Here is a 169,160-nt window from a genome sequence, read left to right as displayed (position 1 = left end):
CATCGTCCGGCAGGGATTTCAGCGTCTCCAGCATGGCGGGAATATACTGAACCGGCGGCGGGAGTGGAACAAGGAATGCGCCTAAACCCCTGTTTTGTTGAGTTATCCCGCCTGCAATGGCCGCCATGTCTTTTGCGGCATGCGCCAGTCAATCCCCTCCAGCAGCATCGAGAGTTGCGACGGACTGAGGCTGACCTTGCCCTCCTTCGCCGCGGGCCAGACGAACCTGCCGCGCTCCAGGCGCTTGGAGAACAGGCAAGCCCCCTGGGTGTCCCACCAGATGATCTTCAACAGATCGCCCCGGCGCCCCCGGAACACGAACAGATGGCCGGAATACGGATCCTCGGCCATGACCTTCTCGGCCTGCGCCGCCAAGGTGTTGAAGCCACGCCGCATGTCCGTCACCCCGGCCGCGAGCCACACCCGTGTATTGCTCGGAACCGGGATCATGCCATCAGCCCCTGCACGAGCCCGATAACAGATGACAGCGCCGTCGGCCCTTCGACAACGACCCGTCGTCCATCCGACAGCGTGATGTCGACCCGATGCGCCAGAAGAGGGGCCGATGTCGAACCCGCTGTCATCATGGGCGCGTCGTCGGCATCATGGTCGATGGACGGCCCCGACACTTCCACCGGCAAGAAGATACCGTCATCTTTCGACGCCATTTGCGTTTTGTCCGCAGCAGGAGAAAAGCGGGGGTCTTTCAGCCACTTGAAGATCAGGTTCGCGTTCATCGAATAACGACGGGCAACCTGCGCGACCGACACGCCCGGTGCCAAAGCCTGCTCGCAGATCGATCGCTTCTCTTCGTCCGCCCAGAACCGCTTCTTCTGGCCCTTCTTGCCCGCCATGGAGTGCCTCATGATGTCCACTATCGATGGTGGACACTATCAGCCCCAGATTCCCTCGGTCAGAGCGGCGTCAGCGGACGGATACGATCATCTCCCAAGACGTTTCGCTCTTGCAGTCATTATAATGGACGGCTCTCAAGGTCGCCTACAACTCAATCAGATGCTGAAGCGGCGCTTAGAAGGCAAGGCAGCCACGCTGGTGATTGGTTACAAGTCGCGTATCACAACGCTCCTGCTCCTTGACCAAGTACATGCCAGACGGTGGTGCTGACCACATCATAGGCAGCACCTGCGATGCGTCGATGCCCATTTCAGTAAGGTATAGCGCGATGTCGTTGTAAACGGATGCTGAAGGCGGCAATGCAACCCCGTAGGCAGAAACTTCATGAAGGCCAAGTTCTTCAAATGGCCACCACATGAACCTTATGGTCCCCCCTGCCATCGCCAGCGGGCATGCTGAATAACAACCATTTATCAATTCCGTCTCCAGCTCAGCAGAACGGATCAACCTACCCGCTCGCAGGGCTTCATAGACGGCACCTCCGCCCGAACCAAGAGAGACTACTTTCGCTTCGGGGTATTCACGGATTGCTTGAGCAACAGTATCGGCAAAGCCAGCAGTAATGTCTCCTTGGATCATTATGGCACGGCGATTTGGATCAAAGACGATGCTATGACCAGACGGAACTTCAACATAGAGGCCTTGCGGTATACCGTGGCGCCCAATGCAGTCGAGGTTCCATAATCGACTCTTTGTGTCTGCATCTATGCTCGAGTGATACTTCGCAGCTATCACCCAGTTGCTGAGTGAGACCGCTGCGATCGCAAAGTCGCGGCCTGTTGCACTGGGACTTGGCTGAGGTGGTTCTAGATGAAAGATTGCTTCCTTGTGTCCAACCATGCGACCAAGGATTGCGCAAAGGTGCATGCTGACATCGACTTCGTTGTAAGCTGTGCCTAACGGTTCGTTGAAGCCCTTTGCTTCAGCGATACTTAAAAAGCTGTCCGACATCGCCTCTACATCGGCTATAGCCTGCTCCCAACTTTTAGCCAGCAAAGGTGATGTAATGCTAAACGCCACACAACAACATACGGCCTTGATCCATATGGATTTAAAAAACATAGAATAATGCCTTTCGGCTTAGTGGCCCGATTTGACCAGTGCTCGTATCCGCTTCCATTTGGGTCCAAATGCATTTCCTTTTGAAGACCTTGTAGCGATGACCTCGGCAACATCGATATTTAGGCAAGCTAGGTAGAATGTGGCTTCAGCGAACGCTTGAACTGGGTGGGTCTTAGGTGATGCGGCCAACTTGGCCAACTTTGACGGCTGAATTTGCAGTCCGCTGAGTAACTCCTTGACTTTGTTGCGCCTCTTAAGGGGAAACCATACTGAGTGCTGGTGTTGGTAGTTGATCTGATTGCGCATAGTTGAGAGCCAAGCTCCTGCGTGGGAAGAAGACCCTCTGATGGCACGGCACACTTCTTCACTACCAGTGACAATCGCAGTGGCATCAACTGTGCCTGAACGTACTGCGGTTTTTGCATGTCCGTCCAAGTGATCACAAAAGCTATTCCAAAAACTTTCGTGTACTCCGGCACCCGGCTCATGTGGCGTGAACGTCACAATAGGGCCCGACCTCTGGCTTATATCCAATTGGTAAAGGTACATGCCAGCCGTCACAGTCTCGTCATGCTCGCCAAGTAGAGCAAGGAAACTATTAATCTTTGCTGCTTGCTTCTTTTCAAGTTTAGTCACCCCAGCGCCCTGAGACCGCATGATTGCGTGGGCTGCAAAAAATGCTGAGTAATACATCTTTAACAATGGCCACCCAGTGAGACCATGTATATCACTTTCCAAATTAGCGACCAAGATGCTTTCTGCAGATGATAAGGCAAAGCGTTCGTATTCATGGGTGATAAATGGCACGAGTTGCCTTGTATTCACGCTGCCCATCTCGAAGCCGCCTGCTGATGAGATAACTTTGGGAACGAAAGCTCCGATTTCAATCCATCTGCGCATGCCTCCTTCCACGGCTGGTTCTATCCCCAACCTCCGAATGGAGTTCGACGCTAAGTAGGTGGAAATGTCTGCCAATGTACTTACAGCGTCAGCTTGCTAACCAGCCGAACCTCTAAATAGTCACGGAGCGCAGCCCAGCTCGTTCCTGGCTTCTCCAACTTCTTTATTTGCATATTGGCGAATACCGGTTCTACAACTGATTGGAAGTTAGCCGCGCTGTAGTTGGAGCCAAAGCGATCCACCATCCTTTGCGCCACGGGCCGGAAGAAGCCCATAAATGCCCGAAAGACTACAGGCTTGGCTAGCACAGGTAGAGTACTTTTCTTTGATACCTCCGCGCTTAGGGCCGTTATATAAGCATTCAATATACGATAAATGTCGTATGCTTCTTTACCCGGAAATAAAGTAAGTAAGGGCTTCACTGCTTGGTTAAAGGTGACCCGCGTGATCTTGTTGCGGGCCGCTTCTGATGGAGACATAAAGCCTAATAACGCGCTATCGTCCTCACCCTCAAAATAGTCGAAGACACTGCGCAATACCTCCTCCGTCTCATTTTCTGTTTCTGCTAACATCTTTATGTCTAGCAACAACTGTGGTGGGACCGGCCTTTGTTTGGTGTTGATGTCGATGAACAGTCTGACCTCTTCCGTTCTACTAAGACCGTTGTATATTACTACTGGTACGCGCAGAGACGTTGACGCCAATGAAAACCCAAAGACACGGTGTTGCCCGTCAAGCACTAAGAAGGCGTCCGGTGTGTCCGTAAATTCGAGTGTTTTGCCTTTACCCACGACCTTCAACTGTGCGGCTTCCTGCGCAGATAGAACTATCGAGTTCGGAATTGTACCAGTGCCAGTGTCGATGTAGTCGGCGATCTCTTGTGCCCGCTTTGGATCCAAATTTCTTTGAAAACCTTTCGACGGATCTTCCCGTCGCGTCGTTACTTTGCACGTGCGAGCGAGAACCTCGCTAGGCATCGTTAGCGTGTAAAACTGCTTTTTTCCTTGCTTTACCAAGCTCACACTGAAACGTAGTCGACCGCTGGAAAAATCTGCTGCGCCTGTTTCTACTGTATTGCTCATGCAGTCCCTATCATGCTTCGATTTCTTGAACTTGGGTAGTAGCTATGTGGGAAACGTATTGAGTTCTGATCATGGTTGCAATGATACTGTCGCGCGTGAAAGAACTGCTTGTTTACCTAAGCTCAAGAAACTTCAGACACATTTTTTCGAGGGGGTATCAATACATCTTTGCGCAACAGTTTCCCCCATGCCCCCCTTCGTTACAGGTGGAACAGCTGACTACACATAGCTATCTGAAGACAGGCTACACAACGTACTGGAGCAGCGTCTGCATGTGCGCTGTCTCACAAGGGCAAGGTCTAGTGAGGTGTCTCACGTTTGCACAATGTGTGTCTCACAAACATTGTTGTTGACTTTTGATACGGAAGGCCCCCCTATGGTCTAGGTGCTAGTGAGACACATAGGAGTTGATACGATGCTGATAGGCTATGCGAGAACCTCCACACTTGATCAGAAAGCAGGGTATGAGGGTCAGCTGCGAGACCTTGAGAGGGTTGGCTGCGAGAAGGTCTTCAAAGAGCAGGTGTCGTCAGTCGATGTCCGCAAGCGGCAAGAGCTCGAAAGCGCAATTGATCAGCTTAGGGGGGGAGACACGCTGATTGTCACCAAGCTGGACAGGCTAGCCCGGTCGGTGACGCACCTCTTGGAGGTCCTGCAGCGGGTACAGGACAAGCGGGCAAGCCTACGTATTCTGGACACGAACATTGATACCAGCACCCCGACAGGAAAGCTCATGCTGACTGTGCTTGGGTCCGTCGCAGCCTTCGAGCGCGAGATAATGCTGGAACGCCAGCGGGAGGGCATTGCGAAAGCTAAGGCGGCTGGCAAGTACAAGGGACGAAAGCCAACTGCGAGAGCCAAGGCCGATGAGGTTAAGCGGCTTAGAAAAGAGGGGATCGGGGCCACCGAGATCGCCAACCGTCTTGGGATTGGTCGTGCCTCTGTCTATCGTATCCTAGGAGCCACGGAGAGCGCCACTGAGGGGGCTTGATGGTGGATGCGCGCACTGTGTGCGCATCTATGTCTAGGGACTGTCAGTGAGCTTAAAATGGCCTCTTGCTCAGATCTGCCGTTCGCTGAAGGATGCACCAAGGTCTGCTGTGCGGGACTTTCCAACCGTTTGCACATGAACGCGAAACCTCCGCTGCGCGTGAAAAGCTGGCCGGTGGAAGAGCCGACTATGACCGAGCCCTCGGTAGCCATGGACTTCTGCATGAAGTCCCTGTCAGATGATGTTTTTGAAACTGAGAGGATATTATGGCGAGTGAGCAGAGCCAGACGCTGGCGTTGTTGATCGACGGCGACAATGCCTCGTCCAAGATAGTAGACGGGTTGCTTGCAGAGATTGCGAACTACGGAACCGCGAGTGTAAAGCGTATCTATGGCGACTGGACCAAACCGAACCTCAATGGTTGGAAAGACTGCCTCCTTGAGCATTCAATCCAGCCGGTTCAGCAGTTTGCCTATACCACCGGCAAGAATGCGACCGATGGGGCAATGATCATAGATGCGATGGACCTCCTCTACACGGGCCGCTTTTCCGGGTTTTGCATTGTTTCCAGCGATAGCGATTTCGCTCGCCTTGCGGCCCGTGTCCGAGAGCAAGGCGTAACTGTCTACGGCTTTGGCGAACGCAAGACGCCTCGCCCCTTTATCACCGCTTGCGACAAGTTCGTCTATTTTGACGTCTTGAACGCGCGTGAAAGCGAGCACGGGGACCGGAAGGAAAACGCTGATAGGGGAGTGTTGGTCACTTCCGAGGCTCCGGCTTCCAAGCTCGACCCCAAGACAGACACGCTCGACGCCACTGCAATCGAGATGCTGATTAAGGCGATCGGTGCGACTGCCGAGGACAGTGGCAAGGCAAATCTTGCAAAGGTTGGGGCACATCTCGCTAAACAAGCTCCTGACTTCGATGCCCGCAACTTCGGATTTGCACGTCTGACAGACCTGGTTGAAGCTTCGGGCATCGCTGAGGTAGAACGTGTTGGGGAGCACCCTACCGTCGTTTGGGTGCGTCTCAGACAAGACAACAAATCAGCTCCCGGAGCATAGAGCGATTGAACCCGCTGCAAGTATAACGAACCGCCAATCTCGGAAGGAAGCCTGCGCATAGATCACCTAGGGTCAAGCATCTGCTGAGCACCTTTTTTGTCAGCTACTGAGCTGCAGTGGTCCGAAAGGTCCCGCGCAAATGACCAGTGCCGTTTGGTTTTTTGCTGCTGCTCGCTACACTGCTACGAATATAAGCTCAGGATGGCGTTGAGGCCCTCTTCAAGCTACGGGCGTATACTCTGGCGGCAAACTTCAGGGGCTAACCCTTCGTCACAAGAGAAACTACTATGATCTTTTGCTAACTGTTCTGGGTAAGGGGAGATACAGCCTATCTCGGAGAGAACTGTCCTTGATTGGAGAAGCGGAAGCGCATCCAATCGTATTAGTCCCGTTCTCTAAGTTCATCCAGCGCGGTTTCAATGTCCATGCTCACAAAGCCAGTTGGGCCATCATACTTTGAAGTGTAGGCTTCTTTGACTGGTGCACTCTTAAGGCCATGATCCCGCGCAATTTGCTCCATGAGCAAGGGCAGTTCTTCTCCTAGTGTCTCGTAGGTAATGAAGCTGTCATGAAGTGGTAGGCAAGGTTGCTGCATGCCCGTCATCTTCAAAAGCACCGCTTCCGTTATATTCGCTTCAAGCCGCTGAAGGTTCTTGCCAATGCCAGTGTAAAAATAGTTGGCGATCCCCGAATGATGGTCTGCAATCCCTTTAAGAAAGTCTGGCCAAGTCATCCCTACTTCTACCGCATCAAATTCAGGTACTGTTGCCTCGTTTGGCTTCCCTAATGCGTTTAGCATGACGTTGAACGTCTTCTTCACCACTGCTCGATGCCTTTCGCCATATGGTTTGGCATACGGGTCATCCAAGTCGTTTAACGGACAGTCTGCATACTGGTAGACAAGGCGAAGATGGATTGATGAGTAGTCGTACTCGCAGGTATGCTTTCCGTTTACTCTAATATACTCTCTGTACTCACGTGGGATCGACTGCCACCAAGCCCCATAGAAGCGTCCGCCTTCTGTCCAGTCCACACTATTGAAAACTCGGTGAAGGCTCGTACGAAGCATATCGATTTTTTGGTACTGGTATGGTGCTTTCTCTACCTGCGCTTTTGACACAGCCTTGTGCTGCCGAACCTTCTCGAGCTTCGTGTAACCGGCTTCGTCAAGATCAAGACTAAGAGTGTATCGCGCATTATTCTGATTGATTTGTAGAAGGTTGTTGCGCCATCGGGCTGTGTGTTCTGTTTCACGGAAGGCGACGCGCTTCTTGATGCCTCGTCGCTTTAGTTTGATTTGAAGCGTGTCGGTAGTATCTACAAGGTCACATCGTCCAAACCCTGACATTGCCAACCCACGGGCCAACCGTGCTGTAGCGCGAATACGTGTTGATTGCCCACTACCTTGTGTACCCAAGCGAAGCTGCTCAACGTATCCTGTAGCTATGAGGCCATCAAGTGCATCCAGAAACGGCCTCGCTGATACAAAGGCTGGATAGTTGGAGTTTCGAGTTAGCCCAGTCTTGTCACGTCTAACACCAACGGCGAGTTCTTGATCCGAAAGATGGGCGTCAAAAAGGTCCAAACATAACGCCCGCAAACACTTCTTGAACCTATATTGAGAGGCAGCGTCGCGTTTACGGCGCATCTCCTTCAGTTCCAATTCCCCTTGTATGTTGTCAAGCCTGTCATAAATAGCTGGTCCCAACTTGCCTGAAACTTTCCTGTGCAGGTTAATCGGTCTACTCGCTATCTCCATACTGGTTTTCCTACTTTGTGTTTGTGGCTGGGTTTGGGTACCAAAGTTGCTGTCTTTGCGGAGAATTGCGATACCTGCGTCCGTCGGTATCTATTGCCTTTGACGCGACAGAAAGATCCGCTGCAAAGCCATGCGTGGCCTCACATCAATTAGCCTCCATGACCTACACTGCGAACAAATCGATGGCGGCCTTCAGCTGTGCCAGCGTATAGCCTTGGCGGTTATAAACCTGCTGCGTAACACCCTGTCTCTCATGCCCAACAATGGATTGATATATCGGTTCTTCGATGCCTGCCTGAGCTAGTCTCGAAATCATTGTGTGTCGGAGGCCGTGGAATACATGATGCTTGGACTTGATCCCCAGTGCGGGCGTAAGTGTGACGTTGAACCAGCGCCCTAGCGCACGCCCATATCCATTCTTGATGCAGTGCTTGTAATCCGGAAACATTCGCTTGTCACCGTGCTGCATCCGCAACGCATGAAAGTCGAGAAGTCCTAGTCGAAGTAACTCCTTATGTAATGGTACTTTGCGTATAGCAGCATCGCTCTTAAACCGTTTGTTGCTGTCTCCCTCGTCCATGAGGTTAAAGAACCAAATGCCATCTTCCCGCTGGATGTCCGCTACCTGTAACTGGCAGATCTCATTCAACCTTGCTCCAGCAAATATGCCTATGAGTGATGCCCACTTATGACTGTCCGTTTTCACAAGTCCGATATGGTTTTGAGTAATTTCTCGGAACACTGCCTCCAGTGCCTTTTGCTCGAAGGCTTTTCGCTTTGGGGCACCCTTACTTGCAGACTTTCCTAAGCGCATACCGGTGAAAAGTTTTTCCGCTGCATATCCATTTCTCTCAGCCCAATCGAAGAATGACTGAAACACGCTTATGTACCCATCAACGGTGACCGGTGTGATTTTTTGAACACCCTCAACTTCCACGGCCTCATGCAAAGACAATTCACGTGTGGCGGCTATCTTGTGCCTGTTGGCTGGTAGTTCGAGTAGTATCCGCTTTACTGCCTGTGCGTCCTGCTTTGTGATGCTAGTCATAATGCGATCGCTTCCCAGCACTTCGGTAAGCAGACCAAGGCTTGCCTCCTTCTTAGCAAAGGTTGCTGCCCTCCATGTCCCTATGTGTTTATTTTCTTGCACGTAAGCATCTATGGCCTGCTGTAAGGTACCTATCGTGCCGTTGCGCGATACGGGTTCGTCTAGTTCCGTTATGTCTACGGCCCGCGTGTATTCATAGGTGTCCAGCGAAAGCCGATGCGCTTCCCACGCCTTAAGCATGTCCCGATAAGCCAACTTGTACTCTCTCAGCACCCTCGCCGGATTGTCGATAGCTTCGGACTGAGGAATGCCGCTGGCCTCGCAGAATTGCCGCAGGTAGGCGTCAGTGCCATCCGGCTGAAGGATGTCCCAGAAATCCTCCTCTGACGCCTCAGCGAGCGCCTGTGAGGTCTGATAGGGTGCGAGTTCCAGTTCCGACACGGGGCCTTCCGCGCCGAGCCGATCTAGCTGCGTCGATAACGCCTTCTTGAAGTATTTATGGATCAAGACCCTGAGTTCGTCATGACGCATGTTGGACGGGCCTCTTCTGTGTCGCAGAGCATCACCGCATGATGCAAGATGCCGGGCCAGTTGACCCGCTAGCTTTGGGCACCGTGTCCTTAACGAGAGACGAAGAGAAGTGCGTTTGTCGCAGTCGTGACGTTTTGGCAGCGGCCAGCGAAAGTAAAATATGCCATGCCGGGACCGAGATAGATACGCGTCGAGATGCATTGTTGTGTTCCACTGATGTGGCACACCCCTCAAAGGCTTCTCTAAGTCATTGATCTAAAAGGTGATGGTGGAGCCTAGGGGGATCGAACCCCTGACCTCCTGCATGCCATGCAGGCGCTCTCCCAGCTGAGCTAAGGCCCCGATGTGGCCGGGTCGGGCCACTGGGTGCTGATTAGGCAAAGCGCCGGGCGGGATCAAGCGAAAAATCCGGCCCGGCGCGGGCAATATCAGCTGTCGTCGTCTTCCGATGCGACGTCCGCGATTTCGTCGAGGGAGACATCATCCTCGTCCTCGTCGTCCTCCAGCACGTCGTCGCCCAGATCGACATCGACATCGTCGTCATCTTCCAGCACCGCGTCATCCTCGGTGTTGGCGTCCTTCATCTTCTTCGTCTCGGCATCCTCGGCGTCGGCCTTGATCGACCGGCTCTTGCCCGTGTTCAGCTCGACCACCTCGCCGGTGTAGGGGCTGATGATCGGATCCTTGTTCAGGTCGTAAAAGCGCTGGCCGGTGGTCGGGCACAGGCGTTTGACGCCCCATTCTTCCTTGGGCATGTGCGTCCCTTTCAAATATGGTGCCTTGCATGCGATCTGCGCCACCTGCCATAACGGGGCAAAGGTGTCAAAGCCTTTGAGCGGCAGCAGCACAGATCAGGCATATGGGCCAGCACATCCTTCCGGGCAACCCCCCTATCGAAGTTACCTTGCGCCGCTCGGCGCAGGCGCGCCGGATCAGCCTGCGCGTGTCGGCGCTGGACGGGCGCGTGACGCTGACCTTGCCCAAGGGATTGGCCGAACGCGAGGCGCTGGATTTCGCACGCTCGAAACGCGAGTGGCTGGCCGGGCATCTGGCAGACCGCGCGCCCGAGGTGATCGTCGCGCCCGGCGCGTCGATTCCCGTCGAGGGACAAATGCTGCGGATCGAGGAGGGCCGCGGCCGGCGCGTGACCTGCGCGGAAGGCAGCCTGCAGGTGCCGGGGGGCGATGCCGCGCGTCTGCAGGCATGGCTGAAAACGCTGGCGCGGGACCGGCTGGCGGCAGCGTCGGACCGCTATGCCGCCGAATTGGGGCGCCGCTATGCGCGCATCACGCTGCGCGATACGCGGTCGCGCTGGGGGTCGTGTTCGTCCAGTGGCGGGCTCAGATATTCGTGGCGGCTGATCATGGCGCCTGCGGGCGTGCTCGATTATGTCGCGGCGCATGAGGTGGCCCATCTTGAGCAGATGAACCATTCGCCCGCATATTGGGCCATCGTCGCGCGCTTGATGCCGGACTATCAGAGCCACCGCAAATGGTTGCGCCAGAGCGGCACGGCGCTGCACCGATACCGCTTCGATTGACGCGCGCGCGTTTTGTGATCACAACACCTCCATGTTGATGAATCCCCGCCCCGATCCCGTACCGGCCGCCCATGACCGCGTGTATCGCGGCCTGCGCACGCGCATCATGCATGGTCAGATCGCCCCCGGTCAGGCGCTGACACTGCGCGGGATCGGCCGCGAATTCGACGTGTCGATGACCCCGGCCCGCGAAGCGCTGCGCAGGTTGGTGGCCGAGGGCGCGCTGACGCTGAGCCAGTCGGGCCGCGTGTCGACGCCCGAGCTTAGCAATGACCGCATCGAAGAGCTTGCAGCGCTGCGCTCGCTTCTGGAGGTCGAGCTGGCCAGCCGCGCGCTTCCGCGGGCGCATATCGCGCTGATCGACCGGCTGACCACCATCAACGGCGCCATAGTCGAGGACATCGCCCGCCAGGACGCCGTGGCTTACATCCGCCGCAATCTGGAATTCCACCGCACGCTATACCTGCGCGCGCAGGCGCCGGCGATGCTGGCGATGGCGGAAACGGTGTGGCTGCAACTGGGCCCGACGATGCGCAAACTCTACGGACGCCTGCGCCAGAAAGAGCCGCCCCCCTATCACCGCCTCATCATCGGCGCGCTCAAGGCAGGGGACGAACCGGCGCTGCGCCTTGCCGTCCGCTCGGACGTGACGCAGGGCCTGCGGATGTTGACCAGCTAGGCGCGCAGGCGAGCTGTGCTATCATGCCGCCATGAGCGATTCATCCGAACCCAGGCTGCTGTCCAGCGGCAATCCGCAGATACCCAAGGGCGAAGGCGATGCGCCCGTTCAGGCCTACATCAGCGCCATGCCCGGATGGAAACAGGATATCGGCCGCCGTCTGGATGCCCTTGTCGGCGAGGTGTTTCCGGAGGCCGTCAAGGCCGTCAAGTGGAACACGCCGCTCTACGGAAACGATGGCGGCTGGTTCTTTGCCATGTATTGCTACAAGAAATTCGTAAAGCTCACATTCACGCGCGGCACCGACCTGACGCCGATGCCGCCCGGCGAATCCAAGGTCGAGGGGACCCGCTATTTCAGCATCTATGAGGATGACGGGCTGGACAAGGCGCAGATGACCGACTGGCTGAAACAGGCAAGCGGCCTGCCCGGCGTCAGGTTCTGACCGTTCAGGCCGCCAGCCCCTTGCTGCCCATGTCCAGATACTTCTGGCGCCGGTCCGAGATCAGTGCCTTGGCGCTCTTGCCGTCCAGATCCTTGAGCATCTCGCCCAGCGCGGCGCGCACGTTTTCGATGGCGGTCTTCGGGTCGCGATGTGCGCCGCCCAGCGGCTCGTCGATGATGCGGTCGGTGATGCCCAGCTTGATGAGGTCCTGCGCGGTCAGGCGCAGCGCCTCGGCGGCCTCGCGCATTTTTTCGGCGTCCTTCCACAGGATCGATGCGCATCCTTCGGGCGAGATGACCGAATAGACCGAATGCTGCAGCATCGCCACGCGGTTGGCCGTGGCAAAGGCAACGGCGCCGCCCGATCCACCCTCGCCGATCACGACGCTGACCAGCGGCACGCCGATCTGCAGGCATTTCTCGGTCGAGCGGGCGATCGCCTCGGATTGCCCGCGCTCTTCGGCGCCCTTGCCGGGATAGGCGCCAGGCGTGTCGATCAGCGTGATCACCGGCAGGCCGAACTTGTCGGCCATCTCCAACAGGCGAATCGCCTTGCGGTAACCTTCGGGGCGGGCCATGCCGAAATTACGCTCGATCCGGGATTTTGTGTCATTGCCCTTTTCATGGCCGATGACCATGACGGGGCGGTCGTTCAGCCGCGCGAGGCCGCCCATGACGGCGTGATCGTCGGCAAAGTTCCGGTCCCCGGCCAGCGGCGTGAATTCAGTGAACAGCGCCTTGATGTAATCGCGACAATGCGGCCGCTCGGGATGGCGGGCGACCTGGCATTTGCGCCACGGCGTCAGATCCTTGTAGAGATCGCGCAGCATGGTCGCGGCCTTCTTGTCCAGCGCGGCGGCCTCTTCCTCGACATCGACGCCCTCGCCCGCGCGGGCCATGGCGCGCAATTCCTCGGCCTTGCCTTCGATTTCGGCCAGGGGTTTTTCAAAGTCGAGGTAGTGGGTCATCTGCGTGGCTCCGGTTTGGTGCCCGCGTTATATGACTGCGTAGCGGCCCGAATGCAATGCGTTCGCCGCCGTGTCACGCAGGCCACAGCACCGGAATCAGCGTCGCAACCAGCAGTGCCGCCATCGTCCAGTTGAACGCGCGCAGCCGCTGAACGCGCGCAGCCGCCCCCGCGTGCCCAGAAAGCGGCGCATCTGCTGGCCCAGCGCGGTCCAGCTGGTCGTGCTGATGGTCGATACGGCGCAATAGGCGCCCGCGACCCACAGGATCGCCAGGGGATCACGCCCGCCCGCATAGAGCGTGATCGCCGACAGCGCCATGAACCACGCCTTGGGATTGACCCACTGGAACGCAGCGGCCTGAAGGAAGGTCAGCGGCTTGCCCGTCGCCTCGGCAGCGCTTTGGGGCGGCGGCGCGGCATTGGCGATCTTCCACGCCAGAAACAGCAGGTATGCAACGCTCAGCACCAGCAGAATCTGTTGCACCAGCGGCCACATCTCGAACACGCGCATGACGCCGATACCCACCAGCGTGGTCAGGATCGGCATGCCCAGCCCCACGCCGATCATATGCGGCACCGTCCGGCGAAACCCGAAATTGGCGCCCGACGCCATCAGCATCAGGTTGTTGGGGCCGGGCGTGATGACCCCGACAAAACAGAATGCGACCAGCGCGGTGAGGATCTCGAATGTCATCCGTGCAATATTATGCACATCATCCACAATGAAATTGCGTTTCTTTGCGCTGATGCAAAAAATATGCAACTACTCACCCTCATGGATCAGATTACCGAGCGGATATTGCAAGAGCTTTCGCAGAACGGCCGGATCAGCAATCTGGAGCTGGCCGACCGCTGCGGATTATCGCCCAGCGCCTGCCTGCGCCGGGTGCAGGATCTGGAGCGGCGCGGCATCATCGCCGGGTATCGCGCGGTGCTGAACCGGGGCGCCTTGGGCGTGGGTTTCGTTGCCTATGCCACCGTCGGGCTCAACAGCCACACCAAGGCCAGCCAGGAGGCGTTCGAGCGCGCGATGGCCCGCGCGCCCGAGGTGGTCGAATGTCACAACATCACCGGATCGGTCGAATATCTCGTGCGGATCGAGGTGGCCGATCTGCCCAGCTACAAGGCGTTCCACACCGATGTCATGGGCGTTCTGCCGCAGGTCAACGCGATCACGTCCTATGTCGTGATGGGCTCGCCCAAGGACGGGCGCGCCTGAGCGCTTCCAAGTCAGGAATTCGCAGGCTATTCCATTGCCATGACAACGATGCCCGAACTTTACGCCCAGAACGTCAATTCAGGCGCCCTGACCGCCGATCCCGCGCAGGAGGCCGTCCTGCCGGAATTCGAACGCATCCGCGCCGCGCTGGAAGACGCGGGTCGCAAGGGATGGTTCCGCAAGACGCCCGAGCCGCCCAAGGGCCTTTACATGTGGGGCGGCGTGGGGCGCGGCAAATCCATGCTGATGGACATGTTCGCCGCCTCGCTGGATGTGCCCAATCGCCGAGTGCATTTTCACGCGTTCATGCAGGAAATCCACGCCGGCATCCACGCCGCCCGCCAAAAGGGGCTCGAGGACGCTGTTGCGCCTGTGGCCGCGAAGGTGGCCGAGGATGTGCGCCTGCTGGCCTTCGACGAGATGCAGATCACCGACATCACCGACGCGATGATCGTCGGCCGTCTTTTTCAGGCCCTCTTCGATGCGGGCGTCGTGATCGTCACCACGTCCAACCGGGTGCCGGATGATCTGTACAAGAACGGCCTGAACCGGCAGCTTTTCCTGCCCTTCATCGAACTGCTGAAACAGAACATGGTGGTGCATCATCTGGCCGCGGCCACCGATTACCGGCAGGACCGCATCGCAGGCAGCCAGACCTATTTCACCCCCATCAACGCCGAGGCGCGCGCCCGGATCGAGAAGATCTGGCAGGACCTGACGCATGGACAGGCGCAGCCCCATACCCTGACCGTGCAGAAACGCGCGCTGGAAATCCCCGCCTTTCACAACGGCGTGGCGCGGGCGACCTTCTATCACCTGTGCGGCAGGCCGCTGGGCGCCGCCGACTACCTGGCGTTGGCGGACGCCGCTCGTGTGCTGGTGCTGGAAGAGATCCCGCTGCTGAGCCGCCAGAACTTCAACGAGGCCAAGCGCTTTGTCACGCTGATCGACGCGCTCTACGAGGCGCGCGTCAGGCTCATCTGCAGCGCGGCGGCGGCGCCCGATTTTCTTTATGTCGAGGGCGAAGGCAGCTTCGAATTCGAACGCACCGCCAGCCGCCTGCAGGAGATGCAGTCAGACGGCTGGGGCAGCGATTGAAATCGGCGCGGCAGACCCGTTATCGCCCCCTTTCAAATAACACCCCGAAGGCTATATAGAACGCCTAGCCATCGATACGATCAACTGACATGGACGACATGAAACTGCACCCTTGGACATTGGCCGATAAGGAGGACGACGACAGCGAGGCGTCCGTCGTCGTCGCAACGCGCCCCAAGACGAAACGCCCGCCGCTCTACAAGGTATTGCTGCTGAACGACGATTACACTCCGATGGAGTTCGTCGTCGCGGTGCTGGAGCGGTTCTTTGGCATGACCAGCGCCCAGTCCTTCGAAATCATGCTGACCGTCCACAAGAAGGGCGTCGCCGTTGTCGGCGTCTTCAGCCATGAGATCGCGGAAACCAAGGTGGCGCAGGTGATGGATTTCGCGCGCCAGCATCAGCATCCGCTGCAATGCACCATGGAACGGGAGTAACGCGCGCATGACGGGCCTCCGGTTATCGCTGGCGCTGGATGGCGGCCTGGCCCTGCCCGAAGACGCGCGCGTCGCCGTGTTCGAGCCGACAGAGGACAGCGATCTGTCCGCGCTGCCTGCCGCGATGTGCCATGTCATCACCGGAAACAAGCCCGCCAGCGATCATTTCGCCGCGCTGGGATATACCTGCAATACCCAGCCCGAAGGGCGCTATGGCGCCGCGCTGGTATGTCTGCCGCGCGCCAAGGACCGCGCCCGCGCGCTCATGGCCGGGGCCGCAGATGTGACAGACGGCCCGGTCATCGTGGACGGGCTGAAAACCGACGGGATCGAATCGGCGTTGAAGGCGTGCCGCGCGCGCGCCACCTGCCACGGCCCGATCAACAAGGCGCATGGCAAGCTTTTCTGGATGGACCCGGCGCCCGATCTGGGCGACTGGCGCGCAGGCCCCCCGCGCGACATCGGCGAGGGATTCGTGACCGCGCCGGGCGTGTTTTCCGCCGATGGCATCGACCCCGCATCGCGCGCGCTGGCCGATCATCTGCCCGAGGCGCTTGGCGCGCATGTGATCGACCTTGGCGCCGGCTGGGGCTATCTTTCGCGCCGCGCGTTGGAGCGCGGCAGTATTGCGCAGATCGATCTGGTCGAATCCGATCACGCCGCGCTGAGCTGCGCGCGCCAGAACGTGGCTGATCCCCGCGCGCGGTTCCATTGGGAGAATGCGCTGCGTTGGCGCCCCGAAAGCGCGGCTGACACCGTCCTGATGAATCCGCCCTTTCACACCGGGCGCAGCGCCGATCCGGCGCTGGGCCGTGCCTTTATCGCGGCGGCGGCGGCCATGCTGAAACCCGCCGGGCAGCTCTGGATGGTGGCCAACCGCCACCTGCCGTATGAGCGCGCGATGGCCAGCCACTTTGCCGACGTGACCGAGGCCCCCGGCGGCGATGCCCGCTTCAAACTGCTGCATGCGCGGCGGCCCCTGCGCAAGCCGCGCTGACGCCCCGCACCATCACCCAAGGATAAGCACATGTCATTTTCCATCTCCGGCAAGACGGCCATCGTCACCGGCGGCGCCAACGGCATCGGGCTGGCCATCGGCCGGCATCTGGCTGACAAGGGCGCCAACGTCATGTTTGCCGATATCGACGAAGAGGGGCTGATCGCGCAGCTCGGCGAGACCGGGGACGACAGCCCGATCCGCTACTTTGCCGGCGATCTGCGCGAAAAACTGACCCTCGCCAACCTTCTGTCGGCCACCATCGACGCGTTCGATTCGGTCGATATCCTCGTCAACGCCTCGCGGCAGGTGAGCATCTCGGACCCGCTCAACCCCGATGACGACGCCGTTGACCTGCTGCTTCAACAAAACCTGATGACGTCCCTGCGGCTCAGCCAACTGGTCGCGAAGCGCATGATAAAGCAGTCCGAAGGGCAGGAGGAGCCCAGCGGCGGCGTCATCATAAATCTCTCCTCGATCGCGGCGGGGCGCGCACATCCCGATCTGCTGGCCTATGCCATTTCGTCGGCGGCCGTCGATCAGATGACCCGTTCGCTGGCGGTGACGCTGGCGCCGCACCGCATCCGCGTCAACGCGCTCGCCTTCGGCTCGGTGATGAGCCGGTCCTTGCAGGAAACGCTGAAGGAACACGGCGATTACCGGCTGGATATCGAACAGCACACCCCGCTGGGCCGCATCGCGGCCTCCAGCGAGCTGGTCGAGGCGGTGCAATTCCTGGCCAGCGACGGCGCCGGTTTCATGACCGGACAGATCGTCACACTGGACGGCGGCCGGTCCCTTGTGGATCCTGTCGCGTCCCCCGCGCACTGATCAACCGCAGCGAGGCCCCTGATGAGCGATGATTTCACCCCCCAAAAGCGCCGCGCGGCCGACTGGTTTCACACCCTGCGCGACCAGATCGTTGCCGCCTTCGAAGGGCTGGAAGACAGCCATGAGGATGGCCCGCTTTCGGACGCCGCCCCGGGCCGGTTCGAGGTTACCAAGACGCAGCGCAGCGCAGGCGACGGCAGCGACGCGGGCGGCGGTTTGATGAGCGTGATGCGCGGCGGGCGTGTCTTTGAAAAGGTCGGCGTCAACGTCTCCGAAGTCTACGGCCAGCTTGGCGAGGCCGCGCAAAAGGCGATGGCCGCGCGCGGCGTGCCGGGGATGGACAGCGATCCCAGCTTCTGGGCCAGCGGAATCAGCCTTGTTGCGCATATGCAGAACCCGCATTGCCCTGCCGTCCACATGAACACGCGCATGTTCTGGACCCCGCATGCATGGTGGTTCGGCGGCGGCTCGGACCTGAACCCCTGCATCGAGTACGCCGAGGACACGGCCCATTTCCACGCCCAGCAACAGGCCCATCTGGACCCCCATGGGACCGATCATTATCCCCGGCTCAAGGCGTGGGCGGACGAATATTTCTACATCCCCCATCGGCAGCGCGCGCGGGGGGTCGGGGGCATCTTCATGGATGACCAGAACTCCGGCGATTGGGAGGCCGATTTTGCTCTGACGCAGGATATCGGCCGCGCCTTCCTGCCGGCCTTTGTTCCGCTGATCGAAAAAAGGCGCGCTCAGCCGTGGACCGAGGCAGACAAGGACGCGCAGCTGGTGCATCGCGGGATCTATGCCGAATACAATCTGGTCTATGACCGGGGCACGAAATTCGGCCTTGCCACCGGGCATGATGCCAACGCCGTGCTGATGTCCCTGCCGCCGATGGCGAAATGGGTCTGAGCCCGGTCAGTCGATCACCAGATCCACCCAGACGATCCCATGCCGGCTGGCCGCCTCCTGCCCTTGGATCGGCCAATGCACGCCCGATGCCTCGACGGCCCAGTCGCGTGACGGCAAGACGTAGCTGACGCGCATCAGGGACGGCGTGACGCGCGGCCAGTTCACGGTGGCGTCCGGCGGCTCGCCGGGGCGCGTATGGGTGCTCACCGGATGAGGGTCTTGCAGGCGCGAATCTGACAAAAGCCCGGCAATGCCGACCTTGATCCCTTCGCCCCGATGCGGATCCTGATTGGCGTGACCCATCAGCACGAAACGGTCCTTGGGCGGCGGCGCGAACGCGCCATCCAGATAATGCTGCCAGAACCTCAGCTGATCGTGATTGCGCCGCCCGTTTCGGTCCTCCGGCCCGTCAAAGACCGGCGCGTTGGCATGAAAGGCAAGGATCGTGATCCTGCCGCTGTCATGCTTCACGGGTACCGCCCATTGTGCGACATCCGCAAGGCGCAAGACTGCCTGCGCCTGCTCGGACGGAAACGGCGCGCCACCCTGCACGGGCAACATCGCCTGCGGAATGTCCCGCCATAAAAGATCGCTCAGATCCTGCACGCGCGCGATGTCGACGGGATAGCGCGACAGGATGGCCATGCCCCCCTGTCCCGCAAAGGCGCCATGCCCCTGCGCATCCTCCGGCTCGCCCAGCCGGCCGTCGCCATCCATGTCCAGATCGGTTGCCATCCCGGTATTCGGCATCCGGGCAAACACGGTGCCATAGCGCGGCCCGCGCGTCGCGATAAGATCCCGCAGCGCGGTCAGTGCGAGATGATCCATGTCGTAATCGACGTTCTGAAGCAGCAGGATATCCGGCGCGACGGCGGCAATCATCTGCGCTGCGGCCATCGCCTGCGCATCGTCGTCGAGCAGAAGATCGCGGAGCAGCAGGCCCGGTCCGTCCCGCGAAAGCTCGGAATTCCATGTCGCGACGCGCAGCGTTTCTGCCGCTGCCGCACCAAGGCTGCACAGCCACAGCGCACAGATCGCGATCAGATAGCCTGCAAGGCGTCCTGTGCCTTCGCATAGACGCGGCGACGTTTCGCGATGATCAGCTCGGCCACCCGGTGCATTGCGACACCGCGCATGACAAGGCCGGCAGGTAGAAATGCCCATGCACAAATAATCCAGATCAGTGTTTTCGCATCCAGCACCGCGCCGGTTTCAAACAACCACGACAGGACAGAGACCAGCACAGGGGTCAAGAATGGCAGTACAAACCCTAAGGAAATGTTAATTCCCGCCTCCCGGTTAAGCTTTTGCACGACGTCACCGCCACCTGTGGGATCGAACAGCGGCAGGTTCATCCAGACGTTGAACGCCCCGCGCCGCACCGGCCAGCCCAGAACGCGCACGATCAGCACGAAGATGGCCACCATCAAAAGCGATATCCCATAGCACAGCGCCGCGGCGATCCCGACAAACTCCGCAATCGCGGGCGCGGAATTCGGCGGGGTGAGCAAGATGACCAGCCGAACCGGAGAATAGGGAAAGTCCAAGATTGACCGCATGGCGGCGCCCACATCCGCAAGCAGCACCGCGAGCGAGCTTGGATCGCTGACATTCCGCGCGATCACCGACAGCATCACCACCGAAATCGCGACGCCCGAAAACTTGATTCGGTTATAGGGCGCGGCGAACCTGAATTCGAGAATACTGGGCGAAGCCGCGTTGTATTCCACGAATACCAAAAGCCCCGCGACGAACGCGAGAAGGATCACGATCTGGCTGGAATCCGGCGCGCCGGGCGACGTCAGCATGAGCGACGGCAGCGCGACCGTGACGGCCACGAGAAGTGCGCGCACTAACGCGCTGAATAGCTGAGCTACCAATGCCCCGATCCCTTCAACTTGGCCTGCCGCGATACGATGCCGCGGCGTTGTTCCAAACTGATCCCGCTCTTTATGGCGGTATGCCTCAATTAGGTCTCAATCTTGCCTTGTTTCGGCGCGGCGCTCAAGAAATTGTGGGGTTTTGGCGGCCGCGAAGGGCAACAGGCGAAATGACTGGTGCGCTATTGCACCAATTCAGCGCTCTGCTTTGGCAGGGAATGTGGTCGGCACAAGATATAGTCATCCACGGTCTGACGACCTCTAGCGCGCGTATGGCGCCCGCACCTTGAAAGCGCGGGCGCGATGAATCACACCCAGGGGCGCGCGGCGGATGCCTGTGTCTCGAACATGTCGATCGCCGGGGCCTTCTCCATGGTCAGGCCGATATCGTCGAGCCCTTCCAGCAGGCAATGCTTCTTGAAGGCGTCGATCTCGAAACGGATGACCTCGCCGTCGGACGTGCTGACGGTCTGCGCCTCCAGATCCACCTCGATCCGCGCGTTCGCGCCCTTGTTTGCCTCGTTCATCAGGATATCGACCTGTTCCTGTGGCAGCGCGATCGGCAGGATACCGTTCTTGAAACAGTTGTTGTAGAAAATATCGGCAAAGCTGGGCGCGATGACGCAGCGGATGCCGAAATCCTTGATCGCCCAAGGCGCATGCTCGCGCGACGATCCGCAGCCGAAATTGTCACCGGCGACAAGGATCTCCGCGTCGCGATATGCCGGCTTGTTCAGCACGAAATCCGGGATCTCGTTGCCATCGTCGTCATAGCGCATTTCGTCAAACAGGTTCACGCCAAGGCCGGAACGCTTGATTGTCTTGAGGAACTGCTTGGGGATGATCATGTCGGTGTCGATGTTGATCATCGGCATGGGCGCGGCAATGCCGCTGATCTTGGTGAATTTTTCCATTTTCGGTCTCCCATGGGCCGCCAGCGGCCCGGATTATCGTTGGCTCATGGTCCGCACGAAGAACGCCAGCGCAATCATCCCTGCGCCGTTGAAAAGCAGCTCGACACCCATCAGGATGCCCAGAAGCGAGACCGAGGCCACGGCGAAATTCGATCCGATATAGGCCGCAAGCAGCACGGACAGCGCGCCGGTAATCAGCATTGGCCAGAAATACCGCGTGCTGCGCATTCGGAACGCCAGTATCAGGCGCACGATGCCGCTTGCCGCCAGCAGGATCAGCACCAGCAAGGTCAGGGAAATCGTGCCTTCCAGCGGGTTGAGCAGAAACGACAGACCCAAAAGCGCCATCAGCGCCCCCAGGACCACCGAAAAGATCCGCGCGCTGCCGCTGTCGCCGGTCAGCCCCGCGGCAATCTGAAATCCGCCGCTGATCAGGAAAAGCGCGCCGACCAGCGTGGTGACCGCCAGTGTCGCAACGACCGTATTGCCCAGCGCGAACGCACCGAACACCAGTGACAGGATCCCCAGCAAAAGCAGTTTGGTCCACTGTTTCATCACATCATCTCCCGTACATCGGTCAGACGGCCGGTGACCGCCGCCGCTGCCGCCATGGCAGGGCTCATCAGGTGGGTGCGCCCGCCGCGGCCCTGCCTGCCCTCGAAATTGCGGTTCGACGTCGCCGCGCAGCGCTCACCCGGAGACAGCTGATCGGGGTTCATCGCAAGGCACATGGAGCAGCCCGCAAGCCGCCATTCAAAGCCGGCCTCGATAAAGATATCGGCGAGCCCCTCTTCCTCGGCCTGCGCCCGGACAAGGCCCGAGCCGGGCACGATCATGGCGCGCAGCCCTTCCTTGATCTTCTTGCCCTTCAGGATCTCGGCCGCGGCGCGCAGATCCTCGATCCGGCCATTGGTGCAGGAGCCGATGAACACGGTGTCGATCTCGACTTCGCTCAGCGGCGTGCCGGCGGTCAGGCCCATATATTCAAGCGAGCGCTTGGCCGCGTCCGCCTTGCCGCCGCTGAAATCCTCCGGCGCGGGGATGTTCGCGGTGATGGGCAGCACGTCCTCGGGGCTGGTGCCCCATGTGACGACGGGCGCGATATCCTCGCCCTTCAGCGTCACGACCTTGTCCCAATGCGCGTCATCGTCGGAATAAAGCGTCTTCCACCAGGCCAGCGCGGCCTCCCACTGTGCGCCTTTCGGAGCGTGGGGGCGGCCCATGCAATAGGCAAACGTCGTCTCGTCCGGCGCGATCAGACCGGCGCGCGCGCCGCCCTCGATCGCCATGTTGCAGACGGTCATGCGCCCTTCCATCGACAGGCTGCGAATCGCCTCGCCGCAATACTCGATGACATAGCCGGTGCCGCCCGCCGTCCCGGTCTTGCCGATGACGCTCAGCGTGATGTCCTTGGCCGTCACCCCCGGCGCCAGCTTGCCTGTGATCTCGACCTTCATGTTCTTGGCCTTGCGCTGGATCAGCGTCTGGGTGGCCAGCACATGCTCGACCTCCGAGGTGCCGATGCCATGCGCCAATGCGCCAAAGGCGCCATGCGTCGCGGTGTGGCTGTCGCCGCACACCACCGTCATGCCGGGCAGGGTCCAGCCCTGCTCGGGGCCGACGATGTGCACGATACCCTGGCGGATATCTGACACCGGATAATAGTGGATCCCGAAATCGGCAGCGTTCTTGTCCAGCGCCTCGACCTGGATCCGGCTTTCGGGGTTCTCGATCCCCTTGGCGCGGTCCAGTGTGGTCGGCACGTTGTGATCGGGCACCGCGATGGTGCGTTGCGGCGCGCGAACGGTGCGGCCGGTCATCCGCAGACCTTCAAAGGCCTGCGGGCTGGTCACCTCGTGCACAAGGTGCCGGTCGATATAAATCAGGGACGTGCCATCCTCGGCCTCGTGCACGAGGTGGGCATCCCATATCTTGTCATAGAGCGTCTTGGGGGACATCGGTCCTCTCCCGTATTGTCAGAGTGCAAATGAAATTCAACAGGCAAACGCCTGTCATAGATGCGCCAGCACGGACAGCGACGCGCCAAAAAACCGCCATGGCAGGCGCGAGCGGTCGTCGATGTCGAATATCTTTCTCATGCCGTTCAGATACTACCTGCCACCGCGTCTCGCAAGTGTCATGGCCCGGCCCGGCTTTTCCTGATCAAAATACCCAATTCCGCCCGATCAGTCGGGCGCCAGCATATAACCTTCGCCGCGCACCGTCTGCAGATAGCGGGGCTGCTTGGGATCGGGTTCGATCTTGCGGCGCAGCCTAGTGATCTGCACGTCGATGGCGCGCTCCTGCGCCTGGCCACCATCCCGGCCCAGATCCTCGACCAGTTGGGCGCGGCTGACCGGCTGCCGCAGATGCTGCGCGAAGAGACGCATCAGCTGCACCTCGGTGGCCGTCAGACGGATCGGCGCGCCGTCCTGCGTCAACTCCGAGCGCTCCATGTCATAGCGGACCGGCCCCAGATGCAGGACTTTCGGCGCGGTGCCGTCGGGCGGGGCTTCGGGCATCCGGCGCAGGATGGCGTTGATGCGCAGCAACAGCTCCTTGGGCTCGAACGGTTTGGGCAGGTAATCATCTGCCCCCGCCTCCAGCCCGCTGATGCGATCCTCCGTCTCGCCCCGCGCGGTCAGCAGCAGAATGGGCGTCTCCAGCGCTTCGCGCAGCGCGCGGGTCAGCGCGATACCGTCCTCGCCCGGCATCATCACGTCCAGCACGATCAGATCGAATTCCAGCCCGGCCAGCACCCGCCGCGCATGGGCCGCGTCGCGCGCGACGGACACAAGAAACCCGTTCCGCGCAAGAAACTTGCGCAGCAGGCCGCGGATGCGTTCGTCATCATCGACGATCAGAAGGTGGGGGGCCGGATCGCTCATGCGTTGGCCCCGCGCAATGTCTGATACCGGCGGCGCATTTCGGGATCCATCATCGCCTCCAGCACCTGACGGAAACCGGCCACCGCCTCTGGCCCGGCAGCGCGGTAGGCGGCGCGCATGCGCACACGCTGCGCGTCGCTCAGCTCGCGCTCCAACGTCTGGCCGGCGGGTGTCAGATACAGGTTGCGCTCGCGCTTGTCGCTGGTGCCGACGCGGCTTTCGACCAGCCCATCCTCGACCAGCGTGCGCAGCACGCGGTTCAGCGACTGCTTGGTGACGCCAAGGATATTCAGCAGGTTCGTGACCGTCGTGCCCGGCTTGCGCGCAATGAAATGAACGGCACGATGATGCGCGCGCCCATAGGCCATCGTCATCAGGATACGGTCAGGATCGGCGGTGAAGCCCTGATAGGCGAAAAACATCGCCTCGATGCCCTGTTGCAGCTGCTCATCCGTCAGGAACAGCAGCATCTCGGAACCCGTGACTTCGGCCATGTGACGCCCCCCGGTCTGGTCTGATAACAACTTACGTCAGCTTTATTGACTTTCCAAGTTTCAACTGGTAGCGAATCTCAGTTTTTGCGCAATTTAACGTCCGCTCCGGGCCTATTCGGCGCAACAAATGCAAAACCCGCTTTGGAGTGCTCACTATGACAAGCTATGACGACCGCGACGGCAAAATCTGGATGGACGGCAAGATGGTCGATTGGCGCGACGCCAATGTTCATATCCTGTCGCATGCAATGCACTATGCCAGCTCGGTATTCGAGGGCGAGCGCGCCTATAATGGCAAGATTTTCAAAAGCCGCGAACATTCCGAGCGCCTGCACTATTCCGCAGGCGAGCTGGATTTCCTGATCCCCTACAACGTGGACGAAATCGAAGCGGCCAAGGAAAAGGTGCTGAAAGAGGCAGGGCTGAAGGACGCATATATCCGCGCCGTCGCATGGCGCGGCGCCGGGCCCGACATGGGTGTTGCCAGCTCGCGCAATGCGGTGCATCTGGCCATCGCCGCGTGGGAATGGGGCGCCTATTACGGCGATGCCAAGACCAAGGGCGCCAAGCTCGACATCTCCAAATGGAAGCGCCCCAGCCCCGAGACCATTCCGGTCCACGCCAAGGCCGCCGGCCTTTACATGATCTGCACCACGTCGAAACACGCGGCAGAGGCCAAGGGATGCTCGGACGCGCTGTTCATGGATTACCGCGGCTACGTGGCCGAGGCGACGGGCGCCAACATCTTCTTCGTCAAGGATGGCGAAGTGCACACGCCGCTGGCCGACTGCTTTCTCAACGGGCTGACGCGGCAGACCGTCATCGGCATGCTGAAAGAGCGCGATATCGTCGTGCACGAGCGCCACATCATGCCCGAGGAGATGGAAGGATTTCAGCAGTGCTTCCTCACCGGCACTGCCGCCGAGGTAACGCCCGTGGGCATGATCGGCGCCTATACCTTCGAGGTAGGCGCCCTGACGCGTGATATCGGCGCCGCCTACGAGGCGCTGGTGCGCAGCTGACAGAACGAAGGGCGCCCCGGTGAGGCGCCCTTTTCACATCACCCGGGCGACATGCCCCGCAACCTTTCGGACCGCCGCCTGAGCAATTCCACGGTGGTCAGCAGCAGGATCGACAGGCCGACAAGGATGGTCGCCACCGCTAGGATGGTTGGCGAGATTTGCTCGCGCAGGCCTGTGAACATCTGCCACGGCAGCGTTTTCTGACTGGCCGATCCGACGAACAGGACCACCACCACCTCGTCAAAGGATGTGATGAAGGCGAACAACCCGCCCGAGATCACGCCGGGCAGGATCAATGGCATCTGCACCTTGAAGAACGTGGTGAGGGGATTCGCGCCCATATTCGCCGCCGCGCGCGTCAGCGAGCGGTCAAAGCCGACCAGCGTCGCCGTCACCGTGATGATCACGAACGGGATGCCCAGAACGGCGTGGGCCAGGATCACCTTGATATAGCCCACCAGATTCTTGTCGAGGCCCATGGAGTTTTCCATGAAATTGCCGATCTTCGAGTAGAAAAAGAACATGCCCGTCGCCGAGATGATGAGCGGCACGATCATCGGCGAGATCAGGATCGCCATGATCGCGCGGCGAAACGGCACGTGGCTCTGGCTCAGGCCGACGGCGGCAAGTGTGCCCAGACTGACCGAAATGATCGTCGCGATGGGCGCGATGATCAGCGAGTTCTTGAAACTGCGCTGCCACTCGTTGTTGGTGAAGAAATCAACATAATGCTTCAGCGAATAGCCGTCCGGATCCAGCCTCAGCATTTCCGGCGTGAAGGTAAAGAAGTTCTCGGCGTTGAAGCTGAGCGGGATCACCACGAGGATCGGCGTAATCAGGAAGATGAAGATCAGCGCACAGATCACCCGGAATGTGTAGTACCAGACGCGTTCACCGAACGTGGCGTAGATAGGAAGGCTCATGTCGCGTTACCCCAGTTTCACGTTATCGATGCCGACGATCTTGTCATAGCACCAGTACAGCAGCAGCACGACGGCCAGCAGGATCGTCCCCAGCGCGGCGGCGAGGCCCCAGTTCAGACTGGACGAGATGTGATAGGCGATCCGGTTCGAGATGAAGACACCCTTGGTCCCGCCGACGATTTCGGGCGTGATGTAATAGCCGATGGACAGGATGAACACGAGGATCGAGCCCGCGCCGATGCCGGGAATGGATTGCGGGAAATAGACCCGCCAGAAGGCGGTCCAGTTGGTCGCCCCTAGCGATTTCGCGGCCCGCACATAGCTGGGATTGATCGTGGACATCACCGAATACATCGGCAGGATCATGAAAGGCAGCAGGATATGCGTCATCGCCGTGATCGTGCCGAACTGGTTGTTGATCATCACCAGGCGGTCATTGTCCGCCACAAGGCCGATCCAGACCAGCACATCGTTGATCACGCCCTGTTGCTGCAGCATCACCTTCCATGCCGAGGTCCGCACCAGAAGCGACGTCCAGAATGGCAACAGCACGAGGATCATCAGCACGTTGGCCTTACGCGCCGGCAAGTTCGACAGAAGCCACGCGACGGGATAGGCCAGCAGGATGCACGCCCCCATGATGGTCAGCGACATGATCAGCGTGCGGATGAACAGCTGGATCAGCACGCGCTTGTTTTCGGGCTGAACGGCGGGTCCTTCGGGCGTCTTCTGCATGTCGACGGCATTCAGGAAATAACCGCTGGTAAAGGTGCCGCTATGCGTCTGGATCACGCGCCACGTGTCCAGGTTCACCCAGTCCCTGTCGACCTCCTCGAAGATCGCCGTATAATCGGGCGCCGTCAGCCCGCTATTGGCCAGCGCGGCCAGCGCGTCCTTCTGCGGGCCATTATAGGCGGCCAGATCATCGGCGAAACCGGGGCGCGTGACGTCCTGAACAAGCGCAAGATAGAGCGATTCCATCGGCTTGGTCTTCGCCACGACCTTGTTGTCGACCATCCCGGTGATGACCGCGAAAGACGTATAGACACGCGCGGCAAGCGGGAGCAGCGCCGAAACCTCGGCCGAGGGCGAGAAGTCCATCTCGCCGGTCGGCACGGTGTCGGACAGATAGCGAATGCGCTTTTTCTGCGCTTTCAGCAGGTCGTTGTCAATTTCGGCGCCCTCGGCGGCATTGAACAGCTCGAAATACGTCTCGCGCTCGCCCCAGCGTTCGTCGATCGCCTCAAGCGCCTCTTGCGCCTCGTCGCCCGGATCATCCAGCTTGCGGCCGGCCTGGCGAAAGAGCGACGACATGCCGCTCGATTCGTAGTTCAGCCGCGAGCCAAGGCGCGTGTGGCGCTTCATCTCGGCAGCGAGGAACAGGTCGAAATAGAGGTCGCGATAAACGGCCTCGGGCGGCAGCGCGTCACTGGCGCCATCCCATTTGCTCAGCTCTTCGACGGTATAGGGCAGCGTATCGCCCACCATCCGGTTCTCGACCGAGCGGAACAGCATATCGCCGATCGGCACGATGAAGGAGATGAGGACGAACACCAGAAGCGGCGCAATAAGCGCCAGCGCGCGCATTTTCTGCACGCGCAAGGCGCGCGACAGGCTGCGCTTGAGCGGCGTGCCATCCGCCGCCAGAACCGGCCCGCCATCGCCGCTGTCCGCGATGCGCAGCGCATCGTCCGGCGTCGGGCCACGTTTTGCGGTGGTTGCGTCGGTTACGTCACTCATCCTCAGGTCCCCTCGACCAAAATGATTGTGCTGTCGGCCGTGCGCCGACGGATCTCGGCGACTTCCTGATAGGCGGGATCGTCATAGGCGGCCCGCGCGGCCTCGTAGCTGGGAAACTCGATCACGACATGGCGCTCCTGCGCCGCGCCCTCGACAGTCTCGGATTGTCCGCCGCGCACGATGAACCGCCCGCCGTGCCGTTCGAGTATGGGCGTGTCCCGCGCGACGTATTCGCGATACGCGTCCGGGTCATTTACCGTGATATGGCCGATCAGATACCCCTTGGGCATGTGTGCGTTGTCCCTGTCTTGTGCTGTGCGGCCCGTACATTGCGGGCCGCACTTGTGCTTTGGTCAGTGGCGGATCAAAGGATCCGCCTCAACCTGTCTTACTGCGCCAGCCACGACTGGAACTTGGCGTCGATATCGTCGCGGTAGTCAGCCCAGAAGTTGAAGTTGGGCTGAAGCACGTTGCCCGCGTTCGCCGGATCGGTCGGCATATGCTGGGCCATGTCGATACCCAGATCGGCATGCTTGCCAACCAGCGGTGCCGAAGACGCGCGCGCCGGGCCGTAGGAGATGTACTTCGCCTGATCCGCCAGATGCTGGGTGTCGGTCGTTTTCTTGACGAAATCGACAACGCGCGCCAGGCGATCCTCGGGCAGGCCCGCAGGAATGATCCAGCCGTCGAAGTCATAGACCTGACCATCCCACATCATCGCGACGGGCTGCTTCTGCTCTTCGATCACGCTGAACAGGCGACCGTTATAGGTGGAGCCGATGAAGACCTCACCATCTGCCAGAAGCTGCGGCGTGTCGGCGCCGGCGGACCACCAGACGACGTCGTCCTTGATCGTCTCCAGCTTGTCCAGCGCCCGCTGCTGGCCTTCGTCCGTGGCGAGAACGTCGTAGATTTCGTCATTCGCCACGCCGTCACACATCAGCGCCCATTCCATGTTGTTGATCGGGCGCTTTTCCAGCGACCGCTTGCCCGGATATGTCTCGGTGTCGAAGACGTCGCAGATGCTGCTGGGCGGCTCGGTCCCTTCGGGAACCATGTCGGTGCGATAACCGAACGTGGTCGAATAGACGATCTGCGGAATGAAGCAGTCCGACACGATGACTTCGCCGAAATCATCCGTTGCGCTGGATCCATCGTCGCCTTCGGCCAGCATCTCGTCATGGTCGATTTCCATCGCCAGACCTTCGTCGCACAGGCGCATGGCATCGGCGCCGGTCACGTCGACCAGATCCCATGTCAGGTTGTTCGCCTCGTTCATCGCACGCAGCTTGGCCACCGCCTCGTTGGAGCTTTCATCCCAGGAAATGGAAACCTCGGGGTTGGCCTCCTTATAGGGCTCGGCATAGGCCTTTTGCTGGCTGGTCTGATAGGCGCCGCCCCACGAGACGATCGTCATCGAATCGGCCATGTCCTGTGCCGATGCCATGCTTGCCGCAGCGGTCAGCGCTGTCGTGGCCATCAATGTTGCAGTGAATTTCATTACATTCTCCCTTGTTATGCCCGTTTTTAAGTTGGGGGGATCGCCACGGGTCAGGCGATCTTTCCCCCTTTTCATCGGGCCGATATGGCCGCGATATTCCAAAAATCATGCATCCAGCGCACGGCAATCCTGCGGAAGCCAGCCAATTTCCAGCTGCTCGCCCGGTTGAAGCCGCTTCTGGTCGGGCGCGTTGCGCGTCTTGACGATGAAATCGTCATTGCCCGCCACGCGCAGCCGCGTGCGAAAGATGTCGCCCATATAGACGAATTCCAGCACTTCGGCCTTGAGCGTATGCACACCCGGCTGAAGGCGTTTTTTATCAAACTCGACGCGCTCGGGACGGATCGAGACCTGCGTGCGCTCGCCGACCTTGGTGACATTGATCGGCTTGCAGTCGATCAGCTCGCCGTCGTCCAGCTCGACCACGGCCAGATCGCCCTTGATCTCCTTGACGACGCCCCGAAGCGTGTTGTTCTCGCCGATGAACTGCGCGACAAAGCTGTTTTCCGGCTTCTCATACAGGGTATCGGGCGCCGCGATCTGCTGAATGCGGCCATCGTCGAAGACGGCAACGCGGTCAGACATCGTCAGCGCCTCGGTCTGATCGTGCGTCACATAGACGGTGGTGATTCCCAGCTGGTGAGCCAGATGCGTGATCTCGAACTGCATTTTCTCGCGCAGCTGCTTGTCCAGCGCGCCCAGCGGCTCGTCCATCAGGACCAGCTCGGGCTCGAACACCAGCGCGCGGGCCAGCGCGACGCGCTGCTGCTGACCGCCGGACAGTTGCGCGGGGCGGCGGCCGCCGAACTTGCCCATCTCGACCATGTCGAGCGCGCGTTTGACCTTCTTTTCGCGCTCGTCCTTGCCGATCTTGCGCACTTCCAGCGGAAAGGCGAGGTTTTCGGCGATCGTCATGTGGGGGAAAAGGGCGTAGTTCTGGAAAACCATGCCGATGCCGCGCTTGTGCGGCGGAATGTTGTTGATCGACGTGCCGCCAAGGCGGATGTCGCCGTGCGTGGCGGTTTCGAACCCGGCCAGCATCATCAGGCACGTCGTCTTGCCAGAGCCGGAGGGGCCCAGCATGGTCAGGAATTCGCCTTTGGGGACAGACAGGTTCAGGTCTTTGACGACCAGCGTTTCACCATCGTAACTTTTCTGCACGCGTTCAAATTCAACAAACGCGTCGCTGGTGTGCGACTCGGCCAAGTCAGTCTCCCTATTGTTTTCTCGTTTTTTATTCGCGGTCACGCCGCGTTGGAGGCACACTAGACCGCCTTATTCGCGTATTTGCAACCGTTATGCGTCACTTTTTGCGGGTATTGCGACGTGGCCGATGTCAGCAGCCGATTATCCGGATGCCCGACAACTCAAGCGGGGCGGCACGAAAAAGAGGGCACGCGCGCGCATGCCCTCTCTGGATCGGTCCCGCAGGCGCCGGCCGGTCACCCCAGAACGGCATCCACGGCCTGAACCGTTTTGCTGACCACCTCATCCGCCTCGGCGCGGGTCAGGCAGAAGGGGGGAGCAAAGCCCAGGATATCGCCCTGCGGCATCGCCCGGCCGATCACGCCCCGCGCGGCCAGCGCAGCGGCCACCTGCGGGCCGATCTTGTCGGCGGCGTCAAAGAACACGCGGCCATCGCGGTTCTTCACGAATTCCACCGCACACAGCATGCCCTCGCCGCGGATATCGCCGACATTGGCATGATCGTCCAGCGCGTCACGCATCGCGCTGTTCAGATACGCGCCGACCTCGCGGTTGTTCTGGATCAGGTTCAGATGATCCAGCAGCTTGAGGTTGGCCACGCCCGCCGCGGCACCGATGGGATGGGCCGAATAGGTCCAGCCGTGGCCGATCACGCCATATTCATCCGTGCCCTGCTCCAGCACCTTCCACATCTTGTCCGACACGATGCTGCCCGACAGGGGCGCATAGGCACTGGTCAGACCCTTGGCGATGGTGATCAGGTCCGGCTTCATGTCGTAGTGATCCGACCCCATCATGCTGCCCAGACGGCCAAAGCCGGTGACGACCTCGTCGGCGACCAGCAGGATGTCATGCTTGGCCAGAACCTCCTGAATCGCGGCCCAGTATCCGGCGGGCGGCGGGACAAGGCCGCCGGTGCCCAGCACAGGCTCGCCCACGAAGGCGGCGATGGTATCCGCACCCTCACGCTCGATCAGCTCTTCCAGCTTTTGCACGCAATGCCGGGTGAACTGCTCTTCGGTCATGTCCAGATCATCGCGGCGGAAGTAATACGGCGCCTCGGTATGGACCACCTGCGCCAGCGGCAGATCGAACTTCTTGTGAAACAGCTCCAGCCCCGTCAGCGAGCCGGTCATCAGGCCCGAGCCGTGATAGCCGCGCCAGCGCGAGATGATCTTCTTCTTCTCGGGACGGCCGAGGATATTGTTGTAATACCAGATCAGCTTGATGTTGGTCTCGTTCGCGTCACTGCCGGACTGGCCGAAATAGACCTTGGACATGTGATCGGGCGCCCGGTCCAGAACCATCTTGGCCAGCGTGATCGACGCCTCGGTGCCGTGGCCGACATAGGCGTGATAATAGGCCAGCTCATGCGCCTGCTTGGCGATCGCCTCGGCGATTTCCGTCCGGCCATAGCCGACGTTCACGCAGTAAAGCCCGGCGAAGGCGTCAAGATGCTTGTTCCCCTCGCGGTCCTCGATATGGCACCCCTTGGCGCCGGTGATGATCCGGCTGGGCGCCTCGCCGCGCGCGAATTGCGCCAGATGCGTGGACGGGTGAAAGAAATTCTCGCGGTCCCATTCGGCCAGCTGATCGTTTCTGAGCATCGGTATCTCCTTGGAATGATGGCGCGCGGAATCGCGGCGCGGCTTTGCGCGCAAAATGGCGCAAAAGATGCAGGCTGTGTAACTGAAATTCCGCGGGCTTGCAGAAGAATCTTCTGCTATATGTCCAGCAGCGCGGCGAAGGGCGGCACGGCGCTGTTCTTGACCGTCTTTGTCACCACATAGGTGAAATACCGCGCCAGCCCGATGCCCGCCTCCAGCATGTCGTCCAGCAGCGCCTGATACCCTTCGATATCGCGCGCCACGATATGCAGCAGATAGTCATACCCCCCGCCCAGCGCCCAGCAGCCCGTCACCTGATCGTAGCGCGCCATCGCCGCCTCGAAGGCGCGAAAGGCGGCTGCGGTGTGGTCCGTCAACTCGACCGTGACAAAGACGCTGACATGCGGGCCGATCTTGCGCAGCGCGATCCGCGCGTGGATGCCCTCGATCACACCGGCCTCCTGCAGCTTGCGCACCCGCTCCCAGCAGGGGCTGGCCGACAGGCCCACGGCGGCGGCGAGATCCGCGTTCGTCATCCGGCCATCGCGGGCCAGCGCGCGCAGGATATCGAGATCGCGGGCGTCAAGACGGATCATGTGCAGGCTCGCAAACGGTGCTTCATGCCCGCCACCTTTGGGCGCAGAGACAAGCGGCGTCAACGCACCGCTTGCACCGCGCGCCGATTGCGCGTGATATGCCCACAAAACCCAGGCTCCGAAACTTCGACAGGAAAGGCCCGAAGATGATCGAAAAGGATATCCCCTTCAGCACAGCCGAGTATCAGCGAAGGCTGGTCAAGACCCGCCGCGCGATGGAGGCCGCGAATATCGACGTGATGTTCTGCACCGACCCCTCGAACCAGAACTGGCTGACCGCCTATGACGGCTGGTCCTTCTATGTTCATCAGGGCGTTCTGGTCTTTCCCGATGCCGATCCCGCGTGGTGGGGCCGCCGCATGGACGCCAACGGCGGCGTGCGCACCGTCTGGATGGAGGATGCGCGCGTCTGGAGCTATGACGACAAATACGTGCAATCGACCGAGCGGCACCCGATGGAGGATCTGGCCAGGCGGCTGAAGGATCTGGGCCTCGGCTCGGCGCGGATCGGTGTCGAGATGGACAACTACTATTTCTCGGCCAAAGCCTACCAGGTGCTGACCGCCGAGATGCCGGACGCCACCTTCGTTGACGCCACCGCGTTGGTGAACTGGCAACGCGCGGTCAAATCGGACGAAGAGATCGCCTTCATGCGCAAGGCGGCCAGCATCACCGACAAGATCATCGAAGGCCTGCGCGAGCGGGTCGAGCCGGGCATCCCCAAGAACGAGGTTGTCGCCGAAATCCTGCGCGACGCGGTGCGCGGCGTGCCGGGCGCATGGGGCGACTACCCGGCGATCCTGCCATTGCTGCCCTCGGGATCCGAGGCCGGCGCGCCGCATCTGACGTGGAACGGGCGGCCCTTTACCAAGGGCGAGGCGACATTTTTCGAGGTGTCGGGCGTCTATCGCCGCTATCACGCGCCCTGCTGCCGCACCCTGATGCTCGGCACGCCCTCGGACGAGATGAAGCGCGCATCGGATGCGCTGGTCGAAGGGCTGAACGCCGGGATCGAGGCCGCGCGCCCCGGCGCCCGTGCCGCCGATATCGCGAATGCCCTCAACGGCGCGCTGGAAAAGGCCGGGATCGAGCGGGGCGCGCGCTGCGGCTATCCCGTCGGGCTCAGCTATCCGCCCGACTGGGGCGAGCGCACGATCAGCCTGCGCGCCAGCGACGACACGGTGCTGGAGCCGGGAATGACCTTCCATTTCATGCCGGGTCTGTGGATGGACACATGGGGCATGGAGACGACCGAGACGATCCTCATCGCCGAGGATGGCCCGGCCGAAACCCTGTGCAACCAGCCGCGCGAGCTGTTCGTGAAGGGCTGACGCCTCAGCCCAGATAAACCTGACCCTTGGGATAGCGCACGCGCGGCACGCTACGCGTCGCCAGGAAAAACCCGAGGGTCAGAGGGCCGACACGGCCCAGAAACATGATCACCATGATGACGCAGCGGCCCACGGTGTCCAACTCGCCCGTGGTGCCGCGCGACACCCCGACCGTGCCGAAGGCCGATGTCACCTCGAACGCCATGTTCAGGAAATCGCCGTCATGCGATATGGAGATGATGAAGATCCCCGTCAGCACCGTCAGCATGCTGACCATGGTCAGCGCCAGCACTTTCAGCACTTCTTCGGGCCCAAGGCTGCGGCCGAACACATGCATTTCCGTCTGGCGGCGAAAGAACGCGGCGGTCGCGATCAGCAGCACGATCAGCGTCGTCACCTTGATCCCGCCCGCCGTCGACGTGCTGCCGCCCCCGACCAGCATCAGCGACATCGTCATCAACGCGGTGCTGTCGTGGATCTGCGCATAATCCAGCGTATTGAAGCCCGCCGTGCGCGTCGTGACCGCCTGAAACCAGCTGGCCCAGATGCGCGTGGCAGTATCGGGCAATCCGCCCAGCGTGCCGGGATTGGTCCATTCCAGCGCGGCAAATGCGGCCCATGAAATCCCGATCAGGCCCAGCGTGCCGGTGATCATCACCTTGCTGTGCAGCGTCAGCTTGCGCCACTTGCGCACCCGGATGATATCGGCAAGCACGATGAACCCCAGCCCGCCAAGGATGAAAAGCGCCGGAATGGTGATGTTGATGAGCGGATTGCCGACCCAGCCCATCAGGCTATCCGGATAGAGTGCGAACCCCGCGTTGTTGAACGCCGACACCGCGTGGAACACGGCATGGCCGGCGCCGGTGATCCATCCAAGCTCGGGAACGAAAACAAAGCTGAGGATGACCGCGCCGACCAGTTCGCACAGAAGCGACGCGATCAGGATGATCCGCGCGATATCGGTCAGGTTATGCAGCGTCTTCTGATTGACCTCTTCGCGCAAAACCGCGCGGTAAGGCAGCCCCACGGGAATGCCGAGCAGGGTCAGCAGCATCACCGCAAAGGTCATCAGGCCAAGACCGCCCAGCTGGATCAGCAGCGCGATGATCCCATGCCCCAGCGGGGTGAACGCGCTCGCCGTATCCACCACGATCAGCCCCGTCACCGTCACCGCCGAGGTCGAGGTGAACAGCGCATCCCAAAGCGTGAGATTGCCGGTGTTGGAGATCGGCAGCCACAACAGGACCGCGCCAAGCACGATACAGACCAGATAGACCATCGCCAGAACCGCCGGAGGCGCGACGCGCCACGTCCCTCCCGATACTGCGCGCGCACGGGCCACAGGCATCAAAGACTCGCCGCGAAACTGCGCAGGTTTGGCCGCTGCCCCAGCAGCAAAAGCAGATCGTCCTTGCGCAGCGTGACATCATCGCCGTCACATCCCAGCCACTCGGTCCCCCGCATGGCACCGATACAGCGCAGATCGTATTTCTCGTCATAGGGAATATCGGACAGCGTCTTGCCTTCAAGCGATTCGGGGATGCGGAAGTTCACCACGTTGAACCCGTTGCCAAGGCTGACATAATCGCGCACCAGCGGATTGTGCAGAACCTGCGCGATATGCTGGCCCACCTCCACTTCGGGGTGGATGATGCGGTCCACCTTCAGCTTGCTGAGGATGCGGTGATGGGTCTTGCTCATCGCCTTGGCCCAGACGACAGGCACGCCCAGCGTCTTGACGTTGATCGCGGCAAGGATGCTGGATTCCAGATCGTCGCCGATCGCGATCAGCGCGATGTGACAATCGGCAACGCCCGCCTCGCGCAGCGCCGCCTCATCGCGGGCATCGACGATCAGCGCCTGGCTCAGCGTTTCGGCCTGCGCATTCACCGCGTGTTCGTCGTGGTCCATGCCGATGACATGGTTGCCGAACCGCATCAGCTCGGTCGCGACGGTGCTGCCGAAATTTCCAAGGCCGATGATGGCGAACGTGTCGTGCCGTGCCTCTTTTCTGCGTCTTGTCATCTGATCCTCACGTTCAGGGCCGCACCCGGCAATATCGGATCAGATAGCGGGCCATCGCGAATGGCAAACAGAAACGCATCCCTTCAGAAATCATCGCCGCGGCGCAGCGGCAACGAAAAACCGCGCAAAGCCCGTCAGCTTTGCGCGGTTCCGTTGGCAGATCGGGGGCCAGGGCCCAGGCGGTGAAAACCCTCAGGCGGCTTTCAGCTTGCCTTCGTCCTTCAGCTGCTTGTGCGCCAGATCCAGCGCCTTCCATGCCCGCTCGACCAGTGTGTCCATCTCGGCATCCGTGATGATCAGCGGCGGCGAGATGATCATGCGATCGCCCACATGCCGCATGATCAGACCGTTCTGGAAGCAATGCTCGCGCGTGATCAGCCCGGCGTCGCCCTCGTCCCCGGCAAAGGCCGCACGGCTGGAGGCATCGGGCGTCAGCACGATCGAGCCCATCATGCCGATGGTCGTCGCCTCGCCCACCAGCGGATGATCGGCCAGACCTTTCCACTTGTCCGCCAGATAAGCGGCCGAATGGCTGGCGACGCGGTCGACGATGCCCTCTTCTTCAAGGATGCGCAGGTTTTCCAGCGCGACCGCGCAAGCCATCGGGTGCCCCGAATAGGTATAGCCGTGCGCGAATTCGCAATTGTTGATGACCTCGGCCACCTCGTCACACACGATCGAGCCGCCGATGGGCGCATAGCCGCTGCTCAGGCCCTTGGCGATGGTCATGATATGCGGGCGGATGTTCAGCGTCTCCGATCCGAACCAGCTGCCCGTGCGCCCAAAGCCACAGATCACCTCGTCGGCGATCAGCAGGATCTCGTACTTGTCGCAGATGCGCTGAATTTCGGGCCAGTAGGTGCTGGGCGCGATGACGACACCGCCGGCGCCCTGAACCGGCTCGGCGATGAAGGCCGCGACGCGGTCCTCGCCCAACTCCTCGATCTTCTGCTCCAATTGGCGTGCACGCTCCAGCCCGAATTCCTCGGGGGACATGTCGCCGCCTTCCTTCCACCAATGCGGCTGATCGATGTGGCAGATGTCGGGGATCGGCAGGCCGCCCTGCTCGTGCATGAAGGACATCCCGCCCAGCGATCCGCTGCCCATGGAGGAGCCGTGATAGGCGTTCTTGCGGCTGATGATGACGTTCTTTTCCGGCTTGCCCTTTTCGGCCCAATAGGTGCGCACCATGCGGATGTTGGTGTCATTCGCCTCGGACCCGGAGCCGGCAAAGAACACGTGGTTCAGATCGCGCGGCGCCAGTTCCGCCAGCTTGTTCGCCAGCGCGATGGCGGGCACATGCGTGGTCTGAAAGAACGTGTTGTAATAGGGCAGCTCGCGCATCTGGCGCGACGCGGCCTCGGCCAGCTCGTCCCGGCCATAGCCGATGTTGACGCACCAAAGGCCCGCCATCCCGTCGAGGTAATCGTTGCCGTCGCTGTCGGTCAGCGTCACGCCCTTGGCGCGGGTGATGACGCGCGCGCCCTTCTGCTTCAACTCGCCGCCATGGGTGAAGGGGTGCAGGTGGTGCGCGGCATCCAGCGCCTGAAGCTCGGCTGTGGGCGGGTGGTTGGCAATCATGTTCATGTGCTGGCCTTTCATTCACTGAATTTGACAGGGCAGCGGGACGGCCTACCCAAGTGGCGGCGACAATATGATCAAATTACATATTGTCAATCGAATCACTCGTAATCTGCGCCCTCGGACAGGGAGGCGCGCAGTTGATCCATGCCCTGCCGGACATCCGCCTGAATCGCGGCGGCCGCCGCATCGGCGTCGCCCGCCTGCATGGCGATCAGCGTCTGCTTGTGATTGTCGGGCAGGTTCTGCGTGCCCATCCGCCCGCACAGAACACGCATCGACGGGCCGAAGCGCAGCCATAGCCCCTCGGCCAGATCGGACAGGATGGGCGACTGCGCTAGTTTGTAGATGTGAAGGTGAAACTGATGATTCAGATGCAGATAAGCCCGCAGATCGCCCTGCCGGATCGCCCCGTCCAGAGCGCGGTCCAGCCGCGTCAACGCGTCTATGTCCGCCGCGGTCAGGCATGTCATCGCCTGCCGTGTCAGATACGGATCCAGCCATTCGCGCGCCACGATGATCTCGCTGATATCGGCGGCGGTCAGCAGCGGGACACTGACCCGTCTGTTGCCGCGCGACTCCAGCGCGCCTTGCGAAATCAGTCGGCGGATCGCCTCGCGAACGGGGGTCATGCCGGCGCTCAGCCGCTCGGTCAGGCCCTGGATCGTGACCGCCTGCCCCGGTGTCAGATCACCGTAGAGCACCATGTCACGCAGGCGCAGATAAACCTGGGCATGGGCCGGCATCGCAGGCGCGGTCGTGCTGGTGGTCTGGACTGAACGCTGCATTGAAAATGACGCTCCGAAGGTTTTGCAATGTCGCCGGTTGCGAGTTTAACGGCCCCGTGAAAACATTACCATATTGCCATAAGCGATAAAACTTGATCAAATTCGCGGCAGCGGTAACATGATTACCGATCCAACGGGAGATAAAAATGAAGAATACCATTCTGACCATCACGATCGCGGCTGCGCTCACGGCCACCGCCGCAATGGCCGAGGAAGTCCGCGTCTACAACTGGTCCGACTACATCGACGAATCGTTGCTGGACAAGTTCCGGAGCGAAACCGGGCTCGATCTGATCTATGACGTGTTCGACAGCAACGAGGTACTGGAGACGAAGATGCTGGCCGGCGGATCCGGCTATGACGTGGTTGTGCCCTCGGGCACGTTCCTTCAGCGCCAGATCACGGCCGGCGCCTTTCAGAAGCTGGATATGGAGAAGCTGCCGAATCACGACAACCTGTGGCAGCTCATTGCCGACCGGACCGAGCAGTATGATCCGGGCAACGAATATTCGATCAACTACATGTGGGGCACGACCGGCATCGGCGTGAACGTCGGCAAGGTCCGCGAGGCGCTGGGCGAGGATGCCCCGATCGGCTCGCTCGATCTGGTGTTCAAACCCGAGAACATGGAAAAGCTGGCAGAATGCGGCGTGCATTTCCTGGATGCCCCTGCCGAGATGATCCCGATGGCGCTGAAATTCCTGGGCGAGGACCCCGACAGCCACGATCCCGACGTGATCGCAAAGGTCGAGGACGTGTTCATGCCCGTCCGGCCCTATATCCGCAAATTCCACTCCAGCGAGTTCATCAACGCGCTGGCGAACGGCGATATCTGCGTCGCCGTCGGCTGGTCCGGTGACATCCTTCAGGCGCGCGACCGTGCGGCCGAGGCCGATAACGGTGTCGAGATCGTCTATAACGCCCCCAAGGAGGGTGCGCAGATGTGGTTTGACCAGATGGCGATCCCGGTCGATGCGCCCAACCCGGACGGCGCGCACAAGTTCCTGAACTTCATCATGGATCCCGAAAACGCGGCGGCGGCGTCGAACTATGTCTATTACGCCAACGGCAACAAGGCGGCGCAGGAATATCTGGTCGAAGACGTGATCGGCGATACCGCAGTCTACCCGGACGAGGAGACGCTGAACAACCTGTTCACCACCACCCCGTTCGAGCCGAAGGTTCAGCGCGTCGTCACGCGCCTGTGGACCAAGATCAAGTCGGGCACCTGACACCCCGCAGATCCCGGCCCGCGCAACATGGTTTGCGCGGGCTTTTTTGACACCCCATGCGGGAGCACAGATGAGCCAGACCGTTTTCGAGCCATGGAACGATCCGCAGGCCAAGCCGCTGATCCAGTTCAAGAACGTAACCAAGCGCTTCGGCGAATTCGTCGCCATCGACAACCAGACATTCGACATCTACGAACGCGAATTCTTTGCCCTGCTCGGCCCGTCGGGCTGTGGCAAGACCACGATGATGCGGATGCTGGCCGGATTTGAAAAACCGACCGAAGGCACGATCCTGCTGGCCGGTCAGGACATGGCGCCCATTCCGCCCAACAAGCGGGCGGTAAACATGATGTTCCAGTCCTACGCGCTGTTCCCGCATCTGTCCGTCTGGGACAACATCGCCTTCGGGCTGAAACGGGACCGCAAGCCCAAGGACGAGATCGCCGAGCGCGTCGCGCAGATGCTGAAACTGGTCCGCCTGGAGAAATTCGCCCAGCGCAAGCCGCATCAGATCTCCGGCGGCCAGCGCCAGCGCGTCGCGCTTGCCCGCAGTCTTGCCAAGGCGCCCAAGCTCCTGCTGCTGGACGAGCCGTTGGGCGCGCTGGATGCCAAGCTGCGGCAGGATACCCAGTTCGAGCTGGTGGATATTCAGGAAAAGACCGGCACGACATTCGTCATCGTCACCCACGATCAGGAAGAGGCGATGACCGTCGCCAGCCGCGTTGCGGTGATGGATGACGGCAAGATCATGCAGGCCGACACGCCCGCCAACATCTATGAGCGGCCCAATTCGGTCTATGTTGCCGACTTCATCGGGGACGTGACCATCATCGAGGGGCGCGCGACGAAAAACGGCAACGGCTATGACATCGACTTTGCCGAAGGGCAGCCGACGCTGCACGCCGAATCCGGCAAGGATTTCCAGAACGGGCAGACCTGCCACTTGGCCATTCGCCCCGAAAAGGTGGCGATCACGGCCGACAAGCCCGACACGCGCAACGCGCTGAAGGGGACGATCCTCGATATCGCCTACCTTGGGAACCTGTCGACCTATCACGTCAAGCTGGAGAATGACCAGATCATCAAGGCCCAGACGGCCAACACCCGCCGTCTGTCGCGCCGCAGCTTCACCTGGGAGGATAGTGTCTGGCTCAGCTGGACCGATACTGCCGGCGTGCTGTTGGAGGGCTAGAGCAATGCGCCGCCTGATCCTGATCGCCGTTCCCTATTTCTGGCTGCTGGCCCTGTTTCTGGTGCCGTTCCTGATCGTGCTGAAAATCAGCCTCAGCGACACGGCACTGGCCATTCCCCCCTATACCCCGACGCTGGATTTCAGCGCAGGCTGGGAGGGTATCCGCGCATTCTTTGCCGAGCTGGATTTCGAGAATTTCGAATTCCTCACCACCGACGATCTTTACTGGAAGGCATATCTTTCGTCGCTGAAAATCGCCTTTGTCGCGACATTCCTGACCCTGATCGTCGCCTATCCCATCGCCTACGGCATGGCCAGCGCGCCGGATCACTGGCGTCCGACACTGATGATGCTGGTGATCCTGCCCTTCTGGACCAGCTTCCTGATCCGGGTCTATTCCTGGGTCGGCATCCTGTCGAACGAGGGATATCTGAACCAGCTTTTGCTGTCGCTGGGCCTCATCTCCGAGCCGTTGACGATCCTCAATACCAATATCGCGGTCTATATCGGCATCGTTTACACCTATCTGCCCTTCATGATCCTGCCGATCTATGCCGCGCTGGAACGGATGGACGCATCCTTGCTGGAGGCGGCCGAGGATCTGGGATGCAGCCGCCTGACGGCCTTCTGGCTGGTGACGTTCCCGCTGTCGAAAAACGGCATCATCGCGGGCTGTTTTCTGGTCTTCATCCCCACCATCGGCGAGTTTGTCATCCCGTCGCTGCTGGGCGGGTCGAAAACCCTGATGATCGGCAAGGTCCTGTGGGAGGAATTCTTCAACAACCGCGACTGGCCGGTGGCCAGTGCCGTGGCGGTCATTCTGCTGCTGATCCTGATCATCCCCATCGTGCTGTTCCAGCGCAATGAGCAAAAACAGCGGGAGGCCGAAGGATGAGGCGCGTCACATGGTTCAACGCCACGTCCCTGACGCTGGGATTCGCGTTCCTGTATCTGCCGATGGTGATCCTGATCATCTACAGCTTCAACGCGGGTAAGCTGGTCACGGTCTGGGCCGGGTTTTCCACCCGCTGGTATGGCGAATTGCTCCAGAATCAGGCGTTTCTGGATGCCGCGTGGGTCACGGTCAAGGTGGCGGTCCTGTCCTCATCCATCGCCACGGTGCTGGGCACGATGGCGGCGCTGGTGCTGGTCCGGTCGGGCCGCTTTGCCGGGCGCACGCTGTTTTCCGGCATGATCTATGCGCCGCTCGTCATGCCGGAGGTCATCACCGGCCTGTCGCTGCTGCTGCTGTTCATCGGCCTGAACATCGACCGGGGCGTTCTGACCATCGTGCTGGCGCATACGACATTTTCGATGTGCTACGTGTCGGTCGTGGTGTCCTCGCGCCTTGTCAGCTTCGATCAATCGCTGGAGGAAGCGGCGCTGGATCTGGGCTGTTCGCAGATGCAGGCGTTTTTCCTCGTCACGCTGCCCATCATCGCGCCGGCGGTCATCTCCGGCTGGCTGCTGGCCTTCACGCTCAGCCTTGACGATCTGGTGATCGCCAGCTTCACCGCCGGGCCATCCTCGACCACGCTGCCGATCAAGATCTGGTCGTCGATCCGCCTGGGCCTGAGCCCCGAGATCAACGCATTGTCGACCCTTATGATTTCGGTGGTGACGGTCGGCGTCATATCCGCATCGCTGATCAGCAAGCGAAGCAGCCTGAAACGGCAGGCGGACGAGCGCGCGGCAGGCACATGATGCGGATCTATCCGCCTCATGCCTATGGCGAGGCGCCGCGCGCGAACTGCTATTGGCCCACCACGGTGGACGCCGAGGCAAACCCGCCTGCGCGCGGCACCCTGACGGCGGATGTCGCGATCATCGGCGCCGGCTTCACCGGCCTGTCCGCCGCGCTCCATCTGGCGCAGGACGGCGCGGATGTGATCGTGCTTGAGGCGCATGATGTCGGGTGGGGCGCGTCGGGGCGCAATGGCGGCTTTTGCTGTCTCGGCGGATCGGCCGCCAGCGACAAAGCCCTCGCCCGCCAGTTCGGAGAGGACGCGCGCCGCGAATTCCGCATGACCGAGCCGCAGGCGGTAAAGCTGGCCGAAGATCTGATAACCCGCCATGACATGCAGGTGGACCGCCATTCGGACGGCGAAACCGTGATGGCCCACACCCCCGCCGCCTATGCCGGGTTTGACAAACGGGCGCAGGACATCGAGCGCGATTACGGCGTCACGCCCACGCTGACGCCCAAGGATGCGCTGGCACAGAACGGCATGAGCGGGTCCTTTCACGGCGCGCTGACCACGCCCATCGGATTTTCCCTGAACCCGATGAAATACGTCCAGGGGCTCGCCACCGCCGCCCGCGCCGCAGGCGTGCGCATCAGCGGACGCAGCCCCGTCCAACGGATCGAGCAAGGGCGCAGCTTTACCCTGACCACCGCCGAGGCCCGTATTCAGGCCCGCCGCCTGATCGTGGCGACGAACGGATACAGCTCGGATGATCTGCCGGACTGGATGAAGGGCCGCTACCTGCCGACGCAGTCCAACGTGCTGGTCACCCGCCCGATGACCGGGGACGAACTGGCGGCCCAAGGCTGGACCACGCGTCAGGCGTGCTTTGACGACAGGTTTTTCCTGCATTACTTCCGCCTGATGCCGGACAACCGCATGCTGTTCGGAATGCGCGACGGGCTATTCAGCGCGCCTTGGGCGGACGCGCGCATGGACCACAACATCCGCCAACATTTCGACACGATGTTTCCCGCCTGGCGCGATGTCGATGCGCCCCATCGCTGGCATGGCCTGCTGAGCCTCGCGCGCGATCTGACCCCCTATGTCGGACCGATCGACACGATGCCGGGCGCGTTCACGGCGCTGTCCTATCACGGCAACGGCGTGGCGATGGCCACCTATGCCGGGGCGCTGCTGGCCGATCTGGCGCAGGATCGCACGCCCGGCAATACATATCCCCGCATCATGCAAAGCCCGCCGAAACGCTGGCCGCTGGGGCGGTTTCGGCGGGCGTGGTTCTGGCCGGTCTACGCCGCGATGTGGGCAACCGGGGCATAGCCCGGAACCCCTCGCGAGAAGCGTCAGCTCATCACAAGCACGGCCTTGGTGTTGGTGAATTCCTTCATGCCAAAGCCACCATGCTCGCGGCCATACCCGGCATCCTTGACGCCGCCGAACGGCATGTTCGGCGTCGCCATGCCGAACCCGTTGATGAACACCATGCCGGTGTCGAACTCCTCCTCGGCCAGCTTCACGGCCGCCTCGGTGTCCTGCGAGATGATGCCGCCGCCCAGACCGAAACGGCTGTCATTGGCGATGCGCATGGCGTCCTTGTCATCCTTGGCGCGGATCAGCGACGCGACCGGGCCGAACAGCTCTTCGTCATAGGCAGGCTGGCCCGGCTTCACATCGGCCAGAACGGTCGAGGGATAGTAATAGCCATCACCGCCCGGCATTTCGCCGCCGCAAAGGATGGTCGCGCCCTTCGCGACGCTCTTTTCGACCTGTTCATGCAGATCGTCGCGCAGATCCTCGCGCGCCATCGGGCCCAGATCGGTGCCCTCCTTGGTGGGATCGCCCGCTTTGATCGCCTTCATCTTCTCGACAAAGGCATCGCGGAACGCGTCATATTGCGACTCAACCACGATAAACCGTTTGGCGGCGATGCAGGTCTGGCCGTTGTTGTAGATCCGGCCATTCACACAAATCTCGACCGCGGTTTCCAGATCCGCGTCGGCCAGCACCAGATAAGCGTCGTTCGAGCCCAGCTCCAGCACCGACTTCTTCAGCGCCTTCGCCGCGCGCGCGCCCACGTGACTGCCCGCACCAGGGCTGCCCGTCAGGGTCACGCCGCGCACCAGATCATGGTCGATCACCTTGTCGGATTGGTCATGGGAAATCACAAGAGCGGTAAACAGTCCCTCGGGCAAGCCGCCCTCGCGATAGATCTCTTCCAGCAAAAGGCCCGAGCCGGTCACGTTCGCCGCATGTTTCAGCAGCACGCCGTTACCGGCCATAAGATTGGCGATGGAGTAGCGCACCACCTGGTAGGCCGGAAAATTCCACGGCTGAATGCCATAGATCACGCCCAGCGGCGCATGCGCCACGCGCCCGCGCTTGCCATTGGCGATCTCGCGCTCTTCTGTGGCCAGCTCCTTGGGGCCGTTTTCGGCGGTATAATCGCAAATGGCGGCGCAAAGATCGACCTCCTGGCGCGAATGTTCCAGCAGCTTGCCCATCTCTTGGGTCATCAGTTGCGCCAGCTCTTCCTTGCGTTCGCGCAGCTTGGCCCCGATGCCTTTCAGCACCTTGCCGCGGTCCTCATGGCTTTGCTTGCGCCAGCTCTGGAATGCCTTGTGACACGCCTCGATCTTGGCGTTCATGTCGTCATTGCTGATGTGGCTATAGCTTTGGATGGTCTCGCCGGTGGCGGGATTGATCGTCTGGAATGTGTCGGTCATTGGATGCCTCGCGTTTCAGATGAAGTTGCACCCGAAACGCGCGGCTTGCCGTGTCTGTTCCATCACCCTTGCGGCGTGCGCAGCGCGCGGGCGCGGCCCCGTTTCAGCCCCAGATGATGTTCGCGCAGGATGATCGCGATGCCCGCGGCAGCGATCAGGGCCGCCCCGATCAGCATTGCGGCGGTCGGCACCTCGTCGAAGATGAAATACCCGATGCCCAGCGCGAATACCATCGACGCATAGTCGAACGGCGCCACGATGCTGGCATCCGCATATCGATAGGACAGCGTCAGGAATATCTGCGCCATGCCCCCGAAAACCCCGGCAAGGATCAGCTGAACCAACGGCCATCCAGCGGGCCAGACCCAGCCGAACGGCGCACTCAGCAGCGACAGCGCCGTCGCCGTGACCGAGAAATAGAACGCGATCGCGGCGGGATGCTCGGTCTGCACCAGTTTGCGGATCGTGATCTGGGCAAAGGCCGCGCAGGTGGCGCCGGCCAGAACCACGACGGCGCCGATCACCTCGGTGCGCTGAACGGGGGCGCCGCCGAAGATGCTCAGCTTCGGCGCGAGGATGATGATGACGCCGATCAGCCCGACCAAAACGGCGCTGATGCGAAAGATGCCCACCCTCTCGCCCAGGAAAAGCGCGGCGAAAATCACCACCAACAGCGAGGAGCTGTAGTTCAGCGCCGTCACCTCCGGCAGCGGCAACAGGCCCAATCCCACAAAGCTCAGCGCCACGGCAAGGGTGCCCGTCACGCCGCGGCGCACATGGCCCCAGACGGACCGGACCCGAAGGCCGGTAGACAACTCGCCCAGCATCACCAGCCAGATCAAGGTGACCGGTATGGCCAAGAGCGAGCGAAAGAAAACAGCCTCGCCCGCCGGGACAGCGTCCGACGTCGCCTTGATCAGTGACGACATTACGATGAACAGAACGACCGCGCATAATTTCAGCGTGATCGCCTTGACCGGCTGCATGGCATGGCTCCCTTTGCGCCATGCATGCGCCCGGCCAGACACAAGGTCAAGGCCGGGCGATCAGGTCAGGCGCCGCGCCGTCAGCTGCGCGGCAGAACCCAATCGGGGCGCACGAAATGGCAGGTATACCCGTTCGGCACGCGCACCAGATAATCCTGATGTTCCGGCTCCGCCTCCCAGAAATCGCCCACGGGCTCGACCTCGGTCACGACCTTGCCGGGCCACTTGCCGCTGGCCTCCACATCGCGAATGGTGCGCAATGCCTCTTCGCGCTGCGCGTCATCCACGTAATAGATCGCCGAGCGATAGCTGAGCCCCACGTCATTGCCCTGCCGGTTCAGCGTCGTCGGATCGTGGATCTGAAAAAACAGCTCGAGAATCTGGCGATAGCTGATCTTGTCCGGATCGAACATGATCTCGATCCCCTCCGCATGGGTGCCATGATTGCGATACGTGGCATCGGGCACATCGCCGCCGGTATAGCCGACGCGCGTGGAAATGACCCCGTCACGCTTGCGGATCAGATCCTCCATCCCCCAAAAACATCCCCCCGCCAGAACGGCGCGCTCTTCGCTCATGCCACATCCTCCACCTGGTCCAGATAATCGCCGTAACCCTCGGCCTCCATGTCCTCCTTCGGCACGAAGCGCAACGAGGCCGAATTGATGCAATAGCGCAGCCCGCCCCTGTCGCGCGGCCCATCAGGAAAGACATGGCCCAGGTGGCTGTCGCCATGGGTGCTGCGCACTTCGATACGGCTCATCCCCAGCGTTTCGTCACGCAGCTCGGCGACATGCGCAGGCTCGATCGGCTTGGTGAAACTGGGCCAGCCGCAGCCGCTCTCGAACTTGTCCGAGGACGCAAACAGCGGCTCGCCCGACACGATATCGACATAAATCCCCGGCGCCTTGTTCCCCAGCAGCTTGCCGGTGCCGGGCCGCTCCGTCCCGCTTTGCTGCGTGACGCGGTACTCTTCGGGGCTCAGCCGGGCGATGGCGTCCGGGTCTTTGGTGTAACGGCTCATGGCAGGCTCCTTGTTTCATGGCATATTGGTCAGATAAATGGGCGCGCGGCCGCAAAATCCAAGCGGTATTACACTCCGCTCACCCCAGCTTGATCCGCCAGGGCTTTTTCTTGGTCCAAATACCCAAATCCCGACAGGTGCGGCGCGCCCGGGCCGCCGGATCAGGTCCAATCCATCACCACCTTGCCCGAATTGCCCGAAATCATCGCGGCAAAGCCCTCCTCGAAATCGTCGATCCCGATGCGGTGCGTGATCAGGCCCGACACGTCCAGACCGGACTGCACCAGCGCGATCATCTTGTACCACGTCTCGAACATCTCGCGGCCATAGATCCCTTTGACGTGCAGCATCTTGAAGATGATGGCGTTCCAGTCGACGGCAAATTCGGTCGGCGCGATGCCCAGAAGGGCGATCTTGCCGCCATTGTTCATGCGGCTGATCATCTGCTGCATCGCCGCCGGGGCGCCCGACATTTCCAGCCCCACGTCAAAGCCCTCGGTCATGCCGATGCGGTCCATGACGTCACTCAGCTGCTCTTTCGAGACATCAACAACGTGCTGAACGCCCATATCGCGCGCCAGATCCAACCGATACTGGTTGATGTCCGTGATCACCACCTTCCGCGCGCCCACCTTCTGCGCAACCAGCGCGCCCATGATGCCGATGGGCCCCGCGCCGGTGACCAGCACATCCTCGCCCACCAGATCAAAGCTGAGCGCGGTATGCACGGCGTTGCCGAAGGGATCGAAGATCGCCGCAATCTCGTCCGGCACATCCTCGGGGATCGGCACGACGTTCATCTCGGGGATGCAGACATATTCGGCAAAGCTGCCCGGCCGGTTCACACCGACGCCCTTGGTATTGCGGCACAGCTGCCCGCGCCCCGCGCGACAGTTGCGGCAGGTGCCGCAGACGATATGCCCCTCGCCGCTGACCCGCTGGCCGATCTTGTATCGCGTCGCCGCCGCGCCCATATCGGCGATCTCGCCCACGAATTCATGGCCGACGACCATCGGAACCGGCACTGTCTTGGCGCTGAATTCGTCCCATTTCCAGATATGCACGTCGGTGCCGCAGATCGCGGATTTGCGGACCTTGATCAGCACATCCTTCGGCCCCGGTTCGGGCACCGAGACATATTCCATCCACAGCCCCGGCTCCGGCTTTGCCTTGACCAGTGCCTTCATGCGGTTTTCCATCAGATCACCCCCAGCTCGCGGCCGACCTTTTCAAACGCGGCAATCGCCTCGTCCAGCATCTTGCGGGTGTGTCCCGCACTCATCTGCGTGCGGATGCGGTCCTGATCCTTCGGCACGACGGGGAAGCTGAAGGCGGTGACATAAACCCCATGTTCGCCCAGCTTCGCGGCCATGTCCTGCGCCAGCTTGGGATCGCGCAGCATGACGGGGATGATCGCATGCTCTCCCGGCAACAGCTCGAACCCAAGATCGGTCATGCGATCACGGAAATGCGCCGCGTTCTCCCAAAGCTGCGCGCGCAGATCGCCCCCGTCCTCGACCAGCTCGAACATCTTGAGCGAGGCCGACGCGATCACCGGCGCCAGCGTGTTGGAAAACAGGTATGGCCGCGAGCGTTGGCGCAGCCAGTCCACCACCTTGGCCGACGCGGCGGTATAGCCGCCCGACGCGCCGCCCAGCGCCTTGCCCAGTGTGCCGGTCAGGATATCGACCCGGCCCATGACGCCGCAATGCTCGTGGCTGCCCCGGCCGGTCGCCCCGACAAAGCCGGTGGCGTGGCAATCGTCGACCATCACCAGCGCGTCATACTTGTCCGCCAGATCGCAAATCTGGTCCAGCTTGGCATAGTAGCCATCCATCGAGAAGACGCCATCGGTCGCGATCAGCCGATGCCGCGCGCCCTCTGCCTCCCTCAGGCACCGCTCCAGATCCTCCATGTCGCTGTTGGCATAGCGATACCGCTGCGCCTTGCACAGGCGCACGCCGTCGATGATGCTGGCATGGTTCAGCGCATCACTGATGATCGCATCCTCGGGGCCGAGAATCGTCTCGAACAGGCCCGTATTGGCGTCAAAACAGCTGGGATAAAGGATGCTGTCCTCCATCCCCAAGAACTCTGCAATACGCGCCTCCAGCGCCTTGTGCTCCTCGCCTGTGCCGCAAATGAAGCGGACGGACGCCATGCCGAACCCGTAACGGTCCAGCGCATCATGCGCGGCGCCGATGATCTGGTCGTTGTTGGCCAGGCCAAGGTAGTTGTTGGCGCACAGGTTGATCACCTCGTCGCCGCTGGCGAGTGACACCCGACCGGCCTGCGGCGAGGTTATCACCCGCTCGACCTTGTAGAGCCCGTCATCCTTCAGCCCGTCCAGCCGGGCGCCGATATCTGCGTCGAAATCACTCTTGGCACTCATGGTCATGTCCTTTCTGTCAATTCGGATCGCGTCGTGTCTGACTGGCAAGCTAAAGCGTTTCATGCCGATTCAAAATGAGCAATCTGAATGCATCGCCCAAAGCCCGGACGGCGCGGGTATTCATCACAGTGCCATCACAGCGCAATACGCGGCCGCCCCGACGCCTCGACCGTGATCTCGCCTTCCAGAAACACCTGCCGCGCCTCGGCCTGCGCGGTGCGCAGATCGCGCGTCGCGGTGATCTGAAGATCTTCGGCCCCCGCTGCGATCGCATCCGCCGACGCCGCGCTTTCCAGCGCTTGCTGTAATGCGGTCAGCGCGGTTTCGGCATCCCCGTAATCCTCTGGCCCCGTCTCCAGGTGCACGCGGTAGAGCCCTTCGGCCGGCGACGTCACCGTGCCGCTGCGCCGTATCGTCACCCGGCCCACCACCGCGCCGATCGCGTTGGCCACGCCCGCATGCTCAGGCAATATCATCTCGCAGCCCAACCGTTCGCCGACAGCCGGATAATATGTCCCGGCCGACGCGCCCAGCCCCACGACAGGCACGTTCAGCCCGGTATCGAGCCGCATCAGCCCCCGGTGCCGGTCCAGACCGCGCCGCGTCAGGATGTGCCGGGCCAGCTGATCGGGCGGCAGTCCGAAATGTTCGGCTTCTTCGGCGAAACCCGTCTCAAGGATCACCAGAACGGTTTGAAATGTCAGCTGGTCGACAACCATTTGCGCCATGGCCCCGGCGCTTTGCGCCAGTTGGTTGCCCGATCCGGTTCGCTTGCGCGCCAAAAGCGTCAGCGCCTTTTCTGCCGCTTCCGTGTCCCATGCGCCAGCGCCGCGCAAAACATGGCTCGCGTCCGACGGCGTCACCCCCGACACCTGTATCAAGCCGCGGCCAATCAGACGGCGCAGCGCCTGCGCCTCCAGCCGCGTGCGCAAAACGGCGCCAACAGGCTGCACACCGCCGCCCGCGATCCGGTCCAGCAGCGCCGCATCGCGTTCGGCAAGACCTCCGCCGTCGATGCCGGGAACCGCCCGGACGAACTCCGCGTCATGCTCGCCCGGGACCGTATTGCGCAGCTGCGCATCCAGCGTGCGATGCACGATGTCAGGCGATTCATGTGCAATCAGGCTAACAGGCAACACGCGGCGCGGGCCCAGAAACACGCCGCCCGCCAGGCCATCGGCCTGAACGCTCACCGCGCTGTCTCCGCCAAGGCCGGTCGTGCGCATGCCCACTGCCTCGACCATCGTGCGCCAGGGGCCGACCTGTGCGCCGGCGGGGTCGATCATCGGCTTGCCGCCGCGCAAAACGGCGACATCCGTGGTCGTGCCCCCGATATCGGAGACAAGCGCGGTGTCGGCCCCGGTCAGCCAGCGCGCGCCGACGATCGACGCGGCAGGACCGCTGAGAATCGTCTCTATAGGGCGTTCCTGAGCCTGCTTGGCGCTGATCAGCGCACCGTCCCCACGCACCACCATCAGGGGCGCCGCGATGCCCAGATCGTGCAATTTCTCCTCGGCACGGCCGATGAGCCGTGTGATCATGCCGATAAGCCGCGCGTTCAGCAGCGCCGTCAACGCTCGCTTCGGCCCGTTCAGCTTTGCTGACAGATGATGCGAGCATGACACCGGGCGGCCGGTCATTTCCGCGATGATGCGCGCGGTCTCCAACTCGTGCTCGGGATTACGCGTGGCGAACTGCGCGGCGACGGCATAGGCGGAAATCCCGTGATCCTGCGCCAGCCATTGCTCCAACGCGCCAGTATCAAGCGGACGCGCGGGAAACCCGGCATGATCGTGACCGCCCGCCAGCATCAGTGCCGGATCACCGGCCAGCGCGGCGCGCAGGCCGTGCCCGTCCAGATCCTGCTCGCGAAATCCGATATAGATCAGCCCGACGCGCCCGCCCTGCCCCTCGACCAACGCGTTGGTCGCAAGGGTCGTAGACAGGGATGCCAGCGCGATCCGGTCAGGGCTGATGCCGCTGGATGCCAGCACATTCTCGACCGCCTCGCCGATGCCGATGGCCAGATCGTGCCGCGTGGTCAGCGCCTTGGCGCTGGCGATCACCTCTGCCTCGTCGCGGATCAGAACCGCGTCAGTATATGTTCCGCCCGTATCAACGCCCAACAAGATCGCCATATCGTTTCCCCAACTTGACGCCTGCGTATGGGTTACGCCGGATCTGCCCCGCTATCCATGCCGTTTTCGACGCCCTTCAGCCGCATAACGGCCCAGCGCGCGGCATCCGCCACGGTCGCATCCTGCGCATCGCAATGCCGCTCGGCCGCTGGCAGCAGCGCGGGATCGCCCGAATTGCCGATCGCGTAGAGCACATTGCGCAAGAACCGCAGCACACCGATGCGTTTTATGGGGCTGCCGGAAAACATCGCGCGAAAGGATGTGTCATCCAGATCGGCCAGCTCCGCCAAAGGCGGGCCCAGAAGATCGTCGCGCGCGCGATACCGCAGCTCGCGCGCCTCCTTGGCAAACTTGTTCCACGGACAGACCGCCAGACAATCGTCGCAGCCATAGATCCGGTTGCCCATCAAGGCGCGCAGTTCGGGCGCGACGGGACCGGAATGTTCGATCGTAAGGTAAGAGATGCAGCGCCGCGCATCCAGTTGATAGGGCGCCGGAAAGGCGCCGGTCGGACACACGTCCAGACAGGCGCGGCAGCTTCCGCAATGATCGGTTTCTGCCGCGTCCGCCTCCAAGGTCAGAGTGGTAAAAATCGAGCCTATGAAGAACCAGCTGCCCAGATCGCGGCTGACCAGATTGGTATGCTTGCCCTGCCACCCCAGCCCCGCGGCGGCGCCCAGCGGCTTTTCCGGCACCGGGGCCGTATCGACAAAAACCTTCACCTCGGTATCGGGTGACGTCTGCGCGATCAGCCACCGCGCCAGCCGCTTCAGCCGCTTCTTGACGAGGTCGTGATAGTCTCTGTTCTGCGCATAGACACTGATCGCGCCTTCGCTGCGGCGGCCCAGAACCTCCAGCGGATCGTGTTCGGGCGTATAGCTTTCGCCCAGCATGATGACCGACTGCGCCTCGGGCCACAAAGCGGCCGGATCGGCGCGCCAATGGCTACGCTCGGCCATCCAGTGCATCTGGCCGTGCCGCTCTTTTTCAAGGAAGGTCTGCAGGCGGTCAGGTACTTGGGGCACGTCCCATGGGCGACAGATCCTCGCCAGATCAAACCCCTCGGCATGGGCCTGATCCACCAGTTGCCGCTTTAGCGCGTCCATGGCTTTTCTTGGTAAAAATACCCGGTCCCGCCCTGCATTCAGAAATCCAGGTCCGAATAATGCTTGGGCGGCAGGAAGCCGGGCACCTGATCGGCCAGGATGCTGCGGAACGCCGGACGCGATTTGATCTTGGCATACCAATCCTTGACCACGTCGCTGCGATGCCAATCGACGTCGGAGATATAATCAAGCGAGCTCAGATGCGCGGCGGCGGCGAAGTCTGCCAGTGTCATCACGTCGCCAGCCAGCCACCGGCGATGGTCCAGCAGCCACGCCATGTAGTCCAGATGATACTTGATCGCCTTGGCGCCGGATTTGACATTGCCGCTGTCGGGAAAGCCGGCGCCCATCATCTTCTTGTTGACTCGCTCATAAAGCAGCTTGGACGTGACCTCGTGGTGAAACTTGTCGTCAAACCACGACACAAGGCGGCGCACCTCATAGCGGCCTTCGGCGCTGCGCGGCATCAGGGGCGGCTCGGGGTACTTTTCCTCCAGATATTCGCAGATCGCGGCGCTTTCCGGCAAGGTGCGCCCATCAATGCGCAGGATCGGCACCTTGCGGGCCGGGTTGCGGCGATGGAAATCGGGGTGCTCTTCCCAGTATCGCTCTTCGATCAGCTCGCATTCGATTTTCTTCTCGGCAAGGCTGAGTCGCACCTTGCGGCAGAATGGCGACAAAGGAACATGGTAGAGCTTGGCCATGGCGCGGCGGACCTCAGTTGGAGTGATGCCCTTCCATGCCTGCTTAGCGTGCGGTTTTCAATCCTCGAAACACCGGGCGCGCCCGTCGCGGCGGATCGTGGCCGCACCATCCATGATCGACGCGGTCCTTTTGCGCAGCCAGGCGGTGGGTTTGCTGGCCGACCGCCCCTTGGGATCGGGCAGGACGGCGGCAAGGCGTGCGGCCTGAAGCGCCGTCAGGTCGGCGGGCGCCACGCCGAAATAATGGCGCGCGGCCGCGTCGACGCCAAAGACGCCTTCGTCGAATTCCGCGACATTCAGATAAATCTCGACAATGCGCCGCTTGGGCCAGACCAGTTCGACAACCGGCGTCATGAGCGCCTCCAGCGCCTTGCGCAGCCAGGATCGCCCCTGCCACAGATAGACGTTCTTGACCGTCTGCTGGCTGATTGTCGATGCGCCGCGCGCGGCCCCGCGTTCCAGCACCTGGCGGATGGCCTGCATGTCAAAACCCCAATGCACGCAGAAATTGGCATCCTCGGCGGCCACGGCGGACCGGGCCATCACGGGGGCGATGTCCGCCATCGCGGTCCACTGATATCGCACCGCGCCAAGGCGGCGGGCCTCCTGCTTCATGTAATAGGTCGGGCCGGGCGGAATGACGCGATGCGCGACGGAGGCAAGCGCCACGCAGCTTATCGCGACCAGCGCCGCCCATATCATCCAGCGGCGGCCCCGCCGCACGAGACGTGTCAGCGGATCGGGGCGGCGCGGCTGTTTTTCGGTCTTGCGGGGCATGGCGGGTTACGTTGGCTCGGATGGGTGGAAAAACAGGCGGTCGGTTTCGTTTTTGCCTTGCATGAGTATTTGCACAAAGGTGAAGGCCGCAGGGCGATAGTGGGGCATATCGCGGGCGTTTTGCCGGTCTGTCACAGGCGCCGCTGCGCCATGGCGCTTTGAAAGGTACCCCCCGCGCGGGCCCACAGGCCCGCATCCATCCGGTCGAGCGCCCGCAGCGCCGGAAGAAGTTGCTCCGCGAAATCAAGCGAGGATTCCAACGGAAGCAAGGACGGCAGATTGTCGATCGCCATGACATCCATCGCGGGGTCCGCATGGACCCGGCGGACCGGCGCGCTCCAATCCGTCGCCGCCTCATAGATGGGGACGGGGTTGTAATCGCTGCCCGGATCGCAGGCGATGTCGCCGATCGCCGTCAGTCGTCGGTCTGCGGCAAGAGCCTCCCTTGGCACGAAAACGGGCGTTCCGGGGCGCGCGAAAATGCAGTTCAGGAAAATGTCATGCGCGAGGATATCCGGGAACGGGCCGCCGCCCGAGGTCTCGTCCTGATCCCACTGCGTCTGGGGCAGGCCCATGGCCGTGCAAAGATCCGCCGCGCCGGTGCCGACACGGCCCAGCGCGCCGATGATGATGACCGAAGGCCGCCGATGCGCGCCAAGGTCCTGCGCCAGATCCGCCAGAAGCGCATCCTTGCCCGGATAGGTCCCGGCCGAAGGGCAGATGCCGCCGGCCTGCTGCGCCGCCCATGCCTTGAGCGTGATGGCGGCGCCGACATATCCGGCCCAATAGCCGAAGGCAGCGATGCGGCGCCCCTGCTCATCCACCAGATATTCCAGATCGTAGAGCGCGCCGCCCCCGGCCGCGAAACGGGCAAGCAGCGCCTCGCCGGAATGCTGCCCCTTGAAGGCGTGGCCGAACATGATGTGCCGGTGCGGCAAGGGCGTGCCGTCCTCGGGCAATTCCTTGAGCCCCAGGATGATTGCATCCCTTGGCGCGTCGGGCCATGTCCCGGCCCGCGCGATGGTGCAGCCGGCGGCGCGATAGCCTTCGATCGGGATGGCGCGCTGCGCGCTTTGCTCGACTGTTACGCGCATCCCGGCGGCCATCAGCGCGGCGGCGCCTTCGGGTGTGAGCGGCGTGCGCTCTTCGTTGTCGCGCTGCTCGGCGCGAAGCCAGATATGTGTCATGCGATACTCCAGGCCCGCAGCATGCCGGGCGCGTCACGTCGTGCCATTAAATAGCCCCCGGCGGTCAGATGAAGGTGCGTGCATGAGCACGGTCCGCCGCATCAAGGTGCGGCGTGGCGTTGAACGAGTCCAGAACCAAAGTGCCGTGAACAAAGCGCAGGCGATGGACCGAGCTGTTCTGGATCCGCAGCATCAGCGCGGCCATCGCCCGCGTCTCAAGCCCCAGAATATGCTGCATCACCATCCCGATGACACCGCCCGATGTGACCATCAATGTGCGGCCATGCGCGGCGCAGGCCTCATCCATCAGGGCAAGGATCCGCGCGCGAAAACTGCCGAAGGTTTCAGGCACGCCCGCCAGCCGGTCCTCGGCCCAGTGCGAGATGACATCGGGCAGATAGCGTGCAAATTCCTGCGCGGTATCGGGGGCGGGAATACCGTGCTGCATCTCCATGGCGTGGGCCAGATTGAAATAGGTCAGCTCGTTCAGGCGGGCGTCCTCGGCGGTGGCGCCGTAACCCATGGCGCTGGCGGTCTGGCGCTGGCGCGTCAGGGTGCCGGTCAGCACGCGGTCGAAATGCGGCTCGGTCATGGCCAGCCACGCGCCCAGCCATTCGGCCTGCCGGTGGCCCAGATCGGAAAGGCGGTCATAGCTCGCCTCATTCGCGGCGCCGCTGTTGGCCTGGCCATGTCTTACCAGAATGATCTCGGTCACGCGCGCCGCCCTCCTGTCTGCCGAAGCGCTACAGTAGCGGCGCCGCCGAGGTTGTGAAAGGCGGCAGTGCCGCAAAATCCCGGCAAGCCGCCCGTCGGCCAAGGAACCCGGCAGCGCGGCAGGCGTTTTGCAATCGACGCCGAAAACAAGGAGACCGCAATGCTACGCCCCCTCATCATCGCCGCCGCCACGCTGACCGCCCTGCCCCTGGCCGCTCAGGACGCCGAAGACGGCAGCGCCGGACCGAAAGACACCCGCGACGCTACCTATCTGCAAAGCGTCGATGACACCAACGTGGTTAACGCGAATGGCGAAAAGATCGGCGAGATCGACGAGATACTGATCGATGCCGACGGCAATCCCGCCGCTTTCGTCATCGACATGGGCGGCCTTCTGGATCTGGGGGACGAGGATGTCGCGGTTCCGCTGGAAGCGCTTCAGTGGAACGGCAAGGAATACGTGTCAAAAATGACCGAAGAGCAGTTGCAGAAACTTCAGCCTTGGGATGAATGACGCCTGACGCATCCCTCTTGAGGCGGATATCAGACGCGCACCTCGAATTCCTCCTGCGCGCCTACGCCGAAGACGCGCTTGTAGCGGGCGATCTCGTCTTGCGGCCCCATCGCCTTTTTCGGGTTGTCCGACAGCTTGACTGTCGGGCGCCCGTTGGCCGAGACGGGCTTGCACACCAATGAAAACGGCGCGAGTGCATCATTCGGCACCAACCCGCGAAAATCGTTGGTCAGGTAGGTGCCCCAGCCAAAGGACACCCGGACGCGCCCCGAAAACTGCGCATGAAGGTCGGCGATCTTGGTCTCGTCCAATCCGTCCGAGAAGATGATCAGCTTCTGTGACGGATCTTCGCCGCGGTCCGTCCACCATTTGATCGCCATCTCGGCCCCGGTCGCCGGATCGCCCGAATCGACGCGGATTCCGGTCCAGCGGGTCAACCAATCAGGCGCATTTTTCAAAAACCCTTCGGTGCCGTACGTGTCCGGCAGGATGATGCGTAGATTGCCCTCATGCTCTTCGTGCCAATCGCTCAGGACGTCATAGGGCGCGCGGGCCAGTTCCTCGTCCGTGTCGGCGAGGGCGGCGTAAACCATGGGCAGTTCATGCGCATTGGTGCCGATCGCCTCAAGATCGCGGTTCTTGGCGATCAGGCAATTCGAGGTGCCGACAAACTTCTCGCCCAGCCCCTCATGCATCGCGCGCACGCACCAGTCCTGCCACAGGAAGCTGTGCCGCCGCCGCGTTCCGAAATCGGCGATGCGCACGCCGGGAACCTCGCGCAGTGTCTCGACCTTTTCCCACAGCTTTGTCATGGCGCGGGCATAAAGCACCTGAAGCTCAAACTTCTCCATCTTGTGCAGGACAGAGCGGCTGCGCAGTTCCATTATGACAGCCAGCGCCGGGATTTCCCACAGCATGACTTCGGGCCAGGACCCCTCGAAGGTCAGCTCGTACTGATCGCCGACCCGCTCAAGGTGGTAGGCCGGCAGGCGCAGCTTGTCGAACCAGTCCATGAAGGCCGGATTGAACATCTGCCGCTTGCCGTAAAACATGTTGCCGCGCATCCACGTGCTTTCCCCGCGCGAAAGCGAAAGCGACCGGATGTGATCGAGCTGTTCGCGCAGCTCGCCCTCATCCACCAGATCGGCAAGCGGAATGTGCTTGGACCGGTTGATCAGGCTGAAGGTCACCCGCGTGTCGGGCCGGTTCCGGAAAACCGATTGGCACATGAGCAGTTTATAAAAATCGGTATCGATCAGAGAACGAACGATCGGGTCGATTTTCCATTTATGGTTATGCACGCGGGCAGCGATATCGACCATGTCAGTCTCCGGAGATGTGTTCCGGAAGGTTAAAGCAGGGCAAAGGCACGATTTGCAAGGCTTGCCGCTGCGCCCGCTCATTTGCCGCGGGCCAATCTTTACTTAACCCAACTGCCGTATCCCCTGAGTGATCAGGTAGGGCAGGAGGCGATGCATGGCGCATGACCCGACATATGGAAATCTTTGCCTTGGCGTTGGCGCGGCGCATGCGGGATCAGATTGGCTGCGGTCCGCATTGACGGGCCATCCGGCCATGTCGGTCTGCCCGATGGCGGATGTGGATTATTTCCACCATCGCCACATGGGCGGCGGCGCACCCGGCAGGGCGGCACGCGCCGCCAGGTTGCAGGCAGCGCCGGACCCTCTCCCGCCCGGCTGGGCCACGCATTACTTAAGCGATCCGGTCGATGACGCATGGTATCTGCGTCTTTTCGCAGACGCCTCCCATCATGCATATCGCTGCGATTTTTCAGACAGCGCCGCATTCCTGTCTGCGGCCGACTGGCGCCGGATCGAGGCGCAGTGCGACAGGCTGCGCGTCATCTTCACCATGTGCGATCCGCTGGCGCGGCTGTGGCGCCATGGCCTTGCGCGCCACGCGGGCGCCGCGCAGCCCGATCTGCGCCGGTTTCTGGACTGCCCGGACATCCGGCGCGCTGGCGATTACGGGGCCACCTTGGCGGCGATGCAGGACGGGCTGACCGAGGGCGCGTGGCGCGTGGTGTTCCATGAGGACATTGGCGACGATCCACTGTTCATGCTGCGCCGGATCGAACAGTTCCTTGGCCTGGCCCCCGACCCTGACCTGGAGCCCCCGCCGATGGCGGAGCGCCACCCGCCCCCGCCCGATGCGGACGAAGTGCCGCGCGACGTGGCGAACCTGCTCCGCCGCGTGCGCCGCGATGTCGAGGAGGCAGGATTTTCGCCGCCCGATTGCTGGTCATTGTGAGCGCTTACGCGCCCCGCGCCATCGCCGTCAGGCCCTCGCGATAGGATGGATACAGCAGATCAATGCCCAGATCGGCCTTGATACGGTCGTTTCTGACACGTTTCGACTCGGCATAGAAACTGCGCGCCATCGGCGACATTTCGGCATCCTCAAAGCGGACCGTCTCGGGCATGGGCAGCCCCAGAAGCTGCGCCACGTATCCGATCACATCCTGCGGCGGCGCCGGATCGTCGTCGCACAGGTTGTAGACGGCACCGGGATCAGGCCGGTCGATCGAGGCGGCCAGAACCTGCGCGATATCGTCCACATGGATACGGCTAAACACCTGCCCCGGCTTGATGATACGGCGCGCGGTCCCTGCGCGCACCTTGGCAAAGGGACCACGTCCGGGACCATAGATGCCTGCAAGACGAAAGATATGCAGCGGCAGATCGGGGATCGCCTGCCAGTCCGCCTCGGCCTGCTGCCGCAGGCGGCCGCGCTGCGTGCTTGGTGCGAGCGGCGTTGTCTCGTCCACCCAGCCGCCGTCGTGATCGCCGTATACGCCCGTCGTGGACAGATATCCGGCCCATTCCAGATTGGGCGCGATACGCCGGATATCATCGGCCAAGGCCGCCAGGACCGGATCACCGCCCTCGCCGGGCCCCGCCGAGATCAGCAGATGCGTGGCCTCCGCAAGCGCCGGGCGCATGTCGGCACCCGGCCAGATCAGCGGCTGAACGCCTTCGCGCTCCAACTCTTCGGCCTTGTCCGCGCTGCGGGTCGTGCCGATCACGCGCCAGCCTCCCTGCTCGGCCAGAAGCGGGGTCAGCGCGCGTGCGCAATATCCGTGCCCGAAGGAAAGAAGCGTGCGTGTCATCCTATTGATATGCGACGCGCCCATCCTGTTGGCAAGGGACGGCTTGGCCGCGGCTTGTGAACCGGCGGCGCCCATGCAAACGTCACGCCAAATAGTCACAAGGGATTTTTCATGACCGGCAGCGACGATACCATCCTGACCCCGCAGATGCCGCCAGCGCGCAACTTTTCCGACGCTGAAGCGGCGGTCGATCATCTGTGCGACCTGTACAGGATTTCCGTCGACTTCCTGCGCGACGCCTTCGTGGCCGCGATGGCCGGACCAGTCCCTGAACAGCGGATCAGAGCCTTTTATCCCGAAATCAGGCTGACGACCTCCAGCTTCGCCCAGGTCGACAGCAGGCTTGCCTTCGGCCATGTGTCCGGCCCCGGCACGCACGCCACGACGGTGACGCGGCCGGATCTTTTCCGCAATTACCTGGTTCAGCAGATCGCGCTTTTGATCGACAACCACGGCGTTCCCATTCAGATCGGCGCCTCGGACACCGCCATGCCCGTGCATTTTGCGGTGGCCCAGGATGCGCGCATGACCGTCCCGCACGAGGGCGCGGCCAGCTTTACCCTGCGCGACGTGTTCGACGTGCCCGATCTGGGCACCACGAATGACGACGTGATCAACGGCGTTGCCGGTCGCGCGGCGGATGGCGCGGCGCCGCTGGCGCCCTTTACCGCGCAGCGGGTGGATTACTCGCTGGCCCGGCTGGCGCACTACACCGCCACATCGCCGGCGCATTTTCAAAACCACGTCCTTTTCACCAATTACCAGTTCTACGTCTCCGAGTTCGAGGCATATGCCCGCCGCGCGCTGGCCGATCCCGGCAGCGGCTATTCCAGCTTTGTCGCCACATTCGACGCGCAGATCACCGAGGCGGACGAGCCGCTGGAGATGCCGCTGAAACTGCCCCAGATGCCCACCTACCACCTGAAGAAACCAGATGGATCGGGCATCACGCTGGTCAATATCGGCGTTGGGCCGTCCAACGCCAAGACCGCGACAGACCACATCGCCGTGCTGCGCCCGCATGCCTGGATCATGGTCGGCCATTGCGCCGGATTGCGCAATTCGCAGCGGCTGGGCGATTATGTGCTGGCCCATGCCTATCTGCGCGAGGATGGCGTTCTGGACGCTGATCTGCCCACATGGGTGCCGATCCCCGCACTGGCCGAGATCCAGATCGCGCTGGAACAATCAGTCGAGAAGATCGCGCAACTGGAGGGGTTCGAGATGAAGCGCATCATGCGCACGGGCACCGTTGCCAGCGTTGACAACCGCAATTGGGAGCTGCGCGATCATTCCGGCCCAGTCCACCGCCTCAGCCAGAGCCGTGCGATCGCGCTGGACATGGAAAGCGCAACGATTGCCGCGAACGGATTTCGCTTTCGCGTGCCTTACGGGACGCTTCTGTGCGTGTCGGACAAGCCCCTGCATGGCGAGCTGAAGCTGCCCGGAATGGCGTCAGAATTCTATAACGATCAGGTCGCGCGGCATCTACGGATCGGAATTCTGGCCATGGAGACGCTGTCAAAAATGCCGCTTGATCGCATTCACAGCCGCAAATTGCGCGCTTTCGATGAAACCGCATTTCTCTGACAGGCGTCTTTCTGCGCAATTTTACACTGGATTGCTGCGGTATCCGTTGTAATACCCTTCAAAATAGCGTTACACCTTGCACGAGGCCCGTGTGCGGGCAGTAGAAGGAGACCACCTGATGGCAAAACCAATGACCAAGACCCAACTCGTTGCCGCGCTGGCCGATGAAATGGGCAGCGACAAGAAAACTGCGGGAACCGCACTCGATGCGATCATCGACGTGATCACGCGCGAAGTATCCGGCGGCGGCGCCGTGACCCTGCCGGGCGTCGGCAAGATCTATTGCCGCGAGCGTCCCGAGCGGATGGTCCGCAACCCCGCCACCGGCGAACAGATCAAGAAAGACGCGGACAAGGTGGTCAAGATGACAATCGCCAAAGCGCTGAAGGACAGCGTTAACGGCTGATCTTGCATCACGCATGAATTTCCGAAAGGGTCGCCACACAGGGCGGCCCTTTTGCATTTCGCAGGCGCCGGAGCGGCAGGGGCGGCATGGATTTACGCAGTATCATCATGGGCGTCGCGTTTTCGCTCATGTGGTCGAGCGCCTTCACCTCGGCGCGGATCATCGTCACCTATGCCCCGCCGATCAGCTCGCTTGCGCTGCGCTTCATCATTTCCGGCCTTCTGGGCGTTCTGATCGCGCGGCTTCTGGGCCAGACCTGGCGGCTGACGCGGCCGCAGCTGCGGGCCTGCATCATCCTCGGGATCTGCCAGAATGCGCTTTACCTGGGGCTCTACTTTGTCGCGATGCAGACGATAGAGGCCTCTCTCGCCGTCATCATCGCATCGACGATGCCGTTGCTGGTTGCGCTGGCATCGTGGATCTTCCTTGGCGAGCGGATGGCGCCGCTGGCCGTTTCCGGGCTGCTGGCGGGATTTGTCGGCGTCGCGCTGATCATGGGCACGCGGTTTTCCGGCGGGGTCGATCCCTTTGGGCTGACGCTGTGCATCATCGGCGCCGTCGCGCTGACCGTTGCCACGCTAAGCGTCCGGGGTGCCACATCGGGCGGAAATTTCATGATGATCGTCGGGCTGCAGATGCTGATCGGTGGCGCCGCGCTGACCGTTGCGGCGGTCCTTGGCACCGAACAGCTGGTGATCGATTGGAACTGGAAGCTGCTGGCGGCCTTCGCATGGACCACGCTGATCCCCGGCCTTGCGGCGACACTGCTGTGGTTCAAGCTGGTGCAGCGGATCAGCGCAACGCGCGCAGCGACGTTTCATTTTCTGAACCCCTTTCTGGGGGTCGTGGCGGCGGCGTTGATCCTGAACGAGAAACTGCACACGACCGACCTGATCGGCGTTGCGGTGATCATGGCCGGCATTCTTGCGGTGCAACTGTCGCGGCGCGCAAAACCGGCCTGACGCGAGGCCGGTTTCGCTGTTGAAACCTTCAGCCGACCCTGCACGCGGCCAGAACCGCCATGTTGACGATGTCCGTCGCCGTCGAGGTGGACGAGCAGATCTGGACCGATTTATCCAGGCCCGACAGGATCGGCCCGATCACGGTGGCCCCCGCCATCTCCTGAAGCAACTTGACCGAGATCGACGCCGAGTGCCGCGCCGGCACGATCAGGATATTCGCGGGCCCGGTCAGCCGCTGGAACGGATACCCTTCCTGCGCGGCGGGGTTAAGCGCCACATCCACCGTCATTTCGCCTTCAAACTCGAAATCGACACCCCGCGCCTCAAGAACGGTGGGCGCGCGGTGCATCTTTTCCGCGCGCTCGGATTTGGGATACCCGAAGGTCGAGAAACTGACGAAGGCGACGCGCGGCTCCAGCCCCAGATTGCGCGCCACTGTTGCCGCGCGCTCGGCGATGTCGGCCAGGTCATGCTCGTTCGGCCATTCTTGAACCAAGGTATCGGCGATCAGCACGATGCGCCCCTTGTGCATCAAGGCCGTCACCCCGGCGACGCCATGTTCGGCGTCGGCGTCAAAAACATGGTTGATCAATTCCAGCACATAGGACGATTTCCGCGTCGCGCCCGTGATCAGGCCGTCCCCATGCCCATGCGCCAGCATGAGCGATGCAAAAACATGCCGATCGCGTGTCGCAAGGCGATTGATATCGTGCCGGTCAAAGCCTTTGCGCTGCAACCGATTGTACAGAAAGCTGCGGTATTCCTCCAGATGCGGGGTGTTCGCGGCGTTGACGATCTCCAGCTCGGCCACGGCGTCGGCCATACCGGCGGCGGTCAGCTTGGCTTCGACATCCGCCTCGCGGCCGACGACTAGTGCCTTGCCCATGCCGGCGCGCTGATATTGCACGGCGGCGCGCAAAACGCGCAGATCGTCACCCTCGGCAAAGATCATGCGAGCCTGCGCATGCCGCGCCCGCGCATTGATCGAGCGCATGATGCTGGCCGTGGGATCCATCCGCGCCTTCAGCGCGACCTCGTAGGCGTCCCTGTCCACGATCGGGCGGCGCGCGGCGCCGGTATCCATGCACGCCTTGGCGACGGCAGGGGGGATCATGTGGATCAATCGCGGATCGAAGGGCGCCGGGATTATGTAATCGCGCCCGAAATACAGCTTGCGCCCGTAGGCCATGTTCACCTCGTCGGGCACGTCCTGCCGCGCCAGCGCGGCCAGCGCCTCGGCGCAGGCGATCTTCATCTCGTCGTTGATGGCGCGGGCATGAACGTCCAGCGCGCCCCGGAAAAGATAGGGAAATCCGAGGACGTTGTTCACCTGGTTGGGATAATCGCTGCGCCCGGTGGCGACGATGGCATCCTCGCGCACGGCATGCGCCTCCTCCGGGGTGATTTCGGGATCGGGGTTGGCCATGGCGAATATGACGGGATCGCGCGCCATGCTGGCCACCATGTTCTGCGTCACCGCCCCCTTGGCCGACACGCCCAGAAACACGTCCGCGCCCTCCATCGCGTCGGCCAGCGTGCGCCGGTCCGTCGCAACGGCGTGCGCCGATTTCCACTGGTTCATCCCCTCGGTGCGGCCCTGATAGATCACGCCCTTGGTGTCGCACATCATGGTGTTCTCGTGCCGCGCGCCCATCGTCTTGAGCAGCTCGAGACACGCGATTCCCGCCGCGCCGGCACCGTTCAGCACGATGCGCACATCCTCGATCTTCTTGCCCGACAGGTGCAGCGCATTGATCAGCCCCGCAGCGCAGATGACCGCGGTGCCGTGCTGATCGTCGTGGAAAACGGGGATGTCCATTTCCTCTTTCAGCCGCTGCTCGATGATGAAACATTCCGGCGCCTTGATATCCTCAAGGTTGATGCCGCCAAAGGTAGGCCCCATCAGCCGAACGGCGTTGCAGAACGCGTCGGCATCCTCGGTATCCAGCTCGATATCGATGGAATTGACGTCCGCAAAGCGCTTGAACAGAACCGCCTTGCCCTCCATCACCGGCTTGGAGGCCAGCGCGCCGAGGTTCCCAAGGCCCAGAACCGCCGTCCCGTTCGAGATCACGGCCACCAGATTGCCCTTGTTGGTATAATCATAGGCCGTCTCGGGGTTGTCCTGAATGGCAAGACACGGGACCGCGACGCCGGGCGAATAGGCAAGGCTGAGATCGCGCTGCGTGGTCATCGGCACGGTCGCGGTAATTTCGAACTTGCCGGGGCTCGGCTCAAGATGAAAGGCGAGCGCCTCTTCGGGGGTGAATTTGGGGTTTGCCATGGGCGGGATGCGTCCTGAAAATGCGATCTTTCCTGAATAACGGGGGAATGGCCGCGCCTCAACACTTCAGACGAAGGGGCTTTCGCCGCCGGGCGATGGTTTGTAGGTTCGCGCCGATCAAGGAGTGCATGCAGTGACAACCGAAACCGCCACGCCGATGATGGCGCAGTATCTGGACATCAAGGCCGACTATCCGGACGCGCTGTTGTTCTACCGGATGGGCGATTTCTACGAGCTGTTCTTCGATGACGCCGTGGCCGCGGCCGAGGCGCTGGACATCGCGCTGACCAAACGCGGCAAGCATCTGGGCGAGGATATCGCCATGTGCGGCGTGCCGGTGCATTCCGCCGAAGGGTATCTTCTGACGCTGATCCGCAAGGGGTTTCGCGTGGCGGTCTGCGAGCAGCTGGAAAACCCCGCAGAGGCAAAGAAGCGCGGCGCAAAATCGGTCGTCAAGCGCGGCGTCGTGCGGCTGGTCACGCCCGGCACCCTGACCGAGGAATCGCTGCTGGAGGCGCGGCGGCACAATTATCTGGCGGCAATTGCGCAAATACGCGGCGAACACGCGCTGGCCTGGGCCGATATTTCCACCGGCGCGCTGCATGTCATGTCGCTTGCAGCGCCGCGGATCGGGCCGGAACTGGCGCGGCTTGGGCCCAGCGAGGTGCTGCTGTCGGACGGCGATGATGCCGAATTCGCCCATTTAGTGACTGAAATCGGGGCGTCGATCACGCCGATCGGTCGCTCTGCCTTTGACAGCACGGGCGCCGCGCGGCGGCTATGCGCGCTCTTCGGCGTCACCACGATGGACGCCTTCGGCAGCTTCGAGCGGGCCGAGATCGCCGCAATGGGCGCCGTGGTCGAATATCTGGAGATCACGCAAAAGGGCAAACTGCCCCTGCTCCAGCCGCCCCAACGCGAGAATCTGGCCGGGGCGATGCAGATCGACGCCGCCACGCGGCGCAATCTGGAGCTGACCCACGCGCTGTCAGGCGGGCGCGCCGGATCGCTTTTGTCGGTGATCGACCGGACGGTGACAGCGGGCGGTGCGCGGCTGCTGGAGCGTCGGCTTTCATCGCCATCCCGTCGTCTGGAGGTGATCGAGGCGCGCCAGAACATGATCGCTTTTGCCGTGGAACAGTCCCGGTTCCGGTCGGATCTGCGGGACCATCTGCGCAAGGTGCCCGACATCGACCGCAGCCTGTCGCGCCTCTCCGTCGATCGGGGCGGCCCGCGCGATCTCGCGTCCTTGCGCAACGCTCTGGAGGGCGCCGAGCAGATCTGCAAGATCATGCCATCCGGCGATATCTGCGCGGAACTGGCCGAATTGACCGGCGATCTGACCGGGCACGATACGCTTCTGGATCTGCTGGATCAGGCGCTGATTGCCGAGCCGCCGATCTTGACGCGCGACGGAGGATTCATTGCGCCGGGATATGACGGCGATCTGGACGACGCGCGCCAGTTGCGGGATGAAGGCCGCAGCGTCATTGCTAGGATGCAGTCGGAATACGCCGAACTGGCAGGTATTTCGGCGCTCAAGATCAAACATAACAACGTGCTGGGCTATTTCGTCGAGGTCACGGCCACCCACGCGGAAAAGATGCTGTCGGCGCCGCTGAACGAGACCTTCAGGCACAGGCAGACCACAGCCAACCAGGTGCGCTTCACCACCGTGCCGCTGTCGGAGATGGAGACGCGGATCCTGAACGCCGGTGGACGCGCGCTGGAGATCGAAAAGCGGCTCTATGAAGGGCTTAAACAAGCGGTTCTTGAAAAGGCCGCGATGCTGGCACAGACCGCGCGGGCGCTGGCACAGCTGGATCTGACCGCCGCGCTGGCCGATCTGGCCGTCGATCTGGGCTGGAGCCGTCCTGTTGTGGATGACAGCCGCGCGCTGAACATCGTGCAGGGGCGCCATCCGGTCGTGGAACAGGCCCTGCGTGCCCAAGGTGCCGGGCCGTTCGTGGCCAATGATTGCGATCTGGGCACCGCCGGAGATATCTGGCTGCTGACCGGGCCGAATATGGCCGGTAAATCCACGTTTCTGCGGCAGAACGCTCTGATTGCCCTTCTGGCTCAAACAGGCAGTTTCGTGCCTGCGAAATCGGCGCATATCGGGCTGGTCAGCCAGCTTTTCAGCCGCGTTGGCGCGTCGGACGATCTGGCGCGCGGGCGCTCCACCTTCATGGTCGAGATGGTGGAGACCGCGGCGATCCTCAATCAGGCGGATGACCGCGCGCTGGTCATTCTGGATGAGATCGGGCGCGGCACCGCCACCTATGACGGCCTGTCGATCGCCTGGGCCACGCTGGAACATCTGCACGACGTGAACGGCTGCCGCGCCCTCTTCGCCACGCATTACCACGAATTGACCAATCAGGCGGACAAGCTGGGCCGCGTCGGCAATGCGACGGTGTCCGTCAAGGAACACGGCGGCGACGTGATCTTTCTGCACGAGGTGCGGCGGGGCGCGGCCGATCGCTCGTACGGGGTGCAGGTGGCCAAGCTGGCGGGCCTGCCCGACGCGGTGATCGAGCGGGCGCGCGTGGTGCTGGATGCGCTGGAACGCGGCGAGCGCGAAGGCGGAAGCGCGCGCAAGGCGCTGATCGACGACCTGCCGCTGTTCTCCAGCCGCCCCAGCCCCGCCCCGGTCAAAAGCGCGCCCTCGGAGATTGAAGAAGCGGTGCGCGGCATCCTGCCCGACGAATTGAGCCCGCGCGAGGCGCTGGCCCTGATCTACGAATTGAAGGCGAAACTGGAGAATTGAGCGGCGCGGGGACCGATTGCGCAGGGAAAATGGCCGCGCCCCGAAAGGCAGCGGCCATCTGGGATCAGCGCGGTCAGCCCTGCATGGAGGACACGCCCACCTGCGCCGGGCGCAGAATACGGTCGTGCAGCATGAAACCTTCGGCCGAAACCTGAATGATCTCGCCCGCCTTGGTGCCCGGGAGCGGCGCCTCGAACATGGCTTCGTGAACCTGGGGGTCGAACTTGTCACCCACCTGCGGCGAGACGACGCGAACGCCGTGCTTGGCAAAGACGCTGATCAGCTCGCGCATCGTCAGCTCGATGCCTTCGATCAGTCCGGCGGACGCTTCGCGCTGATCTTCGGCGATGGATTCGATCGCGCGCTTCATGTTGTCATAGACCGGCAACAGATCGCGGGCCAGCTTGGACCCGCCATAATTTTCGGCCTCGCGGCGGTCCCGTTCGGCCCGCTTGCGGGCGTTTTCGGCATCAGCCAAGGCGCGCATGAACTTGTCCTGAAACGCATCACGCTCGGCGCGCACGGTGTCCAGCTCGGCGGCTTCGTCCGAAATCTCGATCTCGTCCTCGCGATAGGTCTCGGCCTCGGCCTGTTCGATATCGTCGAGGAATTCGTCTTGGTTACGCTCTGCCATGTTCTAGCCCTTCAACTTCTATCGGCGATCAGCTTGCCCACGAGCTGCGCCGTATAATTCACGATCGGAACGATGCGCCCATAATTAAGCCGCGTGGGTCCGATGACCCCCACGGCGCCGACGATCTTCCGGTCTGCGTTCATATATGGAGAGACGACCAAAGAGGAACCCGAAAGTGAGAAAAGTTTGTTCTCGGACCCGATAAAGATGCGAACGCCCTCGCCTTCGTCGGCCAGCTCAAGGAAATTGGCGATGTCGCGCTTGCGCTCCAGATCGTCGAACAGTGTGCGGATGCGGTCAAGATCGCCCTCCTCCGCCCCCGCGTTCAAAAGGTTCGCGCGCCCGCGCACGATCAGCCGCTCGGGCCCCTCGCCCTCGCCGGACCAGACGGCCAGACCGCTTTCGACCATCGCGCGCGCCAGCTGGTCAATCTCCTGCCTGCGTTCGCTTATATGGCGCGCGATGACCGATTGCACTTCGCTCAGCGTGCGGCCCTCGATCAGCGCATTCAGAAAATTCGCCGCCTCCCGCATCGAGCTGGGCGTCTGGCCGGGCGGCGGGTTGAATATCCGGTTCTCCACATGCCCATCTGCAAACACCAGAACCACAAGCGCGCGGTCATGGCCCAGACTGACAAACTCGATATGCTTGATCGGCGCCTCATGTTTCGGCGCCAGAACCAGCGAGGCGCCCTGCGTGACGCCCGACAAGGTCTGTCCGATCCGGTCCAGCGCGCCGGCGACGTCCTGCGAATTGGACGACATCGTGCTGTCCATCATCTCGCGGTCCGCCGCCTGAAGATCACCGACCTCCAGCAGGCCATCGACGAACATGCGCAGCCCGCTTTGCGTCGGCACCCGCCCGGCGCTGACATGGGGGCTGTCCAGAAGCCCCATATATTCAAGGTCTTGCATCACATTACGGATCGTCGCGGCGCTGACCTTTTCGCTCATGTCGCGGGTCAGGTTGCGCGATCCGACGGGCGCGCCGGTCAGCAGATACCCCTCGACCACGCGGCGAAACACCTCGCGCGAGCGGTCGTTCATCTCCTCCAGAAGCTTTCTGCCATCACTCATGTCGGGTTCCTTGCCTATCAGGGCATTAAAGGCTCCGTGCGGTCATAGGTCAATCGGGGTTGCCATGACAGCATGCGCCCCTGTATTGCCGCGTCAACGCTGCAAAAAGGAGCCAGCCATGCGCCCATCGGGTAGGAATTTAAGCGAAATGCGCGCCGTTTCAATCGAGACGGGCATCACCAAGCACGCCGAGGGGTCTTGCATGATCCGGATCGGCGACACCCACGTGCTGTGCACCGCCACGATCGAGGACCGCGTGCCGCCGTTCATCAAAGGGTCCGGGTTGGGCTGGGTGACGGCGGAATACGGGATGCTGCCCCGCTCGACCACGTCGCGCATGCGGCGCGAGGCGACCGCGGGCAAGCAAGGCGGGCGCACCGTTGAGATCCAGCGCCTGATCGGGCGCAGCCTGCGGGCCGGCGTCGATCGCGTCGCGTTGGGCGAGCGTCAGATCACCGTGGATTGCGACGTCATTCAGGCCGACGGCGGCACCCGCTGCGCCGCCATCACCGGCGGCTGGGTGGCGTTGAAGCTGGCCGTTCAGAAGCTGATCAAGACGGGCGCCGTGACATCCGATCCGCTGACCGATCCCGTCGCCGCCGTGTCCTGCGGCCTTTACGCCGGACAGGCGGTTCTGGATCTGGACTATCCCGAAGACAGCGAGGCCGGGGTCGACGGCAACTTCATCATGACGCAATCGGGCAAGCTGATCGAGGTTCAGATGTCCGCCGAGGGCGCCACCTTCAACCGCGATCAGATGAACCAGCTGATGGATCTTGCCGAAAAAGGCGTCGCCGATCTGGCTGCCGCGCAACTGGCGGCGGTCAATGCGTAAGTTCTCCGGTGATACGCTGCTGGTGGCCACGCATAACAGCGGCAAACTGGCAGAAATCGCCGACTTGCTGCGGCCTTACGGCATTCGCGTCGTAGGTGCCGCAGCGCGAAACCTGCCGGAGCCGGATGAGACCGAGACCACCTTCGCCGGGAACGCACGGATCAAGGCGCACGCCGCCGCCAAGGCGACGGGGCTGCCTGCCCTTTCGGACGATTCCGGCATCGAGATTGACGCCCTGAACGGCGCGCCCGGTGTCTATACCGCCGATTGGGCCGAAGCCCCGAATGGTCGGAACTTCGTGATGGCCATGACCAAGGCGCATGACAAACTGGTCGCCCGGAACGCGCCGCGCCCATGGCGGGCCCGGTTCTGCTGCACCCTGGTGCTGGCCTGGCCCGACGGGCATGACGAGGTGTTTCCCGGCACCGCCGAGGGCCAGATCGTCTGGCCGATGCGTGGCGATAACGGTCACGGCTATGATCCGATATTCCAGCCCGACGGCCACGACATCACCTTCGGCGAGATGAGCGCCGAGATGAAAAATGGCATCAGCCACCGCGCCGATGCCTTTGCCAAACTTGTAAAGGGTTGCTTTGACTGAAGATTGGCGCCTCGGAGGCTTCGGCCTCTATATCCATTGGCCATTTTGCGCGGCAAAATGCCCGTATTGCGACTTCAACAGTCATGTCTCGAACAACATCGATCAGGAAGCCTGGCGCGCCGCCTTCCTGCGAGAGCTTGACCGCTATGCCGAGCCGACCGGCAAGCGGATGCTGAACTCGGTCTTTTTCGGCGGCGGAACGCCCAGCTTGATGCCGCCCGAGACTGTCCACGCGATCCTGGACCGCGTTCGCCAGCACTGGACCTTGGCGAATGATCTGGAGATCACGCTGGAGGCAAATCCCGGATCGGTCGAGGCGGGCCGGTTTGCGGGCTACGCCGCCGCGGGCGTGAACAGGATCTCCATGGGCATTCAGGCGTTGAACGACACCGATTTGCGCCGTCTTGGCCGCATCCATTCAGTTGCCGAAGCGCGCGCCGCCTTCGACGTTGCGCGCGCGCATTTTGACCGTGTCAGCTTTGACTTGATCTATGCCCGGCAGGATCAGACGCTGGCCGCCTGGCGCGCCGAGCTTTCCGAGGCGCTGTCGATGGCGGTCGATCACCTGTCGCTTTATCAACTGACGATCGAGCCGGAAACCGCCTTCGGCGCCCGCTTCGCTGCCGGAGGGTTGCGCGGCCTTCCCGCCGATGATCTGGCCGTCGATATGTATGAGGCGACGCAGGAGCTTTGCGATGCGGCTGGCATGCCTGCCTATGAGGTGTCCAACCACGCCCGGCCCGGCGCGGAATCGCGGCACAACCTGATTTACTGGCGTCACGGCGACTATATCGGCATCGGCCCCGGCGCACATGGGCGGCTGACGCTGGACGGCACCCGCTGGGCGACCGAGGCGTATTCAAGCCCTGCAAAGTGGCTTGGCAGCAGCGCGAGCCAAGCCACGGAGAAGCCGCGAAACGCCATATCTGGTACATGCCAAGCCGGCGAATACCTGATGATGGGTCTAAGGATATCGGACGGGATCGACCTGCAGCGCTATCGCGACCTGGCTGGCGCCCCGCTCAACCCCGATACGATCACGCATCTCACGGATCTTGGTATGATTCAGACTGACGGCGCTACGCTTCGCACAACCTCCAAAGGCCGAATGGTCCTGAACGCCGTCATTGCCGAGCTTCTGCCCGAGTGACCCTCACTTGCCCATCGACAGGATGCGGCACAATTCGTCCAGCTCATCCAATGTCTTGTAGCTGATCGTGATCGCGCCATTCTCGCTGCCGTCCCGGTGGTCAACGGACACCTTCATCCCCAGATTCGCGGACAGATCATGCTCCAGCGCTCTTGTATCGGCGGTCTTCCTATCCGCCTTGCCCGCGCGCTTGGTCATACCGCCGCCTGGCTGCTCCGGCGCGGCGGCCTTGCGCACCAATTTTTCGGTATCACGCACCGACAAATCGCCTGCGATCACCTTCTTGGCCAAGGCCACCGGATCCGGAGCCGTGATCAGCGTGCGCGCATGCCCCGCGGACAGCTTGCCCTCCGTCACGAAGTTTTGCACGATCTCGGGCAGCTGCATCAACCGCATCGTATTGGCGATATGGCTGCGGCTTTTCCCCAGCGCTTCCGCCAGTTTTTCCTGCGTATGGCCGAACCTGTTCATAAGCTGAACGTAACCGGCCGCTTCCTCCACCGGGTTCAGATCGGCGCGCTGGATATTCTCGATGATTGCAATTTCCAGAACCTCGGTATCGTCAAAGTCGCGGATGATGACGGGGATCTCATGCAAATTAGCCTGCTGCGCGGCGCGCCACCGCCTTTCTCCGGCGACAATCTCATACCCGTCGCCTTTTGCACGCACGATCAGCGGCTGAATGATGCCTTTCTCCCGAATCGACGCGGCAAGATCGTTGAGTAGCTCCGCGTCGAACCGTCTGCGCGGCTGATCCGGGTTTGCGGCAACACGCTCGATCGGCACCATCATGTCGGGCTGCCGGGGCGCTGTTTCTCCCGCAGGACCGCGATCATTGACGTCAGCCATCAAGGCGGACAAACCGCGCCCCAAGCCGCGCTGCCGTTGCGATTTATCAGCCATTAATTCATTCCTTCGATCATGCCGCGACCGGCGCGTTGTTCTTCATCAATTCACGCGCCAACGCGCGATAAGCGTCCGCACCCCGTGACTGCGGATCATAGTCCAGCACCGACATCGAGTACGAGGGCGCTTCGCTCAGCCGGACATTCCGCGGGATCAGCGTCTGGAACACCAGATCACCCAGATTGTCGCGTGCGTCCTTCTCGACCTGGCCCGACAGGTTGTTTCGGGCATCGAACATCGTCAGAACAACGCCCTCGATCCGCAAATTGGGGTTTGCGGATTGCCGCACCTCACGAATCGTCAGCATTAATTGCGACAGCCCCTCAAGAGCAAAAAACTCGCTTTGAAGCGGGACCAGAACGGAGTGCGCGGCCACCATCGCGTTGACCGTCAACAGATTCAGCGACGGAGGGCAATCAATCAGCACATAGTCAAGATCGTAGCGATCCATCGCCGTCTGACGAAGGGCGTCATGCAGCAAAGAGCTCCGTTTTTCGTTAGATATCAGCTCGATATCGGCCGAGCTCAGATCAACCGTTGCCGGAATGATCACAAGGTTTTCAGACTTCGTCGGCTGAATGACCTGGCCCAAGTCGATATCTTCGAGCAGCAGTTCGTATGTCGTGAACTCCCGGTCATCGACGTCGATGCCCAGCCCGGTCGATGCGTTGCCTTGTGGGTCCAGATCAACGATCAACACCCTCTTTCCGATTTCCGCCAGAGCGGCGCCCAGATTGATCGTCGTGGTCGTCTTGCCGACGCCGCCTTTCTGGTTGGCAACTGCGATGATGCGCGGCCCGGTCGGGCGCGAAGGATCAGGCACGTGACAACTCCTTTATGCTGAGGATAGCGGCTTCTGGATCCAGATCACTTTTAGTCGCGGAGCACGCAAATTTCCATGTCAATTTCGCTTCCTCCACCTCGCTGCGCCATTTTGCGCCTTTCGCGAATAAACATGTGCCTGTTGGCGTTAAATGAGGTTGGGCCAAGGTCAGAAGGCCATCCAAACTGGCCAATGCACGCGCAGAAATGATATCGGCGCTAAGGGACGGGATGTCTTCTATTCGCTCGTTGATGACAATCCCCGGCACCCCTATTTCCCGCAGAGCCGTTCGTAAAAACGTCGCCTTGCGCGAATCGCTTTCAACCATTGTTATCTTTCGCGGAGCGTTGGCCGCATTGGCCAATATTGCGACTACAACCGCAGGAAACCCTCCTCCGGATCCCAGATCCACCCAATGCGTAAACGATCGGGGCGCGGCATCGTACAACTGGACGGAGTCGAGAATATGACGCTCCCAAACGCTTTTGCGATCCGCGCGGGAAACGAGATTGATCGTCGGCGACCACTTGCAAATCAGCGTTTCAAAAGCGCGTAGCTGTTCGATTGTTTCACGTGAAACATTGGCCAAGAGGCTCGCCATCTTAGCGGGCCCCGGCATCACGCCGGATCCGCGTAAGCAAAAGCGTCAGCGCGGCCGGGGTCATTCCATCTATCCGCGCCGCATGCGCCAGATTGGCGGGCCTGACTTGGCTCAATTTGCTCTTGAGTTCGTTCGACAACCCTCCCAAGACGTTATAGTCGAAATCGCTAGGAATCGAATGCGCGACATCGCGCTGCATTACCGCGACATCCTTTTCCTGCCGCGCTATGTAATTCGCGTAAAGCGCATCTTTGGATAGTTGATTGGACGAGATTTCGTCGATATCGGCTAACGTTGGGTCAAGCTCAACGAGCTTTTCGAACGTGATGTCCGGAAAAGCCAACAACTGAAACCCGCTGCGCCGCGTCCCGTCCTGGTTGACCGTCAGCCCGATCTTGGTCAGATCTTTCGGGGTGAAGGTGACAGATTCCAGATGACAGCGAGCCGAGGTGAGCTTTTCCATTTTACCGATAAACGCAGTCCGCCTTGCGGCGCCCACACATCCAAGCTCGATCGCCCTGCCCGTCAGCCGTTGATCCGCGTTGTCCGCACGGAGTGACAGGCGGAACTCTGCGCGCGATGTGAACATCCTGTACGGCTCGCTCACGCCGCGGGTGATCAGATCATCAACCATAACGCCGATATAGCTGGTGGTACGGCTGAACACCTCTGGATCGCGCCCTTTCGCCGAAAGTGCGGCGTTCAAGCCAGCAACGAGCCCCTGCGCGGCAGCCTCTTCATAGCCGGTCGTGCCGTTGATCTGCCCAGCGAGATACAGCCCCGGCACATCTCTCACGCTAAGGGTGGCATCCAGGCTTCTTGGGTCGATGTAATCGTACTCGATCGCGTAACCCGGCTGCAGTATTTCCGCAGCCTCCAGACCACGAATGGACCGCACATATCGCAGCTGTACCTCTTCGGGAAGCGACGTCGATATTCCGTTGGGATAAATCGCATTGTCTGAAAGACTTTCGGGCTCCAGGAATATCTGGTGAGAGGTCTTATCCGCAAAACGCACGATCTTGTCTTCTATCGACGGACAATACCGCGGGCCCACGCCATCGATATGCCCGCCATACATGGCTGATTTCGACAGATTATCACGAATGATATCATGGGTTTGCTCATTCGTGTGCGTGACCCCGCAACTGATCTGGCGCGCCTTCACTCCATCTGAGAGGAATGAAAAAAGCGTCGGAACGTCATCACCTGCCTGTTTTTCCAGCACATTCCAATCAATCGTGCGACCGTCGAGACGGGGTGGCGTGCCCGTTTTAAGCCGTCCGGTGTTCAAATCAAAACTATCCATCCGGTCGGCGAGCTTCACAGATGGCTTGTCACCCATTCTACCGCCAGGGCGCGACATATCACCGATATGTATGACGCCGCGCAAGAATGTCCCCGTCGTCAGGACCACCGATTGCGACGAGATTTCTGTGCCGTCGGACAATTTAACGCCGCACACCCGTGATCCCTGCATGAGGAAATCGGTCGCTTCGCCTTCAATAATGGTTAGATCAGGCGTGTTCTCCATCTCCGTGCGCATAGAATCGCGGTAAATCTGGCGATCCGCCTGCGCGCGGGGCCCCTGGACAGCCGGGCCTTTGCGGCGATTCAAAAGGCGAAACTGTATCCCGGCAGCGTCCGCGATGCGCCCCATCACGCCGTCCATGGCGTCAACTTCGCGAACCAGATGCCCTTTACCCAAGCCACCGATTGCAGGATTGCACGACATCACGCCTATACTGGCGCGCGTCAATGTAACCAGCGCTGTGCTGGCCCCCATGCGCGCCGCGGCATGCGCCGCCTCACAGCCCGCATGACCACCGCCGATAACGATGACGTCAAAGTCAAAATGTTTCACGTGAAACACTCCTCACTTGCCAAGGCAAAAACTGGCGAAGATTTCGTCCAGGATGTTTTCGATATCCACTCGTCCTACCAGAGAATCAAGGGCACGAACAGCGCTGCGCAGCTCTTCGGCTGCAAGATCTGCCGCGACATCCCCTTGCAGAAGCAGTTCGCGCGCCGCGCTCAAGGACGCTCTGCCGCGCAGCATGGCATCGCGATGCCGCAGCCGCGTCGCAATGCCCGCCCCCGAAGCCCTCATCCGCAGGATTGAGCCAATTCGATCGACAAGGTCGGAAACACCCGCCCCTGTCCGCCCCGAGATACCGGGGTATTCGCCGCTTTGCACATCTGCCTTGGCCAGAAGCACGATATCATCCGGTTCGGGATCCAAGGGCGGCGCCTCGCCCGGACCGACAAGGAAAACCCGCAAATCCGCGTCAGCGGCGCGACTGCGAGCGCGCTCGACACCGATGATTTCGACCGTGTCCGAGGTCTCGCGCAAACCGGCCGTATCAAGAAGCGTCACGGCAAGACCGCTCAGGTCCATGCGCACCTCGATCACATCGCGTGTCGTTCCGGCGACATCGGAAATGATCGCCGCTTCGCGCCCGGCAAGGCTGTTCAGCAGCGTGGATTTTCCGACGTTAGGCGCGCCGACAATCGCCACCTCGAAACCTGACCTTATCCGCTCGGCCACGGTGACGCCGGCAATTTCCCGATCAAGCGCATCAATCACCTTACCCATCAGGGCATTGACCTCGGGCGAGACGTCGACGGGAACCTCTTCATCGGCAAAATCAATCGTGGCCTCGATCAGTGCGGCCGCGCGAATCAAATCCTGTCGCCATTGGTCCGCCCGCCGCCCCAGATCACCGGACAGGACGCGAAATGCCTGAGCGCGCTGCGCTTCGGTTTCCGCATCTATGAGATCCGCGAGCCCCTCGATCTGCGCGACATCCAGACATCCGTTTTCAAGCGCGCGCCGCGTGAATTCGCCCGGTTCAGCAAGCCTTAGGTTTGGCATCCCCGCCAGCGTATCCATGACCGCCGAGACAACCGCAACGCTGCCATGCACTTGTAATTCAACGCTTTCCTCGCCGGTAAAACTCGCGCCATGGGCGAAGGTCAGAACAAGCGCCTGATCCAGAATAAGCCCATCCGGATCGCGCAGGATTCGAAGCGACGCCACGCGTCGCGGCGGGACGTCGCCGCACAAGGCACGGCAAGCATCAAAAGCGTTCGCGCCGGAAATACGCAGCACCGACACGCCCGCCTTGCCCTGCGCCGAGGACATCGCAAAGATCGTCTCCACGGGTCGCGCTCCTTTGGGAACACCCGGTCAGGTGTTCATGGAATCGAAGAACTCCGCATTTGTCTTGGTTTGCTTGAGCTTAGAGATCAAGAATTCCACCGCGTCTGTCGTCCCCATCGGGTTCAGAATGCGGCGCAGGACAAATGTCTTTTGCAGGTCCAGCTTGTCAACCAACAGCTCTTCCTTGCGGGTGCCGGATTTGAGGATATCGATCGCCGGGAAGACACGCTTGTCCGCAATCTTGCGGTCAAGAACCAGCTCGGAGTTGCCGGTACCTTTGAATTCCTCGAAAATCACCTCGTCCATACGGCTGCCGGTATCGATCAGCGCGGTCGAGATGATCGTCAGCGAGCCGCCCTCCTCGATATTTCGCGCCGCACCAAAGAATCGCTTCGGACGCTGGAGCGCGTTTGCATCGACGCCACCCGTCAGAACCTTACCCGAAGATGGGACAACCGTATTGTACGCCCTACCAAGTCTGGTGATAGAATCGAGCAAGATCACAACATCTCGTTTATGCTCGACCAGACGCTTGGCTTTTTCGATGACCATTTCACTCACCGCCACATGGCGCGTCGCGGGCTCATCGAAGGTCGAGCTGACGACCTCGCCCTTGACCGAGCGCTGCATGTCCGTCACCTCTTCGGGGCGCTCGTCGATCAGAAGCACGATCAGATAGCATTCCGGGTGGTTCCGCTCGATGCTGGCCGCAATATTCTGCAGGATCACCGTCTTGCCGGTGCGCGGCGGCGCCACGATCAGCGAACGCTGGCCCTTGCCGATCGGGGCGACCAGATCGATGATACGCGCGGAGCGGTCCTTGATCGTCGGATCGTCGATTTCCAGCGTCAGACGCTCGTCAGGATAAAGCGGCGTCAGGTTGTCGAACGCAATCTTGTGACGCGCCTTTTCCGGCGCTTCAAAGTTGATCTGCTCGACGCTGGTCAGGGCAAAATACCGCTCGGTATCGTCCGGCTGCTTCATCTCGCCTTCGATCGTGTCGCCGGTGCGAAGCGAAAAACGGCGGATCATGTCGGGCGAGACATAGATGTCATCGGGGCCCGGCAGATAGTTCGCCTCGGGCGAGCGCAGGAAACCGAATCCGTCCTGAAGAACCTCCAGAACGCCGTCACCAAACACGTTCCATCCGTCCTCCGCCCGCTCCTTGAGGATCGAGAACATCATCTCGCCCTTGCGCATGGTCGAGGCATTCTCGATCTCAAGCTCTTCGGCCATGGCCAGAAGGTCCTTGGCGGTATGCGCCTTGAGATCGGACAGGTTCAAACGGTCATCGGACATCATCGGCCTCACACGCGCATCGGGGCGCGAACAAATTTTGGTCATCAGGGAAATACGCACCCCGGACGGAGGCGTTTCATGGTGAATACCGCCGCTTGGCCTATGTGTCAATCAGCCTAGAATTTCAGGACGACGGAAAAGACGATCAGGATCAGCAGAACGGTCGGCACCTCGTTCATCAAGCGAAACTGTCGGCCGGTAACGTCAGAGGTGCCTTGTGCCAGGGCCTTCCGCTTCGCCGCCAGCCATTGATGAAACACCGTCATCGAAATGACGCCTACCGTCTTGGTCCATGGCCAGACCGACGACCAATCGACGACGCCGGGCGTCAACACCAGCGCAAGGCCGAACACCCAGGTCGCAATCATCGCCGGATTCATGATCGCCCGCAAAAGGCGGCGTTCCATCACCTGGAAAATCTCGTCGCGGCTATCCCCTCGCGTGGCAACTTCGGCGTGATAGACAAACAGACGCGGCAGATAGAACAGGCCCGCCATCCACGCAATCACCGACACGATGTGCAGGGCCTTGGTCCAAAGGTACATCTCGGAAAGGAACGTGCTCATCGGGTATCTCCGCCGGATCGCTCTTTCTAATAATAGAAAGAAATATAGAAAAGGATGATGATTAAGAAGGGATCACGTTTTCTGTGGATTAACGATTTGTTCACAGATCGGCACACAGTCAGGCAAGTTGAGGACAAGATGCGCATATCTCTAACGTGCTATGTCGCATCATACTCATAAACTATTGATTATATTATATATTTACCAGAACACTTCATCATCGTCTTAGTCCACACCCATGGGATAACACTACGCTACCCTGATTCCTACCGGCTCGGATTCCATACATTCCACATTGGGATTTCGCCGGTGAGCCGTGGTGGGATGGCCGGATAATCCCCGGCCCCATGGCGTCTGCGGCCGATTGGGGATAATTTGGCCGCATCCTCGGCGATTTGCACATGGGTTCTCCACATGACTGTCCGCATCATCCTGGCGTCAACATCGCAGATCCGTCAAAGCCTGCTGCGGAGCGCGTGCGTGCCGTTCGACGCCATCGCCCCGCAAGTGGATGAGCAGGCCGTGAAATCCGCCCTGCTGTCCGAAGGCGCGGCGCCGCGCGACATCGCCGATGCCTTGGCCGAGATGAAGGCCCGCAAGATTAGCCAGCGGTGCGGGGACGCATTGGTCATCGGATGCGATCAGGTGCTGGCGCTTGAGGGCCGTCTGCTGTCAAAGCCCGCCACGATGGACGACGCGGCGACCCAGCTGACGCAGATGCGCGGCAAGGCGCATCACCTGATATCCGCCGCCGTCATCTGCGAGAATGGCGCGCCAGTTTGGCGCCACGCAGGTGTTGTAAAGATGCAGATGCGTGATGTATCCGATACCTATATCAACCAATACGTGGCGCGGAACTGGACCAGCATCCGTCATTCGGTCGGCGCCTACAAACTGGAGGAGGAAGGCGTGCGGCTGTTCGAGCGTATCACCGGGGATCATTTCCATGTTCTCGGTCTTCCCTTGTTGGAAGTGCTGGGTTTTCTGACAACGCGCGGAGCGCTTGAGGCATGAGTGATCACACCATCCCGCTGGCCGGCGTCATCGGCACACCCATCGCCCATTCCCGCTCGCCGCAGATTCATCGCCATTGGCTGACCACGATGGGGCTGAAGGGATATTACATTCCGATGAATGTCAGCGCCGACAACCTTGGCGCGGTGCTGCGCACCTTGCCAAAGGCAGGGTTCGTGGGGGTCAACATCACCATCCCGCACAAGGAAAAGGTGCTGGATCTGGCCGATCTGGTCACGGATCGAGCGACCCTGATCGGCGCCGCCAACACCCTGATATTCCGCAAGGATGGCAAGATTCACGCGGACAATACAGACGGCTATGGCTTTATCAAGAACCTGCAATCGGCGCCCCATGGATGGCAGGCCAGCGCCGGACCGGCCGCGGTGCTCGGTGCAGGTGGCGCCTCGCGCGCGGTGATTGCGGCGCTGCTGGATGCCGGCGTTCCGGAAATCCTGCTGTCGAACCGCACGCGCGTGCGGGCCGACGCGCTGGCGCAGGAATTCGGCAAGCGGCTGCGGGTGTTCGACTGGGTTCAGGCGGGGAACATGATGGAATATGCAGCAACGGTGGTGAATACCACGTCGCTGGGAATGGTCGGAAATCAGCCGCTGCGCGTGCCGCTGGACGGGCTGCAAAAAGGGGCCGTCGTGACCGACATCGTCTATGCCCCGCTGCGCACGAAGCTGCTCGAGGTCGCGGACCAGATGGGATGTCATACCGTCGACGGCCTTGGAATGCTGCTCCATCAGGCGGTTCCGGGGTTCGAGCGCTGGTTCGGCCAGCGTCCGGAAGTGGACAGCGCCACACGGGCCGCCGCGCTCAGATGACGTACCGGCTGGGCCTGACAGGGTCGATCGGGTTGGGGAAATCCACGACCGCGCGCATGTTTGCCGACCTCGGCTGTGCGGTATGGGATGCGGATGCGGCCGTGCACCGCCTTTACGACACGGGCGGCGCAGCTGTCGCGCCGATTGGCGCCGCGTTTCCCGGTGCTGTCGAAAACGGCGCCGTATCGCGCGCGCGGCTCAAGACGATCATCGCCGCGGATGATACCGCCCTCGCCCGTATCGAGCGGATCGTTCACCCGCTGGTCGCGGCCGACCGGCGCGCATTTCTGGCTGAAACAGAGACTGATATTGCCGTTCTCGACATTCCCTTGCTGTTCGAAAACGGCTATGAGACCGAGATGGACGGCACCGTCTGCGTGACCGCCCCGCCCGAGGTGCAGCACGCCCGCGTTCTTGCCCGCGGCACCATGACCGACGCGCAACTGAACGCCATCCTGGCCAAGCAGATGCCCGACGCCGAAAAGCGCAAGCGTGCGACATGGGTCATCACGACCCAAACGGTTGAAGATACGCGCGCGCAGGTGCAGGCTGTCGTCGACGCGATACGAAAAGGAAGCGACCATGCGTGAGATCGTGTTGGACACCGAAACCACCGGATTCGAGCCTGAACAAGGGGATCGCATCGTCGAAATCGGCGCGGTCGAGCTTTACAACCACATGCCGACGGGTCGCACCTATCACCAATACATAAATCCGCAACGGGCCATGCCCGAAGACGCGTTCAAGGTGCATGGTCTTGGCGACGATTTTCTGCGCGACAAACCCCTTTTCGCCGATATCGCAGAGGCGTTTTTGTCTTTCATCGGCGATGCAAAGCTGGTGATCCACAACGCCGCATTTGATATGAAATTTCTCAACGCCGAGCTGAAATGGGTGAACCAGCGCCAATTGCCATGGGAGCAGGCCATCGACACGCTGGCCATCGCGCGCAAGAAATTTCCCGGCTCGCCGGCCTCGCTGGACGCGCTGTGCAGGCGGTTCAATATCGACAATGGCGCCAGAACGCTGCACGGCGCGCTGCTGGATTCCGAGATCCTGGCAGAGGTCTATCTGGAATTGATCGGCGGGCGCCAGCCGGACCTTGTCTTGGGCGCCGAACAGACCCGAAACAACCAGACAGAGACTGAAAGCACCTGGCGCCCCGTCCCGCGCCAGCGCCCCCTGCCCCCGCGACTGACGGAGGCCGAGGCCGCGGCGCATGAGGCGTTCGTGGCGACGCTGGGCGCCGCGGCGCTTTGGCGCAAATCAGGTTAAAGTGTTTCGCCTCTCGCTGATGGCTCAGGTTAAAGGCGAAACGCTTCAGGCGTCTGCGCGCTTGGCTTTTTCGGCCTGAAGACGGGCGATTTCCTGACGGTAAATTGCCACGAAATCGATATTCTCAAGGTTCAATGGCGGGAAACCACCATCGCGCGTGACGTCCGAGACGATGCGGCGGAAAAACGGGAACATCATGCGCGGGCATTCGATCATCAGGAAGGGATGCAGCTGATCCTCGGGCACACCTTCGATGTGGAAAACGCCGGCATATTCTAGCTCCAGCAGGAACAGATCCTCGTCGGTTCCCTTGTTTTTCGAGCTGATCTTGAGCTTGGCGATCACCTCATACTGATGCTCGACACTGCGCTTTTTCGGTTCAAGATGGACGTTGACGGTCACATCCGGCTGAACCTCGCCGCCTGCGCCGCGCTGGGCGAGGATGTTCTCGAACGACAGATCGCGCACGAACTGCGTGAGGGTTGTCATTTTTACCTGCGGCTGCTGCTCCTGCGCGCCGGTTTCTGCACCGTTTTCCTGCTCGGCCATCTTCATCTCCTCGTTAGGCGGAATAGGCGCATGATTTAGCAGGTTGGCAGCCGTGCCTCAATCCCTCGTCCAGCCCGAGGGAGGACGCGGCTCGTCGTCCGGCTGCACCTCGTGATAATCGCCCTCGATGGTTGTCGGCCCCTGGGTGCGCGGCCTGCCATGCGGCGCCGGACCGGGATCAAAGCCCTGCACGTGCACGCGTTTGCGCAGATACGAAAACGCCGCGCGCCGAATTGGCGGCGTCAGCAGCAGGAAACCCACGGCGTCAGTGAAAAAACCGGGCGTCAGCAGCAGCACACCGGCGATCAGGATCATCGCACCATGCGCCAGCGGTTCGGTCGGATCGGTCTGCTGCGAAAATGAGCCGCGAAGCTGTCCCAGCGCCAGCGCACCTTGCGCCCGCATCAGCCAAGTGCCCAGAATGGCGGTCAGAATCACGATCAGCAAGGTCGGCCAAAGCCCGATCGCGCCGCCCACCTGAATGAACAGGCCGATTTCGATCAACGGAACGATGATGAATGCCAGCAATAGCCACATGGCCTGCGTCTCCTTTGTTTTGCGGTGCGCCAAGGTGGACTTGGCGCGCCGTCACGCCTACATAAGGCCCACGATACGCGGTTTTCAACGCTTTGCCTGAATGAGGTGCCCATGAACTCGCCCGTTTTGCAGCTTTTGGTGCTTGCCGGCATCGCTGTTTTCCTGATCCTGCGCCTCCGGAGCGTGCTGGGAACCCGCGAGGGCCACGAGCCGACGCGCGAGGTTCAGGCCGCGCCGTCACCCCGCGCGCATAATCTCGAGGTCATCGAGGGCGGGCCGGACCACGATATCATCGACCACGTGCCGGAAAACAGCGATTCCGCCGCGGCCCTGGCCGACATGAAACGCGCCGAGCCGTCCTTTGGCGTGACCGAGTTTCTGGGCGGCGCGCGCGGTGCCTACGAGATGATCCTCATGGCGTTCGAGCGCGGCGATATCGACGACGTGCGCCCCTTCATGTCCGAAGACGTCTACAACTCCTTCGCCGAAGTCATCGCCATCCGCGAGGAAAAAGGTCTGACGGTCGAGAGCGAATTTATCGGCATCCGCGATCTGACCCTGTCCTCGGCCCGTTTCGACGCGGCGACCAGAACCGGCGAGATTACCGTCAGGTTCGTGGGCGAGCTGATTTCCGTCGTGCGCGGCCCGGACGGCGAGGTGATCGAAGGCGAGCCGGGCAAATCCAAGCGTCAGCGCGATGTCTGGACGTTCGAGCGTGTCATGGGCGCCGACGATCCCAACTGGCGGCTTGTCGCCACGGGCGAATGATCAGGGCGGTCTTTGTCGCGATACTTCTGGCGCTGCCATGGACGGGCTGCGCCAATGCGCTTGACGCGCGGTATGATATCCTCAGCTTCGATACGCTGGATGGCTGGGAAGAGGATGACCACGCCAAAGCGCTGCATGTCTTCTCGCAAACCTGCCAGGACATGAAGGACGTGGACTGGCGCGCCCTGTGCAAGCTGGCACAACAAAAACCCGGCGCGCGCGATTTCTTTGAGCTGTTTTTCAGGCCCGTTCTGATTTCCGAGGGCGCGCCAGCCCTTTTCACCGGCTATTTCGAGCCCGAGCTCAACGGATCCCTGCGCCGCGGCGGACGCTATCAATACCCGCTCTACCGCCAGCCGCCCGAAGCGCGGGAGGCCAACCCGTGGCTTACCCGCCGCGAGATCGAGACAGGCGACGAGATGAAGGATCGCGGGCTGGAGATTGCCTGGGTCGATGATCCGGTCGAGCTGTTCTTTCTTCAGATCCAGGGTTCGGGCCGGATCCGTCTGCCGGACGGCAGGATGATCCGCGTCGGCTATGGCGGCGCCAATGGGCATGAATACCGCTCGATCGGGGCCGAGCTGGTGCGGCGCGGCGTCTATGACCTGCATCAGGTCTCCGCGCAGGTCATTCGCAACTGGGTGCGCCGGAACCCCGAAGAAGGCGCCGAGTTGTTGATGCACAACCCGTCTTACGTGTTTTTCCGCCGGATCGATGATTTGGAGCCGTCGCTTGGCCCGCGCGGCGCGATGAACCGGTCGATCACGACGGGCCGCTCCATCGCGGTTGATCCGCAATTCGTGCCGCTGGGCGCGCCGGTCTGGATTGAAAAGGCAGGCGCCGCGCCCATTCACCGGCTGATGGTGGCGCAGGACACCGGATCGACGATCAAGGGCGCGCAGCGAGCGGACGTTTTCATGGGGACGGGCGACGATGCCGGCCGGGTGGCCGGAACCATGCGCGATGGCGGCCGTATGCTGGTGTTGATGCCGATTCAGCGCGCCTATGCCCTGGCGCCGGACGCGATGCAATGAGCCGAAAGCGGCATCTGAAGCCCGATGAGCTGGACCTGTGGCGACAGGTGGCCAAGACGGCAACGCCGCTGTCGCCCGCGCAGCCGCGCCCGAAATCCCCGCCGCAACTGCCTGAACGCCCGGCGCGGGCCGCCCCGTCCGCGCCCCCGCCGCCTGTCGCGCCTTTTTCTGTGGGTCAGAAGGCGGGCCGGCATGGGGCGGGCCACGATGTTCTACCGGGCCTTACGGATCGCATCGGCGCCCTGCCCGTCACCATGGACCGAAAGGCCTATGGCAAGCTGAAGCGCGGCAAGCTGGTGCCGGAGGCGCGGATCGATCTGCACGGCATGACGGTGGACCGTGCCCACGGGGCGCTGACCGGTTTCATCCTGCGCGCGCATGGGCAGGGCAAGCGGCTGGTTCTGGTCATCACCGGCAAGGGGCGGCGCAGCGACAGCGGCGGCCCGATTCCGGTCCGGCAGGGTGTGCTGCGCTACAACGTGCCCCATTGGTTGAGTATTCCGCCGCTTGCGGGAATGGTGATGCAGGTGACGAACGCCCATGCCCGCCACGGCGGCGGCGGTGCCTATTATGTCTATCTAAAGCGTCCGCGTTAGCAGCGGCGCGGCCTTTCGGATCCCGATCGCCATCAGGGCCGTCGCGAGAACGAAGTAGAGCGCGATCCACAAGAACTGCACCTCGATCCCGATCCCGATGTCGATCGCCAGACCCGAAACGCCCGGCCCGATGGCCGAGCCCAGAACCATCACCGCCGCCGCCATCGCCTTGATCGACCCGATATGACGCGTGCCATAGAATTCGGCCCAGAACGCGGATGGCAGCGTGTTGTTGAAGCCGGTGTTCAGCCCCAGAAACAGAAAGCCGACCAGCATTCCCCCCGGGCCTTGCGCCAGCGCGAATATCGCAAAGGCCGCGACCATCGGAAGCTGCATCCAGGGGATCAGGCGCGCGGTCCCGACCTTGTCGAGCGCCCAGCCGCTGAGCATCATCGCCGCGATGCTGACGGCGGTGTAGAAGGGAAACATCGCCACCAGCTCGACATGCGAGATCGCCTTGATGTCGGCGATATGCACCTGATGGAAAAAGAACGCGGTGTTGAACGCGGAAGGCCCCAGAAGCGCAGGGATCATGAGCCAGAACAGCCAATGGCGGAAGGTCTGGTTGCGCGTCCAGTGCCGCGCCTGCATCCCCAGGCTCTGATCGCTTTCGGCATGGCTTTGCGGTGTGCGCTCGCGGCGCAGCAGCAGCAGCAGCGCGGGCGCCCCGGCGATGGCGACGCCCGCCGCGATCCCCCACAGCACATGCCAGTCCATCACCAGCATCAGCGCAACGAACAGCAGCGGCAGAATCGCCTCGCCCAGCGAAAAGCCCAGCTTGGAAATCGACAGCGCCCGTCCCCGCCCGGCAATGAACCAGCGCGCCATGGCGACGACGGCGATATGACTGCTCATCCCCTGCCCGGTGAAGCGAAGCGCGAAGATGATGACGGGCAGCAGCCACCACACCGGGCTCAGCGCCATCGCTGCACAGGCCAGTCCCAGCAGGCACAGGATGACGGCGCCGATGCACCTGACGCGAAAGATGTCGGTCAGGCCGCCCGCCCAGACCATCAGGATCGCCGACGCGGCGGTGCCGGCCGAATAGATCGCGCCCCATTGCCCATGGCTCAGCCCGAATACCGCGCGGATTTCGCCCGCGAAGATCGAGATGAAAAAGGTCTGCCCGAAGCTGCTGAGAAAGGTCAGCAGGATCCCGGCGCTCAGCCAGCGGGCATTGCTGCGCAGAAAGACAAGCGTTTGCATCCCGCAGTGGTGGCGCGAAACACAGGCAATGAAAAGCGGCAATCGCCGCCCGCGTCAGAGCACGTAGCGGCTCAGATCCGTCGATTTCGCCAGCTCGCCCAGGTTCTTGTCAACGAAGGCCGCATCGACGGTCACGGTGGCGCCCGTCCGCTCGGGCGCGTCAAAGCTAAGCTCCTCGAACACGCGCTCCATCACCGTATAAAGGCGGCGCGCGCCGATATTTTCGACCGAGGCGTTCACCTCGGCCGCGATATGGGCCAGCGCCGCGATTCCCTCGTCGGTGAAGGTCACGGCCACCTCTTCGGTCTGCATCAAAGCGGTATACTGACGCGTCAGCGCGTTGTCCGTCTCGGTGAGGATGCGCACGAAATCCTCTTCGGTCAGCGCGCGCAGCTCGACCCGGATGGGCAAACGGCCCTGAAGCTCGGGCAGCAGATCCGACGGCTTTGCGATATGAAAAGCGCCCGATGCGATGAACAGGATATGGTCGGTTTTGACGGCGCCATACTTGGTGCTGACGCTGGTGCCCTCGATCAGCGGCAGCAGGTCGCGCTGCACGCCCTCGCGGCTGACCTCGCCGCCGCGCGCATCCTGGCGCGCGCAGACCTTGTCGATCTCGTCCAGAAAGACGATGCCATTCTGCTCGACCGCCTCCAGCGCGGCGCGGTTCACCGTCTCGTCGTCCAGCAGCTTGTCCGCCTCCTCGCCGATCAGGATGTCATAGCTTTCTGCAACGCTCATCTTGCGCTTCACGGTGCGCCCGCCGAACGCCTTGCCGAAGATATCGCCAAGGTTCATCATCCCCATCTGACCGCTGGGCTGGCCGGGAATGTCCATCATGCCCATCGGGTTGGAATTGTCGGCGATGTCCAGCTCGATGATGGTGTCGTCCAACTCGCCGGATTTCAGCTTCTTGCGGAACATCTCGCGCGTGCCCTCGCGGGCATCCTCGCCTGCGATGGCGGTGATGACGCGCTCTTCGGCGGCGGTGCGGGCGGCGGTCGCGACGTCCTCGCGCATCTGCTCGCGGATCATGGCGATGGCGCTGTCCATCAGATCGCGGATGATCTGCTCGACATCGCGGCCGACATAGCCGACCTCGGTGAATTTCGTCGCTTCGATCTTGATGAAGGGCGCGCGGGCCAGCTTGGCCAGACGGCGGCTGATCTCGGTCTTGCCCACGCCGGTGGGGCCGATCATCAGGATGTTCTTTGGGTAAACCTCGTCGCGCAGGTCATCGGACAATTGCTGCCGCCTCCAGCGGCTGCGCAGGGCGACGGCGACCGCGCGTTTCGCGTCCTTCTGACCGATGATGAAGCGATCCAGTTCGCTGACGATTTCGCGGGGGGTGAGATCAGTCATGGAAGTCCTTTCTGCGCCTTACTTGGCGATCGTCTCAACCGTCAGGTTGCCGTTGGTATAGACGCAAATATCGGCCGCGATCGCCATGGCGTCCCGTGCGATCTGTTCGGCGGACCGGTCCGATTCCATCATGCCGCGCGCCGCGGCCAGCGCGTAGTTGCCGCCCGATCCGATGGCGGTCACGTCATGTTCAGGCTCCAGCACATCGCCGGCGCCCGTGATTACATACAGCTCGGCGCCGTCGGTGACGATCAGCATCGCCTCCAGTTTCTGAAGATACTTGTCGGTCCGCCAATCCTTGGCCAGCTCCACGCAGGCGCGCTGCAACTGGCCCGGCGTCGCCTCCAGCTTGGTCTCCAGCCGCTCCAGCAGAGCGAATGCATCGGCGGTGGACCCGGCGAAGCCTGCCACGATGTCGATGCCGCCGGGGCTGAGGCGGCGCACCTTGCGGGCCGTGCCCTTGATGACCGTCTGGCCCAGGCTCACCTGTCCGTCACCGGCGATGACCACTTCGCCGCCCTTGCGCACGCCGATGATGGTGGTGCCGTGCCATCCCGGAAATTGCTCGCTTGCCATGTGTCGCTCCTGATATCTGTGCGATTCATATGTAAGCCGCGCCGCGCGACTGCAAGTTTTCTCCGCCGCGGCCCATGAAAAAGGGCGCCACATGGGGCGCCCTTGACCTGCGTTGCCGGTGTTGGATCAGATGGATTCTTCGATCCAGCTTTGCAGCGCCGCCTTGGGGGCCGCGCCCGAACGGTTCGAGACGACCTCGCCGTTCTTGAAGATGAACAGCGCCGGGATGCCGCGCACGCCCATCGCGACGGCGGAATTGGGGTTGCTGTCGACATCGACCTTCACAACCTTGACCTTGCCGTCCATCTCGTTCGACAGCTCTTCAAGGGCCGGTCCGATCTGCTTGCACGGGCCGCACCATTCGGCCCAGAAATCGACCACGACGGGAATATCGGAATTCTTGACTTCGGCGTCGAAGGTATCGTCGGTGACTGCTACGGTTGCCATGATCGTCTCCTGCGTTTGGGTTCTGAAGATACCTAAGTAGCGATGCCGCGAAGGTCAAGTTGCGCCGGCGCGGCGCAACGCCTCGGACACGAGGGCGCCGGGCAGGGGCATCAGCGTGGCATCGCGTGTCCACAGGATCGCGGTTTCGATGCTCTTGCCGGGATAGATCTGTTCTGCCATCGCCGCATAGGCGCCCATCTGGCGCAACAGGCCTTCGGGGCAGGCCTCCGGCCGATCCGGCACCACCATGTTCGATTTGAAGTCGACGATCAGAACCGTATCCCCGGTAATGATCAGCCGGTCGATGACGCCGTAAAGCCGCCCCAAGCCCGGTATGTCGCCGGTAATGCCGATTTCCGGCAGCGCCTCCGCGCCCCAAAGATGGGCAAGCTGGCCGTTGCGCAGAACCTGCGCCGCCTCCTCCAGCAGCGCGGCGATATCGACAGACGCGCCCGCATCTGCGCCCGCCGCAAGCGCGGCATCTGCGGCGCCGGGCCAGCGCTCCTCCGGCAGGGTCGGCAAGACCTCCAGCAAGGTATGGATCTGCCGTCCGCGCGCTTTGGCCGCGTCTTCGTCCTGTCCCGCATCGCCCGGCAGCGCCTTGGCCCCGCCCAGATCGGACGGGCTGAGCAGTGCCGTCTGATCGGGCGGCGGAGGTGCGGGTATGTCGAAAAACGGCTCTAACGCGAGCTTTTGCGCGCTTTCGGCGGGACCGGGCGCGCTCGCCGACGCGCCCCAGTCACCACGCTCCAGCCGCAATCCCTCGCCACCATCAAACCGGTGCGGCAAAGCTCCCAGGCGGGTCATCCCCGCCTCGACCTTTTCGAGCCAACTGTCGCCTCCATCGCCGGGATCCTTGGCGGCGGCCACGATCAGCCACTTTTCGGCCCGCGTCATGGCGACGTATAGCAGGCGGTCGCGCTCGGCCTCCTGCGCGGCTTTCATCGCGTCGACGATATCGGTCTGCGCCTGCGGCATCGCATCCGCGGGCATCTTCCAGAAGGGCGCGCCGCCGGTATTCAGGATCTGATCGCGGACATTGTTCTGCCGCTTGCCCGCCTCGGGCAGAATGACGACGGGCGCCTCCAGACCCTTGGAGCCATGCACCGTCATCACGCGGATCCGGTCACCCGCGCTGTCCATCTGACGCTTGATTTCCAGATCGTCGGTTTCCAGCCAGACGAGAAAACCGGTCAGGCTGTCCACCGCGCGCCGCTCATAGGCCAGCGCCTGCGACAAGAGCGCGTCAATGCCGTCCTCGGCCTCAGACCCCAGCCGGGCCAGCATGCGGCGGCGCCCGTCGTGACGGGTCAGGATCCGCTCGATCAGATCGTAGGGGCGCAAATATTCCGCGGTCTTGCGCAGATCGTTCAGCACCTCCATCGTTTCCGGAAACGCGTCCGCGAGATCGCGCAGCGTCTCCCACAGGTATTTCTTGCCGCGCCCCTGCGCCAGATCGTAAAGCTGCGCCTCGTCCCAGCCCAGCAGCGGCGAGCGCAGCGCGATCGCCAATGCCAGATCGTCCTCAGGCGTGGCTAGAAACGACAGCATCGCTGCCAGATCCTTGACCGCCAGTTCGCCCGCCACCTTCAGACGGTCGGCGCCGGCGATCGGCAGATTGCGAGCTTTGCAGGCGCGAATGATCTCGTGAAAAAGCGCGGCGCGTCTTTGCACGAGGATTAGGAAATCGCCCGCTTGAACGGGACGCATCCCGTCCTTGCCCGGAATGGCCGTGCCTGCCGCGATCATCTGCGCGATGGCATCCGCGATCTGCCGGGCCAGTACGACGTCGGGGTCGCTCTCGGCGCGCAGATCGACGGGCATGTGCCAGGGGGTGTCCTCGGGCTTGTCCGGCGCGGCGCCGCAGGGCCACAGATCGACGCGGCCCGGCATGTCCGGAGCGAATGGAATGTGGCTCTGTTCCGGGGAAAAACCGGACGCCTCATATTCGTTCAGCGTGGAATCGACCACGTCCAGAATGGCGCTGGACGATCTGAAGGAATGGGCCAGCCGCTGGGTTTGCAGCGGCGTTCCGGCGGCGTCCAGCCGGTCCGCGAACTCCTTTTGCATCCGGTCGAATTCGCGCGGATCGGCGCCCTGAAAGGAATAGATCGACTGTTTCTTGTCACCGACGACAAAGATCGTGCGCTGCACGTCCTGGCGCGCGCCCAGTCCGCTGGTGAATTCCTGCGCCAGCCGGTCGATGACCTGCCACTGGGCCGGGCTGGTGTCCTGCGCTTCGTCCACGAGGATGTGATCGATCCCGCCATCCAGCCGGAACAGCACCCATGCGGCCACGTCCGACCGCGTCAAGAGCGCCCGCGCGCGCAGGATGAGATCGTCAAAATCCAGCCAGCCGCGCAGCTGTTTTTCCTTGGCATATGCGGGCAGGAAAACTTGGGCAAAGTCGTGCAGCGCAACGCTGACCTGCAGCGCATCCAGCGCGATCCGCCGAGGACGGGCGGCTTCGACGCGGTGCATCCATGCCTCGATCAGGTCCATGCTGGCGCCAAGGGCGGCGCGCGTGTCCTTGGTGGGAAAGCGGGTGGAGACGGTATAGGGCGCGGCGGCGCCCTTGCCGAAGAGGAACACCTCCTCCAGCACAGGAAGCGATGAAAAATCGAGCGCAGAGATGCGCTTCAGCTTGGCTGCCGCTTTGACGTCGGTCGACTTGCCGACGCCGAGCGCAGTCACCAACTTGCCCAAAAGCTGTGTTTCGTGGCCATGAAACACCTCGGCCTCAACGCTGCGGCGCGTTGTGTCCGGCCGCAGGCCCAACGCCTTTGCCAGCCCCGCCTCGGTCCAGGTCTGCTCGAAAAGGGGCGCCTTGCTGACGATTTCCGAGGTCAGATCCTCCAGCGTCTCGCCGGAATGATGCCGCGCCAGGGCATAGAGCTTGGAGGCATGGGGGCCCGCGGCAAGCTGCTCGACAATCTCGGCGCGCAGCAGTTTGGCAGTGCGCTCCTCCATCTCGACGAACTGAGGACTGACGCCTGCCTCCAGCGGGAAGCGCCGCAGAAGGGAGGCGCAAAACGAGTGGATCGTCTGGATCTTCAGCCCGCCGGGCGCCTCGATCGCGCGGGCAAAGAGGCGTCTTGCGTCGCGCAGCGCCGTATCGCTCAGCGGGCCCTCGACGCCCAGATCGCCCAGCGCGGCGGTCAGTGTCTCGCGGTCCAGCATCGCCCAGGCGCCCAGCCGCTTGAACAGGCGGTTCTGCATCTCGCTGGCGGCGGCCTTGGTGTAGGTCAGGCACAGGATATGCTGCGGATCGACCCCGTCCAGCAGCAGCCGCGCGACGCGGTCGGTCAGCACGCGCGTCTTGCCCGATCCGGCATTGGCGCCCAGCCACGTGGACAGCCCCGGCCGGGCCGCCGCCATCTGGCGCAAGGTGGCCTCGTCGCGCTGCATCACGGCACCTCCTGCGCGGCCGGATCATCGGTGATGTCCCATTCGCCGAACCGCGAAAGCTGGTCGTAATCGCCCACCTCATCCTTGCGCTGGACCGCGCGGCGCGCGGTATAGCCCTGCCGTAGCTCGCGATAGGCGACGATCAGATCGCGCAGTCCTTGCCAGACCTGATCTGCGGGCTCTTCATCCAGCGGCGCGGGCACTTCGGCAGGGGTTCCGCCTAGCCCGATATAGACGGCGCGCGCCACGCGGCACGGGGCCAGATCGCCAAACCCGGCGCGCTCGGCTATCGCGGCCTCCAGCAAAAGCTGCTTGTCGAAATGGATCTGCTCTTTTCGGCTGGGCGGTTTGCCGGTCTTGTAGTCATAGATGTGCAGCCGCCCTTCGGCGTCGATATCAATCCGGTCCGCCTCGGCCACGAGCGTGAAGCCAAGATCGGCCATGACGGCGCGCCCGCGCACCTCGTAAGCGGTGGGCATCGCCAGCTCGCGCCGCGCGATTTCGGTCTCGATGAACCAATCGGCCACGCGCTCCAGCCGCGCCAGCCATAGTGCGCGCGCCTCGGCCCATGGCACCTCGCGCAACAGCACATCCTGCGCCAGCGTCATCAGCGCCTCGCGCGTCAGGTGCCGTGGATCCTCGGCGCTGTCCTTGATGAACCGCTCCAGCACTTCGTGCAGAACGATCCCGCGCAAGAGCGCATCTGGCGCCTGCATCAGCGGGTTGAGCGGGCGCAGGTGCAGCACGTGTTTGGCATAAACCGCATAGGGATCGCGGATCAGCCGCTTGATCTCGGTCACGGAAAGGCGGTCGGGCCGCACCTCCACCGGAGGGCGCGGCGACGGGCGGGGGGCCGGATCCACCGGCGCGACGTCCTCCAAAAGGGCCGCCTTGTCCAGCCATGTCCGGCCGCGGGCGCGCATCTGCTCCAGCGCGGTCTCGCCGCCCTCTGCAGGCAAGCCGTCCAGCAAGTTCTGCATCCGGTTGACCCAGCGCGACACGACGGTCTGACTGTCATCGGACCGCACGCTGCGGGTGATCCATACCTCGCCGGACAGCACCGCTTGCTGAAAATCATGGGCGGCAAGCCCGATGCGCCGTTCGGGAAGAAGCAGCCCGGCCTGATGGCGCAGCGCGCGGTTCAGCCACGGGTCGGGCGGCTGGGATTCCGGCCAGCTCCCCTCGTTCAGGCCGGCAAGGATCAGCATGTCGGCGCCCTGAACGCGCGCCTCCAGCGTGCCCCAGATCAGGATGCCGGAATGGGGCGCGGTGGCGCTGCGCACCTGCCCGGTGCGCAGGATGGCAGTGAACAGCGCAGTATAATCGGTTGCGGTCATGCTGCCGCCATGCGGCGCCTCGGCACGCAGCATGGCGCAGATGGCGCGCGCCTTCTCGCCCGCCTCCTTTTGCCACAGCTCGCTGAGCCCGTCGCCGTCGCTGCCCTGCGCAATCGCCTCGGCCGCGGTGATATGCATCTCGACACGCTCTTCCAGCGGGCGCGCGTCCGGCGCCTCCCTGGCCGTGATGGTCCCGGCAATCCATTTGGCCCACGCTTGCGCCTCTGGCGTGCCCTGTGCCTTGGCCCACGCGGTGATGTCATCGGCGCCCGGATAGGGCGGCCCGTTGCGGCGAAGATGCAGCTCCAGCTCGCGGGTCAGGCGCAGATGGGCGCCGCGCGCGCCGCCGGTGTGGGTCAGCGGATGCTTGAGCAATGTCAAAAGCGATTCGGCGGTCAGCGCCCCCAGCGAAAGCTCGGCGACGTGGCGCAGGAACCGCCCCGGCGGCGACAGGTGCAGCGGCATGCCGGCGCTGTCATCGGGAATGATCCCCCAGCGGTCAAGCGCGGCCGCGACGCGCCGCGTCAGCCCGCGATCGGGCGTGATCAGCGCGGCCGTCTGCCCGGTTTCGGCAGCAGCGCGCAGGCGCATCGCGATGCACAGCGCCTCGATCCGCTGCGATGGTGCCTCCAGCAGTGTCACGCCCTCCATCGCCGCGGGAATGTCCCGCAGGTTCGGCCCCTCCTCCAGCCATTGATCCGTGACCGGAGCGGGGCGCAGCGCAAGCGAAATCAGCCGGGCGCGCTCGGCGCTGGGCGGCGCGGCATCCGTCCAGCGCGCGATCCGCTCCAGCCCCAGCGCGGCGCGCAATACGTGATAGCGATATTGCGGGTGATCCTCGCTCAGCATGGGATCATCCAGCGCGCCCCAGACATGGTCCGGCATGTCGAAATCAAAGCCGGGCAGGACAACCGCCCCCTGCGGCAGCGCCGCGACCGCGCGCATCAGCAGTTGCGTCGTGCCGCGCGATCCGGTTGATCCGGCCACCAGCACGGGATGTCGCGGCGGCGCGTCCTGCCAGCGTTCGATCGTGCGCTGGATCACCTTGCGCTGCCGCGCCTCGGCGCCGGGCGCACCGCGCCCTTCGGTGAAGTGACGCACGATGTTCAGAAAGGTGCGGATACGCTCCCAATGACCGGACTGATCGCTGATATCCAGCCGGTCGATGATGTCGGCCGAAACGCCCTCGCCCTCCATCTCGTCCATGAGAACGGCAAGGCTGTCCGCCAGATCATACAGCGCGGTGCGCGGCGCAAGCCCCGGCTGTTGGTCGAGTAGAGACGAAATGAGCTGGATCAATTCCAACCGGCGGCGCAGGGGCGGCGCGGGCTGGGCGATATCCGCCATCCGCCAGTCGCGGCCCAGATCGGTGATCACCGAAATCCGGGGCAGCAATCGCGCACCCCCGCCGCGGAGCAGGGATTGGATGCGCCGCGCCATGCGCTGTGTGTTGACGATCAGATGCACGCGCCCCAACGCCTCGGGCGGGGCGCCCTCCACCCGGCGCAGCATGCCGTCCACCAGGGCGGCCGGAAAATCGACGCCCGGCGGCAGGCCAAAGACGCGGGGGCTGCCGGACGGCTCAAACATCGGGCGCGTCCAGCATGTCCTCGGCCAGCGAAATACCACCGGGATGGCCCACGTCGCACCATTTTCCGGGATAGATGCAACCATGCAGACGCCCCTTGGGCAGGAGCCTGTCCCAGACACTATTCAAGGAAAATGCGCCCTCCGGCATACCGTCCAGCGCGCTTGCCTTGATGATCTGGGCGCCCGAATAGATCAGCCCGCCACCGCGCGTCAGCGCCCCGTCCTCGGCCAGCGCGAAATCGCCCTTGCCGGCATGGCCGATCGCCTGCGCAGGGGGCAGGCACAGCAGGAGCGCGTCCATCGCATCCGGTCGCCACGCGGCCGAAAGCAGCGTCAGCGGATTGGGCCCGCGCCAGACGGCATCGGTGTTCAGCGTGTGAATGACGGACGATTGCAGCAACCCAAGCGCCGCGCGCAGGCCGCCGCCAGTGTCCAGAATGTCCGGGCTTTCCCGGCTGATGGCGACAGGGCGGCCCGCCAGATGCGAGGCGATCTGATCGGCCCTGTAATGCGCATTCACCACGACGCGCGATGCCTTCGCGCCCTCGGCAAGATCGAGGGCATGATCCAGCAGCGCCTTGCCCGCGACGGTGATCAACGGCTTGGGCCGGTTCGCGGTCAGCGCACCCATTCGCGTGCCGAAACCGGCCGCAAAGAGCATTACGGCGTCTGGAGTGTCTGACATCGGTTTTTCATCTCCTCCAGCAGCTGTCGTGTCGGCTCGGGAAGGGCGCCGCGGATGAGCGGTGCGGCATCCGCCAGCGCGGGATGATCCAGATCATGCATCAGATGCGCCCACACGCGCGGGATCAGATCAACGTAATGCGCCTTGCCGTCACGCATGCAAAGCCGTGCAAAGACGCCCAGAATGCGCAGGTTCCGCTGCGCGCCGAGCACGTGATAGGCGGCGTCGAACGCGGCACGGTCCTGCCCGGTGCGGTCCACGTAATACTCGATCATCCGCGCGGCGAGCGGCGCAGGCACGTCGCGCCGCGCGTCCTGCAACAGCGACACCAGGTCATAGGCACGGTGGCCGCTCATCGCATCCTGGAAATCCAACAGCCCGACGCGGGCGGGGCCGGCGCGGTCCGGCAGCCACAAAAGGTTTTCGGCGTGATAGTCGCGCTGGATCAGAACCTCGCCGGCTCCGACATGGGTGTCGATCGCCGCGCTCATCGCATCGCAGAATTGCGATGTCAGCGCCGGATCAGTCCGGCCCGCATACCACTCCAGCGCAAGGGCGGCCATCTGTGTCATCAGCGCGGTGTCGTAGGCCGCAAGACCGGCGGGGGGCTTGCGGCCGTGCAGGGTGATCAGCACATCCGTGGCGGTCTGGTACAGCGCGGGCTCGATCTGCGGGATTTTGGGGATGATGCGGGCAAACAGATCGTCGCCCAGATCCTCAATCAAGAGGAAGCCCCCGTCGATATCCTGCGCAAGAATGCGCGGCGCGCTCAGCCCGATACCGGACAGATAGTTCGCTATGGCGACGAAGGGGCGCACATCCTCTCCGCGCTCGCGTGGGGCATCCATCAATACGGCGGTCTCAGTGCCGCGATGGATGCGCAGGTAGCGCCGGTTTGACGCATCCCCCGCCAGCGGCGCGGCCTTGGCGCCCTTCCATTCCGTCCGGTCCAGAAAGGCCATGGCCAAGGCATCACGGTCAGTCATTCCAGACCTCCTTCAGTCGCGTGGACCATTGCGCATCCTGCCAGTCAAAGCTCAGCCGACGCGCCTCCGGATCGTCCAGCGCCGTCATGGTCACGTGCAGGGCGCCGGGCGGCACCAGATCGCCCAGCCTGTCCGGCCATTCAACCAGGCAGATCGCGCCGGAAAACGCGTCGACAAGGCCCAGCTCAAAAACTTCGTTGGTGTCGGTCAGGCGGTAAAGATCAGCGTGCCAGATCTCCGCCCGCGGGCTCGTGTAGGTCTGAACCAGTGTATATGTCGGCGAAGGGACATCTTCGGGCGCAATGAGAAGCGACTGGATAAGGCACCTCGCGAAATGGGTCTTCCCGGCGCCGATATCGCCGCTGAGCAGCAATGTGTCGCCCACCTGAAAGACCTTCGCCAGCCGCTGCGCAATGCGGCAGGTCCGGTCGGGGCCGGCCGAGACAAGGGTGTGCGTTTTCGCTGCGTTCATGGCGCGACACTACACACGCCGACAAGCTCTGCAACCGCGTTCAGCCTGCGGCGGCACGCGCAGGGATCGGCGGGGCCAAATGGCGCTGCCCGGACAAGGTCAGCATTCTGGCGCCGCCCGGCAACAGCTCGACCTTGCCGGTCAGACCGGCGCCATCCGCGATTTCGATCGGACCGCGTACGGCACCCTCTTGCGAGCGTGCGCGCAACGCGGCTTCGACATCGCGCCAACCGGCGGTTGAGGGCAGTGCCGCGGCGCATGCGCGCATCAGATCGGTCACGGTCATGTCGGCAAAGCAGGTATCGGGATCAATCCCCAGAAGACGCGTTGCGGCAGTATTGCAAAACGCCAGGACGTTGTCGGCCCCGATCACCATCACCGCGTCGGAAAGCCTGTCCAGCGCCGATTGCCGCATGTCGACCTGCGTTCGCGAGCGCCGCGCGGTCATCACGTCAGCCGAGATATCCTCGAACAGGAACGCGACGGCGCCGTCGGGATGCGGTCGGCCCGTCACGCGGTAAGTGACGTCGTTCGGAAGCGACCAGGTTTCTTCGTAAAGACCGCCCTCGGCGCTTTCGATCACGTCCCCGATCTGGCTGCGCCAGGAGGCATAGCTGCGCGGCTCGGGCATGACGCTCCGGTTTCGCAGATTGTCGAAGAACGCCATGAGATCGGGCCGCCCGCTGAGGAACTGGACGGGCAGGGATGTCAGATCCACCAGCGCGGGGTTGAACAGGGCCAGCTTGCGATTGCGGTCGAACACTGCAAGGCCGGTTGTCAGATACGCAAAGGTCTTGGTCAGCGTCTGCACGAAATCCTTCTGCATCGCTTCGGCGGTTACGATCTTGGTGATGTCGATTGCATGATGCAGCACCTCGCTGCGCCCGGCGGCGGAATGGGCCTCATACCAAGTTGCCCGCGTGCGGCCGACTTCGACGATGGAAAACCGGGTCACGCCGGTCTGGTCCGGTTCGGGCGCGTTGACGGCTTGGGATGCGGGATCGAATGCCGCCTCGCAGGCTGCATTTTTCCAGATGACCGCGCCGTCCGGGGATGTCTTCCATATCGGAATCGGCGCAGCCAAAAGCGCCTCCGCCGCCTCTTGCATGTGCGACCGGGCCAGCAGCATCTGATGCCTCTCGGCGGGGCAGCCGTGGGGCGCGTCGCGCAGGGTGATGCGCGTGCCGTGCTCTGTGCGCAGAAGCTGCAATTCGGCCGTGTCGCCGTCATCGACCGGGCGGGCGGTCAATGTCTTGTCCTTCTCCAGCTCGGTCAGTGTCAGGGGCAATCCGTCGAAGCGGTCCTCAAGCCAGCCGCGCAGGTCGGGCCAGCAAAGCGTGTCACCCTTCGCGGCGGGTACCGCGCCGGCATGATGATCGAACATCAGATCGTCCTGAAAGAGGTAGCTTGCCGTGTCATTTCCCGGCGGCACCGCAGCGCCCGCGCGGCGCGTGGAGGGCGCCCAGCGTCCGATCAGCCAAAGCACGCAAAACGATAGCGTCGCTGCCAGAACGGTAAGCTCAATCCACAGCATCCAAGATGTCACGGCCATGCGTCTGTCCCTTTTCGGTCCCTGAATGGGAGTAAAGACTGCGCCCGGCCTGGTTAACGCGCGGTTAAGCGCCGTGGGTTTCCCTGCAAAAACCTGTCGGAAAGCACGCTTTCAGGGCGTTATCGGCTGATTTTGCCCGATGCCGCCGGTCGAAACGGTGCCGTCCTGCGCAAGATCGCCAAGCGACCAGACCACTTCGACCACGGCCCCGATCCGCTCGCGCCGGGCCGAATCGGTCTGGAACGAATCGGTTCCGTTGGCAAAGCTCAGATCCGCGCCGGACCGTTCCAGAAGCGTCTTGGCAATGAAAAGACCAAGGCCCATGCCCTCGTATTCCGGCCGTTCGGGCCGGGCCGCGCGGGTTCGGCGGCGGATCAGGGGATCGCCGATCCGGCCCAGCAGATTTGGCGGATATCCCGGCCCGTCGTCCATGATGCGCAGGGCGATCGCGCTGGTGGACCAGCGGGCCTCGATCCAGACGCGGCTCTCGGCAAAATCCACGGCATTCTGGATAAGGTTGCGTAATCCATGGATAATCTCGGGTCGCCGCAGGATGATGGGCGGATCGGCGGGCGCGTCGCCGACGGGGCCATGATCGAACAGCAGCGCCTTGCCGCGATGGGCGTGCGGCTCGGCCGCCTCGTCGATGACGGCGGTGAGCGGAGCGCTGCGCATGTGCAGATCGTCCTTTCCGGCGCGGCCCATGGACCGCAGGATATCGCGGCAGCGATCGGCCTGCTGGCGGATCAGCAGCGCATCCTCGCGCGCCTCGCTGCCTTCGGGCAGATCGCTCGCCAACTCCGAGCTGGTCAGGGTGATGGTCGCCAGCGGCGTGCCCAGCTCATGCGCCGCTGCGGCGACGACGCCGCCCAGATCGGTCAGCTTCTGCTCGCGCGCGAGGGCCATCTGCGTGGCCTGAAGTGCGCTGGACATGGTGCGCATTTCCGACACCGTCCAGCGCGAGTAGACGCCCAGAAACACGATGCCGATGACGATCGCCACCCAGTTGCCGAACAAAAAGATCACCGGCACCTGCATGACCGCGCCGGTATCGGTGGTCAGTGGCAGGTGAAACCGGGCCAGCGCCGTCACGATCAGCACCGCCGTCAGCCCCAGAAAGAAGGTCGAGCGCGACGAAAGCGAGGAGGCCGACACCACCACCGGCCCCACGATCAGCACCGAGAACGGATTGTTCAGGCCCCCGGTGAGATACAGAAGAAGCCCAAGCTGGAGCAGATCGAACAGGACCATCGCCAGATTCTCGGTCTCGTTCAGGCGCTTGTTGGCCGGAAAAACCAGCGATGCCACAAGGTTGCTGACGATGGAGGCGCCGATCACCATGTAGCACAGCCCGATTTCCAGGTTCAGGTGCAGCGCGCGCTCGGCCACGATCAGTGCCGTGATCTGACCGACAACCGCCCACCAGCGCAAAAGGATGAGCGTGCGCAAGCGGATCCAGCTGCCCTGACCCTGCGGCGCGATGCGGGGATGAGATATGAGTGTCATCTGCGATAATTCGCCCTGTTGCGTGCCCTGCGGCGTCAGGTAGATGTGTCACAAACGGGCGCTTATGCCCAGAAGCCGAAACACCGTATCGGCGCGCAGAACGGAAGGATCCACCATGTCCCGCATGATTGCCATCGCCATCGCAGTCGTCGTCATTGCCTTGGCCGGCAGCCTCTACCTGATCACCGCAGGCCGGTCGGGCGGCGATTTTGCCGAATGCCGCAGCACCAGCGTTGCGGGTGCGGGCGATATCGGCGGTGATTTCACGCTGGTCGACGAGACCGGCAGGACCGTCACCAGCGCCGAGGTGCTGGACCAGCCCGCGCTCATTTACTTCGGCTACACCTTCTGCCCCGATGTCTGCCCGCTGGACGTGGCCCGCAACGCCGAGGCGACCGAGATCCTTGAGGAACGCGGCGTGATGGTAAAACCGATCTTCATCTCGATCGATCCGGCGCGCGACACGCCCGAAGTCGTGGCCGACTTCACCGATGCAATGCACGAGCGCATGCTGGGCCTGACCGGATCGCAAGAGCAGGTGCAAGCGGCAAGCCAGGCGTTCCGCACCTACTACAAGGCGCAGGAGCCGGTAGAGGGCGAGGAGGATTACTACCTCGTCGATCATTCCACCTTCACGTATTTCACGATGCCGGGCCATGGATTTGTCGAGTTCTTCCGCCGCGACATGACCGGCGAGCAGATGGCCGACAAGGTGCAATGCTTTGTTGACGCGGGCTGACCGGAGGGACGCCATCGTTTGACCGTCGCGCATTGTCGGGCTAGATCAGGGTCTGAAACACTCTGGAACTGGATGCGCATGATGGCGGACACCGAACTGGACCTGGGCGAGGACACGTCCTTGCTTTTGGTCGACGACGACGAAGCGTTCGTGCGCAGGCTGGCCAAGGCCATGGAGAAGCGCGGGTTTTCCGTTGAAGTCGCCCTGTCCGTGGAAGAGGGACGCGCCAGCGCCCTTGCCCGTCCGCCCGCCTACGCCGTTTGCGATCTGCGGCTGGAGGACGGCAACGGCCTGGACGTGGTCGAGGCCATCCGCGAGAAGCGCCCAGAAAGCCGCATCGTGGTGCTGACGGGATATGGCGCGATTGCAACCGCCGTTGCGGCCGTCAAGATCGGCGCCACCGATTACCTGTCCAAACCCGCGGATGCCAGCGACATCGTCAACGCCCTCATGGCAACGGGCGACGATCTGCCTCCGCCGCCGGAAAACCCGATGAGCGCGGATCGCGTGCGTTGGGAGCATATCCAGCGCGTCTATGAGCTGTGCGATCGGAACGTGTCCGAAACGGCGCGCCGCCTGAACATGCACCGGCGCACATTGCAGCGCATCCTGGCCAAGCGCTCACCCAGATAGGACCGCGCGGCTTTTAGCATCACAGCCAGAATGAAAGGGCAGCGTTGTGCCGCCCTTTCCGATCACGCTCACCCTTTAAGGCGGCGATCCCGCGCGGCAAGCAGCTTGAGCCGCAGGGCGTTCAGCTGGATGAAGCCCGCGGCGTCCTTCTGGTCATAGGCGCCTGCGTCATCCTCGAAGGTGACATGCGCCTCGGAATAGAGCGAGTGATCCGACCAGCGCCCGACCGTCCGCGCGCTGCCCTTGTAAAGCTTCAGCCGGACGGTGCCGGTGACATGGGTCTGGCTGGCGTCGATGGCGGCCTGAAGCATCGTGCGTTCGGGGCTGAACCAGAAGCCATTGTAGATCAGCTCGGCATATTGCGGCATCAGCTGATCCTTGAGATGCATCGCGCCGCGATCCATCGTGATTGATTCGATCCCGCGATGCGCCTCCAGCAGGATGGTGCCGCCGGGCGTCTCATAGATCCCGCGTGACTTCATGCCGACAAAGCGGCCCTCGACCAGATCGAGCCGACCGACGCCATGCTTGCCGCCCAGCTCGTTCAGCTTGGTCAGGACGGTCGCGGGGCTCATCGCCTCGCCGTTGACCGAAACGGCATCGCCGCGCTCGAACCCGACCTCGATATACTCAGGCTCGTTTGGCGCATCCTCGGGATTCACTGTGCGCTGATAAACATAATCCGGCGCCATTTCGGCGGGATCCTCCAGCACCTTGCCCTCGGACGAGGTGTGCAGCAGGTTCGCATCGACCGAAAACGGCGCTTCGCCGCGCTTGTCCTTGGCGATCGGGATCTGGTTTTTCTCGGCGAAATCCAGCAACTTGGTGCGGCTGGTCAGATCCCATTCGCGCCAGGGGGCGATCACCTTGATATCGGGGTTCAGCGCATAGGCCGCCAGTTCAAAGCGGACCTGATCGTTGCCCTTGCCGGTGGCGCCATGGGCGACGGCATCGGCGCCGGTCTCCTCCGCGATCTCGACCAGACGCTTGGAGATCAGCGGGCGCGCGATGGAGGTGCCCAGCAGATACAGCCCCTCATAGACGGCATTGGCGCGGAACATCGGAAAGACGAAATCGCGCACGAATTCCTCGCGCACGTCCTCGACATGGATGTTTTCGGGCTTGATGCCCAGCGTCAGCGCCTTCTGGCGCGCGGGCTCCAGCTCTTCGCCCTGGCCCAGATCGGCGGTGAACGTCACCACTTCGCAGCCATATTCGGTTTGCAGCCATTTCAGGATGATCGAGGTATCGAGGCCGCCGGAATAGGCCAGCACGACTTTCTTGGGCGCGGACATGAATATTTTCCTTTATCAGGGTCGCGCCGGGGCTTAGCGGGTTTTCCAGGGTCAGGCAAGGCGCCCCATTGCGGCGCGCCGCGCGCACAGAGGCCGGATGGCAGCGATACGGCGAAAACGACGTGTCATGCATGGGACGCCTTGCGCCTCGGCACGGGTTGGGGCAGGCATATCGGCATGAGTGATTTTCAGCAAAAAGCGCGGGCCGCCGAGGCCGCCATGCGCTCCGTCTTCGACGCCACGCCGCTGCAGCGCAATGAGCATCTGTCGGAGCGGTATGACGCCAACATCCTGCTCAAGCGGGAGGATCTGACCCCGGTTCGCTCGTACAAGCTGCGCGGGGCGTTCAATGCGATGCGCAAGGTTCTGGCAAAGGGCGGCGAGACGCCGACATTCGTCTGTGCAAGTGCCGGCAACCATGCGCAGGGCGTCGCCTTCATGTGCAGGCATTTCGGGGTTCAGGGCGTGATTTTCATGCCCGTCACGACGCCGCAGCAGAAAATCGGCAAGACGCGCATTTTCGGCGGCGACAATGTCCGCGTCGAGCTGACGGGTGACTATTTCGACGTCACGCTTGCGGCGGCGCAGGAGTATTGCGCGCGGATCGGCGCACATTTCCTGTCGCCCTTCGACGATGAGGACGTGATCGAAGGGCAGGCGTCGGTGATGGTCGAGATCGAGCGTGATCTGGGCGGGATGCCCGACCTCATTGTCATGCCTGTTGGCGGCGGGGGGCTGTCGGCCGGCGTGTGCAGCTATGTCGGGGATCTTGCGGAGATTACCCTTGTCGAGCCCGCGGGCGGTGCAAGCCTGCATGCCGCGCTGCTGGCGGGTGCGCCGGTGCGGCTGGATCACGTGAACACCTTTGCCGATGGCGCCGCCGTCGCCCAGATCGGCGAGCGGACGTTCCAGCGTTTGCGTCATCTGGACCCTGGACAGGCTGTGACCGTGAACGAGGATCGGCTCTGCACCACGATGATCGAGATGCTGAACATCGAGGGGATCGTGCTGGAGCCTGCCGGCGCATTGTCCGTCGATGCGCTGAAAGACATGAGAAACCGCATCCGCGGCAAGACGGTGGTCTGCGTGACCTCCGGCGGGAATTTCGATTTCGAGCGGTTGCCCGAGGTCAAGGAACGGGCGCAGCGCCATTCGGGTGTAAAGAAGTACTTCATCCTGCGCATGCCCCAGCGGCCCGGTGCGCTGAAGGACTTTCTGAACCTGCTGGGCCCCGAAGACGACATCGCCCGGTTCGAATATCTCAAGAAATCCGCGCGCAACTTCGGCTCGGTGCTGATCGGGATCGAGACCAGCCGCGAAGAGAATTTCGCGCGCCTTCTGGCCGCGTTCACGTCGGCCGGGTTCGATTATCGCGACATAACCGATGACCAAGTATTGGCCGAGTTCCTGATCTGACGGGGCCAGCGGCTCGTGCGTTTGCCGGCGGCCCTCTCAGGCCTCTGCGCCGGATTTGAGCCGCTCCAAACCCGACAGAAATGCGGTTTTTGACGCATCGAAACTGGCCAATGTGGCGGGCATGTCGATCTGCGCATGCTGGCCGTTTGCAGCCGCCGTCTCAGCCCTCTGGCAAAACTCCGAAAAGGTGCGAAACCCCAGGTTCAGCGCGCTGCCCTTGAGCATGTGCAGTCTTGCCTCCAACTGGGCCGTTTCGCAACCGTCGCGCAGTTGGCAGATTTCCTCTTCCACCTCTTCCAGAAACAGCACGACCACATCACAGAAATCATCGGCGCCGATCTCGTCGCGCAATTCGGTGATCCGGGCCCAATCGATCATTTTTGCATCCCTCCTTGGCCGATGAGGATGGCGCAAACTCCTTAACGGCAGGTTATTGAGCACTGGAAGGCCGAATGTTTTTCGCGTTCACCGAATGTTAAGCCGCCGTGCGCTATGACTTTCGGATTGAGTTCGAAGGGAAATATTGTGTCCCATTCCATTGATCTGGCGCCCGCGGGCGAGGCGAGCGACGCGCCAACCGCGCCGCGTGCAATCCGGCATATCCTTGTCGTGGACGACAGCCGTCTTCAACGCCGCATCCTCGCGGCGTCATTGAAAAAATGGGGATTTGCTATCACCGAGGCTGACTCGGGCGAGGCCGCATTGGAAATCTGCCGCCAGACGCCGCCGGATCTGGTGCTGAGCGACTGGATGATGCCTGGCATGTCCGGCATCGAGTTCTGCGGCCGGTTTCGGCAGATGGCGCGGGAAAATTATGGGTATTTCATCCTTCTGACGTCCAAATCGGACAAGGCGGAAATCGCCAGCGGGCTGGATGCCGGCGCCGATGATTTCCTCACCAAACCCGTCAATCCGGGCGAATTGCGCGCGCGCATCGCTGCGGGCGAGCGGATATTGCAGATGGAGCGTGAGCTGACTCAGAAAAACCAACTTGTCAGCTCGACGTTGGGGGAACTTCGTGCGCTCTATGATTCGCTCGACAATGATTTGATCGAGGCAAAGAAGCTGCAGCAATCGCTGGTCAGCGATCGCCACCGCGATTACGGCACCGCAGAAGTGTCCATGCTGCTGAGGTCATCGGGGCATGTCGGCGGCGATCTGGTGGGCACATATGCGATCAGCGACACCCGCATCGGTCTTTACGGAATCGATGTGTCCGGCCACGGGATCAGTTCGGCACTGATGACGGCGCGTCTGGCCGGATACCTGTCCGGCGCGGCCCCCGAACAGAATGTCGCGATGCGCCGAATGCCCGACGGCACCTTCGCGCCGCACCCCCCGGGCCAGACGATCGCGGCCCTCAACAATCTGTTCCTGAACGAAATGGAGACCGAGCATTATTTCACCCTGCTGCTGGCCGATGTCGATCTGGCGACCGGCCGCGTCGTGATGGCGCAGGCGGGCCACCCTTATCCGGCGGTGCAGCGCGCCGATGGCACGGTCGAGGCGGTGGGCTGCGGCGGCTTGCCGGTGGGCCTTATTCCCGGCGCCGAATTTCAGGAATTCGAGGTGCAGCTTGCGCCAGGCGATCGGCTGATGATCCATTCTGACGGGGTCACGGAATGCGCGGCGCAGGATGGCACGCTTCTGGACGATGACGGGCTGGGCCGCATCCTGCGCGACCTGCGCGGCGTGCGCGCAATGGCGTGCCTTGAATCGTTGATCTGGAAGCTGGCCGAATTCTCGGGCGATGACAATTTCGCCGATGACGTGTCCGCCATCCTACTGGAAATCAAGCCAATTCGGCCCAGCGGCTGACGAACATCCTGTCGCCCTCGTTGCTCAAATTCCGTGCCGCATCGTCCGCGCTTATGACCAGGGGGGTGTGCCCTGCCTCGGTTGGGGCGCACAAGGCGCGCACCGGGCGAGCAACGTATATCGTGCACAGCTTTTCGGCCCACATGTCATATTCGGGCATATAGACGAAGCGGCGGAACGCCCCCATCCGGCGCGGTGCCGCGATGATCCATCCGGTCTCTTCCATCACCTCCCGGTGGAGGGCCCGCAGCGGTGATTCGCCCGGATCGATGCCGCCGCCGGGCAGTTGCAATTCGGTCGTTTCCGCCTCCTGCCGCGTGACAAGCAGGCCGCGCGGCCGCGGCAGGATGGCATAGACGCCGCGGCGCACACGATATCTCTGGTCATGTCGCGGCGGCGATCCCACGCGTCTGATCATATCGCTCGTTCCCCTTGGACGGCGGGTTGCCCCTGCCTATATCTTCGCGATATGCCAAGGTCCGGCAGATAAGGAAACCCCATGACACTCGGTAAAAAACTTGCCTGGGACGACACGGTTCTGCCGTTCCAGCTGGATAATTCGGATATTCGCGGGCGTGTTGCGCGCCTCGACGGGGTGCTGGGCGGTATTCTGAAACAGCATGAGTATCCCCCGGTGGTCGAGGCGCTGGTGGCCGAAATGGCCCTTCTGACGGCCCTGATCGGCCAGACGATCAAGCTGCGCTGGAAATTGTCGCTGCAGGTTCAGTCGAATGGCCCGGTCCGCATGATCGCGACCGATTACTATGGCCCTACCGAGGAGGGCGAGCCTGCCCGCATCCGCGCCTATGCCAGCTATGACGCCGATCGCCTGACGGATGCCGAGCCGTTCGCGCAGGTGGGCGAGGGCTATTTCGCGATCATGATCGATCAGGGCAAGGACATGACCCCCTATCAGGGCATCACGCCGCTGGACGGCGGCAGCCTGCGCGCCTGCGCCGAGGCGTATTTTGCCCAGTCCGAACAGATCCCGACCCGCTTTGCGCTCAGCTTTGGCCGCTCGACCGAGCAGGGCGGGGCTGAGCATTGGCGCGCCGGGGGCGTCATGCTGCAACATATGCCCAAGGCATCGCCGCTCGTTACCGAAGGCGGCAGCGGCGAGGCCGGCCTGTTGCAGCCTGCCGATGTCGCGCCGGAGGGCGAGGAGGGGGAGAACTGGAACCGGGCCAATATCCTTCTTGATACGGTTGACGAGCTGGAGCTGATCGGCCCCAGCGTCGCGCCGACCGACCTGTTGCTGCGCCTTTTCCACGAGGAGATGCCGCGCGTATTCGACGCGCAGCCTGTCCGCTTTGGCTGCACCTGCTCGGAAGAGCGCGTGCGCCAGAGCCTGTCGATCTATTCGGCCAAGGACATCCAGACGATGACCACGGATGAGGGCCGCGTCACGGCCGATTGCCAGTTCTGCGGCGCGCATTACGATCTGGATCCCGATACGCTGGGGTTCGACGGGGAGGGGCAGGGCGCAGGCAGCAAGGATGATGGCGGCACGCCATGACGGCGGCCGATCCGATTGCTGCAGTGGCGGGCGCGCTGGGCCGCGCGCACGATGCGACCTCCGATTTCGATCTGAACCCCGAAACCGTCCTGTCGCCGGGGCGCCGCCTGCGCCCGGCCGGCGTTCTGGTCCCGCTGATGATGGGCGCAGGCGGCGCGCGGGTGGTATTGACGCACCGCTCGTCCGCGCTCAAGCATCATCCCGGCCAGATTGCCTTTCCGGGCGGCAAGCAGGACGAGGGCGACGCCGACGTGACGGCCGCCGCGCTGCGGGAGGCGCATGAGGAAATCGGCCTGCAACCGGGCAATGTCGAGGTGTTGGGATACCTTCCCACGCATGAGACGGTGACGGGGTTTCTCGTCACGCCCGTCGTTGCCCGCATCCTTTCGCCCTACACACCCGTTCCGGAAGAGGCCGAAGTGGCCGAAGTGTTCGACGTGCCGCTCGATCACGTGTTGCAGCAGGCTCGCTATCGGATCGAGGCACGCTATTGGCGGGGGACGATGCGGCGGTATTATACCGTGCCGTTCGGCCCCTATTACATCTGGGGCGCGACCGCGCGGATGCTGCGCGCATTGGCAGACGTGGCAGGATCGCCGTGAGGATAGATGCGCCCTGGCTGAGCGAGCCGTCGCTGCAGGCGGTGTTCGCGGCGTTTGAGGCGGCAGGCCATCGCGTTTGGCTGGTGGGCGGGGCGGTCCGGAACGCCGTTCTGGATGAGCCGGTCGAGGATCTGGACCTTGCCACCGACGCCACGCCCGATCAGATGGCGCAACTGGCCGCCGTGGTCGGGATCAAGGCGGTGCCGACCGGCGCCGAGCATGGCACCATGACGCTGATCGCGCAGGGCGTGCCCCATGAGGTGACGACGTTCCGCCGCGATGTCGAAACCTTCGGCAGGCGCGCCACTGTCGCGTTCACCCGCGAGATGGCCGAAGATGCGCGGCGCCGCGATTTCACGATGAATGCGCTTTACGCGGATGCAGGCGGGCAGGTCATCGACCCGCTGGGCGGCTTGGCGGATGCGCTGGCGCGGCGGGTGCGTTTCGTCGGTGACGCGGGGCAGCGCATTGCCGAGGATTATCTGCGTATCCTTCGGTTTTTCCGGTTTCATGCCCAATATGGCGGCGCGGGCGGGATGGATGCCGAGGGTCTGGCCGCGATCGCGCAACATCTCGATGGCCTGTACGGCCTTGCGCGCGAACGGATCGGCAGTGAGATGCGCCGCCTTCTGGCCGCGCCCGACCCGGCGCCGGCCGTCGGCGCCATGGCGCAGGTCGGGGCGTTGGGGCGCATCCTGCCGGGCGCGGACACGCGCGCGCTGGCGCCGCTGGTGCATCTGGAACATGAGGCGGGCGCCGCGCCGGATGCCATGCGCCGCCTTGCCGCGCTGGGCGGCGATGATGTGCGCGACCGTTTGCGCCTGTCCAACAGCGACAGCGCGCGTCTGGATCTTTTGCGCGGCGAAATCGGCGCGATCACCGATGCGTCGACGCTGGGCTATCGGCACGGCGCGAATGCGGCGCGCGACATCCTGCTTCTGCGCGCCGCGATGTTGGAGATGCCGCTGGACAACGCCGCACTAAAAGCAGCCCATGTGGGCGCGGGCGCGGTTTTCCCGGTCACGGCCAAGGACCTGATGCCGCGCTATGAGGGCGCGGCGCTGGGCGCGCGGCTAAAGACGCTGGAGGCCCGCTGGATTGCGTCGGGCTTTGCCCTGACGCGGCAGGATCTGCTGGATGAGGCGCCATGAGCTATCGCATCGAACGTCTGGGCCATCATGGCGACGGTATCGCGGAGGGGCCCGTCTTTGCCCCGATGACGCTGCCGGGCGAGGTGGTCAGCGGAACGCTGACAGGCCAGCGGCTGAGCGATATTCGCATCCTTGAGCCCAGCGACCGCCGGGTGAGCCCGCCTTGCCGCCATTTCAAGACCTGCGGTGGCTGCCAGTTGCAGCATGCCGATGATGACTTCGTCGCCGCGTGGAAGGAAGATGTGGTGCGCACCGCCCTTGCCGCGCACGGGCTGGACGCCCCGTTCCGCCCCATGGCCATCTCGTCGCCCAGCGCGCGCCGCCGCGCGACACTGTCCGCGCGGCGCACGAAAAAGGGCGCGATGGCAGGGTTTCACAGCCGCGCCTCGGACGTCATCGTCGAAATTCCGGACTGTCGATTGCTGCATCCCGATCTGATGCGCGCCATACCGATGGCCGAGGCGCTGGCGCAGCATGCCGCCAGCCGCAAGGGCGCGCTGGACGTGGCGGTCTGCCTGTCGCGTGGGGGGCTGGACGTGAATGTCGCGGGGGGCCGCAATCTGGACGGGCCGCTGCGGATCGTTTTGGCGCAACTGGCCGAGGCGCATGATCTGGCCCGTCTTGCCTGGCAGGGCGAGGTGATCGCCACGCGCCGCCAGCCTGTCCAGCGCTTCGGCAACGCCGATGTTGTCCCGCCGCCCGGCGCGTTCCTGCAGGCCACCGCCGAGGGGGAGGCCGCGCTGTTGGCAGATGTTGCCGAGGCGATAGCGGGCGCGTCGCGCATTGTCGATCTCTTCGCGGGATGCGGCACCTTCGCGCTGCCGCTGTCGGCGAATGCGCAGGTTCACGCGGTCGAGGGTGACGCGGCGATGATCGCCGCGCTGGAGGCCGCGTGGCGCAAGGCGGACGGGTTGAAACAGCTCACCGGTGAGGCGCGCGATCTCTTTCGCCGCCCGATGCTGCCGGAGGAGTTGAAGCGGTGCGACGGCGCGGTGATCGACCCTCCGCGCGCCGGGGCCGAAGCGCAGGTCGCGCAACTGATCGCCGCGGCAATTCCGCGCGTCGCGTATGTGTCCTGCAACCCCGTCACCTTCGCGCGCGACGCCGCCGCGCTGGTCCAGGGCGGTTACGCCTTGCGCGGATTGCGCGTGATCGATCAGTTCCGCTGGTCAAGCCATGTGGAGCTATGTGCCGATTTCGCATTGATTTGAACCGGAGCTGCGAATTCCCCCTATCTCCATGCCGCCCATCCGGGTTATGAAGGGAAAAAAACAAATCGAGTAGGGCATATGAGACTTCTGAAAATTCTGGCCATCGGGCTGATGCTTGTCGGGCTTGCGGCGTGCAGCTCCAAGTTCAAGACATATCGCGGACCCGAGGTCACGCATGTCGTTCTGAAAAAGAGCGAGCGCAAGATGTATCTGCTGCACCACAATACGGTGCTGGAGGATTATGATTTCGACCTTGGTTTCATGCCGGTTGGCCACAAGATGCAGGAAGGCGACGGGCGCACGCCCGAAGGCACCTATCTGATCGACAGGCGCAATCCGAACAGCAAGTTCCACCTGTCGATCGGCATTTCGTATCCCAATGTGGTGGATCGTGCGCAGGCCTATGCCAATGGCAAAAGCCCCGGCGGCGATATCTTCATCCATGGTCAGCCGAACGGGTTCAAAGGCCGTAACCGCCCGGACTGGACTGCCGGCTGCATTGCGGTGACCAACAAGGAGATGGAGTGGATCTATGCGATGGTCAGGGACGGAACGCCGATCACGCTTTATCCCTGAGTGCGGTTCCGGCCGCGGTGCCGGGGGTCATGCCCGGTAATAGAAAAGCGCCGGAAGGGGATGATCCCTTTCCGGCGCTTTTGCATGCTGGGTTGCCTGGAAAACATAACCAGGCGGGCGCGTGTCAGCCACCCATGATCATGGTCCACCAGATTTTGCCGTTGTTTTCCTGCAGCCAGGAAAAGCCCATCTCGCGCGCCTTGGGCGACAGGACCACCTTGCGCGTGCTCGGCTCGTCCATCCAGGCGGCGAGCGTCTCCAGCTCGGTCTCGTAGGTTTCCGAAATGGTCTCGCCGACAAGGTTGCCGGTGTAGCCGACGCGGCGCACGCGGTCGATCGGCGAGGAGCCGTCCGAGCCGAAATGCCACGGGCGGTTCTGCACGGACATGTCGCGCGAATGGGTTGCGGCGGCCGCGTTCAGCTGCGCGTTCATCTGGACGGGCGGACGCCCCGCGCCCTCGCGAAGCGCGTTGACCGAATCCAGCATGCGATACTGGATCGCCGAGGTATCGCTGCCGCGGATGCGATAGACCTTCGGCAACGGCTTGCCATCAGGGCCGATCTGCGGCTCGGTCGGAACGGAGGGCGCGCAGGCGCTCAGGGCGAGCATCGCGGAGATGAGAAGAACCAGAATTCTAGACATAAGCTAAGGACCACCCGGCTTGATTTGTGTTTGCAAGCTCTACAGTGCCAGGCGTTGCGTTTCAAACCCACATGGTCAGAACTTTGCCAATGGCGCATGGTTTGAATTGCGACTGCGACATTCGGGCAATATGCTTGTGCCCTTGATCCCACGCTGGCCATGTCGGAGGTAACTGTGATGCGAAATTCCCATAAGTTCCTGAACAGGCGTAGTTTTCTGGCGGGATGCGCGGCCTTGATCGGCGCCCCGGCCATCGCGGAAACCTCGGGTGTGCGACGAAATATCTCAAGTTTTCGTTCGCTTGACTGGCGGCCCTATTTTTCCAGCCTTCGCAACGGCGCCGTGCTTGTCGATATTGATTCGCGCGCCCTGCATTTCTGGGCCGCGGACGGCAGGACTTACCGGCTCTACCCCTCGTCGGTGCCGCTTTCGGAGGATCTTACGCGGCGCGGTCGCACCAGTGTGGTCCGCAAGGTCGAGGGGCCCAGCTGGTCACCGACGCCCAATATGCTCAAGCGCAATCCCGAATGGCCCGCCTTCGTGCCGCCCGGTCCGGACAATCCGCTGGGCACCCATGCGCTCTATCTGGGGTGGAAGTATTACCGCATCCACGGCACCCATGACACGCGCAAGATTGGCCGGAAATCATCCAATGGCTGCATCGGTCTGTATAACGAGCATATTGCCGAGCTTTTCAGCCTGACCAGGGTCGGCACGCAAGTGTTGCTTATTTGACGAAACGGCAGCCTTTCATGGGGCTTAGCCGCCAAATTGCAATTGCAATCACGAAAATTTGCTGGTTAGAAAATTGACACGAGGTAAACGTCTTGGGTGCTTGCCGTCGCGATGTGCGGCGCAGGCTATTTTTGGAGTATAACATGAAGAAACTCGTTCTCGCCGCCGCTCTGTCCGCTGCCGCTTCGACCGCCTTTGCAGGCAACATGGAGCCGCCCGTCATGGAAGCGCCCGTCATCGTCGAAGAGACCAACGCAAGCTCGTCGTCCGCCGGCGTGTGGGTTCCGCTGGTTCTGCTGGCCATCGTCGCAGCTGTGATCGCAGCCGACTAAGCCTTTTGCGAAACGTTTTAGGGAAAAGGCGCTGCACCACACGGTCCGGCGCCTTTTTCCATTGGGCGGATCAGTCCAGCCAACCGCGCAAATTCTCGCGAATGACACCTGCCAGCGCGTCGATATGCGCGGGGCTGTCATTGAGGCAGGGGATATAGGTGAACTCCTCGCCGCCGGCCTCTTCAAAGCTTTCGCGGATCTCATCGTTGATCTCTTCCAGCGTTTCGATGCAATCGGCCGAAAACGCGGGCGCGATGACCGCGATGCGGCGCTTGCCATCCTCGCGGGCAAGGCGCGCGACCTCGTCCACCGTATAGGGCTTCAGCCATTCCTCGGGGCCAAAGACCGACTGGAACGTAGTCGTGATCTGACTGTCCTCCCATCCAAGCCGCTCTTTCAGAAGGCGCGTCGTTTTCTGGCACTGGCAATGATAGGGATCGCCCTCCATCAGGTAGCGCTGGGGCATGCCGTGATATGACACGACCAGGATTTCGGGCCGCGCGGCGCCCGCATAGGCCGTCTCGACGGATCGCGCGAGTGCCTCGATGTAATCGGGATGATCGAAATAGGGTGCGATCGTCCGCGCGGCGGGCTGGCGGACCTCCTTCATCAGCGCGCGAAAGAACTCGTCATTCGCGGTGGCTGACGTCGCGCCGGCGTAATGCGGGTAAAGCGGAACGAACAGGATGCGGGTGCATCCCGCCTCGATCATCTCGCGCACCTTCAAGCGGGTCGAGGGGTTGCCGTAGCGCATGCAGAAATCGACCATGACATCATCGCCATATTCGGCGGCCATCCTGGTGCGCATCGCGTCGGTCTGATCGCGCGTGATGGTCATCAGGGGGCTTTCGTTCTTGTCCTCGTTCCAGATGGATTTATACGCCTTGCCGGAGGTGAAGGGCCGTTTGGTCAGGATCACCAGCTGCAAGAGCGGCTGCCATTTCCATGGCGAATAGTCGATGACGCGGCGGTCGGACAGGAACTCGTTCAGATAGCGGCGCATCGACCAGTAATCGTAATTGTCCGGCGTGCCGAGATTGGCCAGCAGGATGCCGGTTTTCTCGCGCGGGATCGCCGGATGTCCGGAGGGCGCGTGTACGGGGCAGGTGGCCTGAATGGTTGGCTCTGTCATGATGGCTGTCCTTTGTGCTGCGCCGCTGTCATCCCGCACATAAGCGAAACGGGCAGGGGGTCAATCCGGAAGGGGCGTCTCGCGGGTGTTGAGCGCGTCGGCCAGCCGCATCCTGGCCGATCCGGGACGCAGCGGTTGCGGTTGCGACGCATCGGGGCACCAGCCGGTCAGAAAGATCAGATCGTAAGTTGCCGTGATCCGGCCCGCGCCGTCGCCAAAGCTGTCTGCGTAGATCTGTGCGGCCCGCTCAAACACCGCGCGGCGGGCAAAATTACGCGGGCGCGCCTGCATCGCGTTGCCTTCGCCCATCGCGCGCAGATCATGCAAAAGCGCGGTCATATCCGCATAACTGGCCGTCAGCGGCACGCTGTCCACCACCGGCAGGGTCATGCCCGCCCGTTGCAAAAGGCCGCCGAGGTCGCGCACCTCGCCGGTCGGGGCGATGCGGGGCGAGAGGCCGCCCGTCACCTCGGCCTCGGCCTGCGCAAGGCTCGCGCGCAACTGGTGCAGCGTGGTTCCCCCCGGCATCACGCCCAGAAAGAGACCATCGGGCCTGAGCGCGCGCCGGACCTGGATAAGCTGCCCGACAGGGTCATTCGCCCAGTGCAGCGCCATCGCGTGAATGACCAGATCATGCGCGCCGGGCTCCAGCGCCAGCGTTTCGTCGTCCGCGGCGATCATGGCATTGGGAAACGCCGCGCGCCACGGGCCCGGCCAGCCGGTTACGATTGCCGGATCTGTAAACGCTTTGTTAACCAAGGAGAGGCGATCCTGCACCTCGTCGATCGCCGCATCATGCAGGAAAAGCGCAGGCTCCGCCGCGGCGGCGCGGGCGCGCTGGCGCAAAAGGGCGTTGCGATCGGTAAGGCGCGGTGCAGTCATGAAAGGGCCATCATTTCCATGCCGGGGACATATAGGTGAAGGCCGCGCATTTGCAATCGGCACTTCGGTTGGTCTATCCGCCGCGCTGCACTGTCTGCGGCGGTCTGGTGGAGACCGATTTCGGGCTGTGCGGCCCCTGCTGGCGGGACACGCCCTTCATCTCGGGGCAGGTGTGCAACCTCTGCGGCACGCCTTTGCCGCCCGGGCCGGATGCGCCGGACGATCTGCTGACATGCGATGATTGCCTTGCGGTGCCGCGACCATGGGACGCGGGGCGCGCCGCGCTTCGCTATTCCGGTAACGGGCGCAAGCTGGTGCTGGCGCTCAAGCATGGGGACCGCCACGATATGGTCCGCCCTGCCGCCGTGTGGATGGCGCGCGCGGCGAAACCGCTGCTGCGCCCCGATACGCTGATCGCGCCGGTGCCGCTGCACTGGATGCGCCTGCTGTCGCGGCGGTATAATCAGGCGGCGCTGCTGGCGCGCGCCGTCGCCGGTCAGACCGGGCGCCCGCACTGCCCCGATCTGCTGATCCGCCCCCGCGCGACACCCAGTTTGGGCGGTCTTGGCCGCGATGCCCGTTTTGCCACGCTGGAGGGGACGATCCGGGTGCATCCAAGGCGCCGAATGCGCATTGCCGGGCGTCACATCCTGCTGGTCGACGATGTCATGACATCGGGCGCGACGTTTTCGGCGGCGACCGAGGCCTGCCTTGCGGCGGGTGCGGCGGGCGTCGATATTCTGGTACTGGCGCGCGCGGCCAAGGACCCCTAGATTCGGGGGCACCCCAACCGATGAAAGGCCAGCCATGCAACCTGTCGAAATCTATACGTCTCCGCTCTGCGGGTTTTGCCACGCGGCCAAGCGCCTTCTGGCGCAGAAGAACGTCAACTTCTCCGAGATCGACATCGCCGCGCATCCCGAACGCCGCAGCGAGATGACGAAGCGCGCCAATGGCGGGCGCACGGTGCCGCAGATCTTTATCGGCGATACCCATGTGGGCGGCTGCGACGATCTGTTCGCGCTGGAGCGGGCGGGCAAGCTGGACAAGCTGCTGGCGGCATGAAGGCCGCGCTGGTCCAGCTGTGCAGCGGCGATGACCCTGCTGCCAACCTCCCTGTGACGGCGGCGTTGATCCGGCAGGCTGCCGCCGCAGGGGCCGGTTTTGTGCTGACGCCCGAAGTCACCAACTGCGTCTCGGCCAGCCGCGCGCGGCAGATGGAGGTGCTGACCACCGAGGCCGAGGACCGCACGCTGGCCGCCCTGCGCGATCTGGCCGCGGCGCACGGTATCTGGCTGCTGATCGGCTCACTGGCGCTGAAGACCGGTGATGTGGACGGGCGCTTTGCCAACCGGTCCTTCTTGATCGCGCCCGATGGGGCGGTCGCGGCGCGCTATGACAAGATCCATATGTTCGACGTGACCATCTCGGACAGCGAAAGCTATCGCGAATCCGCCGGATATCGCCCCGGCGCGCAGGCGGTTCTGGCCGATATGCCCTTTGGGCCGCTGGGCATGACCATCTGCTATGACGTCCGCTTTGCGCATCTTTACCGCAACCTGGCGCAGGCAGGCGCGCGGGTTCTGACGGTCCCGTCCGCGTTCTCCCCTGTCACCGGCGCCGCGCATTGGGAAACGCTTTTGCGCGCCCGCGCGATCGAGACGGGCGCCTATGTGCTGGCGCCCGCGCAGACAGGCACGCATGCCGCCAGTCAGGGCGCGCCGCGCCGCACCTACGGTCATTCAGTGGCGATCTCGCCTTGGGGCGCGGTGCTGGCCGATGCCGGAACGGCGCCGGGGGTGATTTACGTTGATCTGGACATGAACGAGGTGGCACAAGCGCGCCAGCGCATCCCGGCGCTGATGCATGATCCCGGATTTGGCGGCCCCTGATGGAAGACACCCCCACCAATGCGCTCGCGGTCGCGCTGTTCAGCGAAATCCTGACCAACGATCAACTGATCCGGAACCAGCTGAGCCGCGTGTTGCCCAAGGGCATGGAAATCTCGCATTTCTCGGTGCTGAACCATCTGGCCCGCGCCGGCGCCGAGCGGAGCCCTGCCGAGCTGGCCCGCAGCTTTCACGTCACGCGCGGCGCCATGACCAACACCCTGCACAAGCTGGAATGGGCTGGATATGTCCACATCCGCCCCGATTGGGACGATGCCCGGCGCAAACGCGTGTCGATCAGCCCCGCGGGCCGCACCGCACGCGAGGCGGCGATCTCGTCAATCACGCCGCTGATTTCCGAGGTCGTCTCGGAGCTGGGCGAGGACAAGGTGCGCAGCGCCCTGCCGGTCCTGCGCAGCCTGCGCGCCCGGCTGGGAAGCGATGAGTGACGCGCGTTACGCCGGTTTGCGGCTGGCCGTCACGTAATTCACGCTCAGATCCCGGTCCGAGATCGACCATTTCCAGCTGACCGGATTGAAGACGAACCCCTTGCGGTCCAGCGGCTCCAGCCCCGCCTGCCGCAGCAGATCATACAGCTCATCGGGCGTGATGAACTTGGCCCAGTCATGCGTGCCCTTCGGCAGCCAGCGCATCACATGCTCGGCGCCGATGATGGCCATGACATAGCTTTTCGGATTGCGGTTGAGGGTCGAGCAGACATGCAGCCCGCTGGGTTTTAAAAGCTGCCGACACGCCGTCAGATAGGCCAGCGGATCGCTCACATGTTCGACTACTTCCATGTTCAGCACGGCGTCGAACTGTTCGCCCGCATCCGCCAGCGCCTCGGCGGTCGTGTGACGATAGTCGATGTTCAGCCCCGATTGCTCGGCATGAAGCTGCGCGACGGGGATGTTCCGCTCGGCCGCGTCGGCGCCAACCACATCGGCATCGAGCCGCGCCATCGGCTCGGACAAGAGGCCCCCGCCGCAGCCGATATCGAGGATCCGCAAACCGGCGAATGGCGCTTCGCCGCCCAGATCACGGCCGAACTCGGCAGCGATCTGCCGGGTGATATAGTCGAGCCTGCATGGGTTCATCATGTGCAGCGGCTTGAACTTGCCGGCCGGATCCCACCATTCCTCGGCCATGGCCTGAAACTTGGCGACTTCGCCCTCGTCTATCGTGGATCCCGCCCTTTGCATTTCGCTCTCCGTGTGGTCCATTGCGCCCAAGGCGCATCTTGTGATCCCTTGCGCCAACGGCGCATGCTGTGGTCAATCGCGCCAAAGACGCTTATCTGATGTGTCGGCTGGCCAAGGGCCGCGATTGCCATCGCGCAGGCACGCTTCTGCTATCCGCTCTTGGCGTGATTTAACATAGGACGGACATGGATAAAATCTCGGGGCATAAAAGCGCGGTGCAGTATCTCTACCCGCCGGTCGAGCCTTTTGACCGGCAGATGCTGAGCGTCGGCGACGGCCACGAGATCTATGTCGAGCAATCCGGCAACCCCGAAGGAGAGCCCGTCGTCGTGTTTCACGGCGGCCCCGGCGGTGGCTGCAGCCCTGCGATGCGGCGATATTTCGATCCGGCGGCCTACCGCATCATCCTGTTCGATCAGCGCGGCTGCGGGCGCTCCAAGCCGCACGCGTCCGTCGAGGCGAACACGACTTGGCATCTGGTGGACGATATCGAACTGATTCGCCGCAGCTTTGGGATCGAGCGCTGGATCGTCTTTGGCGGCAGCTGGGGCGCCACGCTGGCGCTGATCTATGGCATCACGCATCCCAACCGCTGCGCGCATCTGGTGCTGCGCGGTGTCTTCACCATGACCCAGGCCGAGCTTGGCTGGTTCTACGGCGGCGGCGCCGGTCTGTTCTGGCCCGAGACTTGGGCGCGCTTTGTCGAGCCGATCCCGGAGGGCGAGCGCGGCGATCTGATCGGCGCGTATCACAAGCGGCTTTTCTGCGGCAATTCGCACACCGAAACCGTCTATGCCAGGGCGTGGAGCGCATGGGAAAATGCGCTGGCAACGGTGAATTCCACCGGGGTCGGCGGCGACGGTCCGGCCGAATATGCGCGCGCCTTTGCCCGGCTGGAGAACCACTATTTCACCCATGCGGGATTTCTTGAGCATGACGGCTGGATCCTGGCCAACATCCACCGGCTGGCCGAGGTGCCGGGTGTGATCGTGCAGGGCCGGTATGACATGATCTGCCCGCCCGCCACCGCCCATACGCTGGCGGGCGCGTGGCCTGCCTGCAGGCTGAACATGATCCCGCTGGCGGGGCACGCCCTGTCCGAGCCGGGCATCAGCGCTGAACTGGTGCGCATCATGGATGGCCTGGCGCACCGCGGCTGATCCAGCTTTGCAATAGAATGAAGAATTTTCGTTAAAAATTGAGGCTTAATGCCTCGTCAACCGCTGTGCCGCATCCTGCATTGAAAATGTGGAGATGAGGCATGGCCGACGAATTTGGAACAGGCGGCAACGATACGATCATCACCGGTGGCGGCGATGATTATGCCGACGGCGGCGCCGGGAACGAAATACACGATGGTCCCGGCGGTCAAGCTGGTGGACCGCCCCGGCATCCGCCGGATGCGCCGCGTCGCGCAGGCGGAATATTACAACATCCTGCTTGATCGTCATTCGGTTCTGGATGCCGAAGGCATGCTGGTCGAATCGCTGCTGGTGACGCTTCGCAGCCAGGCGCGACTACCTGACTCCCTTCGGCGGCAGTATCCAAATTGCCCCGCGATGCGGCCCGCGCATGCGATTGGCCGCACCGCTGCGGGCCTTGATTTCGTTCCGTTCGACAGCACCGCGCCGAACCCCGAGGGCCGCCCTGAAAACGTCCGCGTCGCCACCGCCTGACAAAGATCTTGCAGTTTCTGGCCGGCGGGCCTATATCCCCCTCAACAGCGGCGCGCTTCGGGTCCAAACCGAGATGCTCCACCGGATAAGTCAACGGGCCGCGCGCCCGTTTTTTTGTGCTTGAAAGACTGACCTGACCGCCATGACCAACGACCTTATCGCCAAAGCCGCCATCGACCGCCGCATGGCCGAGATCATTACCCCCGTGATCGAGGATCTGGGGTTCGAGCTGGTCCGCGTGCGGCTGATGGGCGGCAAGTATCACACCCTGCAAGTCATGGTCGAACGGCCCGAGGGCGGCATCGAGGTGGATGAATGCGCCAAGGTGTCGACAGCGCTCAGCGCCGTGCTGGACGTCGAGGATCCGATCACCGAGCAATATACGCTTGAGGTGTCCAGCCCCGGCATCGACCGGCCCCTGACACGGCTCAAGGATTTCGAGACGTTCGAGGGCTACGAGGCCAAAATCGAGACGAACGAGCTGATCGACGGGCGCAAGCGCTTCAAGGGGATGCTGGCCGGGGTTGAGGGCACCGAGGTGCTGATCAACGTCGAGGAAGGCACCATCGGCCTTGAATTCGACTGGCTGGCCGACGCCAAGTTGGTCCTGACCGACGAGCTGATCAAGGAAATGCTGCGCCAGCGCAAGGCGGCGGGCACGATAAACGAAACCGAATTTGACGAAATCCAGACTGATACCGGTTCTGAGGAGGACTGAAATCCATGGCAATCACATCTGCAAACCAGCTTGAGCTGCTGCAAACCGCCGAGGCCGTGGCCCGCGAAAAGATGATCGACCCCGGTCTGGTGGTCGAGGCGATGGAAGAATCGCTCTCGCGCGCTGCGAAATCCCGCTATGGCGCCGAAATGGATATCCGCGTCAGCATCGACCGCAAGACGGGCCGCGCGACATTCACCCGCGTGCGCACCGTCGTCGAGGATGACGCGGTCGAAAACTATCAGGCCGAATTCACCGTCGAGCAGGCCAAGCAATACATGACCGATCCGCAAATCGGCGACGAGTTCCGCGAGGAGGTGCCCCCGGTCGAGATGGGCCGCATCGCCGCGCAATCGGCCAAGCAGGTGATCCTGCAAAAGGTCCGCGAAGCCGAGCGCGACCGCCAGTTCGAGGAGTTCAAGGATCGCGCAGGCACCATCATCAACGGTCTGGTCAAGCGCGAGGAATACGGCAACGTCATCGTCGACGTGGGCCGCGGCGAGGCCATCCTGCGCCGGAACGAGAAGATCGGCCGCGAGGCCTATCGCCCCGGCGACCGCATCCGCTGCTACATCAAGGACGTGCGCCGCGAGCAGCGCGGCCCGCAGATCTTCCTGTCGCGCACCGCGCCGGAATTCATGGCCGAGCTGTTCAAGATGGAAGTGCCTGAAATCTATGACGGCATCATCGAGATCAAGGCCGTGGCCCGCGATCCCGGCAGCCGTGCCAAGATCGCTGTCATCAGCTATGACAACTCAATCGACCCGGTCGGCGCCTGCGTCGGCATGCGCGGCAGCCGCGTGCAGGCTGTCGTGAACGAGCTTCAGGGCGAAAAGATCGACATCATCCCGTGGAACGATGATCAGCCCACGTTCCTCGTGAACGCGCTGCAACCCGCCGAAGTGACCAAGGTGGTTCTGGACGAGGAGGCCGGCAAGATCGATGTGGTCGTCCCCGAGGAACAGCTGAGCCTTGCCATCGGTCGCCGTGGCCAGAACGTGCGCCTTGCCAGCCAGCTGACCGGTCTGGACATCGACATCATGACCGAAGCCGAGGACAGCGAGCGCCGCCAGAAGGAATTCGAGGAGCGCACCGGCCTCTTCATGGAGAATCTGGATCTGGACGAGTTCTTTGCCCAGCTTCTGGTCTCCGAAGGGTTCACCAATCTCGAAGAGGTCGCCTATGTCGAGCTCGACGAGCTCCTGGTCATCGACGGTGTCGACGAGGGCACCGCTCAGGAATTGCAGGCGCGCGCCCGCGATATCTTGGAGGCCAAGGCCAAGGCCGCGCTGGACAGGGCGCGCGAGCTGGGTGTCGAGGACAGCCTGGTTGAATTCGAGGGGCTGACACCCCAAATGGTGCTTGCGCTGGCCGAGGATGGCGTAAAGACGCTGGAAGATTTCGCGACCTGCGCCGATTGGGAGCTGGCCGGCGGCTGGACCATCCAGGATGGCGAGCGCGTCAAGGACGACGGATTGCTGGAGCCTTTCGACGTGTCGCTGGAGGAAGCGCAGGATATGGTGATGACGGCGCGGGTCCTGCTGGGCTGGGTCGATCCCACCGAGCTGGAGCCCGACACGGACGAAGACGCGGCCGAGGAGGAGTCCGAAGCCTGATCGCAGGCTTCGGAGGCATCTCATGGGGCGCGGCGGGCAACCCAAAGACCGAAGCGACGGTCCCGAGCGTAAATGCATCGCCACGGGCGAGGTGCAACCAAAGCACGGGCTGATCCGTTTTGTCATTGGCCCCGATGGTCAGGTCGCGCCCGATCTGATGGAAAAGCTGCCGGGCCGTGGTATCTGGGTGGCGGCAGATCGTGCCGCGCTGGACAAGGCGTCAAAGAAGGGGCTTTTCGCCCGCGCCGCGAAGCAGCCGGTTCAGGTGGCCGACGGAATGACGGATTGGGTTGAAAGCCTGCTGGCGCAGCGGGTGGTCAACCTGATCAGCCTTGCGCGCAAGGGCGGTCATGCCGTTGCGGGTTATGAGAAGGTCAAGGATTGGCTGGCCAAAGAAGAGGCCGAGGTTCTGATCCAGGCCAGCGACGGCTCGGAGCGCGGGAAATCCAAGCTCAGCACGCCGCATTACGGGAATTTCATCGGCTGGCTGACCGCCGATGAGCTGGGTCAGGCCTTCGGGCGACAAACCACGATCCACGCGGCACTGTCCGCTGGTGGTTTGACGCAACGTGTTGTAGATGAGGCGGCAAGGCTCAAGGGCCTGCGCGTTTCGGACGATGGCAGCGGCCATCGGAAAGGAAAGAAGACCAAATGAGCGACAACGACGGTAAAAAGACATTGGGCGTCCGTGGCGGTCCGCGAGCGGGCAACGTGAAGCAAAGCTTCAGCCATGGCCGGACCAAGAACGTCGTGGTGGAAACCAAGCGCAAGCGCGTTGTCGTTCCCAAACCGGGTGCGGGCAACCTGGCGGGCGCTGGCAAACCCGCGCCCATCAGCGATCCCTCCAAGCGCCCCGCAGGCATTTCCGACGCCGAGATGGAGCGCCGGATGAAAGCGCTTCAGGCCGCCAAGGCCCGCGAAGGCGAGGATGCCGCGCGCCGCGCCGCCGAGGAAAAGGAACGCGAGGAAGAGCGCCAGCGCCGCCGCGAGGAGGCCGAGGCCAAGGAGCGCGAAGAGCAGGAGCGTCTCGACGCGCTCAAGGCCAAGGAACAAGAGGACGAGCGCCAGCGCCGCGCCGCCGAGGATGCGGCCAAGCAAGCCGCCGCCGCCCCGGCCGAGCCTGAAGCAGGCGGCCGCGTCGCGCGCAGCGCGCCCGCGCCGTCTTCCGCCCCGCGCGGCAAGCAGCAGGACCGCGAAGCCGACCAGAAGCGCCCGACCAAGGGCAAGGGCATGGGCGATGACAGCCGCCGCTCCGGCAAGCTGACGCTGAATCAGGCCCTGTCCGGCGGCGAAGGCGGCCGCCAGAAATCCATGGCCGCGATGAAGCGCAAGCAGGAGCGCAATCGCCAGAAGGCGATGGGCGGCACGCAGGAGCGCGAAAAGATCATCCGCGACGTTCAGTTGCCGGAAACCATTTCCGTCGCCGAGCTGGCCAACCGCATGGCCGAGCGCGTCGCGGACGTGGTCAAGGCGCTGATGAACAACGACATGATGGTCACGCAGAACCAGGCGATCGACGCCGACACTGCCGAGCTCATCATCGAGGAATTCGGCCACCGTGTCGTGCGCGTCTCTGACGCCGACGTCGAGGACGTGATCGCCAAGGTCGAGGACAAGGCCGAGGACATGAAGCCGCGTCCGCCGGTCATCACGATCATGGGCCATGTCGATCACGGCAAGACATCGCTTCTGGATGCGATCCGCAACGCCAAGGTCCAGTCGGGCGAGGCGGGCGGCATCACGCAGCATATCGGTGCCTACCAGGTCAAGACGGCGAACGGCTCGGTCCTGTCCTTCCTCGACACGCCCGGCCACGCGGCCTTTACGTCGATGCGTGCGCGCGGCGCTCAGGTGACCGATATCGTCGTGCTGGTCGTTGCGGCCGATGATGCCGTGATGCCGCAGACCGTCGAGGCGATAAACCACGCCAAGGCGGCCAAGGTGCCGATGATCGTCGCGATCAACAAGATCGACAAGCACGAGGCGAACCCGCAAAAGGTGCGCACCGACCTGCTTCAGCACGAAGTCGTGGTCGAGGCGATGTCCGGCGATGTTCAGGACGTCGAAGTCAGCGCCAAGAGCGGCAAGGGCATTGACGATCTGCTGGAGGCCATCGCGCTTCAGGCCGAGATCCTCGAACTCAAGGCAAACCCGAACCGCGCCGCCGAAGGTGCCGTGATCGAGGCGCAGCTGGATGTGGGCCGCGGCCCCGTTGCCACCGTCCTGGTCCAGAAGGGCACACTGCGCCAGGGCGACATCTTTGTCGTCGGCGAGCAGTATGGCAAGGTCCGTGCGCTGATCAACGACCGCGGCGAGCGCGTCAAGGAGGCGGCCCCGTCCGTTCCTGTCGAAGTGCTCGGCATCAACGGCACACCCGAGGCCGGCGATGTTCTGAACGTGGTCGATACCGAGGCACAGGCGCGCGAGATTGCCGAGTACCGCTCCAACGCGGCCAAGGAACGGCGCGCCGCAGCGGGCGCCGCCGTGACGCTGGATCAGCTCATGGCGCAGGCCAAGGAAGACAAGAACGTGGCCGAGATGCCGATCCTCGTGAAGGCGGACGTTCAAGGCTCGGCCGAGGCGATCGCGCAGGCGATGGAGAAGATCGGCAACGACGAGGTGCGCGTGCGCGTGCTTCATTCCGGGGTCGGCGCCATCACCGAATCCGATATCGGCCTTGCCGAAGCGTCGGGCGCGCCGGTCTTCGGCTTCAACGTCCGGGCCAATGCGCCCGCGCGTCAAAGCGCGAACCAGAAGGGTGTGGAGATCCGGTATTACTCGGTGATCTACGATCTGGTCGATGATGTGAAAGCGGCAGCGTCGGGCCTTCTGGGCAACGAGATCCGCGAGAAGTTCATCGGCTATGCCAAGATCCTGGAAGTGTTCAAGGTCACCGGCGTCGGCAAGGTTGCCGGGTGCCTGGTCACCGAAGGCATTGCGCGCCGCTCGGCCGGTGTGCGTCTGCTGCGCGACGACGTGGTGATCCACGAAGGCACGCTGAAGACGCTCAAGCGCTTCAAGGACGAAGTGGCCGAAGTGCAGTCTGGCCAGGAATGTGGCATGGCATTCGAGCGCTACGAGGATATCCGTCCCGATGACGTGATCGAGATCTTCGAGCGCGAAGAAATCGTGCGCACGCTGGATTGATCGCGGATCGGCTGAAATGACAAGGGCGCCCATTGGGCGCCCTTTTTCTATGTCAGAGCCAATCCCTGAGGATCGGGATCAGCGGGATATCTGCAGGCGGCATCGGGTAATTGCGAAGCTCGGTCGCACGCGCCCATGTCAGCGCCTGCCCTTCGCGCCCCTGCACGATCCCGTCCCACTTGCGGCAGGCGAAAAGCGGCATCAGCAGATGGAAATCCTCGTAGGCATGGCTGGCGAAGGTCAGCGGCGCAAGGCAGCTGGCCCATGTATCTATGCCCAGCTCCTCGTGCAGTTCGCGGATCAGCGCCGCCTCCGGCGTCTCGCCCGGTTCCACCTTGCCGCCGGGAAACTCCCACAGGCCAGCCATGGATTTGCCCTCGGGGCGCTGGGCCAGCAGGATGCGACCGTCCACGTCGATGAGCGCGACCGCGGCAACAAGAACGACTTTCACGAGCGATAATCGGCGTTGATGTCGATATAGCCATGCGTCAGATCGCAGCTCCAGACGCGCGCGGTGCCGCCGCCCAGCCCCAGATCGACATGGATCACCAGCTCCGGCTGCTTCATGTAGGCGGCGGCGCGTTCCTCATTGTAATCGGGGCTGACCCAACCGTTTTCGGCCACCTTGATATCGCCGAACGAGATGGCCAGCGTGTCGCGGTCGGCCCGCGCGCCGGATTTTCCGATGGCCATCACGACACGGCCCCAGTTCGGATCCTCGCCCGCGATGGCGGTCTTGACCAGCGGCGAATTGGCGATGGATTTTGCGTGGACATACGCGTCGGCGTCGCTGGCGGCGCCGGTGACGGACACCTCGACCAGTTTCGTCGCACCCTCGCCGTCACGCACCACCTGTTGCGCAAGGTCCAGCATGACGCGCCGCAGACCTTCCATGAAGCCGATGGAATGTTCGGTGATGCGCACGCCCGATGCGCCGGTCGCGCCCACCAGCAGCGTATCGGAGGTGGATGTGTCACTGTCCACGGTGATGCAATTGAACGTCGTGCGGTTCAGTGCCGACACCATGGATTGCAACACGGGTTGATCCACCGCCGCATCGGTGAAGATATAGACCAGCATCGTGCCCATGTCCGGCTCGATCATGCCGGATCCTTTGGCGATGCCGACGATGCGCACGGTCTGGCCGTCAATCTCGACCTCGGCGGTGGACCCCTTGGGAAAGGTGTCGGTCGTCATGATCGCGCGCGCGGCGTCTTCCATTGCGTCTGCGCGCAACTCCGCCTTCAGCTCGTCCAGCTTGGCGATGATGCGCTCATGCTTCATCGGCTCGCCGATCACGCCGGTGGAGGATGAGAAAACGCGATGCACGGGCAGGTCCAGCAGATCCGCCACCGCCGACGTCACCGCGCGAACCGATTCGACGCCGTGACGCCCGGTAAAGGCGTTGGAATTGCCAGAATTGACGATGATCGCCGCCCCCTCGCCGCCGCTGCGCCCGATCTTGGCCTGACAGTCCAGAACCGGCGCCGACCGGGTGGCCGAGCGGGTGAAAACCCCCGCCACGGTGCTGCCCGGCGCCAGATGCGCAAGCATCACGTCCGTGCGGCCCGAATAGCGCACGCCGGCGGCAATGCTCGCAAAGCGGACGCCCTCGATAACCGGAAGATTAGGAAAAGACGCAGGCGCCAGCGGCGAGACGGAGGTGATTTTCGCCACGTGTCTTACTCGTCCAAAAGCTCAAGCTGGTTCAGCACGGCGGGATCCATCGCATCGCCGGTGCTGCGGTCGATCTCTCCGGCCTCCTGCAACTCGGCGATACGGTCCTCGATCGCCTTCTGGCGCAGCGCCTCTTCGATCTCGGCGCGCACGTCCTCCAGCTTGGGCGCGTCCTTGACGCGGGTCTCGTCCAGCTTGATCACGTGCCAGCCAAATTGCGTCTGGACCGGATCGCTGACGCTGCCCGGCTCCATCTGCTCGACCGCTTCCTGAAACGGCTCGACCATCATGCCATCGCTGAACCAGCCCAGATCGCCGCCGCCGGGACCGGAGGGGCCGGTGGAGTGTTCCTTGGCCAGTTCGGCAAACTCGGCGCCGCCGCGTGCCTCTTCGACCAGCGCCTTGGCCGCGTCCTCGGTCTCGACCAGGATATGTGCGGCCTTGTATTCGGTCACGTCGGTGGCGTTCAGGTAATTCTCGTCAAAATAGGATTGGACCGCCTCATCGGTGACGGCGGTATCGACGATCTGCGCCATTTCCTCGGACGCGATCAGCGCGCGGCGCTCGTTCTCCAGCGCCAGTGCGGCACGCTTGGAGATATCGCCCTCATGGGCATCCACCAGCAGCGTTTGCTGCACCAACTGGTCCAGAATCCCCTTGTAGAGCACATCGGCAGGCACCTGGGTGAACTGCTCGGGCAGGCCCGCGCGCAGGGTCAGCATATGGCCCAGGGTGATGTCGGTTTCGCCGACGGTGGCGACGACGGTATCGGCGGTAGGCGCATCATCGGCGAGGACCGGCGCGATGCCAACTGCCCCCATCAGCGCGGCGCAGGTGGCAATTGGTTTGAGACGGTCGAACATATGAGCGTTCCTTCGGAGTTGATCGGTTGGTGCCGCGCATGGGCGCGACGTTGACACTTAGCCAGCAGGCCCTTACATCGCCTGTCAATACAGGCTTTCCCGCTGATACCTTGCCCCATGTAGGGGCGCAATGGAAACGGGGCAAGCCATCGCCAGGCGCAAAGCAGATCACAACACGGGATTAGATTGAACATGCTGGGTATCGGAACAGTCGCCCGTAAGGTTTTCGGCACACCGAACGACCGCAAGATCAAGGCAACGCGCCCGCTGATCGAGAAGATCAACGCGCTGGAGCCCGAGATCGAGGCGCTGGACGACGATGGTCTTATGGCCAAGACGAACGAGCTGCGCAGCCGTGCCCAGAACGGCGAGACGCTGGACGCGCTTTTGCCCGAAGCCTTTGCCAACTGCCGCGAGGCCGCGCGCCGCGCGCTGGGGCTGCGCGCCTTCGATGTGCAGCTGATGGGCGGCGTCTTCATGCATCAGGGTAACATTTCCGAGATGAAGACCGGCGAGGGCAAGACGCTGGTCGCCACGTTCCCTGCCTATCTGAACGCGCTGACCGGCAAGGGCGTGCATATCGTCACCGTCAACGACTATCTGGCCAAGCGCGACGCTGAATGGATGAGCGCGGTCTTTGGCGCGCTGGGAATGACCACCGGTGTCGTCTATCCGCAGCAGCCCGAGGATGAGAAACAGCGCGCCTACGCCTGTGACGTGACCTATGCCACGAATAACGAGCTGGGCTTTGACTATCTGCGCGACAACATGAAATCCGAGCTGACCCACATGAGCCAGCGCGGCCACAACTTTGCCATCGTGGACGAGGTGGACAGCATCCTGATCGACGAGGCGCGCACGCCGCTGATCATTTCAGGCCCCGCGCAGGACCGCAGCGATCTGTACCTGACCATCGACAAGCTGATCCCCGAGCTGAAGGATGAACATTTTACCATCGACGAAAAGGCTCGCAGCGCCACCTTTACCGATGAGGGTAACGAGTTTCTGGAAACCCTGCTGGTCGAACGCGGCGTACTGCCCGAGGATCAATCGCTCTATGATCCCGAAAGCACGACCATCGTGCATCACGTCAATCAGGGTCTGCGCGCGCACAAGCTGTTTCAGAAGGACAAGGATTACATCGTCCGCGACGGCGAGGTGGTGCTGATCGACGAATTCACCGGTCGCATGATGACCGGCCGCCGCCTGTCCGACGGTCTGCATCAGGCCATCGAGGCCAAGGAAGGCGCCAATATCCAGCCCGAGAACGTGACGCTGGCGCAGGTGACGTTCCAGAACTATTTCCGTCTGTATGACAAGCTGGCCGGCATGACCGGCACCGCCTCGACCGAGGCCGAGGAATTTGCCGAAATCTACGGTCTGGGCGTCGTCGAGGTGCCCACCAACCGCCCCATCGCGCGGGTGGACAAGGATGATGCGGTATTCCGCACCACGGCGGAAAAATACAAGGCCGTGATCGAGGAGATCAAGGAAGCCAACGTCAAGGGCCAGCCCACGCTGGTCGGCACCACGTCGATTGAAAAATCCGAAATGCTCAGCCAGATGCTGACCGATGCGGGCATCACCCATAACGTCCTGAACGCGCGCCAACACGAGAAAGAGGCGCAGATCGTCGGCGACGCGGGCAAGCTGGGCGCGGTGACGATTGCCACCAACATGGCGGGGCGCGGCACCGACATCAAGCTGGGCGGCAACATCGACATGAAGATCATGGAGGCGATCAGCGCCGATCCCGATGGCGATCCGGCCGAGATCCGCGCCCGCATCGAAGAGGATCACAAGACCGAAGAGCAAGCTGTCAAGGATGCCGGCGGTCTGTTCGTCCTGGCCACCGAACGCCACGAAAGCCGCCGGATTGACAACCAGCTGCGCGGCCGCTCGGGCCGTCAGGGTGATCCCGGCCAATCCTCTTTCTTCCTGTCGCTGGACGATGATCTGATGCGCATCTTCGGCTCGGAGCGTCTGGAAAAGGTGCTGTCGGGTCTTGGCATGAAAGAGGACGAGGCGATCATTCACCCGTGGGTGAACAAATCACTGGAACGTGCGCAGGCCAAGGTCGAGGGGCGCAACTTTGACATCCGCAAACAGCTGCTGAAGTTCGACGACGTGATGAACGAACAGCGCAAGGTGATCTTCAAGCAGCGCCTCGACATCATGCGCGCCGATGACCTGAGCGAGATCGTCAAGGACATGCGCGGCGAGGTGATCGACGATCTGGTCGATCAATACATGCCGCCCAAGACCTATGCCGATCAGTGGGACATGGAGGGTTTGCACGACGCGATCGTCGAGCAACTGAACATGGACCTGCCGGTGCAGGCCTGGGCCGATGAGGAAGGCGTCGATGACGAGGACATCAGCGAGCGGATCGAGAAGCACGCGAACGAGATGATGGCCAAGAAGGCGGTCGCCTTCGGTGCGGGCAACATGCGGATGATCGAAAAACAGCTGCTGCTGCAGACCATCGACGGCAAGTGGCGCGATCACCTGCTGATGCTGGAGCATCTGCGCAGCGTTGTCGGCTTTCGCGGTTATGCACAGCGCGATCCGCTGAACGAATACAAGAACGAGGCGTTCCAGATGTTCGAGACGATGCTGGACAGCCTGCGCCAGGACGTGACGCGAAAGCTGAGCCAGGTTCAGCCGGTGTCCGAGGCCGATCAGCAGGCGATGATGCAAAAGATGATGCAGGAACGCGCCGCGCTGGAGGCCCAGTCGCAGGCGGCCACCCCGCGCGAGGATGGCAGGCCCTCGGCGCAGACCACGCAGGAGGCCGCCGTGCCCGGTTTTAACGAAAATGACCCATCGACCTGGGGCAATCCCGGCCGCAACACCGCGTGCCCCTGTGGCTCGGGCGAGAAGTTCAAGCATTGCCACGGGCGCCTTGCCTGACACGTCCGTTAACCTTCCAAACCTGACAGTCTGAACACCGGGCCGCCTTGGTGCGGCCCGAATGACTCCGCGCCCGCGCCACATGGGCGCCGTTTTCCACGCATAGCTTCAGGCATCGACCAGAAGCGAATTGTGTGGAGACTCGAGATGCAAAAGATCAGGATTTTCGCGATGGGATGCGGCACCCTGGCCCTGGCGCTGGGCGCCGGCCATTTCATGCAAACCAGCGGCGCCGCCAGCGCCGGAGCGCCGCAAAAGCAGGCGACGGCGGCGGGCGCGAACGGTCCGTCCGGCACGCTGGAGCTGTCCTCGATCGAACTGACCTCGGCCATTCCCGCCCCGCCCGGCGACGCGCAGGCGGACGCCATATTGCCCGCGCCCCTCGCGGCGCAAGACACCCGCGAGGCCGCGCTGAGCGATGCAGAGGGCGTGACGCTGACCGATGCGCTTCCCGCCGAAGTACCCGCCCCCAGCCTGGCATGCGAATACACGCTGACCGCCGATCCGGCGCCGGGGGCAATGGTGGCCCTGTCACTGGACGCACCCTGCGCGCGCAGCGAGCGGTTTACCCTGCATCACAACGGCATGATGTTCACCCAGATCACCGATGAAGGCGGCCACGCCAGCATGCTGGTCCCGGCCCTTGCCAAATCTGCGGTATTCATCGCGGGCTTTTCCAATGGCGACGGCGCGGTGGCGCAAGCGCAGGTGGATGCGCTTGAGACTTATCAGCGCGTTGCCGTCCAATGGCAGGGCGATAGCGGGCTGGCGCTGCACGCGCTGGAATTTGGTGCGGAGTTTGGCAGCGAGGGCCATGTCTGGGCCGAAGCGCGGCGTGATGTCGCCGCCGCGTCGGATGGCGATCGCGGCTTCATGACGCTGCTTGGGGATGCCGATCAACCGAACGCCTTGATGGCCCAGGTCTATACCTTCCCCAGCCGCCTCGACGGGCGCGACGGGGACATCGACCTGCAGGTCGAGGCGGAAGTCACGCAGGCCAATTGCGCCAAGGATATCGAGGCGCAGACGCTTCAGATGCAGCCGGGCCGCGCCCTTAATGTTCAGGATCTGACGCTGATGATGCCCGAATGCGATGCTGTCGGCGATTTTCTGGTGTTGAAAAATCTGGTGAATGACATCACCATCGCGCGCAACTGATTTCCAGCGTCCGAGGCCGCCCCTTGATGACAATTCCCCGTGCGGCGATTTTCGCCGCACTTGCCTTTTGGTGCAGCGCATCGGCTGTGGCCGCGCAGGACGTCACGCTCACCTCGCGCGATGGCGACGTCGAGATTACCGGCGACCTTCTGGGCTTTGACGGTGAATTCTACCGGGTCGAGACGATCTATGGCGAGCTGACCATCGACGGCTCCGGCGTGCTCTGCGAGGGGCCGGGATGCCCCAACCTGAACGCCTATGTCGCCGAGGTGACGATGTCGGGCGCGCAGACCATCGGCCGCGTCTTGATGCCGGCCCTGATCGAGGCATTCGCCCTGCGCCAGGGGCTGGATCTGTCGCGCGAGAATACCTCGGGCAGCGTGTTTTCCTACACGCTCAGCGACCCCGAAGAGGGCCTTCCGCGGGGGCGGTTCCATCTGAGGTTGTCCAACACGGACAGCGGCTTTGCCGATCTTCTGGAAGGCGAGGCCGATATGGTCATGTCCCTGCGCGAAGTGACGCGCAACGAGGCGATCCGCGGCCGCGAAGCGGGCCTTGGCGATCTGCGCGATGCCCGCCGCAGCCGTGTTCTGGCCCTTGATGCGCTGGTGCCGCTGGTGTCGGCGGGCAATCCTGTCACGTCGATCACCACGCCGGAACTGGCCCGCGTGCTGACGGGCGAGATTGCCGACTGGGTCGCCCTGGGCGGCGCCGATGCGCCCATCGCGGTGCATCTGCATGATCCTTCTACCGGGATCGGCCAGTCGACCGAGCGCCGCATGCTGACGGACGGCGCCGAGGGGTTCACACCGCAGGCCAGGCATCACCTGACCGGCGAGGCGTTGTCGCAGGCTGTTGCCGCGGATCCCTTCGCGCTGGGCATCGGCAGCCGCTCGGAAATGGGGCTGACGTTCGAGCTTGCGCTGACCGGCGCTTGCGGGTTTGCGATGCAGGCGACGCGGCGCGCGGTCAAGACCGAGGATTACCCCCTGACCGCGCCCATGTTCCTCTATCTTCCGGCGCGTCGCCTGCCGAAACTCGTGCGCGAGTTCCTGATCTTCACGCGCGAGCCGGCCGCGCAGCTGGTGATCCGGCGCGCCGGTTTCGTCGATCAGCTTCCCGAAGAGATCGAGATAGACGCGCAGGGCGACCGCTTTGCAAATGCCGTCCTGCGCGCGGGCGAGGATATCACCCTTGCCGATCTGCAACGCATGGTGCGGATCCTCAGCCCCCTCAAGCGCCTGACCACCACATTCAGGTTCGAGCCGGGCTCGATCAGGCTGGACGCGCAGTCACGCTCCAACGTCGACGGGCTGGCGCGGGCGCTGGAAAGCGGGTTCTACGACGGGCGGCAACTGCTGTTTGTCGGCTTTTCCGATGGCGAGGGCCCGGCATCGACCAACCGCACCATCGCTCTGCGAAGGGCGGATGCCGTGCGCGACGCTGTGCTCCGCGCCGCCGAAACCGCCCAGCTAGATCGGCTCAAGCTGGAAACCGAAGCCTTCGGCGAGGCCATGCCCATGGCCTGCGACGACAGCGAGTGGGGCCGCCGCGCCAACCGCCGCGTCGAGATCTGGATGAGGTAAGCCGCGCGCACCGCGTTTCGCGCGCGGCCAAAGCCGTCACTCCAGCGCTTCAACATCAAGCGAGCCGCATCCTGCCAGGTCGGATATGCTGCAGGGCGGCAATTCGCGGGCGATCTGGCGCAGGGCGGATCTCACCCCTTCCTCCAGCGTGGGGTGATAGAACGGCATCCCCAGCAGATCGTGAACGGTGAGGCTCTGCTTGATCCCCAGCGCCAGCAGATGCGCCATATGCTCCGCCGCAGGCGCCGCCATCTCGGCGCCCAGCAGGCGCCCGTCGTTTTTCGAGGCATAGATGCGCAGCAGGCCGCAATTCTGCTGCATCGTCCGCGCGCGGCCCTGGGTGCTGAAATCGACCTCGCCGGTCAGGACGTCTTCCAGATCAAGCTCGCTAGCGCTCTTGCCGACCGAGGCGACCTGCGGCGCACAGAACGTCACGGTCATCGGCGTCCGCCGGTCCAGCCGCACGGGCGCGTCGCTGGTTGCGTTGAGGCCCGCGATATGGCCCTCGTCCGATCCCTCATGCAGGATGGGGCGTATGCCGTTGGCATCCCCGGCGAACAGCACAGGCGTGTCGCCGATCCGCATGGTATTCGGATCGACTTCGGGCATCCCCTTGTCGTCCAGCGGAACGCCCAGGCTGTCCAGACCCAGATCCTGCACATTCGGGCGGCGGCCCACCGCGACCAGCACCTTGTCGACGACGACGCTGTCATCGCCCCACTCGATTTTCACGCCGTCATCCGCTTCGGCAAGGTTCACTTCCACACCGAGGCGAATGGCGAACTCCTTGGACAGGGCGTCTTGCAATGTCCGGGCGACCTTTTCGTCGGTGATGCCGGCCATTTGGTCGGCGCCGTCAAATCCGTGCACCTCGATCCCCAACCGCGCCAGGGCCTGCGCCATTTCGGCGCCGATGGCGCCAAGGCCAATCACGCCGATACGCGCGGGCAGATCGCGCTCTTCGAACAGCGTGTCGGTGGTCAGGATGCGGTCGCTGAAATTTTGCCAGGGTTTCGGCACGACAGGGCTGGAGCCCGGCGCCAGAATGATCTGGCGCGCCTCGATCGTGCGGCCGTCCACGACCACCCGGTTCGGACCGTCAAGCCGCGCCTGTCCCGCGATGTTGCGCTCGCCCAGATCCTCTGTCGATTTCAGCACACCCTCGACAAAATGATCGCGCAGCTCCCGGACGCGCGCCATCACGGCGGGAATGTCGGCCTTCAGGTTCTCGGCCCCCCTGATGCCGAACGTATCCAGCAAGGTCCGCTCGTGATACGCGTTCGCCGCCGCGATCAGCGTCTTCGACGGCATGCAGCCGACGCGCGCGCAGGTTGTCCCGTAGGGCCGCTTGTTGATGAGAACGAAATCGTCGGTCTTGCGGCGCACATCGCGCAGGGCAGCCAGCCCTGCCGTTCCGGCGCCGATGATCGCCACGTCCACTTTGTCCATCATGCTCAAATTCCTTCTTCTCAACAGGGTGTCGGTCATCATCTAGCGCCCGCGCGGCGAATGAAAGGCCGGGCCGCAGGTCATCCGTTCGACATTTGCCATTCCGCCGCTGGCGCTGGTGCGGCAGCAGGCCCTGCGCCCAGCCTGCTTCTTGCGGCGCCGACGCGCAAGCGTCCGGCATTGGCAATCACCATCAGCGAGCTTGCGGCCATCGCACCGGCCGCCGCAAGGGGCGGCACCGTGCCGAAGACGGCAAGGCCGAGGGCCAGCACATTGTAGCCGACCGAGAACACGAGCCTCTGGCGCAGCACACGGCGGGCCATGCGCGAGATGTCGATCGCGTCGCCCACGGCGGACATGCCGCCGCGTGTGCAATGTGCGCATCCGTCCAAAAGGTCAGCGCGGCATGGCTGTCGAGCCAGTCGGGAAGGTGCAATTTCAGCGAAGCGATCAGGCCAAAGCTGCTGCCCACAAGCAGCCAGAGCGTCGCGGTGGCGAAAACAAAGAGGATGATCTTGCGGCTGCTGTCCGGAAAAAGCTTTTGCCGTCATGGCCATGCGGTGTGTCCGCCTGCCCCGCCTGCGTGCCGGGATCATCGAGCGTTTCGCCCCGGTCCTCGGCCTCGAAGATGGTGCGCGCATCGGCGTGGGTAAAGCGCATTTCGCTGCGCGAGATCGCCCAGATCAAAACGACCAGCGCGACAAGCGAGACGCCAAAGCTGACCAGGACAAGCGTTCCGATGGTAAAGATCATGGCATGCTCCCTTTCGCTGGAACAGGTCCGCTGCGGTGCCCGAACTGCCAACTGAAACCTTAAGCCGAACTTAATGCCCTATTCCGACGCGGCGCCGTTGGCGCGATCCCGGCGATTTTTGTCGATGACGTCAAGGCGCCAGCGGCCTGCGCCCCGTCCGGGTTCCAAAACCTCGCTTTAATTTTGCGCGGCCCGGCGCGCAGTGCCCAGCACGACGACCGAGGAGCCGTGGATCGCGCGATCATGCAGGTCGATCACGTCATGGTTGAGCATGCGGATACACCCCTGCGAGACGGCCTTGCCCAGCTCTTGCGGCGATGCGCTGCCGTGGACGCGATAAAGCGTATCCTTGCCGTTCTTGAACAGATAAAGCGCCCGCGCGCCCATCGGATTGTCCGGGCCGGGATCCATCCCACCGTTTGCGACCGAATAGGGCGCCAGATTGGGCTGCCGCTCGATCATGGCGGCGGGCACCTTCCAGCGGGGCCAGTCGCGGCAGAACTGCAGATGCGCCTTGCCCGCCCAGGCAAATCCGGCCGCACCCACGCTGACGCCATAGCGCATGGCCCTGTCCGGGCCTTCGACGAAATGAAGCAGCGCGGCATCGGGATCGATCACGATGGTGCCGCGCGGCCGGTCCGGAAACGGGTTGTCCACCTCCTGCCGCCACAGGCGCGGCGCAATCGTGCCGTCGGGGATCGCGGGAATTGGCCACGGCTCGGTCGTGATCGGGCCGTAGAACTCCGGCAGGGGCGGATGGGTCTTCGCGGGCGCCATGACGGCGCGCGTCACCGGCTGCGCTGGCGGCTGGGCGCAGGCGGCAAGCCCGCCCATCCCGGCAAGCGCGACGAAGGAGCGACGTGTGAGCATGAGTGTATCCTTTGCAGATCGTCGCCGGGCGATGGAATTATCCCCGGCTTTGTGCGATGGCGTCTTTCAGGGCGGCGCCGTCCATGAACCCCGGATAGATCGTGGTTCCGATGATGAACGCGGGCGTTCCCTGCAGGCCAAGCTGCGCCGCCTGGCGGTCGTTGCGCGCCATCAGGCCTTCCCATTTGTCGCGATTGGACCGGAACGCCGCGTCCAGCTCGGCAATATCAAGACCGGCGTTTTCCAGCGCGGTGTTGATATCGACCTCTGACAGGCGCGCCTCCGTCGCCATGAGCGCCGCGTTCGCCTCGGAATAGGCGCCCAGATCGGCCGCGCCCAGCACCAGCTGACTGGCGCGGATCGACGGCGCGCCGAAGATGGGCCAGTCCTTCATCACAAGGCGGACATTGCCATCCTCGGCGACCGTTCGGCTCAGCGCGGGGTGGTTGATCTTGCAGTAGGGGCATTGATAGTCGAAGAACTCAACGATGGTGACATCGCCGTCGGGATTTCCCAGCACCGGATTGTCCTGATCGAACAGCACGTCGTTGATCGTCAACTCCTGCGCTCTCGCCTGTCTGGCGACCGGAATGAATCCGGCGCCGACAATGCCCGCCGTGCCTCCGGCGGCAACGGCGCCAAGCAGTATGTTCCTGCGCGTGACCTTTTTCATCTCGTGACTCCTTCTTGTTCTCATTGATTGGCGGCGACTACCGGATCGCCTCGGCCGAGGTTTTCACGGCGCCGGGGCCGGTATCGCCGATGATGCGGGTGCCCGGTGCCTCGGCCCGGCTGCGATCCAGAAACACCATCGTCGGCGGTCCGGCGGCGCCGAGCTGCGCCAGCATCTCCTGCCCGTCCGCGCCGAAATCCGAGACATCGGCGGCGATCACGTTCACCGCGGACAGTGCCGCCTGCACGCCGGTGTCGGGCCAAACATTGCGCTCGATCACCCGGCAGGTGACGCACCAATCGGCGGTGACATAGATCATCGCCGGCATGTCCGCCTTGGCCGAAATGGCGCCGTCCAGATCGCGGGCATTGGTCACGGTTTCAAACGAAACGGCGCTGCCCGCATCGCCTGCGCGGCTCCCCTGCGATTGCAGCATTGCCAGCGGCCGCAGCGGATCACTGCCGCCCAACGCCGCGCCCACGGCCATGATCGCACCGGCGATGAGCGACATGATCCCGGCGCTTTTGACACCTCGCCGCGCGGGCGTGGCATCCGGGGCCAGCAGGTCCATGGCGCCTGCGAAAATTGCCGCACCGACCAGCAGCGCCGCCCAAAGCGCGAGTGTTGCGGGGCCCTGTATCAGGCGCCCGAGCAGCCAGATCGCCATGCCCAGAAAGACAAAGCCAAAGATGCGTTTCGCCCCGTCCATCCACGCGCCTGCGCGCGGCAGCACATGCGCGCCGAGCGTGCCGGCAACCATCAGCGGAATACCCTGCCCCAGGCCCAGGGCAAAAAGCGCCCCGGCCCCAAGGGCAAGATCGCCGGTCCCGGCGATATAAAGAAGCGCACCGGCCAAGGGTGCCGTCACGCAAGGCCCGACAATCAGCGCCGAGGTAAACCCAAGCGTCGCCGCCCCGCCGAACGTGCCGCGCCGCGCCCCGCCCGCCGGGGACAACCTGCGCGCCCATGCGTCGGGAAGCTGCAGTTCGAACAGCCCGAACATCGACAGCGCCAGCGCGACGAAGATCGCCGCCACGACATAGATCGCCACCGGCGATTGCAGCGCCATCTGCAGGTTCTGCCCGGACCACGCCGCCGCCACGCCCAGCAGCCCGAAGGCTGACGCCATCGCCAGCACATAGACGCCCGACAGCGCCGCCCCGCGCCGCACAGTCAGCGTCTCGCCTTGCCGCGTCAGCAGCCCGGCAAGGATCGGGACCATCGGAAATACGCAAGGCGTGAACGCCAGCAGCAGCCCGAATCCCAGGAATCCCGCCAGCACCAACAGCGTTCCGCCCCGCGCGCGCAGCGTGTCGATGATGCCCGTCTCCTTTGCCAGGGCGATGCCCCCGGCCTGCGGCGCAGCAGCGCCCGCGCCGTCCGCGGCGGCCAGTGTCCGGCTGACCGGCGGATAGCAGATGCCGCCATCCTGGCAGCCCTGCCATGTCACGGTGACCTCGCCGGACGCGGGCGCCATCACGGCACGGGCGCTGTCCAGATAGATCTCGACCGATCCGAATGTCGGATCGTCCATCATGATGCCGGGGGCGGTTTCAAGCGGCACCGCGGTGCCCTCGGCTGTTTCGGCCGCCAGTTGATCGCGGTAGAGGTAATAGCCCTCCGCGATCTCCCATGACAGGATGCGCGCGCCGTCATCGCCCTCGGCAATGTCGATCTGAAACGCCTCGGACACGGGAAGCGGCGCGTTGGCCGATTGGCCAAGCCCCTGAGCCGAGGCCGCAAGCCCGGCCACCGACACCGCCAATGCGGCGGCGATGGATCGAAAAGCCCGAAGGGCGTATTTTACCGTCGTATTGTTCATGGCGGGACGATTCGCCCGCCAACCTTAAGCGGGCATTAAACCGCGCCGGGCGTCGGATGGTTTAGGCTCGTCCTAAGCAGTGCTGACGGATTTCGTCATTTTCGTCCGCGCGCCGCCGACGTATCAGCTGGACAATGGCTCGCATGCGGGCAGTTGTTTGGATTGCCAAGAAGAAGCGCAGGCTCTGGCGCGGCCCGAATGGCTGACCGAGATCGACGACACGGCGGTGATTCCAGAAGGATATGGCACATGACTTTTTCACGGGCTGAGGAAATGCGCGGGATCACCGAACAGGCCGCGCAATGACGCCGCACAGGACGACGCTCGATATTCTGGCGCGGTTGGTCGCGTTTCCCACGGTCAGCGCCGAGAGCAATCTTGCGCTGATCGACTATGCCGAAGACCTCTTGCACGGCGCCGGGTTTACGACGCAGCGAATGCCCGATCCGGAAAATGATGCCAAATGCGGGCTGGCCGCGCGCATCGGTCCGCAAGGGCCGGGGGGTGTGCTGCTGTCGGCGCATAGCGACGTGGTGCCGGTTGAGGGGCAGGCATGGACGCGCCCGCCATTCGAGCTGACCCGGGAGGACGGCAAACTGTTCGGGCGGGGGACCACCGACATGAAGGGGTTTCTGGCCTCGATGCTCTCGCTGGCGCAGCGGGTGGGCGACAGCGCGCTGGCCGCGCCGCTGATGTTGGTGATCTCCTATGACGAAGAGGTCGGGTGCCTCGGGATTCGCAAGATGATGCCGGATATCGCGAGGCTCGGCTGGGCGCCGGAGCTGTGCATCGTGGGCGAGCCGACGATGATGAAGCCCGCCACCGGCCACAAGGGCAAGGCCGCGCTGCGCGCGACGTGCCGGGGCATTGCGGGCCATTCGGCCCTGGCGCCGCGCTATGTCAACGCGCTGCATCTGGGGGCCGATTTCATCACCGCCCTGCGCGAGATCCAGCGCGAGTATGAAGTATCCGGCGTGCGGGACGCCGCCTATGACGTGCCTTACTCCACCACCCACGCAGGCCGGATGCAGGGCGGCACCGCGCTCAATATCGTTCCCGAGGCGGCACAGATCGACTTTGAGCTGCGCCATCTTCCTGCCGACAGCCTGCAGGCGTTTCAGGATCGAGTGGCGCGCGTGGCAAGCCAAATCACCGCGCCTTTTGCTGATAAAGGCGGGCAGGTCGGGATCGATATCGAGGTGACCAACACCTATCCCGGACTGGAGATTGCGCCCGATTCCGCCGCCGTTCAGCGCGTTGCGGGACTTTGCGGCTCGAACGATCTGACCAAGGTCGCGTTTGGCACCGAGGCCGGGTTTTTCGCGGCCATGGATATCCCGGCGGTCGTTTGCGGCCCCGGCAGCATGGAGGGGCAGGGGCATCAGGCGGATGAATTCGTGACGCTCGCGCAACTGGGGCAGTGCGACGCGATGATGGACCGGCTGAAGGCGCAGATCGCCGACATCTAAGGCGCCCGCTGGCGCCAGCGGGCGGGAAAAGCTGCGCTTTACTGTTCCCGGAAGGCGCGCGTCATGCTGTCGGTCACGGGCTTCATCAGGTATTGGATGAACGTGCGCTCCTCGGTCTGGATCATGATCTGGGCGGGCATGCCGGGTGTCGGGGTAAAGCCGCGCACGCGGTTCAGCTCGGTCGGGCTGACCGAGACGCGGGCGACATATATCTCTTGCGGCGCCTCCTGGCTGCGGTCCATGATCGCATCGGCGGACACGTAGAACACCTTGCCCACGAGGATCGGAGTCGTGCGCGCGTTCAGGCCGGTCAGCCGCACGGTGGCCTCCTGCCCCTCGCGCACGACGTCGATCTCGGTCCGGGGTACCGACACCTCGATGATCAGCGGCTCGCCCGAGGGCAGGATCTCGGCGATCGCCTTGCCGCTTTCGATGACGCCGCCGGGGGTGTGGTAATGCAGGCGGATGACGGTCCCCGACACGGGCGCCAGAACCTCGGCGCGCACCAGCACGCTTTCGGCGCGGCGCACCTGTTCGCGGACGCTTTCCAGCTCGGACTGGACCAGTTGCAGCTCGTCCAGCGCCGCCTTCTGCCGCTCGCTGGTGGTCTGGGCGATCTGCGCGTCATAGCGCCGCGTCACTTCGACGATCTCGGCGATTTCCGCCGTCAGGCGCCCGATCTGGCCCTCGGCCTCGGCGATGGCGCGGCGCAGCGTGTTCACATCGGCCTTTCGCACCAGACCCTTTTCCAGCAGCGCCTGCTTGGCCTCAAGGTCTTCGTGCAGAATGGCCTTCTGGGTGCGCGCGGCGGTCAACTGTTGCTCGTACCCGGCCGAGCGGACGCGCAGCGCCTCGATGCTCTGGCTCAGCAGCACGATATCGTTGCGCAGCTGCTGGGTCGCCGCCTCGAAGGTGATGGTTTGCGCGTCCAGCATAGAGGCGATGTCAAAATCGCTGCGCAGCTCGGTGATCTGCGGCGGAAAGGACAGGGTGCTTGCGCCGCTATGCTGCGCCAGCAGCCGCGCCTCCATGGCTTCAAGCCGGATCTGGCGCAGGAACAGCTCGCGTTCGGTGGCCAATGCCGAGGTTTCATCCAGCAGGACCAGCGGCTGCCCGGCGGTGACCTTGTCCCCCTCCGAGACGAGGATCTGCTTGATGATGCCGCCTTCAAGATGCTGCACGATCTTGTTCCGCCCCGTCGCGACGAAACTGCCCTGCGAGATGACCGCCGCCGCAAGCGGCGCCTTGAACGCCCAAAGGCCGAAGCCCCCGAAGCTGAGCACGAAAAGCCCGATACCGAATATGATGAGCTTGGACACCGAGCGGGGCACATCGTCATACCACTGGCTGGGGGCCGTATAGAGCGCAAGATCAGACATCATTTCATCCTTGTGGCTGGGCGCGGCCGGGCAGATTGCCGCCGCCGCCCGTTTTTCTCAGCGCCAGTTGCTCCAGCACCTGCGCGCGGTGGCCGAACAGCGCCAGGTTGCCGTCGGCAAGCAGCATGATCTTGTCCACGACGCTCAGCAAAGACGGCTTTTGCGTGATCACGACCACGGTGATGCCGTTCTCGCCAGCGTGGCGGATCGCGTTGGCCAATGCCTGATCGCCCGCGGCATCAAGGTTCGAGTTCGGCTCGTCCAGCACCAGAAAGCGGGGGTTGCCGAAGAACGCACGCGCCAGCGCGATCCGCTGTTTCTGCCCGCCCGACAGGGGCGAGCCGTCGGCGGCCACTTGAGTCTCATAGCCGTGGGGCAGCATCGCGATCATGTCATGCACATCGGCCAGCAGGGCGGCGCGGTGGATATCCTCGTCGCGCGCGCCCATCCGCATACGGGCGATGTTGGCCTTGATCGTGCCGGGAAACAGCTGCACGTCCTGCGGCAGATAGCCGATATTCTCGCCCAGCTGGCGGGTGTCCCAGTTGCGCAGGTCCATCAGGTCCAGCCGCACGTTGCCCGATGTCGGCAGGATCGACCCGACCAGCATCTTGCCCAGCGTCGTCTTGCCTGCGCCGGAATTGCCGATTATGGCCAGCGAATCGCCGGGATTGAGGCTGAAGGTCAGCCCGTTCAGGATGACCTGCTTGGTGCCGCCGGGCACGTAAAGAAGCCGCTCGACATTCAGCCGCCCCTCTGGATTCGGAAGGCGCAGTTTCTCGAACCGCTGGACCGAGTTGTGCATCAGCGCCTTGATCCGGTCAAAGGCCGAGCGGGACAGGATGAACCCGTTCCACCCTTCGATCGCACCCTCGATAGGGGCCAGTGCACGTCCGGCGATGATGGAGGCGGCGATCACCATGCCACCGGTAATCTCGCCCTGAATCGCAAGGTATGCGCCCCAGCCCAGCATCGCGATCTGCGTCAGCAGCCGCGCCCCGCGCGACACCGCGGCCCAGATGATGTTGCGGTCCTGCGCGCGCACCTGCGATGTCAGCGAACTGGCCGTGTCGCGCCCCCAAAGCGCCACCATGTTGGTCGCAAAGGTCAGCACCATGACGAAGGCAAGGTTGCGGCGCACCACGCAGACGCCCTTGTTCAGCTGCTGAACGAACTGGTCCGGCCCCGCGCGTTTGTGAAACCCCGGTGTGCCCCCGCCTCCGCCGCCCCCGCCGCCGCCATCACCGGCCTTGCCGGGCGGCTTGCCGCCCCCGCCGACCTTCATGATCGGGCCGTTATCGGAATCGATCTGGTCGCCGCCCAGTCCACGTGCGAGCCGACTGGTCTTGAACCCGGCATCCGCCTTGTCCTTGACGGGCTGCCCCGGATTCAGCGGAGGCAGTGGGTCGGCGCGGCGCGCGGTCTCGCCGGTATCGGCGTCGGGTGCAAGGCTGGCGGCACATTTTGTCTTGATGTCGTCGAGGCTCATGTTCGGCGTCCTTTCAGGCGAGCATTGTTTGCATCAGGTCAGGCGATGCATGGCCTTCGGCGGGCGTCGGCGTGATCGCAGTGTCGAGTTGTGGAAGGTCCGGCTCCAGCATGCCATCGGCCAGAAAGGCGACGGCGCCGGGCGTCAGCGGGGGCATCTGCGTGCCCAGGGGATCGGCGTCCGTGTCGATCAGCTCGGCCTGATAAAGCAGCGCATCGTCATAGACCTCGCCCCCTACCATCACCGCGGAATCGGTGCCGAACTGCGTGATGCTGGCCAGGTTGATCAGCGCGTTCGAGCCGGTGATGATCTCGGCGGCGGCGCCGGTCGCGGTCTGAAACTCGCCAAGCGCCTGATGGACCTGATCGGAATCGCCCAGAACATTCGTCTGCTCCAGCCAGTTGACCGTCGTCAGATCGCCTTCGATGTACAGAACCCTCAGAAGGTCGACCCCCTCGAAGAGCGAGTCGCGCGCCACGTCCGCGTCGATGGTGGTCCCCCCCGCCGCAAGGCTTTCACCCGCGGCGGCGAAAGGCGCGGACATCTCGCCATACTGATCGAGCCCGATGCCGGTGATCTGCGCGCCGTTGAACAGCAGGTTGTCGCCTGCCCTGACACCCGCGAGAATACCCGCGCCGCTATAGGTGATCGCGTCATTGTCGAGCAGCACGTTCACCTGATCGATCCAGTTGACCGTGATCATCGCCCCCCCGACGATTATCAGGTCATAGCCAAAGCCCAGTTGCGACAGGGTGGTCAGGTTGACGATGGTGTTGTCGCCCAGACCCAGAAACAGGTCCGAGCTGCCAAAGGTTATCTCGGCGCGGTCGTGATCGGTCTGAAAGCTGTACTGGCTGACATGGTTCAGCGCGATCAGATCGCCCTCGATCCGCGTGACCGCCCAGTTGGACGGCAGCGTCGGCGCGCCCGATCCGTCTGGCTCGTCCCCCTCCTCGGGAGCCAGCGACGAGGCGACGGACATCGCCGCGCTGTTGATGCTGGCCGAGGGCATCACGCCGCCCGCGGCGCCCGCCGTATGCTGGACCATCAGGTTGGTCTGCATGATCGCGTTCAGATGAATGACATCGCCCATCACCGCGATGACGGGCGCATCCAGCCACGCCGAATTTATGGCAACCTGATTGACCATCGAATTGCCGCCCGCCACGACCAGGTTATGTGCGTCGATATCGGGCCGGTAGGGCAGTGGCGCGTCGCTTTTCGCAAGGCCCGCAAAAGGATCGGGCGCCGCGGCGCCCTCCTCGTCGCCGTCCCGGCCCGCCTTGGCCTTCAGGTAGGCGGGCATGACGTCGTCCAGCCGGACCAGATCGGTGGCCGCCTCGCCATTCTGGACGGTGCCGAAGGCCTGCGCGCCATGCGCCGTGTGTTCGGATGTCGTCGCCATCTGGCTGCCGTCGAACGCGCCAATCAGGCTGTGCAGGTGAATGGCGCTGGCTTGCGCGTTCGGTCCGGGCATGAGGGCATCGGCGCCGAGCCCCGCGGTCACGCCCTCGGCATGGGCGTGGTAGGCGCCCAGGGCCTCCAGATATACGGCAGGATCGACGAAGGTCGTCAGGCCGTCGCCCATCAGGATGATGTCATCGTCAAACAGCACCGCCATCTGGAGCGTGACAACCGCCACGGCGCCGGGCGGCTCCAGCCGAAAAGCCGGTGCGGCGCCGCCGCTGATGGGCTGCGTGTAAAGCGCCTTGACCACGGGCAGGTCGGCGGGGGCCGCGATGCCAATCTGAACGGGGTTTTCAAAATAGGGTCGGTTTGGCCAGAGCGGCTCCAGCGGCGGCGCAGGTGGCGGGCTGTCCGCATAGGCAAGGCGCGGCGCGAAATCGCCCAGCTCGTAGGGCGACGTGAAGGCAAACGATATCGGGGAGACGGGATCAATGTCCGGTGATTTCACGTCGAGCGCCCTGAATGAGGCATACTCGTCGCGCAAGCGCTGATCTTCGGTATCGAGGTGGAAAATCCCGATCATGTGAGCGACCATTTCGGTCACTTGGTCCAACGTCATCGCAGCCCCGCTTTCAACAATATCTGGCTGCCTGCCCCGGTTGTTCTGTTGTCTTTATTGCGCAGTCGCCTGCGAGCCTTGAATGATCTTCATCCGGTGATGAAAATGCCGGGCCCGGCATGTGCCGGACCCGGTGTTCTTTACGCTAGCGCTTATGCACCGTCGCCATCGTCGCCGATGTAGCTGGAGCTGAACGAGCCGCCGACGACTGTCATATCGACAGTGTTGCCCAGGACGTTCGCACCCAGCACCACGGTCTGGTTGAACGCGCTGGTGTCGATCTGCGACGCGGCCGAGGCGAAGGATTCGCCGGTGACAAATCCGTCGTCACCGTTGTTCGAACCCCACATCCCGGCGTTGCCGCCAGCACCGCCGCCGCCTGCAAAGGCGTCACCGGCATCACCGGCACGTCCGCCGCCGGCATAGGTCCCGCCCACATAGGCCTGACCGCCGAAGGCATCGCCAGAGGAGCCGGCATGGGCGTGTCCGCCGGCGCCGTTTCCACCGTCACCGGCATAGGCGCTGTTGAACCCGCCCGAGCCGGTTGCCGTGTTCATGGCGTCCGCATGACCATGGGCCCCGCCGCCGGCGCCGCCTGTGGCGTCACCGGAGGTGGCTTCGCCAAGGCCAAGTCCATAGCCGCCGGACGATGCGCCCGCACCGCCGCCGTCACCGCTGGCACCCAGACCGATCCCTTGGCCTGCGCCCAGCGCATCGGCGTCCGAATTGCCGGTCGAGCCGTTTTCAGCGCCCGCAAGGCCCAGGTTCAGAAGGCCCAGACCGCCGCCGATCGCTCCTGCGTCGCCAGTGTTGGAGCTGTCCGCACCCGCGCCAGCCGCGCCGACGCCCGCGCCGATGCCGCCGGCATCACCCGAGTCGCCACCACCGGCAGCCGCGCCTGACAGGCCAGTGCCGCCGCCCAGACCGGCCGCGATGGATCCGGCATCGCCAGCGTCACCGCCGGTTGCACCGGCACCCGCACTCGCACCGCCAAGGCCCAGACCCAGCCCGACCGCATTGGCCGCTGCGCCGTTGCCACCGGCGCCGCCCGTAGCACTCGCGCCGCCGCCGCTACCGCTGGCGCCGCCAAAGGCACCTGCTGCGCCGCCGATGCCCAGACCGCCCAGAGCTCCGCCACCGGTGGAGTTGGCCGTACCGGCGCCGTTACCGCCGGCCGCGCCTGCGGCGATGCCGTCATCGGACGTCGCCGTGCCACCCTTGGAGGTGTTGGTCTGGGACATGGTGCCGCTGTTGGAGACATTGCCAAGTTGATCGTTGTCGACCAGCTTGTTGCTCTGCGCGTTGACGGTGGCCGAATCGTTTCCGGCGCCGTTCAGCGCGTCGTTCAGGATGTCATCGAGGTTCATGTCATCGCCGGGGCTGTAGCTGATGTTGCCCTTGGCCATGATGAAATCGCCCGCTGTCGACCCTTCCATGTCGATATCGGCAAAGTCGTCATCGGTCGGCACCCATCCCTGCATGCCGATATCGACCCCGACATGTACATCGGTGTGCGAGCTGTTGGCGTTCAGGTTGCCGTTCGCATTGATGTTGCCGTTGCCGTTCAGGTTGCCATTGGCGTTCGACGTGGCGTTGGCATTGGCGTTGGCGTTCCCGTTGTGGTTGCCGTTGCCATTGTCGTTACCGTTGTGATTGCCGTTGCCATTGAGGTTGCCGTTGCCGTTGAGGTTCCCGTTTCCGTTAAGGTTCCCGTTGCCGTTCCCGTTGTGATTGCCGTTGTTATTGTCGTTATCACTGTGGGACGCTTGCGTCTGGCCCTGGCCCTGAAGCTGCGCCTGAAGCTCGGCTTGCGCCTGGCCCTGGTGCTGATCCTGGTCCTGATCCTGGCTTGAGCTGCCATTGCCGCCCCAGAAATTGAGGCTGTTCCATGTGTTCTTGGTACCCATTTCGGTATCTCCTGAAAGACATCTGATGGACCGCCACTCTGTTAAAAGCGGTCATCGGTCAGATGATGTTTACGGTTGATTAGGAATTGGTATGGCAGGCTGCGCGTCGGTCATTGCCCGAACGGCCTGGGCCGCTGCGGCGCCGCGAAAGCGCACCTGTCCTGATGTGTTCGTGTGAAGTCCCCCCTTTTTCGTCGCGCACACCTCTCCCGGACCCTGCAAAACAGGTTCAGATGCCAGTTACTCATCAAAGTGAGGATCCGGTTGGATGTGCTGGTTTTTGCTTGCGCCGCGGCAGATTTCTGCGGCCCTTTAATCGTCGGTCAACAGTGGTTAACGCGATAGCTGCACAAAGTAACTACTCCACGCATGCCTGTAAGATGCTGATATAAAATGGATATTTGCCCCAGTCTATCAAAGGGACTAGTTACAATAGTTAATTTTGGGCAACGCAAGTTAGTGCAAGATTTAGGAAGGTCAATATAGAATCAGAATCATGATGAGCATTGAGCAGACTTTCGCCCGTGAATGTGGTACTCTGAATGTAGTTAAGTAACTTTATCGACGTGCTTACCGCTGAATTAACACGGTAATCAGACGTTCTGATCGGGTCGCGTACTGCCCGATGCAGCGAGAATCCACGTTCGTTATTTAAACGCCGCCCCGGCTTGGGGGTCGGAATTTACGGGTTGGGTCTGCTGTTGTGGACGTATTTGGAACCTGGAAAGAAATTTGTACGATATGGCACAGAATCGCACTAGCGCGCAGCGAAATTCGGAGGGCATTTTCATCGGAAGTGCCATGGTTTTCTCGGACACCGCGATCAACCTTGCGATCGAGCAGATCCCCTGCATCACGTTCCGCCGCATGCCGAAAATTTCGGATTTGCTTGCGCTGGATGACGTCGAGGCGGCCGACGTGCGGCTTGTCGCGGTGGACGAATGCCTCTTGCCGGAACTGCAATCCTGGGCCGGCACGCTCCGGCGGACATTTCCGCAATGCCTGCTCGCACTGGCCTATCGCAATCCCGACATCGCCCGGCGCCTGATTGAAGAGGCGTCCCGGTTCTCCGGCTGCGACGCTATCGGTTTCCTTCCGATGCGGACCGAGATGGATCGCTGGCTGTCTGTCCTTCGCCTGCTGGTCTGGGGCGAGCGTTATGTTCCCGCCGATCTGATGAATGGGGTGAGCGAGAGCCCGTCGCGCACGAGGCCCGCCAGTGCGGACACGTTTCACGACGTCCGCCTGACCGCGCGGCAATGCGACGTCCTGCGCGCGGCCGCCGCGGGCAAGCAGAACAAGATCATCGCCGAGGATCTGGGTCTGTCGCAGCACACCGTCAAACTGCACATGCACCACATCATCACCAAGCTGGGCGTCAGCAACCGGACCGAGGCGACGCTGTGGTACCTGTCGAATCCCAATGTGACGCCGGGACGCAAATCATGACCGCCCCGGCCCCCGAGTTCGATACGTTCCTGCTGTTGATCGGCAAGCTGAATTACGCGTGGTCCAACACCGAAAGCACCCTGATCCACATCATCGCCGGCCTTGGCGCGATGGACAAGGAAACCGCGACCATCGTTTTCCTGACGCTGAACACCGCCCGCGCGCGCCTTGATCTGGTCGAGCGGTTGTCGAAACTGCCCCGCGTCGAGGCGGCGGACCGCAAGCGCCTGCTGTCCCTGACCGCGCGCATCCAAAAACAGTCAGCCCTGCGCAACCGCTATAATCACTGCATCTATGCCTTCGACAGCGAGGGCGCGAACCCGCGGACCATCCTGATGCGCATCGCCGATCGCAAGGACAGTCTGAAGATGGGGCACGTGGTTCCGATGGACGCGTCCGCCGCCGACGGGATCATCGCCGCGATCGACGAGCTCGGCCAGATCAGCCGCGACATCTGGCGCGTGATCGAAGATTTCGGCTATCCGCACTGACCGCCGCCGGGTCGGAGCGCCGACGCGATTGATTGGCCGAAGTTCTCACTCGATTTTCGGCAACAGCGACGTGATCGACTCCTTGGCGTCGCCATAGAACATGCGGGTGTTGTCCTTGTAGAACAGCGGGTTTTCGATGCCCGAATATCCCGTCCCCTGACCGCGCTTCGACACGAAAACCTGTTTCGCCTTCCACACTTCCAGCACCGGCATTCCCGCGATGGGGCTGTTCGGATCGTCCTGCGCGGCGGGGTTCACAATGTCGTTCGAGCCGATCACGATGGCAACGTCGGTTTGCGGGAAATCGTCGTTGATCTCGTCCATTTCCATGACGATGTCGTAGGGAACCTTCGCCTCGGCCAGCAGCACGTTCATGTGGCCGGGCAGGCGCCCCGCGACAGGGTGGATGGCAAAGCGCACGGATTTTCCGGCGGCGCGCAATTTCGTGACCAGATCCGACACCGCGCCCTGCGCCTGCGCCACGGCCATGCCGTAGCCCGGCACGATCACGATGCTTTCTGCCTCGTTCAGCGCGTTGGCGACGCCATCGGCATCAATCGCCACCTGCTCGCCCTCGACCTCCATCGCGGGGCCGGCGGTGTTGCCGAAGCCGCCAAGGATGACCGAGATGAACGAGCGGTTCATCGCCTTGCACATGATATAGCTAAGGATCGCGCCCGAGGAGCCCACCAGCGCGCCCGTCACGATCAGCAGATCGTTGCCCAATGAGAACCCGATCGCCGCCGCCGCCCAGCCGGAATAGGAGTTCAGCATCGACACGACCACCGGCATGTCCGCCCCGCCGATCCCCATGATCAGGTGGTAGCCGATGAAGAACGCGAGCAGCGTCATCAGCAGCAGCGTCCACACCCCCGCGCCCTGCATGAATAGGATCATCAGCAGCAGCGACAGCGCCGCCGCGCCCGCATTCAGCGCGTGACCGCCGGGCAGTTTTTCCGCCTTGGAGGTGATCTTGCCCGCCAGCTTGCCGAAGGCGACGACCGATCCGGTAAAGGTCACCGCGCCGATGAAGACGCCGAGGAACACTTCAGCGCGCAGGATCGTGCGCTCGACGCCCGTTTTATGCGCCAGCGTTTCGGCAAAGCCGGTCAGCCCCTGCCGCGCCCACCACGCGTCACCTGCATCCGCAGGCATCGCGGCCTTGAGCGCCAGCACCGATTCCAGCTCCAGATAGGCGTTGAAGCCGATGAATACCGCGGCCAAGCCGACGAAGGAATGCAGCGCCGCCACCAGCTGCGGCATTTCCGTCATTTCGACGCGTTTGGCCACATACCAGCCCAGCACCGAGCCGCCCGCGATCATCACCAATATGATGAACCAGTTGCCTATGCCGGGGCCGAACACCGTCGCCACCACCGCGGCGGCCATGCCGATGATGCCATACCAGACGGCGCGCTTGGCGCTTTCCTGTCCCGAAAGCCCGCCCAGCGACAGGATGAAAAGGACGGCTGCCGCGATATAGGCCGCGGATACGATTCCGAGTGTCATTAATGCTGTCCTCTCAGGATTTCTGGAACATCGCCAACATGCGGCGCGTCACGAGGAAGCCGCCGACAATGTTGATGCTGGCGATAAAGACCGACACCGCGGCAAGCAGCACGACCAGCCACGAGCCGGAGCCGACCTGCAGGAGCGCACCGAGGATGATGATGCCCGAAATCGCGTTCGTCACCGCCATCAGCGGCGTGTGCAACGAATGCGACACGCCCCAGATGACCGAGAACCCGATGAAACAGGCCAGCACGAAGACGATGAAATGGCTCATGAAGCTTTCGGGGGCAAAGGCGCCGATCAGCAGCATGATTGCGGCGCCAATGGCCAGAAGGGTGGCTTGCGTCTTGGTCTGCTTGCGAAAGAGGGCCAGCTCCTGCGCCTTGCGCTCCGCAGCGGTGGGGGCGGGCGCGGTCTGTTTCGGCTTGGCGGCGATCGCCTGCACCTTGGGCGGCGGCGGCGGATAGGTGATCTCGCCCGCGTGGACCACGGTGGCGCCGCGGATGACGTCATCGTCCATGTCATGATGAATCTGGCCATCCTTTTCGGGGGTCAGATCGGCCATCATATGGCGAATGTTGGTGGCATAGAGGCTGGAGGCCTGCGCGGCCATGCGGCTGGGAAAATCGGTATAGCCGATGATGGTGACGCCGTTTTCGGTGACGATCTTTTCATCCTTCACCGTCAGCTTGCAGTTGCCACCCTTTTCTGCGGCCAGATCGACAATCACCGATCCGGGCTTCATCGCCTTGACCATGTCCTCGGTCCAAAGCTCGGGCGCCTCGCGGTTCGGGATCAGGGCGGTTGTGATGACGATGTCGATATCCGGCGCCAGCTCGCGGAACTTGGCCAGTTGCGCCTCGCGGAATTCGGGGCTGGAGACGGACGCATAACCACCCGTTGCCGCGCCGTCCTGCGCCTCGTCAAAATCCAGATAGACGAATTCGGCGCCCATGCTTTCGACCTGCTCAGCCACTTCGGGGCGCACATCAAAGGCCAGCGTGACCGCGCCCAGCGACGTGGATGTGCCGATCGCGGCAAGGCCCGCGACGCCCGCGCCGATGACCAGAACGCGCGCGGGGGGCACCTTGCCCGCCGCCGTGATCTGTCCGGTAAAGAAACGTCCGAAGTTGCCGCCGGCCTCGATCACGGCGCGGTAGCCGGCGATATTGGCCATGGATGACAGCGCGTCCATCTTTTGCGCGCGGCTGATGCGCGGCACCATTTCCATGGCGATGACGCTGGCGCCGGATTTGCGCGCGGCCTCCATTCCCGCATCATTCCCCGAGGGATCGAAGAAGCTGATGAGTGTCTGGCCCTTCACGAGCCGCTTGAGCTCAGTGCCGGTCGCAGGGCGCACCTTGGCAATGATGTCGCTGCCCTTCCACAGCGCGGCGGCGGTTTTCACCACCTCGACGCCCGCGGCCTTGTAATCGGCATCGGCAAACCCGGCCAGCCGCCCCGCGCCGCTTTCGATCGCGCAGTCATAGCCCAGCTTTTGCAACTGCGCGGCACTGTCGGGCGTCATGGCGACGCGCGCCTCGCCCTCGGAAACTTCCTTCGGTACACCAATCTTCACGTTCGACCATCACCTCAATTGCCGCCACCTGCGCGCTTTGGCGGCGCGGTTGGCTGTGCGCGTTTCTTGCGGATGTGCGCGTCCGCGACGTCATATCCGCTTATATGCAAACGTTCTGCATCATGACAACGGCGATGGTCGCGCAGCCCGCCTGCGATAGCAAGCCTCGCGTCACGGCAGGGCCGGTGGGGGCCCGGGCCGTCAAAGCAAGACTTGTGTTTGAACGAATGATGATGTGATATTCAGGGAATGGAATTTGTTATCCAAAAGGGGGGATCATGCAGATCGACAGAAGGCAAATGCTCGCCGGGTTGAGCGGGCTGGCGCTATCGGGTGTGCCGTCCATGTCGCTTGCCCGCAGCGCGATGCAACTGGGCGAGGGCGCGGTGATCGCGCTGAGCGATGGCAACCTCGTGCTGCCCGCCTCGTTCTTTTTCGAGGGCCTGCCCGAGGATGAGCTGGACCTGATCCTTGCCAGGCACAACGTGCCACGGGACGAGCTGACGCCGCCCTGCAATCTGACCCTATTGCGGCAGCCCGGCAGAACGGTCCTGTTTGACGCGGGCGCCGGTCCGGCATTCATGCCCAGCACCGGCAAACTGCTGGACAGTCTGGAGGCCGAGGGGCTGGCGCCCGACGACATCACGCATGTCGTCTTTACCCATGCGCATCCCGATCACCTGTGGGGCGTTCTGGACGATTTCGATGACCCTGTCTTTGGCTCGGCCGAGCTGATGATCGGGCAGGCCGAATGGGATTACTGGACCGATCCCGACACGGTGGACACCATCGACGAAGGGCGCGCATCCTTTGCCGTCGGCGCCGCGCGGCGGCTGTCCGCGATCGAGGATCAGGTGACATTCTTCAAGGGCGGGGACGAGATCCTGCCTGGTGTCATGGCCCATTCCACGCCCGGCCACACCCCCGGCCATATGTCGTTCGAGATCCGCGACGGCACAAGCGCCGTGATGGTCATCGGTGATGCCATCGGCAACGATCACGTCGCGTTCGAGCGCCCGGGCTGGGCCATCGGCTCGGATCAGGACACCGATCTGGGCGCGCAGACGCGCGTTCGGCTGCTGGATCAGTTGGCCACGGACGACATTGCCATCATCGGATTTCATCTGTCGCATGGCGGGCTGGGCCGGGTCGAGCGGGCCGGAGATAACTATCGTTTTGTTGCAAAGGACGCATGATGCGCTGGATAATACCTTTCATTCTTGCGGCCACCGCCGCCCATGCCAGCGAGGATATCGCGGACAAATATCCCGGCTCGCTGCTTTACAACAAACAGTTCGAGGTGATCCCCGGCGTCTTTTCCGCAATCGGCGCCACCGCCCCGCCCACCTACGAAAATGCGGGCCATAACAACAACCTCAGCTTTATCGTGACCGGCGAGGGCGTGGTCGTCGTCAACGGCGGCGCGGCCTACGGTCTGGCCAAGGCGCTGCACGAGGAGATCCGCGCCGTCACCGATGAGGAGGTCAAGCTGGTCTTCAACGAGAACGGGCAGGGGCATGCCGTGCTGGGCAACAATTACTGGGCCGAACAGGGCGTGCCGATCGTTGCGCATGTCGATGCCGCCGAGGTGGTGGCGCAATATGGCGGCACGATCCTTGAGGACATGAAGGGATATAACAAGGACCGCGCCGAAGGGACCGAGGTGCAAGGCCCGACCGAGACGTTCGAGGATGAGTATATCGTCGAGATGGGCGATTTCCGCATCGAGGCGCGCTATCTCGGCCCGGCCCATTCGCCCGGCGACATCGTGATCTGGCTGCCCGAGCAGAGCCTTGTCATCTCCGGCGACATGGCCTTCCACGAGCGGCTCTTGCCGATCTTTGCCGATACCTACACCGCCGACTGGCTGGAGACATGGGACAACGAATTCGAGCCGCTGGGCGCGACCTATGTCATCCCCGGTCACGGGCATCCGACGAACATGGCGCAGGTGCGCCGCTTTACCAGGGATTACCTCGTCTATCTGCGCGGCAAGATCGGCGCGCATCTGGAGGCGGGCGGCGGGCTGGCCGATGCCTATTACGTTGATCAATCGCCCTATGCGCGTCTGGACACGTTCGACGAGCTGGCAACCAAGAATGCCGGCCGCGTGTTCGAGCAGATGGAATTCGAGTGACGCTCAGGCGGCCTTGACCGCGAATCCCGGATCGAGCAGGCGGTGCGTGACCATCGCCCCGATCCACATGCAGAACACCGCCAGCCAGCCGGTGACGGCAAAGACCGACCCGCCCGACATGCCCGCCCCCACGGCGCAGCCCCCGGCCAGCATGCTACCGAACCCCATCAGGACGGCGCCGATCAGATAACGCTCCATCGGGGTGCCGCGGCCGAACCGCTCGATCCGGAATTCGCGCGTGGCAATCGCCATCAGCGCAGAGCCGGCAAAGACACCGGGCACCAGCCCGACGCCAAAGCCAAGCGGCAGGCGCACATTGTCGACCAGCCCCATCAGCGTATCGGTCGACGGGCCGGTAAAGGTGATCGACGAGATCGGCACGACCTCGAACGAGATCTGCGAAATGGCAAAGGTCAGCACCCAGCCAAGCGCCACGGCAAGCCCAACGACAACGGCGGCCATCGCATGCGTGAGCGGCACCAGCTTGCGCCGCGCCAGCCCCAGCGAGATCAGCAGCAGCGCCGCAGCGATGATGGCCGCGGCGCCCGCAGGCAGACCCACCAGCGCCAGGATATCGCGCGCCTTCCCGCCATCCACCAGCCACAGCGACGCCAGCCGTTCGCGAAGCGGTGACAGAACCCCGCGCAGCGACGCCTGCGCCGCAAGCGTCAGGACCAGCCCGCTGACGATGGCGCGCAGGTTGCCCGTGGCCGACAGCACCAACAGGCGGCTGGCGCAGCCGCGCGCCAGGATCATGCCGCAGCCAAACATCAGCCCGCCGATGATCGCGCCAGACAGGCTGCCGGTGGTGGCGATCTGGCGCGACGTGCGGACATCCAGAAGGTCCAGCGCGATCAGCCCCTGCGCGGACGCGACGGCCGCGGTGAAGGCGATCAGCCAGATATAAAGGCGCGGGCCGAACACGCCTTCGGACACCTCGACGGACGCGGCGCGCAAGCAGAACCGCGAATGTTGCGCCGCCGCTCCGAAAATCAGCCCGGCCAGCGCGCCAGCCATCGCCAGAACGGCGCCGTCGCCATAGCGGTCCAGCAAAAACTCCAACATGTACCGGTCCTTCTGCTTGTGCCCGGCGTGCCGGACGGCGCGACTATTGCACGGCGTCCGGCGGCGCGCCGTGTTCCAGCGCAAACTCAGCACAAATTCCTGCCGCCCTTTTCTAACATGGTACGCGAAATAAGACAGGTTTTCGGCCCGCCGCGCGATCCGCAGGCCGCTTGTTCGGGCGCGCTCCATTCTGCGGGAACAGCTTTTGCACAGGCATCCAGCGAGCGGAACAGTCGGGCGGCCCTCATCCCTTGACGCGAACCATGCAAACACGATCTGGAGCAAGGTGACTTTGTTTTGCCAAGGGGGCGATTCTGCGATGCTGTTCGATCTTTACGATCTGCCGTTCGATGTGCAGGGCGCGCATCTTCTGCTGGGGCTGGCGCTTGGGCTGGCCTTTGGGATCGCGGCGCAGATCAGCCGTTTTTGCCTGCGGCGCGGCCTTGTCGCGGGGCCGGACCGTGCGCCCGCGCTGGGCACTTGGGCCGCGGCGCTGGCGACGGCCATCGTCGCAACCAGCGCGGCCACATGGGCCGGGTGGATCGACCTTTCGGATCATCGCCTGCAATCGGCCGACCTGCCATTGCTCGCGGTCGTCGTCGGCGGGCTGGCCTTCGGGATCGGCATGGTGCTGACGCGCGGCTGCATCAGCCGCATGACGGTGCTGGGCGGCACCGGCAACCTGCGCGCGCTGAGCGTCTTCGTGATCTTTGCGCTGGTGGCGCATGCAACGCTCAAGGGCGTTCTGGCCCCTCTGCGTGTCGGGCTGGGCAGGGTGACGGCCGATATCGGGATCGGATCGCTGGCAGAGTTGCCGGGCGGCCTGCTGACATGGGCGGCCTTGTTGGTCGCGGGGCTGATCGCGGCGGTCGTCATGCTGCGGCCGCGTCCGCTGCATGTGGCAATGGCGGCCGTCGTCGGCCTGCTGGTCACGTCGGGCTGGGTCGCGACGGGATGGCTGTTGCTGGACGAGTTCGATCCGATGCCGGTGCAATCCATGGCCTTTACCTCACCATGGGCGGACACGCTTTTCTGGACCATCGCCTCCACGTCCATTCCGGCGGGGTTCGGCGTAGGGATGATCGGCGGCGTGCTGGGCGGGGCGTTCGCGTCCGCGGCGGCGCGGCGCGAGCTGCAATGGGTCAGCTTTTCGGACGCGCCGCAAACGCTGCGCTATATCGCGGGGGCGGCGCTGATGGGGTTCGGCGGCGTTCTAGCCGGCGGGTGCACCGTGGGCGCGGGCCTGTCGGGCGTGTCGATGCTCAGCATCGCGGCCATCGTTGCGCTGCTGTCCATCGGCGCGGGCGCGCTGATCGCGGACCGCGTGGCGGGCCGGGCGCCGTCGCTGCAACCTGCCGAGTGACGGCGCCGCGGCTTGCGTGAAACAGCCCTGAGGAGTTACTTCAGCGCCTCTTGCACGATCTCGTCCAGAAGCGCCTGAACCTCCTGCATCGGGCCTTCGGGATAGGTGCGATAGCCGATCATCACGTCGCCTTCCTGATCGGCGACGAAGATGCCATAGGGGCAATGGGCGATGTTCATCGGATCGGCCTCCATCACCGTGCGCGACACCTGGGCCGAGCAGAACAGGAAGATGTCCGCCTCTTCGAACAGCTTTTTCTCGCTGCCGACATCGGCGGCGGTGCGGTTCAGCATCTCGCCGGTATGGCTGACATAATCGATGACCAGACCGCGCCCGATGATCGCGTTTTCCACGGCAAAGGCCGCGTCGCCGAAGCTGCCCTTGAATGGATAGGTGACAGCCTCGTCAGCGGCCATGGCAGGCGCGGCGCCAAGCGCCAGCGCTGTTGCAAGGATAAAGCGTTTCATGTGATGTCCTCCGGTTGGTGGTAGAATTGAAACATGGCGCGGCGGCGTGCGCAGCGCCGCCTAGCTGAACATGTCAGCGACGATGCCGGCATACCAGCCTTCTGATTCCTCGAACGTGGCGCGGCGCAAATCCGCGCTCTCGCCGGGGGCGGAGATGAAGCCGTCGACCTTGGCGATGCGGCCATCCCTGACCTCGTAGGTTGCGCCCACCTTGACGCCGTCATCGGTGTCGATCAGCGACCAGCATGTGTTGGTGAATTTCGGCGGAAACACCCGTGATCCCGTCAGCGCGCCGCGCACGGCATTGGCGCAGACCTTGGCCTGGCTGTTGGCGGCAAAGCCCGATTTGGGCATGTCGCCCTGATCGGCCGCGTCCCCCAGAACGTGAATGTCCGGGTCGGCCTTGCTGCTCATGTCCTCGGCGTTGATCGGGGCCCAGTTGCCGCCCGTGACACCGGCCATTTCGGCAATGTGGCCCGCCTTCTGCGCGGGGATCACGTTGCACACATTCACCTTGGTCGTCTCGCCGTCTATGGTGATCGTCATTGCATCGGGGTCGACGGACACGTTGGCGCCGCCGAAATCCTCGCCGATCCAGTCGATCATGCCGGGATAATGTTCCAGCCAGCCCTCCTGGAACAGCGCCATCTTCGAGAATTTCGCCTTGGGGTCCGCGACGATGATCTTGGCCGTCGGGTTTGTCTGCTTGAGGCTGTGCGCGACCATCGAAATCCGCTCATACGGGCCCGGCGGGCAGCGGAACGGATTGGGCGGCGCCACCATCGCGAAGATGCCGCCCTCGGGCATCGACGCGATCTGCGCCTTCAGCAGCTCCGTCTGCGAGCCGCCCTTGAACGCGTGCGGCATCGCGTTTTGCGCAGACAGCGACCATCCCTCGACCGCGCCATCGACAAAATCGATGCCGGGGCTGAGGATCAGCTTGTCATAGGACAGGGACGCGCCGTCGGCGAGGCTTACGGCCTTGGCGTCCCGGTCCACGCCGATGGCCCAGTCATGCACGACGTTGATGCCGTGATTTGCCGCAAGCGCGCCGTAGGTGTGGCCCAGATCGTCCATCTCGCGGAAACCGCCGATATAGAGGTTGGAGAAGAAACAGGTGTAATAGGCGCGAGACGGCTCGATCAGGGTGACGTCGATGGCGCCCTTGCTGTCTTTGGCGATATAGCGCGCGGCGGTTGCGCCGCCGGCCCCGCCGCCGATGACGATGACGCGGGGCTTGCCGCCGCCCTCGGCCAGCAGCGCAGGCGCCGCAAGCGTGGTGGCAGCGGCGGCGCCATTGCCCAGAAACAGGCGTCTGTTCAATCTCATGTCACGTCCTCCCTATAAACGGCCTCCTTGTCAGAGGTCCTTGAAATAAGCGGCCAGCGCGGCAATCTCCTCGTCGCTCAGGCGCCCGGCCATCATCTGCATGACGGGGTGCGGGCGCAGCCGGGCCTTGTAGGCATGCATGGCCGCGACGAAATCCTCGGTCGGCCAGCCGGTGATGGAGGGTATGCCCTGCGCGCTGCCATCGGCCTGATGGCACGAGACACATTCGCTGGACAGGTATTCGCCATATTCGGGATCGCCCACAAGCGCGAGGATCGCCGGATCCAGATCGTGATCGGTGCCGCGCGCGGTCGGCTCGGCCTCGGGAATGTCCGAGGGGTTGTCGGAAAAACGGCGCAGATGGGCCAGCAGATCGGCGCGCGCCTGCGCGTCCGGCAGGCCCGCAAAGCTCATGCGAGTCCTGGACACCAGGGCGCGGGGGTTTTCGATATAGGCGCTCAGCGTATCGTCCGTCCAGATCAGCCCGTCATCGCCGGCGCGGGCCATTGATTCGGAATACCGATAGCCATCATGCGATGCGGCGGGGCGCCCGAAAAGCCCGTTCAGATGCGGGCCGATCCGATCGCGCGCCTGCGGTCCCACCTCGTGGCAGGCGGCGCATTGGCGGAACACCTCCGCGCCCCTCGCGGCATCGCCCACCGGGGCCGCCGGGGAGGTGCTGGCCGCGATCACCGCGGCCAGCGTCATCGTGAGGGCAGATGCCCGCCGGATCACCCCGCAAAGCTCGCCAGATAGGCCAGGATCGCGTCCAGATCATCATCCTTGCGCAGCCCGGCAAAGCTCATCTTCGTGCCCTTCATGAAGCCGCGCGGATCGGCCAGAAACGCCCTCAGGTTCTCGTCGTCCCAGACAAGGCCATCATCGGCCATGTCCGTGAGCGCGTTCGAATACCTGAACCCGTCCACCTGCCCCGCAGGATGACCGACGATACCGTTAAGGGTGGGACCGACACGGTTTTTCGCACCCTCGCCCACCTGATGACAGGCCGCGCATTTGCGGAACACCTTCTCGCCCGCGGCGACCAGTTCGGGGTCGGGCGCGGCGCTGTCCTGCTCGGCCACCTCTTCGGCCGGTTCCTCGGCGGTGTCCTCGGTCGTGGCGGCGGCCTGCGCGGGCTCGTCGGTGATCTGGCCGTCGCTGGTGGCGGCCTCGTCAACGCCGGGGGTCACGTCCAGGAACACGGCGCGCATGGTGACTTCGACATTGTCCTTGCAGTTTTCCATGCATGGCTCGCCGGACCACTGCGCATATTCCGTCTCGTCCCGGTCATCGACGAAGAAGCCATCGGCATTGGGCATCTCCACGTCCAGAAACGTGTCTTTGGACAGGACAAAATCGTCATCCACGATGTCATTGGAATAAAGGATATAGGCGACCATCGCATATACCTCGTCCGGCTCCAGCGTCTGGGCGTCGCCGAAAGGCATCGAGCGATTGATGTAATCCCACGTGGTCGAAAGATAGGGCCAGTAGCTGCCGACGGTCTTGACCGGGTCCTTGCGGTCCAGCGTGTCCCAGCCGCCGGCCAGCTTGGGCCAGTTGCCGACGCCTTCGGCGAAATCGCCATGGCAGACGGCGCATTTGTCGGCAAAGACCTCTTCGCCGGTCCAGACGTCGCCGGAGCCCTCGGGCAGCCCCGTGCCATCGGGGCGCACCGACACGTCCCAGGCGGCAATCTCCTTGGGCAGCGCCTCGCGGCCAAGCCCGAATCCCTCGGCCTGCGCGGAGGTGCCAAGCAGGGCCAGCGATGCGGCGATCTTAAGAAACTTCGACATTTTCCGCCTCCCCGCTGGCATTGACCAGCCATGTCTGGATACCATTGTTGTGATAGACCGAGTTCAATCCGCGCACCTCGCGCAGCTGATCCTTGGTGGGCTGGACATAGCCCGTATCGTCCATCGCGCGGCTTTGCAGCAGCATCTGCTCGCCGTCCCACTCGGTATCGAGGTAAAAGCGGGTCAGCGCCATCTTCTCGCCGGGTTTCGCCAGACGGGCGGTCTGCCACGTCTTGCCGCCGTCCTTGGACACGTCCACGCGGGTGATCGCGCCGCGCCCGGACCACGCCAGACCGCTGATGACCAGCGGCCCCTTGCCGTGGGTGATCGGGGCCTGCGGGCTGGGCGAGGTGACGACCGATTTGGCGTCCATCGCCCATGTCCATTTGCGCGCGCTGCCGTCCTTCATCACGTCGGTGTATTTCGACGTTTCCTCGCGGCTCTCCATCGGGCCGTCCGTCACCTCGATCCGGCGGATCCACTTGATCCACATGTTGCCTTCCCAGCCGGGAACGACCAGACGCACAGGGTATCCGTGCTCCTTGCGCAGGGCCTCGCCATTGGCCTTGAAGGCGATCAGGCAATCGTCCAGCGCCTTTTCCATCGGGATCGAGCGGCCATTGCTGGACGCGTCGGCACCTTCGACATAGACCCACTTGCCTGACAGATCGCCGGCGGTATCCAAGCCCGCCTCTTCCAGCAGGGTGCGCAGGGGCACGCCGGTATATTCCATGTTGTGAATCATGCCATGAGTGAACTGCGCGCCGTTCAGCTGCGCGCCGGCCCATTCCATGCCGCTATTGGCCGCGCATTCGCAGAAATAGACATGGTTTTCGCGCGGGAATCGCTCAAGATCGGCATAGGTGAAGACCAGCGGGCGATCGACGAGGCCGTTGATCATCAGGCGGTAATCGGCCTTGCTCAGCTCGATCGCGCCGGAATGGTGCCGCTCGAACGCGCAGCCCTGCGGGGTGATCGTGCCGTCCAGCGCGTGGATCGGCGTGAAGTTGATCGAGCTGATCGTATCGGCCGTCAGCCATTCGACATTGCGGCGGACCACGTCATCCTCGAACCGGATCGGCATGCCGTAGGGATGCGCATCGACCGGATCGCCAAAGCCGCTGGCCCAGGGCTGCACCTCGGTTATCAGCGGATCGGGCGTTTGCGCGCGGGCGGCCGTGCCCGCCAGCAGCGCGGTGCCTGCAGCGGCGCCGCGCAGAAACGTGCGGCGTGAGGGTCCGTTGGACATCTTTTCCTCCGTCTTTTGTCTCATCTTGCTCATTCTCCGACAACCACGACGCTGTCGTTCTCGGGCGCCGTGACGGTGCCCATCTTGCGGATATGCGCCTCGACCACGTCCCAGATCGGCGGGCCCTCGGTGCCCTCGTTGACCGACGCCCAGCCGGCCACCTGATAGGTCTTGGCCGGGTCGATCTTTTCGCCGGTCTTCAGCAGGGTCATCTCGCTGATGCGCTGGCCCTGCGGCTTGGTGATGTCGATGCGATAGCCGAGGCCCCCGGTGCGCACCATGTCGCCGCCCTGCTGGTAATAGGGATCGGGGTTGAAGATGTTGTCGGCCACGTCCTCCAGTACGACATGCAGATATTCGCCCGTCATTTCATTGCGATAGGCGGCGGGATAGGACATCGACGTGACATTCCACAGATCCTCGCGCGTGATGTCCTGACCGGGCAGGATCGACGGGCCCCAGCGCACGCCGGGGCTGAGCGCGATATCGGCCTCGCGCTCGGACCGCAGGGCGTCGCAGATCACGTCGTCCCATGTGCCGTTGAAATTGCCGCGCCGGTAAAGCAGGCTGTCGGACTTGCCGATCACCTCGCTCAGCGCCTCCTCGTAAGGCGCGCGAACGTCGTCGATCAGCTGCGCCATCTCCTTGTCCGGCTCGATCACGTCCGACAGGATCGGGATCAGCTTGTGACGGAAGCCCATCATGCGCCCGTCCTTGACGTCCAGATCGACGCGGCTGACGAATTTGCCGTTGCTGCCCGAGGCGACGATGATCGTGTCGCCGACCAGCACAGGCTCGGGCAGGGCGTCGTGGGTGTGGCCCGACAGGATCACGTCGATGCCGGTGACGATCCCGGCCATCTTCTTGTCCACGTCAAAGCCGTTATGGCTGAGGCAGACGACTAGCTCGGCGCCTTCGGCGCGGACCTGATCGACCATCTTCTGCATATGCTCGTCGCGGATACCAAAGGAGTATTCGGGGAACATCCAGCCGGGATTGGCAATCGGCATGTAGGGGAAGGCTTGCCCGATCACAGCAATCTTGGTGCCGCCCCGCTCGAACATCTTGTAGGGCGGAAACAGCTCGGCCGGCTCGTCCCATTCGGCATCGAAAATGTTCTGCCCCAGCGCGGCAAAGGGCAGCCCCTCGACGATTTCCTGCACCCTGTCCGAGCCGAGCGTGAACTCCCAATGGAACGTCATCGCGTCGGGCTTGAGCGCGTTCATCACATCGACCATGTCCTGCCCAGCGGTGTGGTGGCAGGTATAGCTGCCATGCCACGTGTCGCCGCCATCCAGCAGCAGCGCGTCGGGGCGATCCGCGCGAATGCTGTTGATCACGGTCGCCACACGGTCCAGCCCGCCAACGCGGCCATACCCCTCGGCCAGAGCAGTGAAATCGCCCGACGAGAGGGCGTAATGCGCGTAAGATCCGTCGTCGATCCCATACATACGGCGGAAATCGGCGCCGGTCAGGTGCGGCACCTCTCCCTTGTTCGGGCCGACGCCAAGGTTGACCGATGGCTCGCGAAAATAGATCGGCTTCAGCTGCGCGTGAATGTCGGTGATGTGGATCAGCGTGACATTGCCGAAGCTGTCGAACTCCAGCAACTGGTCCTGCGAGAGGCTCTGTTGCGCGGCGATGCGTCCCCATTGCCCGAAACCGGACGCGCCAAGGATCGCGCTGGCCGCCATGCTGGTCTGAAGAAAGTCGCGCCGGGATATCATATGCGTGTTCCTGAATGTAATAAGACGAGAAAGCCCCGCACGGGATCCCGTGCGGGGCTGACACGGGGGGTTAGTTGCGGACGGACGGCCCTTCGACACCCAAGCCATTGCCGCGCGTTGCGACATACAGCTCAAGCGCGACGAATTCCGGGCTGCCGGGGGCGAACGTCTCGGCGCGGGTGTCGCGCACGCAGCCCTTGAACCGGCCATGCACCGCGTTCAGCTTGGTATTTTTCAGCCGGTAGACCGGAAAGCCGTTGATATGCCCCTGGCTGAGATGGTCGGCGCGGATCATGCGGCCGTAATTGTCCTCGTGACAGTTCGCGCAAGCCAGCTCCAACTGGCCGAAGCGTGTGTAGTAAAGCTCCTTACCCTGCTCCCACGTTTCCTGCGCGGGACCGTCGGAGGCCACGTTCATCGGCATGCCGCGCGAGACGGAGGCCAGAAGCGCGGTCATGTTGACCATCTCGTTGCCGGTGTATTTCCACGGCTCCGCTTCCATGCGGTTCTCGCGGCAGTCGTTGATCTGCATTTCCAGCGAGCGGACCTCGCCCGCCTCGTCGTTCCACTTGGGATAGACGGGGCGCACGCCTGCCATTTCCTCGGACGCGCCGTGACAATCGGCGCAGGACTTGCCCGCGTCGCCCTCGGCCGTGTTCCAGCTGTCCTCGGCCTGTTCGACAAAGATCATGCCGGGGTTGTCGAAATCATCCATCTGCATTTCGCGCGTTTCGTCCCCGCGGAAAAGCCAGCCGGAAATCACCTCGTCAAAGGCATCCGCGCTGGCGGGGGGCGCATCCGTGCGCGTGACGATTTCGGTCTCGCCGTTCAGGACAAGCGTATCCTCAACCGGGTCCGCCCAGGTCGGAGCACCGGCCATCAGGCAGACCGTAAAGGCGGCGGTCAGTCGTTTCATGCATGTCCCTCCCAAGACAGTTGGCTCACGTTTCGCGGGCTTACTCGATCGAGATCTTCTTGCTGTCCTCATAGACAGACCCGTCATCGTCGTACCATGTGAACTTGAATTCGCCCTCTTCGGGAACGGTCGCCTCGAATTCCAGGTACGGGTTGGTCGAAATCGCCGGCTCCAGCGTGATGTCGATGATGTTCTCGCCGTTGAAATCACAGGTGAAACGGTTGATGATCGACCGCGGAATGACGTTTCCTTCATCATCCTTGCGCTGACCGGATTCCATCTTGTGACTGATCAGCGTCTTGATGACGATCGCCTCGCCGGCGGCTGCTGATTTGGGGACTTTGACGCGGGGTTTTACACCTTCGGCCATTCACTTCACTCCTGATTGACTGTGTGTTCTGGCCGCGGCGCGGATGCCCCGTGGCCCGAAAAATTCGCTATGCTCAGCCGCCGCAGCCGCCGATGGTGACCTTGACGGTCGAGGATGCCTTGACGAACGAGCCGTCTTCGAGCTTGGCAATGGCGACCACGTCCTGCGTGCCGGCCAAACGGATGCGCGTGGATGCGCTGCGCGAGGCGGCGAGCGGGCCGAACTTGAACGTCGCCACGGCAGGCTCGGGGTTGCCCATGGCCAGAACCATGATCTCGGCCGCGCTGTCGGACGACACCTCGATCGGAACGGTGTTGCCGTTCTCGGCGATCTCGGGCGCGGTCAGCTTGATGTCGCCCTCGCTTACTTCGGCGCCACCGGTAAAGGCGGCGATCGCCTCGTCACCCGTCACGGCAAAGGCGCGCAGCGGAAGGCCGACGACCAGGGCCGCGCCCGCGCCCATCAGGATTGCATCGCGTCGTGTCAGTTGCATGTAAGTCCTCCGTAAGGCCCGTGCGGGCCGCTATTTCGTAAACTGTCAGTCGTCCTTGAGGGTGGTCAGATACGCGACCACATCCTCGACCTGTTGCGCCTCCAGCAGCGGGCCGAACGAATCGTCCGCCGCCTTGCCGGTGAATGCCTTGCCGGGCCGGATGAATCCGTCGACCTTGTAGAAGGACGGCATCATGCTGTCGGGAAACATCATCTTGGCGTTGGCCACGATACCGCGCAATTCCGCCTCGCTCCAGCGTTCGCCGGCACCGTCCAGCATGGGGCCGATTTCGCCGTGCCACGGGATATCGGTCATGTCGCCGTTCTGGTGGCAGGCCACGCAGTTGCCAAGGCCCTTGTCGCCGACGATCTTGCGCCCGTTGGCGGCATCACCCGGAACACCGGTCAGCGATGCCTCGACCGCGCCGTCGACGAACTCGACATTGCCGGGCTCTGTCGTCTCTGCGGCAGATGCGACACCTGTCGATGCGGCCAAAGCCAAAATCACGAGGAATTTGCGTTCCATGCGTCCTCCCAAACACATTCAAGTCTTGGCATACCCTAGGATACGATACCGGGATCAATCAAGAACAAGTTCACAAAATTGAATTTGAGCGCGCTTTATTCGGCGGCCTCGCTTTGCCGCTCCTGAATGCGGCGGGCATGGTAGCGCTGGAAATCCTCATCGGAATCAAGCTCGTACCGCTTTTCATTGACCCAAGTAAACATATCCAGCGTGGTATCGGGCCCAAATGCGCCCGGCATCAGCGCGACGGCGGCGCTTTGTGCCGTGGCGCCCTCCTCGACCTCTTCGGGCAGGAACAGAATCGACGGGGTGAAGAGCAGCCCCCATTTGCGCGTCGCCTGCTTTTCGCTCAGCGTCTCGCCGTCGAAATCGGTCATTTCGGTATCGCCATGCAGATTGACCTGCACGACAAAGAAATTCTCCGAGATATAATCCGCGATTTCGGGCTGCGAAAACACTTCCTCATGCATCTGCTTGCAATAGATGCAGCCGCGCTGCTCGACCATCACGACCAGCCGCTTGCCCATCTCGTTGGCCTCGGCCAGATCCTCGTTCAGATCCTTGAAGGTGTCGCGCATCCACGGTTCCTTGTGCAGGCCGTCATCGCCGATGGTGGCGGCCATCGCAAAGGCGGGCAGGAGGGTCAGGACAAGGGCGGCAAACAGGCGTTTCATTGCGGTATCTCCTTATATGTTCTGAAAGGCGGGGAAGGCTTCCAGCATCCATTGAGCGATATAGTTGATACTGTCCGTGGCGATCAGGATCGCGAAAAGGATCATCAGGATGCCCATCGCCTTTTCGACCTTGGGCAGATGGCGGCGGAATTTCGAGGCGAATTTCAGGAACGGCCCGATAAAGAGCGACGCGACCACGAAGGGCGCCGTCATCGCCACGCCAAAGACCAGCAGCAGGATCAGCCCGCGCAGCGCCGTCGCCTCGGTGCTGGCGGTGAACACGACCGCGGTCAGCACGCCGCCCACGCAGGGCGTCCATCCGGCGGCAAAGGCGAACCCGACGACATAGGCGCCCAGAACGGACATGTTTTTCGTATCGCCCGCGTCCATCTGGAACGCGCGGTTGAGAAATCCGATGCGGAACACGCCCAAAAAATGCAGGCCCATCACCAACACCACCAGCGCCGCAAACAGGCGAAATTCGGTCTGCATGCTGCGGAACGTCTGGCTCAGCCCGTAGGCCGCCGCGCCCAGCAGGACGAACACCGTGATGATCCCCAGCGAGAACATGATCGACGCAAGGAACGCACGCTTGCGCACGCCCGGCGCCAGCTCGCCCTCGCCGCTGATTTCGGACATCGACGCGCCCGCCATGTAGCTGAGGTAGAACGGCACGATGGGCAGAACGCAGGGCGAGAAAAACACGATCAGCCCGCCCAGAAAGGCCCCCATCAAAGACACGTCGAACATCGCAAACCACCCCGGCGCTTGTGCTGCTTACACATTCAAGTTATTCTATATTTTGTTGACACGTCAATCGGAACTCCGATGAAACGCTTCGGTCTTGCCTTCGTGATGGGATGTCTGCCGCTCGCGGCCGTCGCGGCCGATCTTGTCATGGTCGAGCAGGACGGCTGCATCTACTGCGCGCAGTGGGACAAGGAAATTTCCCATATCTACCCCAAGACCGAGCAGGGCGCGCGTGCGCCGCTGCGCCGGGTGCAACTGCGCGATCTGCCCGATGACATCGAATTTGCATCGCGCCCGGTGTTCACGCCCACCTTCGTTCTGGTCGAGGACGGGCAGGAGCTGGGCCGGATGGAGGGCTACGCGGGCGACGAATTTTTCTGGTTTGTGCTCGGCAAGCTGCTGGATGAAC

165 protein-coding genes, 1 tRNA gene and 1 pseudogene (1 of these 167 cut by a window edge) are annotated in these 169,160 nt (G+C 63.0%); 66 read left to right on the top strand and 101 right to left on the bottom strand.

Annotation, left to right across the window (positions count from 1 at the left end):
* Positions 1-102 precede the first annotated feature (102 nt).
* From tnpB to DC366_RS08230, 5 genes are all read right to left on the bottom strand, one after another.
* Positions 103-450 (bottom strand): IS66 family insertion sequence element accessory protein TnpB, encoded by a 348-nt coding sequence (gene tnpB, locus DC366_RS08245; protein WP_108691697.1) that lies wholly within the window; start codon positions 448-450, stop codon positions 103-105.
* Complete coding sequence (gene tnpA, locus DC366_RS08240; protein WP_108691696.1) at positions 447-854, bottom strand: IS66-like element accessory protein TnpA; 408 nt, start codon at positions 852-854, stop codon at positions 447-449. Before tnpA ends, tnpB begins: the two co-directional genes overlap by 4 nt.
* Positions 855-1,029: 175 nt before the next feature.
* Positions 1,030-1,977, bottom strand: coding sequence for a hypothetical protein (locus DC366_RS19630; RefSeq protein WP_133176183.1), 948 nt, complete (start codon positions 1,975-1,977; stop codon positions 1,030-1,032).
* An 18-nt stretch (positions 1,978-1,995) separates the two neighbouring features.
* On the bottom strand, positions 1,996-2,877 hold the full coding sequence (locus tag DC366_RS19625; protein WP_133176182.1) for a hypothetical protein: 882 nt from the start codon (positions 2,875-2,877) through the stop codon (positions 1,996-1,998).
* Between the two features lie 80 nt (positions 2,878-2,957).
* On the bottom strand, positions 2,958-3,959 hold the full coding sequence (locus DC366_RS08230) for a DGQHR domain-containing protein (RefSeq protein ID WP_108691694.1): 1,002 nt from the start codon (positions 3,957-3,959) through the stop codon (positions 2,958-2,960).
* 415 nt (positions 3,960-4,374) lie between these two features.
* Between DC366_RS08230 and DC366_RS08225 the strand changes: the two genes are divergently transcribed.
* Together DC366_RS08225 and DC366_RS08220 are read left to right on the top strand one after the other, a co-directional pair.
* Positions 4,375-4,950, top strand: a complete 576-nt coding sequence (locus tag DC366_RS08225; protein ID WP_108691693.1) for a recombinase family protein — start codon at positions 4,375-4,377, stop codon at positions 4,948-4,950.
* 266 nt (positions 4,951-5,216) lie between these two features.
* A complete protein-coding gene (locus tag DC366_RS08220) occupies positions 5,217-6,014 on the top strand; it encodes an NYN domain-containing protein (protein ID WP_108691692.1) in 798 nt (265 codons plus the stop codon).
* A 382-nt stretch (positions 6,015-6,396) separates the two neighbouring features.
* Here the strand turns inward: DC366_RS08220 and DC366_RS19620 are convergent, their stop codons facing one another.
* From DC366_RS19620 to DC366_RS08200, 4 genes are all read right to left on the bottom strand, one after another.
* Complete coding sequence (locus DC366_RS19620; protein WP_133176181.1) at positions 6,397-7,773, bottom strand: hypothetical protein; 1,377 nt, start codon at positions 7,771-7,773, stop codon at positions 6,397-6,399.
* Between the two features lie 163 nt (positions 7,774-7,936).
* Complete coding sequence (locus tag DC366_RS08210) at positions 7,937-9,352, bottom strand: site-specific integrase (RefSeq protein ID WP_165802871.1); 1,416 nt, start codon at positions 9,350-9,352, stop codon at positions 7,937-7,939.
* Positions 9,353-9,618: 266 nt separating this feature from the next.
* Positions 9,619-9,694 (bottom strand) — tRNA-Ala (locus tag DC366_RS08205).
* 86 nt (positions 9,695-9,780) lie between these two features.
* Positions 9,781-10,107, bottom strand: a complete 327-nt coding sequence (locus DC366_RS08200; RefSeq protein ID WP_108691746.1) for a TIGR02300 family protein — start codon at positions 10,105-10,107, stop codon at positions 9,781-9,783.
* Between the two features lie 104 nt (positions 10,108-10,211).
* Here DC366_RS08200 and DC366_RS08195 point away from each other — a divergent pair, with 104 nt between their 5' ends.
* From DC366_RS08195 to DC366_RS08185, 3 genes are read left to right on the top strand one after another with little or no spacing between them, the layout of a single operon-like run.
* A complete protein-coding gene (locus DC366_RS08195; protein WP_108691689.1) occupies positions 10,212-10,892 on the top strand; it encodes a M48 family metallopeptidase in 681 nt (226 codons plus the stop codon).
* A gap of 31 nt (positions 10,893-10,923) precedes the next feature.
* Entirely contained in the window at positions 10,924-11,571 is a 648-nt protein-coding gene (locus tag DC366_RS08190) for a GntR family transcriptional regulator (protein WP_108691688.1), read from the top strand.
* Between the two features lie 31 nt (positions 11,572-11,602).
* Entirely contained in the window at positions 11,603-12,016 is a 414-nt protein-coding gene (locus tag DC366_RS08185) for a DUF1801 domain-containing protein (RefSeq protein ID WP_108691687.1), read from the top strand.
* A gap of 4 nt (positions 12,017-12,020) precedes the next feature.
* Here the strand turns inward: DC366_RS08185 and DC366_RS08180 are convergent, their stop codons facing one another.
* Both DC366_RS08180 and DC366_RS08175 read right to left on the bottom strand, forming a co-directional pair.
* Positions 12,021-12,983, bottom strand: a complete 963-nt coding sequence (locus DC366_RS08180) for an acetyl-CoA carboxylase carboxyltransferase subunit alpha (protein ID WP_108691686.1) — start codon at positions 12,981-12,983, stop codon at positions 12,021-12,023.
* 96 nt (positions 12,984-13,079) lie between these two features.
* Positions 13,080-13,676 carry a LysE family translocator gene (locus DC366_RS08175; protein WP_439331653.1) on the bottom strand — a complete coding sequence of 199 codons (597 nt, stop codon included), beginning with the start codon at positions 13,674-13,676 and terminating at the stop codon, positions 13,080-13,082.
* A gap of 63 nt (positions 13,677-13,739) precedes the next feature.
* Here DC366_RS08175 and DC366_RS08170 point away from each other — a divergent pair, with 63 nt between their 5' ends.
* From DC366_RS08170 to hemF, 6 genes are all read left to right on the top strand, one after another.
* Entirely contained in the window at positions 13,740-14,201 is a 462-nt protein-coding gene (locus DC366_RS08170) for an Lrp/AsnC family transcriptional regulator (RefSeq protein ID WP_108691685.1), read from the top strand.
* Between the two features lie 39 nt (positions 14,202-14,240).
* Positions 14,241-15,299 (top strand): cell division protein ZapE, encoded by a 1,059-nt coding sequence (zapE, locus tag DC366_RS08165; protein ID WP_108691684.1) that lies wholly within the window; start codon positions 14,241-14,243, stop codon positions 15,297-15,299.
* A gap of 98 nt (positions 15,300-15,397) precedes the next feature.
* Positions 15,398-15,736 carry an ATP-dependent Clp protease adapter ClpS gene (gene clpS / locus DC366_RS08160; protein WP_108691745.1) on the top strand — a complete coding sequence of 113 codons (339 nt, stop codon included), beginning with the start codon at positions 15,398-15,400 and terminating at the stop codon, positions 15,734-15,736.
* A gap of 7 nt (positions 15,737-15,743) precedes the next feature.
* Positions 15,744-16,733 carry a class I SAM-dependent methyltransferase gene (locus DC366_RS08155; protein WP_108691683.1) on the top strand — a complete coding sequence of 330 codons (990 nt, stop codon included), beginning with the start codon at positions 15,744-15,746 and terminating at the stop codon, positions 16,731-16,733.
* A 30-nt stretch (positions 16,734-16,763) separates the two neighbouring features.
* Entirely contained in the window at positions 16,764-17,564 is an 801-nt protein-coding gene (locus DC366_RS08150) for an SDR family NAD(P)-dependent oxidoreductase (protein ID WP_108691682.1), read from the top strand.
* 21 nt (positions 17,565-17,585) lie between these two features.
* A complete protein-coding gene (gene hemF, locus DC366_RS08145) occupies positions 17,586-18,476 on the top strand; it encodes an oxygen-dependent coproporphyrinogen oxidase (protein WP_108691681.1) in 891 nt (296 codons plus the stop codon).
* Positions 18,477-18,482: 6 nt separating this feature from the next.
* On the opposite strand, the gene DC366_RS08140 is transcribed toward hemF, so the two are convergent.
* The 7 genes from DC366_RS08140 to DC366_RS08105 all read right to left on the bottom strand — a co-directional run bounded on the left by DC366_RS08140 (position 18,483) and on the right by DC366_RS08105 (position 24,652).
* Positions 18,483-19,463: an endonuclease/exonuclease/phosphatase family protein gene (locus DC366_RS08140; RefSeq protein ID WP_341476689.1), complete on the bottom strand. Its 981-nt coding sequence runs from the start codon at positions 19,461-19,463 to the stop codon at positions 18,483-18,485.
* A 53-nt stretch (positions 19,464-19,516) separates the two neighbouring features.
* Positions 19,517-20,356, bottom strand: coding sequence for a hypothetical protein (locus tag DC366_RS08135; protein ID WP_243405071.1), 840 nt, complete (start codon positions 20,354-20,356; stop codon positions 19,517-19,519).
* A gap of 308 nt (positions 20,357-20,664) precedes the next feature.
* A complete protein-coding gene (gene leuD, locus DC366_RS08130) occupies positions 20,665-21,270 on the bottom strand; it encodes a 3-isopropylmalate dehydratase small subunit (protein ID WP_108691680.1) in 606 nt (201 codons plus the stop codon).
* A 33-nt stretch (positions 21,271-21,303) separates the two neighbouring features.
* Positions 21,304-21,825 carry an HdeD family acid-resistance protein gene (locus tag DC366_RS08125; RefSeq protein WP_108691679.1) on the bottom strand — a complete coding sequence of 174 codons (522 nt, stop codon included), beginning with the start codon at positions 21,823-21,825 and terminating at the stop codon, positions 21,304-21,306.
* On the bottom strand, positions 21,825-23,228 hold the full coding sequence (gene leuC, locus DC366_RS08120) for a 3-isopropylmalate dehydratase large subunit (RefSeq protein ID WP_108691678.1): 1,404 nt from the start codon (positions 23,226-23,228) through the stop codon (positions 21,825-21,827). The genes DC366_RS08125 and leuC overlap by 1 nt, the downstream gene beginning before the upstream one ends.
* Positions 23,229-23,456: 228 nt before the next feature.
* Positions 23,457-24,158, bottom strand: coding sequence for a response regulator (locus DC366_RS08110; protein WP_108691676.1), 702 nt, complete (start codon positions 24,156-24,158; stop codon positions 23,457-23,459).
* Positions 24,155-24,652, bottom strand: a complete 498-nt coding sequence (locus tag DC366_RS08105; RefSeq protein WP_108691675.1) for a MarR family winged helix-turn-helix transcriptional regulator — start codon at positions 24,650-24,652, stop codon at positions 24,155-24,157. Before DC366_RS08105 ends, DC366_RS08110 begins: the two co-directional genes overlap by 4 nt.
* 155 nt (positions 24,653-24,807) lie before the next feature.
* Between DC366_RS08105 and DC366_RS08100 the strand changes: the two genes are divergently transcribed.
* Positions 24,808-25,674: a branched-chain amino acid aminotransferase gene (locus DC366_RS08100; protein ID WP_108691674.1), complete on the top strand. Its 867-nt coding sequence runs from the start codon at positions 24,808-24,810 to the stop codon at positions 25,672-25,674.
* A 38-nt stretch (positions 25,675-25,712) separates the two neighbouring features.
* Here DC366_RS08100 and DC366_RS08095 read toward each other — a convergent pair.
* From DC366_RS08095 to DC366_RS08065, 7 genes and pseudogenes are all read right to left on the bottom strand, one after another.
* A pseudogene (locus DC366_RS08095) lies at positions 25,713-26,591 on the bottom strand (ABC transporter permease); the annotation flags it as partial.
* Between the two features lie 12 nt (positions 26,592-26,603).
* A complete protein-coding gene (locus tag DC366_RS08090; RefSeq protein ID WP_207768674.1) occupies positions 26,604-28,337 on the bottom strand; it encodes an ABC transporter permease in 1,734 nt (577 codons plus the stop codon).
* Positions 28,338-28,339: 2 nt separating this feature from the next.
* Complete coding sequence (locus tag DC366_RS08085) at positions 28,340-28,627, bottom strand: DUF1330 domain-containing protein (protein ID WP_108691672.1); 288 nt, start codon at positions 28,625-28,627, stop codon at positions 28,340-28,342.
* A gap of 98 nt (positions 28,628-28,725) precedes the next feature.
* Positions 28,726-29,838, bottom strand: a complete 1,113-nt coding sequence (locus DC366_RS08080; RefSeq protein WP_108691671.1) for an extracellular solute-binding protein — start codon at positions 29,836-29,838, stop codon at positions 28,726-28,728.
* A gap of 105 nt (positions 29,839-29,943) precedes the next feature.
* The gene (locus tag DC366_RS08075; protein ID WP_108691670.1) at positions 29,944-31,044 is read right to left on the bottom strand and encodes an ABC transporter ATP-binding protein; all 1,101 of its coding nucleotides are present in this window, start codon (positions 31,042-31,044) and stop codon (positions 29,944-29,946) included.
* Between the two features lie 236 nt (positions 31,045-31,280).
* Positions 31,281-32,651, bottom strand: coding sequence for an aspartate aminotransferase family protein (locus DC366_RS08070; RefSeq protein ID WP_108691741.1), 1,371 nt, complete (start codon positions 32,649-32,651; stop codon positions 31,281-31,283).
* Positions 32,652-32,767: 116 nt separating this feature from the next.
* Positions 32,768-33,244: an Lrp/AsnC family transcriptional regulator gene (locus tag DC366_RS08065; RefSeq protein WP_108691740.1), complete on the bottom strand. Its 477-nt coding sequence runs from the start codon at positions 33,242-33,244 to the stop codon at positions 32,768-32,770.
* Between the two features lie 149 nt (positions 33,245-33,393).
* On the opposite strand from DC366_RS08065, the gene DC366_RS08060 reads away from it, so the two are divergent.
* Complete coding sequence (locus tag DC366_RS08060) at positions 33,394-34,578, top strand: M24 family metallopeptidase (RefSeq protein ID WP_108691669.1); 1,185 nt, start codon at positions 33,394-33,396, stop codon at positions 34,576-34,578.
* Between the two features lie 4 nt (positions 34,579-34,582).
* Here the strand turns inward: DC366_RS08060 and DC366_RS08055 are convergent, their stop codons facing one another.
* From DC366_RS08055 to DC366_RS08040, 4 genes are all read right to left on the bottom strand, one after another.
* Positions 34,583-35,929: a TrkH family potassium uptake protein gene (locus tag DC366_RS08055; protein WP_108691668.1), complete on the bottom strand. Its 1,347-nt coding sequence runs from the start codon at positions 35,927-35,929 to the stop codon at positions 34,583-34,585.
* Positions 35,929-36,606: a potassium channel family protein gene (locus DC366_RS08050; protein ID WP_108691667.1), complete on the bottom strand. Its 678-nt coding sequence runs from the start codon at positions 36,604-36,606 to the stop codon at positions 35,929-35,931. The genes DC366_RS08055 and DC366_RS08050 overlap by 1 nt, the downstream gene beginning before the upstream one ends.
* 192 nt (positions 36,607-36,798) lie before the next feature.
* A complete protein-coding gene (locus tag DC366_RS08045) occupies positions 36,799-38,193 on the bottom strand; it encodes an aspartate aminotransferase family protein (RefSeq protein ID WP_108691739.1) in 1,395 nt (464 codons plus the stop codon).
* A gap of 95 nt (positions 38,194-38,288) precedes the next feature.
* Entirely contained in the window at positions 38,289-38,975 is a 687-nt protein-coding gene (locus DC366_RS08040) for a GntR family transcriptional regulator (RefSeq protein ID WP_108691666.1), read from the bottom strand.
* Between the two features lie 146 nt (positions 38,976-39,121).
* On the opposite strand from DC366_RS08040, the gene DC366_RS08035 reads away from it, so the two are divergent.
* From DC366_RS08035 to DC366_RS08015, 5 genes are all read left to right on the top strand, one after another.
* Positions 39,122-40,207 carry a polyamine ABC transporter substrate-binding protein gene (locus DC366_RS08035; RefSeq protein ID WP_108691665.1) on the top strand — a complete coding sequence of 362 codons (1,086 nt, stop codon included), beginning with the start codon at positions 39,122-39,124 and terminating at the stop codon, positions 40,205-40,207.
* A 70-nt stretch (positions 40,208-40,277) separates the two neighbouring features.
* Positions 40,278-41,399, top strand: a complete 1,122-nt coding sequence (locus DC366_RS08030) for an ABC transporter ATP-binding protein (protein ID WP_108691664.1) — start codon at positions 40,278-40,280, stop codon at positions 41,397-41,399.
* 4 nt (positions 41,400-41,403) lie between these two features.
* Complete coding sequence (locus DC366_RS08025; protein WP_108691663.1) at positions 41,404-42,294, top strand: ABC transporter permease subunit; 891 nt, start codon at positions 41,404-41,406, stop codon at positions 42,292-42,294.
* On the top strand, positions 42,291-43,103 hold the full coding sequence (locus DC366_RS08020) for an ABC transporter permease (protein WP_108691662.1): 813 nt from the start codon (positions 42,291-42,293) through the stop codon (positions 43,101-43,103). The genes DC366_RS08025 and DC366_RS08020 overlap by 4 nt, the downstream gene beginning before the upstream one ends.
* Entirely contained in the window at positions 43,100-44,425 is a 1,326-nt protein-coding gene (locus DC366_RS08015) for an NAD(P)/FAD-dependent oxidoreductase (protein WP_108691661.1), read from the top strand. Before DC366_RS08020 ends, DC366_RS08015 begins: the two co-directional genes overlap by 4 nt.
* Positions 44,426-44,448: 23 nt before the next feature.
* On the opposite strand, the gene DC366_RS08010 is transcribed toward DC366_RS08015, so the two are convergent.
* From DC366_RS08010 to DC366_RS07955, 12 genes are all read right to left on the bottom strand, one after another.
* On the bottom strand, positions 44,449-45,828 hold the full coding sequence (locus tag DC366_RS08010; protein WP_108691660.1) for an NAD-dependent succinate-semialdehyde dehydrogenase: 1,380 nt from the start codon (positions 45,826-45,828) through the stop codon (positions 44,449-44,451).
* A 62-nt stretch (positions 45,829-45,890) separates the two neighbouring features.
* The gene (locus tag DC366_RS08005) at positions 45,891-46,814 is read right to left on the bottom strand and encodes a DMT family transporter (RefSeq protein WP_108691659.1); all 924 of its coding nucleotides are present in this window, start codon (positions 46,812-46,814) and stop codon (positions 45,891-45,893) included.
* An 80-nt stretch (positions 46,815-46,894) separates the two neighbouring features.
* Positions 46,895-47,392, bottom strand: a complete 498-nt coding sequence (msrA, locus tag DC366_RS08000) for a peptide-methionine (S)-S-oxide reductase MsrA (protein ID WP_108691658.1) — start codon at positions 47,390-47,392, stop codon at positions 46,895-46,897.
* A complete protein-coding gene (msrB, locus tag DC366_RS07995; RefSeq protein ID WP_108691657.1) occupies positions 47,389-47,838 on the bottom strand; it encodes a peptide-methionine (R)-S-oxide reductase MsrB in 450 nt (149 codons plus the stop codon). The genes msrA and msrB overlap by 4 nt, the downstream gene beginning before the upstream one ends.
* 161 nt (positions 47,839-47,999) lie before the next feature.
* Positions 48,000-49,025 carry an L-threonine 3-dehydrogenase gene (tdh, locus tag DC366_RS07990; RefSeq protein WP_207768673.1) on the bottom strand — a complete coding sequence of 342 codons (1,026 nt, stop codon included), beginning with the start codon at positions 49,023-49,025 and terminating at the stop codon, positions 48,000-48,002.
* Between the two features lie 11 nt (positions 49,026-49,036).
* On the bottom strand, positions 49,037-50,230 hold the full coding sequence (locus DC366_RS07985) for a glycine C-acetyltransferase (protein ID WP_108691738.1): 1,194 nt from the start codon (positions 50,228-50,230) through the stop codon (positions 49,037-49,039).
* Positions 50,231-50,364: 134 nt separating this feature from the next.
* Positions 50,365-52,368: a hydantoinase/oxoprolinase N-terminal domain-containing protein gene (locus DC366_RS07980; RefSeq protein ID WP_108691655.1), complete on the bottom strand. Its 2,004-nt coding sequence runs from the start codon at positions 52,366-52,368 to the stop codon at positions 50,365-50,367.
* A 32-nt stretch (positions 52,369-52,400) separates the two neighbouring features.
* Positions 52,401-53,474 carry a tRNA epoxyqueuosine(34) reductase QueG gene (gene queG / locus DC366_RS07975; RefSeq protein ID WP_108691654.1) on the bottom strand — a complete coding sequence of 358 codons (1,074 nt, stop codon included), beginning with the start codon at positions 53,472-53,474 and terminating at the stop codon, positions 52,401-52,403.
* A 38-nt stretch (positions 53,475-53,512) separates the two neighbouring features.
* Positions 53,513-54,178 carry an FtsZ-binding protein FzlA gene (gene fzlA, locus DC366_RS07970; RefSeq protein ID WP_108691653.1) on the bottom strand — a complete coding sequence of 222 codons (666 nt, stop codon included), beginning with the start codon at positions 54,176-54,178 and terminating at the stop codon, positions 53,513-53,515.
* A 57-nt stretch (positions 54,179-54,235) separates the two neighbouring features.
* Entirely contained in the window at positions 54,236-54,955 is a 720-nt protein-coding gene (gene mtgA, locus DC366_RS07965; protein ID WP_108691652.1) for a monofunctional biosynthetic peptidoglycan transglycosylase, read from the bottom strand.
* A 131-nt stretch (positions 54,956-55,086) separates the two neighbouring features.
* Complete coding sequence (locus DC366_RS07960; protein ID WP_108691651.1) at positions 55,087-56,142, bottom strand: saccharopine dehydrogenase; 1,056 nt, start codon at positions 56,140-56,142, stop codon at positions 55,087-55,089.
* Positions 56,143-56,206: 64 nt separating this feature from the next.
* A complete protein-coding gene (locus tag DC366_RS07955) occupies positions 56,207-56,857 on the bottom strand; it encodes a histidine phosphatase family protein (RefSeq protein WP_108691650.1) in 651 nt (216 codons plus the stop codon).
* 159 nt (positions 56,858-57,016) lie between these two features.
* Here DC366_RS07955 and DC366_RS07950 point away from each other — a divergent pair, with 159 nt between their 5' ends.
* Positions 57,017-57,370 (top strand): PRC-barrel domain-containing protein, encoded by a 354-nt coding sequence (locus DC366_RS07950; RefSeq protein WP_133176180.1) that lies wholly within the window; start codon positions 57,017-57,019, stop codon positions 57,368-57,370.
* Positions 57,371-57,399: 29 nt separating this feature from the next.
* Here the strand turns inward: DC366_RS07950 and pncB are convergent, their stop codons facing one another.
* Complete coding sequence (pncB, locus tag DC366_RS07945) at positions 57,400-58,692, bottom strand: nicotinate phosphoribosyltransferase (protein ID WP_108691648.1); 1,293 nt, start codon at positions 58,690-58,692, stop codon at positions 57,400-57,402.
* A 154-nt stretch (positions 58,693-58,846) separates the two neighbouring features.
* Here pncB and DC366_RS07940 point away from each other — a divergent pair, with 154 nt between their 5' ends.
* A complete protein-coding gene (locus tag DC366_RS07940) occupies positions 58,847-59,641 on the top strand; it encodes a hypothetical protein (RefSeq protein WP_108691647.1) in 795 nt (264 codons plus the stop codon).
* A gap of 4 nt (positions 59,642-59,645) precedes the next feature.
* Here DC366_RS07940 and DC366_RS07935 read toward each other — a convergent pair whose 3' ends face one another.
* On the bottom strand, positions 59,646-60,500 hold the full coding sequence (locus DC366_RS07935; protein ID WP_108691737.1) for an SDR family oxidoreductase: 855 nt from the start codon (positions 60,498-60,500) through the stop codon (positions 59,646-59,648).
* A gap of 111 nt (positions 60,501-60,611) precedes the next feature.
* Here DC366_RS07935 and DC366_RS07930 point away from each other — a divergent pair, with 111 nt between their 5' ends.
* From DC366_RS07930 to DC366_RS07920, 3 genes are all read left to right on the top strand, one after another.
* Positions 60,612-62,090, top strand: coding sequence for an AMP nucleosidase (locus DC366_RS07930; RefSeq protein ID WP_108691646.1), 1,479 nt, complete (start codon positions 60,612-60,614; stop codon positions 62,088-62,090).
* A gap of 118 nt (positions 62,091-62,208) precedes the next feature.
* Positions 62,209-62,496, top strand: coding sequence for an HU family DNA-binding protein (locus tag DC366_RS07925; RefSeq protein WP_108691645.1), 288 nt, complete (start codon positions 62,209-62,211; stop codon positions 62,494-62,496).
* A gap of 86 nt (positions 62,497-62,582) precedes the next feature.
* Positions 62,583-63,458 carry a DMT family transporter gene (locus tag DC366_RS07920; RefSeq protein WP_108691644.1) on the top strand — a complete coding sequence of 292 codons (876 nt, stop codon included), beginning with the start codon at positions 62,583-62,585 and terminating at the stop codon, positions 63,456-63,458.
* A 28-nt stretch (positions 63,459-63,486) separates the two neighbouring features.
* On the opposite strand, the gene DC366_RS07915 is transcribed toward DC366_RS07920, so the two are convergent.
* The gene (locus DC366_RS07915) at positions 63,487-65,742 is read right to left on the bottom strand and encodes an NADP-dependent malic enzyme (RefSeq protein ID WP_108691643.1); all 2,256 of its coding nucleotides are present in this window, start codon (positions 65,740-65,742) and stop codon (positions 63,487-63,489) included.
* 157 nt (positions 65,743-65,899) lie between these two features.
* On the opposite strand from DC366_RS07915, the gene mutS reads away from it, so the two are divergent.
* Positions 65,900-68,512 (top strand): DNA mismatch repair protein MutS, encoded by a 2,613-nt coding sequence (mutS, locus tag DC366_RS07910; RefSeq protein ID WP_108691736.1) that lies wholly within the window; start codon positions 65,900-65,902, stop codon positions 68,510-68,512.
* 73 nt (positions 68,513-68,585) lie between these two features.
* On the opposite strand, the gene DC366_RS07905 is transcribed toward mutS, so the two are convergent.
* Both DC366_RS07905 and hrcA read right to left on the bottom strand, forming a co-directional pair.
* On the bottom strand, positions 68,586-69,146 hold the full coding sequence (locus DC366_RS07905; RefSeq protein ID WP_108691642.1) for a nucleotide exchange factor GrpE: 561 nt from the start codon (positions 69,144-69,146) through the stop codon (positions 68,586-68,588).
* Positions 69,147-69,157: 11 nt separating this feature from the next.
* On the bottom strand, positions 69,158-70,222 hold the full coding sequence (gene hrcA, locus DC366_RS07900) for a heat-inducible transcriptional repressor HrcA (protein ID WP_108691641.1): 1,065 nt from the start codon (positions 70,220-70,222) through the stop codon (positions 69,158-69,160).
* A 118-nt stretch (positions 70,223-70,340) separates the two neighbouring features.
* On the opposite strand from hrcA, the gene rph reads away from it, so the two are divergent.
* From rph to hemW, 3 genes are read left to right on the top strand one after another with little or no spacing between them, the layout of a single operon-like run.
* Entirely contained in the window at positions 70,341-71,057 is a 717-nt protein-coding gene (gene rph, locus DC366_RS07895) for a ribonuclease PH (protein ID WP_108691640.1), read from the top strand.
* Positions 71,050-71,658 (top strand): RdgB/HAM1 family non-canonical purine NTP pyrophosphatase, encoded by a 609-nt coding sequence (gene rdgB, locus DC366_RS07890; RefSeq protein WP_108691735.1) that lies wholly within the window; start codon positions 71,050-71,052, stop codon positions 71,656-71,658. The genes rph and rdgB overlap by 8 nt, the downstream gene beginning before the upstream one ends.
* On the top strand, positions 71,651-72,808 hold the full coding sequence (hemW, locus tag DC366_RS07885) for a radical SAM family heme chaperone HemW (protein WP_108691639.1): 1,158 nt from the start codon (positions 71,651-71,653) through the stop codon (positions 72,806-72,808). Before rdgB ends, hemW begins: the two co-directional genes overlap by 8 nt.
* 3 nt (positions 72,809-72,811) lie before the next feature.
* On the opposite strand, the gene DC366_RS07880 is transcribed toward hemW, so the two are convergent.
* The 7 genes from DC366_RS07880 to hemJ form a co-directional block, all read right to left on the bottom strand.
* Positions 72,812-73,711: a ParB/RepB/Spo0J family partition protein gene (locus tag DC366_RS07880; protein WP_108691638.1), complete on the bottom strand. Its 900-nt coding sequence runs from the start codon at positions 73,709-73,711 to the stop codon at positions 72,812-72,814.
* A 16-nt stretch (positions 73,712-73,727) separates the two neighbouring features.
* Positions 73,728-74,537, bottom strand: coding sequence for a ParA family protein (locus DC366_RS07875; RefSeq protein ID WP_108691637.1), 810 nt, complete (start codon positions 74,535-74,537; stop codon positions 73,728-73,730).
* Positions 74,530-75,126 (bottom strand): 16S rRNA (guanine(527)-N(7))-methyltransferase RsmG, encoded by a 597-nt coding sequence (rsmG, locus tag DC366_RS07870; RefSeq protein WP_341476688.1) that lies wholly within the window; start codon positions 75,124-75,126, stop codon positions 74,530-74,532. Before rsmG ends, DC366_RS07875 begins: the two co-directional genes overlap by 8 nt.
* 13 nt (positions 75,127-75,139) lie before the next feature.
* Complete coding sequence (gene mnmG, locus DC366_RS07865; protein ID WP_108691733.1) at positions 75,140-77,002, bottom strand: tRNA uridine-5-carboxymethylaminomethyl(34) synthesis enzyme MnmG; 1,863 nt, start codon at positions 77,000-77,002, stop codon at positions 75,140-75,142.
* 12 nt (positions 77,003-77,014) lie between these two features.
* Complete coding sequence (gene mnmE, locus DC366_RS07860; protein WP_108691636.1) at positions 77,015-78,301, bottom strand: tRNA uridine-5-carboxymethylaminomethyl(34) synthesis GTPase MnmE; 1,287 nt, start codon at positions 78,299-78,301, stop codon at positions 77,015-77,017.
* A gap of 27 nt (positions 78,302-78,328) precedes the next feature.
* Positions 78,329-79,600, bottom strand: coding sequence for a transcription termination factor Rho (gene rho, locus DC366_RS07855; protein ID WP_207768679.1), 1,272 nt, complete (start codon positions 79,598-79,600; stop codon positions 78,329-78,331).
* Between the two features lie 116 nt (positions 79,601-79,716).
* Positions 79,717-80,166: a protoporphyrinogen oxidase HemJ gene (gene hemJ / locus DC366_RS07850; RefSeq protein WP_108691635.1), complete on the bottom strand. Its 450-nt coding sequence runs from the start codon at positions 80,164-80,166 to the stop codon at positions 79,717-79,719.
* Between the two features lie 414 nt (positions 80,167-80,580).
* On the opposite strand from hemJ, the gene DC366_RS07845 reads away from it, so the two are divergent.
* From DC366_RS07845 to dnaQ, 4 genes are read left to right on the top strand one after another with little or no spacing between them, the layout of a single operon-like run.
* On the top strand, positions 80,581-81,180 hold the full coding sequence (locus DC366_RS07845) for a Maf family protein (RefSeq protein ID WP_108691634.1): 600 nt from the start codon (positions 80,581-80,583) through the stop codon (positions 81,178-81,180).
* Positions 81,177-82,010: a shikimate dehydrogenase gene (locus DC366_RS07840; RefSeq protein WP_108691633.1), complete on the top strand. Its 834-nt coding sequence runs from the start codon at positions 81,177-81,179 to the stop codon at positions 82,008-82,010. Before DC366_RS07845 ends, DC366_RS07840 begins: the two co-directional genes overlap by 4 nt.
* Entirely contained in the window at positions 82,007-82,600 is a 594-nt protein-coding gene (gene coaE, locus DC366_RS07835; protein ID WP_108691632.1) for a dephospho-CoA kinase, read from the top strand. Before DC366_RS07840 ends, coaE begins: the two co-directional genes overlap by 4 nt.
* Positions 82,593-83,285: a DNA polymerase III subunit epsilon gene (gene dnaQ, locus DC366_RS07830; protein WP_108691631.1), complete on the top strand. Its 693-nt coding sequence runs from the start codon at positions 82,593-82,595 to the stop codon at positions 83,283-83,285. Before coaE ends, dnaQ begins: the two co-directional genes overlap by 8 nt.
* A 45-nt stretch (positions 83,286-83,330) precedes the next feature.
* On the opposite strand, the gene secB is transcribed toward dnaQ, so the two are convergent.
* Together secB and DC366_RS07820 are read right to left on the bottom strand one after the other, a co-directional pair.
* A complete protein-coding gene (gene secB / locus DC366_RS07825; RefSeq protein WP_108691731.1) occupies positions 83,331-83,834 on the bottom strand; it encodes a protein-export chaperone SecB in 504 nt (167 codons plus the stop codon).
* 57 nt (positions 83,835-83,891) lie between these two features.
* A complete protein-coding gene (locus tag DC366_RS07820) occupies positions 83,892-84,371 on the bottom strand; it encodes an FxsA family protein (protein ID WP_108691730.1) in 480 nt (159 codons plus the stop codon).
* A 111-nt stretch (positions 84,372-84,482) separates the two neighbouring features.
* On the opposite strand from DC366_RS07820, the gene DC366_RS07815 reads away from it, so the two are divergent.
* The 3 genes from DC366_RS07815 to DC366_RS07805 are packed head-to-tail and all read left to right on the top strand — an operon-like array spanning position 84,483 to position 86,769.
* Positions 84,483-85,139 carry a Tim44/TimA family putative adaptor protein gene (locus tag DC366_RS07815; RefSeq protein WP_108691630.1) on the top strand — a complete coding sequence of 219 codons (657 nt, stop codon included), beginning with the start codon at positions 84,483-84,485 and terminating at the stop codon, positions 85,137-85,139.
* Positions 85,136-86,173: a murein transglycosylase A gene (gene mltA / locus DC366_RS07810; protein WP_108691629.1), complete on the top strand. Its 1,038-nt coding sequence runs from the start codon at positions 85,136-85,138 to the stop codon at positions 86,171-86,173. Before DC366_RS07815 ends, mltA begins: the two co-directional genes overlap by 4 nt.
* Positions 86,170-86,769 (top strand): Smr/MutS family protein, encoded by a 600-nt coding sequence (locus DC366_RS07805; protein ID WP_108691628.1) that lies wholly within the window; start codon positions 86,170-86,172, stop codon positions 86,767-86,769. The genes mltA and DC366_RS07805 overlap by 4 nt, the downstream gene beginning before the upstream one ends.
* Here DC366_RS07805 and DC366_RS07800 read toward each other — a convergent pair.
* From DC366_RS07800 to regB, 11 genes are all read right to left on the bottom strand, one after another.
* Positions 86,752-87,975 carry an MFS transporter gene (locus DC366_RS07800; RefSeq protein ID WP_108691627.1) on the bottom strand — a complete coding sequence of 408 codons (1,224 nt, stop codon included), beginning with the start codon at positions 87,973-87,975 and terminating at the stop codon, positions 86,752-86,754. The genes DC366_RS07805 and DC366_RS07800 overlap by 18 nt on opposite strands.
* A 54-nt stretch (positions 87,976-88,029) precedes the next feature.
* Entirely contained in the window at positions 88,030-89,337 is a 1,308-nt protein-coding gene (hslU, locus tag DC366_RS07795) for an ATP-dependent protease ATPase subunit HslU (protein ID WP_108691626.1), read from the bottom strand.
* Between the two features lie 18 nt (positions 89,338-89,355).
* A complete protein-coding gene (gene hslV, locus DC366_RS07790) occupies positions 89,356-89,913 on the bottom strand; it encodes an ATP-dependent protease subunit HslV (RefSeq protein ID WP_108691625.1) in 558 nt (185 codons plus the stop codon).
* 126 nt (positions 89,914-90,039) lie between these two features.
* Positions 90,040-90,360 (bottom strand): thioredoxin, encoded by a 321-nt coding sequence (gene trxA / locus DC366_RS07785; protein WP_108691624.1) that lies wholly within the window; start codon positions 90,358-90,360, stop codon positions 90,040-90,042.
* A 54-nt stretch (positions 90,361-90,414) separates the two neighbouring features.
* Positions 90,415-93,768 (bottom strand): double-strand break repair helicase AddA, encoded by a 3,354-nt coding sequence (gene addA, locus DC366_RS07780; protein WP_207768672.1) that lies wholly within the window; start codon positions 93,766-93,768, stop codon positions 90,415-90,417.
* Positions 93,768-96,695 carry a double-strand break repair protein AddB gene (gene addB, locus DC366_RS07775; protein WP_108691622.1) on the bottom strand — a complete coding sequence of 976 codons (2,928 nt, stop codon included), beginning with the start codon at positions 96,693-96,695 and terminating at the stop codon, positions 93,768-93,770. The genes addA and addB overlap by 1 nt, the downstream gene beginning before the upstream one ends.
* On the bottom strand, positions 96,688-97,380 hold the full coding sequence (locus DC366_RS07770) for a nucleotidyltransferase family protein (RefSeq protein ID WP_108691621.1): 693 nt from the start codon (positions 97,378-97,380) through the stop codon (positions 96,688-96,690). Before DC366_RS07770 ends, addB begins: the two co-directional genes overlap by 8 nt.
* The gene (locus tag DC366_RS07765) at positions 97,356-98,366 is read right to left on the bottom strand and encodes an aminoglycoside phosphotransferase family protein (RefSeq protein WP_108691620.1); all 1,011 of its coding nucleotides are present in this window, start codon (positions 98,364-98,366) and stop codon (positions 97,356-97,358) included. The genes DC366_RS07770 and DC366_RS07765 overlap by 25 nt, the downstream gene beginning before the upstream one ends.
* Positions 98,359-98,838 carry a tRNA (adenosine(37)-N6)-threonylcarbamoyltransferase complex ATPase subunit type 1 TsaE gene (gene tsaE / locus DC366_RS07760; RefSeq protein ID WP_108691619.1) on the bottom strand — a complete coding sequence of 160 codons (480 nt, stop codon included), beginning with the start codon at positions 98,836-98,838 and terminating at the stop codon, positions 98,359-98,361. The genes DC366_RS07765 and tsaE overlap by 8 nt, the downstream gene beginning before the upstream one ends.
* A gap of 40 nt (positions 98,839-98,878) precedes the next feature.
* Positions 98,879-100,390, bottom strand: a complete 1,512-nt coding sequence (locus DC366_RS07755) for a PAS-domain containing protein (protein ID WP_108691618.1) — start codon at positions 100,388-100,390, stop codon at positions 98,879-98,881.
* 111 nt (positions 100,391-100,501) lie between these two features.
* Entirely contained in the window at positions 100,502-101,896 is a 1,395-nt protein-coding gene (gene regB, locus DC366_RS07750; protein ID WP_108691617.1) for a sensor histidine kinase RegB, read from the bottom strand.
* Positions 101,897-102,011: 115 nt separating this feature from the next.
* Between regB and DC366_RS07745 the strand changes: the two genes are divergently transcribed.
* Together DC366_RS07745 and DC366_RS07740 are read left to right on the top strand one after the other, a co-directional pair.
* Positions 102,012-102,635, top strand: a complete 624-nt coding sequence (locus DC366_RS07745; RefSeq protein ID WP_108691616.1) for an SCO family protein — start codon at positions 102,012-102,014, stop codon at positions 102,633-102,635.
* Positions 102,636-102,716: 81 nt separating this feature from the next.
* Entirely contained in the window at positions 102,717-103,268 is a 552-nt protein-coding gene (locus DC366_RS07740) for an ActR/PrrA/RegA family redox response regulator transcription factor (RefSeq protein ID WP_108691729.1), read from the top strand.
* A gap of 68 nt (positions 103,269-103,336) precedes the next feature.
* Here the strand turns inward: DC366_RS07740 and DC366_RS07735 are convergent, their stop codons facing one another.
* Positions 103,337-104,563, bottom strand: coding sequence for an argininosuccinate synthase (locus tag DC366_RS07735; RefSeq protein WP_108691615.1), 1,227 nt, complete (start codon positions 104,561-104,563; stop codon positions 103,337-103,339).
* A 177-nt stretch (positions 104,564-104,740) separates the two neighbouring features.
* Here DC366_RS07735 and ilvA point away from each other — a divergent pair, with 177 nt between their 5' ends.
* The gene (gene ilvA, locus DC366_RS07730; RefSeq protein WP_108691614.1) at positions 104,741-105,979 is read left to right on the top strand and encodes a threonine ammonia-lyase IlvA; all 1,239 of its coding nucleotides are present in this window, start codon (positions 104,741-104,743) and stop codon (positions 105,977-105,979) included.
* 36 nt (positions 105,980-106,015) lie between these two features.
* Here the strand turns inward: ilvA and DC366_RS07725 are convergent, their stop codons facing one another.
* Positions 106,016-106,357 (bottom strand): Hpt domain-containing protein, encoded by a 342-nt coding sequence (locus tag DC366_RS07725; RefSeq protein WP_108691613.1) that lies wholly within the window; start codon positions 106,355-106,357, stop codon positions 106,016-106,018.
* A 147-nt stretch (positions 106,358-106,504) separates the two neighbouring features.
* On the opposite strand from DC366_RS07725, the gene DC366_RS07720 reads away from it, so the two are divergent.
* Positions 106,505-107,797 carry a PP2C family protein-serine/threonine phosphatase gene (locus tag DC366_RS07720; protein ID WP_439331652.1) on the top strand — a complete coding sequence of 431 codons (1,293 nt, stop codon included), beginning with the start codon at positions 106,505-106,507 and terminating at the stop codon, positions 107,795-107,797.
* Here the strand turns inward: DC366_RS07720 and DC366_RS07715 are convergent.
* Positions 107,772-108,215, bottom strand: coding sequence for an NUDIX domain-containing protein (locus DC366_RS07715; RefSeq protein WP_108691611.1), 444 nt, complete (start codon positions 108,213-108,215; stop codon positions 107,772-107,774). The two genes, DC366_RS07720 and DC366_RS07715, sit on opposite strands and share 26 nt — an antisense overlap.
* An 81-nt stretch (positions 108,216-108,296) precedes the next feature.
* On the opposite strand from DC366_RS07715, the gene hslO reads away from it, so the two are divergent.
* The 5 genes from hslO (at position 108,297) to DC366_RS07690 (ending at position 112,853) form a co-directional block, all read left to right on the top strand.
* On the top strand, positions 108,297-109,313 hold the full coding sequence (hslO, locus tag DC366_RS07710; protein WP_108691610.1) for an Hsp33 family molecular chaperone HslO: 1,017 nt from the start codon (positions 108,297-108,299) through the stop codon (positions 109,311-109,313).
* Positions 109,310-109,915 (top strand): CoA pyrophosphatase, encoded by a 606-nt coding sequence (locus tag DC366_RS07705; RefSeq protein ID WP_108691609.1) that lies wholly within the window; start codon positions 109,310-109,312, stop codon positions 109,913-109,915. The genes hslO and DC366_RS07705 overlap by 4 nt, the downstream gene beginning before the upstream one ends.
* Positions 109,912-111,066, top strand: a complete 1,155-nt coding sequence (locus DC366_RS07700) for a CCA tRNA nucleotidyltransferase (RefSeq protein ID WP_108691608.1) — start codon at positions 109,912-109,914, stop codon at positions 111,064-111,066. Before DC366_RS07705 ends, DC366_RS07700 begins: the two co-directional genes overlap by 4 nt.
* A complete protein-coding gene (locus DC366_RS07695) occupies positions 111,063-112,277 on the top strand; it encodes a class I SAM-dependent RNA methyltransferase (RefSeq protein ID WP_108691607.1) in 1,215 nt (404 codons plus the stop codon). Before DC366_RS07700 ends, DC366_RS07695 begins: the two co-directional genes overlap by 4 nt.
* A 78-nt stretch (positions 112,278-112,355) precedes the next feature.
* Positions 112,356-112,853: a L,D-transpeptidase family protein gene (locus DC366_RS07690; protein ID WP_108691606.1), complete on the top strand. Its 498-nt coding sequence runs from the start codon at positions 112,356-112,358 to the stop codon at positions 112,851-112,853.
* Between the two features lie 124 nt (positions 112,854-112,977).
* Here DC366_RS07690 and dalA read toward each other — a convergent pair whose 3' ends face one another.
* The gene (gene dalA, locus DC366_RS07685; RefSeq protein WP_108691605.1) at positions 112,978-113,496 is read right to left on the bottom strand and encodes a divisome-associated lipoprotein DalA; all 519 of its coding nucleotides are present in this window, start codon (positions 113,494-113,496) and stop codon (positions 112,978-112,980) included.
* A gap of 177 nt (positions 113,497-113,673) precedes the next feature.
* Between dalA and DC366_RS07680 the strand changes: the two genes are divergently transcribed.
* Both DC366_RS07680 and DC366_RS07675 read left to right on the top strand, forming a co-directional pair.
* On the top strand, positions 113,674-114,231 hold the full coding sequence (locus DC366_RS07680) for a L,D-transpeptidase (RefSeq protein WP_108691728.1): 558 nt from the start codon (positions 113,674-113,676) through the stop codon (positions 114,229-114,231).
* Between the two features lie 143 nt (positions 114,232-114,374).
* A complete protein-coding gene (locus tag DC366_RS07675; protein ID WP_108691604.1) occupies positions 114,375-114,563 on the top strand; it encodes a hypothetical protein in 189 nt (62 codons plus the stop codon).
* A 70-nt stretch (positions 114,564-114,633) separates the two neighbouring features.
* Here DC366_RS07675 and hemH read toward each other — a convergent pair whose 3' ends face one another.
* Positions 114,634-115,695: a ferrochelatase gene (gene hemH, locus DC366_RS07670; protein ID WP_108691603.1), complete on the bottom strand. Its 1,062-nt coding sequence runs from the start codon at positions 115,693-115,695 to the stop codon at positions 114,634-114,636.
* Between the two features lie 60 nt (positions 115,696-115,755).
* Entirely contained in the window at positions 115,756-116,577 is an 822-nt protein-coding gene (locus DC366_RS07665; RefSeq protein WP_108691602.1) for a class I SAM-dependent methyltransferase, read from the bottom strand.
* A gap of 50 nt (positions 116,578-116,627) precedes the next feature.
* Between DC366_RS07665 and DC366_RS07660 the strand changes: the two genes are divergently transcribed.
* From DC366_RS07660 to DC366_RS07645, 4 genes are read left to right on the top strand one after another with little or no spacing between them, the layout of a single operon-like run.
* Positions 116,628-117,350, top strand: a complete 723-nt coding sequence (locus DC366_RS07660) for a ComF family protein (RefSeq protein WP_243405070.1) — start codon at positions 116,628-116,630, stop codon at positions 117,348-117,350.
* 34 nt (positions 117,351-117,384) lie between these two features.
* Positions 117,385-117,642: a glutaredoxin 3 gene (gene grxC, locus DC366_RS07655; protein ID WP_108691601.1), complete on the top strand. Its 258-nt coding sequence runs from the start codon at positions 117,385-117,387 to the stop codon at positions 117,640-117,642.
* Positions 117,639-118,469, top strand: a complete 831-nt coding sequence (locus DC366_RS07650) for a carbon-nitrogen hydrolase family protein (RefSeq protein WP_108691600.1) — start codon at positions 117,639-117,641, stop codon at positions 118,467-118,469. The genes grxC and DC366_RS07650 overlap by 4 nt, the downstream gene beginning before the upstream one ends.
* On the top strand, positions 118,469-118,915 hold the full coding sequence (locus DC366_RS07645; RefSeq protein ID WP_108691599.1) for a MarR family winged helix-turn-helix transcriptional regulator: 447 nt from the start codon (positions 118,469-118,471) through the stop codon (positions 118,913-118,915). Before DC366_RS07650 ends, DC366_RS07645 begins: the two co-directional genes overlap by 1 nt.
* Positions 118,916-118,921: 6 nt before the next feature.
* Here the strand turns inward: DC366_RS07645 and ubiG are convergent, their stop codons facing one another.
* Complete coding sequence (ubiG, locus tag DC366_RS07640) at positions 118,922-119,668, bottom strand: bifunctional 2-polyprenyl-6-hydroxyphenol methylase/3-demethylubiquinol 3-O-methyltransferase UbiG (RefSeq protein ID WP_108691726.1); 747 nt, start codon at positions 119,666-119,668, stop codon at positions 118,922-118,924.
* Positions 119,669-119,853: 185 nt separating this feature from the next.
* On the opposite strand from ubiG, the gene pip reads away from it, so the two are divergent.
* The 6 genes from pip to infB all read left to right on the top strand — a co-directional run bounded on the left by pip (position 119,854) and on the right by infB (position 126,825).
* The gene (gene pip / locus DC366_RS07635; RefSeq protein ID WP_108691598.1) at positions 119,854-120,828 is read left to right on the top strand and encodes a prolyl aminopeptidase; all 975 of its coding nucleotides are present in this window, start codon (positions 119,854-119,856) and stop codon (positions 120,826-120,828) included.
* A 114-nt stretch (positions 120,829-120,942) separates the two neighbouring features.
* The gene (locus DC366_RS07630) at positions 120,943-121,344 is read left to right on the top strand and encodes a Hint domain-containing protein (protein ID WP_279305755.1); all 402 of its coding nucleotides are present in this window, start codon (positions 120,943-120,945) and stop codon (positions 121,342-121,344) included.
* A 142-nt stretch (positions 121,345-121,486) separates the two neighbouring features.
* Positions 121,487-122,062 (top strand): ribosome maturation factor RimP, encoded by a 576-nt coding sequence (gene rimP, locus DC366_RS07625; RefSeq protein WP_108691596.1) that lies wholly within the window; start codon positions 121,487-121,489, stop codon positions 122,060-122,062.
* Between the two features lie 5 nt (positions 122,063-122,067).
* Positions 122,068-123,678, top strand: a complete 1,611-nt coding sequence (gene nusA / locus DC366_RS07620) for a transcription termination factor NusA (protein ID WP_108691595.1) — start codon at positions 122,068-122,070, stop codon at positions 123,676-123,678.
* A gap of 22 nt (positions 123,679-123,700) precedes the next feature.
* Positions 123,701-124,333, top strand: a complete 633-nt coding sequence (locus DC366_RS07615; protein WP_108691594.1) for an RNA-binding protein — start codon at positions 123,701-123,703, stop codon at positions 124,331-124,333.
* Entirely contained in the window at positions 124,330-126,825 is a 2,496-nt protein-coding gene (gene infB, locus DC366_RS07610; RefSeq protein ID WP_108691593.1) for a translation initiation factor IF-2, read from the top strand. Before DC366_RS07615 ends, infB begins: the two co-directional genes overlap by 4 nt.
* A gap of 52 nt (positions 126,826-126,877) precedes the next feature.
* Here the strand turns inward: infB and mutT are convergent, their stop codons facing one another.
* Genes mutT through DC366_RS07595 form a run of 3 tightly spaced genes read right to left on the bottom strand, consistent with a single transcriptional unit; the run spans position 126,878 to position 129,365 of the window.
* Complete coding sequence (gene mutT, locus DC366_RS07605; protein WP_108691592.1) at positions 126,878-127,276, bottom strand: 8-oxo-dGTP diphosphatase MutT; 399 nt, start codon at positions 127,274-127,276, stop codon at positions 126,878-126,880.
* Positions 127,273-128,502 (bottom strand): bifunctional glutamate N-acetyltransferase/amino-acid acetyltransferase ArgJ, encoded by a 1,230-nt coding sequence (argJ, locus tag DC366_RS07600; protein WP_108691591.1) that lies wholly within the window; start codon positions 128,500-128,502, stop codon positions 127,273-127,275. Before argJ ends, mutT begins: the two co-directional genes overlap by 4 nt.
* A 5-nt stretch (positions 128,503-128,507) precedes the next feature.
* Complete coding sequence (locus tag DC366_RS07595) at positions 128,508-129,365, bottom strand: peptidylprolyl isomerase (protein ID WP_108691590.1); 858 nt, start codon at positions 129,363-129,365, stop codon at positions 128,508-128,510.
* 192 nt (positions 129,366-129,557) lie between these two features.
* Here DC366_RS07595 and secA point away from each other — a divergent pair, with 192 nt between their 5' ends.
* From secA to DC366_RS07580, 3 genes are all read left to right on the top strand, one after another.
* Positions 129,558-132,278: a preprotein translocase subunit SecA gene (gene secA / locus DC366_RS07590; protein WP_108691589.1), complete on the top strand. Its 2,721-nt coding sequence runs from the start codon at positions 129,558-129,560 to the stop codon at positions 132,276-132,278.
* A gap of 147 nt (positions 132,279-132,425) precedes the next feature.
* Positions 132,426-133,436 carry a hypothetical protein gene (locus DC366_RS07585; RefSeq protein WP_108691588.1) on the top strand — a complete coding sequence of 337 codons (1,011 nt, stop codon included), beginning with the start codon at positions 132,426-132,428 and terminating at the stop codon, positions 133,434-133,436.
* A gap of 26 nt (positions 133,437-133,462) precedes the next feature.
* On the top strand, positions 133,463-135,022 hold the full coding sequence (locus DC366_RS07580) for a substrate-binding domain-containing protein (RefSeq protein WP_207768671.1): 1,560 nt from the start codon (positions 133,463-133,465) through the stop codon (positions 135,020-135,022).
* Between the two features lie 36 nt (positions 135,023-135,058).
* On the opposite strand, the gene DC366_RS07575 is transcribed toward DC366_RS07580, so the two are convergent.
* The 6 genes from DC366_RS07575 to dsbD all read right to left on the bottom strand — a co-directional run bounded on the left by DC366_RS07575 (position 135,059) and on the right by dsbD (position 140,589).
* On the bottom strand, positions 135,059-136,474 hold the full coding sequence (locus DC366_RS07575) for a dihydrolipoyl dehydrogenase (protein ID WP_108691586.1): 1,416 nt from the start codon (positions 136,472-136,474) through the stop codon (positions 135,059-135,061).
* Between the two features lie 77 nt (positions 136,475-136,551).
* Complete coding sequence (locus DC366_RS07570) at positions 136,552-136,830, bottom strand: hypothetical protein (protein ID WP_108691585.1); 279 nt, start codon at positions 136,828-136,830, stop codon at positions 136,552-136,554.
* Between the two features lie 91 nt (positions 136,831-136,921).
* A complete protein-coding gene (locus DC366_RS07565) occupies positions 136,922-137,224 on the bottom strand; it encodes a hypothetical protein (RefSeq protein WP_108691584.1) in 303 nt (100 codons plus the stop codon).
* 177 nt (positions 137,225-137,401) lie between these two features.
* Positions 137,402-138,094 carry a L,D-transpeptidase gene (locus DC366_RS07560; protein ID WP_108691583.1) on the bottom strand — a complete coding sequence of 231 codons (693 nt, stop codon included), beginning with the start codon at positions 138,092-138,094 and terminating at the stop codon, positions 137,402-137,404.
* A 37-nt stretch (positions 138,095-138,131) separates the two neighbouring features.
* A complete protein-coding gene (locus DC366_RS07555; protein WP_108691582.1) occupies positions 138,132-138,767 on the bottom strand; it encodes a DsbA family protein in 636 nt (211 codons plus the stop codon).
* Between the two features lie 37 nt (positions 138,768-138,804).
* Positions 138,805-140,589 carry a protein-disulfide reductase DsbD gene (dsbD, locus tag DC366_RS07550; RefSeq protein ID WP_108691581.1) on the bottom strand — a complete coding sequence of 595 codons (1,785 nt, stop codon included), beginning with the start codon at positions 140,587-140,589 and terminating at the stop codon, positions 138,805-138,807.
* A gap of 79 nt (positions 140,590-140,668) precedes the next feature.
* Here dsbD and DC366_RS20060 point away from each other — a divergent pair, with 79 nt between their 5' ends.
* Positions 140,669-140,842 (top strand): hypothetical protein, encoded by a 174-nt coding sequence (locus tag DC366_RS20060; RefSeq protein ID WP_207768670.1) that lies wholly within the window; start codon positions 140,669-140,671, stop codon positions 140,840-140,842.
* A 49-nt stretch (positions 140,843-140,891) separates the two neighbouring features.
* Entirely contained in the window at positions 140,892-142,058 is a 1,167-nt protein-coding gene (argE, locus tag DC366_RS07540; RefSeq protein ID WP_108691580.1) for an acetylornithine deacetylase, read from the top strand.
* A gap of 38 nt (positions 142,059-142,096) precedes the next feature.
* On the opposite strand, the gene DC366_RS07535 is transcribed toward argE, so the two are convergent.
* The 4 genes from DC366_RS07535 to DC366_RS07520 form a co-directional block, all read right to left on the bottom strand.
* A complete protein-coding gene (locus tag DC366_RS07535; RefSeq protein ID WP_108691725.1) occupies positions 142,097-143,437 on the bottom strand; it encodes an HlyD family type I secretion periplasmic adaptor subunit in 1,341 nt (446 codons plus the stop codon).
* A 4-nt stretch (positions 143,438-143,441) separates the two neighbouring features.
* Positions 143,442-144,926 carry a type I secretion system permease/ATPase gene (locus tag DC366_RS07530; RefSeq protein ID WP_108691579.1) on the bottom strand — a complete coding sequence of 495 codons (1,485 nt, stop codon included), beginning with the start codon at positions 144,924-144,926 and terminating at the stop codon, positions 143,442-143,444.
* A 13-nt stretch (positions 144,927-144,939) separates the two neighbouring features.
* Positions 144,940-146,952: a type I secretion protein ATPase gene (locus tag DC366_RS07525; protein ID WP_108691578.1), complete on the bottom strand. Its 2,013-nt coding sequence runs from the start codon at positions 146,950-146,952 to the stop codon at positions 144,940-144,942.
* A 152-nt stretch (positions 146,953-147,104) separates the two neighbouring features.
* Positions 147,105-148,859 carry a hypothetical protein gene (locus DC366_RS07520; RefSeq protein ID WP_165802870.1) on the bottom strand — a complete coding sequence of 585 codons (1,755 nt, stop codon included), beginning with the start codon at positions 148,857-148,859 and terminating at the stop codon, positions 147,105-147,107.
* Between the two features lie 801 nt (positions 148,860-149,660).
* Between DC366_RS07520 and DC366_RS20250 the strand changes: the two genes are divergently transcribed.
* The gene (locus tag DC366_RS20250; protein ID WP_243405069.1) at positions 149,661-150,308 is read left to right on the top strand and encodes a helix-turn-helix transcriptional regulator; all 648 of its coding nucleotides are present in this window, start codon (positions 149,661-149,663) and stop codon (positions 150,306-150,308) included.
* The gene (locus tag DC366_RS07510) at positions 150,305-150,799 is read left to right on the top strand and encodes a hypothetical protein (RefSeq protein WP_108691576.1); all 495 of its coding nucleotides are present in this window, start codon (positions 150,305-150,307) and stop codon (positions 150,797-150,799) included. The genes DC366_RS20250 and DC366_RS07510 overlap by 4 nt, the downstream gene beginning before the upstream one ends.
* 45 nt (positions 150,800-150,844) lie before the next feature.
* Here DC366_RS07510 and DC366_RS07505 read toward each other — a convergent pair whose 3' ends face one another.
* Positions 150,845-152,308 (bottom strand): NAD(P)(+) transhydrogenase (Re/Si-specific) subunit beta, encoded by a 1,464-nt coding sequence (locus DC366_RS07505; RefSeq protein ID WP_108691575.1) that lies wholly within the window; start codon positions 152,306-152,308, stop codon positions 150,845-150,847.
* 13 nt (positions 152,309-152,321) lie between these two features.
* On the bottom strand, positions 152,322-153,890 hold the full coding sequence (locus tag DC366_RS07500) for a Re/Si-specific NAD(P)(+) transhydrogenase subunit alpha (RefSeq protein ID WP_108691574.1): 1,569 nt from the start codon (positions 153,888-153,890) through the stop codon (positions 152,322-152,324).
* Between the two features lie 278 nt (positions 153,891-154,168).
* Here DC366_RS07500 and DC366_RS07495 point away from each other — a divergent pair, with 278 nt between their 5' ends.
* On the top strand, positions 154,169-155,086 hold the full coding sequence (locus DC366_RS07495) for an MBL fold metallo-hydrolase (RefSeq protein WP_108691573.1): 918 nt from the start codon (positions 154,169-154,171) through the stop codon (positions 155,084-155,086).
* The gene (locus DC366_RS07490; protein WP_108691572.1) at positions 155,083-156,027 is read left to right on the top strand and encodes an MBL fold metallo-hydrolase; all 945 of its coding nucleotides are present in this window, start codon (positions 155,083-155,085) and stop codon (positions 156,025-156,027) included. The genes DC366_RS07495 and DC366_RS07490 overlap by 4 nt, the downstream gene beginning before the upstream one ends.
* Positions 156,028-156,030: 3 nt before the next feature.
* Here the strand turns inward: DC366_RS07490 and DC366_RS07485 are convergent, their stop codons facing one another.
* Positions 156,031-157,092: a YeeE/YedE family protein gene (locus tag DC366_RS07485; protein WP_108691723.1), complete on the bottom strand. Its 1,062-nt coding sequence runs from the start codon at positions 157,090-157,092 to the stop codon at positions 156,031-156,033.
* Between the two features lie 319 nt (positions 157,093-157,411).
* Between DC366_RS07485 and DC366_RS07480 the strand changes: the two genes are divergently transcribed.
* Positions 157,412-158,455 (top strand): YeeE/YedE family protein, encoded by a 1,044-nt coding sequence (locus DC366_RS07480; RefSeq protein ID WP_108691571.1) that lies wholly within the window; start codon positions 157,412-157,414, stop codon positions 158,453-158,455.
* A 35-nt stretch (positions 158,456-158,490) separates the two neighbouring features.
* Here the strand turns inward: DC366_RS07480 and DC366_RS07475 are convergent, their stop codons facing one another.
* From DC366_RS07475 to DC366_RS07420, 12 genes are all read right to left on the bottom strand, one after another.
* Positions 158,491-158,922: a DUF302 domain-containing protein gene (locus DC366_RS07475; RefSeq protein ID WP_108691570.1), complete on the bottom strand. Its 432-nt coding sequence runs from the start codon at positions 158,920-158,922 to the stop codon at positions 158,491-158,493.
* A 60-nt stretch (positions 158,923-158,982) separates the two neighbouring features.
* Positions 158,983-160,251, bottom strand: coding sequence for an FCSD flavin-binding domain-containing protein (locus DC366_RS07470; protein WP_108691569.1), 1,269 nt, complete (start codon positions 160,249-160,251; stop codon positions 158,983-158,985).
* 30 nt (positions 160,252-160,281) lie between these two features.
* Positions 160,282-160,959: a c-type cytochrome gene (locus tag DC366_RS07465; protein WP_108691568.1), complete on the bottom strand. Its 678-nt coding sequence runs from the start codon at positions 160,957-160,959 to the stop codon at positions 160,282-160,284.
* A gap of 23 nt (positions 160,960-160,982) precedes the next feature.
* A complete protein-coding gene (locus tag DC366_RS07460; protein WP_108691567.1) occupies positions 160,983-162,047 on the bottom strand; it encodes a c-type cytochrome in 1,065 nt (354 codons plus the stop codon).
* Positions 162,031-163,296, bottom strand: a complete 1,266-nt coding sequence (gene soxC / locus DC366_RS07455) for a sulfite dehydrogenase (RefSeq protein ID WP_108691722.1) — start codon at positions 163,294-163,296, stop codon at positions 162,031-162,033. The genes DC366_RS07460 and soxC overlap by 17 nt, the downstream gene beginning before the upstream one ends.
* A 29-nt stretch (positions 163,297-163,325) precedes the next feature.
* Complete coding sequence (gene soxB / locus DC366_RS07450; protein ID WP_108691566.1) at positions 163,326-165,023, bottom strand: thiosulfohydrolase SoxB; 1,698 nt, start codon at positions 165,021-165,023, stop codon at positions 163,326-163,328.
* A 70-nt stretch (positions 165,024-165,093) separates the two neighbouring features.
* The gene (gene soxA / locus DC366_RS07445; RefSeq protein WP_108691565.1) at positions 165,094-165,939 is read right to left on the bottom strand and encodes a sulfur oxidation c-type cytochrome SoxA; all 846 of its coding nucleotides are present in this window, start codon (positions 165,937-165,939) and stop codon (positions 165,094-165,096) included.
* Between the two features lie 40 nt (positions 165,940-165,979).
* Positions 165,980-166,309 (bottom strand): thiosulfate oxidation carrier complex protein SoxZ, encoded by a 330-nt coding sequence (gene soxZ / locus DC366_RS07440; RefSeq protein ID WP_108691564.1) that lies wholly within the window; start codon positions 166,307-166,309, stop codon positions 165,980-165,982.
* A gap of 73 nt (positions 166,310-166,382) precedes the next feature.
* Entirely contained in the window at positions 166,383-166,802 is a 420-nt protein-coding gene (gene soxY, locus DC366_RS07435) for a thiosulfate oxidation carrier protein SoxY (RefSeq protein WP_108691563.1), read from the bottom strand.
* Positions 166,803-166,847: 45 nt separating this feature from the next.
* Positions 166,848-167,327, bottom strand: a complete 480-nt coding sequence (soxX, locus tag DC366_RS07430; protein ID WP_108691562.1) for a sulfur oxidation c-type cytochrome SoxX — start codon at positions 167,325-167,327, stop codon at positions 166,848-166,850.
* Positions 167,328-167,422: 95 nt separating this feature from the next.
* A complete protein-coding gene (locus tag DC366_RS07425; protein ID WP_108691561.1) occupies positions 167,423-168,001 on the bottom strand; it encodes a thioredoxin family protein in 579 nt (192 codons plus the stop codon).
* Between the two features lie 12 nt (positions 168,002-168,013).
* Positions 168,014-168,751 carry a cytochrome c biogenesis CcdA family protein gene (locus DC366_RS07420; RefSeq protein ID WP_108691560.1) on the bottom strand — a complete coding sequence of 246 codons (738 nt, stop codon included), beginning with the start codon at positions 168,749-168,751 and terminating at the stop codon, positions 168,014-168,016.
* A gap of 78 nt (positions 168,752-168,829) precedes the next feature.
* Here DC366_RS07420 and DC366_RS07415 point away from each other — a divergent pair, with 78 nt between their 5' ends.
* Positions 168,830-169,160 carry the 5' portion of a thioredoxin fold domain-containing protein gene (locus DC366_RS07415; protein WP_108691559.1) on the top strand. The gene runs 29 nt beyond the window's last position, so 331 of the gene's 360 nt are visible here — the first part of the coding sequence; it begins with the start codon at positions 168,830-168,832; its stop codon lies beyond the right edge, outside the window.

Origin of the sequence: Pelagivirga sediminicola, assembly GCF_003072125.1 — a bacterium.
In the GTDB taxonomy this organism is placed as follows: Bacteria; Pseudomonadota; Alphaproteobacteria; order Rhodobacterales; family Rhodobacteraceae; genus Roseovarius; species Roseovarius sediminicola.
The sequence above is the reverse complement of the archived record's forward strand: the minus strand, read 5'-3'. Positions and strand labels throughout refer to the sequence as shown.

What these genes read in the sequence shown, in the direction of transcription:
- DC366_RS08060 (WP_108691669.1), top strand. Translation starts at nt 33,394, where the DNA reads ATGATCGAAAAGGATATCCCCTTCAGCACAGCCGAGTATCAGCGAAGG.
- DC366_RS19630 (WP_133176183.1), bottom strand. Translation starts at nt 1,977, where the DNA reads ATGTTTTTTAAATCCATATGGATCAAGGCCGTATGTTGTTGTGTGGCG.
- DC366_RS07555 (WP_108691582.1), bottom strand. Translation starts at nt 138,767, where the DNA reads ATGAAAAAGGTCACGCGCAGGAACATACTGCTTGGCGCCGTTGCCGCC.
- rph (WP_108691640.1), top strand. Translation starts at nt 70,341, where the DNA reads ATGCGCCCATCGGGTAGGAATTTAAGCGAAATGCGCGCCGTTTCAATC.
- DC366_RS08055 (WP_108691668.1), bottom strand. Translation starts at nt 35,929, where the DNA reads ATGCCTGTGGCCCGTGCGCGCGCAGTATCGGGAGGGACGTGGCGCGTC.
- DC366_RS07925 (WP_108691645.1), top strand. Translation starts at nt 62,209, where the DNA reads ATGGCAAAACCAATGACCAAGACCCAACTCGTTGCCGCGCTGGCCGAT.
- DC366_RS07935 (WP_108691737.1), bottom strand. Translation starts at nt 60,500, where the DNA reads ATGACACGCACGCTTCTTTCCTTCGGGCACGGATATTGCGCACGCGCG.
- DC366_RS08220 (WP_108691692.1), top strand. Translation starts at nt 5,217, where the DNA reads ATGGCGAGTGAGCAGAGCCAGACGCTGGCGTTGTTGATCGACGGCGAC.
- secA (WP_108691589.1), top strand. Translation starts at nt 129,558, where the DNA reads ATGCTGGGTATCGGAACAGTCGCCCGTAAGGTTTTCGGCACACCGAAC.
- DC366_RS07510 (WP_108691576.1), top strand. Translation starts at nt 150,305, where the DNA reads ATGACCGCCCCGGCCCCCGAGTTCGATACGTTCCTGCTGTTGATCGGC.
- DC366_RS07665 (WP_108691602.1), bottom strand. Translation starts at nt 116,577, where the DNA reads ATGACTGCACCGCGCCTTACCGATCGCAACGCCCTTTTGCGCCAGCGC.
- DC366_RS08005 (WP_108691659.1), bottom strand. Translation starts at nt 46,814, where the DNA reads ATGCAGCCGGTCAAGGCGATCACGCTGAAATTATGCGCGGTCGTTCTG.
- DC366_RS08170 (WP_108691685.1), top strand. Translation starts at nt 13,740, where the DNA reads ATGCAACTACTCACCCTCATGGATCAGATTACCGAGCGGATATTGCAA.
- queG (WP_108691654.1), bottom strand. Translation starts at nt 53,474, where the DNA reads ATGGACGCGCTAAAGCGGCAACTGGTGGATCAGGCCCATGCCGAGGGG.
- DC366_RS07465 (WP_108691568.1), bottom strand. Translation starts at nt 160,959, where the DNA reads ATGACGCTGGCCGCGGTGATCGCGGCCAGCACCTCCCCGGCGGCCCCG.
- grxC (WP_108691601.1), top strand. Translation starts at nt 117,385, where the DNA reads ATGCAACCTGTCGAAATCTATACGTCTCCGCTCTGCGGGTTTTGCCAC.
- msrB (WP_108691657.1), bottom strand. Translation starts at nt 47,838, where the DNA reads ATGAGCCGTTACACCAAAGACCCGGACGCCATCGCCCGGCTGAGCCCC.
- infB (WP_108691593.1), top strand. Translation starts at nt 124,330, where the DNA reads ATGAGCGACAACGACGGTAAAAAGACATTGGGCGTCCGTGGCGGTCCG.
- DC366_RS08100 (WP_108691674.1), top strand. Translation starts at nt 24,808, where the DNA reads ATGACAAGCTATGACGACCGCGACGGCAAAATCTGGATGGACGGCAAG.
- clpS (WP_108691745.1), top strand. Translation starts at nt 15,398, where the DNA reads ATGAAACTGCACCCTTGGACATTGGCCGATAAGGAGGACGACGACAGC.
- DC366_RS07420 (WP_108691560.1), bottom strand. Translation starts at nt 168,751, where the DNA reads ATGTTCGACGTGTCTTTGATGGGGGCCTTTCTGGGCGGGCTGATCGTG.
- DC366_RS07580 (WP_207768671.1), top strand. Translation starts at nt 133,463, where the DNA reads ATGACAATTCCCCGTGCGGCGATTTTCGCCGCACTTGCCTTTTGGTGC.
- DC366_RS08030 (WP_108691664.1), top strand. Translation starts at nt 40,278, where the DNA reads ATGAGCCAGACCGTTTTCGAGCCATGGAACGATCCGCAGGCCAAGCCG.
- DC366_RS08025 (WP_108691663.1), top strand. Translation starts at nt 41,404, where the DNA reads ATGCGCCGCCTGATCCTGATCGCCGTTCCCTATTTCTGGCTGCTGGCC.
- DC366_RS08180 (WP_108691686.1), bottom strand. Translation starts at nt 12,983, where the DNA reads ATGACCCACTACCTCGACTTTGAAAAACCCCTGGCCGAAATCGAAGGC.
- DC366_RS07930 (WP_108691646.1), top strand. Translation starts at nt 60,612, where the DNA reads ATGACCGGCAGCGACGATACCATCCTGACCCCGCAGATGCCGCCAGCG.
- mutS (WP_108691736.1), top strand. Translation starts at nt 65,900, where the DNA reads ATGATGGCGCAGTATCTGGACATCAAGGCCGACTATCCGGACGCGCTG.
- DC366_RS07475 (WP_108691570.1), bottom strand. Translation starts at nt 158,922, where the DNA reads ATGAAACGCTTTATCCTTGCAACAGCGCTGGCGCTTGGCGCCGCGCCT.
- tnpB (WP_108691697.1), bottom strand. Translation starts at nt 450, where the DNA reads ATGATCCCGGTTCCGAGCAATACACGGGTGTGGCTCGCGGCCGGGGTG.
- DC366_RS07725 (WP_108691613.1), bottom strand. Translation starts at nt 106,357, where the DNA reads ATGATCGATTGGGCCCGGATCACCGAATTGCGCGACGAGATCGGCGCC.
- DC366_RS07505 (WP_108691575.1), bottom strand. Translation starts at nt 152,308, where the DNA reads ATGACACTCGGAATCGTATCCGCGGCCTATATCGCGGCAGCCGTCCTT.
- DC366_RS07595 (WP_108691590.1), bottom strand. Translation starts at nt 129,365, where the DNA reads ATGTTCGACCGTCTCAAACCAATTGCCACCTGCGCCGCGCTGATGGGG.
- DC366_RS08185 (WP_108691687.1), top strand. Translation starts at nt 11,603, where the DNA reads ATGAGCGATTCATCCGAACCCAGGCTGCTGTCCAGCGGCAATCCGCAG.
- DC366_RS07525 (WP_108691578.1), bottom strand. Translation starts at nt 146,952, where the DNA reads ATGACGTTGGACCAAGTGACCGAAATGGTCGCTCACATGATCGGGATT.
- trxA (WP_108691624.1), bottom strand. Translation starts at nt 90,360, where the DNA reads ATGGCAACCGTAGCAGTCACCGACGATACCTTCGACGCCGAAGTCAAG.
- DC366_RS07755 (WP_108691618.1), bottom strand. Translation starts at nt 100,390, where the DNA reads ATGGCCGTGACATCTTGGATGCTGTGGATTGAGCTTACCGTTCTGGCA.
- hemJ (WP_108691635.1), bottom strand. Translation starts at nt 80,166, where the DNA reads ATGAGCACGTTCCTTTCCGAGATGTACCTTTGGACCAAGGCCCTGCAC.
- hemF (WP_108691681.1), top strand. Translation starts at nt 17,586, where the DNA reads ATGAGCGATGATTTCACCCCCCAAAAGCGCCGCGCGGCCGACTGGTTT.
- tsaE (WP_108691619.1), bottom strand. Translation starts at nt 98,838, where the DNA reads ATGAACGCAGCGAAAACGCACACCCTTGTCTCGGCCGGCCCCGACCGG.
- DC366_RS07705 (WP_108691609.1), top strand. Translation starts at nt 109,310, where the DNA reads ATGACGGCGGCCGATCCGATTGCTGCAGTGGCGGGCGCGCTGGGCCGC.
- soxB (WP_108691566.1), bottom strand. Translation starts at nt 165,023, where the DNA reads ATGATATCCCGGCGCGACTTTCTTCAGACCAGCATGGCGGCCAGCGCG.
- leuC (WP_108691678.1), bottom strand. Translation starts at nt 23,228, where the DNA reads ATGTCCCCCAAGACGCTCTATGACAAGATATGGGATGCCCACCTCGTG.
- DC366_RS08175 (WP_439331653.1), bottom strand. Translation starts at nt 13,676, where the DNA reads ATGACATTCGAGATCCTCACCGCGCTGGTCGCATTCTGTTTTGTCGGG.
- DC366_RS07615 (WP_108691594.1), top strand. Translation starts at nt 123,701, where the DNA reads ATGGGGCGCGGCGGGCAACCCAAAGACCGAAGCGACGGTCCCGAGCGT.
- DC366_RS07840 (WP_108691633.1), top strand. Translation starts at nt 81,177, where the DNA reads ATGAGTGATCACACCATCCCGCTGGCCGGCGTCATCGGCACACCCATC.
- secB (WP_108691731.1), bottom strand. Translation starts at nt 83,834, where the DNA reads ATGGCCGAGCAGGAAAACGGTGCAGAAACCGGCGCGCAGGAGCAGCAG.
- DC366_RS07570 (WP_108691585.1), bottom strand. Translation starts at nt 136,830, where the DNA reads ATGTCCGCCGTGGGCGACGCGATCGACATCTCGCGCATGGCCCGCCGT.
- fzlA (WP_108691653.1), bottom strand. Translation starts at nt 54,178, where the DNA reads ATGGCCAAGCTCTACCATGTTCCTTTGTCGCCATTCTGCCGCAAGGTG.
- DC366_RS08020 (WP_108691662.1), top strand. Translation starts at nt 42,291, where the DNA reads ATGAGGCGCGTCACATGGTTCAACGCCACGTCCCTGACGCTGGGATTC.
- DC366_RS08090 (WP_207768674.1), bottom strand. Translation starts at nt 28,337, where the DNA reads ATGAGTGACGTAACCGACGCAACCACCGCAAAACGTGGCCCGACGCCG.
- DC366_RS07675 (WP_108691604.1), top strand. Translation starts at nt 114,375, where the DNA reads ATGAAGAAACTCGTTCTCGCCGCCGCTCTGTCCGCTGCCGCTTCGACC.
- DC366_RS08050 (WP_108691667.1), bottom strand. Translation starts at nt 36,606, where the DNA reads ATGACAAGACGCAGAAAAGAGGCACGGCACGACACGTTCGCCATCATC.
- DC366_RS07680 (WP_108691728.1), top strand. Translation starts at nt 113,674, where the DNA reads ATGCGAAATTCCCATAAGTTCCTGAACAGGCGTAGTTTTCTGGCGGGA.
- DC366_RS07565 (WP_108691584.1), bottom strand. Translation starts at nt 137,224, where the DNA reads ATGATCTTTACCATCGGAACGCTTGTCCTGGTCAGCTTTGGCGTCTCG.
- DC366_RS19620 (WP_133176181.1), bottom strand. Translation starts at nt 7,773, where the DNA reads ATGGAGATAGCGAGTAGACCGATTAACCTGCACAGGAAAGTTTCAGGC.
- DC366_RS07480 (WP_108691571.1), top strand. Translation starts at nt 157,412, where the DNA reads ATGCTGTTCGATCTTTACGATCTGCCGTTCGATGTGCAGGGCGCGCAT.
- DC366_RS07575 (WP_108691586.1), bottom strand. Translation starts at nt 136,474, where the DNA reads ATGATGGACAAAGTGGACGTGGCGATCATCGGCGCCGGAACGGCAGGG.
- ilvA (WP_108691614.1), top strand. Translation starts at nt 104,741, where the DNA reads ATGAGTGATTTTCAGCAAAAAGCGCGGGCCGCCGAGGCCGCCATGCGC.
- DC366_RS08155 (WP_108691683.1), top strand. Translation starts at nt 15,744, where the DNA reads ATGACGGGCCTCCGGTTATCGCTGGCGCTGGATGGCGGCCTGGCCCTG.
- hrcA (WP_108691641.1), bottom strand. Translation starts at nt 70,222, where the DNA reads ATGAGTGATGGCAGAAAGCTTCTGGAGGAGATGAACGACCGCTCGCGC.
- msrA (WP_108691658.1), bottom strand. Translation starts at nt 47,392, where the DNA reads ATGAGCGAAGAGCGCGCCGTTCTGGCGGGGGGATGTTTTTGGGGGATG.
- tdh (WP_207768673.1), bottom strand. Translation starts at nt 49,025, where the DNA reads ATGAAGGCACTGGTCAAGGCAAAGCCGGAGCCGGGGCTGTGGATGGAA.
- soxA (WP_108691565.1), bottom strand. Translation starts at nt 165,939, where the DNA reads ATGAAACGACTGACCGCCGCCTTTACGGTCTGCCTGATGGCCGGTGCT.
- DC366_RS07585 (WP_108691588.1), top strand. Translation starts at nt 132,426, where the DNA reads ATGCAAAAGATCAGGATTTTCGCGATGGGATGCGGCACCCTGGCCCTG.
- DC366_RS07950 (WP_133176180.1), top strand. Translation starts at nt 57,017, where the DNA reads ATGCTACGCCCCCTCATCATCGCCGCCGCCACGCTGACCGCCCTGCCC.
- DC366_RS07880 (WP_108691638.1), bottom strand. Translation starts at nt 73,711, where the DNA reads ATGGCTGATAAATCGCAACGGCAGCGCGGCTTGGGGCGCGGTTTGTCC.
- DC366_RS08010 (WP_108691660.1), bottom strand. Translation starts at nt 45,828, where the DNA reads ATGACCGACACATTCCAGACGATCAATCCCGCCACCGGCGAGACCATC.
- DC366_RS07805 (WP_108691628.1), top strand. Translation starts at nt 86,170, where the DNA reads ATGAGCCGAAAGCGGCATCTGAAGCCCGATGAGCTGGACCTGTGGCGA.
- DC366_RS08190 (WP_108691688.1), top strand. Translation starts at nt 10,924, where the DNA reads ATGTTGATGAATCCCCGCCCCGATCCCGTACCGGCCGCCCATGACCGC.
- DC366_RS08085 (WP_108691672.1), bottom strand. Translation starts at nt 28,627, where the DNA reads ATGCCCAAGGGGTATCTGATCGGCCATATCACGGTAAATGACCCGGAC.
- pncB (WP_108691648.1), bottom strand. Translation starts at nt 58,692, where the DNA reads ATGGTCGATATCGCTGCCCGCGTGCATAACCATAAATGGAAAATCGAC.
- DC366_RS08045 (WP_108691739.1), bottom strand. Translation starts at nt 38,193, where the DNA reads ATGAACATGATTGCCAACCACCCGCCCACAGCCGAGCTTCAGGCGCTG.
- pip (WP_108691598.1), top strand. Translation starts at nt 119,854, where the DNA reads ATGGATAAAATCTCGGGGCATAAAAGCGCGGTGCAGTATCTCTACCCG.
- DC366_RS07535 (WP_108691725.1), bottom strand. Translation starts at nt 143,437, where the DNA reads ATGTCTGATCTTGCGCTCTATACGGCCCCCAGCCAGTGGTATGACGAT.
- DC366_RS07715 (WP_108691611.1), bottom strand. Translation starts at nt 108,215, where the DNA reads ATGATCAGACGCGTGGGATCGCCGCCGCGACATGACCAGAGATATCGT.
- DC366_RS08040 (WP_108691666.1), bottom strand. Translation starts at nt 38,975, where the DNA reads ATGCAGCGTTCAGTCCAGACCACCAGCACGACCGCGCCTGCGATGCCG.
- argE (WP_108691580.1), top strand. Translation starts at nt 140,892, where the DNA reads ATGACGCCGCACAGGACGACGCTCGATATTCTGGCGCGGTTGGTCGCG.
- DC366_RS07460 (WP_108691567.1), bottom strand. Translation starts at nt 162,047, where the DNA reads ATGTCGAAGTTTCTTAAGATCGCCGCATCGCTGGCCCTGCTTGGCACC.
- DC366_RS08195 (WP_108691689.1), top strand. Translation starts at nt 10,212, where the DNA reads ATGGGCCAGCACATCCTTCCGGGCAACCCCCCTATCGAAGTTACCTTG.
- DC366_RS07650 (WP_108691600.1), top strand. Translation starts at nt 117,639, where the DNA reads ATGAAGGCCGCGCTGGTCCAGCTGTGCAGCGGCGATGACCCTGCTGCC.
- DC366_RS07800 (WP_108691627.1), bottom strand. Translation starts at nt 87,975, where the DNA reads ATGCAAACGCTTGTCTTTCTGCGCAGCAATGCCCGCTGGCTGAGCGCC.
- DC366_RS08080 (WP_108691671.1), bottom strand. Translation starts at nt 29,838, where the DNA reads ATGAAATTCACTGCAACATTGATGGCCACGACAGCGCTGACCGCTGCG.
- rimP (WP_108691596.1), top strand. Translation starts at nt 121,487, where the DNA reads ATGACCAACGACCTTATCGCCAAAGCCGCCATCGACCGCCGCATGGCC.
- DC366_RS08150 (WP_108691682.1), top strand. Translation starts at nt 16,764, where the DNA reads ATGTCATTTTCCATCTCCGGCAAGACGGCCATCGTCACCGGCGGCGCC.
- DC366_RS07645 (WP_108691599.1), top strand. Translation starts at nt 118,469, where the DNA reads ATGGAAGACACCCCCACCAATGCGCTCGCGGTCGCGCTGTTCAGCGAA.
- hslV (WP_108691625.1), bottom strand. Translation starts at nt 89,913, where the DNA reads ATGGCAAGCGAGCAATTTCCGGGATGGCACGGCACCACCATCATCGGC.
- DC366_RS07745 (WP_108691616.1), top strand. Translation starts at nt 102,012, where the DNA reads ATGTCCCGCATGATTGCCATCGCCATCGCAGTCGTCGTCATTGCCTTG.
- rho (WP_207768679.1), bottom strand. Translation starts at nt 79,600, where the DNA reads ATGTCCGATGACCGTTTGAACCTGTCCGATCTCAAGGCGCATACCGCC.
- DC366_RS07470 (WP_108691569.1), bottom strand. Translation starts at nt 160,251, where the DNA reads ATGAGATTGAACAGACGCCTGTTTCTGGGCAATGGCGCCGCCGCTGCC.
- addB (WP_108691622.1), bottom strand. Translation starts at nt 96,695, where the DNA reads ATGTTTGAGCCGTCCGGCAGCCCCCGCGTCTTTGGCCTGCCGCCGGGC.
- DC366_RS08230 (WP_108691694.1), bottom strand. Translation starts at nt 3,959, where the DNA reads ATGAGCAATACAGTAGAAACAGGCGCAGCAGATTTTTCCAGCGGTCGA.
- dalA (WP_108691605.1), bottom strand. Translation starts at nt 113,496, where the DNA reads ATGTCTAGAATTCTGGTTCTTCTCATCTCCGCGATGCTCGCCCTGAGC.
- DC366_RS19625 (WP_133176182.1), bottom strand. Translation starts at nt 2,877, where the DNA reads ATGCGCAGATGGATTGAAATCGGAGCTTTCGTTCCCAAAGTTATCTCA.
- DC366_RS07920 (WP_108691644.1), top strand. Translation starts at nt 62,583, where the DNA reads ATGGATTTACGCAGTATCATCATGGGCGTCGCGTTTTCGCTCATGTGG.
- soxX (WP_108691562.1), bottom strand. Translation starts at nt 167,327, where the DNA reads ATGGAACGCAAATTCCTCGTGATTTTGGCTTTGGCCGCATCGACAGGT.
- soxZ (WP_108691564.1), bottom strand. Translation starts at nt 166,309, where the DNA reads ATGGCCGAAGGTGTAAAACCCCGCGTCAAAGTCCCCAAATCAGCAGCC.
- dnaQ (WP_108691631.1), top strand. Translation starts at nt 82,593, where the DNA reads ATGCGTGAGATCGTGTTGGACACCGAAACCACCGGATTCGAGCCTGAA.
- mltA (WP_108691629.1), top strand. Translation starts at nt 85,136, where the DNA reads ATGATCAGGGCGGTCTTTGTCGCGATACTTCTGGCGCTGCCATGGACG.
- hslU (WP_108691626.1), bottom strand. Translation starts at nt 89,337, where the DNA reads ATGACTGATCTCACCCCCCGCGAAATCGTCAGCGAACTGGATCGCTTC.
- DC366_RS07560 (WP_108691583.1), bottom strand. Translation starts at nt 138,094, where the DNA reads ATGCTCACACGTCGCTCCTTCGTCGCGCTTGCCGGGATGGGCGGGCTT.
- soxC (WP_108691722.1), bottom strand. Translation starts at nt 163,296, where the DNA reads ATGTCCAACGGACCCTCACGCCGCACGTTTCTGCGCGGCGCCGCTGCA.
- mtgA (WP_108691652.1), bottom strand. Translation starts at nt 54,955, where the DNA reads ATGCCCCGCAAGACCGAAAAACAGCCGCGCCGCCCCGATCCGCTGACA.
- nusA (WP_108691595.1), top strand. Translation starts at nt 122,068, where the DNA reads ATGGCAATCACATCTGCAAACCAGCTTGAGCTGCTGCAAACCGCCGAG.
- DC366_RS07985 (WP_108691738.1), bottom strand. Translation starts at nt 50,230, where the DNA reads ATGAGTGCCAAGAGTGATTTCGACGCAGATATCGGCGCCCGGCTGGAC.
- leuD (WP_108691680.1), bottom strand. Translation starts at nt 21,270, where the DNA reads ATGGAAAAATTCACCAAGATCAGCGGCATTGCCGCGCCCATGCCGATG.
- DC366_RS07425 (WP_108691561.1), bottom strand. Translation starts at nt 168,001, where the DNA reads ATGAAACGCCTGTTTGCCGCCCTTGTCCTGACCCTCCTGCCCGCCTTT.
- DC366_RS08070 (WP_108691741.1), bottom strand. Translation starts at nt 32,651, where the DNA reads ATGCTCAGAAACGATCAGCTGGCCGAATGGGACCGCGAGAATTTCTTT.
- DC366_RS08015 (WP_108691661.1), top strand. Translation starts at nt 43,100, where the DNA reads ATGATGCGGATCTATCCGCCTCATGCCTATGGCGAGGCGCCGCGCGCG.
- DC366_RS07905 (WP_108691642.1), bottom strand. Translation starts at nt 69,146, where the DNA reads ATGGCAGAGCGTAACCAAGACGAATTCCTCGACGATATCGAACAGGCC.
- DC366_RS08035 (WP_108691665.1), top strand. Translation starts at nt 39,122, where the DNA reads ATGAAGAATACCATTCTGACCATCACGATCGCGGCTGCGCTCACGGCC.
- zapE (WP_108691684.1), top strand. Translation starts at nt 14,241, where the DNA reads ATGACAACGATGCCCGAACTTTACGCCCAGAACGTCAATTCAGGCGCC.
- addA (WP_207768672.1), bottom strand. Translation starts at nt 93,768, where the DNA reads ATGCAGCGCGACGAGGCCACCTTGCGCCAGATGGCGGCGGCCCGGCCG.
- DC366_RS07530 (WP_108691579.1), bottom strand. Translation starts at nt 144,926, where the DNA reads ATGAGCCTCGACGACATCAAGACAAAATGTGCCGCCAGCCTTGCACCC.
- DC366_RS07485 (WP_108691723.1), bottom strand. Translation starts at nt 157,092, where the DNA reads ATGTTGGAGTTTTTGCTGGACCGCTATGGCGACGGCGCCGTTCTGGCG.
- coaE (WP_108691632.1), top strand. Translation starts at nt 82,007, where the DNA reads ATGACGTACCGGCTGGGCCTGACAGGGTCGATCGGGTTGGGGAAATCC.
- DC366_RS07845 (WP_108691634.1), top strand. Translation starts at nt 80,581, where the DNA reads ATGACTGTCCGCATCATCCTGGCGTCAACATCGCAGATCCGTCAAAGC.
- DC366_RS07490 (WP_108691572.1), top strand. Translation starts at nt 155,083, where the DNA reads ATGATGCGCTGGATAATACCTTTCATTCTTGCGGCCACCGCCGCCCAT.
- DC366_RS07735 (WP_108691615.1), bottom strand. Translation starts at nt 104,563, where the DNA reads ATGTCCGCGCCCAAGAAAGTCGTGCTGGCCTATTCCGGCGGCCTCGAT.
- DC366_RS07495 (WP_108691573.1), top strand. Translation starts at nt 154,169, where the DNA reads ATGCAGATCGACAGAAGGCAAATGCTCGCCGGGTTGAGCGGGCTGGCG.
- DC366_RS07980 (WP_108691655.1), bottom strand. Translation starts at nt 52,368, where the DNA reads ATGGCGATCTTGTTGGGCGTTGATACGGGCGGAACATATACTGACGCG.
- DC366_RS08105 (WP_108691675.1), bottom strand. Translation starts at nt 24,652, where the DNA reads ATGGCCGAAGTCACGGGTTCCGAGATGCTGCTGTTCCTGACGGATGAG.
- DC366_RS07915 (WP_108691643.1), bottom strand. Translation starts at nt 65,742, where the DNA reads ATGGCAAACCCCAAATTCACCCCCGAAGAGGCGCTCGCCTTTCATCTT.
- tnpA (WP_108691696.1), bottom strand. Translation starts at nt 854, where the DNA reads ATGGCGGGCAAGAAGGGCCAGAAGAAGCGGTTCTGGGCGGACGAAGAG.
- DC366_RS07960 (WP_108691651.1), bottom strand. Translation starts at nt 56,142, where the DNA reads ATGACACATATCTGGCTTCGCGCCGAGCAGCGCGACAACGAAGAGCGC.
- DC366_RS07815 (WP_108691630.1), top strand. Translation starts at nt 84,483, where the DNA reads ATGAACTCGCCCGTTTTGCAGCTTTTGGTGCTTGCCGGCATCGCTGTT.
- DC366_RS08125 (WP_108691679.1), bottom strand. Translation starts at nt 21,825, where the DNA reads ATGAAACAGTGGACCAAACTGCTTTTGCTGGGGATCCTGTCACTGGTG.
- DC366_RS07520 (WP_165802870.1), bottom strand. Translation starts at nt 148,859, where the DNA reads ATGGGTACCAAGAACACATGGAACAGCCTCAATTTCTGGGGCGGCAAT.
- DC366_RS08110 (WP_108691676.1), bottom strand. Translation starts at nt 24,158, where the DNA reads ATGAGCGATCCGGCCCCCCACCTTCTGATCGTCGATGATGACGAACGC.
- hemH (WP_108691603.1), bottom strand. Translation starts at nt 115,695, where the DNA reads ATGACAGAGCCAACCATTCAGGCCACCTGCCCCGTACACGCGCCCTCC.
- dsbD (WP_108691581.1), bottom strand. Translation starts at nt 140,589, where the DNA reads ATGAACAATACGACGGTAAAATACGCCCTTCGGGCTTTTCGATCCATC.
- soxY (WP_108691563.1), bottom strand. Translation starts at nt 166,802, where the DNA reads ATGCAACTGACACGACGCGATGCAATCCTGATGGGCGCGGGCGCGGCC.
- regB (WP_108691617.1), bottom strand. Translation starts at nt 101,896, where the DNA reads ATGACACTCATATCTCATCCCCGCATCGCGCCGCAGGGTCAGGGCAGC.
- DC366_RS20250 (WP_243405069.1), top strand. Translation starts at nt 149,661, where the DNA reads ATGGTTTTCTCGGACACCGCGATCAACCTTGCGATCGAGCAGATCCCC.
- hslO (WP_108691610.1), top strand. Translation starts at nt 108,297, where the DNA reads ATGACACTCGGTAAAAAACTTGCCTGGGACGACACGGTTCTGCCGTTC.
- DC366_RS08200 (WP_108691746.1), bottom strand. Translation starts at nt 10,107, where the DNA reads ATGCCCAAGGAAGAATGGGGCGTCAAACGCCTGTGCCCGACCACCGGC.
- DC366_RS08210 (WP_165802871.1), bottom strand. Translation starts at nt 9,352, where the DNA reads ATGCGTCATGACGAACTCAGGGTCTTGATCCATAAATACTTCAAGAAG.
- ubiG (WP_108691726.1), bottom strand. Translation starts at nt 119,668, where the DNA reads ATGCAAAGGGCGGGATCCACGATAGACGAGGGCGAAGTCGCCAAGTTT.
- DC366_RS07770 (WP_108691621.1), bottom strand. Translation starts at nt 97,380, where the DNA reads ATGTCAGACACTCCAGACGCCGTAATGCTCTTTGCGGCCGGTTTCGGC.
- DC366_RS07820 (WP_108691730.1), bottom strand. Translation starts at nt 84,371, where the DNA reads ATGTGGCTATTGCTGGCATTCATCATCGTTCCGTTGATCGAAATCGGC.
- DC366_RS08225 (WP_108691693.1), top strand. Translation starts at nt 4,375, where the DNA reads ATGCTGATAGGCTATGCGAGAACCTCCACACTTGATCAGAAAGCAGGG.
- rdgB (WP_108691735.1), top strand. Translation starts at nt 71,050, where the DNA reads ATGCGTAAGTTCTCCGGTGATACGCTGCTGGTGGCCACGCATAACAGC.
- DC366_RS07940 (WP_108691647.1), top strand. Translation starts at nt 58,847, where the DNA reads ATGGCGCATGACCCGACATATGGAAATCTTTGCCTTGGCGTTGGCGCG.
- DC366_RS07695 (WP_108691607.1), top strand. Translation starts at nt 111,063, where the DNA reads ATGAGCTATCGCATCGAACGTCTGGGCCATCATGGCGACGGTATCGCG.
- DC366_RS07765 (WP_108691620.1), bottom strand. Translation starts at nt 98,366, where the DNA reads ATGACTGACCGTGATGCCTTGGCCATGGCCTTTCTGGACCGGACGGAA.
- DC366_RS07740 (WP_108691729.1), top strand. Translation starts at nt 102,717, where the DNA reads ATGGCGGACACCGAACTGGACCTGGGCGAGGACACGTCCTTGCTTTTG.
- DC366_RS07690 (WP_108691606.1), top strand. Translation starts at nt 112,356, where the DNA reads ATGAGACTTCTGAAAATTCTGGCCATCGGGCTGATGCTTGTCGGGCTT.